Genomic DNA, 230,686 nt, shown 5'->3' with positions numbered 1-230,686 from the left:
ACCGACCGATCGATGGTGCGTAACACGCGAAGTTCTGGATCCCACGACTGATCAGATGCTCGACGGCCATCTTGGCCCGAACGCGGTCATCCGTTTCGACTCGCGCAAACCAGTCCTGCTTCTTTAGTGTGCTGGACACGTCGACGACGGGAACCTGCAACTTTTTTAGTCTTTGGACGGTTGATGGCTGTCGCAACGCTGCAATGACGCCATGGCCACCCCAAACCTTTGGAAGGCTCAGCTTGCCTTGCTCGTTCCGCGGTCCAATCAAAAGAGTCCACTTCTCTTTTTGACCAAACCGGCAAACGGACTCAACAATATTTCGGCCCCAGGTGTCTTCCGTTTCGACCAGGATCCCGACATGGAGATTCTTCATGGGATTTCCTTCGATGTGAAACCACAAATCGAGGTTGCGCAAAAACTTACAATAACTGCGTAGGTGCGTAGCGACAATAAATAAAGGCTAGCTAAAGTTAAACGGACATCGAGTTTGCACCAGCCGACGAGCAAGGGCGAGTTGGGGCACGCTATTCCCCTTCGGCATCTCAGAGGTTCCGTTGAACACTTCCCAATCAAAGCATCGTCGCTTCACAACTTGTAGAAGCGTCCATCAGGCGATCGTTTTCGTCACGGTCGCTTTGTTCGCCATTGCGGTTCAAGCTGACCCCAGTCCGGTGGCGGCCAAGCAAACCATGACTCCTCGGCAAATCGTCGAGTCAAAAATCGCGGCCATCCAAGCATCCAAACAGCCCAGTCAATCGGTCGGCTCGTTGAGAAGCGGTCAACTGGCACACCCCGCAGAATTGCCCAAGCCTGAAGGCATCGGATACTTGATCAGCCATCCTGATCGAGACACCAATTTCGGCGCCGACCGCATGGTGTTCGGGTTGATGCGTCTCGCGGTGACGATGCAAGAACATCTAGGCGACGAATCAATCCACCACATCTTGATTAACGAAATCTCCGACGCAGACGGTGGCAAACAGAAACGCCATATCAATCATCAAATGGGCCTGGATGCCGACATCTGTTTCTATGCATGCGATTTGGACGGCAAGCCGCTTCGCGCACGATGGTTGAGCTTTGACGAAAACGGCCTATCGCCCGCGAAAAAACTGCGATTCGACACCGCGCGCAATTGGCTATTACTTCAGTCGATTCTCTCGAGTGACACGTTCGGCAAGATCCGCGCGATCCTCGTTTCAGATCCACTTAAAAAACATCTGCTCAACCACGCGATGTCGCTTGAGCAGGAAGCAACCGGCGCGGAAGCAGAACGTCTGCGTGATCACATCCAACAGGCGATGGAACTGTGCAGACAGCCAACTTCATCGCCGCACGACAACCACTTTCACTTGAGTCTCGATAATTAGTTCTTTTGACACAGGAGCAGGTCAATGAGTTTAGCAGTCGAAGTTTCGGCGATGACGTCAGCCGAGTCAAAAAGACGATTCGATTCTTGTGAAAGGATCAAGTCGTATCGGCGAATCGTCGTGTTGACCGATGGGTTTTCAACACCGTTCTACGCAAAGACAGGGATCAGTCTGTTGCGATACCGACATGAAGATGTTGTCGCGGTGTTCGATGCGAACGAGGCCGGGAAAACGGCTGACGAACTGTTCGGAATTGGCGGTAACGTTCCGGTCGTCGCATCGCTGGATGACCTTGATGCCGACGCAATGTTTCTGGGAACCGCCTGTCCTGGCGGTGAACTTCCGAAAGCTTGGTCGGGAATCATTTCGGACGCATTGGATCGAGGCATCGATATCGTTTCCGGGACGCATGATTTCCTGGCCGACGATCCCGAATTCAGGCAAGCTGCCGAGCAGAACGATTGCCGCTTGATCGACGTCCGTCGCAACGACGAGCGGAAGACGGCGACCGGAAAACCGTTCCGCGACCACTGCCTGCGAATTCACACCGTGGGGCAGGATTGCAGCCTAGGCAAAATGGTCGTCAGCCTTGAGGTCCAACGAGAACTGGCCCGCCGGAGCGAAGATGCTGAATTCGTAGCCACCGGGCAAACCGGGATCATGATTTCTGGCACAGGCATCCCCGTCGACTGCGTTGTTTCCGATTTCGTCAATGGAGCCGTCGAGGCGCTCGTTCGACGAAATGACCATCACCAAATTTTGCTAATCGAAGGTCAGGGCAGTATCTCGCACCCCAGTTTTTCAGCCGTCACAACGGGGCTGTTACACGGATGTGCGCCGGATGGGCTGATCTATTGCTATGAGCTAGGCCGCGAACACGTCAAAGGGCTCGACGAAGTACCGCTGTTGTCGCATGGCAAGATGATGGATGCCTATCTCAGCATGGCTTCGCTTCGCCATCCGAGCCGCTTCATCGGAATCGCGATGAACAGTCGAAATGTCTCGGTGACTGAAGCGAACGCGGAACGCGATCGCATGCAGGCTGAATTCGGACTACCCGTTTGCGACGTTTACCGCGATGGCGCTGCCGTCTTCGCCGACGCCGTGATGGAATTGAAGCGTGAGCTGCATCCATGAAGATCAAGTTTCACCGAGCTGAGCTTCCGCTCGAGCATCCTTTCACGATCGCGCGAGGAACCAAAAGTGTGCAGCGAAGTTTGATTGTTGAACTCGAGCAAGATGGCGTGAGTGGTTTCGGCGAAGCGACCGAGAACACTTACTATCGGACCACGCTGGATTCACTCACACAGTCAATTGAACGTTGTGCAACCGTGATTGAAGATACTAATCACGCAAGTGCATCGGACCTTTGGACTTCATTGCAACCGATACTGCAAATGGATCCGTTCGCGTTGGCAGCGATCGACGCGGCGGCTCACGACCTGTTTGGGAAACTCGCGGGGCGTTCGACATTCGACATGCTAGGCTTGGCCTGGGAAGACGTTCCTGAATCCAGCTACACGATCGGCATCGACACCATTGATCGTATGGTCAAGAAACTACAGGTGAGACTTGGCTGGCCGGTATTTAAAATCAAGCTGGGAACGAAAGAAGACGTAGAGATCGTTCGCCAGCTACGCGAATGCACCGACGCGGTCTTTCGAGTTGATGCCAACTGCGGCTGGACCGTTGATGAAACGATACAAAACTCTCTGCCGCTGAAGGAACTGGGCGTCGAGTTCATTGAGCAACCGTTGCCAGCGGAAGCAACGACCGAAGAGCATCGAAAAGTTTTCGAAAACTCGGTCCTTCCGATCGTTGCCGACGAAAGCTGCTTGATCGAATCCGATGTCGAAGAATGCCAGGGTTTGTTTCACGGCGTCAACGTCAAGCTGAGTAAGTGTGGCGGTATTACACCCGCATACCGAATGCTCAAGCGTGCTCGAGCGTTCGGAATGCGAACCATGGTCGGATGCATGGTTGAGAGTTCGGTGGGCATATCCGCGGCCGCACAATTACTTCCGCTGTTGGACTACGCGGATCTGGACGGCGCAGAACTCTTAGCCGGCGACGCCGCTCATGGAGTGGTTGTCGACAACGGGAAAATCCGATTGCCCAATCGGTTTGGCAACGGAGTGGAATTGCTGGGCACCTCAGTCGTCACCACAAAAGAATATTCGAACAAAGAGAGCACACTCGCATGAAACCCATCTCGACGATTTTGCTTGGCTTGACCGCTGCACTTAGCTTTTCAGTTGCTTGGGTGCCGACCGCGATACACGCCGAAGACCAAGCCGCAACCCGGTTGGCTTCCACGTTGCCCCGCCCGAGCATTGCAGCGACGGCGTCGAAAGACAGACCGGTCATTGGGATCACAACCCTGACTAGCAAGACTTACGTCAAAGCAATCCGCCGATGCGGAGGCGTGCCAGTGGTACTCCCAATGATACAAGGGCCATGCGAAGAGGAAGCCTTGGCAACAGTCGTTGATGAGTACGTTGACATGATCGATGGGCTTCTCATGCCTGGCGGGCCCGACATTCCGCCATCGGAATGGGGCGAGGAAGTGCATCCGACAACCCACTTATTGGACGAGGATCGATATCGTTTTGAAAAAGCTATCATCACGACGTGGATTCAACAAACCGACAAACCTCTACTGGGTATATGTCTGGGAAGCCAGTGGATCAATGTGGCTCATGGTGGTTCGCTGCACCAAGACATCCCATCAGCATTCGGGACGAACCACAGGGATGTCTTTCACAACGTTGTGCTCGAACCCGACTCTCGACTATCGCAAATTCTTGGCGGCACCAAGTTCGAAGTGAACTCGCTCCATCACCAAGCCGTCCACAAAGTGGGCAACGGTTTGCGAGCGGTGGCAAAGACTGGCGATGGGGTCATCGAAGCCACAGAAACGACTGACCCCGATCGCTTTTTAATCGGAGTTCAATGGCATCCTGAAAAGCTGATTCTAGAGGACCATGCTCAACAAAAGTTGTTTCAAGCGTTCATTGATGCCGCTGCCCTAGCCCATGAATGAACCTGCTAGCGATCGCAGATTCGGCAGCGATCCAACTGACGAACCTTCCGCTGCGAACACGAATCGGAAACGCAAAATCACCTCAGGGCAGATGGCCGCGTGGGTTGCGTGTGTCGGTATCCTGATTTCGTTTGCGGCGGGAAAGTGGCTGCAGCCTGAACAGGTAACCGAGACGATTGCGATCGAGCAATTCATCGAGAACGGTGAAGCGTGGGTGATCGTCAATGAAGAAAAAGTGACAGCGAGTTCTTTACCGACTTGGGAGCCAACCGAAGCGGAGACGGTAACACCAGAAGAACTCGCCGTCATGGGTTTCCAAGACAGCGAAGGCCGGCCCGTTCGCATCGTGCGTTCGGCTCACTACCGATGGTGGTCGTTTTTGCCGGCAATCATGGCGGTGTCCATGTGCTTGCTCACCAAAGAACCGATGGTCTCATTGCTCGCCGGAGTCGTTTCGGGCGGATTGCTATTGGGGCAGTACAACATTGTCGATGAGGTGCTCGTGCCTTCACTCGCCAGCCTCAACGGTGCTGGCATCTTGGTGCTCTATCTATGGTTGCTCGGTGCCTTGATGGGAATTTGGTCCCGCAATGGTGCGGCCGAAGCATTTGCAAACTGGGCGACACGGTATTTTGTTCGCGGACCTCGTTCAGCAAAGTTGGTGGCCTGGGGATTGGGAGTAGTGTTTTTTCAAGGCGGAGCGATCAGTACCGTTTTAGTCGGAACGACAGTCCGTCCGGTCGCGGATCGACAACGAATTAGCCACGAAGAACTGTCTTATATCGTTGACTCAACCGCGTCGCCGATTGCCATCTTGCTGGCGTTCAATGCGTGGCCGCTTTATGTGCAAACGCTGATCTTTGTTCCAGGCGTGACGTACCTGGCAACCGAATCCGATCGGTTGAGCTTCTTCTTTGGATCGCTTCCGCTGAGCTTCTATGCTTGGTTTGCCGTGCTGGGCACCTTCTTGTTGGCTGTTGAAAAAGCTCCGTTCTTGGGCAAACGAATGCGGGACGCGATCAAACGTTCAAGGACAACCGGACAGCTTGATCGTCCAGGAAGTGCTCCCATGTTGTCGACCGAACTGCACTCTAACCAGCCTCTCCCGGGTTACGTTCCTTCGTTGCTTGAGTTTGTCTTGCCGCTTGCACTTCTAACCGGAATCGCGGTCGGCACGTTTTGGGTTTCCGGGACGCCTCAAGTTCGAGTTGCTTTCGCTGTCGCCGTAGCCGTGGCCGCCGTCACGTCGCTGATTCGTGGAATGTCGCTGACCGATCTGATGCTCGGGATCAATAGCGGGTTAAAGGGTGTGGTCGCCGCCTCGGTCATCTTGTTGCTCGCCGTGACACTGGGAGGAATCACCCGTGAAGTCGGCGCGGCCTATTACTTGACTAACGGACTCGGGGATTCGGTTCCGTATTGGTTACTGCCTGGAATGCTGTTTGTGCTAACCGTAGCGATCGCGTTTTCGACGGGGACTAGCTGGGGGACTTACGCGGTAGCATTCCCGCTAGCGATGCCGCTGGCGGTCACTGTCGCCGCCGCATCGGACTTGAGCGATCCACAACGATTCATTGCGATCTGCTTCGCTTCAGTGCTCAACGGAAGTGTGATGGGGGATCAGTGTTCGCCGATCTCCGACACCACCGTTTTAAGTGCAATGACTTCTGGTGCGGACCTGATGGATCACGTCCTAACCCAAATCGTCCCCGCCGCAGCCGCAGCGGCTATCGCTCTAGTTCTTTGGACGCTGCTGACGCTGACCTGCTAACTGAAATCCAAACGACAGGGCAACTAACGTCCCCCGCAAATCAATAGAGTCTGCTGCTCTGAATCAAGTGACTCGCAACTCTAAGCAAACCCCGCCTACAACGAGGTCGTGCAGTTTTTCGAGGCCGCGTTTTAGCGGCTTTCAGCATTTGAGAACCTCCCACCCAAAAAAACTCTGTTTCAAGACCTGTGCCTAATGCACAAATCGACACGATCTCCCAAAAGGCAATCCATAGACAACACGCCCTCAATCACATCTAGGGGTAGCAAGCACAGTTGAAACAGGGGGTATGCGTAAATTGCTAGCATTCATGTTGATTAAACACGCATAGACCGGGGAGTGGTTTAGTGTGAAAAACGGTAGGTGGATGCAACGTTGGCTCAGTTGCCCTTAGTGGGCATTTTTCATATTTGGCACTTCAATCGCTTTGTATGTGTTGCGCGAGCTTATCGATAGAGCGTTCCCTTCCAACTGTCCTGCCAGATGCCTTCATTCCCGCCCCCCAACGATGCTCACGATCGGCTTAGTCAGTCAACTGCGCGAGTCCTGTTTGTCGATGATCTCCCTGAGTTACGTGAACATATGGTGGCCACGTTATCGAGCGTAGGTCTCCTAGCCACCTCTGTCAGTCGCCCTTCGGAAGCGTTGCCCGAGATCATCGATGGTCGCTATCAACTGGTCATGACAACACTCGTCATGAGCGAGATGAGCGGCTTTGACTTTATCCGTAGGGTGCGTGGTTTGGGCTGTGACATTCCGATCATGATGATCACCGGTTATGGAGACGAGAAGTCTGCGATCGAGGCATCTCGCTTGGGCGTCATCGATTACATGACCAAGCCTATCGCCGATGATGAAATCATTGCTCGGGTCCAGCGAGTGTTGAACAACCTCGCATCCCATGGCCAAGCGAAGCCACAGTCTATGTCCAATATGATCTCGGCAGACCCACGGATGCTGGAAATCTTTGAATGGGTAAAGACCGTTGCTCCTACCGACAGCAAGGCTTTGATCCTGGGCCAAACCGGTTCAGGCAAACAGCTGCTCGCCCACGCAATTCATCAAGCAAGTCCTAGGGCAATGGAGCCATTCGTGGAAGTCAACTGTGCGGCATTGCCAGAGAACCTAATCGAAAGTGAGTTATTTGGACACGAGCCCGGTGCCTTTACAGGCGCAACGTCGCGACGAATCGGACGTTTCGAACAAGCTGGGCGCGGGACGCTTTTCTTGGATGAAATCGCCGAACTCGACTTCAACCTACAGTCCAAACTATTGCACGTTCTAGAGAGCGGTGTATTCAGTCGAGTCGGCGGCAGTTCGACGCTTACAAGCAGGGCTCGCTTGGTGTCCGCGACAAATCGAGACCTAGAACACGAGGTTGAACAGGGGCGATTCCGAGCTGATTTGTTCTATCGTCTCAATGTGATGTCGATCAACTTGCCACCCCTGTCACAGCGACGCGGTGACATACCGCTTTTGGCTAAGCACTTTCTGCGAGAGTTCATCAGCGAAGGTAAACCTGTTCCAAAGTTCACGAAGTCGGCCTTGGACGTTCTTTCAAGCTACCGGTGGCCCGGCAATGTTCGCGAACTACAAAACGTTGTCGAGCAATTAGCTGTCTTGCATCGAAGCGAGCAGATTGAAGCGACTGATTTACCCGAGCGAATCCTACGGCGAGATCATGCCGAAGCTACTCTGGAATGCTCCACGGAATCCTTATCGGCAACGGACGACCTAGAGCCCGTCGATGATTGGCAATCGGAACCGTTTCGCGAAGCGAAGAAATCGTTCGAACAGGCATATTTACGCCAAGTCATCTCCGACTGCTGCGGGAACCTCGCCGATGCCGCTAGAAGATCCCAATTGGATCGCGGGCAGTTTTACCGACTAGCAAAACGTTATGGATTGACGTCCGACGGAACTCCGTAAACGTAACGGCGATTTCGACCAGGAGGCGAGGTCGTGTTACGAATCCAATAACCAAAGTATTGGGTGGATTGTTTAGTAGCTCAAGTGGATGACGATTCGTCAACACGCGATGTCCCTTTGTCATCAAGTGTTGGCATTCCGTCATCGCATGTAGAACACGCTCTCTTTCAATTTACTTGATGCGAGCATCGGAAAAACAGTATCCAAGGCAACAGGCACTCACTTAAACCAACTTCAATGGAGCTATCAATGACGTTGCGGCTAAGTCTGCTCTTTTAGCGAGTGGTCGGCTTGGCCGTTGCATTGGCGATTTGACGTACCGCGCAATCAGGACGCGGCAATCGTCCACAATGCCATGAATTGAGTCCATGCGATCAGCCAAACTTCTAGACAGGTTTCACCTCCACGCCCGCTCGTTCACGTTCAAAATTACATTAATAGGAATGTTGGTCGGCGGTACACCGCCTCCTACTTTAGACGCCTGTACTACTGCCGTGATTAGCGGACGATGCACCGAAAGTGGTCGCCCCATGCTTTGGAAGAATCGGGATACAAGTAGTAGCTCTCACAACGAGGTGGTGCACTTCGATGATGGGCCCATCGCTTTTGTAGCCGTTGTCAATGCGAGTAAGCGATCGTCCGTTTGGATGGGTGTCAATGAAGCTGGATTTTGTATCGAGAATTCATTAAGCAAGGATCTAAGATCAGATGAGCCTACATCAGGTATGGGCAACGGGTCGTTTATGAAAAAAGCCTTAGCGACTTGTCGAAATGTTGAGGATTTCGCCGAGCTATTGCAAGAGACAGACAGGACTGGTCGTAAGACTCTAGCCAACTTCGGCGTCATTGATGCAGAGGGAGGTGCAGCGATCTTTGAGTCAGGTCCAAACTCCCATCAGATGTTTGACGCCAACGATCCCACAGTCGCTCCCGAAGGTTTCCTGGTTCGAGCCAATTTTTCGACAACGGCCAATGCCCTACCAGCCGATCCGCCTGCGGACCTTTCACCGGGGATGTACTCCAGCAACCGATACTGTCGGGCCAAAGTGTTGCTGCAAAAGCAAATGTCCGCTGGGATTACAGTGCCATTCATGACGAAGCATCTTTGCCGCGATCTTGCTGATGAAAACGGAATCGCTTATCCCGGTTCGATCAACGGTCCCACCGGCGTGCTGCCAGCCGAACTCGAAACCGATCAAACGATTAGCCGCGCGACGACGGTATCGGCTGTCGTCATCGAGGGAGTTGCCGAAGGGGAGGACCCTCGCACCACAACGATGTGGACGATGTTGGGCGACCCGAAATTCACGATCGCGTTCCCATGCTGGGCAAGCGTTTCAGATATTGCCGATTGGGCGACCGACCCAACCGGGGCCGAAATCGGCGAGTTGGCACTGCTGCTTCGGGAATGGTGCATCGACGGTCGCGAAAAGTTGATCGACACCGCTTCGCTTCCTGGTATTTGGGAAGACATTCTGCCTCTGGAAGAGCGTCTTTATGCGATGACCAACGGTGCATTAGAACCATATCGATACGCTGATGTCGATGTTTCAACGCTAACCGAAATTCATCACCAGGCTACAGATGAGGCGATGGACGCGTTGCAACAGGAGATCGAGGATTTAAAGAATGAGATTCTTCATCCTCATGTTTTAACAAGATTTGTTCCTTCCGATTCAAACGCACCGATCCGCAGTGGCACCTTGCGTGTGGCTATCTGTGATCACACCGACAAACCAACTAAGGGGGCTGCCAATCTTCTTCGCATCCTAACTGAAAAAGAAGGGTTCGTAACTGAACGCATTAAGCCGGACCAAATAGTCGACGGGGCTCTAGACAGCTACGACATCGTGGTAATGCCAGGCGGATCTGGATCGGCTCAAGCTAGACGCTTGGGTGATGACGGACGCCAGATAATTCGAGATTTCGTGGCTGAAGGTGGCGGCTATGTCGGGATCTGTGCTGGAGCCTATTTGGCAAGTTCTCAGTATTCCTGGTCACTTAACCTTATCAATGCACGTGTCTTTGACCGTAGCCACTGGGCACGAGGCCAGGGCGATGTTCAGCTAAAAATGACACCCGCTGGAATGAGCAATTTCGAAACCGATGAATTGGTTAGCGTCTACTATGGGCAAGGTCCTCTACTCGTCCCAGATGATCACGAAGAGTTGCCTGCCTACGAAGTCTTGGCCAGCTATGCCACCGAGGTCGCATTGAAAGGTGCCCCCCAAGGTGCAATGACGAACACACACGCCATCATTCGCTCTAACTACGGTGACGGTCGCGTGGTTTGCTTTAGCCCACATCCCGAAACGAAAACCGGTCCTAACGAACTGATTACAGAAGGTATGCGTTGGGTAGGCGGGCAAGCGGAAAGAAATTAAGGATCTGTGACCCTGAACCCTTGTTCGGTGAGATTCATTTCTCAATAACGGATCTAGACAAACAATACTCAATTAAGCGAGGGCCAAATATTGGTTCTCGCTTTTTTTGTGGCTCTGATTGGAACCATTCTAATGGACCTCGATAGCAAGCAATTTCTCGCACCTGATCAATGGTGCATGATGGCATAAGGTTTCATTTAAACTGACAAGATTCGGCAGAGATGCGAACGCAATAGTTTCTAAGAGAGTAGAGCAAGAATTTTCGCTAAATGATGCAAATATTTTTGATCCACATGCAACGTCGGTGCAGATGCGCGGGGCACACTCTGTAGAGGGTATGGCCTCTATCGAATCGCTCTCTTGGTGCCGAATCCCGCCAGAGAAAAGCATTAAGGATGTATATCCTTGTATCCATATCATCGCGAAAATTCTTGCCGAAAGAGTGAGTACTAAAGGTGCAATCCTCAAATCGGATCTCATATTCCCGGATGCGCAAAAAAGAATATCTGATGCGCGTTTGCGTAGTGCGTGTTGCTTGTTAGTAGATACGATGCTGGAGATTCATTTGGCCGGACAATGCGATGTTCAAACTTGGTAGGAACACGCTTGTTGAATCAGGATCCCCTTTACCATTCTGCTCCTTTCAAATGAAAGTGTCTACAAAATGTTAAGATCGCGTTCTCGATCCGGTTTCACACTAGTGGAGTTGCTAGTGGTCATTACCATCATAGGAGTGCTGGTGGGCTTGCTGCTTCCAGCCGTACAAGCCGCACGCGAAGCTGCCAGGCGAATGTCGTGCAGCAATAACTTCAAGCAGATTGGACTGGCGATCCACAACTACCACAGCACATACAACCGATTGCCAATTCATGGCTCCGGAACAGAAGGAGGTGCTAATGGCATCCCTTGGGAGAAGTACAATTCAACGGTCCACTCTTCCAATCGCCGACTCAGTTACCTAGTCGGACTTCTTCCATTCATTGAGCAACAAGCATTGTGGGAACAAATCAGCAACCCGCTGTATGGCAGGTCTGATGAGTTCCCGACGGGAGTTGGAATTGATTACCCGTGGAATCCAATGGGATGCACACCGCAGAACGATGGCTATCCTCCTTGGGCTACCGAAATCCCCGGCTTTCGTTGTCCAAGTGATCCAGGCTTCGGACTTCCCGCTAATGGACGTACAAACTATGCGGCCTGTTTGGGCGACTCGAGTTACTACGGCAGCCAAGGAAGTCTTTACGTTGATGACGACCCCATCTCTGGTGAAACGCTTTCGCCCGTTTCAGTTCCATACACGCCAATTAGAAGCAGGGCGATAGAGGCAAGGGCCAAGAACCGCGGCTTTTTTCAGCCACAAGACGTCTGTGCATTCCGTGACATTCTTGATGGTCTTTCGAACACGATTGCCGCAGGTGAGATCGCGACGCATCTAGGTGATCGAGACATCCGAACAATGGGTTACGATCATACATCAAATAGTGCGATTCGCGACAACCCATCGATTTGCTTAGACAGCGGGAAGATCGACCCTGATCAACCTCAATTCTGGATCGCCGGTGCTTCACTGATGGAAGACAATTCAGCCTACAACGAAAGCTTTGCCCGTGGATATCGTTGGTCCGAATTCCACAACTATTTCACTGGGATGTACACGATCTTGGCGCCCAACAGCGAGGTGTGCAACGTCAACTGGTACGACACGGGAACCTGCCCTCCGTCAAGTCGACACCAAGGTGGATGCCACGTCCTGATGGGCGACGGAGCAGTGAAGTTCATCACCGATTCCATCGAAGCCGGTGATCGCCGGGCTGCAATGGTCTACATCGACGGTACAGGAATTTCGGCTAAAGGCTCTGCCAGTCCATATGGCCTGTGGGGCGCTCTGGGCACCCGCGCTTCAAGAGAAACCATTGATGAAGATTTCTGATGTTGGACTGTTTCCTTGTCGCCTGAAGGCCTGTAGCCGAATTGGCTTTGGTCGCAAATGAAATCCTTCTGCGATGTCTTACTACGTTTCCAAACTTCAATAGGTCAACCTATGTACTCTCAACTTAAGAGGACTTGCCTCTTGATCACGCTTGTTAGTCTTTCCGTACCCAACGTTACAGGATGTGGGCAATCCGGCGAACTTCGAACCGTGTTCGATGGAGCAACCGCAGAGCAATTGGCTGCTGCTCGAGAGCGTGATTCTGACGAAGAAAGACTTGCGCTATTAGAAGTGGACGACGAGGAATAGGCTTTCATGCCAGCAGCACCTCACGAAAAGTAACTCGCTGCCAGACCGGTCGCGAGGATGGGTATATAGCCTATGGCTTCACTTGCAATGAAACAAAGAAAGCAATTCTTTGAACTCGATCTGTAAGGGAGCCTCAGCTAGGCAATTGCCGTGCATCAGCGCTCGGCCGCCCACTCTCATTGGCCTGACGCTACGGTACTCAGGCGATTTTTTAGCTTGGGTGTGTAGCCCAATAGGAAATCTACCGTCGGCGCAGCTCCAGCTATTCAGGCATATTGAAAAGCCGTTTATCTTAAACTGATGCTGGAATCTGAAACGCCTTTCTTCGTCGCCGCATAGGCGACGTAAAAGACTGCGCTCGTGCGGTCGCCCACGCCATGCTATTCACGGACCGAGTTTGCAAAAAGATCGGCTTCGATGTTTGCAAACGCCTTGAACTCCAGTGCGTTTCCGCTGGGGTCCTCGAAGAACATCGTGTACTGCTCGCCAGGCAAGCCCTCAAAGCGAACGTAGGGATCGATAATGAAACTATCAACGAAGCCTCGGACGCGTTCGGAGAACTGCTTCCACGTTTGAACTTCAAGAACCACTCCGAAATGCGGAACGGGAACGGCATGGCTGTCGACCGGATTGCAATGGTTGTCGACACGACCGGTTGGTCCGAGTGTTGGATTCAAGTGTGCTACGACTTGGTGACCAAACATGTCGAAGTCAATCCATTTTTCGTCGCTTCGTCCTTCCGGTAAACCCATCTTGGCTCCGTAGAAATCGCGAGCTTCGTCAATATCGCGAACTTGAAAAGCAATATGAAAGGGGGTGACCATAGTGGTAGCCTTTAAGTGTTGCATGACGTTTGTTAAGCGTACTGAATGTGTGTCAATACACAGTATCGCCGACATATCATCGCCGCTATATCTAAAATGCAGGTCACTTCGAATTGCGGATGTAATCGGATTCACGATCTTAACGAAAGTGAATCCTGCAAAACGAATCTTCTTGTTGCACCATACGGGGGCATTCAATGATCCATATCCAGAATAGACGATATTATACTCGTGGCGTTTGTGCTCAATTCAGCGATGATCGAATCGAGTTCGCCAGCTTCTGCGTCGACGTACTCGTTTTTGTGTTTGCTTGCTCCGCTCTGAGTAAAACCAATCGCTGGTTGCTTGACGACTAGATAGATAGCTCGCAAGTTACACAAAGCCAAGAGTCTAAAAGACCAGCCGAGAACCACCGTGTATTGCTGCTAATAGGTTTTGAGATAGTGAGTATGATCTCACGGGATTCACGCCTACTGACCGATCGTGGAATCGGTGTCAAGAATGTTGGTCAACGCGATCAGGTAAATCGCAAATAGACACAAGCACTAATTTTTAGTGCACGCAACTTGGGTTGGTTGAAATCAGCATGCCGAATTTGCCGAACAGTGCATAGCCACTTTCGGCCGACAGCAGGGAACGGATGTGAGGCGGCCAGAACTCACCTCTGAGTAGGTCGAGCCGCTGCGGGAGTGAATAAAGCGGCTGCGGCATTTGTGCTGGTGACACGGGAAGCCGGCTATCAGTGTGCGGCCTTCTGATGCACCCGGTTTGCTCACCACAAAGTCATCGCTTGATATGACGTGGCGCGAAAGAAAACTCGGATAAACCGGGTGCCTTATGCAGCGAACAAGTGCGGACGATTGGCAAGGAGTGCCCCGCTTTTGCGTGGTTCAAGCTTGAACCTGCCGTATGTTTGCCAAACTCCCGTGGCCACACTCTGGCCCAGCCCTTTACCATAGAGCGAAATTCACGATTCACCTTCAGCGAACGCCACGAAGAAAATCCATGACTCCCAACGAATTCCTGCAAGCCGCTATCACCACGCCCAGTCCCTCGGGCTACGAAGAACCCATTCAAAAGTTGATTCGCGAGTATCTGCAGCCTCACACTCAGGAAGTGTCGATTGACGTTCACGGCAACTTGGCTGCCAGCGTGGGTGACCAGTCAGGACCGCGATTGATGTTGGCCGGGCACTGCGACCAGATCGGCATGCTGATTTCGCACATCGACGACGAGGGTTTTTTGTACGCTCAAGCCATCGGGGGTTGGGATCCGCAGCAGTTGGTCGGGCAATCGATGACTGTCTGGGCGGCCGGCGGTCCGGTGGCGGCTGTCATCAGTCGTAAGCCGATTCACTTGCTGACGACCAGTGAGCGGGAACAAGTTGTCAAGCTGGAAGAGTTGTGGCTGGACATTGGTGCGGCCAGCGGGGACGAGGCGAAGTCGCTTGTTCGCGTCGGAGATCCGGTTACTTTGAACCTGAAATATCAAACGCTGCTCGGTGACCGGGTTAGTGGGCCGGGGATGGATAACAAAACCGGTATGTGGACTGTGATGGAAGCGGTCCGGCGTTGTGCTACTGAATTGAAAGAGCATCCTTTGGCGTGTCAGCTTCACAGCGTTGCGACCGTTCAAGAAGAAATCGGACTTCGGGGAGCCAAGACGGCTGCCGCCCGTATCGATCCTCAAGTGGCGATCGCAGTCGATGTGACTCACGCATCGGATTGCCCAACGATCGATAAGCAGCGTCAAGGCGACATTCGGCTGGGCGGCGGACCGGTTATCTATCGTGGCCCCAATATCAACGCCAAAGTGGCTGCTCGATTGATCGAACTGGCCGAGGCCAACGGGATCGATTATCAGCTCGCGGCGTTAGGACGCGCCGCTCCGAATGACTCCAACGCATTGCAGATCTCGGGCGCAGGAGTCGCGACGGGCTTAGTGGCAATTCCGAACCGGTACATGCATTCGGCTGTCGAAACCATCTCGCTGTCGGACATCGATCAGATTGCCAAGCTGCTGACTCTCTTTGCCCAGAATCTGACGTCCGATTGCGATTTCATTCCTGGATGAAGATTTGATGAAGAAGTTGCGCGGGTGTTGTGAATAGTCGGCGCGATTAGGGGCCGGTCTGGTTTTGAGCATTGATTCCAAGTATTGCCTTGGAACAATCCGGGGAAACTCCCAAATGCTTCGAACTAAACAGGTAACAGCACCTTGCGATACTGTAAGAACCGTCCTGGCGTGGCGGCTCGTCACGCCTTCACGTTGATCGAGATGCTGATTGTCATCTCCATCATTGGCATCCTCGCGTCATTGTTGTTGCCAGCTGTTTCGAAGGCTCGTGAATCGGCTCGCGCGGCCCAGTGCCAAAGCAATTTGAAGCAGTTCGGCATCGCGCTGATAAGCCGTTCGACGTCGGATCCAAACGGAGCGTATTGCTCAGGGGCTTTCGATCCCGAGCGAGATGGCGTGCCAACTGAGATTGGTTGGGTGGCGGACCTGGTTCGTCGCGGTGTGCTGGTCAGCGAAATGAGGTGCATGAGCAACCCTGCACTGACCAGTTCGGCGATCGAATATATGTTGTCGGCTGACGATACGGCTTTCGCACTGAGTGCCTGCGTCGACACGCAGGGAAGTGAGCCTTACACGAGCGAAACAGGCTATACGATCACTAACATTTCCCGCCAAATTGCGGGTGGGGCTATCGCGGCGGGTTCCGAAACTCGAAGCGATGTCGTGTCGTTGGAAATGCTTGAGAAGGGATACGACACTAACTACGCCGCATCATGGTTCCTGGTGCGAAGTGATTTGCTGCTTCAAACCGGGGACGACGCGACGGATGGGAATCTTGCTGCCAAGGATGCTAGTTGTGCAGCCGATAGCACAAAGCTGCTCAATGTCACCCGCGGCCCACTGACGAGCCGTCTTTTGGATGGTGGTCGAACGCCGTTGAATACAGTGCCGCTTCTATGTGACGCGTCGGCAGTTGGGTTTCTTACGAGCGGCGTCGGTGAGTTGCAGTCCGGGACTGTTTACACAACTTCAATTGTTGGCGGGCCAGTGCTGCATCGGGAAGAAGTAGACACCACGTCTGGGAGTACGCCTCTAGCTTCGGCATCGCACCTCACTGACGCGAAGCTGCTTGAGTTCCCCCAGTTCCCGGCTGCGACGGTGCGTGCTGGTAAAGAAGGTTGGCTGAAGACTTGGAGTGTAGACACACGCCAGGATTATCGCGGTATGTCGCCGCTTCACAACGGCGTTTGTCACGTCTTGATGGCTGACGGCAGTGTGCAAGGTTTGGTTGATAGCAACGGCGATGGCTTCATCAATAACGGCTTCCCTGTGCAGCCTGGATTGTGGACGGATGCCAATGTCGAAGCTCCGTCCTTGGCCCTCGCTAGCTACTATTCACTGAACAGTAAGGGTGAATGATTCAGGTTGTGTGAAAGGTTGATGAATGACCTTTGTTTGGACCTGGTTAGCACTTTTATCAACTTTGGCTTGATGTAGAACACGCCCATCGCAGCAAGGCACTCAAGTTTCCTTGAGGCAAAAAACGAAAGCGTCGCGTCCCACTTCTCTACTTCAAAGCAAAGGAGATTTGAAACCCTTTCCATAGACCGTTCCCCTGCAAGGAAAAGTCATCACCCGGTCGGCAAACCGGTTTACTTGATGGCGAGTCGACGATGATGAGGCACCACCCATCAACGTCTCAAACATAAGCAATAGAACGGAACCATGACGTGTCGCTTGCCATCATCCACTGCCATGGATGAAAGCAATACAGTGCGACACGCCACTAGGTTCAAGACCATCATCAAATCTTAACAAGAAAGCTCGTGTCTCGCCTCCGGGATGCGAAAAAAATCTAAAGGAAAAGACAATGCAAACGCGTATGCGTAAACAGGGTTTCACCCTGATCGAACTGTTGGTCGTGATCGCGATCATCGCCCTGCTGGCCGCCCTCCTGTTGCCGGCCATCACCAAGGCTCGTGAAGCCGCTCGTCAAGCTCAGTGCCAAGCCAACCTCAAGAACATCGGTGTCGGCCTGTTCAAGTACAGCGGCCGCACTCCTAACGGTGCGTACTGCTCGGGTGCTTCCGACTTTCTTCGCGATGGATGCATGGACACCTACGGCTGGGTTGCTGACATCGTCAACGTTGGCGATGGCAACATGAATGAGTCGCTTGACCCATCGAACCCACTTAAGGGCTCAGAGAAAGTCAACGACCTGTTGGGTGGTAACACAAACGACGCTAAAGACAACGCTCCCGCTTCGCGTCTGCAAACCGGTCAGTGTGGCTCAGACGTTATGCAAGGCACTACACTTGCGAACACGAACTCGCCAACGCCTCCAGGTAGCGGTTTCGCCCGGACTGATGTTAACACCGAAGAGCGTGCAGAATTGGTTTCGCGATACTTCTTCACCAACGGCTACAACACCAACTATGCTGCCAGCTGGCACATGGTACGCGGGATGATGAAGACCGAAAGCTCAGGCGATGTTCTGCACACCAGCTCGACCTACACCCAGTTCAAGGGAATCGGCGGAACAACTGGCCCACTGAGCGCCAACACCATGGACCGCAGCCGCATTAGCAGCAGCAACGTCGGCATGGTCGGCTGTGCCGCTCCTGGCGACATTGACGAAGCCATCCTCAGCTTGGCAATCTCACACGGCCCCAAAAATAGCCGCACTGCATTTGACACTGGCAAAGACGACTCCGTTAGTTACATCAATGCAGGTGACCTGCTCACCGAAGCATTCAACGATGGCCCAGCCTACGTCAACGCGGCTACCGGCGTCGACATCAACCTGATCGGTTCCGGCGTATCGCTTGGCAATCAACTGTTGTGTGAGCGTAGCCAACCCACGACTTCTTCTTGCCCTAACCCAACCGGTTCCAGCACGGGCGGTAACGGCGTCTACCTACAAGACACTCGTGACTGGTTCGCTATTCACCAAGGATCAGCCAACATCCTGATGGCTGACGGTAGCGTTAAGGTCTTCTACGATCAAAACGCTGACGGTTTTTTGAACCCCGGCTTCGCAGTCACCCCCGCTCCGGATGAAATTGATGGAGTTGGTTACGCTGACTCGGTTCTCGAAATGGCAACCGACGACTTCTTCGGGGGCATCTTCCTGAACGACGCTTACACCAAGGGCGTGTTCGAGTAAGCCGACCTGAACATGCTTAGCGTTAGCTAATGCTTATGACAGATACCCAGCCTCTGCAGTCCACTTCGGGCTGCAGAGGCTTTTCGATTCAAAAATTTAAATCGCCATGAAATCCAACATACTCAAGTTTGCTTCACTATTGATTGCAGTGGTCGGGTTCGTCACTGTTGCCGGTGCGTTCACGCAAATCGTCGAATACAAACCCTATGGCGTGCCGGACGCTCGCAGAGAAGAGTACGATCACAAATTGGAGATCATTAAAACTCAGGAAAAAGTCCTTCGAGGAGAAATCGAAGCTACCGGCTTACCGATCGCAGATGCCAGCCACACCCACCACAACTTCGGGATGATCAATCCGCACACTACGGCCTCCCATACTTTTACCATCGCCAACAAAGGTGAAGGTCCATTGACGCTAAAGGTCTCAGGCACCAGTTGCAAATGCACGGTTGGCCAACTGACCAATGAACTGCTTCCCCCGGGCACCGAAACCACTGTGACCATGGAATGGAATACAGGCTATCAAGCGGACCACTACGAACAGACCGCCCTAGTCGTGACCAATGACCCGCTTCACAGGGAAATTGAGTTTAAGGTTGAGGGTGAAGTACGAACTGAACTGACCATGCCCGAATCAGTTTCTTTGCAAGCACCGAAACTTGGAAGCCTTGCCACCGGAAGCCTCGTTATGTTCAGCCAGCTCTGGGACAACTTCACGGTCATGGAGGTGAAGGCTGATGATCCGGCGGTTGGATTGAACTGGGATGCGGTCCCAATGGATAACGATGATCCAAAGCTGATTGACAAGTTTCCGAAATCAGCTCTTTCGCTCAAACTTTCAATACCACGAACTCGATATGGCCGTTTCGATGGCACGCTAAGCGTGACGATCCGCCCCGGAGACGGCTCCGAAGAAATCACGCGAGAGATCGCCTATTCCGGACGAGTCCGTCCCCCTATTTCATTCCAACATCCAGAATTGCAACGGGACCATGGACTTGAAATGGGCTCGCTCACCGCCGGAAAGGAATACAACTATCACATTGTCGTTCGTGTCCGCGACGCCAACGATCGCAAGATTGAAGTCATGGACGTAGAGCCCAAAGAACTGCAAACTCGCATGAGCCCGCTTACGACCCCTGGCAGCTACCGCTTGACCTTAACGATCCCCGAGGACTGCCCCATGGTGATGTTCAACCAGGATCAAAAGCACGGATATGTGCAGGTCGGCGACCCCGATGACGAAGACTTTTCGAACTGGTTTCCGATTAACGGCGCAGTCGTAAAAATCGACGAATGAGTCAGACAACGGGACCTCCGCACCAAGTCGCTCAACCCCAAAGGAATTATTCTTTGCCCGCTTCTGTTCCGGCATCCCGATTTTGGCTGGGCATGATCCTTGTTTGGGTCGCAATCATCCATGCATCTGGCCTCGGCGGTCAATTCATCTTTGATGATAACAATCTGCTTCGCCAGGAATCACTGCTGGACTTTTGGAGCTTCGATTGGTTTCGGGTGACCAAACGTCCGGTGGCGACGGCGACTTTTGCACTCAACTTCTCTTTGTTTGGTCCGACCCCATTCAGCTGCCATGTGCTCAGCATTGCAGTGCATGTGAGCTCGGTTGCAGCTCTATACTTTTTGGTGCGTCAAACCCTCTTGCTGCAGTCTTCAAGCGTCTTGAGAAAGCAGGCTGAGCCCATTGCATTGATCGCCGGTTTACTGTGGGGGACACACCCACTGGCTACCGCGCCGGTGGTTTATATTGTGCAGCGCAGTGAAGCACTTGCCACACTCTTCATCCTGCTAACCCTGTACGCTTGGGCGAAAGCATTTGGAAAAAAGGAGCAACGCAGCGATGAACCCGAGGAAGAGATTACAAAACATGCCCCACCAGTCCCATTTGACTCCGAACCGTCTTGTCGGCGTCGACTACTTTGGGGCATCGCATCGCTGGCTTGCGCGTATTTGGCTTACGGCAGCAAAGAGATGACGGCGGGCTTATCGCTGATCGTGCTGTTTTATGACCGCGTCTTTATTGCAAAATCATGGCGTTCGTTGGCATCCCGTTGGCCTTACTATGCAGTATTGGTCGCTCCCCTGTTTCTAGGCTGCTACCTGTTGCTGCCGGGCATGATCCGCCCCAGCAATGGACGCAATACGGTCGGACTGAACCTCCCTGGAATGACACCATGGAGCTACTTTGCCAGCCAACCCTATGTTTTCCTGCAGTACCTGAAGCTGACTGTTTTTCCGATCCATCAATCACTGGATTACGGATGGTTACCGTCAAAAGACCGGCTTGTCCAGCTGATCGGCTTGGCCGGATGGATCGCAATCGGGTGCAGCACGATCTGGCTATGGAGACGCTCACGACTACTCGCCTTTGCTCCGCTTGCTGCATTGATCGTGCTAGCCCCCACGTCAACTTTCATTCCTCTGCAGGACATCATCTTCGAGCACCGTATGTATTTTCCGCTGGCCTGTTTCATGGCCGCCTTCGTCGCCTGGATAGCGCAGCGGTGGACCGCCAAATCAGATCCAGCAATCCAGTCATCGGGATACGCCCGCTGGATGATAATTGCGTTACTCGCGGTCCCGTATTCCGCACTGACGGTTTCACGGAATATGCAGTGGTGGTCGGTGCTCGAGATGTATCAGAATGATGTGCGCAACCATCCGAATAACCCGAGAACGATCGTTAGCTCTGCCGGGTCGGTCGAAGATGACTCGACAGACCCCGAGCCGACACTTCGGGCTCTTCGCAAGGCAATTCAAATCTCCGAAGAGCGAGGCTATTTTTATGCCGGCACCGACTACAAATGGACCCGCTATCTCGCCGACATCCTGTTCTTAACCGGACGCCCCGTCGAGGCGAAGCCTCATTACGAAGCCGCTCTGGGAATGAGTTACGATGAGCTGCAAAAAACGGAAATTATCTTTCAACTTGCCATGATCGCCTCGATGCAAGGGGAAAACGAAGAAGCGGAAAAACGGTTCCAAGAAGCCCTGGCAGGCCACGAGAAAATCCGCAAAGAAGTACGAGCGGTTTACCAGGAACACCAAAGACGCCTTCAATCACAGCAGACGGTCTCACAGGGACAAAGCCAAAGCCTATAGCAGAGTTTGTAGGCTGCTTTGTATCGTAGCCTGCTCGCAAGGTGCTGTTGCAGCTAGCGGTAGTGTGACTGAGCCGTCGCCACGGAGGATGCTGGATCGGGTGTGGATGCCGGGGGTGGCTGCAGCGAGGTAGACTTTTGCTTGCTCGGGGCCGGGATCTTGGCCGCCGATTTGAAGCGTGACTTGGGGGGAACGCTTGGTCGCTGGCGATCCGATGCGAACGTGTGCTGGCTCGGTTGCCGATAACGCGGCGGGGACCGTGTTTTGCCGCCATAAGCTAACGCTTCTTAACGTGGCCGCGGAGTCGAGGGTGAGGGTGACAGCCCGGGCGGTCTCGTTGCGTTGCTTGACAAGACGGGTGATCATCGGCGCGGCCAGGGATGCCTCGCCTACAGGGAACGCCTCTGGTCCGATAACTACACAGGCGTACTGGGACTCCTGCCAGATCTCCTGTGGGTGAACTGCAATTTCAGCAAGCTGCTCAGCGGTGAGTTGTTTCGTGCGGAGGACGCGAGGTGAAGAAGTCCCTGAACTTGTTAGCCTCAGTTTTTCAGCAATACGCGGGAAGGACTGCTCGACTTCGCCGATCATCCATACGAAGTCGGCGTGGGTGGCTACTTCGGCAATTGTCGCCGCGACCATGCCATCCCGACTGGCCGATTCTAGCATCGCTTCAAGCGACGGTTCGGCCTCGATGAACAACTGGATCGTGCCATTCGTCTGCAGATCTAACAACGCCCGGGAGGTCACTAGGTCTGCCCCCGTGGTTACCACCCGAAGCGGGCCGTTCGTTAACTTTAAAGCCTCAAGTATAGCAGCAGCGTCACCTCGATCGGGGCACACCTCAAATCCCTCGGCGATCTCACAGCCGTCGGCCATCAGTTGTCCGCCGGGGCGGACGGTGACATCATCGCACGCTAGCGGACAGAGCGGACAGACAATATTAGCGGCTTGGGGCATTACGCACGCACTGATAGTTCTTGGACGGCTTTGACTAGCTCGATCGCGTTTTCGACAGGTGTCATTTGCATGACGCCATGACCGAGGTTGAAAATGTGTCCTGGTCGGCCGGCGGCTTGGTCGAGGACGTCTTGTGCGGCGGCGCGGATGGTTGACTTGTCGGTCAGTAGCACGGTGGGGTCCAGGTTGCCTTGAACGGAGATGTCGTGACCAATTCGTTTCCATGCAGATTCCAGGTCGATTCGCCAGTCGACGCCGACGACGGTACGTCGGTCACCGCGAAGCAATGGCAGCAACTCTGGGTTGCCGGTCGCGAAGTTGATCAGCGGTACGCCTGGCGTGACGCCCGCAATGATTCGCTGCATCCAGGGCAGCACGAACCGGGTGTAGTCGGCGGCTGAAAGGCAGCCTGCCCAGCTATCAAACAGTTGCACGCACTGCGCGCCCGCGGTGATCTGCTCGTTCAAGTAAACGATGATCGCGTCAGTGAGCCGGTCCATCAATTCCGCCCAGCCACCATCGTTGGCTCGCATCAATTGCTTCGTTGCCGCATATTGCTTGCTGCCGCCGCCTTCGATCGCGTAGCTTGCCAAAGTGAACGGTGCTCCCGCGAAGCCGATCAACGGGATTCCTTCGGGCAAATCCTTGCGAGTTTGCGAAACTGTTTCGTAGACAAACCCCAGGTCTTGAGGATTGTCGAGAGCCTTAACGCGGTCCATGTCTTTGGCAACGCGAACCGGGTTATGAATCACCGGGCCGTCGCCTTTAACAAACTCGAGGTCGAATCCCATCGGAACCAAGATTGGCAACAGGTCCGAAAAGATGATTGCGGCGTCGACGCCAAGGCGGTCCACCGCCGTGCACATCACTTCGCTGCAAAGCTTCGGGTTGGCACACAGTTCCAGGAATGTTTGTTGAGAGCGAACCTCGCGATATTCCTGCATATAGCGGCCCGCTTGTCGCATGAGCCAAACAGGTGTCCGTTCGGTCGCTTCGCCGCGACAAGCTTTCATGAACAGACTGGACTGGGAGGGATGGTCGTCGGTGGAAGGCAAGGGTGTTCTCGGTGCGTCGGATGCGTTGGTGTAAATAGCGTGATGAGGTTTGGATTGGGTGCGGCGTTTTGCGACTAGGTCGGCTGAGTCGCGAGCAGCCTCGCTGACAAGGTGCCCCATTTTGGGATGGGAGGGTTCCATGTCGACATGAAGATCGCTCTCTCGCAACATGTCGCTGGTTGTTGGCCCGATCGATGCGATGGCGGTTCGCCGCAGTCCTTCGCGAAGTGCATCGGTTAGGTTGAGCGAATCAGCCATTCGAAACAGGTTGACGACTTGATGAGCGCTCGTGAAGAGCAGTAGGTCTCGGTTGCCCGCGGCGAGTTCCTTGACGTTTTCTTCCAGCGGCGCGGTGTCCTCGGGATATTCCCAGCCATAGACGCGGACTGTCTCGGGGATCGCGCCGCGAGCTTCCAGGCCAGCGATCAGGGATGCGTTGGTGACGCCGTATTCCTGGACGCCGACGACCTGGTTGGCGATTGGCACGCCTTCATCGATCGTCGTCAGCAATTCTCGCCACGTGTTTGGTTCGGGGACGCGGTGGGTGGGTTTGAGCCCAAATTCTTTCATGACAGCGGCCGGCTTAGGGCCTCGGCAGATCGTGGTGATGTCGCTCAGGGCATCGAGAAACCGCTGTTGATCAACGTGTTTTTCAGTCGTTTTCAGCAAATAGCGAAAGCCGACGCCTGTCATCAGGATCACGATGGGAATCTCGCCGGTGATCACGCGGTACGCGAAGTCGATTGCGGGACGATTCGGTTCAATTGGCACCTCTCGCATTGAGGGGCTGACGCAAGCTTGGCCGCCAAACTTGGTGATCATTCGAGCCATGTCATCGGCACGGCGGCTTTCGAGCGAGGCGACTCGCAGTCCGTTGAAGTTTTGCGTCATGGCCAAATCGAATCAGGGTGGTGTGCAGAAATGGGAGAATACAGCGGCGAGTCGAATCGACGATTGTAGAGAAATTCTGCCACGTTACGATGAGGCCCGAAAACGACCGAGGCCGCAGGCCTCTATCCCAGAGCTGTTTCTGAGCAGTTCGCCGTAAAAAGCCGATTCCATGCCCCGCGCCTCGCTCCGACGTCCCAATCCGAACCTCGATTTGACTCCGTTTTTAAAGGAACCGGAGACCTTGCCGGAGATCATTTCCAGTGAAACGCTGTTCGGGAACGACAAACCGCTCGAAATCGAGGTGGGCAGTGGGAAAGGGTTGTTCATTCAAACTGAATCGGCCCGTCGTCCTGAACACAATTACTTCGGAATCGAAATCGCTCGGAAATACGCCGCTCACTGTGCCGCTCGTTTGGCTCGCCGGGAAAGAATCAACGCGATGATGCTGGCTGGTGATGCAACGCCGTTGTTTGCGCCCTTTCAAACGGCATCAACGTTTCAGAACAACTCATTTGACGAGGCGACCGCAACGCCGATCGAAGGGCCGCCACGGATTGCGTCCGGATCGCTGGAAGCGGTGCACGTTTACTTCCCCGATCCGTGGTGGAAGAAACGACATCGCAAACGGCGTGTGCTGAGTGAATCGAATATCCGGCAATTTAGCCGAGCATTGAGGGTGGGCGGGCGTCTGCACTTCTGGACCGATGTGCTGGACTATTTTGAGTTGACGATTGAGTTGATCGCCGAACTCGCACCTGAACTTGGCGTGCCACTTCCCGAAACTCAACGAGACTCGGAACACGACTTGGATTATCACACGCACTTCGAACGCCGCAGTCGGAAGTTTGGTATCCCCGTGTACAGGGTTTGTTATCGAAAACGTTCGGATCCAAAAGGTGCCGCTTCGGAGACTTCGTCGGCGGGCTGATTGCTGGCGTCGATGAGCTGCTAACGTTCATGCAAAATTCACGGTCTCGATGGTTTCGTTTGTCGAGGTGATGCGTCACGCTACCGCAAGAATGATTCTCTCGTAGCGAGCAATGCATGAACCTTCCCTCTGCCAAGGGAGTGTCTGCTTTCGGTGGCAAGAGCGATGCCGTCTTGGATGCAGATACGATTCCGCCGGAACCAATCGATCCCGAAAGGAATTCGGTGCCTAGCGATTCCGCACATCACGATGTGGTGGGCGATTATGAATTGATAGAGGAGATCGCTAGGGGCGCGATGGGCGTTGTCTATCGGGCGAGGCAGCGTTCCCTGCGACGGACCGTGGCACTCAAGATGATGCTCGGTGAGCAGAGTGCAGATGCAACGCGTCGGTTTTTAGCCGAAGCGGAAGCGGCGGCCTCACTGGATCATCCGGGGATTGTGCCTGTGTACGATGTCGGGCAGCACAACGGCCAACTGTATTTCACCATGGCACTGGTCGAGGGTCAGAGCTTGGCCGATCAACTGGTTGCCGGGCCACTGGATCCGAATGTGTCGGCTGGTATGGTGCAACAAGTTGCAACCGCAATCGGATACGCTCATCGTCGACGTTGGGTGCACCGCGATATCAAACCAGCAAATATCTTGATTGACCAAGAAGGCAGCGCCCGGGTAACCGACTTTGGAGTTTGTAAAAGTCTGGCGTCGGTTTCGGAAATGACGGCCGTTGGTCAAATTGTCGGCACGCCGCACTACATGTCGCCGGAGCAAGCGGGCTACAGATCGCAACCGGGTGGAGTCAGGCAATTGGTGTCTGGGATGACGAGCCCGGAACAGGTCGCAGCCACTGTGGGGCCGACAGCGGATATCTATTCGATCGGAGCCGTCTTGTATGCCTGCTTAACGGGGCGTCCACCATTTCAGGCGGCTAACCCGCTTGATGTCGTTGCTCAGGTGATCACGCAGGTTCCTGTGTCGGCCCGTGTTCTAAACCCAAGCGTGCCAGTCGAGCTGGACGTGATCACGATGAAGTGCCTCTCCAAGGAGCGTGTGGATCGCTATCAATCGGCGGAATCTTTAGCCGACGATCTGCAACGATTCTTGACAGGCGTGCCGATCCTTGCCAAACCGCCTGGCGTAATGCGGCGTCTTTTTCATGCGATCAATCAACATTTGGTGGTTGCGACCGTTTCAGGGACCGCCGCATTCGTGTTGGTGTGTTTAACGTCATTGTTGTTGTTGTTTTGGTTACAGGCTCGTTGGCAGTTGAACCAGATGCAGGATCAGTTGGCTCAAGAGCGAGCCAGTACGGCGACGCACTTGACCGCATTGCGATTGAGGCGATCCGAAGTTGCGGAACGGCCCGAGAAAACATTGGCGGAGTACGAGTTGGCTCGGTTGAGTGATTCGGTTGAGCGACTGGTTCGCCAAAATCATCACGAGACGGCTGTTCAGGTCGCCATCGCGGCGGTGCGGCATGCCGAAGAGCACGGTTTGGAGCCAACTGAACCCGTCGTTGCACTGTTGAAGACGTTTGCTCCTGAACAGGTCGATGTTGACGAAATGGTCAGGCTAGCTGGAAACTCGATCCGGACGCCGCTGTCTGATTTTGAGCTGACGCTGTACGGAATCCAAAGTGGCGAGGAACAACAAACTGATGAAACCGATTGAGTGCAAAGTGGTCGTGCTGAATGGTGCCGATTCCGGACGAGAGTTTAGTTGGGAAGCTAGCGAACCGCTTGTAATTGGACGAGGCTCGGCAAGCGATACCAAGATCAACGACCCTAAGCTAAGCCGAATTCACTGTGAAATTCGTCGCAATCAGGAGGGCGGATATTTATTGGTTGATCGAGGCGGTTCCGGTGGCGTGCACCTGAATGGGGCGATGGTGAATAGCCAGACTCGCATTGGCTCGCAAGCTGTTATTCAGGTGGGTGATACTCAATTGCGGTTTGAAGTGCTCAGTGCATTGGACGCACCAACGGTTCAACCCAAAGCGGTGTCCATCCCAAAAGAGTCGATTGCAAAAAATACCTCGCCATCGTTACCGCTGCGCGAGCTGGTTGGCCAAATGGTTCACCGTTTTCGAGTCGACGAGCTGGCATCGTCCAGCAATAACAGTTGCATCTTCAAGGCGTATGACACTCGGCGGGATCGCGTGGTGGCCTTGAAGGTATTACAGCCCCGCTTGGCGTCCACTGAAGTTCAGCGTGAGCGGTTCATTCGAGCGATGCGAACGATGTTGCCTATTCGGCACGATAATATCGTGCGGCTTTATAAGGCGGGGCGGCAAGGTCCCTATTGTTGGGCGGCGATGCAGTGGGTGGACGGGATTAGTGTGCGGGAGTTGATCGAGCATGTGGGCATCGGTGGAATGCTCGATTGGAAGGAAGTGTGGCGGTTGGCGATCGACATTGCCCGAGCATTGGAAGAGGCGGCAAAGCACCGCATCGTGCATCGAAACGTCACTCCCTCGAACTTGCTTCGTCGCCAAAACGACAAGAACTATTTGTTGACGGATCTGATTTTCGCGCGGGCGCTAGAAGAAACCAATGCGGTGCAATTAACTCAACCGGGTGATGTCATGGGCGACATCAACTATCTGGCACCGGAGCGATTGTTCGATGCTACGCAGTGCGACGGACGATCGGACCAATACAGTTTAGGGGCGACCTTGTATGCGTTCTTAACCGGAAGGCCGCCACATGACGCGTTTGACGTGATGGATTTGATTGAGAAGATCCGGACCGAAAGGATCGAGCCTCCGCATGTATCTCAATTGGGATTAGACGAGCGATTTTGTGACGTGGTGATGAAGTTGTTGTCGACATCACCGGATCAGCGTTATCGTTCGCCGTCTGAATTGCTTCGCGTATTGGTTCGGGTGGGGCAACTTGCCGGCGTTGACTATGGAAGCGGTTGTTGGCAATAGCGTGGTTTCGATAAGCCAAAATTTATCTTGTGCTTACCCCACTCAGTCGGAATTACCGCAGCAGCTTGACTCGGTTTGGCCGAATCAAGCTGCATTGGATTTCGACGCCAATTCGTCTAGAAGAACTTCGCGAGCGTTTCTGGTTTCGGCTTTGGGGTAACCAGCGAGACGACAACGGTGGTCACTAGGCAGCTCAACACCATGACGACAACGGGCATGATCTCGTACTGCTCGCCGCCCCACGGGACATAAAAGTGAAATTCACGAAGTCCTTTGGGGGCGTTCAGGCCGTGATAGAACAGAACGCTCCAGCTAGTGATCGCTGCGAAGACGCCACTGATGGCACCCGCGGCGGTCAGGCCACGCCAGTACAAAGCCAAGAACACAATCGGGAACAACGCACTGAAGCCGCTGAAGCACCAAACACCCAACGCAAAGACACTTGTTGGGTTTCCAAGGCTTAGCAGGTACGTCACCGCCACGATTCCGATGATGAACATTCGGGTCATGAATACTTGGCGAGCATCACTCACGTTTTCAGCACCCTTGTAATGGGTGTAGATATCGTTGTTAAAGATCGTGCCGATGCACAAAAATTGACTGTCGAGGCTGGACATGATCGCCGCCAGGATTCCAGCCGCCAACAAGCCGCCCAGGACAGGGCCAATTTGTGTTTTCACTAAAAACGGAAGTACGGCATTGGCGTTGACTACCTGAGTTCCAGGGATCAATGGCAGTCGTTCGGGTGCCAACGATCCAGTCGCCCAGACGCCGACGAGTACGCAAGGTACCCACACGATCATGATGAAAATCGGGTGCCAAACGACGGGCAGCTTGAACGAGTTCGCACTCTTGGCGGTCATCCAGTGCTGGAACAGGTGCGGGAACATCCCAACAGATAATGGAATCAGCAGGTAGGTGAAGAACAGTGACTTGCTCATCTCTGAACGAGTAGCACGGTTTTCGGGGATTGATTCACCTAACGCGCGAAGGTTGGCCATCAAGCCGTCTTGTCCGCCTAAGCGATTCGCGATCATGAAAAATGTCACAACGCCCAACACCATGAAGACGAGTGTTTGGAAGGTGTTGGCCCAGGTTGTGCCACGCATTCCGCCCATGAAGACGTAAACCAGCACGACACTGCAGATCATCAGTGAACCAAGCCAAGGCGGGATGCCGCCATGCAGTCCTCGGTTAACCACACCGTCAGCCGAAACGACTGGGAACCAGTCTGGTGACAAGCCGGCGGTCAGTGTTTGTACTACGGTGCCGCCGCCAATGACCCCAACCAATAGGTATGGGATGACTAGGCCAACGAGAATCGGGAACAGCAACAAGCCGATGAAGTCGCTGTCCAGGCGATCACGGAAAAACTCGATTTGGGTGGTGTAGCCGCGTGTGCGTGCCAACTTCCAAACCCGCACGCCGATGATAAAGAAGCACAGCGAGTGGATGATGCCACTACTACTGGCCAGCATTCCGTAGACCCCGACACCCTCTTTGAATGCTTCGCCACTGCTTCCGACCAAGGCGAAGGCGGTCATCGTGGTACCGAAAATACTCATCAAGAGTAAGAACGGGCCGATCGAGTGACTGGCAACTTGGTAGTCCTCTTTCGTGCCGCTAAACAGGCGACTGGAGAAGATCCCCAGAGCCAGCAGCAGACCGAGGTAAACCAAGATGATGACGAACTGAGGAAGCCCCGGATGTTCAAGCCAGGAGCTGTCGCCGGCGGCAGCAGCCTGGGCAAGCAGATTCTGGCTAAGCAAGTTTTGGCCGATATCGGATAGGAAAACGCTCATTCGGATGTTCCTCCTTGAGCGGATTCGGACTTACCGGAAGCGGCTGGGTCGGTTGACGCTGCGATTTCGGAGGAAGTATCCAGCGGCCAGGCGATTTTTGTGGCCAAGAACCAGGTAAATGCGGCTCCGATGGAGATGCATGAGTGCCAGAACAGGCCGACGGGGATGAAACCGAGGACCAGCCGTCCGTCGAGCCAAAACCAGTTGTCTTGGTGAAGAATCAGCAAAGCCAGGACGAGAGCGGCGATGAGCCACGAGCCGCGACGAGATCGTGGCGACGGATCGGATACAGGCATAGAGATTTTGCGGCGGGGAGGGTTGTGGGTAGGCACTAAGACACACCCCGAGCGGACAGGAGGAACAGCCGAGCTGTCTGGGGGTGATTCGTGAAGTGTAGTTTAATGGGAATCCGGGGGCGACGGTATGCTGGGTTTGAACTACGCTCTACAGGCAATAACTTGATCTTTTTGACCGATGAAAGACGTTCTTTAGAGTGATACCCTGCAACCGATACGAGCTTGTCGGCACTATTTCGTCGAGCAATCAAACCCAAAGTTACGGGCACGAAAACGTGGATAGCGAGGCTCTGCTATGATTCCAGCGGATTGGCCGATGTGGTTGACGTTGGCGGTTGCGATGGGATTGCTGTTGAGCTTGGCGTTTCGTCTAGCCGCTACCGATTTGTTGGTTCTGTCGAGTTTGGCAATCTTAGTCCTGGTCCAGGATCTAACGGGTAACCCGAATCTGCCTACGCCATTGGATGCTGCCGCTGGGTTTGGCAACAAGGGCTTGGTGACAATTGCGTTACTGTTCGCGGTCGTAACTGGATTGGAAATGACCGGCGGCACCGAGCTTGCGACGGGTTGGTTGTTGGGCGGAGCCAAAAATTTGCGCAGCGCCCAGTTGCGCATGTTGGTGCCGGTGGCGGCGCTGAGCGGTTTTCTAAACAACACGCCCGTCGTGGCAGCTCTCCTGCCGGTGGTGCATGATCTAGCCAAGCGACTTCAAATCAGTCCCTCGCGATTGTTGTTGCCTTTATCCTATGCGGCGATCTTGGGTGGAATGTGCACGCTGATGGGCACCAGCACGAACTTGCTGGTGCGAGATTTGTACATCGGCAAGAATCAAGAGTTCGGCGACCTCGCGTTCTTTACACCAGCGTTGGTGGGGATTCCCGCGACTTTGCTAGGGCTGTGCTACATCATCATTGCGTCGAAGTGGTTGCTGCCTGAACGCAAGCCGGCGGTCAGTGCGTCGGATGATCCACAAAAATACACGGTCGAAATGCAAGTCGATCCGACTGGCCCCTTGGTCGGGAAAACGATCCAACAAGCCGGACTGCGAGCTTTGGCGGGTTTGTATGTTGCAGAAATTCAGCGAGCCGACGGTCGGATTGAAGCGGCCAAACCGGACCAGCGGATTTACGGCGAGGACATCATGATTCTCGTCGGCGCACTGGATAGCGTGGTTGACCTGCGCAAAATCCGTGGGCTGATCACGCCTGACGAGCAGACACGCAAATTGGAGGTTCCCGCTTGGCGGCGAACGTTGGTGGAAGCGGTGGTTAGCCCGCGTTGCAGTTTGATCGGAAAGACAATTCGTGAAGGGAAGTTTCGATCTAATTACAACGCCGCTGTCGTTGCGGTCGCACGAGGTGGAGATCGGCTGGAGGGCAAACTGGGCGACGTGCGGATTCGTCCCGGCGATGTTTTGCTGCTGGAGGCATCACCGTCGTTTTTGCACCGACAGCGCGGGTTGAGTGACTTCTATTTGGTAAGCACCGTGGAACGCGGTGAAGTGCGACGGCACGAGCGAGCGGGAATCGCTATTGCGATCACACTTGCCATGGTGATCTTCGCAGCGATGAATATCGTCTCGATTTTGACCGCTGCGTTGATCGCGTGCATCGCGATGATCAGCTTCCGTTGCTGCACGACGACCGAGGCTCGGCGAAGTTTGGATTGGTCGGTCTTGATCGTGATCGGCGCCGCAATCGGGATCGGCAATGCGATGAAACAAAGTGGCGCGGCCGATGCAATTGCTGGTGGCTTGTTGCAGCTTGCGGGAGCCAGTCCTATGGCGACGCTCGCAGCGGTCTACTTGGCGACCGTGATTTGCACCGAATTGGTGACGAACAGTGCTGCTGCGGCGATCATGTTCCCCATCGCTTGGGCGGCTGCAGACGCGATGGGAATGCCACCGGAATCGTTGGTGGTGTGCATTATGATTGCCGCATCGGCTAGCTTCCTGACTCCGTTTGGTTACCAAACCAACACGATGGTCTACGGGGTTGGTGGTTACCAACTTCGTGACTATATCGTCTTTGGGCTGCCTCTCAGTTTGATTGTCTTCGCGACTGCGATGGTCACGTTGTCGTGGAGGTACGAGATCGTCTTTTGACCTAACCGCATCCATCGTCTCGTTACTATTCTTGCCGAGTGTAGACGGCTGGGTAAACGAAAGTAGGTTGCTGTTGTGGGCAAAGGTAACGGAATGTTTCAGAGATCGATTGGCCGTCGCTGTCTTGAAGCGTTAGTTCCAATTCGATCGGTGCGTCTTCAGTCGGGGTGATCGACAGCTTGCACAAGTAGCCATTCGGAATCGCTTTGGTGTCTTGGCTGTTGACGGTGCCACGAACGGTTCGAATTGCTGCTCGGATCGGTTTATCGTCGCTTTCATTGGAGTCGGTGGTTTGTCTTGCCGTCTCGTCTTGGGCTTCCAGTCCGAAGACAACCTCAAGATCGATCGGGCCATTGGTCTCTTGACGCTGAATATCCAGTGATCGGCAAGTTGCCAGCAATTGCCCATTGGGAGTCACGGGTTGCAAGCGTTCGCCAAGATCGGATTCTTTGCCAAAGAAGCTAACACGATATTTCAGGTCAATCGGATCAAGGTTTGAAGATGCTGTTTCTCCGCTCGATTCTTCGCTGGTTGAGCCGCCAGAATCTTCTTGCTTCGCATGCTGCCGGTCTGGCACGAAGTAAGCACCAATGTTGTCGATACCTTCGTGTGCACCGGGGATTTCGAGTAGTTCGATGCGGCCGGAGCCAAAGGAATCAATCGGTTCAATCCAAACGCTGGGACGATCATGGTATCGAGCATTGGAATCTAAGAAGTGTTCGAAATCGCGGTCACGTTGCAGCAATCCAAAGCCGTTAAGCGACTGAACTGAAATGCTGGATACCGAAGGGTACGATAGTCGTGCAAAAGATCGCCATTGCCAGCGGTCGTCGGCATGTACCAACAAACCGTCGGAATCGTGGACCGAAGGCCGTTCATCCTTGGGAGGGCCTTGAAGCCCGTCGCCCCAAATCCACATGCTGGTCAGAGGTGCGCAGGCCAGTTTGTCTACTGCTTTACGGAAGTACAAGGTCGCTTCCACGTCGATAGTGGATACGCTTTGGTCGGGGGCGAAGGTGAACTGGTAAGCGCCCGTCAGGCTTGGACTGTCTAACAATGCGAGTACGGTGACCTGGGATTGATCGGTCTTGGGTTCGGTGATCCAGAACGCTCGGAAGTCGGGGAACTCTTCATCTTGGTTCATGCCGATGTTCACCGCCAAACCGCGAGCGGATGTGCCATAAACGGTTTGCTCGGTACGTGCCCGAAAGTAGCTGGAACCGATGAAGGTTAGCATTTCTTGGGCATCGCCATCGGGTGTGAATCGGCCGGCGACTTTCAAGCCTGCATAGCCAATCTCATCCGGGACCTTCAAGTCGCTATTGATTTCGCCGAACTCAAATTGCGCCGGCGTGTACTGAACTTGTGATGTGGTTGATTGGTTATCGCCGTCAGACTCGATCACGTAAACATCGACGCGATCTTGTTGTACAAATCCGCGATGAAAGAACTCCAACCAAAACGGGTGTTTGCCGTCGTCCCAGATCGCGGCTTCATGCCTGAACTGGATCTCTCGGTATCGCTCATAATCCAGTGTCGCCAGCTCAGGCAAGAGCGGAGGTTCGGGCTGATAAGACTGATGGGCAAGCGACTCGGCATAAAGTTTCAAATCGGTGAAGCTGGAAACCTGGTCCGCCGCAACGGGCGATGGTGATTCAGTTCGTGGTTGGTCGGCGAACGATACTGGAATCCACATCAGTATCGCCAAGGTAGCGAACAAGGTGGTCGACACGTTTTGGTTGAATCGAGTCTTTTGCATCGAGACGCAATGGGGATGTGCTTCAAGTCGGATCATGGTGGTCAGATTGCAACAAAGGAGCGATCAGGCAATTGCGATAGCGTGATCTGAAACCAGCGATGTTGCCAAGCCCGCTATCGATTGGACGGGTGGCGACGTTAGGCCGCTTGCACGAATGCAGCGCCGACTGGGGATCAGCGGATCACCAGCCTTAGTCGCTGCGGATGGCAATTTATGTGCCAATTGGTGCTACGCCCAACGCTCGCGAATGGAAAATGACAGGCCAACTGAAAAGGGTCGGCCCGAGTTGGCTAGGCGGTAGCTAGAGAGAATCCCGTGCGATCAAACGCGGCTTGTGCGACGGGATGGTCCATGAACGCCTTCCAAACGTTGCCGCTACGCAGGTTTTCGGCCATCAATAGCGAGATTCCCGTATCGATTCCGATCACGTCTTGGCTGACCCAGTTGGTTGCCGGGTTGAAAGCGTTGGCGAATCCGTACTTTCCGTAAACCGAATCGCCGAATTGGTCACGCTGATACCGCAATGTTGCCAACGACTGGTCGGGAACAACAGCAAGACCGCCTGCAGCCGCGCTAGGGACCACGGTCCCATCGATGCCACGGTCCGGTTCAAAGCGATTGTCTTGATACGGTCCGCCCCAATCGCGGTAGCCCGAAGCGGAATCGCTACTGGTAATACCCCAAAGTTGATCGCCGTAGTGGCCCATCTGCGTAGGGTATCGTTCCGCCAGACGTGATAGAAACTCGATTTGCGCGAAGTGGGCTGTGATCGAGTTTTTCCAGTAACTGCGCCCGCTAGGACTTTGCACACTGCGGAAGTCGAAAAAGGCCATTGGGTACTGGTGCACGAACAGCGGTGGATAGCTCAGAAACGATTCACCATGGAGAGTCAGCATCTGGTCTCGTCGCCAGGCTTGCCAGCAATCGGGGCTGATCTCATGTTTGGGGGCTCCGATCGCCATCAAAACCAAGATGGTCAGTTCGCTGAAGCGGTCCCATTGGTATGGCAACAGTCCGTCTTCGGGGGTCCAGCCCATGTGCAGCAGGTTGCCAGACCCAAGCATCGATCGCCAAATGGTGCGATTCATTAAGCGTTGGCAAAGTGATTTGATTTCCGCGTCGTCGCCGAACGTCGTTTCCACGCACATTACGCCAGCCAACATAAGAGCCGTGTCCACCGTGGATGCTTCACAATTCATGCGTCGAACGCCGTCACGTCGGCCGATGAAGTGATACAGGAATCCGTTGTGGTGTTGGGCCAAATCAGCGAGCGAACGTAGCAAAATACGTGCTCGTTCGCGGGCGGCAGATTCGTCTTCGAGACCCGCTTGGGGCGCGATCGCATAAGAAGCTAATGCGAAACCGCAGGACGCCGAACTAGCGTGTTCGCTGAACGCACTGCCGTCACGTGCTCCGCGGTCACTGACCAATCCTGTTACCGGATCGGCAGCGTCAATGAAATATTGATAGCAACGACGCTGAAGCTCGCCGACGAATTCGGCGTTTTCGGGTGAGAGATCGGGTGTCTCGGGCATCATGTTGGCTTGCGATGGTTGCGGACCTGCGGCTGCCTGGGAACGGATTGCGGAAAACAAAGTTTCCGAATCGATACCTTTGGCCGTTCGATGAGTGGCAGGCAAAATCGATGCCAGCGAACTGGCAATCAAGCATCGGCGAGTAATTCGCTTCATGACGATAGTTGTGGGCAGGACGGAGGTGGGAGGTAAGCAGGCGATAGACCGCATCCGCTTGCGGTTGGAAACTAAGACCAATTGCAGTCAATGGCGGCTTGGTTTCCTACGAGGCGATTTAAAGGTGGGATCGATGCCTCTGGTGTCTATCTTACCAGATTCGGTACTTTGAATCAGGGCGTATTTTTAAGGGGGGAGTGCCGGAGTGCCTGCGTTTTAGGCATTCGCTTGGTCGCTTGCAGTCCAGCGTTTCAAAATGATCGGTTTTCGATCAATACGAGCAGTTTGGCAGGTGCGCTCTCTCAAGCATACGTCAATATTTCTGCGTTTAAGCCGCTGGGTGTTAATTTATGAGGTTTGGCCTTCATCGGTCTAATGGGGGCGGCGAGTCACCTCTGAGAGCCACAAAGTGGTGGCGATGCGCCTTACGGGTGGTCTGACCGAAACGGCTAGGGGAAAGTGACGATGCTGGGCGTTTCGAGCAATCTTCAGGGCCGAACGCGATGAGTTTTTGGCACATGGTTTGTACTACAGTGCGTTCGGCCGAGTTTCCTGTTGTTTCTAGTTTCGAAACGGGATGTCGGCTGACTCTTCTCTGACCTCTAGTCACCTTTTCTATACGAGTAAGATCATGCGCTCCTTCACAGACGCAAACCGAACTGCATCCCCAAGCGTGCCTGCCGCCTGTCCTCAGCGGAGCGTGCCGCCAATTTGTCGTCAGTCGATGAATCGAGCTGAACCGGTTCGGCCGGTGGCGGTTTTACGTTGGAACTGGTGGATGGAGCCGATGGTCGAGACCGGCCAACTGATGCGCCGGTGGGTGCAGCGTCCTAGTGCATTGCTAGTTGGCGATACGCGTCAATCAGGACGACGAGACGCCTAACGCGATCGTCCATTTGATCGAATCGTCGACCGCCCATCGCAGAGACCAGCATGTCCGAATCTGTACGTTTGAATCCAAGTCAAGCCACTCGCAAAACACGAATGCGAGTCGCTTGTCTGACCTTTCTGATTTGGGGGATGGGGCTCTTTGCTTTTGCTGCCGTCGTCCTTGGCGATTCTAAAATCCGTCTATTCGAAGCGCTCAGCGTGATGCTGTTTGCGATCTTGTTTGGATGGATTTCATTCTCTTTCGCGTTGTCGGTCGAAGGTTTCTTTGGCTTGCGGCAACGCCGACGGGGTGTTTGGGCCGATGATTCGGTATCGCAATCGGATGTATCGAAAGATGCACGGACTGCGGTTCTGATGCCGGTTTACAATGAGTCGCCCACTCGAGTTTTCGCCGCAATCGCGTCGATGCGAGAGCAGTTGTTGCTTCACGATGGTACTGTTGGTCAGTTTGACTTTTATGTCCTCAGCGACACGACTGATCCAGAGGTTTGGCTGGAGGAAGAGTGTTGCTGGTCTAGGCTAACGGAGCGGTTCAACACGGAGACATCAGTCGGTAGCCAAGTCAGTGTTAAACAGATCGGCGAAGGTCCGGCTGATGCTGATTTTGACCCAAGCGATTCAGCGACCCGGCGAACGCTTGTTGCCACCATAGGTGATCCAGAACAGCCCGACTCGGAAATCAACGTTTACTATCGGCACCGGACTCAGAACCTAGCTCGCAAGGCAGGCAATATTGCTGACTTTTGCGAGAATTGGGGCGGTCTTTACGAGTTCATGATTGTCCTGGACGCCGACAGTTTGATGGAAGGATCCACGATGGCCGAAATGGTTCGTCGGATGTCGGTGGATGAGTCCCTTGGCATCTTGCAGGTTCCGCCGGTCCCAGTGGGGCGAACGTCCTTGTTTGCTAGATTGCAGCAGTTTGCGGCGGCGGTATATGGACCGATGTTTGCCGAAGGTTTTGATCGGTTTGCTGGCGACCAAGGCAACTATTGGGGGCACAACGCCATCATTCGGGTGAACGCCTTCATGCGACATTGCCAGCTACCCGTCTTGCCCGGCGCCGCACCGCTGGGTGGCGAGATCTTAAGTCACGATTTCGTGGAAGCCGCATTGATGGTGAAGGCGGGATGGAAAGTCCGTATCGCCAATGATTTGGGCGGTAGTTACGAGGAGTGTCCTACGACCGTTTTGGATTTCGCCAAACGTGATCAACGTTGGTGCCAAGGGAATCTGCAGCACTGGCACTTACTGGTTGGAGAAGGCGTCCACCGTGTATCGCGTTTGCATTTCTTAAGTGGAATCCTTTCTTACATGGCCGCGCCGTTGTGGCTTGCTTTCTTGTCCGTCTGTCTTGTCGCGGCGGTAATCAACACGCAATCTGCGGGCGAGCGATACGTACCGGACATGAGCTCGACCATGGTGGGATTGTTCGTCGTTTCGATGGCGCTGTTGATCGTTCCAAAATTGATGGCGATTGCATCGACCGTCAGTGTTGCTGAAACGCGTAAGGGCTTGGGCGGGACACTACGGGTCATTTTGAGTGCGATCGTGGAGACTTTCGCTGCGGTATTGTTCGCTCCCATTATTGCGGTCTACCACTCGCGTTTCGTGATGTCGAATTTACGTGGGAATAAAGTCAGTTGGAACGCCCAGCAACGTGATGAGAAAGGTGTGACCTGGGCGGAGGCAGCACAACAAATGTGGCCGCTTACGCTAGTCGGTCTCGGTATCGCAGCAGCTGGTTTTGCCTGGCAACCATATTGGTTAGTTTGGTTTGCACCTGTGGTTCTCGGTTGGGCTCTATCGATTCCATTGACCGTCTTGCTTGGCAGTCGCTGGGTTGGCTTGCTACTAGACCGATGGGGGCTGTTGCAGGTCGCCTCCGAACGAGCGCCGATCCCTTTGATGCAGAGGCATCATTACTGGATCGGTGAACTGGAATCGATGCAGCAGGATGAAAAGCAGGGGCAGCCGAATCTCTTTGAGCGACTGTTGGTTGATTCGAAGTTCCGCCAGCAACACCTGGACATTCTGCGTGCGGCCAACGCTCAAGTGCGTTTGCCAGAGGATGCACCCGAAAGAACGGTGGTTGGCGTCGATCCCGATTGGGTGTCAACGCTTGAGCCGGAAAAGCGGCGGCGATTGTTAAGCGATGATGACTGGTTGGAGTCTCTCGATTCTGCTTGAAACGCAACTCGCACGGCTTAGTGCTGGACCAGGCTCCAGCGTGTTCAATTGCCTGAGGAAGGATCAGCGGCAGTCGCTTTAGTTCCAGGTCCGCACGAGAACGGCAATGACGAGCAATCCACTGGCGACTAAGTCGAAGCGAGTCCATCTACTGCTGCTAGACTTCAACCGGATGTGTTCGAGTAAGCGGCCCGTCGGGCAGCCAAGGCGGCAATATCCCATAGGGACGAAGGCTGCGAACCCGATGGTCGCTAATGCGAAAGCAATGCTCGACCAAGAGGTGATATTCCATAAATATGCGTGAAAAGGCTCGGCAACGGAAATGTCTGCTGTTGGACGCAGTAAGAGGACGACGTAGGCAATGGCAAGCGTGCAGGCGGGCAGGTAACTCAGCCATCTTTGCGTCGTCGAAGACAACCGCCACTTTCTTGACGATTGATTGCTTGGACGAATGAGCTGTTGGACAGCGCCGTGCGGACAAAGGTGATTGCAATACGGGTTCGCCCTTCGAGTGGGCGGGCTGATGGTGGCAACGGCTAGAATTGCCACCAGTCCAATCGCGAGATACCAACTCGTCCCTGACGTCATCCAACCAGCGATCAACGACATCGAAATTAGATTGCCGGTACCCAAGCCCAGTACGGTGATCATCGTCAGGAGCCATCCGATTCGCACTGCTCGGTGACGCATCCAATGCGTGCGAAGTAACAACGGAAGGATGATCAGCAGTCCCAGCGAGATGAAGTCGGATGTTGACCATCGGATTTGTGCGAAGACAGCACCCACTCGGCTTGCCGTTGTCGGTGGGGCTGGCGGACGAGTCCAGTTTTCTAGACCGCCGGCAGACTGGATCTTCTGCGAAGTACGCACCAAGGTGTGCGCGACTGCCATGCTGGTCATCGTGGCGCCCGATACGCCTTCGACACGTTCAGCTTCCAGGTCCAAGGCAGCGAGTTGCTGAACTGATTTTCCGGTGAAGACGGGCCAGAATGAGTATTCCTGCGGGAGGTACCCGACGTAAGGTTCATTGTCGAAAGAACTGCGTAGGCGTGGCTTAAGGGATTGCCTCTTCGAATCGAAGGCGAGGAGTATTTCGGTTGGGCCTTGGTAGCCGATCTCGTCGTCGATCAACCCACCGGTTCGAACAAGCGTTCCCAACGGTTCGTTGTCGGCATCGAAGACAAGGCCGATTGGATCACCAGCGATGCGATCGGCTGTCGGGAAGAACGGTAACGCGTCTTCAGTGTTCAGCGGTTTGTCAAAAACGAGAGAAGGCGTTTCGTTTCCCAAACGTTTCAGTACGCCGCGAGCCATCGCTAGGCTGGTGAGCGTGGCGCCGGACACACCGTCAATTTGCGGTGTGGTGTCGTCGGCGAATTTGCCGCCCCACGTCAGACCACTGAATTGTTCAAAGAAGGCGAGCGACTTGTTAACTTCCGCAACGTGCTCGCTGGTGTCGTGGCTGTTGAGAATGGTAGCGGATAAGACTTTTTGATCGGGGGCTAGCAGCAGGAGGGCTTCGGTTGGGCCTCGGTAGCCGGCAATATCTTGAGCCTGTGGCAGCGTTCGTACGGCCCAGCCAATGGGTTGGGCGTCGATATTGAGCAAAGCAAAACGCCCTTCATCATCGGCTTCCGCGACGCTATTTGTTTCGCGAGATAATGGCGAATCGATTCGCTTTACGTCCGAAAGCTCGATCGGCTTGATTGATTCAAGCTCCGACGATCGTGACCCGCCGAAAATCAGTCGCTCGCCCAGCGATCGGCCATGCGGTGAAGGCAGCAGCAACAGCAAAGCGATAAGAATGGCGAGTCGCAAGGCATGGACGACTCGCGGGCGATGTGCGAAAGGGACTTTCAAAACTGGAGGCAACTGAATCTCAACCTTTGATCAATCGCACGAGTTTTCCATCTCGGTTGGAAATTGGTTTCGCCATCGCGGGCCGTATCGAAGGTGCTGAAAATGCATCTGCTCTTAAGCGATCCGCTGGTCTGGTGACATCTTCCATCTTGGAGAGTCAACAGCGGACAGTCTAATCAAATTTCAGTGTTAGGCTGCTTCGCCAATCCAACTGCGAATCACGTTTGCAGCAACTTCCGGATTGCCTTCGACCAATCCGATCAGTTCTTGCTTGAGGGAACCGCCCGTGATTTCCATCTGTTCAATCGAACCCTCGGCTTCGACTGGGGGTGGAGGAGGCGATGGAAGTTCCAGTCCAAATCCTTCACTGAACGATGCTGGGTCGGCATCGCCGCCAATGGACTTCATCGCACCGCGAGCTACCAGCAAGGCCAAGGCGGCGAGCATGATCATCGCGATGGACTGCCACGAGCTGGAAAGCCAGTCCAGGGCGATTTGGCCCGTGCCGGTCGTGGCGATTTCGCGTACTGGTAGGTCCGGGAAATCCCACACTTCGACTAGTGGAAAACGGTCTTCGCCAGCGGAGACGGATGGCAAGAGCGGTGTCACAGCGGACTTGATCGCAAGCTGCGTTCGCTCGCGAAGCGACTGCAATTCCGCGTTTCCCATTCCAGGAGCGTCTTCGGGTTTTTTATCCGGGTTGGATTGCAAAAACTCTTGGGCCCAAACCTGTCGGTAGTAACTAGTAGGCAACCCGATCGAAACGCGAATTCGTTTGACGGGAAGGGCAGCAATGCGAGTGGTTTCGTATTCTTGGCCAGCGACCCGATTGCTCGACCGCTCGTCTTCTTTGGTACGTGAGGTTTGGGCGGTTTGGTCGATCTTGACCGGGCGGTTGGCGATCGTGTTGGGCTGGGCGCCAGGGACGCCGCCAGGGATTGGGCGGGACGACTCGATTTCGTACTTGCGTGAAGACTCTTGTAACGTGGTGGGTTGGTCGGCGTATTTTAAACTCGCCTTTTCGACACCCATCGTAGGGTCAATCTCGGCGAACGTTTTGACTTGGATGGGCCCGTATCCAGCCAGTTGAGCACGAATTTTCTGTTCGTAATAGGATTCTTCTTCGCGTCGCTTCTTGGACATCGGATCGTCGTCATCCGAGTTGCCGGGCATCGCTGAGGAGTTCGTGTCGGTGACCTGCACGTCGTCAACGCTCATTCCCGCGAAGGAGGCCCGGATCATTTCTTTGATCATCTGAATGCGGGCTCGGGACAGCGGTTCGAGGCCCTCGGGCTGCACGACGACACTGGCCGATTGGGAGCGACCGCGGGAGAGGCCTTGGCGTTCACCTTGGTCGTAGGTGACGGTGGCGGAGCGAACGTCGCTGAACTTGGTGATGTTGTCGCTGAGGTCCTGTTCTTTGGCGTGCTTGATCCGAGCGCCGCGTTGCTCGCTAGATTCGAACGCTGTCGACGAATCGATGGCAGCTTGAACGTGGGTTCGCAGCGACATCGGTAGCGCCGATGACTGTTCGAGCGCGGCAAGGTACTCGCTGCGTTGGAGGGTGGGGATCTTCAGTCGACGGCCTTCACGCTGCCAGCCGGATAGGCCGGCGCTACCGAAAGCAAGTTCGGCGGCATCGATGTCTTTTTCATCCAGCATCTTGCCGCCCAGCAAATATTCTTCCTGGGTGGTGGAGGAGCCACGGACCAGGAAACCGAGCGCCAGCACAATAACGACGACAAGCAATCCAGCGATGACCCGCGAGGGGACGGGCATGGACGCGAAGATGTTACGGAATTGATCGAGTGCGTTTTGCAGCATGGGGGACTAACTAGATTTGGATCTGTTGAACTTCGCGGTACGCGTCCATCAACTTGTTTCGAATTTGCAACAGCATGCGGAAGGCCAAGTCCGCTTTCTGCACGGCGGTCAAGACTTCCGCTTCGTTGACGTCGCCGCCCGTCAGCATGGTGTGAACCATGGCGTCGGCACCGGACTGCATTGACTGAACACCCTTAACTTGGTCGGCCAGCAAGCCGGTCAGACCGCCACCGCTTTCACTGGTCGGCTTGGTTTGCCCAGCGGTTTCTAGGTTCAGTGAAAAGCCAGGCGAGGTTCCGGAACGCTGCGAATCCGAGCTGACGTTGCCGGTTCGCGCAAACGCCGGGATGGGCGGCGGCGCGATCGGTGAAAGTCGGATGGGCGATGACATGTTGCGGGGCAATCACGGGGGTGGAGAACGCTTCGTTAAGCCAAGATGGCGAGGCGTTGCCGGCTCATGTCTTTGCTGATTTCAATCACACCAATGTTGGCCTCGTAGGCACGAGTGGTTTCAAGGGCGTCGACCATTTGTGTGGTCAGATCAATGTTGGGGTAAGCCACGTAGCCTTCCCACTCGCCTTCTTTGATGGCAAGTGGGTGTTCGGGTTGATAGCGATAAAGGGGTTCGGAATCATCCAGCGTGACTTCGGAAACTTTCACGCCGGCAGCGTCGCCGCTGCCTTGGGTTTCGTCAGTTTGAAAGATGACTTGGCGTGCCTGGTAGGGATTGGGCATGCCGTTCTCGTCGACGAGAGATGAGATGTTGGCGATGTTTCCAGAGATCGCGTTCAAACGCGTTCTTTGGGCGACCAGCGCCGAGGTGCTGATATCGAGCGAACTCATCATGGTTAGGCCCCTTCACGGTTAGGCACGTTCAGTGATCGCGGCCCGCAACAGTTCGAATTGATTTCGAAGGGTTGAGATCGCGAGATTGTGGATGTGTTTGTTCTTTGAGATCTGGTTGACTTGTTCTTCGAGCGAAACATCGCTGTTGTCGTGGAAGACGATCGCTTCGGTGGCTGCTCGGGGGCCGCTCCAGCGGTCGTCACGTGTATGGGACTCGGTTGGACCGAGCGGTTTGTTTCCTTGGATGCCACCGGATTCACCGGAGAGGGCCGGGTGTCCGAGCATGCCAAATTGTTGTTGCAGTTCAGCGGGGTAACCCGGCATGATCGGCAACGAAGTGGACGAATCCGAGTTGTTGCTTTGTGGGTTTTGAATTGAATGAGCCAGTGCGGCTTGGAATTCCCCCACATCGAGATCCCGGCTGCGATAGTCCGGGGTGCTCATGTTGGCGATGTTGCCCGCCAACAGCTCGTGTCGTCGTTCGGAGAACGAGATCGTTTGCTCGAGCGCACCGATCGTTGTCGCTGCCAGCGGATTGAACATACTGGGTTGCCCTTTAAGCTGCGCGACGGCGAGCTTGTTGTTGGTAAATAGGCAACTTTGCTGTCACCGCTGCGCCGCCCTGGGGGCAGTTTTGCCATGAAAGTTCCGCAGCCAAAGCGGCGGCGATCATGGGGAATTTGCAGGCTCGTTGCTCGACGTCGCATCCGGTGTCTGCGATTTCCAGCTCAACGCCGGTGTGGGTTTCACAAGCGGTGATTGTCAACTCGCCGCCGTCGGACATCTCGTTGACGGCCTGACGCAGCAGACTATCGATCAACTGACAGAACGACGCTGAGTCCACGGGCAATCGAATATCGTGATCGATATCGACTTCCAGGCAGATGGGGGCGGGTTGTTCTCGCAACAGCGATGAAGCAACGGATTCGACAACTATGGCTAAAGAATGGTTAGCTTCATCGCCGATCAAAAGATTTGACATGGTAGGATTCCAGTTCCGCGGTGATGTCCGATCGGGCATTCGCAGCGCATCCATACGCTGCATCTTGGTCGTTAGCTTTTTTGCTGCGCCGGCCGCAAGTCTAATTTGTGATTATCACAAAACTGATTCACTGGTCTCTTTGCGTTCAATGCCCTGCTGTGTTTACCCCGCCTGAATCTCAGCAACGTCGATTCTTTGGCTTTGGGTGCGGCCGTTTGCCGAGTCCATGGGGGGATTGTGTCGCGCTCGTAGGTCTTTTGCTGATCACGGGATGCCGGCCGGCCGTATTGCCTGAGCAGGCCCATTCGAAGACGCCGGACTTGTACCAAGTGGCGGGGATTTCAATGAATCCCACGTTTTGGGGAGCTTCAGTCCATATTCAATGCGATCGTTGTCAGATTGAAACTCGCGTGGATCGATCGATCTGGCAACGCGCCGTTAACCGGGGCGATTTCGTTTGCTGGCATTGTGGAAGCCGTGCGTTAGGCAAGGTCACGCGGGAGCTACCGCCGGATCTAGTGCGTGTGAAAGCTACCGCCGAAAAGGTGCAAAATTCACGGTCGCAAAATTCTCGGTATCGGGTGGGCGATTTGGTGATGGTTCGCAAGGCGATCCAAGATTCGGGTGAAGACCGTGCGGTCGAAAGTGGCATGCACGTCAAGCGAGTTTTGGCGGTACCGGGGCAAACCGTTTCGATTGGTCAATCGCGACAGTTGCTGGTTGATGGAAAGAGCCCCGAAATCACGGGCATGACCAGAGTTCTGGTTGATTCCAATTTCCACCGTGGGCAATTGAAAGTTGGGGAAACATCCCGTTGGAAGCCGTCGGAGGGTGGTTGGTTGATCTACCAGCATGTCTCGGTCTATCGAGCGGGGAAATCGATGCCGGTCATGGACGACTATCCCGGGAACTTCGGGCTCACCAGAAAGCTCAATCCGGCCGGCCGCTTATCGGTAGTCGTGCGGGCGTCGGCGAATAAGGGGTCAGAACCAATCAGCGAGACGGGGTTGGAGTGTCGGTGGTGGACTGAGCGTGGCGTCGTAGGTCAGGCTCTGGAATGCTTGCCAGAATCCACAGATGGCTTGTCAGCAGAGCCGGGCGAGGGGATCAGCTATGAAGGCGAGTGTCCGCCGTTCAGCTTCCGGTTTCGGGAGCCGCTATCGAGGACGGATTCGGAGCCGGATGATCTACCAGCGGCGATTGATGGTCAGCTTTCGCCGAGTAGTCCGATTGCCATTCGATTGGTTCGGAGTTGGCGATCGGGGCAAAACGCAGATCTGGCGGCGAAATCAATCCATTTTCCAATTCGCAATCTTGATGTGCTGCGATTGGAGCGGGATGTGCAGTATCTGGCTTTGCCGGACGATCCCGAACGCGATATGCCGCTGAAGCTTGGACCAGGCCAATATTTTGTCGTTGGTGACAATGTGCCGTTTTCAATTGATAGCCGGCACTTTGGGCCGGTTTCAGAAAATGAGTTGCTGGGGCGAGTTTTGAAGGAGGACGTCAAGTAGGCGAGGCGAGCCCAGAAATTGAGAGATCTGCAGCTTCAAATATGAAGATTGGTTCGTTTTTGCCACGATTCAGGCAATGTCACTGGAGGGCTCATGTTTCCGTTACCTATAATTAACATGAACTTCACATAGCCGGTGCCGGGCGATTTCGTTTTGGTATCGACTTACTTCGATGGCCGTAGGAGGTTGAGATGACCGCAGGATTTTCTCACACCGATATCGAGCTTGCTTTGGCGGCTTTGGTGATGACAGTCTTGACTCTCTTGGCCTATCGGGCGGGGTGTCGCTATCGGTTAGAATCGGCTCGGCTTGAAAACGCTGTGCTGTTAGGAACCATCTTGCTCTCTTTCATGCTGGGGTGGAGCTTCTTTGGTCGCTTGGTTTGGGCTGAAACCATTCAGTCCAGTTCCGTCCTTTATTGGTCCAATTTGACGCCAATCGCGTTGGGCTTTGTCGGTGGCTTAGCTGGTCATACCCGCAGTTTGCGCCGAGGACTGCGTCCGATGGTGGTCACGTTGTTCTGGGCGTTGGCAATTGGATTTGTTGCCACTCCGATTGCTCGACCTGTGTTCTTTCCGCTGGAGCTGGAATCACCTTCGCAGTGGAAAAACGGTGTGTGCATGCAATCGCACGAATCGAGCTGCGCTCCTGCGGCGGCAGCCACATTGTTGAAACATTACGGTATCGCGGCAAGTGAAAGCGACCTTTCGAGTGCGTGTTTGAGTAGCACGCTAGGGACAGCGCCACTGGGGCTGTACCGAGGCCTGAAGTCATTCGCTGGCGAACACGGGTTGCAGGCAAAGGTGGCTAACTCACGACCCGAAGACTGGGTTGCCAACGGCCAACTTCCCAATGTGGCGTTGGTGAAGTTTGACGATCTTGTTGGGATGCCCATCAGCAACCGTTTCCTGGGCAACCGTGTTTCCGGACACGTAATCACAATCTTGGGACGCACCGATGGTGGGCGTTGGTTGATCGGTGACCCGGCGGTTGGCAAGATCTCATGGTCCGACGAAGAGTTGAAAGCTCGATTCACCGGCGAAGCGATCTACTTGCAGAAATAAACTGCCGCTGGATAGGCCGGTATTGCTGCTCGCTGTTGTACCGGTCAAGCCAACTCGTAGCTCTAAGAAGTTGTTTGCAGGACGGGTGCTTGCAGCGTTGCCGCAACCGCGTCGGCATCAAATCGCTCGGTAAGCGATGTGCGTTCGGGCAGGTCGAGGTAGCGTGACTTGCCATAGACGGCCCGCAATTCGATCATGCCGTCGAGGTGCTCGATTAGCCCGGTGCAATTTTCGACCCAGTCGCCCGTGTTGCAGTACAGTGCGTTTTGCGAGTTGACGATGGTCGGGGTGTGGATGTGGCCGCAGATCGCACCATCACACAACCGGCTTTGGGCGTGTTCCAGCATTTTCGTTTCGTAATCGCTCAACATGCGAACGACCGATTTGACGGACGATTTAAGTTTTGCACACACGCCGTAAGGGTTGCGGTGGCCGCGGCCGATCACTCGGTTTGTATTGCGATTCAGATTCAGGATCGAGTCGTAGCCGAATGAAGAAGCTTTGGATATCCATTGAGCCTGGCGTTCAACGACATCAAAAAGGTCGCCGTGGCTAACGAGGAAACGCCAACCGCGGAGCGTTTCGAAAACGAACTCGTTGGCGAGACTGACCCGTCCAAACTTGCCGGCAAAGCGTTCCATGATGTGTTCGATGCCGCGGTCATCCCGAAGGAACGAGTCATGGTTGCCGGGTGTGTAGTAGACGCTGGTCCCGCTGGCCATCAGTTCTTCGATACGGTCCATCACCGCAGTGCAGTCGGCCGTCCAGTGCCAACCGTGGTTGGATCGCCAGCCATCAATGAAGTCACCAACCAAATAGATCTGTTGAGGCTGGCAAGCGTTTAGAAACTGCAGACATTTAGATGCCTGGGTGTGCTTGGACCCGAGGTGTACGTCGCTAATCAACACGGTGCGAACGGGCTGGGCGGCGGATGACATCATGGAGCAGCAACCTGAACAAGTTCTCAATAACTTAAGTTTCGCTAATCGCGGAACTTCTGTTTGGGTCGACAAATCATGGTCGATGTGACCCCATTTTAGCAACCCACCCAATCGTATGGGTGGACGCGTGGGAGCTGCCCGTCTTTATGGATGCAGGAGCCGCCTGTAGTGCAGCGATCGCCGCCTTAAACGGCTGTTCAGGGCTGCGGGTTCTTCATCAAACGACCATCAAACCTGAACCACTCTGCGGTCGCTATTAGGCAAGTTTGGCCGGTATGTTCAGCCTTTGCATCGGCATCAAATCCTACCCAAGTTTCAGCCCGTAACGTGTTTCCTGTGGCAAGCTACGAATTGAGCTATCGAAACGGGCCAAAAAGCGGCGAGGCGATGCCGATTCAGGGGCGAATCGTGCTAGGTCGTAGCTCACAGTGCGATATCGTTTTGCCCACGCCGGAAGTGAGCCGCAAGCATTGTTTGATCGTTTTGACTGACCAGGGGGTCTTTGTGCAGGATCTGGCGAGTCGAGTTGGGACGGGCGTCAACGGGCAAAGGATTCCGGTCAATCAGCCGGTCAAGCTACGACATCGAGATAAGGTGCAGGTCGGGAAATGGAAGTTTCGGGTTCGAAAACTTACCCTCGAAGGACAAACCGCGTCGGGTGAAGGTGAGCCTTCGCGAGGTGTTTTATCAACGGAAAGCAAACCGAGAACGGTTCAGGAGGAGCTCGCTGCGGAGCTCGACGCGATCGCGGCCTCGATGAATATCTCGATCGATGATGTGCCGCCAACGGAAGTCGAATTTGACGGGGCTGCCGAGTTACAGCAGGAAGCGGGCTCGTCGAAGGAATCTGGTGAACTGTCTAAGACCGACGGTCGAGCTAAGTCCCACGGTCAGACCAGGTCCCACGGTCAGACCAAGTCCGACAGTCTGGCAGGGGCCGATGGTTTGGCAAAGTCCGACGGGATGGCCAAACCGGAAGATGTCGGTCCAGACAACGAAACTGCACAACAGCAGGCTTCCGGACAATCCGACGCCAAGCAAAACAAACAGACGGCGACGAAAAGCAAGGATGCTTCCGCTGAAAAGCCTGAATCCGCTGATCCGTCTGGGCCCAAGCGGATCCCTGAGCACCTGCGTCCGAAGGGGCCGGTCGATTCGCAGGGAGCGGCTGACGAAGCCTTGCGTCGCATGTTTCAGCGCTGAGCCGCTTCATTAATTCCTTTCTGATTGCTTGTTTTTTGTTTCATCGAAAGATTGCCGAAGATGTCCATTGCCCTACTACTTGATGTGTGCGGAGTACCGCTGTTGGCCGTCTTGACGCTTTTGAGTTTGGTTTTGGCGGTCGTCTTCGGGTACCTGTTTTGGGGTGCTAATAGCGAGAAGCTCTTGGTGGCCTTCTTTCCGCTGACCTTGTTGCCCGTGATGAGTGGGGTGATCGCCAGCACGATGGATTTGGTTTCGGCGGTTGGCATGCAAATCAACGCAACCAGCGAATTGATGATCGAGCCAAGCTTTTTGCTGATGATGAACTTGGTGCCGATGATGGCGGGAGTGCTGGCCGCGATTCCTCCAGCGTTGATTGCCGTTTTTGGCCGTGCTCGTTTAGCTTGGGTCGCCAGCGGGCAACGGTTGATGCCGGAAAAGCAGGCGTTTGTCGGCGAAGAAGTTACTGACGAAAAGCTGATGCACCGGGATACCGAGGACTATTTAGAGCGTCTGGTTCGGTCTCGCTGAAGCCACGTTGTCTGGTCAGGAAACTGGAAAAATCGGTCTTCAGGTGCGGTCCCGAGGTGCAGACGGTGCTCCCCCATCGACGGGTTGGGTCAGGAGTTGTGGGGACAATTTCGCTATCGATTTGATTTTATGGAGGTCGCCGCGCGGCATTGGTGTCCAGACAAGCATCAGGGCTGGAACCTTCCCGGAAGCAGGTATAAGCTCTTTGGGCGTCGTTTTCTGCGACGCGATTGATCTTTTTCATATCGAAAGTCTCACCACGTCCGCTTGAGGTCTAGGCCTGCCGCGACGTGTGCGCCAGCGAATCTGCAAATGACGAATCCATCAGCCGATCAACAGACCGATCCGCCATCCGTAGGCTCCGGTACTAGCCTTCCCGACGGCGAAGGTGCTGGCCAGACTTCGCTTTCGAAGACGCCGCTCGATGGCTGGCATCGCGAAAACGGTGCGAAAATGGTGCCCTTCGCTGGGTACGAAATGCCGATTCAATACGGCAGTCAACGAGACCAGCCGGGCGGAATTGTTGCCGAACACCAGGCATGCCGTACCCGGGCCGCATTGTTCGATGTGTCGCACATGGGCCGTTTGCGGTTTGACGGAGATCATGCGGCTGAATTTCTCGACCATGTGCTGACACGCCGTGTGACGGACTTGCCGATTGGCGGTGTTCGCTATTCGATGGTGTGCAATGCCGAAGGTGGAGTGCTTGACGATGTGCTGATTTCCAACTTGGAAACGCCTTCACAGCGGCAGTATTACTTGATGGTGGTCAATGCTTCCAACCGGGCGAAGATTCTGGAGTGGTTGACTCCGCTATTGGCTGACTTTCCGACGGTGACGATGTCCGACCGGACGGAGTTGACGGCCATGATCGCGGTCCAAGGACCCATGGCGATGGACGTGTGCAAGCGTCTGTTTCACTTCGATCCTTCACGATTGAAAAACTATCAAGCCCGAATCACCGATCAGTTTAAGAAGCCAGTCATCGTCAGTCGTACCGGCTATACGGGCGAAGACGGGTTGGAATTGATCGTGCGGGCCGAAGAGGCCAATCGCGTTTGGGAGAACTTGATGTTGGTCGGCCGCGAGGCTGGATTCATCGCTGCGGGCTTGGGCGCCCGGGACACGCTGCGGATGGAAGCCGGTATGCCGCTTTATGGCCACGAGCTAAATGAGACAATTGACCCGCTTTCCGTCGGGCTATCGTTTGCTGTTAACCTGAAGGGACGGACCTTTATTGGTAGCGAGTCGCTTCAACAGATTCGCGATGTGGGACCGAGCCAAGTTCGCATCGGCTTGCTGCCTGAAGGTAAACGGCCAGCCCGTGAAGGATGTGACGTGTTGGATGCGACCGGTCGCAAGATCGGAACCGTGACCAGCGGTGGACCTTCGCCAACGCTTGGGGCTCCGATTGCAATGGCGATGGTGGAAGCCGGTTCGGCTGCTGAAACGGAATTCCAGATTGATATTCGTGGTCGCTCGACACCCGCACGTCGGACGTCGCTGCCGTTCTACAAACGTTCGTAAGCTTTATTTCTTTTTACAGACTCGTTTCCCTTCAAAGGAAGTTCTTATGCCGCGTGACGCATCCAAGCTCCATTACGCCGAAACCCACGAATGGGTTGATGTTCAAGAAGAGGGTGGCGAACGCATCGCCACGATCGGAATTTCGGCTTTTGCGATCGCGCAACTGAACGACTTGGTCTACATGGACCTTCCTGAGGTGGGCCGAAAGCTCGCCGCTGGTGACGAGTTTGGCGAAGTCGAGTCCGTCAAGGCAGTCAGCCCTTTGTATAGCCCTGTCGCCGGTGAGGTGGTTGCCGTTCATAGCGAGCTACCTGACAGCCTGGATAACTTAAACGAAGACGCCTACGACTTTGGCTGGGTCATCAAGGTGAAGTTGGAAGGTGACCTTCCAGAATCGTTGATGGACTTTGCTGCTTACGAAAAACAATGCTCTGAAGCTGGTTGAAATCATGCCGTATCTCTTTCATACCGACGATGACCGACGCGAAATGCTGGAGTCCATTGGGGCCGAAAGTATTGATGAAATCATCGATGCGCAAGTTCCCAAAGACGTTCAGCTCAATCGCCAACTGGATCTTCCCGCACCGATTCACGAGATGGATCTGACGGCGGAGTTGACTCGTTTGGCTTCCAAGAATGCTTCGACGGCAACGCATACGTGTTTCTTGGGCGGTGGTGCCTATGATCACTTCGTGCCAGCCGTGGTTGATGAAATCGCTTCGCGTGGTGAGTACTACACTTCGTACACGCCTTACCAAGCGGAAGTCAGTCAGGGCAACTTGCAAGTGATGTTCGAGTACGAAACGCTCATCACTCAGTTGACCGGTTTGGGCGTCAGTAACGCGAGTTTGTATGACGGAGGTTCGGCGGCGACCGAGGCGGTGCTGATGGCGCTGGCAACGCAGCGTGGGCGCACCAAGGTGATCACCAGTGATACGGTGCATCCTCAATATCGTGAGATCTTGGCAGGTTACCTGCTTAACATTGACGCTGAATTGGTTGTGGTGGCGTCGGGCGACGATGGTTGTGCGACGGCAATCATGGACGCGATTGATGACTCGACCGCTTGTGTCTTGGTGCAGCATCCGAACTTTGTTGGCAAGTTGGAAGACGTTGCCGCAATCAGTGCCGCTGCGAAAGCGGCAGGTGCTTTGACGGTTCAGGTGTTCGATCCGGTTAGCCTTGGCCGATTGCGACGACCGGCTGACTTGGGCGTGGACATTGCGGTTGCCGAGGGTCAGTGCTTGGGCAACCCGCTGGCTTACGGTGGGCCGTATTTGGGCATCATGGCATGCCGCGAAGAACTCGTTCGGCGTTTGCCAGGCCGGATTGCTGGTCAGACAACCGACCGTCGCGGTAAGCGATGTTGGGTGTTGACCTTGCAGACTCGCGAGCAGCACATTCGTCGTGAAAAGGCGACCAGCAATATCTGCAGTAACCAAACGTTGCTAGCGTTGCGGGCCACGATTCATTTGAGTTTGCTGGGACCGCAAGGCTTAAAGGAAACGACCGATGCGTGCATCGCCAAGACTGCGTTTGCGAAAGAGCAGATTGCAGCTAGCGAGCGGTTTGAGTTGGTTCACGACGGTCCGTCGGTTAAGGAGTTCGTCGTTCGCGACCGGGCCGGCGATGTTGGTGGTTTGCTGGCTCATGCGAGAACGCAAGGTGTTCTAGCTGGAATCGATCTGAATCCGATGGTTCTTGTTGAAAGCGAAGGCGTTTTGACGGGGCTGCCGGACCGGTATCGAGATTGCTTCCTGGTCGCGGTCACGGAAAAGCGTTCGCGTCAGGAGATCGAGCAGTGGGCCAGTACGCTGTCCAACGCTCCGCAGATGGCAGCGACTTGTTAGTCGGTAGGTTCGCCGAATGCGGTTTCGGTGCAGCATAGTGCTAACGCGACCGCGTTCTTGAGATACATCCTTTTCGGTTCGATTTTTTTACTGCATTCGGCGAAAGCCTCTGATCATGCGAAACCAACAAGCCACTCAACTACTTTTTGAACTCAGTCGTCCAGGGCGTCGCGCTCATCATTTGGGGGCGTTGGATGTGCCAGCGGCGGACTTGGGGCAAACGTTCCCGGACGAGTTCTTGGCCAGTGAGCCACCGCCGCTTCCGGAGTTGGCAGAAGGTGATGTTGTGCGGCACTTCGTCGGCTTGTCGACCTTGAACATGAGCGTGGATACGCACTTCTATCCGTTGGGTTCTTGTACGATGAAGTACAACCCCAAACGGAATGAGCGGATTGCTTCATTGCCCGGTTTGGCGGACGTGCATCCATTGCAGGACGAGTCGCAGATCCAGGGTTTGCTGGAAATGATGTACGAGTTGCAGGGGATGTTTGCGGAGATCAGCGGTTTGCCAGGCGTGTCGATGCAGCCTGCTGCCGGTGCCCATGGTGAGCTAACCGCTTTGTTGGTCGCGGCGAAGTATTTCCGCAGTAAAGGTGAGGACCGTAAGGTCGTTTTGACTGCCGACTCAGCCCACGGAACGAATCCAGCCAGTGCTCAAATGGCTGGTTTTCAAACCAAAACAGTGAAGTCCAATGCGAACGGGCTTGTCGACCTGGATGACCTAGCGGCCAAGCTGGATGGGAATTCGGCTGTGTTCATGCTGACCAATCCAAATACGCTTGGCTTGTTCGATAGCCAGATCAAGGCGATTACCCAAATGGTTCATGACGCTGGCGGTCTAATTTACTTGGATGGCGCTAACATGAACGCGATTTTGGGGATTGCTCGCCCAGGTGATTTCGGTGCCGACTTGATGCACTACAACCCGCACAAGACCTTCTCGGGGCCTCACGGTGGTGGCGGACCCGGGGCGGGGCCGATTTGTGTCGCTGAGCACTTGGCGCGTTTCCTGCCAGGACCGATCGTGACCCGCGAAGAGTCGCAGTCCGGTGACGGTGAGTGGACGTATCACCTAACCGATCCGTCGGGAGATTCGATCCCGCGAGTGCGTAGCTTTTTTGGCAATACGGGCGTCTTGGTGCGAGCGTATATCTATCTGCGCACTTACGGCAATGGTCTTCGCCGAGTCAGTGAAGACGCGGTGTTGAGTGCGAACTACTTGCTGTCGAAGGTGAAGCACTTCTTAGACGTGCCGCATGGCGATCGATGCATGCACGAATTTGTGGCTTCAGCGAGTCGCTTGAAGAAGGAAAAGAAGCTGACGGCGATGGATCTGGCAAAGCGAATTTTGGACTACGGTTTCCATGCTCCAACGGTCTACTTCCCGCTGGTGGTCGACGAGGCGGTGATGGTTGAGCCAACGGAAACGGAAAGTAAGCAAACGCTCGATGCGTTCGCGGAGGCGTTGTTCCGAATTACCGATGAAGCAGATGACTTGGTGCACGATGCACCGCACTCGACTCGGATTAGTCGTCCTGACGATGTGGCTGCTGCTCGGCGTCCGATTTTGCGATGGACTGAACCGAATTCATGACACCGGGCCGGTTGTTGCCGTTCACGCCCTGTGGGGCTTCGGCCAATATGTCGACCGACGAAGCGATTTCGTTGGCGGTGGCTGCTGGTGACCAATTACCGACCCTGCGGTTTTACGGATGGCAGCGTCCGACTTTGTCGCTCGGCTATTTTCAGCAGTTTGGTGATGCGGAAGCTTATCTAGCTGGTGTTGCTAGCGGCAAAGATGTCGACGTGGTTCGCCGCAGCACCGGCGGTGGAGCGATCCTGCATCATCAGGAATTGACCTATTCCTTGTCTCTGCCGCTGTCGGATACGGGCCCAGGGCCGCGGGAAGCTGTGTACCAGTCGGTGCACCGTTGCGTGCAGAGCGTGCTGGCCGACGAAGGTGTAGCGACCCGACCTTATCGTGAATGGGCAGGCAGTTCGCCCGCCGTCGCTTCGGTTGGCTTGAAGGGGACATCGAAGTCCGATGAGCCGTTTTTGTGCTTCCGCAGGCGAACGGATGAGGATCTGATTTGCAGCGGCTACAAGGTCCTCGGTAGTGCCCAGCGTCGAGTCCGTGGTGGTGTATTGCAGCACGGTAGCCTGCTGCTGAGTGTCTCGCCTTACGCGTCGGTCCTGCCGGGTTTGAATGAGTTGGGGGCTCCGTCGCTTATGGCGGAACCGCTTTCGTCACAGATCGCCGATTGCCTCGGGCGGTCGCTTGGCTTTGACTGGCAAGAGGGCGAGTTATCGGCGGCCGAAGTTGCCGCAGCAGAGCAGATTGCCGATTCGCGTTACGCGGCGGCGGAGTGGGCTCGCCGGCGTTGATCGTCCGTTGGGCTGTTGGTTTGCAGTTCCAGTGTAGACGTTTCGGTCCGCAGTCGCAGCGATCGTAAGAAGTTCATTGCCATCTGGATTGCCTCCGGGTGCCGCGTCAGTCTTTGGTGCGTGGTCGCGACGACGGCATGATCGTGCTCCCCTTTGAGGTGGGTCGATTCTCGGCTGACGACCAAGTCTCGTTCCGCAGCGATGATGCCCGCCTTCATGCGGCGTAGTCGGGGCAGTCCGCGGACAAAGCTGTCCGGGGATTCCGAGAGTTCTTGAATTTGTGGGAAGTGGGCTGCGAAAGGGCCCAGTGGTAAGCGGGTGAGTCGCGATCCGGCGTTGGGCGGGGCGAGCATGACGATTTGCCCGCATTTTTCGGCCCAGCGAGTCTCCAGGCGCGATTGCAGGATGGCTGTTCTCGCGATGATACCGCCCATGGAATGGGTGATCAGGTGGATCTTTCCGATGTGCGGTCGTGGTGCAAGGTCACGAAGAAGTGAGCTGAGTCGAGCGCCGTGGGAGATGATCGAACCGCGGAGGCTTGGGTAGCCCCAGTGAATCACTTGGTGGCCCTGTTGGAGTGCCGAATCGCCCAGTTTTCGCATGCTGCGATTGCCCGCCAGTAGTCCGTGGACCGTGATCACCACGTCGCAAGTGCGTGCTGTGCCAGCGCTACTGGGGGTGCCAGCGTTGCTGGGGCGGGATTCGGATAGCTTGACGCACTGGACCATTGACGGATGATCGGCGTTTCAGGCTGCGATTCTTGAGCGGTTTCCCGCGATTTGCTACCGACTGGGGGCGGCAACTTGGTGACAGCTTGCGCAGTGGAGTGCGCCGAGTCCCCAGGCGATCTTTTCGCAGTCGATGCCTTCGATGCTGACGCCTGGGCAAAGGTCTCGCATGATGCCCATCGCTCGGTCATCGCTAACAGGGGACGCAAAGGTGGGCATCAGGATACGGTCGGGGCCTAATCGCAGGAAATTGCAGTAGCTTTGAGGCACATTGTGGTCGTTGATGTACCGCGGTGGTGGGCCTGGTAGTCGATGGACGGTGACCTGGGGTGTGGTTTCCCTTGCCCAGAGCTTGATTTGGTCCACGTTCGCTTCGAGATCGCTGGCGAAAGGGACGCTGGCATCCGATGCGACGACAACGACCACGTTTTCTGGATCGACGAATCGTGCCAGTTGGTCGATGTGGCCATCGGTGTCGTCGCCGGGCAGCAATCCGCCGTCAATCCAAGCGATTTCATGGACGCCCAGGTATTGGTGCAGGCGTTCGGCGCACTGTTTTTTGGTGAGCGTCGGGTTTCGGTCCTGGTCTAGGATGCAGGCCGCGTGGACGAGAAGTCTGCCTTGCCCGTCCGTCTCCAGGGCGCCGCCTTCCAGGGTCATTTCTGCTTTCAGGCACCGCAAACCAGCTGTTTTGGCGATTTTGCGGGCAGCGACTCGATCGAGGTCGTGCGGGTAGTATTTCCCGCCCCAGGCGTTGAAATTCCAGTCAACGGCGAGGACTGAGTCGTTTTCGAGCACGAAAGTGGGGCCGAAATCACGGATCCAGCAATCGTTGGTGGGAATATCTATCAGCTCGATGTTATTGCACGAACCGAGCAGCGATTTCGCCTGTTTGGCCAGAGAGCCATGGGCTAGCAGTCGAACAGGTGTTGACTGCGCGACGGCCTTGGCGAAAGTCGCGAAAGCTTCCGGGATACCTTCGAAGTGCCCCGGCCAAGTGTCTTGATTATGGGGCCACGCGAGCCAAACGGCTTCACAGGGTTCCCAGTTAGCGGGAAACCGCCGACTCGTTTCGGAGCGGCGGGTCGCATCGCTAGCTGAATTCACTCGGGTTTAATCTCTTCTTTGACTTTTTGTACGAAGTGGGGGGCTTTACCGCCCTTGCTTAGTTCTTCGGCTCGCTTGTTAGCTTCGCCTTGTTGGTCGAACTCATAGACGGCAACGCGTTTGAGGTTCTGACTGAAAACGCCCCAGTAGAGGCGCAAACGCACATCGGCGGCAGCCTTTTTAGTCTTGCGTTTAGCGGCTTTTTTGCGTTTTGCCTCGGCTGCCAGCTTTTCAGCTGCTTCTGCTTCGGCGGCTTTTTCCTGCCGACTGACGACCTTCCGAGCCATAAATCTCAGCTGTGGGGGTTGGGGGAGTGGGTTGGGTGGAGGAATCGTCTCGTTTGCCGTTGTGGCTCTTACCGCTTTCGGCGTGAGAGAGCACGTTGGCTGGGACGAACCAGGTACCGAAGAGTATCGCGTAATGGCTGTTTTGTCATGGGGACGCGATGAGATTTGTTTTGTCGGGGTTTCGGCGTCGCAGGGAAGTCGCAGGGAAGTCGCAGGGAAAAGGATCGCTGGGGGAAAACAGATCCCGTTGAAATCGTTGGTGGGCGGAAAAATGCCGTCCGAGATCGCTATGCTGGAGGGCCAGATTCGGCTACGCTAACAATCGCAGGGATTTCAGTCGATCAAGACTGGTCCAGACAAATGCGGCTACTATTTGGAAACGAGTTTTAACATGCAGGTGAATGTTTCGGCCCGCCACGGCTCTTTGCAGCCAGGCGACCAAGAGTTGATCGAAGAAAAAACGATCAAATTGCGTCGTTTGTACGATCGAATCAACGCGATCGAAGTCACCATCGATTTAAAGCAACTCGATAAGCCGTCGGTCGAAATTCAGGTTTCTGCCGAGCACGCCGACGACATGGTCGCTCACGCTGAGGCCACAACTGTGATTGCAGCGTTGGATATCGCGATTCCAAAGGTTGAGCAACAACTGCGAAAGCTGAAAGCCCGTAAGACGGATCACCGCACGGCCCCCCATAAATACATTGAAACCACTGATGTCGCCGATGACGAATAGGCTCGGCGGCTTACCCAACACTTTTCACTTCTAAACCAGACAAATCTACCCATGAAGTTTTCCGATTTTGTCAAAACCGGTGCGATTCGTGCCGACTTGAAGGCCACCACCAAGGAAGCCGTCATCGAAGAATTGGTTCAGTCTCTTCTGGACTCCGGCGAAATTGCCGCGGATCAACGCGATGACATCGTTGCAGCGATCATGAAACGCGAAGAGCTGGGCAGTACCGGGATTGGCCGTGGCGTTGCCGTTCCTCACACCAAGCACCCCAGCGTTAACGAACTGGTCGGCACCGTTGGTGTCAGTGAGCAGGGCGTTGACTTCGATTCGCTCGACGGCGAACGGGTTCAGTTGTTCTTCTTGCTGATCAGCCCGCCTGAACGTCCTGGCGATCACTTGCGTGCTCTTGAAAACATCTCTCGCCAATTGCGTGATGAGTCGTTCTGTCGTTTCTTGAAGCAGAGCAAAACCGCCGAAGATATCCAACAGCTCCTTCAAGAAGCTGACGACAACCAATTCGCCGCTGGCTAATGGTGAACTTATGAGTTCTTCTCCTTCGGAACGTCCAACCTCACTTGAACAGATAGTTCGGGTCATCAATCCACAGGGGTTGCATGCCCGGCCGGCGGATCTGTTGGTGCGTTGTGCGGATGGGTTCGAGTCAGAAATTCATTTGCAAAAAGGTTCTGAGCGGGTCGATTGCCGCAGCATCCTGTCATTGTTGACGTTGGGCGCGACCGCTGGAACGGAACTCACGTTGACAGCTCGGGGTGCCGACGCGAGCGTCGCGCTCGCAGCCGTCATTGAGCTATTTGAACAAGGCTTTCACGAGCTTGACCAGACTTCAGAGTCGTCCGTCGCTACCGACGGGTGATGACTAATCAAGAAAATGGGCCCGGTAAGTGATCCAGATTGATCCGCGGTCGGGTGATGTTTTCGCAATAATCATTCAACAATTTTAAAGAGAATCAACGGTGTTGTTTTTCTTCGTTCCGAATCAGCTCGATGCGTAAGGAGCTATTGCGCTATCGGGTGACTGCACTTACTTCCAAATGGTCATATTATCGGTACGGTTAACAGGGGCATCTCCAGGATGGTGGTCTGTCGATTCGTACCGTTACCCAATTAGAACTCCGAAGCGCAGGCTGCTAGTAGGAATCGAATAGAGACACGCATCGATTACGATGCTGGAATTACAAGGCATTCCCGTTTCACCAGGGGTCGCGATTGCGTCGGCTTTGGTGCTTGACGCGGACGGATACCGAATCCCTCGTTGCATCGTCCCGGCATCCGATGTCGAGGATGAGTTTGCGCGTCTGCACGTCGCTGTAGATTTGGTGAGCGAGCAACTGGAGCAGAGTCGCTTGGAAACGACCGCGCAAGCGGGGCGTCAAACCGGCGATATTTTTGCCGCGCAGTTGCAAATGCTGCACGACCCAAGGTTGCATTCGGAGCTTGAAAAACGCATCGGCGATGATCGCCAGTCGGCTGCGTTTGCGGTCAGTGGCGTGCTGCACAATTACGCTTCGGCGCTGCGTAAGCTGGAAAGCCCGTTGCTTGCCGATCGGGCTCAGGATGTCCTAGACATCGAGCGTCAATTGTTGACGCAGCTTGGCGCCGTGACTCGGCAACCGCTGTCCGATTTGTCGGAACCGGTCATCGTGTTGTCGCGGATGTTAACGCCTAGCGAAACGGCCAGTTTGGATCGCCGGTACGTTAAGGGTTTCTGTACGGAAATCGGGGGTGCGGGCGGACATACGGCGATTGTTGCTAAGGGTCTCGAAATCCCAGCCGTGGTCGGGATCGGTGAGTTCTTGCCCAGTATAGCTGGTGCGGACTGCGTCATTGTCGATGGTGACCGTGGGCGGTTGATCATCGACCCGGACGAGGAGACGCTCGAGCATTATCGCCAGCGTGCCGAGTATCGACGTTCGTTGGCTGAAAAGCTTGCCAAGCAAAGCCAGTTGCCTGCCGAGACATCTGACGGTACGCGGATTCAGCTTTGTGCCAATATCGAGTTCCCGCACGAGACGGTTGCGTGCTTGGAGCGAGGTGCGGACGGGATTGGTCTGTACCGTACTGAGTTCCTGTATTTGGCAGCGAGCGACGAGCCGAGTGAAGAAGATCACTACCAAGCTTACGCTGAAGTGGTCAAACGGATGGAAGGTCGTCCCGTGGTCGTGCGAACGCTCGATCTAGGGGCCGATAAAATGGGCCGCGGTCAATTGGCCCAGCAGGAAAATAATCCCTTCCTGGGTTTGCGAAGTATCCGGCTGTCGCTGCGTAATTTGGATTTGTTTCGGCCGCAGTTGCGTGCCGTTCTGCGAGCGGCGGCGTTGGGTGATGTGCGGGTGATGTTCCCGCTAGTGACCACGATCGGCGAACTGCGTCAGGCTCGCATGTTGCTAAATGTTGTTGCAGAGGACCTAGCTGACGCGGGGGTTCCCCACCGTAGTGATTTGCCTGTCGGGATGATGGTGGAAGTGCCTGCGGCGGTGGTGATGTTGGATCACTTCGCCGAAGAGGTTGATTTCTTCAGTATCGGTACCAATGACTTGGCGCAGTACACGTTGGCTGTAGACCGGTCCAACGAATATGTGGCCGATTTGTATCAGTCGAGTGATCCGGCTGTTTTGAGGTTGATTCAGTCGAGTATCGACGTGGCGGGCGCGCATCATATTCCGATCAGCGTGTGCGGCGAAATGAGTAGTAATCCTGCACGGGCGTTGTTGTTGATTGGGATGGGCGTTCGCAGCTTAAGCGTGCCGCCGTCGGCGTTGCCGCGAGTCAAAAAGGCAATTCGAAACGTCTCGATCGAGCAGTGTCAGGCGATCGCTAAGCGAGTGCGCACGCTGGAGTCTGCGCGTGATGTTGACTTGTATCTGCTAGACCGGCTTTCTGAGCTTGCTCCTGAGTTGGTGATGCAATGAACGCGAGCTCATCTGGATCCGACGCAATTGATTCGTCTGAAGACGCGTCGAGCTCTTCGCAGGTTGATGCACCGTCGAGTGATGTGTCGGTGGAAGCTCAGTCGGTGGAAGCTCAGTCGGCTAAAAGCGAACAGTCGCCTGCAGAGGATCAGCGTCCTGCGAAGCCTCGCCGTACCCGTAAGTCTCGTGTCTCGCCTAATCTTCATCCGGAAGGGACTCTTCGAGTTCGCTATCGAATTCGGTTTGCCAAGACGGACTTGTTGCGTTGGATTAGTCACCGTGATCTGGCGAGTTTGTGGGAACGCATTGGGCGTCGCGTTGGGCTGCCGTTTTCGATGACCGAAGGCTTCCATCCCAAGCCAAGGTTGATGTTCCCATCCGCCTTGCCGCTGGGCGTTGAGAGTCACGATGAGGTTGTCGATCTAGAGCTTGATCGTGAGTGGGATGAGAGTGAGTTGTTGGCCAAGTTGCGGGAAGATCAGCAGCCTGGTTTAGCCATCCATCACGCAACCAGGGTGGAACTCACCGAAGGCAAAGCGAGGTTGGCTGGTCGCCAGTATCGCGTCACGTTGCCCGACGACTTCACTGAAGAACAGGCTGAACAAGTCAGGCTGGCGATCGCTCAGTTGAAAGAAAAAGAGATCGTCACGATTGATCGCAAGGGGAAGGATGTTGTCACGCACGTGCCGACCCAGATTCCTTTGTTGGATTTGCAGGAAGATTGCTTGGTAGCCAGGCTCATCAATGGCGAAGCTGCGTCACTGAAAATTCACGATGTACTCGACTTACTGGATGTAAGTGATTGGCCCGACCGGGGCGCCGCTTTAATTCGAACACACACGTTCTTGTGGGGCGAAGAGATGCCCGACACGGACTTAACAAAACACTCGTAACTTCGGCGTCCATGCGGTCACCCTTGGAGGCACCGCATTCAGCCGATTTCAACACCAAAGAAGGTGAATTTATTATGAAACGTGAAATGCTAATTAACGTTCTTCAACCCGAAGAAAGCCGCATTGCGGTGGTTGAGGATCGCGTTTTGGAAGAGTTATACGTCGAGCGTAAAAGCGTTGAGGCGTTCGCAGGGAATATCTATCGCGGCAAAATTGTTAACCTTGAGCCGAGTATCCAGGCAGCGTTTGTTGACTTTGGTGTTGGGCGTAACGGGTTCTTGCACATCAGTGATGTCGAGCCACAGTACTTCCGCCAGGGTGGCTATGATCCTGAAGAGATCATGCGAGAGAGCGATGAAATGGCGGCGGCATCGGCGGCGCGCAATCGTGAATCGGGCCGCGGCAGTGGGCGAGTCTTCAAGGGCGGTCGCCCTCGGATTAAGCCCCCGATCCAAGAGATTTTCAAGCGTGGCGACGAAGTCTTGGTGCAGGTCATCAAAGAAGGGATCGGCACGAAGGGGCCAACACTTAGCACGTATATTTCGATCCCGGGTCGCTACTTGGTCTTGATGCCGAACCTGTCGCGGGTTGGGGTTAGCCGGAAGATCGAAGACGAAGACGATCGCAAGCGTTTGAAGAAATGCTTGAATGCACTGAATCCACCGAAGGGCTTAGGGTTCATCGTGCGAACCGCGGGTGCAGGCCGTAACGAAGACGAATTGCAGCGGGACATGGATTACTTGTTGCGGCTGTGGAAGGCGATCGCAAAGCGGGTAAAGACGACGACCGAGCCCGGTGAAATCTATGAAGAAAGCGATTTGATCATTCGTACGATTCGCGATATCTACAGCGATGACATTGATCACATTTTGATTGACGAATTGGAGTCCTATAACAAGGCTCGCGAATTTTTGAAGAACGTGATGCCACGAGTGGTTGATCGTCTGAAATTCTACGATGGTGACTCGCCGCTATTCCACAAGTACAACTTGGAAGAAGAGATCGTCAAAATCAATCAACGCCAAGTGCAGTTGAAGGATGGCGGTTCGATTGTGATTGATCCAACCGAAGCTTTGGTTGCAATCGACGTCAACAGCGGCAACTTCCGCGGGAACGCATCGGCGGACGAGAATGCATTCCGTTTGAATGTCTCGGCAGCGAAGGAAATCGCCCGTCAATTGCGTTTGCGTGACTTGGGTGGGGTTATCGTCAATGACTTCATCGACATGCGAAAAGAGAGCTATCGCCGCAAGGTTGAACGTGTGTTGCGTGACGCAATGGCGAACGACCGAGCGAGGACTAAAATTTTGCGGACGAGTCCATTCGGCTTGATCGAAATGACTCGGCAGCGAATTCGTCCTAGTTTGAAACGCAGCATCTATCAGGATTGCCCGTGTTGCAAAGGTCGCGGCTTGGTGAAGACGCCGGAAAGCATGTCGATCGAAGTGGTCCGGACTTTGGCTCTAGCGGTCAAGAACAGCCACATTGTGCGGGTCACCGTCCGGGTTAACGATGCGGTCGCAGCCTTCTTGAATAACAAGAAACGCCGGGCGGTTACCGAGATGGAGGACGCTGGCACCATGACGGTTCAGATTCTTGGTAGCGAGGGCTTGTTCCCAGAGCACCTCGAAGTGGACTGCCGCGACAAGAATGGCGAACGAGTCGAAATTGATTCGTAGGTCGCCATCAAGTTAATGTGTTTGTGAAACGATAGGCCCTGTTAATGCAGGGCCTATTTTTTTAGGCGTGCAGCTTCGTCGCCAGTTATGGGTTCGTCGCCAGTTATGGGCTACTATGTTCGCGGCAGTCGAGGTTCGCGGCAGTCGGGCAGGTGTCAAAGATGTGTGTAACAACGAGGGCAGCGGCGCAGGGTTCAGCGAAGCCAGGCTGGGATTTACTGGGTCAGCGACGTCCCACGTTCTAGCGGGGTTCGCTGTTACTTAAGAAGGTCTTCAAGAGCTTCTTGATCGATCATCGGGCCGTTGCCAGGTTGGATGAGTTGTTTGCGCTCTTGCGCCGCAATTTCGTCGATGAACTTTTGGAATCGTGCGTTGTCAGGGAAGCTGTTGCGGCCCAGCCGAGCTTGTGCTTTCGCTTCGGTTGCTCGTTCGAACTTCAGTAGCGATTCGATCAGTTCAATGCGGTAGTTCGGGACATCGGGAGCGTACTGGATTGCTTGCGTGAAATGCTCGATCGCCTCGTCTGGTGATTCGAAGTAGAACAAGATGCGACCCTTGAGGGCCTCGCATGACGCCCGTTCCTTCAATGAATCGCTTTCGCCGCATCGAATGATGTCCAATGCGCGGCGTAGAAATTTTGGGTCGGGGTTAGGTGTCGTGAGGTACATTTCGGCGGCAATCTTCATCGCCGTTGGGTTGTCTGGGATTGCGTTGTTCAGGTTGAGTTTCGGATGGGTTTTGTATTGCTGTAATACGTTGCGGGCGAGGTTTGGTTGTCGTGACAGGGACATGCGAAAGCCTTCTTCGGCGGTCGGCCAGTCTTCTCGGTTGAGGGCTTCGTTGGCCAGCGTTAATAGGCGTCGAGGGTCACCGGAGTAGAACAGTAGCAGTTGTTTCAACGCGACTTTAGCGGTCTGGGTGGTTGTCGCCTCGTCTAAGGTTTTGGCGGTTTGGCCGGTGGAAGGTGCGTCGGGGGGAGATGCGAGTGGCGCAAGTTGCAGCAGGTCTACCCGTGGTTGTTGTGCGAGGGGGCATTGCTCAAGCGCGGAAATGCTGGTCTTCCACGCATTGGCGTAGTGATTGTAGCTGGCCAGTTGAACGTGTTGGTTTCGGTTGTTGTTGGGTGGGTAAGGTAGCTTGCGCGTCACTGGGTTGGTTTGCCGGTAGATCGAGATGAATTCTTCCGGGGTGCTGGGCTTCCATTCGGTTGTTTCGATTAGCCGTCCTCGATCTTGTTGCACTGTTTCCAGTCGCGTGTAGAGGAGCGGCATGGGCCGGATATCAATGCGTTGCACCAAAGCATCTTCCATCTTGGCGAGCGACTCGGGGTTCAGGTTGTATTGCCCGTATTCGTCCTTCAGGCGTGATAGCATCGAGTCAGCGAACGCGTCCTCGCGCAGTATCGGGATCGCGATCGATCCAGCGGCGATGGTCAGCAGTGCGACGGCAGCGCACGCGGCTAAGGTTCGGGATAGCCAGCGGCTCGAGTCGGATCGTAGGGCGATTTTGCGTGCAACAGTTTCGGTCTTATTGGCGAGCGATTTCGATGCCGGTTGAGTGTCTTGTCCGTTTGGGCTTGCGGTGTCTTCGGCCCAGGATTCGTCCTCATCTTCCCAGTGCTGGGCATCGGTTTCATGGTGTCCGTAGCTGACGTCTTGGTGGGCTTGGAGGGCAAGTTTTGCTGCGGCACCTCCGTTGGCGATGTCGCGCGAAATCAGAGCTGTCAAAAGCATCACGCCAACAAACAAGTTGGCGGGAAGCGCGAGTCCGAAATCGAAGAATTGAGATGTGATTACCGCACCAAGGCTGTACCAGCACGCAACGCGAATGCCTTGATCGAGTGGGTCGACGGACAATGCAAGGCGATTAAGTGAAATAATTGCCAGCGAGAGGATAAGGATGGCTACGCAGAGGCCGGTGAGCCCCGTTTCGACAAGCATTTCGAGCCACAGGTTGTCGGCGTGTTCAAACCAGGGTGATTCTGACTTGTTCACGTAAGGGAGGTAGGCGTAACCGTAGCTGGCTAGGCCAGAACCCCCGGGGAAGTAAGCGACTGCCGCATCCCAGCCGTCTTGCCAGTGGGTGAGGCGTCCGTCGCTTTGGAGGGTGTCGGCTTCTTCCGACAAGAGCTCAAGCCGGCTAAGTGATTCAAGGTTTAGCTGCATGGGTGTCACGAGGATTGCGACGGAGGCAGCGAGTACCAAGGCGAGAATCGGTAAACTGATCAGGCCGCGTTTGGGCCGAACGTAGCCGAATGCCAGGACTAAGCCAAAGATCGCGGCGACCAGTCCACCACGTGATCCATTAATCAACAAACCGGCGATGCAAGTTGCTCCGGCAATCAGGCCGGTGAAGGATTCGCGGTCAGAGATCAGGGCGAAGAGATCGTTGAATTCAAAGTCGGGATCATCCAGTTCGATGTGGTGGAGTGCCATCATTCGCCAGGACATCAGGCCCAGGCTGGCGGCGAGTCCGAAGTTGAGCATCAAGGCAGCGTTGTTGCGGTTAACAAAGCCCGCAAAGCTATTGGTTTTGGGGCGGAAGATCCAAAGGTCGGCGGTCGGGTCGAGCTTTCGGTAGAAGCCAAGGATGGCCACGCTGGCTCCTGCGATTGCGATGGCGCTTAAGAGCATCTGCAGTCGGCCGCGGGCGTGAAAGACAATCGATGAAGCCATACTAAGCGGCAAGAGAATGGCAAGCAGTGCAGCGGTGTGGCTGGTGTCAAAAGGCGAGACGGACATTGATACGTCGCGAGATGCGGCATCAGTCGGGACCAGTCCGTTGAGCCACTCGGTGTAGGCTGCGTGAGAGCCAGGGCTGAGCCACTGCACAAGGCCGGCGGGCAGAGGTGTCGCTTGCAGGCAGGCCCACCCGGCTAGGATTCCAAGAGGTAGCAAGATGGCGTGCTGTTTGATCGACGATGACGCGTTTGAGTCGGTTAGGCCAGGTAGGGCCAGCACGGCTGCGGCAAGGACCGCGAGGGCGGCTACGTATTGGCTCCAGTGGTAGACGCCGCCAAAGTCAATCGCGAGTAGAAGCGGAATGACGGCCAAGATTGCAGCGGATAGCCACAGTGATAGAGAGCTGATGAATCGCAAAGCAGACAATCCGTTCTATTGCGGCACGAAAGATTAGGTCGGACGAGGCGCGTTGGGATCTCGCCGAAGGGCCGACTGGTGTTTTAGCACATCGATCGCGTTTAGGCGTCAGTCGCCTGGCCGGGTTTCCGCGGAAACCGTTTCTTGAGTGGGCGTTCTGCCACTGCGGCCGCGTTTGTTGTCAATGTGACACATGCGAAAGAGGGACGGGCACATGTCCCCAGCCCGCCAGTTTCTCGGCGGCGAATTGGCCGAAGCGATCTTCTTGGATTGCGTCGCGGACTTCACTCATTAAACGCCCGTAGTACGTCAGGTTATGGTGCGAAAGCAGCGTGGGCCCAAGCATCTCTTTGGCGATGAAGAGGTGTCGCAGGTACCCGCGGCTGTGCCGGCACGCCAGGCAGGGGCAGTCTTCCATCAAGGGGCGGGTGTCCTCGCGGTGGACGGCATTTCGCAGTTTGATAGGGCCTTCGTCAGTGAACGCGAGCCCATTGCGGCCGTTGCGAGTAGGCATGACGCAGTCAAACAGGTCGATTCCGCGAGCCACGTTTTCGAGTAGGTCGCGAGGTGTGCCGACGCCCATCAGGTAGCGAGGTTTGTCGGTTGGTAAGTGCGGCGTCGTGACGGATGCGGCGGCGTACATCTCTTCAGGGGTTTCGCCTACGCTGAGTCCGCCCACGGCGTAGCCTTCGAAATCCATCGATGCCAGTCCGGTGGCGCACTGTCGGCGCAGCTCTGGATCGAGGCCGCCCTGCACGATCGCGAACAGTGCCTGGGTATCCAGTGTCGATGCCTCTCGGCAGCGGGCTGCCCAGCGGACCGAGCGGGCCAGTGCGTCTTCCACTTCGGGTTTGGAGGCCGGAAGAGCAATCACGTGATCCAGCACCATGGCCACATCGCTGCCGAGTGCCTCTTGGATCTCGATGGAGTGTTCTGGCGTCAGGACAACTTTCTCGCCGTCGATGTGCGAGCGGAACGTGGCTGCTTTTTCGGTAACACTGTTCAGTGAGCCGAGTGAGAAGACTTGGAAGCCGCCCGAGTCCGTCAGGATCGGCCCGTCCCAGCCACTCATTGCATGCAGCCCACCGAGTCGCCGGACCGTTTCGTGGCCCGGGCGGAGTCGCAGGTGGTAGGTGTTGCCCAGGATCATGTCCGCGCCCGTGGACGCGACTTGATCGATGGTCAGACCCTTGACGGTGCCTTGGGTCCCGACCGGCATGAAGCCCGGAGTCCGCACCGGCCCATGAGGCGTGTGGAAAACGCCTAGGCGAGCGGACGACTGGGGATCTTGGTGCTGTAGATCAAAGCGAAAAGCCGACACGCGGATCAATCGCCACGCATTTTCAGGCCGAGATCACCAAGCTTTTCACGAACTTCGTTCAGGCTGGTGACGCCGAAGTTCTTGCACTCAAGCATGTCGTCGCCGGTCTTGCGGATCAGTTCGCCGATCGTGTTGATTTGCAAACGAGTCATGCACTTGCGGGCACGCACCGACAGGTTCAGGTCGGCGATTGGGCGTTCGAGCAAGGCTTGCTCGTCGGCGGACATGTGCGAGGTGTCGATCGGTGGATCGTTGCTCTTCTTTTCGCCAGCGAACTGCCCCAGGGAAAGTCCCTTTTGGGTCAGCATTTCGCGGATTTCAACCAGGCTGGTTTCGCCGAAGTTCTTGCTGCTGAGCAGTTCCTGTTCGGTGTGCCGGGTCAATTCGCCGATCGTTTCGATGCCCATCTTTTGCAGGCAATTGCGGCTGCGAACGCTGAGTTCGAAGTTGGTGACAGGCATGTTCAGGATTTGAGCCAGGCGGTCATTGCGACGCTGGGCTTCTTCGTCGTAGAGCATGTTGCCCGTTGCCGACGCATCCTTCATGTACAACTGGGTACGAGGGTGATTCGGGAAGCAATCCAGGATTCGCTTATAGCAAAGCTGAGCTTTTTCGTAATCGTTGCGATCCTCGTACATCACGCCGAGGTTGATCAGAGCGCCGATTCCGGTTGGAAATGCCTTGGCCGCACGCTCGTAAAGCTGAAGAGCTTCTTCGTCGTTGCCCAGGCGATCGTTTTCCAGGGCCAGGCCGAAGAGAGCACCCGCGTGGTTTTCGTCGGTGCCAACGGCGCGTTGATACAGGTTGATGGCTTCTTCCATGCGTCCGCCGATCAAAGCCGCGGTTGCCGCACGTTGATACATGTAGTCAGCGGTTTGCTCGGCTGGGCCGAAGATATCGTCCAAGATCGCCATCGCTTCTTCGATGCTGCCGGCGTAGCGTTTCGCTTCGGCGATACCGATTTTGCACTGGTCTTCGTTGTAGCCAGACTTTTTAGCGCTTTCGTAGGCTTCCGCAGCCTCGTTGTATTGGCCCAGTTCGAACCGGCAGCGAGCACCGTAGAACAGTGCCATGGCACTGCCGTCGGCGGCGGAGAGCGTTTCGAGGGCGTCAGCGAATCGACCCAGCAAGAATTGGCAAACGCCCATCTTGGTGCGGTGGGCAGGCGACAAGGCCGTGTCTTGTTCCATTTCCTGAACTGCATCACGCAATTCGCCGAAATGTCCGTAATTTTCAGTGATAGCCTGACGAATTTCGGCCACATCGTTGGGGCCAAACGAGTTACTGGTCAGGACCATCTGCTTCAAGTCGAGTACATCGAGATCGACTTCGCTCATAGATTCAATTCCTTCGATAGTGTCGCCACGAATCAGAGGCGAACTGAGAAGACACCCCAATTGGAGGTCATTGTGACCTGTTCATCGGGAGGTTGAGGGGCGGGAAAGCAGGACAGCAGCGTCCTGATGCCAAAAGCCAGCGGCGGGATTTGAACCCGCAACCCTCGCATTACGAATGCGATGCTCTGCCAATTGAAGCTACGCTGGCGACCACTGCAAAAGAATATCTGCCACGCCCAGAAATCGTCAAGGTGTGAAGGCAATGAAGCCGACATCGAAAGCTTCGGGACCGAGAATACCCGTAAATCTGTTACGGATTAACGTAGCGACTGATTGACCTAATTGAGGTCGGCAAATACGCTTTGCGGCAATTCCCGTTAATCGAACACTATATCTGAATCAACGAACCCCCACAGGGACACTACTCGACGATGGCTAAGTCTAAGAAAGCTTCCGCTAGTAAATCCGCCAAAATGGTCTACTACTTCGGTCAAACCAAAACCGAAGGCAAAGGTAAGGCCAAAGCACTGCTTGGTGGTAAAGGGCTGAACCTCGCTGAAATGACCTCGATCGGCCTGCCGGTTCCTCCCGGATTCACGATCACGACTGAAGTTTGTGACGGTTATTACAAAAATGGCGAGAAATTGCCTGCCGGTTTGATGGATGAAATCCAAAAGGCCGTTGTCACACTGGAAAAGGAACTCGACAAGAAGTTCGGCGACGATGACAACCCACTGTTGGTCAGCGTCCGTTCCGGTGCCGCTGTTTCGATGCCAGGGATGATGAACACCATCCTTAACCTGGGGTTGAACGACGTTTCGACCGAAGGTTTGTCGAAGGCTACCAAGAACGAGCGTTTCGCCTACGACGCCTATCGCCGCTTGATCAACATGTACGGCGACGTGGTCAAAGGCCTGCATCACCACGATTTCGAAGTTGCTTTCGACAAGATCAAGAAAAAATACAAGGTCACCGAAGACACCGAAGTGCCTGCTGAAGGTCTGAAAGAGCTTTGCGAAGCTTACAAGGCCGTTTACAAGAAGGGTGCCGGCGAAGACTTCCCACAAGACCCAGTTGTTCAGTTGCAACTCGCTGTCGAAGCTGTGTTCGGTTCGTGGAACGCCGATCGTGCGATTTCTTATCGCCGTATCGAAGCTGCCAAGGGCAACACCGAAATCGCCAACCTGATCGGTACTGCTGTCAACGTGCAGGCCATGGTCTACGGCAACATGGGCGACGACTCAGGAACAGGCGTTGGTTTCACGCGTGACCCCAACACCGGACAAAACAAGTTCTACGGTGAGTTCCTGATCAATGCTCAGGGCGAAGACGTGGTTGCCGGTATCCGCACCCCATCGCCAGTTTCGGAAATGGGCAAGTGGGACAAGGCCGCTCACAAAGAATTGATGGAAATCAAGAAGACGCTCGAAACGCATTACAAAGAAATGCAAGACATCGAGTTCACGATCGAAAAGGGCAAGCTGTTCATGCTTCAGACCCGGACCGGTAAGCGAAATGGTATCGCTGCGGTTAAGATCGCTTGCGACATGGTCAAAGAAGGTTTGATCACTGAAAAGGAAGCTGTTCTACGTGTTCCTGCTTCGGACCTGACTCACTGCTTGTTGCCATCGTTCAAGCCTACTGCTCGTAACGCTGCCGACGTTCTTTGCCGAGGCTTGAATGCTTCGCCAGGTGCAGCCGTTGGTAAGTTGGCTTTCACCGCGACCGACGCTCGTGAGCGATTCGAAGCTGGCGAAAACGTCATCTTGGTTCGCCGCGAAACCAGCCCGGAAGACGTCGAAGGCATGTCCGCCGCCGTTGGTATCTTGACGAGCACCGGTGGTGCGACCAGTCACGCCGCTGTGGTTGCCCGTGGTTGGGGCAAGTGCTGTGTCGCCGGTGCAAGCGACGTTGAAATCAACGAGAAGGCCAAGACCATCGTGGTCAACGGCCGCAAGTTCACCGCCAAAGACACCATCAGCCTTGATGGAACAACCGGCGAAGTGATGGCGGGTGAAGTTGAAACTCAAGAGCCAAAGCTGTCCGGCGATTTCGCTAAGTTGATGACTTGGGCCGACAAGTACCGCACGATGAGCATCCGCACCAACGCGGATTCGCCAGCCGACTCCAAGCGTGCTCGCGATTTCGGTGCTGAAGGCATTGGTCTTTGCCGTACCGAGCACATGTTCTTCGAAGCGGATCGTATCATCCACATGCGTGCGATGATCCTGGCCGACACTGAAGACGATCGTCGTGCCGCACTGAAGAAGTTGCTTCCTTTCCAACGCAAAGACTTCGAAGGCATCTTTAAGGCAATGGCCGGTTGCCCAGTGACCGTTCGTTTGCTGGATCCACCACTGCACGAGTTCTTGCCACACGAAGCTGCCGCTCAAAAAGAAATGGCAACTGAGTTGGGTGTGAAGCCAGCTGAAATCAAGAAACGCAGCGAAGCGTTGCACGAATCCAACCCGATGCTCGGTCACCGTGGTTGCCGCTTGAGCGTGACCTACCCAGAAATTCTGGAAATGCAGGTCCAAGCAATCGTCGAAGCTTCGATCAACTGTGCGAAGAAGAAGATCGACGCTCAGCCAGAGATCATGATCCCATTGGTCGGCACCGCTGCCGAACTTCGTATCCTTCGCGAAAAGGTCGAAGAAACCATCGCGAAGACTGTTGCAGCCAAGAAGTTCGAAGGCAAGCTGAACATCTTGATCGGTACAATGATCGAGATCCCACGTGCTTGCTTGACCGCCAACGAAGTCGCTGAATACGCTGACTTCTTCAGCTTCGGCACGAACGACTTGACTCAAATGACGTTCGGTTACAGCCGTGATGATGTCGGCGGATTCCTGCCCGATTACATCGAGCACAAGATCGTTCCTGTCGACCCGTTCCAGTCACTTGATCAATCCGGTGTTGGCCAATTGGTCGACATGGGCGTTGCCAAGGGCCGTAGCGTCAAGAGCAAGCTGAAGGTTGGTATCTGTGGCGAACACGGTGGCGATCCAGCTTCGATTGGCTTCTGCAATAAGGCTGGTTTGGACTACGTTTCCTGCAGCCCATTCCGCGTGCCGATCGCTCGCTTGGCTGCCGCTCAAGCTGCTTTGACACAAAAGTAGTAAGCGATAGATAGACCGCAGCCAATGCGGAAAACACACTTAAGCAACCCGCTGGCGTCCCATCGCGAGCGGGTTGTTTTTTGTTAAGCTAGCACCTTCTTGCAATGTGCAAGCTTGTCTGGACGCAAGTCAACCGAGTCTCTTTGTTGACTGAATTTTCCGTTAACCGAACACTCCAAAAATATATAGCCATGTCTGATATTCACGCTCGCTACAACGAAGTTGAAAAGCTGATCGACGATGAAAAGTTCGAAGAGGCGATTGCTGGTTTGACCGGTATCGTCGCCGAAGACGAATCGTTCGTGATCGCACATTTGGCACTGGCTCGTGTTTACACCAAGACCGGCCAGCACGATTTGGCTATCCAGCATGGCGAGAAGGCATGTCAGCTTGAGCCTGATGACGCATTCAATTTCACTGCCATGAGCGTGACCTATCAACGAGCTTGGGCGGGAACGCAAAAGCAGGAATACATCACGAAAGCAGAAGACGCGATGGCTCGCGCACAGCAACTCAACGCGATGTAGTTGAGGTGACTGCGTCGTTGCAAGCTTCCGTCGATACCGCGAGTCCTAACTTGGAGCGTGTCGTTGGCATTGACATCGGCGGTGCAAACTTAAAGTATGCGACCGCCGACGGGCGTTGTTTCGAACGCACGTTCGAGATGTGGAAGCGGTGTGGCGAGTTAACGCGGCAGATCGCCGATGATCTGCAGCAGTTCCGTAGCATGTCCCATCTCGCGGTGACGATGACTGGCGAGCTTGCGGATTGTTTCGGCAGTCGGCAGGAAGGCGTTCAGTTTATCGTTGACACTGTTTCCGATGTGCAGCACCGGATGGGCATCGGCGACGTTCGTTTCTATTCGACATGCGGGAGCTTTCTTGACGCTGCGACTGCTAAAGATGCTTGGGAAAGCGTCGCTGCTTCGAATTGGCATGCCTTGGCCAACTGCATTGCCCGAAGAGGCTTGTCGAGCGCGTTGCTTGTGGATGTTGGCTCGACGACCACGGATGTGATCGCGATTCGAGAAGGCAAGATCGTGACGAAGGCCAGAACGGACTTCGAGCGATTGCGTGATCAGTCATTGGTATACGTGGGCTGTCGTCGCACGCCCGTTTGTAGCTTACTTTCCAAGTTGTACTTTCGCGACAGTGGTGTCGCGGTGATGAACGAGCTGTTCGCCACCGTGGGTGACGCGATGCTGTTATTGGGTGAGCAGGCGGAAGATTCGCAGGATTGCTCTACGGCCGATGGCAAGCCGGCGACACGCGCTGGTGCCAAAGTTCGCTTGGCACGCATGCTCGGCTTGGATCACCACCAGATGACCGAAGGTGAATCAATGGACTTGGCATCGCAGGTGCGGGCGGCCGCAAGCGATCGCGTGAGTGAAGCGATTTCGAGTTGGTGTGATGGCGATGTTGGTGATGATATGACTTGGGTCTTAAGCGGGCATGGGCAAGGCATTGTGAAGGTGCCACCGAATGTGGTTCGTGTGGACTTGCGTGCGGCCTTGCCCGAGGGTGTTTCTCGCGCGGCCCCAGCCTGGGCGGTTGCAGAGCTGGCTCGTGAGTTGGTTCAGTAACTTGGCCGCTGATTTGATGCGAGTGCGTGTGGTCAAAATTGGCGGAAGCCTACTCGAGCGTCCTCGCTTGTTAGAAGATCTAGCACAGTGGAGGGACGCCGGCGAAGCGAGTCCTGAGTTGACCATTGCGATCATTGGTGGCGGGCAAATGATCGAGGCGATGCGTGTTTGGGATCGATTGCGACCGGGCGATCCGGCTGAGGTGCATTGGCGATGTATCGAGATGCTGCGTTTTACCTATGAATCGATGCGTGATTCGATGCTGGCCAGCCCCGCTTGGGAGGGTGTGGAGATGATCGATTCGCCCGAGCAATGGGAGTTTTTTCGAGACGGTCTATGCGCCGGGCAGGTGAAGCCAGGACGCTTTGTATTGCTAAGCGTACCGGCAGCGTATCACCGCCAGTTAGCGGGAAGCATGCCAATTTCCCTACCCGAAGATTGGCGGACGACCTCCGACGCGATCGCGATTGGGTTAACAAGCGAGATTCGGCAGCGGGTCAAATTGTGCGGCAATGAGCGGTCAATTTCGACGGAGTGTGTTTTGCTGAAATCCTGCGAGGTGCCCCCCGAATGGTCGCTCTTGGGGTTGGTTCGGTCGTGCGTCATCGATTCAGCATGCGGGTTATTCGCTGATTCGGGCATCGTATTAGATGTGTGTTCCCTACCGAGTTCGGATTCGATTCAGGGGCATCCCAGCAGCCTATAATGTCGTCCACGGGGCGTTCGTCGTGACCCCGCGACGTCGCACCTTGCTCAATGCTTCGTTGGCGGTCAAACTGAGGCCGAACTTTCTGGCTTTGGCCGCACGGGCGTACGCTCGTGGCTAAACCCTGTTTCTCATTTCCTGTACGACCCGAATATGTCGAAAACACTTGTCGATTGTGGCAATTGTGGCCCTGACTTCAATTCCATCCGCAAAATGGTGAACTCAAATTTTGAGGCCACGGTTCTGCAGACACACGGTGTGGAAGACACACTAGAGTTGTTGAAGTCGCGAAAGGTCGATTTGGTCACGGTCAACCGAAAGTTGGATCGTGACTACAGTGACGGGCTGGAGATCATTCGCACGATTAAAGCGGATCCTGAAGTCAAGGATGTGCCCGTGATGTTGGTCACCAATTACGATGAGCATCAGCAAACAGCAGTCGAAGAAGGTGCGCAGTATGGTTTCGGGAAACTGGAAATCGGAAACGCCGCGACTGTTGAAAAATTGAAACCCTTTCTTGCAGGCTAGCGATTTGGACGCTCCATACCGAAAGCTACTGGCGGCGAAAATTCATCGCGCGACCGTCACCGGCGCCGATGTGAACTACGAAGGCAGTATGACGGTGCCGCCGGAATTGCTGGCTGCTGCTGGCATCTCCGTTTATGAATCGTTGCACGTTTGGAACGTCACTCGCGGATCTCGGCTCGAGACCTACGCGATTGAAGGACTGCCGGGCTCGCATGACATTTGCGCTAACGGCGCGGCTGCTCACTTGATTCGTCCTGGCGATCATGTGATTTTGGCGGCGTACGCGATGGTGCCTGAAGCGGATGCCAAGTCGCATAAGCCAAAATTGATCTTTGTGAACGAGAAGAACGAAATCTCGCACACGGGGCCTGAAATTCCCGGGCCGCAAATGCCGACCGGTCCACGTGGCGAAGCCACTGAATCCGGCAAGGGGCCTGACGTCGATGGCTTTTTATTGGCTGCAGCGAAGCAGCACGCATTCGCTGAAGAGTGCTAAGAAAAGTCGATTCTGCACACCGGATACTCTGATTGCCTAAAGTGATCATTGCGAAACGAGCCGACCTGCAATCCAATGTTTCTAAACGCAAGGACGTACGATGTCTGAAACTTTGCCATTGATGGTGGGGTTGCCGCGGGGCAAGTTGCCGACCGATGAACCCTTGATTCTGGCGAGCGGATCGCCCCGTCGTGCAGAGTTGTTGAAAGCGGCAGGCTATGAATTTCAGGTGCAGCCTGCGGCCGATACTGCGGAATGCGGTATCTGTAGCCGTGAAACCGCTCCAGAAATGGTCGCCCGCTTGGCTTTCCAAAAAGCAGTCGACGTGGTGCAGCGACATCGACGCGGGCTGATTTTGGCCGCCGACACGCTGGCCGCGTGCCAGGGGAAGATTCTTGGTAAGCCAGACAATCGCGAGCATGCTGAGTCGATGCTGCGGTTGTTAAGTGGTCGCGATCATGACGTTTACACCGGAGTTTGTCTGTGGTCGGCGGCGACGCAGCGATGTTATGTCGATGTAGTTCGTTCGCGATTGACCATGCAGACGCTCTCGGAAGAGATGTTGCAGGACTATCTGGACTCCGCCCTGTGGGACGGCAAGGCGGGGGCTTTTGGCTATCAAGACGGTAATGATTGGATCAAAGTGGTCGATCAGGACAGCGAAAGTAACGTTGTTGGCTTGCCGATGGAACGTTTGGCGGAATTGTTGGAAAAGTTTGATTCATTGGCCGACAAGGTACAAAAGGAAGTCCGGTAAACTGGTTGTGTAATTTTGCCCTGGTTTGCTGGGCGGAGTGGACTCGGTGTTTTCCGGTTCGGCCGCTCGCCTTAAATTCGATAGACTGGAGACGGTAACCTTCGCCATGAGTGCTGTAACGATTCAACGCCTCGCCCTGGGTTTGTTCGTATTGGGTGGTCTTTTCGGACAAGCGTTCGCGTCCCGTCATGCTTCGGCTGAGAACTGGGCGGAAAAGATGTTTTCCGAAACGAAGCACGATTTTCGGATCGTCGGTCGAGGAACCACTGCCGAGCACCATTTCGAGTTCCGCAACATCTACGAGGAAGAGGTGCATGTCGCGGCAGTGCGAAGTAGTTGTGGATGTACCACGCCGACCGTTAGCAAGGATACATTGGCAACCCACGAGACAGCCTCGATTGTTGCCACACTGAACACCAGTACTTTCATTGGCCAAAAAGCGGCGACGATCACGGTTGTTTTTGATCAGCCGTATTACGCCGAAGTGCAACTCGCCGTCAGCGGATACATCCGTACCGACGTGACGTTTGAGCCTGCTGAAATTGATTTTGGCGAAAGTCGCCCAGGACAAACTCAAGATCGCAAGATCACGATCTCGCATCGTGGGAATGCTGGTTGGCGAATCCAAGACGTTCGCAGTCACTGCAGCGATTTGCAGGTCAAGCTAAGTCAGCCGATCGTGAAACCCGGTCTGGTTCAGTACGAGATGGAAGTCCGCATGAAGGAGTCCATGCCCGAGGGTGACATCCGCGAACGGTTGACGCTGGTAAGCAACGACACCCAGTTCCCAGCAATTGAAATGGCCGTGGCTGGTCGAGTGCGACCAACCATTAGTGTTTCGCCAGCGGCGGTTAGCTTAGGTACTGCGGCGGTGGGTGAGGTTGTGGGGCGTCGTTTGCTAGTACGTGCAGACGAAGAGTTTGAAATCCGCGAAGTACGCTGCATTGATGATCGATTTAGCTTCGAGATTCCCAAGGGGAAGAAGAAGCTGCACTTCTTGCAGATGAAGTTCACCGCGGGTGATACTCCCGATCGAATAGCCCAGAAGATTGAAATCGTGACGGATTTGCCGGGTGACAAGGCGGCTGAGTGCGTGGCAACCGGAACGATCCGGTAACGCTAGTGGCAAAGAAACCAAAGTTCTATGTCGTGTGGCAGGGCCGCCGACCGGGCGTGTATTCGACTTGGGACCAATGCCAGACGCAGATCAACGGTTTTGCCGGCGCGAAATACAAGTCGTTTGCGAGTCGCAGTGAGGCGGAAATCGCGTTCACCCATGACGCTGATGACCACTGGGGCAAGGGCGGCAGTAGTAAGAAGAGCACGCCGACACCGAAGATTCATCGTGAGGATCTGCCGGGCTTAGGAGTCGACATGAGTGCCTGGGCGGTGGATGCCGCCTGTAAAGGGAACCCTGGCGAGCTTGAGTATCAGGGTGTTGAACTGGAGTCCAATACGGATCTGTTCCATATGGGCCCCTATCCCGAAGGCACGGTGAATATCGGTGAGTTCTTGGCGATCGTGCACGCTCTCGCATTGCTGCATGGCGGGGAGCAATTCGACACGCCGATCTATTCCGATTCCCGAATTGGAATGAGCTGGGTGAAGCAGGGTGTCTGTAAAACCAAACTGCCCCGGACGGGGAACAACCGAAAGCTCTTTAACCTTGTTGATCGAGCCGAGCGGTGGCTCGCCAAGCATGGTGTTCGGAATCCAGTGCTAAAGTGGGAAACCAAACGCTGGGGCGAAATCCCAGCCGACTTCGGCCGCAAGTAGTTTTCCGGCAGAATTTCTCAGTCGCGTTTGCGTCAACGCTTGCGGGTGCATCGGCGGTGGCTGTGCCGATGGGAGCGTCAGTTACCTGCCATTGAAAAGTACGAGATCTTGTGTCTTGAAGCAGGGATTTGATACGAATGGTCGCGGCGTGACTGCCGGTAGGTTTCTCTTCCCTCATCGAAATGGATCGTGAGATGACAGTCGACATGGCAATGGCCCGAGAGTACGCCAGTTTGGGTGGCTCGGCTTTGGCTCTCGCTTCCACGTTTTGCTTCTGGTTAGTCCGAGCCAACCGTGAACGTGCGAAATTGACCGTTCATCCGATCAAGGACATTTGCGGGCGGATCGTGCTGCACCAAGAGTATCCGACGGTCTACCACCGATTGCTGCCCGGCGATAAACGCTACTGTGTGATGTATTGGTTGCATTTGGCGGTGGTGAATAACAGTTCGCTTCCAAATGCGCTGCTGGGCGCTCGCATCTCTTTGCAGCTTGCTGATGGGCAATGGCGTGAGATGGATGTTCAACATGAGGCCCCGGATACGGAGCTGTTTCCAGTCAACATCGATCCCCTGACGACATGTAGTTTGAAGCTCGCGTTGGCGACGGTAACTCCAGATTGTGAATTCCAGAATGACTTCGCCGGACGCGCTGCGATGGCTGGCGATATGCTTCCTCGTGAAGTGTCGATTCGGGTTGAGCTCCAAGGGCTTCAGGACAAAATCTATCGGGTTGACTTGTTAGACAGCGGCAACGGTTTGCAGCGAACCGTCGAGCAGTCGCGTGCCGCGGCGGCATAGGTCAGCCAGACCCAAAGCAAGCAAGCGAGATTCTTGCAGCCCGAGTCGCCGCTCAGCGAAGCTGACTGCGCCAAGTCGCATTCGATGTGGCTTGTGAACGCGATAGGCTCGCCCACGCGTTATCGTAGGCGATGCGAATATTGCGCTGGCCTGGATGGGGTATACGAGCGTGAGAACTGCGTAAGTTAGTCCGATTGGCCAAAAATGCCCGGTTTTGTGTTAAGGATGCACGTGGTCTGGGCATTCACGCTATGCGGTGTGATTTTCCCTTAAGTAGCTCGACAGGATGGATCGCGACCAGGAATTGGTCTGTGGTCATTCTGTTTCTTTCCCAATACCTTGCGTTGATGGCGTGGATTCTCGGCATGCCACTTCGAGTGGCGTGTTGGAGCGGCCTGTCTTTTCTATCGGGCCGGCAGAGCGTGTCCTTCCTGGCCGGAAGTCGTTTCTTTTTTGGTGCGAGCTTCCGTGAGGTTGGTGTGCCAGGACTGCTCGTCTGTCTGGATTTTTTACGCCTAGGGCTCCTCTCTTTTAGGGAAGGATCCCATATCCGCCCCGCTTGCTTGGCAGGTCTCGGGCACTGCTTCGCGACCAGCCGATCTGGCGTACGCGATGGGCCGACGCACGCGTTGGGATTGTGTGGCGGCTTGCTTTGCTTCGCCACATCGAAGCTTTTGATCGGGCAAACGTAGACCGCTATTGCTGTGTGGCTGGCCAGCAAAATTCAGGTCGGCATCCAGATCTATTCTCTCCATCTTGTCTTCATCATCGTTTAAAGAGCACATGTTCAATCGCTACCTGAAGGCCTCTGATCTGTGGTCACGTCGTTCGAAATCTCAGCGTCGGCGCACGTCCGCCAAGCGGCGTCGGCTTCGGTTGTTTGAATCGCTCGAGTCACGCGTGGTGCTTGCGTCGTACATCGCCGGTAGCTTGGCGGAGTTGCGGGACTATGGTGTTTCGGCAAATTTTGATGTCAGTAACGACACCATAACGCTCAGCACAACGGGCGGTGATCCGCACCCGGTGACTGGCATCGTCACGCCAGGCGAGTATTGGATTAGCGGAGATCACATTGAGAATCCGACGGGTTCGGAACCGACGTTTTTGGAGTTGGGTGGCGATAGCAACACGTACATTCTGACCGGAACCAGCATCAATTTGGACACGCGGAAGTTGGACGGGTTCGGCCGCGCGCTTGGCCATGACAGCGGCGTGGAAGTGGTCAAAATTAGTGGTTCCAGCAACACGATCATTGGCCTCGACCTGACCGGTCATGACTTAGCGATGGATACCGATCCTGACGCACAACGCTCTGCTGATTGGGCTGCGGTCTTCGTCCAGATGACGGGTTCCAATAACAAGGTTGACGATGTTCACGTCCTGACCCGCGGTTCGTTTCCTTATGGCTACGGTGACGTCTTTGGCAAGGGGGCCCGGAAAGATCCACAGGGCTGGGATCCGGGCCCGGCATTGGATGAGAACGGTGACCCGGTTGGTAATGGGGTGGGATTGCCGTGGCATGCACACCGGAAGACGTCTGCATTCCAAGTCATTGATACGGTAGATGCGGTGATCAATGACATGCACCTAGACGTCAGGACCTATGGTCACGGGTTTTTCGTCCAAGGTACTGCGGACAACACCACACTGACGAACAGCACCGTCACCGGTGAGTTGTTCTCTAGTAACGATGTGATCGCCACCGAGTTATATCAGGCCTACGGATTCACGTCGCATGGGAATGAGCTTCCCCCGGATATCATGATTTCCGGCAACGAAGACGGCGTTCGCATGTATTCCGGGCCTACCGGGCTAACGGTGGATAACGTGGTCGTCACCAACATGCGGACCGGATTTTCCGTCGCTTTGGGGCGAGGGACGATGAACCTGAATAATGTTGAAGCTTATGGAACCGAAAATGGCTTCAACTTCAAATCAAATACCACCATCACCAATGCGAAAGGCGATATCACGCACGGTCCGTTGGTCTATAACCCCTATTTCAATAACAGCAACAGTTCCATTGACGTTGAATTGGTTGGCGGTACTCCCGAGGGGGTTGATTGGGCGGTTGCGTATGTTAATGGCAATAACATTGACGTCACGATCAGTAGCGATCTTCCGCTAGGAGCCCTACCGGAAGACTCGCTTATCCGGATTGGCCAAAAGTACTTCGAAAATTGGCGTGACGCTGGCAATCCAACGGGTTACGAAGACGGCGATACGAACTACACCAATTCCACTTTCACTAACAACACCAATCAAATGTTGGTGTTGGGAGCGGAAGTGACTGGCAACACAGGCAGTTCGCAGGGCTACGTTATCACTAACGGAAGAGACAATGCCTACGATGGAATCTCGTTGGTGCCATCGGGAACACATACTGTCGTTCAGCATACTGCTGGTTTAGGAAACAATGGCTCAATTGCCGATGGTACGTTGGACTCGAACGGCTCGATCGTTGCCGATGGCGGGACGTTGGAGATCCAGGCGGACATTCGAATCACTAACGAGAAGTTGACGATCAGCGGTGACGGTGTTGATGGAATTGGGGCGTTGTATACTGACGGAGCAAGCGGCAATGGGACTCGCTTTGGTTCATCCAGTAACGGAGATGCCAGCACGATCTTCTTGGACGGCGATGCATCGATCGGTGTGGGGACGAGCGGTAATCAATTTTTGGTCGGTCGAATCCAGGGCACCGGGAACCTCACTAAGCTTGGTGAAGGCATGCTGTCGATGGAAAAGTCGAGCACCTTTGACGGCAATCTAATTGTTGCCGAAGGAAGTGTCTTCGGTCGGACCGGCGTCGTTCACCGAGATCTTACCGTGGCTGCGGGGGCTTCCATTTCGGCCAACAGTAACAACACCTACAAGACGAGCGGCGACGTTACGGTGGAAGGTGTGCTGGATTTGAACGGCCGAACGGACGATAGCTCGCTACCGGGCCGAGTCGGCCGGTTGTTCGGGGGCGGGGAAATTACTGTCACAAACGCATCTGCCGGCGCAGGTGCTAGTTTGGAGCTCGCGTTTGATGCCAGCGAAGCTGATTTTTCAGGCGACATTTCTACAGCGGTCTCGATCACGAAGTCGGGTTCAGGAACACAGATACTTTCCGGCAACAACACCTACACAGGCACAACCACGGTAACCGCAGGACTCTTGCAGGTTGATGGCTCTCACAATGGCGGCGGTGAATACACGATCGGAAACAGCGCGGTGCTGGGCGGAAGCGGATCGATCGATTCTGATGTCACTGTCAATGCTGCTGGGCGTCTGTCGCCGGGTGCGAGCGCGGGAACGCTTTCGGTAGGCGATTTGACGTTGGCGGCAGGGGCAGCATTCGAAGTGGAGTTGGGAGGTACGGTTGCTGGAGCGGAATATGACCAATTGTTTGCTGACTTGGTAACCCTTGGTGGCTCGCTGAGCGTTTCGTTGCTAGAGGCCGACGGTGCGATTTGGGAGCCGTCGCCCACAGACACTTTTACGGTTCTTTCAGCGAGCATGGATCTGATAGGCGTTTTCGAAAACGTTATCAGCGGCGAAAGACTGGAGACCGCTGGCGGTGAAGGTTCTTTCCTGGTGACATACAACTCGGCCACCGATTCGGTTGAACTGTCGAATTACATTGACAACTTTGTTGAAGCCTTAAGTCTTGAAATCACCGCTGGCTCAATCAGTGAAGACGGTACGACTACGGCAACGGTTACCCGCAACACGGATACGACGGCAGCGTTAACCGTAACGCTTGCGAGCGATGATGCCAGCGAGCTTGCTTTGCCATCGACGATCACAATTCTTGTGGGACAGACAACATCAGATCCGTTTGTAGTCGAAGGTGTTGCTGATCTTCTGGTCGACGGAACTCAATCGGTCACGTTAACCGCGATGGCCCCGGGGCTTATTGACGGTGTCGATACCCTTGATGTCACGGACATTGACGTGGCGGCGTTGTCTCTGGAAATCGCTGCCGATTCGATCAATGAAAAGAGTGGTGCCACCACGGCAACTGTATCCCGAAATACCGATTCGAGCATCCCGCTGACTGTCACGCTGACTAGCGATATCGCGAATGAAGTGACACACTCAGCTACATTAACGATTCCTGCAGGGCAAGTGACATCGGCGCCCTTCACGATTTCGGGTGTGGATGACTTTGTTGTCGATGGAGTGCAAACTGTCACCGTGACGGCCACGGCCAGCGGCTACATCGAAGGGAGCGACACGATCGATGTGTTGGACGATGGTGTGGCGACTCTCTTCCTGACCATCAATGCTTCCGCGATCAGTGAAAATGGCAGTCCGGCGACTGCCACGGTTTCCCGGAACACCGATGATACGAACGAACTTGTCGTGACGCTCGTCAGTAGCGATACGGGTGAGCTATCAGTGCCAGCAACGATCACCATTCCCGCCGGGCAAGTCATTTCGGATCCATTCCTCGTTGACGGCGTTGGCGACTCGATCGTCGACGGTACCCAGACGGTCACGGTTCAGGCCAGTGCAACTGGATTCCTTGATGGATCAGACACGATTGAGGTCACGGACGATGACGTCGCGACTTTGTGGCTAGTAATCGCTGATACCTCGGTCAGCGAAAATGGTGGTGTCGCAACGGCGACTGTGACGCGAAACTCAAACACTGCCGCATCCATTACTGTCATGCTAGCCAGTGACGATGCGGGCGAAGTATCAGTGCCTGGCTCGATCACTATTCCGGCGGGACAAAGCACTTCGAATCCTTTTGAGATCTCCGGCGTGGATGACCTCGTTGTCGACGGAACGCAGACCATCGCATTGACCGCGAGTGCGACCGGGCACGTCAGTGGCACTGGTGCAATCGATGTCATCGACGACGATGTCGCGACGGTTACCCTCAGCATCACCGCTGCAATGTTCAGCGAAAATGGTGGTGCAACAACAGCAACGGTTTCCCGCAACACCGATGTCTCGAGTGAATTAATAATCAGCCTGGAAAGTGGGGACATCAGCGAAGCTTCCGTTCCGGCGATGATTACGATTCCGGCCGGCCAGGCGACGTCGAGCCCATTCACGATCGGTGGTGTCAACGATGGAATCGTCGATGGAACGCAGTCGGTGACAATTACCGCGATCGCCGCGGATCACGCGAGTGACGGTTCACTGGTTTATGTCACCGATGACGATGTGGCTATGCTGGCTTTAAACATTGCCGCTGCCGCGATAAGCGAAAATGGCAGCACGACGACCGCGACGGTGTCTCGAAATACGGACACTACGGATGAGCTTGTCGTGACGCTCGCGAGCAGTGATGCCAGTGAGCTTGCGATACCGACATCGGTCACAATTCCCGCCGGACAATCGGTGTCTGATCCATTCATCATCGATGGGATTGGCGACTTGATTGTCGATGGAATACAAACGGTCTCGGTCACCGCGAGTGCAGCAGGTCATGCCGTTGGAAGCAGTTCAATTAACATCACTGACGACGATGTGGCGACGCTGACTTTGGACATTGCCGCCGCTGCGATTAGCGAAAATGGGAGCATGACGACCGCGACGGTGTCTCGAAATACGGACACTACGGATGAGCTTGTTGTGACGCTCGCGAGCAGTGATGCCAGTGAGCTTGCGATACCGACATCGGTCGTCATTCCCGCCGGACAATCGGTATCCGATCCATTCATCATTGATGGGATTGGCGACTTGGTTGTCGATGGAACACAAACGGTTACGGTCACCGCAATTGCCACCGGACATGTTGATGGTAGCGGTTTGATCGACGTCACCGATGATGATGTGGCGGTTCTTACGCTGGTCTTCGATGCGTCTGCAATCAGTGAAAACGGTGGGGAAACAATGGCCACCGTTTCCCGAAATACCGATCTTTCGACCGAGTTGACCGTCACTTTGACCAGTAGTGATATCGGCGAATTAGATGTCCCCGCGACGATCACTATTCCGGCTGGTCAATCCGTGTCATCGCCGTTTGGGATCACAGGCGTGGACGATTTGGTGCTCGATGGGCCTCAGACAATTACGTTGACCGCCACCGCAGAGCTCCATGCCAGTGACACGGGGCAGGTTGTGGTTACCGATGACGAGATCCCCAACGAGGCTCCGGTTCTTGATAATCCGATAGCGGATCAAACTGCTGCTGAAGATTCGCTTTATTCGTTTGTGATCCCCGACGATACTTTTCGTGATCCCAATGGCGACTCTTTGCAATATGCAGCTGCGCTCGACGATGGATCTCCGCTTCCGAATTGGCTCTCGTTTGATCCCATTAGCCGCGAGTTCATGGGGACGCCTCTGAACGACGACGTGGGCTCATTCACGGTAAAAGTGTCGGTGCAAGACTTCGACGGCGAAACGGCTTCCGATCAGTTCCTCGTCTCCGTGATCAACACAAACGATGCGCCTATTGCACGAGATGACGTCATTGCAGTGAATCGTCATGGCAGCACCATGATTGATCCACTGGGCAACGATTCCGATATGGATGGAAGCGTTGTGTCTTCCTCGCTCACAATCACCACGCCGCCTCAGTTCGGTGAACTGCAGTTCGTTGACGGAATGCTAACCTACGTTCCGGCCGAATCGTTTAAGGGGCAAGACTTCTTTACCTATACGGTCGAAGACGATCATCAGGCGGTAAGTGATTCAGCTTCGGTTGAGCTAATTGCACGTCCTTATGCCGAAACGATTGTTGCAGGGACTTCGGTGAATCGCAGTGCGACGCTGGATGTCGCAGCTCATTTCCCTGAGGGAACAATCCTGAATCCAGGAACGATTGCTATTCTTGCCGGACCGATGCCAGGGGCAGACCCCGAGGCCAACTATGGCCCGCACCATGGATCCGCTGAGGTGATTGATGGAAAAATTGTCTATTCGCCCGCCGAAGGATCGTTGGAGTCAGACACGCTGCATATCACGGTTGAGGATCAAAACGGATTCAAGAGCGATCCCATTATGATTTCCATGCAAACGGTTCGGAGTCGCCTTGAAAATCCTCGTTTGCGTTGGGATGTGGATTATAACGGGGACGTCTCACCCCGAGATGCGTTACTGGTCATCAATCGTATTAACCGAGCGGCTCGCTTGGAGAAAATCGAGGTTGACCAAGTCAACGATTACGGGGTCGGTACCAACGATGGCGTGAATGAACAGTGGTACTACGACGTGACGGGAGATCTTGTCGTAAGCGCGTTAGACGCATTGTGGGTTATCAACCGCTTGAATGCGTTGGCGAGTGAAAGTGAACCGTTGTCTGGCGGTGAGCCGTTGCTGGTCGCTGAAGATGACGGGCAAATGGATCCCTCGCTCAAGTTGCAAAATGTTGCTTTTGCAGGGGCTGAAGATCCATCCAAGTTGATTGCACCGGAGTTTGCGGCCTCAGCCGAACCACAGACTACTTTTCCTTTAGCCCCTTCCTCTGATGACGACGAGGAAGCGAGTGATAACGATGCTTCGCTGGAAGTATTCGATACCGTTCTTGCCGAGATGTTTTAATGACCTCTCGGCACTTGGCCTAGTCAGCAACCGATTGACCGGCGCGATTCGAATCGCGATCGTCGGTTGTTACTTCTGATGGGGTTGGGCCGCGTTACGGCTTTGTTCCAGCTTGGCGACGACGTCTTTGATCGAGTTTCCAACGCCGGTGATGTGCCCCATTTTGCGACCTGGGCGGGCGGCGTGCTTGCCGTATAGGTGCAGTGACACGCCCGCTGTTTCTAGCATAGCGGGCCAGTTGGGTGATCCAGCTTCGGTTTCCCACAAGTCGCCTAGCAAGTTCATCATTGCGGCGGCGGGAACGATCATTTGGGTATCGCCGAGCGGTAAGCCGCAGATCGCCCGAACGTGCTGTTCAAACTGACTGGTCGCACAGGCTTCCATCGTGACGTGACCCGAGTTGTGGGGGCGGGGCGCCACTTCGTTAATCAGGATGCGATCACCGGAAACGAACATTTCAACGCAAAGCAATCCGACCACACCTAGGCACTCTGTGGCTTCGATGGCGATGCGTCTCGCTTCGGTTTCGATTGCTTCGTCGATGGCGGCGGGGATCGTGGTCAGGTCGAGGACATGATTGCGATGAGCGTTTTCGAACACGGGGAATGTCGACGTGCGGCCGTCAGCGGTACGGGCGACCACGACGGACACTTCGCGGTCGAATCCGATCATCGCTTCGGCGATCCAGTCGCCGCCGCCTTCCCAGTCGACATGTTCGGTAGCGGCTTGGTCAGCAAGTCGGTGTTGGCCTTTGCCGTCGTACCCGCTGCGTTGCGTTTTCACGATGATCGGCCAGCCGAGGATCTCCGCGGCCTCGATCGCGTCCGTTGCTGTGTTTACGGCTGCGAAGGGAGTGACTGGTAGGCCGGTATCGCGTAGCGTCGACTTTTCGACCCAGCGATCTTGAGCGGTCGCGAGCACGGACGCATCGGGATAGGTCGGTGCGTGACGCGAACAAACGGCAATCGTCTCGGCGGGGATATTTTCGAACTCAAGAGTGATGACGTCGCAGCGGCGGGCGAAGTTCTCGATCGCGGAGTGGTCTTCCAGTGGACCGCACACGGTGAACGAGGCCACGCTAGCGCCTGGCTCATCGCTGCTGCCACAGAACACGCCAACGCGGTAGCCCAACTTGGCGGCGGCCATGGCAAACATGCGGCCGAGTTGGCCACCGCCGACCATGCCAATGGTGGCACCGGGAAGAATTGGCTGAACGTTAGTCTCTTTGTTGGGTTGAGAGTTGGTTTGGGTCATGAGCCGGATTCGGTAGAGAGGTCACTGAGGTCGGCGTTGGCGACCACATCGTCGTGTTGTTGTTGAACGAAGGCGGCGACTCGGTCGGACAGGTCAGTGTCTAGCAAAGCCAGGATGCGTGCCGCCAGGATGCCAGCGTTCTTGGCTCCCGAGTTTCCGATCGACATCGTGGCAACGGGAATGCCGCCGGGCATTTGCACGATCGACAATAGAGAGTCGAGGCCTTGCAGGGCACGGCTTTGAACCGGGACGCCAATCACTGGCAGAATCGTTTCAGAGGCAACCATGCCGGGCAAGTGAGCCGCTCCACCGGCGCCGGCGATGATGACTTGGATACCACGGTCTTTCGCGGTCCGAGCGTACTGGAACATTCGCTCAGGTGTTCGGTGAGCCGATACGACGGACTTTTCGTAGGGCACGCCAAGTTGCTCCAACGCCGCGCAGGCGTGTGACATGGTGCTCCAGTCATTGCGGCTTCCCATGATGACGCCGACAAGCGGCTTGGGGGCGGTACTTGTTCCAGAGCTAGAGTTGCTATCAGAGTTCACGGCGATCGGTGTGTGGGCGAAAGGGGCGGTTGAAACGGGCTCGCGAGCATCGTCCCGCCGCGTGGGCGGTGGCAAGGGAGAGCCGCATCGGAGATGCCAGAAACATGGTGTGAGTTCTGTTACGTTGTAGCCGAACTTGCCAACCGCTGAAATTACACGACCCCGTGGGACCGTCGGAATGCAACCTGAATGGCTCGATAGCGAATCGGCTGGCTCGCCCGACGAGATCCGGCTTATGCACTACGATGCTCGGTGGCGACAGGAGTTTCAGCAAACCCGCAGTGGGATCCTGCAGTGTTGTGAGGGACGAGTCGTCGGCGTCGAGCATGTGGGAGCCACGGCGGTCAGCGGTATGGTGGCTCGTCCGGTAATCGACGTGGTGGCGATCGTTGCTGACCCGGTCGATTTGGGAGATTCCGCGAGATTGATCGAAGGGCTGAATTTCCGAGAAACTGAGTTTCCGCTTGGACAGAGTTCCTCCCCATCGTGGGCGAATTCCGTCGCACGCGGTTCGATAGCGGACCGGTTTTTGGAAAAGCCGCGTCACGGTTGCCCGACTCACCGTGTTTATCTGGTTTCCCAAGGTTCTCGAATGCTGGACCAGATGGTTCAGTTGCGAGACCATTTGAGTGGAAATCCTGAGCGATCGATCGATTTTGAATCGCAAAAACTGGCGATTTGGCAAGAAGTCGCGGGCGATCCCAACGCCTATCGTCAGCAAATGAGCGTGGCGTTTGACGATTTGCAGCGGGAAATCGGCTAGTTCCGCTTGCGGCCCGGTTTAGCAACCAGGTGAATCGTGGGAACCGTTGCGGAACCGCCGTGAAACGTTCGGCGACCGTCGATCGTATGGTCGAAAACGAACGCTCCGTCGCTCATCCCCTTGCGAGGGCTGACTCGCATGATGGCGGGGTGGCCGCACTGCTGACAGCTCAGACGGAAGCCGTGCTGATCTAAAATCGACTGGATTGACTTGGCAAACTCCCGGTTCAGGTCCAGCGAGCCCATCGAGCGGCCCGTAAATCCTTGCAGATGCGCCTGCAGCGACAATCGCATCGACCGCTGAATCCGGTTCAGTTCCTGTTGCAGCAGGGTGAGCGTGTGGTCCGCCGTCGCCGCCTCAGCTTTTTCGGCCGGTGTGGCGTGCCCAGGCAAATGGTCGGTTAGTGGTTTCAAAGGCAGATTCAAGCGGACTACCGGGCGCGGCGAGTTAAAGGAAACAGCGGGCTGGGGGAGTTTGCGGGCCTGCTCGGGGGGAGAAACCACTAGACAATAGGTTATACGAAATGTATAAATGGTCCAGTCCTAGTTAGAGATTATGCATCCCTCGTATCCCCAATGACCTACTTTTCTCGCTTTTTCGAACCATTCGTGCGGTTCGTGCTAAGCGTTGCGATCGGAAGAGTGGCAGTTGGATCCGCCTGATTTGGCGAACTTCGGATAGCGAGGGGGGCGGTTTTTTAACTAACGTCCTGTGAACTCGTCATTGATGAACCCCCTCTCCTTTCGCACGAAGCGCACAGATTCACGCCTATGTCGGTCAACCAACAAACCGTCGAAGAAACCAAGGCACAGATCCGCGGTCTGGTCAACGAGATTGCTGCGCTGACCAAAAGCGGTTCAACCGCGGCGGAGTTTTATCCAGAGCTACTCTCGCGAATCATCACGGCGCTGGCCGCTGCGGGTGGAGCGATCTGGCTGCTCGACGAAGACAAACAACTGCGTTTGCAGTACCAAATCAATGCTGAACCAGCCATCTTGGCGGAGGACAGCGAGGACGCGACTCGCCACAAACGTCTAATTCAGCGGGCGGCCAATGCAGGGCAATCTGTTTTGATTCCGCCCTATAGCGGTACAACTGACGGTGACGCTGAAGGGAACCCGACTCGGTACTTGTTGGTGTTGGGAGCTCTGGAGCACGATGGTCAAAAAGACGGTTTGATTGAAATCTTTCAACGTCCCGACACGGCTCCCGAAACCCAGAAAGGCTATCTGCGGTTCTTGCAGCAGATGTGTGAGTTGGCCGCAGAATGGTTGCGTAGCCAAAAGCTGATCAAGCTCGGCGACCGCCAAACGCTTTGGCAACAGGCGGATTCGTTCGCCCGTGCAGCTCACGAGTCGCTGGATCTGAAAGAAACCGCCTATGTTGTTGCCAACGAAGGACGTAGGTTGATCGGTTGTGACCGTGTCAGTGTCGCCATCAAGAAGGGCCGTAAGTGCACGGTTGAGGCTATCAGCGGTCAAGACACGATTGAAAACCGTTCGAACATTGTTTCGGCGCTCAACAATCTTGCCACTCGAGTTGTCGCTGCCGGGGAACCACTGTGGCACGATGGATCGACCGAAGATTTGCCGCCGCAAATCGAAGAGGCATTGGAAGACTACGTTGACCTGTCGTACGGACGGCACCTGGCCGTGCTTCCACTTCGTGCACCCGAACGGAAGTTGGGACGCGAAAAAGAACAAGGTGCGGCCGGCGAAGTCGATCGCGACAACGCTCACCGTGGTGAAGTGATTGGTGCCTTGATCGTAGAGCAGATCGAAACGGATCTGCCACCGGACGTGTTTCGCACTCGCTGCGACCTTGTGTATGAACACGGCACCCGAGCGATCGCCAACTCGCAAGCTCACACAAACCTATTCTTGATGCCGGTTTGGCGTACTCTGGGTCGCGCCACCTGGGTCTTGCGGGCTCGGACGCTTCCCAAGACGTTGGGCGTTCTCGGCCTGATTGCCGGATTGGTAGCAGCCGGAGTCTTTATCCCAATGGATTTCGACTTGGAGGCCGATGGCACGCTGAAGCCGGAAGAACGCCGCGAGATCTTCGCCGGTATCGACGGCGAAGTTCGCGAAGTCCTGGTCGACCACAACTCGGTTGTCGAGGCGGGGCAGCCGTTGGTGCGCATGATCAACCCAGACGTCGAGGTTGAAATCGCTGAGTTGATGGGCCAGATCCTGACCACCAAAGCCGAGTTGAATCGGGTTCGTGGTCAAATGCGAAAACGAAATGAGTTGAAGCCTAACGACCTTCGCGCCCTGGAAGGCGAAGAGTTTGAGCTGGAAACGAAGCTGAAGGCTCAGAACGCAAAACTGGAATTAAAGCAAAAGCGGGCTGACGACTTGGTCGTGCGATCACCGATCAACGGTCGTGTCGTGTCGTGGGAAGTCGAAAAGATGTTGATCAACCGGCCTATCTCGACCGGGCAAGTATTGATGGAAATTGCTGACCTCAGCAAGCCGATGTATGTCGAAATTGAGATGCCCGAAAAACGGGAAGGACATTTGGATGATTACATTAAAGAGGTCTCCGCGAAGGAGTTGGATGTGACGTATATCTTGGCGTCCGATCCCGACCATCCGCTACCTGGCAAACTGCCCGTTGACAACATTTCATTGCGAGCCGAACCCAGCGAAGAGCACGGTTCGGTCATCAAGATGAAGATCTATCCCGATCAAGCGGAACTGCAAAAGCTTTCGCCTAGTGCCGGGACCAAGCTGACCGCGGACGTCAAAGTCGGCCGCCGTTCCAGCGGTTTCGTTCTGCTGCACGAAGTTTACGAGTGGTTCATGAAGTTCATCTTCTAACGGCTTGTTGTCCCCGCTTTTCAACTCTCATTGTCCCCACATCCTGTCTCTCATCCAGTGCATGCGTCTCGCACCCAGTTGATTCGCGGTCGGCGAACTCGAATTTTTACCGAGCCCGCTGCGTCCTCGTATAACTGCTTATCACGGAAACCCTCTCTTATGATTCCACGATTCAAACCTGTCATGGCGATCGCAATGCTTGGCTGTATTGCGGCCGGTTCAACCTGCTTTGCTCAAGATGCATTCTCGCAAGGCATAGCAGCGCCTAGTCGTCAGGTCGTTGCTGAAAATTGCTCGGTCAAATACATCCGCAAGGTCAACGTTCCTTCCGAAGTCGAAGGCAAGCTGATCGAGTTGAATTTGGAAGAGGGAATGAACATCGCCACCGGTGACATCCTGGCGATTGTGGATGACACATCTGCGAAGTTGGCGTTGGAGCTGAAGAAGGCGGAAGAAAAAGAGGCGATGCTGAACGCCGATAACGACGTGAACTTAGAAGACGCTCGCAACAGCGAAGAACTGGCGCAGGCTGAAGCGGAGTCGTTTCGTGAGCTTTATGAAAAGAGTGCGATTCCTTACTACGAAATGAAGAAGAAAGATCTCGAAGCGGTGCGTGCAGAATTGCGAATCAGCTTGGCTGAAATGCAAAAGAAGATTGCCTTGGCTCAGTTCATCGCTAAGCGTAACGAACGTGAAATTGCGGAATACGAACAAAAACGCCGGCGAATCATGGCCCCTTTTGACGGCTACGTTGAAACACGGATCGCCCAGCGAGGCGAGTGGGTGCAGCCCGGGTCACCGATTGCGACGATCGTTCAATTGGATCGCGTGCGGATCGAAGGCGTGGTCAATGCGTTGGAATTTCATGGGCGTGTACGAGCCGGCTTGCCTGTGATGGTTCGAGTTTTTGCCGATAGTAGCGAAAATGGAGCCGTCGAGGTCCCAGGTAAGGTAGGGTTCGTTAGCAGTGAGTTGAACCTGAGAGGCCAGGTCCGAGTGTGGGCTGATATTGACAATATTAAAGACACTAACGGTGCCTGGGTGGTGAAGCCCGGCATGCAGGCTGAGATCATCTTCCAGTAGCCGCATCGGTGGTAGCTTGCCTGGCCAGAAATTGGCTTTGTATCCAACGTTGAACTTCATTCGCACAATCGATTCCCCCTCTCCCTTTCATCCATGCCTACTCTTGCCGAATCACTGGTTAGCAGTTCGTCGCGTGCCTTAACGGTACGACGACGCCCTGACCTATCGGCTAGCCGGCATCACTATCAGGGCCAAGGCTACTGGGTTGTTAAAGAACCGGTTGGGCTACAGTATTTTCGCTTTCATGATGAAGAGTATTTCATCCTGAACATGCTTGACGGTCACGTCAGCCTGCAGCAAATCAAGGACGGGTTCGAGCAGCGGTTTGCTCCCCAGAAGATCACCTTTGGTGACCTGCAACAATTCATCGGGATGCTGCACCGTAGCGGACTGGTGATTAGCAATTCGCCCGGACAAGGTAAGTCGCTGCGTGAACGCGGACGGACGAAGAAGAACAAAGAGTTAATGGGCAAAATGTCCAACGTCTTTGCGGTACGGTTCCGCGGGATCGATCCCGAGCGGATTCTTAACCGGATGCTGCCAATCTTTGGCTGGATCTTTACAGTTCCTGCACTGATTTTCTTCGCCGGTTTGTTGATCGCCGCTTCATTGCTTTTGGCGACTCAGTACGACACCGTTTATGCCAAGTTGCCGACGTTCCACCAGTTCTTTGCTGCGGATCGTTGGATCATTTTGGCGGCCACGATGGCACTCGTGAAAGTCGTTCACGAGTTCGGCCACGGTTTGAGTTGTAAAAAATTCGGTGGTGAGTGCCATGAAATTGGTTTCATGTTGCTGGTCTTCACGCCGTGTTTGTACTGCAACGTTTCCGATTCCTGGATGCTGCCCAATAAGTGGAAGCGAATTTGGATCGGTGCTGGGGGCATTTATGTCGAGATGATTCTGGCGTCGATCGCTGCCTTCGTTTGGTTCTTCAGCCAGCAAGGTACAACGATCAACGACTTGTGTTTGAACATGATGTTCTTGAACGTCATCAGCACGGTGTTGGTCAACGGGAACCCTTTGCTGCGGTTCGACGGTTATTACATCCTGATGGATTATCTGGAGATTCCCAACCTTCGCCAGAAAGCCACGGAAGTTCTCAAGCGTTGGTTCCAAGAAACTTGTCTTGGCTTGGAATTGCAAGACGACCCGTTCTTGCCGCAGCGTAACCGGTTCATGTTTGGAATGTTCACGATCGCCAGTGTGATTTATCGCTGGGTGGTTGTGTTTTCGATCGTATGGTTCGTCATGCAGGTGCTTGAGCCTTACGGCCTGCAAGCGTTGGGACGAATCCTGGCCGTGATCGGATTTTCCGGGCTCGTGGCTCAACCTGTCATTCAAACCTTCAAGTTCATCCGTACTCCAGGGAGACTCGCCAAAGTGAAACGTGGTCCACTTCTGACGTCGCTCGCGGTGGCGGGCGCGGTTATCGCGGCGGTTTGTTATATCCCGCTGCCGCATCACATTGATGCCGCTTTTGAAATCCGCCCAAGCCGAGCCGGCGCCGTTTACGCCGGAGCGGTCGGACGTGTTGTCGAAACCGTACCGGTGGGAACACGCGTGACCCAGGGCCAGACCATTGCGGTCTTGGATAACCCCGAACTGAAAATTCGCTTAGCTGATCTCCAGGGTGAAGAACGGTTCGCTGAGGTTCAACTGATGAACCTGACACGCCGTAGCCAAGACGATCGAGCGATCGTGGCTCAGATCGAGACCCAAGAGGAAATGCTGCAGTCGATCCGTTCGCTGAAATCCAAGACGATGGAAGAGATCGATCGGCTAACAGTCAAAGCGAAGCAGGATGGATTTGTCCTACCGCCGCCGGAGAGGCCCAGTAACGACCCGGGTGACGGGCGGTTGCCTGGTTGGACTGGCACGCCGTTGCAAGCAAAAAATCGCGGGGCGCTGTTGACCGCAGACGACTTGGTATGCGAGATCGGGGCGCCCGACGCGTTCGAAGCCGTTTTGATCATCGATCAGGGCGACCGCCAGTTGGTTCGTGAGGAGATGTCGGTTGATTTAAAACTGGATTCCAGTCGACTGAAAACCTTTCATGGAAGCATTGAAGAGATTTCGAAAAAGCCAATGGATGCCGCTAGTGCATCGATGTCGAGCCAAACAGGCGGAGACCTGCAAACGGAGATCGATCCCAAGACCGGACAAGTGCGTCCGCGTAGCGTTTCGTACCAAGCTCGAGTGCCGCTGCAGGCAGATGAACTTTCGCTTCGTCCCGGATATCGAGGTGCAGCGAAGATCCATGTCGATCCGATGTCGCTAGGCCAACGTTTGTGGCGCGTCATCATCAAAACATTCAACTTCGAGTTCTAACGAAAGCCCCTATTTTCCATAGATGACGCTGTTTGAAGCTCGTCGCGACGAAGACCCGCTTAATAGATGATTCTTGTTCGTACCCGGACGTTGACGCGTTGCCAGTCTGGGGGGGACGCTTAACATGACTCGCAACGCAATCGAAACCCACTTTCCTTTCTCTCTACCTTTGGAGACTTTTTGATGGCCGACGAAAAAAATGAAAACGCTGCTGGCGGATCCGCTACTGCGACTGCCACTGCCGATGCCGCTTCTCCTGCAGCGAAGGCTCAAACGCCTCCGCAGCAACCTGTTCAAGTTCAGGTTGAAGATCAAAACGCACTGGCCACCTACGCTAACTTTTGCCGCGTAACCGGTTCGCCTGAAGAATTGATCATCGATTTCGGTTTGAACCCACAACCGATCGGCGTGCCAAAGGATCCAATCCAAGTCAAGCAACGCATCATCGTCAACTTCTTCACCGCGAAGCGTTTGTTGGCCGCATTGCAAATGTCGGTTGCTCGTCACGAATCCGTCTTCGGTGTTCTTGAAACCGACATCAACAAGCGAGTTCGTCCAGGACTTCAGCAGCAACAACAACCAAAGTCGTAGTTTGTCAGCGGATTCCTCCCGTTTCTATCGGGGGGATTCGCCAGCCTACGATCAGATACGAAAGGCTCTCGTGATTATCGCGAGAGCTTTTTCGTTGGGATTTAGAAGTCTCTATCACATCATCTAGCACAGCAGTAATCAGCATTGTGATGTTCCGTTTCGTTGCAAAATGGATGCTTTGTACACGCGTGTGAAGGAGACGCTGTATCCTTGTTGGTGAACGAGACTGTGTTGGTGAACAAGATTGCGAAGGTTGGCAGATTGGTCGATCCACTATGCGGCTTCCGCTGTTTGTGATGACGGCAGAGGACGGACGACCTGAATTTTCCAAATTTCCTGGGTTCGAACCCGGTCGAAGTTCGTTTCCAACGCTGCGGGGTGATGCGAACCCCAACAATGTCGATTATTCTATCGGTAGAATGCCAGCAAGGCTTGTTGACGTCGCATTGCCTCTCGTCAACCGGTTCTCACATCAAAACATCGACACGCCCCTTTTCTCAGCATCGAGCAGAACACCTATGGAACACTTACCTCAACGTATCGGTGGTTTGAAACTTCCCACCCGCACGATCGCGTGGATGTTGATGTTGGTCTTATCTTTCAACGCCATCGGTTGGATCACCACGGGAGTCGTGTCGGCTCAAGATGATGCGATGGCCGAGTTTGGTGAACCGGAACCCGCCGGGCCCGCCGCGATGGCGGAGCCTGCTGCTGCTGACGCGGCGGCGGAACCTGCCGGTGCTGTAGATGCTCCCGCCAGCGATCAGTCGTTGCTGGGGTGGGTGATTGAGTCGCTTGGGTGGGCGTACTTGTTGGTCTTCATGGCGTTGTCGGTGACACTTGTGTCGTTGTTCGTCATGAACATGTTGGCCGCTCGCCGTGACACGCTTTGCCCGCAGGACTTGATCGATGAGTTCGGTCAGCGATTGGCGGAAAACGATAACCAGGGTGCCTACGATCTTGCCAAAAGTGACGAGTCCGTCTTGGGGCAAGTGCTCGCCGCTGGGTTGGCGAAGATTTCGCGTGGCTACAGCAAGGCAATCGAGGCGATGCAGGAAGTCGGTGAAGAAGAGAGCATGAAGCTCGAGCACCGGTTGTCGTACATGGCATTGATCGGAAACCTAAGTCCGATGATTGGTTTGTTCGGGACCGTTCAAGGGATGATCGCCTCGTTCCAGGTCATTGCGACCGGTGGAGCGACACCGAAGCCGTCTGACCTTGCCGGTGGTATTTCCACGGCGTTGTTCACGACGTTGGTTGGGCTGGCTGTCGCGATTCCAGCGATCGCGGCTTACAACATTCTTCGCAACCGAGTTTCTCGTTTGTTGCTGGAAGTTGGCGTCGAGAGCGAAAACTTGATGAGCAAGTTTGAAGACATGACACCGAAAGCTGGGAGCCGTTAATCATGCGAGTCAAACGCCAAGAAGTCGACATGGCCGAAGGCGATATGACGCCCATGATCGACATGACTTTTCAGTTGATCGCCTTCTTTATGGTGCTGATTAATTTCGCCCAAACGGAAGCTAACGATCACGTGGTGTTGCCCAATTCGAAGCTGGTCAAGCCGCCCGAAGTTGCACTTGAGTTCCCCATCATCTTGCATGTTGCCTCGGATGGGCGGATCTATTTGGGCGGCGATGATTACACGGCTGAAACGTTGAAGTTGGGCTTGGATCGAGAGTTGGCTGTTGTTCGCGCCGAAGGTAAGAAGCCGAGTGATGCCAACGTGGTTATCCGTGGGCACAAAAATTGTGCAGCGGGCGAGATCCAAGAGGTCGTTCGAGTTTGCCAGGATTCCAAGCTGGAAAACTTTGCCTTGCGTGTGAAAGAGGATCGCTCATGAAGATTCGAAACCGGGAATCCGGACAAACGAATGAGCTGAACATGACAAGCATGATTGATATCGTGTTTTTGCTTTTGATCTTCTTTGTGATGACCTTCAAAATCGTCGAGATGGAAGGCGACTTCAGCATCAAAATGCCTTTGGCGGGAACGTCCGCGGGTGTGGTGGATCCGACCGACCTCGGGCTGAAACTGCGTTTGCGTGCTGATGGCGAGGGGACGCTTGCCGGAATGTCGCTTAACGATATCGAAATGGGCAACGGAGCGGACGCTTTCGACAATCTGCGAGCGAAGGTGACCGGCATGCTTGGCTCGACCACGCCGGTGGAAGAGGAAGCTGGTGAAGGTCCGGAAATTGAAATCGATACGGATTACAACCTGCGATACGAGTATGTCATTCGGGCGATCACGGCGGTGAGTGGCTACAAGGACGGTGACCAAGTGGTTAAGTTGATCGAAAAGATTAAGTTTGCCAAACCTCGCCGCTGAAATATCGTCTGGTTAAGTGATTCTCTTATTGGACAACTACGACTCGTTCGTCCACAACATCGCCCGTTACCTTCGATTGGGCGGCAAGGCGACTCGGGTTGTCCGCAGCGATTCGATCACGCCCCAACAGTGTTGGCAATTGCAGCCCGAAGCCATTGTGCTTTCTCCGGGGCCGCACCGGCCGGAAGAAGCCGGGTGTTGTATTGATGTGGTGCAGCAATTGGCGGGTGAGATACCGATCTTGGGTATCTGTTTGGGCCATCAGGCAATCGCGGCAGCTTACGGTGGCGTTGTCGAAATTACCCCCCCAATGCACGCGTTTGCCAGTCGAATCGAGCATGATGGGACAAGCGTTTTCGCTGGTTTGCCGAATGAATTTGACGTCGGACGCTATCACTCGTTGTGCGTCAGTGAGCAGCGATTGCCGCCGTCGCTTCAGGTGACCGCATGGACCAAGCCGTCGCTAGCGAGCAGCACGGATTCAGCGGGGAGTGATCTGTCGGGCAGCAATTCCAGTCGAGTGGTGATGGGAATCGCCGATCATGCGCGTTGCGTGCATGGGGTGCAATTTCATCCGGAGTCCTTGTTGACCGAAAATGGCCATGAGTTGATCCGCAATTTCTTTGGAATGGTCGATCGGCACCATGCCCGGCGTCGGCGTGTGTGCAACGCCATGGTGGGTAATGGGCGCCCGGTGGTGTGGATGTCAAATTCCGGTCTGCCTGGCCGCGAGAGTGAGGCCGGAAGTTTACGATCTAGCCCGCCGACCTTGTCGGTGTCGCCTATGAAACGAACGTCGGCGATAGCGGCGATGACGCCCGCGAGTGGAGTGGGAATCGAGGGAGTTCCCGTGTGCGACGATCAGGCGGGCGACCAATCCGGCGAGGGAGCGTGCCATGATTCTTGAGTCCATCATCACTACCATCAGCGCGGACGGCGTCATCAATATTGCTCCCATGGGGCCGATCGTTCGGCCAGGGGAAACCGAAGGGGATCTGCCGTCATTTTGCCTGCGTCCTTATGAGGGCTCACAAACCTGCGCGAACTTATTGGCCGTTGGCAAAGCGGTGATTCATGTCACCGACGATGTACTTTTATTGGCGAAAACGGCAATCGGACAGGTGTCACCGGATGGCCTTGTTTGTGCTGCCGAAGGAGCGTCGATGCAGCACATGCGGTTGAAAGACTGCCACCGCTGGTTTGCGATCAACGTGACGGATTATGCAGGAACGCCGCCTCGTCACGAGTTGATTGCCGAATGTATTTCCGAAGGGACCGTACGCCCCTTTTTCGGGTTTAATCGTGCAAAGCATGCCGTAATTGAAGCTGCGATTATGGCCACGCGAATCGGGTTGCTTGATTCAGAAATTATCCAGCGATCGATCGCTGAACTCCGCATTCCCGTGGAGAAAACAGCGGGGCCGGATGAGGTAATTGCGTTCGAGTTGGTGGTTGATTACATCGACCGCAAACTGTCTGCCGTGACAACGTCATGATCCAGGGCGTGAAAGTGACGACTGGGGCGCGACTGCACTTTGGGCTATTGGATGTTGCTGCACCGTTTGGCGGATGCGGCGTGATGGTGGGTCATCCTGAAACGATTGTCAAAGCAGAGCCCAGCGACCAGTTTCGTTTGGTAGGAGAGCCCGATCATGTTCGTCAGCATACCGAGCGAGTTTACGGCATTGCCGGTCGAGTGGCGTCGAGAGTCGGCGGAGTTGCGACAAACGGTTTGCCTGCCGTTCAGGTGAGGTTGGTTCAAGTTGCACCGTCGCACACTGGTCTAGGCAGCGGGACTCAACTGTCGATGGCGGTTTCAGAGGCGATTCTTCGAGCGTTGTCGTTAGGTTCGGAATCAGGAGAATGCTTGGATGAGCATGTGATTCTCGCTGCCGAGCGTGGCTTGCGATCCGCTGTGGGGACGTACGGCTATTTCCGCGGCGGATTTTTGGCTGAGGGCTTGGCGGCGAACACTTCGGATTCGCTGAATGCTTTGGATGTGAGCTTGCAGTTGCCGGACTCTTGGTGTGCGGTCGTTTTGCTGCCATGTTCGTCGTCACAAGAGGAAGCGGACTCTGCCTTCGTTTCGAATACCGTTTCGGGATTACAAGAACAGCAGAAGTTCGACCAGTTGCCCTCCACCCAGGCCAAACGGGATGCGCTGAGGTCGATACTGGTCGAGCAAATCGTTCCCGCGATTGAGTACCCGGACTTCGGTCGGTTCGCCGATTCCGTGACCGCCTACAATCGAGCCAGTGGTGAATTGTTCGCGACGGTTCAGGGTGGGGCCTACAACGGACCGGAGACCACCGCGTTGATCGGAAAGTTGCTTTCGGATGGCCAGAAAGGAGTCGGCCAAAGTAGCTGGGGGCCTGGCGTTTTCGTTTGGTTCGAAGAACCCGGCTTGGCAGCGGAATTCTGTCGCGGTTGGAGTGATCCGGCACGCACGCCATTGCTGGTACGTCCGCGGCCCCAGGGGCGTGCCGTCGCAGTGTATTCTCGAAATCGAGAGCGATCTTAGGTATAGGGCAAGCACGGTTTACCTGTGGGCTGGGCGGTAATTGCCCTTTTTGGCAAAAATGGGTTTCCTGCCAGAACTCCTGGGACTCCGTTCCGTATGGCTGGTCGACGCCGATCCCGAGAGGTCGCCTCGGTCTTGCCCGTGTTCTATTTAGTGCCTGTGTTCTAATTTGTTCGTGGGCACATTATGTTGAGGGCGTCACGAGCTTTCAGCATGAAAGCCGATATTCCCTACCTAACTGAAATACACCAGCCGTGCCCGCTTCTTCGACCGATGCTGATTCCAGTAACCAGAGTTCGAGTGACCTCCACTACCGCCGCGTGATTTTGAAGCTGAGTGGCGAAAGTTTGGCCGAATCCGGCAAACGCGGCATCAGCGACACCGAAATGGGCGTCATTGCCCGGCAAATCAAGCAGGCACACGAGTCGGGCTGCCAGATCGCGATCGTCAACGGTGGCGGCAATATCCTTCGCGGGGCCCAGTTTTCCGGTGCCAATCATTCCGTCCAGGAAGCCACGGCTCACTACATGGGCATGCTGGCGACGGTGATTAATTCATTGGCGCTGCAGGACGCGTTGGAGCATATCGGCTTGTCGACGCGGGTTATGAGTGCGTTGCCGGTTGACAAAGTTGCTGAAAAATTCATTCGCCGGCGAGCAATCCGGCATCTGGAAAAGGGGCGTATCGTAATTTTGTCCGGTGGCATCGGCAGCCCGTTTGTCACCACCGATACTGCAGCGGCCCAGCGAGCTTTGGAAGTGGATGCCGATGTGATCTTGAAGGCGACTCGTGTCGATGGTGTTTACAGCGATGATCCGGAGACCAATCCGCATGCGGTCCTTTACGATCAACTTAGCTACCAAGACGTGATCTCGAAAAAATTGCGTGTGATGGATGCGACGGCGATCGCGTTGTGCAGCGAGCATCGTAAGCCCATTTTGGTTTTCAATTTCAAGCGAGATGGCAACATTGTGAAGGCCGTTCGTGGTGAAACTGTGGGAACCTGGATCGGTGATCCCAAAGACTCTCAAAACTAACTTTGCTAGACTGCTTTTCGGGCAAAAGTGCCCTCTGAAGATTGAAACGATTTCGAATCCCTGTTTGACACCCCACTTCGTAGGAGACTCCCATCATGACCAGCGACGAAATTCTTATGGATGCCGAATCGCGGATGGATAAAGCCGTTTCGGTTTTGTCAAACAACCTCGCTGGAATTCGCACGGGACGGGCTAACCCCGGTCTGGTCGATTCCATCAAGGTCGAAGCATACGGATCGTTCACGCCTTTGAAGCAACTCGCTTCAATCGGTACGCCAGAGCCACAGCAAATTTTGATTCGTCCCTACGACGCCGGAACGATCAAGGATATCGAAAAGGCAATCGTGGCAGGCGATCTTGGCTTGAATCCACAAAATGATGGCCGTGTGATCCGTCTGAACGTGCCACCTTTGTCGACTGAAGTTCGCAAGAAGATGGTGTCGCGAATCAAGGAATTGGGCGAAGAAGCGAAAGTGTCCATTCGCAATATCCGTCGTGATGCCAACAAGGCTGCCGATACGGCGGAAAAAGACAAGGAAATGACTGAAGACGATCGAGATCGTTGCAAGGAGCAAGTCCAAGAGTTGACCAAGAAGTATGAAACGACCGTCAACGACGCAGCCAAGGCTCGCGAAGACGAAGTTCTTCAAGATTAGACGGTTGCGTTGAAGTCGTGGCCGAATAGTGAAGGTGTTGATTGCTTCGCCTATTTACATGGCCGTCGCTGGCGGTCAGGTATTTCGAAGCAGCCTGTTTGGTTTGGCTGGAAGTTCTCGCTAATGTGAACTTCCGTTGTCCGTCGTTTCATTTTTTTGAAGGGGTAGATCGACTTGTCGCAATCGGTGCAATGTCCGCGATGTCAGGCTGCCGTCGCCGTGGGGGATGATGTAGGTGGCACCCGTGTTGCCTGCCCAAGTTGTGACCAGTCGTTCATCGTGCCGGGGTTTGCAAGCCAAACCGCAACGAAGCCAGACTCAAACGTTGCGAGCACACGCCCTACCCATCCAGCGATAGATCAAGAACCGGCGTCCGACGCCGAGAATGCAAACTCGCCAGCGGATGATTTTGTCTTATTCGACGACGATGTTGAAATTGTCGAGATCGTTGACAACGTCTTGGACAACGATGAATTGGTGGCGTCCCTGGACGAACCAGCCAAACCGGCCCCGGTCTATGCAGATAAATTCAAAGTCCGTTGCCCGCACTGTGGTACCCAAGCGGACACCACGGCGGATAAAGCGGGGCAGCAGATCAAGTGCCGGGATTGCCATAGTTGGATCCGGGTTGGTCAGCCTCCGCGAGTGAAGAAGAAAGTGGAGGTCGACATGGGCACGGCTCCGGCTTTTGCGTTTACGCCATCGGCATCGACGAACGCGGATCGTCCGGCAGACCCGTTCCGCAAATCTGCGGACGAGTACCTTGCGGCCGCTTCGAAGGTCGACGACGAACAGCCGAAGCCAAAGTTCGATGACGTTCCTCGCATTCGGGATTGGGCGCAGGCCGTTTTCGGGATCTTTTTGCAGATCGGTGTGATGGCCCACTGGTTAGTGCTTTCGACAATTGCGTCGACCGTGGCATTCATCGCACTCGCGATTGATCATCCAGCCCTGGTGATGGCGATGTTCCCTGCCGGCGGCATGTTTGCGGCGATCGTTCTGGCTTGTGGTTTTGCCGTCATGCAATCGGTCGCCAATGAAGAGGATTCGGTCACCGATTGGCCGGTCGCGTTGGAGCCGGCGGAATGGTTGGCACCAACGATGTTCTGCATCGTGGCCGCCGTTTTGGCGGCTCTTCCTGGCTTGCTCGTTGGGGGGCTCGCGTTCGGTGCCGGGTTAACGACGGTTTGCCTTACGATGATTTCGCTGTTTGCGATTTTTCCGTTTGTGTTGTTGTCGATGCTCGACATGCAAAGCCTTTTTGTGCCGTTTTCGCCTGAGGTGGGACGAAGCGTAACGCGATGCGAGGAGGCATGGGGCGGCTTTTACTTTTCGTCGGCTGTCATTTTCTTTTTCACGTTTCTGATCTTCGCCTTTGCTAGTGGGTTTGCTGCACCGGCTACCGCGGTTGTGAGCATCTTTGTTGCGGTGGCAGCCGCATTCACATACTTTGCGATGCTCGGGCGTCTGGCGTTTGCGATCGGCCAATCAGTTAACGCAGAACCCAAAGAAAACAACATTCAAAAAGTTCGCGAAGCTGAGCGAAAGACCAATCAGTAACGGATTAGTTTCTGATGACTCGTTGGCCGTAATGTTTGGATGGTGATGACGCCCAAGCAAGTTAGTTTGCGTCGGGAACCCAAAGCTCGATCCGGCTAGAAGTTTCAAACACTTCGATGTGGCCCGGAAGATGTCCTCGTGAAATGCGAGACGATAGGCTAGGGGAATCGGATCGGATCCAATCGACCAGTCGAAGCCAGTGTGATTGACTCATCTCACCGCGAGACAGCGACATGCAGGCAAACAGGGTTTGGCAAGCGCACGCAATCACGGCGGGATGTGTCGCAAGAGTCTGGGCGTGCACCCACTTAGTCGCTGAAGCGATCTTGGCTGGCTTATCAAAGACCAATGTCTTTCCAGCTCGCTCCCGTGGTCCAGCATGATGGAAAGCCGCGAGCCACTGATCGGCCAAGGTGGCAAGCAAGTCCTGGGTCATCGTCTCGTTGGCTGACAATCGAAGCAGAGATTCGTTAGCGTGGGGGATGCGTTTGGAAATCAATGGCATGATTTCGTTTCGCAACCAGTTCCGCGTGTAACGAGAGTCTTGATTCGAAGCATCCTCTCGCCATTCTTGTCCAATCTCCGCTAACGCACTGCGGATTTGGTCGCGTCGTGTCGCCAGTAGTGGACGAAGGACGACGAAGTCATCGGCGATGGGGGTTGCGGACTTCATCCCGGTCAACCCTTGCGATCCGGTGCCGCGTAGGACGTGATGGAGTACCGTTTCGGCTTGGTCATCGGCGGTGTGCGCGGTAGCGATGTAGCGGCAACCAAGTTGCCGAGCGGTATCGACAAAGAACTGACGCCGTGCATCGCGAAGGCTGGACTCGTCGCATGTCGTGGTGGATTCCGCTGACGGTGTTCCGGTGATGAGGGGCCGGTCCAGCGAGGCGGCAAGTTCGCGGACAAACGCTTCGTCCTGGTCAGATTCGTTGCCGCGCAGACGGTGGTTGAAGTGGGCTATTACCAATGGTGGTGCGGTTCCAGGGCGGCTAGCAAGGGAGGCCGACTCGGTGGCAAACTCGCGAAACGCTTGGTCAACGAGTCGGACCAGAGCCACGCTATCGGCACCACCGCTGCAACCGATTAGGACACCGACGGAGCACGCCTGGGAAGGCCAAAGCAACCCGAACGTTTTCAAGAGTGTTTGGTATTGCGGCGTATCGAACGGCATCGGTCCGTTTCCCCAGGTGGTTGGGTGCATTACACTAAAGATTCGCGGAGCGATCTTCTTTCGAGATAGGTCGCTTCGTCTTCCCCAACTAATTAACTAACTAACGTTTCGCATCGTCGACGTCTCTTCCCCGTCGCAGTTTGGCATCCAAGTGGCACATTGTCACGGTGCAGGCCGCATTCATTAGAGATTGTCTGACACCGATGCCTTCGCCTGATTTACGTCGGAACCAAGCTTCATGTGGCCGTGCCTGTGTCGTCTTCTGCTGATGCTTTGTGTACGCCAGCGGTCCGTAAGTGGCATTTTTGCTCTCACGTTATCTCAGTCCAAGAGTAAACGGGAACGGACTCAAAATCACCATGAACCCAGAACTCGCTCAAACGATTCTGTATTGTCTCTTTTTCTTCTTCTTGGGAATTGCAGCGGTCCTTGGCTACATCCAGCGACAAGCGGCCAAACGGGCGGCAAAGCTAGGTCAAGAAGCCGAAGCAATCTTGGATACGGCTCGCCGGGAGGCTGAAAACCGGTCTGCGCAGATCATTCTGGAGGCCCGCGAAAAGAGTCTCGCAATTAAAGCCGACACCGAACGCGAGGTGGTGGCGATGCGAGAAAAAGAACTGGCTCGTGATCGCAAGCTGGATGCGCGGGAGGACCAGCTTTCCGCGTCCCAAGATTCCCTTCGAAAGGCCCAACGCGGTCTCGAAAGCAGCCAAAATCGCTTGGCCGCACAAATGCGTACGCTCACTGAACAACGCGCCGAGTTGGACCGTCTGGTGCAGGAAAACCAGAAGTCACTTGAGCGACTTAGTGGCATGTCACGCGACGAGGCTTCGGCGAAGTTGTTGGAGTCGGTGCACGCAGATTTGGAACACGAGATCGGTGCGGCCGTGCTGAAGCAGCGGCGGGAACTGACCAAGCGGGTCGATAACCAAGCTCGTGAAATGTTGTTGACGGCGATGCAGCGTTACGCGTCGGCGCATACGGCCGACACGACAACAAGCACGGTCGGCGTTCCGACGGACGATATGAAGGGACGAATCATTGGACGCGAGGGCCGCAACATTCGGTCGTTCGAAAAAGCGACCGGTGTGGACCTGATCATTGATGATACGCCTGGCGTAGTTGTCGTCAGCGGGTTTGATCCCGTCCGGCGTGAGATCGCTCGAATGTCATTGGAAAAGTTGATTGCCGACGGCAGGATTCATCCTTCGAAGATCGAAGAAATTGTTGAACAGACCGGGCAAGAAATTCAGCAGTTCATCGTCAAGAAGGGATTGGAAGCGGTCAACGAAGTGAACGTTTCCGGGCTGCATGATCGTGTGATCGAAATGTTAGGCCGTTTGCACTTCCGAACCTCCTACAGCCAGAACGTGCTGCGGCACAGTGTTGAAGTCGCGTTCCTGGCTGGCATGATGGCTGAGATGATCGGGATGGACGGGGATCTCGCTCGCCGTTGTGGATTGTTGCACGACATCGGTAAGGCCGCTGACCATGAACTTGAAGGCGGGCACCCAAAGATCGGTGCAGATCTGCTTCGACGTAACAAAGAATCCGACGAAGTTGTGCACGCAGCGAAGGGGCATCACGACGAGATCACGACCGAGCACCCGTACACAATGCTGGTTGCGACGGCAGACGCGTGCAGCGCAGGCCGGCCCGGTGCTCGGCGGGAGTCGCTGGAACGTTATGTCAAGCGAATGGAAGAGCTCGAATCGATCGCCCATCGATTCGATGGCGTTCAACAAGCCTATGCCATTTCGGCCGGTCGCGAGTTACGCGTGATTGTCGGCAGCGGCCAAATCAGCGATGAACGGGCTGCTGCGATCTGCCGAGATATCGCCGCCGCGTTTGAGAAAGAACTGACCTACCCGGGCGAAATCAAGGTCACCGTCGTGCGCGAAGCTCGGTTCGTCAGCACGGCAAAATAGGTTGATTAAGCGGCTTGCTTTTCTTCCAGCGGCGGTGCCGTTACTCGGGAAGATTAAAGCCGCTTGGCAAGCTAAACCCGCTTGCGTTGGGTGGTGTCGCTGCGTCCGCTGGTGCAGTTGCAGTGCCCGTCGTCCCCGGTGAAGCCGTGGTTGCCGCAGGTGCGCCGTATTGTGGGACGCTGATTTGCGGTGGAGCACCGGTAGCCGGCGGGGTTGTGCCGGTTGGCATGCTAGGCGACATGTAGCTGCGAGGGTCTTGGTAGCTGACCGGAGTCATGCTGCCAGGAACAACGGGTTGCTTTGCTTGCGGTTGCATGGGGTTCATCACCGCTTGCCCCAACACTTGCGGCGATTGGTTCGCTCGGTGTGCAGGTGCAGCCGCGATTGTGGCGATTGGGCCCGCAGCCGGTCCAATCGACGATGGTGTCGCCGACGCTGGACTGATTTGAACCAGCATTTCCTTGGAACGATCAATCGCTCGCTTGGTTGCCGGATCGCTCGTCGCTTCATGCTCGTGAGCCAGCGACTGATTTAGCTGTGCTTGTGCTTGCGCGACTTGACCCTTCTTGTAATGCAGGAAGGCCATGTTGAAGTGGGCGACTGCTGGTTTGTTGTTCGCCTGCAGCACCTTAAGTGCTTCGTCGCTCTTGCCCGATTCAAAGTGCACGCTTGCCAAGTTGTTGGCATAGCGAGAAGTCCCGGGTGCGATTTGCAACGCTCGGGTCAAGGTTTGAGCGGCCATGTCATGTTGACCCAACTTGCTCAACGTCAGACCAAGGTCGTTGTACAGAGCTGCATCGTTTGGCTTTTGAGCAATCGATTTTTGGAAGAACTCAGCCGACTTTTCGTAGTTGGATTCGCGGAAGTGCAAGCGTGCAATCGCGGTCAACGCGGGCTCGTTGTTCGGTGAATTTTCAAGAGCCTTTGTATAGCTCTCCATCGCCTTGGTCAGGTTGCCGGTCGATTCCCACAATTGGCCGTTGGCGACGTACACGCCCGGGTCCAGCTTTTCTGGATTGCTTTCCAGCGAGAGTGGATCGGATTGGCTGTCGTCGTTGTCCTTACCCGCGAACATGCCTGTCAGTCGACTGGATGCTTTGCGGAAGACGTTTTTTGATCCGGTTGCCGCGTCCGACGCTACTTTGCCAGTTGTGGCCGCTAGCGACGTGGGTGAATCGTTCATCGTTGTGTCGGCAGCTTTGCCTTTGAACGGATTCATCGAAGCCAGCGACATCGAACGAGATGCACAGCCGACCGAGGACAAGCTAACGCTTCCGCAGATCAACGCCGTAAGCATGAGCCTTTGATGGGCTCGACGACGGTTCATCGAGTTTCGCTGAGCCTTGTTGGCCGAACGCGAGACGTTTAGTTGATTGAGAATGTCGTCCATGTTTCACACTTCGTTAAAACAGGTGGTTGCCGGCAAATCTGGCAGCCGCGTCGTTTCCGTATCGCTCGGAGGGACGCTTTGGATTGGTAAATCGAGCGCATCACCGGGATGCTGATTCGCTCGGTAATTGGTTGATCGGTCATCCTTCCTGGCAAACTTCAACGCTTCTGACGTTTTCCCGGAATTTTTCGGCAAATACGAACGAGACGCTTATTTCGTATAGTCCGGCTACTTATCTGTTCACCGGTTATTCGCGTTGATCCGCCACTGTGGGGGTGTTCCTGCGTTGGTGACTGCCAACACGCGGGCCAGGAAGTGCAGTTCTTAGGGAGCTCAATATCGGGCCAGGCGTCCTGAGTGAGTCGATGCTCGGATTTGCCACCCGATGACGGGGGGGATAAACTCGCGGTGTGACAGTCACGTTTTCTTTGTTCCACGCCTTTCGCAATGAGGATCGGATGACCCCACGGCCAACGACCAATCGCGAGCGACTTAGCCGCCAGTGGATCATTGGTTGCGATTACGATGTGGATATCTTCATCCGGGATCCAGTGATCTCTCGCCGGCACTGTCGGTTGTCGCTTTATGAGGGGCAGTACTTCATCGAGGACTTGGCCAGTCGCAATGGCACGTTTCTGGGTACTCAACGCGTCGTCACGCGAGTGGAATTGGAACCCGCCGCCAAAGTGATGCTGGCGGGACGCGTGCCGATGCCCTGGCCGGAAGAGTGTTTGGCCCAGGAATGTTTGCAGATCGGCCGAGCTGAACACAATGACATTGTGCTCGATGACGAAAGTGTCTCTTCGGTTCATGCGATGCTGTATCGAGATCCTCACGATTTGTGGTTGATCCGCGATCTTGGAAGTACCAACGGAATTCGCTTGAACGATTTTCCATTGACCGATATCGCCCATTTGTCTCCGTCGGACATATTGTTGATCGGCAGTGTTGAGACGACGCTCAGCCGTCTGCGTCGTGAGGCCAGCGAACGGAAAGCCAAATTAGCTTCAGGTGCTTTACCTATACCGGCGGCGGGGGTGACCAAATCGGGGCAGACTAAGAAGAACGCTCGATCAGGGTTTAACGATTCGGTGTCCAGCGGCGAAATCATTCAATGGATCCAAAGCAGTTGGCGAGCCTTACCGCCGGTATCCCGATTGATTGTCCTTGGCTGCATTGTATTGATCGGCGGCGGTATTGCTTGGAAGTTAGCGATCAGTGGGCCGTCGGTTTCCCAGTCGGTTGCTGAGTCAGTTAGCGATGAGGGAAAGACATTGGTCGCTGACGCCGGGGCGGCAATGAATCCCGATTTAAACGCTATTTCCAATGCGGGGATGGTGCCGTTGAGCAGCGTGGACGGCATGGCCAGCGCGGATGACATGACCAGTGCGGATGGCATGACCAGTGTGGACGAGGTTCACGCATCTCAAGTTGATGATAGCGAAACGGTTGCACCGGAACCAAACTTACAAGATGCGGTTCGACAAAGTTTGTACTGGGTGACATGCGAATCGGTCGGCAATCGGTTCCGGATCGGATCCGCGTTCGCGATAGATGATCATCGCTTGGTCACGTCCGCCCGGATTGCGGAACAAGCTCGTGAACTCGCAAGCTCCATGGCGATTGAATGTTGTCATGTAGAAACGGGGCAAAAGTTCCCTATTGAAGCAACGTTGTTGCATCCGCAGTGGATCGAGAATCGGTCGGCGGAGCAGCGTGGTGTGGAAGCACTGCGAGAGGTCCAGGCGGCAAAGCCTGACTCGGGGGCAGCCGACGAAGAAGAGTGGCGACTTCGACGAGACCAAATTTATCGAAGTGTTCTGGCGGCACAGATATTGTCGCGGGTGCACGGGATTGCGGTCTTTAAAAGCGAGCAGCCTATCACCGTCAGTTTGGCCAGTGAGCTTGGTGGTTTGCAGCCTCAGGACTATCTGGCGGTAAAGCAGCGTCCGCTGCGACCGATGTCCAAACAACAATTGGTCGGCGCGTTTTACGATCCCGATGACTCTTATATGGATCTTGATGCTCCTGCGGTACGGACCGAAAACAAGGCGGTGCCGCTGTTTTTGCTCCCTCGGATCACCTCGTCGATGCCCCGGATGTACGTGGGCAAATGGAAGCTGAGTGGGGGCGTTGTACCTGAGGCGGGCGGCACGCCGATCGTGGATGCGAAAGGCAGTGTGGTAGGGATGATCAGCGGTCCCGCTCGGCTAAACTCCCAACAACAGGAACGCTACCAATCCTTGCTGACCGAACAAGATCAAGTCTTCGACTGGATCTCTGCAGAGGTCATTTTAGAAGTCTTACAGCAGGATGCTGAGCATTGGGAGTCGATGCCGGTTCACGCCCCAGAGCCACGGACGGATACTTAGTTGATCGTATTGCCAAACTCTTTGTATTGGATCCACCGATGTCTGATTGCTATTCAAGTTTTGCGTTGTTGCTGGGGAAGTCCAGGGAATCTATCAGCCGACGTCGGATGAAAACGCGTAGGGGCTGTGGGCATCACGCCGCGGAGTTTAAGGCGAGGCATCTTGTAAGTTGTTTAGGTTTGATGATGGTCTATGGGGGTGTCGCTGGATTGTTGACGCCGCATGTGGACGCTATGGCACAAGAGGCACCGCTTGGTCCACCACCTGGTGCGGTGCCCAATGATTTGCCAGGAATTTTGCCGGGTGCGCCAGGTGGCCCGTTGGCGGTGCCGGTCACCAATGAAGCGGTCGAGACGATGTTGCTTGACAAGGACATGGAGGTTGCTGATCGAGCAATGCGTATCGAACGCATGTACGCGCTAGCAGAGGTTTATCGATCGGCTGACGGTTGGTTTCAAGACTTCAACGATCTGCGGGTAAAAGACGCGATCGCCGATGAGTTTCAGTTGGATGTCTGGAAGAAGGCGGTTAAAGACCACTTCGACCGTCGGATCAAAAACTTAGAAGGCAAAATGGCGGTTGTCGATCAATACCAACAAAAGAATGATCAGGTGCTTCGCGTTCGTCGAGCGAACCAGCAACGACGATTGCAAAGGTTGTTCGAAGATCCTCGCTACGCTGGCAAAGTGGAATCGGCGATGAACGATTTGTTGGTTGCCTTTTCTAGCAACCCGATCGGATACGGGGTTGGGCTGGATAAGTATTTTGCTACTCACCCCAGTCACTCTCGTTGGGATCTGAGTCCTGAGATGCTGGAAGCGATTCGCGTGCAAAGCCCGCAAAAGAAGGGTGCGAAGTTTGTGTTTCCGTTAAGCGATCCGTTGCCGTTGCAATTCGATTGGTGGCCGCCTATTTTCCGCGAGCCAGTCTTTTCGCCACTCATACATCAGTTGGAAACGAAGCGAGATCACTTGTTCGCCTTGGGAGAGCAGAACGACCAGTTGCCGGTCGAGGCGATCAACGATCTGGATTCTGCAAACGCTCGGTTGAGTCAGGCATTTTATGGCATGTTCCCACCACCATGGCGCAATATGCCAACGGTTCGAGTGTTGGAATTGATTGCTGCGGAACGACATTTGATTCAGTTGTCACGTGAAATCGAAGCGGTGCGTGATCGTGGAACCCTGAATGCCATGACACGAGGTCAATATTTCGACCCATTAAGGGATGGTGAAAACGCGGGCACGTTGATCGCTTGGATGACCCGCAATGGGATGCAGTTCGCGCCACCCCGACCCGGAAGCGAGGATGTCTATGCGAATTTGATGACGCAGATGAAGGACATGTACGTTGAATTCGGAGACCCGCTTCCTGATCCCGATGCTCCTAAGCCAAAAACCGATCCACGTCGAAAAACGGTGGTGCCGCGTCCTCAATAGCGAACTTCGCCGACCTGTTCCAATTTAGAAGAGCAGTGCGGTTGGGGCATTCCGCTTTTCATCGCTTTTGATGACCTTTTTGGCGATCAATTGCAGGGCTCGTCGCGTAGCCAATTGCACGATCGGTTTTGGGCATTGGACGTGGCTCAGCTTCGCCTGACTGCATCTCTCTTTTCTATTCAATTGGTACAAGCGACTCCTCTTTCCTATGTTGAAAATTCAGTCGCTGTCCAAGCGTTTCGTGGCCGAAAATGAAACCGTGCACGCGGTGGATCGTCTTTCCTTCGAGGTCCACCCTGGTGAAGTGTTTGGGTTGCTTGGACCCAATGGAGCGGGCAAGACGACGACGCTGCGGATGGTCTTGGGGCTCGTTCAGCCGGATGAAGGTTACGCAGAGGTCTCCGGTATTCGGACATCAGCGGACCCGTTTGCCGCGAAGGCGAACTTGGGTTTTGTGTCGGCTAGCGATGGGGTTTATCCCTGGTTAACCGTTCGTGAAATGCTGTTGTACTTTGCCGATTTGTATGGCGTGGGGCCCGTTGAGGCGGAGGCTCGCTTGTCTACTTTGGCCGAGGTGATGGACATCGTTTCATTGTTGGACCGTCGTGCAGGATCGCTTTCAACCGGACAACGACAACGGGTGACGTTGGTACGTGGGTTGATTCACGATCCACCCGTGATGCTATTGGATGAGCCAACACGAGGATTGGATGTCGTGGGGGTGCAAACCATTTTTCGATACATCGCTCACCTAAGAGAAGCGGGAAAAGCGGTTGTCGTTTGCACACACCGGTTGGATGAAGCGGAACGTTTGTGCGATCAGTTTGGATTGTTGCACCGTGGACGACTCCGCTATCACGGCACGTTGGCTGAAGTTCGTAGGGATTCAGGAAGAGAGCACTTGGTTGAGATGTTTGACGAACTAATGAATCCTAAAACGGTTGAGCCTTCAGCGTGAAATTATCTTGGTCCCGCTTGGCTCGGCTTAGCCGCAAAGAATTACGCGAAACATTGCGTGATCGCCGGACAATCTTGACGTTAGTCCTGATGCCGATCTTGGTATATCCGCTGCTGAGCATGGCGTTGAATCGGTTCTTGCTTTCAACTGGCGGTCCAGGAGAGTCTGGATTTGTAGTGGGGGTGGAAACGGCGGAGGAAAGCGACTGGCTGACTTCACTTATCCAAGACCCACGCAGCCAGCCACCTGAAGAAATAATGGAGGCGAGCGGTGGCAATTTAGCCGAGTTCAAGGTGGTCGTGACCGAGGATGTGTCACCTAGTGAAGCCCTGCTCGCTAATGATTTGGACATCGCTGCGAAGCTGGAAATTACCAACGGTGAGCCTAGTTCGATTACGGTGACGGCGTTCAATGGGGATCAAGCCAGTCACTCGGCGCGGCGGATATTGGTCGAGCGGTTGCAGTGGTTGAAGTTGCGTGACGCGGTCGATTTGTTGCAACGCATTGTTCCACAATTTGACACTTTCGATGTTCATACCGACGAGATTGGCGAGAAGCCAAGCGGCAACATTCTGGGATCGGTGATCCCGCTGGTGTTGGTTCTGATGACGATCACAGGTGCCGTTTACCCGGCAATTGACCTGACGGCGGGTGAGCGAGAGCGTGGCACGATGGAAGCCTTGATGGCTTCGCCGGTACCGCGATGGTGGCTATTGTTAGCGAAGTACATCGCTGTAGTTACGGTCGCCTTGTTAACGGCGGTTGCGAACCTGGGAGCGATGTACACGACGCTTACGTTGACGGGCTTGATGCCAATGTTGGCAGGCGACGGGGCCGGCATGGGACTGTCACAGATCGTACAGATATTGTTGCTGCTGGTGCTCTTTAGTGCTTTCTTTGCTGCGGTATTGTTGTCGTTAACCAGCTTCGCGAGATCGTTCAAAGAGGCCCAGGCGTACTTGATTCCGGTCATGCTGTTGTCCTTGGCTCCGGCGATGTTGTCGTTAATGCCGGGGATTAAGTTGTCGGGACCGCTCGCGGTTGCGCCGTTGATCAATATTGTTTTGCTCGCCCGCGAGATTCTGTCTGGCGATGTCCCAGTCCTGGGGGCCTCCGTCGCGGTGGCAACAACCATCCTGTATGCCGCAGCGGCATTGGCAATCGCGGCCAAGTTGTTTGGAAGCGATGCGGTCAATCGCACAAGCGAACGCTCAATCGGTTCGTTATTCCGCCGGCCGATTCAAGCTTCGCGTCTACCAACGGCTGGAGAGGCTGGCATGGTCTTGGCGTTGCTTTTACCCGCGTCCTTTGTGGTTTCCAACGCAATGATGCAGTGGCTGCGAGGACAGGAGGGGCCCGTGAACGTTGGTGCTCAACTGGTCCTCAACGCGGCTGGTTTGATATTGGCGTTCGGAATGATTCCGTTGGCGGCAACGTATCTAGGGCGACATCGATATCGATCAACGTACCGAATCACTAAGACACGGCTTGGGTATTATGCCGGAGCGATTGTGTTGGCATTGGGTGGCTGGGCGTTCGCTCACGAAGCATTGGTGTTGGCCGACCAATGGGGCATCGCATTGCTGAATGAGGAACAGATGGAGCGTACGCGTGGTTTGCTTGATAAGTGGAAGACGATTTCGCCGGTACTGTTGCTTGCGACGATGGCTTTGACTCCAGCCGTCGTGGAAGAGTTGTGCTTTCGTGGCTACCTGTTTTCCGCTTTCTCAAACGTGTTACGTCCCTGGCAAACGATCGCTGTGACGTCGGTGTTGTTCGGGCTATTTCATGTCTTCGTCGGTAGTACTTTGCTGGTCGAACGGTTTCTGCCAACGACGTTGCTGGGCGTACTTCTGGGCTGGTTGGCGTATCGCAGCGGCAGCGTGTTGCCGGGGATGCTGTTGCACTTCCTGCACAATGGTTTGTTGGAACTGGTCGCTCGCTATCACGAGAAATTCGATTTCCTGGGAGCCGATTTAGAGGCGAGTCGGCACTTGCCAATCACTTGGTTGGCGACGGCTGGAGGCTTTCTGTTCGTCGGGATTGTCTTGGTGCTCATGACCAAGAAGCCTGAGCCTACATCAGTGGCTGTAACAGTTGACGGCGTGTGACGACGCTGACTAGGTTTCCCGACGCATCGTACAAAACGGCCACATCGCTGTTGGCATCGTACAGACGCAGCAAAACGTTCAGGTGTCGGTCTTGCAGGTTCCCACGCACGATCGGCAGCGGTTCCGGTGGGGTGTCTTTTCCGATCAGATCCGCGAAGCGAAAGAAGCCGGCGATTCTTCCTCGGCGACGAACCAGAATGATCGGATGATTGCAGCGGCGAGCGAGGTGTCGGGCGGTGGAGAGATCCACTGGCGAATTGACAACCGCAAGTCGATCCGGCCGCATGCCGAACTGGACGGCTCGTTGGTTTCCAATTTCGAAGATGTTTTGCGCAAGTCTTCGTTGGCCTGCGGCCAGGATCCCGGCTTCGTGACCGTCGCGTAGCACCTTGTCGAGGTCGCCACGAGCCATCGTTAAACGCACCTGGAACGGTGTTTCGCCGGTTAGTGCTTGCAACGCGTTTCCCAGGAGAGCGAGCAAACTGGATACTGGCGAGAACAATGCTGTGGCAAACAACAACAGCCAGCGAGTTGCGGTTAGCAGTCGATAGGGAGCTTGGAAGAATAGGTGTTTGGGAAGCAATTCACCGAACACAAACACGATAGGCGTCATCAAGACGGTTAACCCGAGTTCGAAACTTGCCCCACCGCTGAACGAGTGGACAACGAACATCACAATCGCAAAACTGGTCAGGTAGTTGGCGAGGTTGTTGCCGACCAGAGTGGTCGCCACAAAAATGGCTGGATGATTGATTAGCCAAACCAGACCGCGTCCGGCAAGCGAACCGCTCAAGCCATCTAGGATCAAGCGAGTTCGCGAAACCCGATACAGACCGGTTTCGCTACCGCTAAAAAATGCGCTTAGAGTCAGACCGACTAGGAACAACAGGATAGAGAAGATCATGTCGCTTCTCCCTGTGAGTCGGTTCCCATCCAGGCGTCAATCCAAATGTCATCGCTCTCTTTGTCTTGTTCAGTCACCACCAGAGTGTATGGCGGCAATGGAGCGACATCGCCGGTCCGCGGAACGCGTTCGTTGTGACGTTGAATGAAGCCGGATACCGTTGCAGCCCGTTCTTCGGGCAATTCGATCGATAGGCTTCGGGAGAGTGCCCGTAAGCTGGTCATACCCAACATGCGGTAGTGGTTCACACCGATTTGCTTAATTTGATCCTCGGCCGCATCGCGACCTCCCTTATGGGCCAGCACGCCGCGGAGGATGTCGTCGATGGATAGTGCCCCCACCACTTCGCCGAATTCGTTAACCACGACCGCAACGCTGAGATCTTGCTTATCCAAGTCGTCATAGACTTGAGACACGCGTGCTGACCATGGCACATGCAAGACCGGATCCATCGCGGAAGCCAAGTCGTCGAATTGTTGTGGACGCAGTAAACGAACGGCAATCGAACCCATCCAAGTTTCGCCAGTGTCGTCAGCACCGTCGGATACCATCAAGTATCCGCCGGGTGGCGACCCGTCTTGCAAAATTGATTTGTCCAACGGTGCAGTCGCGATTTGTAGCTTACTGCGAGGACGCATCATCTCATCGGCCCGCGTCTCGGACATCAACACAAGGGACTGCAACGCGGATCGCTCTCGCCGAATCAGCATCGCATCATCGGTGCCCAAATCGATCGCTCGCTCGATGTCGGCTAAATCAATTTCCGGTTCGGCTTGGAACGTTGGCCACAACAATCGCGACGCAGCACCATTGGCCCAGCGAACGAAGGGCAAAATGGGGCTGACCATCGCGACGGCAATGGTGATCGGCACCCCGACCCCCAACGCGATTCGCAGTGGGGTCATCACGGCAACACTTTTGGGAAGCATCTCGCTGAAGAAGATGATTGCTACCAGCGATACGAACGTGAACACGCCCGGTTGGCTCATGTCTTTGGACACGATCGCAACCAGCGCGAAATAGATCATGTTGATCAGGAGGTTCCAAAACAGGATCGCGGCCAGCAGGCGATCCGGTTCATTCAGAAGCCGCTGCACGACTCGTCCAGACGTTCCGGCCCGATCTAGCTGCTTCCGGTCGCGGTCCCGCATTGAAAACAAGGCTGCTTCGCTGCCGCTAAACAAGCCGCTGGCGAAGACTAATATCACCATCGCTAGGAGGAATGGCCACTGCGCCGCCAATTCGTTCAAGCGGTTTGCCCCGTTCCAGTTGCTGAGGCCGTGGATGCGGTAGGAGCTCCGCCCTTCGTCGCGCCGCTGACTCCGTCACCCCGATCAACTTCCAACGACACGTCAAACTCACTCAGCGTGGGGATCATCATTGCGGCCGTGGTGAATCCGTATCCCACCAATAAAGCTGCCGCGACATAGAGATGGTCGGTCTGCAGCAAGAACTGAGTAATGGCGTAGAAGGTGATCAACGGTAACGCAAACGACGCGGTGAAAATAGCGGATGACGGATTACGCCAACCCAGTGCAGCAAACAGTGCTGCACCACCGCCCAAGATCATTACTAAGAACGGAGCGAGTTGCAGTTGGAATGCGCCCGGAAGCTGACCATGATGGTCATGCAAATTGCGATACCCACGCAAAGGAAAAACACGGTTCCCAAACTTGCCAGCGTGGCGGTTCGTCCTGAAACGTAATTGAGTCCGGAATGAACGCCCAGCATGGTCACGAACACATACAAGCCTAGCCCGGCAAGGATTGCGTAACGCATGCTTTCCATCGTCATGACCCCAGCAAAGCCGAGGTAAACGATCAGTCCAAGCGGAAGCAGAATTAGTTCTTTGGCCGCGTACATGACGCCGAGCAATTTGCCGAAGATGAATTCTCGCGGTCGCAAGTCGGTTACGAGTAACAAGTCCAAGGCCAAACCGTCTCGTTCACCGGTAATCGAGGTTACCGCAAGTGCGTTCACCAGAACCAAGCTGATCACACCCAACGCAGCCATGGGAATCGTGACCGCGGGGAACGCGCGACCGATTCGCCCCGATGGTTCCATCGCGACACCGCTTTGAACTTGGTACCAAACCGCCGTCGCGATAATGGCGAAGATTAAAACGAACACGGCCCGGATCAGCAGGATCTTGCGTCCGTATGCCCAAGTTCGGACCTCTCGCCAAAGGATTGGATTATCCCAAACGTGTCGAGGCTGGCGAACCTTCCAAGACGCTGGGCCTTCGGATGCTTGAGTCACTTGGTCAGGTGAACCGAGTGAATTGCTGGTTGCCGACGCACTCTCGCTGGCCGATAGGTCACGCAGATAATCTTCGCTGGTTTCCGGTTCGGGAGCTTTCAAACGCACTTCACGAGACGGGTTCCAAACTCGAACTTTGGCAACGCCGATTGCAACGATAGCTACGGAAAGCAAGGAACCAAAGATGACGAACCAGCCCGCACCGGTTTGCATCAGCGAGGAAAGTCCCGCATGGGAATTGGTCGCCGCGATCAGTGCTCGCGGTGGGCTGATTGCGGTCGCCAATCGATCGAATTGAGGACCGATTCCGGAGACGATTTCGCCTCCGGCAACTAGCAACAGTAGGGCGAGCACCGTCAATGCAATGGATTGAAAAGTCTTTTCACGCCATAAAGCGACCACCGTTCCCATTGCCGCAGCAACAAACACACTGACGGTCGTGACCGCATAGACCGCAAATACTTGATTTGGAGAGACACCGCCCATCAACGGCAGTGTCAAAAAGAGCGGAAGGGAGATCACCAAGAGTGTGAGCGGTGACAACAAGGTCGCGGCTGCCTTGCCGCCAACGATTTCAAAGCCTGAAAGCCGAGTCATCAGCATCAAAATCAGGGTGCGGCGGTCTTTTTCCTGCGCCACGCTACTGGCGGATCCGACCGCCGCCAACGCTGACAAAATGACAAGCTGGAGCGGGGCGAGCAGACGAAACATCCACCCCCCGAACTTGGCTGTGTCCGAATTCGCGACTAGCGATCGAGAGCCATCGAGCACCAAATATCCGGTGCAAAGCAGCAAAAACAGCGTCATCAAGTAGATGCCGCGGGACAAATAAGTCGCCGGTCGTTTGGGAACAACGGACGCTTCACGATTAAATACAGGGCCTAGCATGCACCCAGGATACCAGCGTTTCAAACCCGTTCGCAACGGGCGGCAAAATTGGTTCGAAACGACAAGTTTTGATTGTCTCGGTCGGCTCCGGTCGACGACGCTTTTACCGACGATTTAGTGAGTTTCTAAGCCGCTCGTGAGCTTGATTGCGCGTCCTTGGAAACCGGTTTCGAAACCGGCTCAAAGGGCAGCGTTGATTGCGTCATCACGCTATCAGCCAAGGCGGCAGCACGCTCGCGGCGACATTGCCACAAGAAATCGACCGCCACACCCGCTCCGACACCGAGCACGGTCACTGCCGTAACCTTCAGCCAGACCGGCCAATCGCTGGCGGCGTACTTGGCGGAAATGTGAGCGAGTCCGACGACGGGGTGATGAAGCAGATAAATCAGGAACGAGGCAGTCGCCAGGCGTCCGGTGATCGGGCTCAAGCGGCTAACCTTGCGCATCGAATAGCCAATCACTGCGAAAGTGACGCTCACGGCTGCGGCAACGGTCAACGCCGCCAATGAAGTTTGATTTACGATCGAAACAGCGGTTATGGCGTTCGTTTCCTGGTTAAGCCACCAGATTCCAACCGCTACCGAAGCGATCCAAAGCATCACGCTGGGGGCAATTAATCTTTTGCTGTGACGGGCCAGGCTTTGCAAATGCGGGTCCAACCGCCACCACATCGCGCCGGACAAGAAGAAGACGCCACTGTAGATCCATTTTGACGCGACGGGCAAAAACGCATGTTGGAACCCCCAGACCACTTCGGGTTGGTATACCAGGGTGACGAAGGCGATTCCAATGCAGGCCGGAAGCCCCCATCGACGCAATGATTGTGCTTTCACCGCCTGCAGCCGATGCCACGAAACAGCAAGTATGGCAACATACGTGATGAGGTATTGCAGGAACCACAAATGGCTGAGTCCCCAGATCTTAGCATCCAGTGCATCGTCGAATTTCAGCGACCGCAATTTGCGAGGTACGATCAGGCCATCGGCAAGCATGCCCGCCAGCCAGATGTACAGCTCCACTGGAACCAGAAACAGAGTTGTCCACAACAGCGGCCATCCCAATCTTCGGAGACGACTTTTCCAGGTTTGAGCGGGGCCCCGTTTCGCCATGCTTTGCGCGGCCAGGAATCCGGCGACCACCAAGAACACAGGCATGATCACGACTTCGATCGCCCACATCAATGCGGTTACCGATTGGCTGGGCGTATCGGTGACGCTCCAAACCAGTCCCGGCATTGCTGGTTGGGTGTACGGCATGCAGGCATGCAAAATCACTACCGCGACCGCCGCCCAACCTCGCAATGCGGTTAAACCGATCAGGTTGGCCTTGGCCGGTTCGGTGGGTATCGATTGGATTGTTGTCGCTTCCGCTGCTTTCTTCATCGGCAGCAGTCGGTGGGTTGAGTTAGGCATCATTGTGGCCCCGATATCAAGCATCCAAAGAAAACACGGCGATCGGATTCGCTCACATACTTCCTACACAAAACTAGGGATTCAGCGACAGCCGGATTGAACCGCCGCTGCTTAGTCGTACTCACCGTCACTTTGTGGCTGATGTTGCGGGGACGCCGGCAACCGAATGTCGAATTTTTGAAGATTTGCGTTCAAGATTGCCGTCGGGGGCGGATCGTTTTTGCGGGATACGTCTTGCAGTTCGCAAGGGTGAAAAACTATAGGCGGCTCACAGGGGATCGAACCACGATGCTCGCAGTCATTTTCGCGGTAGCCGTAGGCTTTGATCCATGACACATTCTCCCCCGCAACGCACGCCAATCATGCCACGCACGACTCTGACGACGGTCTTCGGGATCATTCTCTCACTGTTGAGCGGCCCAGCGGTTGAACGCGTCTGGGGCCAAGGGATGGCATTGCCGTCCAGTTCCGTCAGTCGGTCGGCTGCCCCGCGAACGGCCCCCCCATCGACCACGCCTCAAAACAACCAGCAAGCAACATCTGCCGGTGGAGGTTTCGTGCCTCGCAACGACACTCCACCCAGTTTGCAAAACGCCCCCGCACCGACTCGTCAAACCGCAACTGGCTCGACAGGACGCGTCACCGCTGGCGGCCAATTGCCTCGCGGAGCAGGCCAAGAACACCGTGTCTACGATTTACGATCCTACACCGGATACCTGACCAGTCATGATCGTCCACACCAGGCCGTTGTGGATTGGATCGTTCGTGAAACGGGGACCGATGTTTGGCACACCGAGCCGTTTGGGTTCATGACCGCCGATCGAGATGAGTTGTCGGTCTATCACACCAACGAAATGCACCAAGTTGTGTCAGGAATCGTCGATCGTTTCATCGCCGGCGACAAAGATCCTCAGGTGATGAATTTGAAAGTTATGACGGTTGGGAATCCCAACTGGCGAAGTCGAGCCCACCAACTGATGCAGCACGTCAACGTGCAAACACCTGGCATCCAAGCTTGGTTGCTGACCAAAGAAAACGCAGCATTGGTGATGAGCTTGTTACGTGCTCGTACCGATGTGCGGCAAGTTCAAGCTGTCGACTTGACGATGCACAACGGACAAACCGAAAAGCTGGCCAGCACTCGAGGCCGCAACTATGTGATCAACGTCAAACCGTCGCCTGCGGGATGGCCGCCTTACGAGCCGGAAACGGGCGAGATTCAAGAAGGCTACACTTTGGAAGTGAGCCCTCTGCTTAGTGTTGATGGACGATCCCTAGATTGCGTGATCAACGCCAACATTGATCAAGTCGACAAGTTTGTTGACGTCGGGTTGGAATTGCCACTACCCAATCAACAAGTTCACCGCACCAAAATCGAAGTGCCACAATTGGTAAGCTGGCGTTTGCACGAACGTTTTCGCTGGCCTTCGGACATGGTTCTGTTGTTGTCATGCGGAGTGGTCGCCAGTCCCGATCGTAGCCAGTCGGCGATGCCACTGTTGAACTTCAGTGCGATCACCGGCACCACCGCTGGACGAGCTGACGCGTTGATGTTCGTCGAATTCCGTGGAAAGGCTGCTCACAACCTCACGCAGACACCTACGGTTCCCCAGGTCAGCAGCCGAGTATCGGCTCCTAACCGCGGTCGCTATTAGGCAACACCAATAGGAACGGCTCGTTCCTGACTTAGTGCTGTTTCGGATTCGAATCGAGAATCCGAAACGGACTTCAAACCGTTCGGGTGAGTCGGCTTTCCGAAGTCTGACCACTGTCGGCATTTTCTGGACAGTGGAGCCGTGTTGGCCTATCGTTGAACCAGCTCTACAGCGAGGTTCAGCATGCAGGAAATCCCCACCGAGTTCACTGACGACACAACGCTTCCTATTCGAATCGCATCCATGCAGGTGGATCGGGTCGAGTTAATTAGCTTGCCCGACGCGCGGTTTCGATGTCGTCTTGAGGTCCAAGGCAAGAACCGCGGCCAGGATGACGACAACTTACCAGCCGAGGTTGTCGGCGAGGCAGATTCTGAACAGCAAGCGGTTGTCGCTGCAGTGGCGATGCTTTGCACGCGCCCGCTGACTGTTGAGTCGTGGCACCAAGTTTGTCAGGCGTCCGGTGCGTTCCAGTGCAGTGTGGTTGTGACGGGTGACGACGACGATAACGTGCGTTCCGGCGCCGGCCACGGGCAAAGTTCTCGCATTGAAGTTGCGATGGCGACCGCATTGATTCGGGCCGCGGGACATGCCGCTTTGCTGCGAGCGGACTATCGAGCCAATAACCAAAAAGAGCTTCGGCGACTCGCCGCCGAGGTCATGGCACAATGGGATGCGATCCAAGCGGAGTTCGCATCGGAACCAGCCGCAAATGAATTTACGCGAGTCCACGCTGAAGGCTTGGTGCTTGACTATTTCAATCGAGTCGCGTCGGCGGCTGTCATCACAGCCACGAATCACCCCCGTCCCGACACGATACTGCGGTTATTTGACACTAGCGTTTGGCTGTTCGATGCCAACGGGCAAAGTCGCGACTCTTATACGGAAACTGATCTTTGGCATGCATGGTATCCGGGTGTGCAGAATGACCAACGGACAGTGCAAGCGGTAATCGATTCTCTGCCGGCGGCGCCAGCAACCGCGATCCCTTGGGTGGTTCGATTGTTCGAGAGCCCTCGAAGCTGGATTCGGTTTCGCGGAGCAATCGAGTTAGATGACCATGACGTGATGCACGTCTTGTTGGGGCGTGGGCTGCAGGACCAGGATGAGGCATTCGTTTTGGGGTTTGCAATGGGCACCGCGAAACGGGTCAGCCGCATCCAAGCGGCGTTGTTCAAGTTCATCATGACCTGGGTGTATCCAGAGCCTTACCGTATTCCTCGCTTCCTTCTGCCCGCGTTTGATCTGGGAGTTCGTTGTGGCAAGGCGACTGGGGATTTGAACCTCTACAAGCAACCACTGAATCGTCTGCGGGATCTGGCTATTCGTGAAGCGAGACTTGAGGCTGGAATCGATATCGACGTGCTGTTGCAAGCTTACCGAGACGAGCAGGAAGCGATTCCGTTTACCATCGCAAGCCTTCGTTTGCCGTGACTGTCGCTCTTTCAATGCGTGCGTGCTCGATGATGTATTGCAATTGTTCTGGCGGTCACTCTTGACGCGAATTTTGTAGTGACCTTCTGGGGAAATGCCGTTTTTTTATAGCAGTCCAATAAATGTTTAAAAAAGTTGGCGGCTATTAGAGAGGTTAAGCAGAAGATGTAATGTCTTTAATGCCGCTGTTCGGTGGCCTGTAATTTGATAGTCCGCCACCTTGCGGTTGATAGGTTAAGAGGTCTTCGTTTTCGGCATGGTGCTATGTGTTTCTTCGAGCGGTTTTCTTAAGGTGTAACGCTGGTTTATAGGCGTCTTTATGGTTTAATCAGTGTCCAAGACGGTTCTTTGCGAATGACGTTTTCGCGATTGATCTACGCTTTCTTATTGGAGAAAAAGACATGGTTAAACTGAAGTTGAATCTGTTGGTGTTGATGTTCTCTGGATTTGCAATGCTTGCTGTTACCGGATGCGGTGAGTCAGGTACCACAGTGATCAAGCCGGAAATGTCGGCCGAAGAAATTCAGGCTGAATCCGAGAGAGCGGCCGCGGCTAGCGAAAATCACGCGCCAAGCTGAAGTGGCGAATACTTGAAATCGGTCGTTGCACTTGTGTTTGTGCTTGCCGGTGATGGAGTTTTTCTGCAGAACCGAATGTAGTCGCCATTCGACTATTTTGAGCGAAGCGGATGGCGACATTGTGTCTGTGTCATGCTTGGATTGGAATTGATCCAAGCAGGCCTAGCCGAGGGAATGTCTGAAGAGAGCAAGAGTTGGGACGTTTCGATTAAACGTCAGGCAAGACTTCGATATCGATTGAAGTTTTTGACCAGTGTGTCTCTTCCGGTCAATATCCGCGTCCCTTGTTATTTTCTCAATCTATGTAGCGTTGTTCGGTGCTCTCTATTCAGCACTTGGTATCCAACGCGTATTGCCAAACACTTTGATTCTTCGGTGCTCTGTCGGTCAATTAGCATATGGCCAAGTGCAAAGGTTGCACGCCGACATCATCACGTTTTCAAAGCGTCACAAGGATGACTAAGACCCGGCTGATCGGCACCGTATGTTTGTTGATGCGATTCTCATGTTGCGGTTGATTAAGTTGGCTTGCGCGCGCCATCGTCTCGTCAAGACCAGCAAAAACCCCGGAGCGAATCATTCGCTCCAGGGTTTTTCGTTTGAAATCGTTTGCGTGGTTCTGGATTAGAACTCTTCCGTGATGACTTCCTTGGAAGCTCGCGTGCCTAGCGAACCCCACAATCCGTAAGGACTTGCGGCACCTACAGCGTTCTGGCTAACCAAGGTTCCGTTGTTGCCGTGGATAGCAAGGTAAGGGTTGCTGTCGTTTTGGGTGCCCGCTTCGATAGAGTCTGTGATGAACTTCACGGCTCCGTCTCCCATCAACACGTGAGCCCCACCTTGGTGACGGCTGCTAGTCGACATCGGTCCTGCTTCGATTGTGATATCGGAAACCATGCAGGCGGCCGAGTTCGGAGGAGTGACCGTGAAGAAGCCAGTGAAGATCGGACCACAGTCTGCCCAGCGATAGCCGCGGCGATCGGTCGCCGATGAGCGAAGCTGATCAAGGCTGCTGCCTCTTGCTGTGGTTGAGACCCAAAACTGAGGCCGAGAGGCATCAATGTTGGCGTGGTTGGAGCAAACGGTTGGGTCAAGAATTGCCGAGCCTGCACTTGGGCCACCGGTCGATCCGCCCGTTACACGAATGAGGTCGGTACGAGTGTCCAAGTCACCCAGGTCGGTGGCGATTTCGCCACACATGATCGTATTGGACAATCCATCAAGCGTATCTCGGAACTTCAAGGATTGGCGATGGACGAACATGCCTCGGTGGGATCCTCGTTGACGTTGAGCATGGATTGAGCTTTGCTTGCCGTTTGTCAGTGGGTTGGCTCGTTCGAATCCGAAATAACCGTCGCCCAAAGAGGCGGTGTAGTTGGTGCGTCCTTGTGCTGGCAACCCGGTACCTGGATCGCTTGGGCAACGCAATGTTGTCAGTTCAGTCGCCCATGGCACGTAGCCATTTTGAAAAGCGGGGTTTGGCCCCATCGGACTCCAAGGACTAGCCATCGTTGCAGTCGCGTCGTCGATCGTAGTTGTGTTCTCGTTGAATGGATTCGAGATCTGCTCCCACAACGCTTGTTGTTCGAAGAACGGTGTTAAGCCGACTAGGAAGCTAAGGCGATATCGTGTGAACCCGCCACCGGTGTTGGTGTTGCCAAGACCGTCGGTGTAGATGAGTCCGGCCCCGGTGTAATCCGTGGTACCACCACCGTAGATAGGCAGTTGGTTATATGCGGAGTGGTAATTGTGGATAGCCAAGCCAAGTTGCTTGACGTTGTTGCTGCAACTCATTCGGCGTGCAGCTTCGCGAGCCGCCTGAACCGCGGGAAGTAGAAGCCCTACGAGGACTCCGATGATAGCGATCACAACTAGTAGTTCTACCAACGTGAACCCGGTTGGGGACGTCGGACGAAGGCTTCGCTTTTGAAGTCGAGAGATGGACATTGGGAGCTCCAATTGAAGCAAGAGAGAGACTTTGATTCGTGATTTAAACGAGGTGGCCGTTGCCAGTGCGGTCGCAAGGCGATGCCTAGGCAACAACTTGGTGTCCGCGAAATGGAGGTATCGCAAAGCGAGTACCCTTTGGCACGCCGCTTGAAAGGACTCCTGAACCTGCAGTCGCTCCGGGAAGTCCTAAGGGTGGTTAAGGCGACGCTAAGTCGCGTCTCTCGCGACTTCGGTCCGCATCCAAAGAAGACTACTTTTCTTCAAAACTTTTCAAAAAGATTGGATTTGTCGGTTGTAGGAATTTTATGCCGCAATCTTTAACACGAAATGCCGCATTTCTAAGCACGCGTGATCAATAGTGTGGAAGCGAGTCGGGAAACGGTATCGTTTGAAGCTAGAATTGGTTTCAACCGCCCTGGGATTTCCACATTGGAAAGACGCGAGAAATGCCGTTTTGTACGCGTTGCCCCCGTTGAGGGTCGGCTGCGGAAGTCTATCGCACGTTGTTCCTAGGCCGGTGGACGTCACGCTTTATCCAATTGGCCGAGCTCAAAAACGCGAGGTTTTGACGTTGGAAATCTGCATAGAATCGAGGCAGGTCGTCTCCGCTGCGTCGTGGTCAGTCCTAAGTGAGGGCACTCAGGCTCAGTTGCGAACGCTTTTCTCCGTCGCCGGAATCAGTCATTTGGGGATTGTGCGCAGAAGTTTATGAAGGCGTGTAGCGGCGCACTAATGTGAGAGAATCGTCCGTTAGGTTCTGCCGCGATAGGCATTGCCGCTCAGCGTGATTGGCTAGCTGATCAAGAATGGTTCCATGATCCACTGGCTGCCGCGTAGCATTGCTGTCGGTGTGTCAGGACGTCTCTCGCGCGGCACGGTCGCGCTGGGCGTTGAGGATCGCAAAGATTGCCAGACCCGATGCAACGGTCGCACCAGTGGCGATTGTTTGAGTCGGGCGATGCCAGGCTGCTAAGCTCGCAATTGCTATGGTGGCAAGCACGTAGATCCAGGCTGCGACTCGGCTTCGAAGTGAAGTCGTGAACTCTCCCTCGCGACGCCAAAGCAGAACGCTGACCGCCGCGGCCGAACATAAGGACAGCGTGAGTCCTAGGTATGACAGTAAAGGCTGCAGTGAGGTCACGCATACAACAATCGCAATCACGACGCCTTGCATGATCACTGATAGCGTTGGTGGAGACTCTTCCGACGCGAACCAACCTGGAAAGACACCGTCCTCTGCCATCTTCGCGTAGACTCGCGGTCCAGCCAGGATCGTTGATGAGACGCTGGATAGTAATGCCATGACGATTGCTGCCCTGACGAGAGTCGCAAGGCTCTCGCCGCTAACAAATCGAGCCGCGACGACAGCGATGTCTTGCTGGCCGGCGATGGCATCGATGGGTGGACCGTACAGGAAGATCGAGTTGAGTAGCAGATAAATTGCCGTGACACCGATCGTTGCTCGCGTCATCGCTCCAGCGACGCCCGAAGAACCCTGGTGCGATTCGGCTGCAACATAGATTGCTGCGTTGAATCCACAATAGCTGAGCGAGACCCACATTACCGTGGTCGCGAATGCAAAAACCGATGGAGATGGATCGGGCGATGCGGGCGGTGGGCCAGTCCAGCGAGTCAGTGAAGCAAAGGCAATAGCGATAAACGCACCAATTAAAAGCAGTTTGATGCCGACCAGCACGTTATGACTGGACGTTCCACGGCGGGTATGAGTCGCGTGAGCGAGTGTGCACAACGCGATTGCTGCGATTGCAATGGATCCCGGCGGCAACCAACTAGGGCGTTGTTCGTTCGGTATCGCGTAAGCCTCTAGCGTGATCGCGGCCAAAGCGCCGGCACCGGTGAATCCAGCTAAAAACGAAACCCAACCGGCAATGAATCCTGCGGCGGGATGAACATAGCGAGATAGGAAGAGATACTCGCCTCCGTTGTCTAGCAACAGGCGCGTAAGGTTTCCATAACTAATCGCGCCGCATATCGCGATGACGCCGCCGACGAGCCAGGCAAGCATTACCCAGTGAGGATTGCCAAGATCAGCGATGGCGAATCCGCTGGTGGTAAACACGCCTGCGCCGATCATGCTGGCGATCACGAGCGTTGCCAGAGACCAACGAGTCATGGGCTAATGCCCCGGCACCTTGGCGGCACAAATAAATCGATACGCAGTGCCTCGACCTGATACAACACCGCGGGATTAAGCATTCTGGACCGATTCAGTCCATGATTGCGGATCGAGTGGTTCGATCCGTTCCACATTCCGTGTCGGTAGTGTCGCGTAAAGATGAGGGAAACTCGCTCCGTCGCGTGATTCCTCCCAACGTAGATCGTTGCCCAGGACAGCGGTCTGGACGCGGATCAACCATAAGTCCGAAGCTCCGGCATAGTGTGCCGCAAGCGTACCGGAAACTTGTTCTTGGGTTGAAAAGTGCAGAAAACCGTCCGCTTGGTCGTGGGTGGATCCCGTGAAGATTCCAGAGCGGATCGCCTGTTCAAGTTCAAGTTGGGTGACGATCTTACAAATAGTCGTAGCTGGCATTCGGTTAGTCTTGCTGTGTTGCCAGCTTGCGGAAATACGCCTCGATCGCCTCTCGGTAATGAGTCGGAAGATCACGACTGATTTGTTGCAGCGATTCTTGACGTTCGGCAGCGGGTAGATTCCCCCAGCCGTTCTTAGCCGAATTGTCTTTGCGGTCGGCATCGCCTTGCCCGTTGGCACCCGCAATCCGGCTGTCTTCCATCGGCGATCCTGGGCTGCCACCCTGACCGCCGCCTTGGCCACCACTTTGTTGTTGCTGCTGCTGTTGCTGTTGTTGCTGCTGCTTTTCGATTTTGTCGATCAGCTTGGTTAGCTTGTCGATCACTTCTTGTTCGCGATCTTGTGTCGCTTCATCGGTGCGCCCAAGATCCAAGCGGCGAGTGACATCGGTCATCAAGCGAGAGATCTCGTCAAGGGAATCTTCTTTGAGTGGTTTGATGTCCGCGATCAGCAATTTAGCTGTACGAGCATAGCGAACCGGAATATCGTCTTCGTGCTGGAGCAACGATCGCAAGTCAGCAAGCGATTCTTTGGCCTTCAGCAACGAGTGATAGCACGCACCGCGATAAAACAGTAACGAAGCAGCGTCTGGCGAAATTGCGGGATCCACTTCGGCGAATACCGGCAACGCTTCGTCGTACAGTCGAGCCCGCACAAGTTCGCGGCCAATCCATGTTCGTAAGGCGGCTCGCAATTGCGGCGGCATCGATTCAACCGTCGCGTAGTCAGGACCACTAGGGTCCAGTCGGGTAGCGAGTTCCAGCAGACCGTTGGATGAGTTCCCGGGAGTGCTGGACCGGCGAATCATGTCCGCGATCGGATCGATCTGCAGCGCGGCCGCGTTGACCCACGCGTTTAACGCTTCGGCGTCTTGTTCGCGAATATCAGCTAGGAATCGGTTGGTCGTCTCGACAATGTCAGCGGGTGCGACACCAATCGCGTCCAAGCAACCTCGCAGCATTTGGGCCATCGCGTCCGTATCAAGCGGACTCCAGGTGCTCGTGCTGGCCAAAACGTCTTTGCCGTCATCGGGCTCCATGGGTTCAGCCTTGTCTTCAGGGATCAAGCCTTTACTCGGATCAAAGCCCTTGCTTGGATCCGATGGTCCCAGCGGATTCAGCGGAAGGGCGTTGTCAACGACCGCGGGAACTGGTCCTTGGATTTCCGCAGTGGCTTCCGGTGCGACGGAGGCAAAAAGCGAAAGAGTCGCGGCGAAGGCGGCGACAAAAGTCCGTGTTTTAGTGGTCCGTGTCTTGGTGAAGTGGCCGGATTGTTGGTCGATTGAGGGCTGGGCGAGTGTTTGGGAAGATATCGATTTTGAGGGCAATGAACGGGCAAAGAGACCAGGGCGATGGAGGGGACAGCCACTGGAACCAGGGCGTCGATTGGTGGTCGCTTCGAACATTCATGTTCTCCCAAACTTACGGGCATTACAGCTTTCGGGCCTATCGGTTGCGTTTGGTCACCAAATCTCGAGTGATCTGATACAGCCGATCTTGCCTTTGAGCAAGGTTTTGCAGCAAGGGCAATACGTCCTCGCCGGTGTCATTCTGGTCTTCTGTATTCTCGCCTTGAAGCAAATCGGCGTACCGATCGGTGGTGCTCTGGATGCGAGATTGCATCGTTCGCAGCAATTTTAGCTCAGCAAGGGCTTGCACGAGCGGTTCTTCCTGAGAACCCTGGCCTGATTGGCCCCCCTCGCCCTGCTGCTGTTGTTGCTGTTTTTTCTCTAAATCACGTTGGGCCTTGGCTAATGCGGCGATCATTTCCTCCAAAGCGGCCAGAATGTCTTCCTGGATGCCTTGAGTGACGGCGTCGATTTTGGACTGGCCCAGCCGTGTCGCCACCCGTTTGGTGTCGTCGCTAAGTTGTAAAATTACCTCAGGAAACGCGACACTTGAGCCTTCTTCCCTTAAAAGCAGCATCGCACGGTCGGCTTCCAGCGTGATTTTTTGTTCTTCGAAGGCCAGGTCGCCGGACTTCAAGTCCGTGGTCCGATTGCGTTGTGCTTTGGGCGTTTTGGCCAGTTGGATGGTTTCGTCGAGAACGGCCGATTGCATTGCTGCCATCTTACGAAGACGTGATTCGAGCTTAGCGAGTTCACGCTGAATTTCTTCTTCACGAAGTTGTCGTAGGATTTTTTCGAGCTTATCGATCGCTTTGCGAAGCTCTTCCTCGGCTTCCCGTTGCTGTTGAGTTGCCTTGCCGCGTTCTTTTTTAGCCAGTTTGTCCTGGGCTTGTTTCATCTTCTCGACGGCTTTCTTTAGCTGCTGTTGAGCAAGCTGTTCAGCGGTGGGCGGTTGCTGTTTACCGGGCGGTTGGGCTTCCTGGGGAGAAGATTGGCTGTCCTGTGATGACTCCGACTGGCCCGATTCTTGGGATTCGCCGGACTCTTGAGGATCGCTGGGTTGCCCGCTTTCGCTGGACTCCTGGGACTCGCTAGGACTGGCTGAGTCACTGGGGGGGGCATCACTGGGGGACTCATCACTGGGCATCTCGGCTGAGTCGCCCGACTCGTCTGGCTTTTCGCCTTCAGGAGACTGGGATTCAGAAGATTCGGAATCAGGCGATTGGCCTTCATCGGTTGGTTCGTCTTCGGTTTTGGAGTCCGTAGGTTCATCGCCGGGCTTTGATTCCGACGATTCCTTGGTGTCACCCGACTCGCTGGGTTTGTCCGAATCACTTGGATCATCCGCGTTACTGGGCTTGTCTGAAGACTTTTCAGAGTCGCTTGCTTCCGATGATTCCGCGTTCTCGGATTCCTCTTGTTGCTTTAGCTCGTTGCTGAGTTCTTCCGCTCGATCGGTAATCTCTTTTTGCTGTTTGGCAACTTCATCCAGATCCACGCCGTTTTCAGTTCTGGCCCGCACGCTTCGCTCATTGCGCTCGGTCAACCGAAGTTGTTTGATGATCTCGGCGATCCGCTTTTTTTCGTCACGGATTCGTGAGCTGCGATCTTCGCTCAATAAAAGCTTCAGTAAGCTTTCCAATTCAGAAGTCGCTGATTTCTGATCGTTGAGCGCTTCGGACAGTTGTCCCTTGGCAATCAAGGTGCTTGCACCTCGTAACTTTTCCAGCACGAACTTCTGACGAGATTGCTTGGCGACTCGCTTCAATAACGCAGCACGCTCTGGATTTTCGCGTGACTCCACGTCCGCGAGTCGCAATAGAAGTTCTTCCAAACGTTCGTAGCGTTGGGCTACGCTGGTTTGCCGCGATACCAATGGATCGGCATCACCGGTGGAATCTTGAGCCAATGCAGCCACTTGGCTGCACAACAGGAAAACGATGAGTGACAGATTTCGCATTATTTGAATAAGTCCAAGACTCGTTTCTGCTGAGCTTCTTCGGTCTCTTCCAAAAGGCTTTCTTGGTCTTGGATTAGACCTCGCATCAGATCCAATATCTCGTTGAAACTCTCCAAGTCCAGCATTTTTTCCAGAACCGCTGAAAGTTGCAGCAGGATTTCATCGTTGGTAGCGACTGCCGCCTCGACCGCCTTGTTAATTTGTTCGGTCTGGGATGTTTCGGTGACAATCGTGCGTTCGAGTTCGGTTATTTGACGCCGTAGGATTGGCAATGGTTCCGTGACCACGTTTGACAAGGGATCTCGCACGCCTTGTTGCAGTCTTTCACGTCGGTCCACTGAGTCGATGCGGTTATTGAGCATTTCCAGCAAGAGATCATCGATCCCCGCAACGATCCCGGCAAGTTCGTCTGTCGTTTTCGCGGCCTGCAGTTCAGCTTGGCGGACGCGGAGTTGCAGACGTTGCAGCGACCTAAGTTCATCTTCGCCGCCCGCTTTGAGTTCGCTGGCTTCGCGATTAACCCCGGTTAAGCTTTGTCGAAGACGGCGGGTTTCATCGATCGACTGTTCCAGTCGCGAGCGAAATTCCAGTTCTCGGCGTTCTAGAGTCGCCAGTAGTTGCTCGGGTGTAACAACTTGCAATCGAATCAGTTCACCGTTGGTGATATGTGCTGACGCTAAGTTGAAACGGTCCTTTGCGATCGTGTTGATCGTGATGGAATCACCCGGCTTGAGTTCTTTGATCGTTGATTGATCGGTCAACTCACGCAAATCAATGTCGAGGTTCGCAATGCCCTGGCGATCTCTATCGGGAGTCACGATGTATGGCTCGATGTCGCTGTTGGGCTGCGGGTCATCACCCAATTTTGTCGTTGCGTTTTCGTCCTGTTGTGGCCGAACTCGCATTTCCACGTGCATGGACTCGACGCCGTAGTCGTCCGTCGCCGTTGCTTCGATGGGAAGTTTCGCGATCGGGGTGATTGATGAACCGATCCCGGATAGACGCATGGACGTTTCAGGGATCTGGTCGCGAACGACGCCAATGAAATACCGGTAGGCTGCCTGGGCCGATATTCCTGTTTCATCGCGGGGGACAATTCGAATGGAAGTAGCCTCACGTAGATCTGCGAGTGATAGCGAAAAACTCATTGCATCATCGGCGATCTTTGCTGAAAGAACCCGTTCACCTTGGCTGTTCGGATCCACTGCATTGCTGTTGGATGCTTCCAGTGACGAGGCGAAAACGTCGACCTCGCCAAGTGGAACGCTGGAAGTACCAACGAGAGTCAGATTGCTACCTTCGCGAATGCGGACGCCCGCCTGGTAACTGAGTTCTTGATCGAACGCAGGGCCGGTATTTGCGGCGGCATCGCTTGGAGGTGCTTGTGGCGAAACATCGAAGACACGCAAGTAGTCTGGGTAGCGAACCTGCATCTGCATCGAAGCGATCGCCGGAGGATCGATTGCTTCGATACGGAAATCTCGCAAGCGATCATCCAATCCACGGATCGTCAGTGATAAGGAACGCGCTAGGGAAGTCAGCGGCGGACCGTCCAGTACAAATGATTGGTAACCATCGTCGAGTCGTCCGACGCGGCGAAGGTTGCTTTGCCCGCGAGTTCCCTCATCGTCGACGTAGGTTACTGTGCATAGCTCAGGAATCTGGTGCCCATGGTCTTCACCGGCGGCGCGGATGCGAAGAGTGGAACTGCTTCCCCGCGCCAGTCGCAAGACTCGATCCTGGAACGGTACAAGTTCTGTCGCTCCTTCGTCATCTTGCGAAGCGGAAATGATCGGGACTTCCACGCCCACCATCTCCAGGGCAGCGCGTCGTGGCCAAGGTGAATCGGAAAGCAAAGTCAGGCGGCTGATCGCTCGACCAAATGTATTTGGGCTGGCGACCGCTAAAACCAAAACAGCGGTCAGCATCGGGACGACCAACCACAACTTTCGCGTGATCGGTTCGCGGCGAAAGACACGCTTTAAATCCACGCGGTCTACCTGTTGTGCCGCCTCGCGGTGCACTGCGGATAAGAACGTCGGGCTATGAGAATCGCCTGAGCGAGGTTGCCCTTCGAGCTGAACGGCGGTTACCAGGCTGCCCGCCAAATTAGGATGATGTCGTTCGATGAGCAGTGCGAGTGAATCGTCGGGCAATGGCCGTCGGACTCGTGACACCCAGTATCGCCAAGCGAAGACAAACAAGGCGATTAAGGTTCCAGCGAACACGACCGCGCGGGCGGATCGCGGCATCTCGCTGCCGCCGATTCGTACCGGCAAGTAATCGATTAGGAATGCAATCCAAAACACAGCCAAGACGATTGTGGCCAGGACCAGCACGGATTCCCAGACAATGTACCGACGTACCTGATGCCGTAACTGCGACAGCAGGTCACGGATTTGCGGATGCAGGGACGGGGACGATTCAGATTGCATGGAAGTTGGGGTAGTCAAGAAATCAGGCTAGACGGTGCAGGCGACGGGTAATCCATTCGAAAGTCAGCAGCGATGCGATCAACCACATCAATACCGCGTTGCGGCGTTCGCCAAAGAGTCGGTCCGGCGTCCCAGCCAATAAGGTGATCTGAGGTTGTGGCTCGATCTTGGTGGTTAGTTCTTGTGCGATCGATGAAATTGGGGTGTCCGTGTTGACCGGGAAATACTGGCCGCGTGTGGTCGAGGCGAGTTGTTGCAGTTCCTCGTCGGCGCGGCGGGGGCGTTCCAGTTCACTGGTTGGTAACCGAACCTGAACCGTTTGACGGAGAGTCTGTTCGTCGAGGGCGTCACCGACAGTCAGTTGAACTTCGTAGCCACCGCTGGTCGTCGCAACGAAGTTGCCAGTGTAGGTCCCCCCGCGAGGAGAATCGGTCGCCGGCGTCATGCGGATGTCTTTGATCTTGCCGTCGGGCGTAAGCAGTTTGGCGGTCACGAATGGATCGGTTAGCGGTTGGAATTGGTCGTCGACCAAGACCGCTCGCAGCGTCACGGTTTGCCCCACCATGACTCGTGAAGCATCCACCAGCAGAACACCGCGGTTGCTATCGCGAAGCAATCGACCTTCGCTAACCCAGCGAATTAGCTTGGTGTAATAGCTATCGAAGTATTGATCGCCGGCCGCGCGAAGCCGCCACATTTCACCACTGCCTTGGAAGTAAACTCGTCCAGCACCATAAAACTGGCTAGCCGCAAAGATCGGCAGGCTGCCGCTTACTTCGGTCGTTGGATCGGAGAAATAAGCGTAGGCCTTGGCACCTGGCTTGGCGCTCTTCACTCCGACGTAGTCATACACGCTGCCGTATTCTTTCCAGATCTCAAAGCTTTCTTCGGGCGTGTCGGCAATCCACAGGAATTCGGCGGTTGATGCTTCTGGCGTGAATTCTAGGGGCCAAGCACTGCGTCCACCTTGGCGTCCGCCGCCCAATAGCGGACCGCGTGTGGCCAGGTTAACGGGGAAGAAACCATTGATCTGGCTTGATCGCGAGTCGCCACGTTTGCTGGTGATTTTGGGATGGTAAACCGGGCCGGCTACCAGCACTAAACCGCCGGCTTGTTGGGTCAGGAAGCGATCGATTAAGTCAAGCGATGCCGAGTCGATCGCCGACCAGTCTGGATCGAACATCACCAACGCATCGTAAGCGAAGAGATCCTCGGCGGTGGGCGGGAATTCGGTCAGCAACTGGTCTGCGTCCTGGCTCATGCCGGTGCGGCCAGTTTGCAGCCAGACGTCCAGTTCGACGGATTCGTCTCGGTAAAGCAAGTTTCGAACAAACCGGTATTCACGCGTTGGTCCGCCCGCGATGGCGAGCACCTTCAGCTTCCGCGCGACGACTTCGTAGCGAGCCGTTTGCATGTCGTCGGCTGAGTTGCGGTCTTCGCGAGGAGCCACGATGCGAACAGCTAAGCGACGCCGGCCGACTGTTTGAGGTTCGATTTCAAATCGAATGCCGGTTAAGGAAGCGTCGGGTTCTAAGTGGACCTTTTGAGTTTGCAGAACCTGTCCGCCCGGTAGCGAGTTGGTGGCCGAACGAGGTTCGCCGCTCGCCGAACCTTGATCGTTGTTATCAGGATTCGTTGCCTCGCCCGTATCGAGAGCGTCAATCAGTTCGACTTCCACGTCCATCGCAGACGGGCCGGTGGCTTGCAGGACAGCGGCAACGGCGAACTTGTCACCGGGATATACCCGACGCGGAGCTTCCAAGTCGACAACGCGTACGTTGGTCGGTGGTCGGCTGCTACCCAGACCGATTGGATAGAGCGACACCTCGCCTCGGCGTGCCAACGATAACGCCGATGATAAAGGCGTCCCGCCATTGTTCTGGCCGTCAGTGATGATTACCACGCCGGCTAAGGTGGTCAGGTCATGGTCGACCAGGATGGATCGCAATGCGTCACCAATTCGACTTTGCGAATCGTTGGCAGCTAAAGCCGTTTCCCAGTCGACGAGTTTCTCCTTGGGGGCGTCATCGTCTTCTTCGGACGCCGGGTCGCTAGGCGAGTCCGATTGTGGAGTGATGGTGTTATCCCAGCCAATCACATTGCGGAACGACTGTTCGGTTCGAACGGCATACACGCTACCCAGCGAAACGATGCCAAGCCCGAGCGTGATCGCGGCGACCAGTAGGAACCAGCCGATGTTTTCGCCGCCCGTAGGTGATGCTGACGTGCCGAAGCTTGGTGAAGTGGAACGGGATGAAAGTGAATCACCTGCCCTGGCATTGGCTGCTCGTCGTCGTCCAGCGGTCGCACCAGCGATCAATGCCAGCACGCTAGCGATCGCTGCCGCGGTTAAGCAGAACATTCCGAACAAAGCGAACGGATTTGTCGTGGACGAGCTTAGGTCGGAGGCGTTGTTGTCTGCCTCGGATTGGTCAGTCGATTTAGCCTGTCCCGTTTCATCCGAGCTTTTCCCAGAGGCCGCTGCGGACGTCGAGATCAGTTGCGGTTGTCCTGATCCGCCCTCGGGGCCACCCAGTGAATAAACGCTGGTGCGATGGTTATTGCCGAACGTCTCGACCAAGTTTTCCTGGTCGATCAAATCAATCGTGCGTTGAATCCGCGTTGGCGAGTCAATCGTCCCATCGGCAGGAAGCGACATGGATTGGCTGGTGTCCACCAGGACGACCACTTCGCTCGGGCGTGTCACGCGTCGTTCGGTCCGTCGAACAAGATCGAAGAACAAAAACACTAACGCCAAGATCACGGTCAGCCGCAAACCGATCAGAGTCCAGCGGACTGGGCGTGGGAGTTCAGCGACATCCCGTCGGTAAAAGACATAGCAAAGCGAGGTGGCGGCGATGACTGCAAGGACGATCGCAGCCCAAACCCACCAACCGTCAAGCGTTTCGGCCCGGGCGAATTCGTAAACGATTCGTTCGGTTGGTGAAGGTGCGGCATCCGAGCTAGTGTCAACGCCGATTTGCGCAAACGCATGGATCGGCGGTTGGCCTAGTAGCTTCACATAGTTCATGATCGAAGACATGCCAATCATCTTGATGTCTCCAGCGGTTCGCCATCGGTCGGCTGTTGGCGCGAAGATGAGCCGGAGGTGCGATTTGATGATCTGGTTTGAGTGGAAGTGGAAGGGTCGCGATGTACGCGATTTCCCTGCAGCCCAGCACGCGAGTGCGGCGCCCGCGTCTGGGTTCCGCGTGAACCGGACGTGGGGTGAACGTGATAGGAAGCCCACGCGGCCAAGGCCTGTTCGATCGCAAGCAACAACGCGAGCAAACCTAGCAAGAACAACAGGAAGGACGACATTCCACCGATCGCATCGTTGTTTTGCCAAGTGCTAGGCGACAAGAACTGGATCTTCATTGGCCCCAGGTCGCGAATGATCTGGGAGTGGGGAATGGAGGCCAAGTTGCTTTCCCCTACCCGCAAAACGGTTGCCATGGGCGTGACGGTCGTTTGCCCATCAGTCAGCGTTCGTTGCCATTCGACAATTCCAGGCATCAAGAATTCATCGAAGCCAGATTGATCCGTAATTGCCATTTCGGTGGGCGAAATGGTGAGGTTGGTGCCTACCATGTTGTTGAGTTGGCTGGTCGAGCCCGGAGTGGCGACGGACTGGGAGTCACCCACGATTTCAATAGATAGCCGTGGCGGCTCATCTGCGGGCGGCAACATCGTCACCGTTGATAAGTAAGTGTCGCCGGGCAGTGGTAATTCGGCCGGCTCGTCGACGAATCGCGACGTGGGTGGTGCCGCTCCGCTGAATAGCATCGCGTTGGTTTGCAATAGGAAAACCACGAAGGTGGGGTCGCCAGCCCAGTTGTTCCATTGTGGGCTCAGGTCGGTCATGACGGTGACGACCCGTCCGCGTCCTAACGCGTGTCGCGTTGCCAGTGGGTGATCGTCGCGTTGCAGCAGAACCTTTGTGTCTAAGTCGGTTGTTCCGGAGTCTGTTGCTTGGGTCGTTAAAGCTGGATCGTTCGCGGAAGCTTCATTGAGCTCGTCTGGGGATGGTTCGTTCGCTTTTAGGCCATCGCTAAGGCGGTGATCTTCGTGAACGGACCAGGCTTTGTTGATTTGAACGAGCCCGAACACACCATTGCCAGCGGCCGCGATCGGGCCAAGTAGGTCGCTGTCTTTCCCCAGTGCCACACGGTTTGAGTTCTGTTGGCTGTCACCGTCAATAGCGTTGGGCGTGCTTGACGAACCCGCTCGGCTTCCCAGTGATGTCGCCGTCTGAATTTCGCCGATCGGGAACGGAAGCAGGTTTCGATCTTCGTTTGCCAGAATTGAGTTGTACCGGTCCGGGCTCACGCTTTCGCCGAGGAACCACGCTAAGCCGCCGCCTTCACGAACGTATTGTTCCAAGGTTTCGGCCGTGCGTTCACTCACCTCGGGTAGATCAATCAAGTAGATCGCTCGATAGCGTTGGAGCGTTTCCAACGTTGCGTCACGCAACATTGCCGCGGGACGGATTTCAGGAATAGCCCCCACGCGAACCTGGCTGCCGGGATCGAGTACCGATGAGACGTGGTAGGCACCAAGGCCATCGGGATCGTTGTCGATGATTAAAACTCGTTGTGCATCCGCCAGCGGGATCGTGCAGCTTCGAACATTGTCGATCGGCAGTGCATCATCGGGCAAACCAATGCGCACCACGTGCGTGCCCTCTTGGTCGATGTAGACCTGAAACGACTTGGTGAGCTGTTGTCCCGCAGGAATCGATTCAATCATGATCGCCGGCAGGCTTTGAGTTTTGCCGCTCAGCGTGGATGTTGGATCCGCTCGTTGAACATCTCGCCCGTACGTGATCACGCTGGCCGTCATGGCCACGTTTTGAACTGGGGTGTTGGCGAAGTTCTTGACTGTGACGTTCACGGTCACTGGGACACCGGCTACCCAAACGTCAGGTTCCGGTGATAGGTCAGTGATGGCAAGGTTACGCGGCGTCGCGGCGGCGGTGTCGTTGGCTTGCCCGTTGGTGTTGACGCAGTCGATGAAGCTGATCTTGGCACCCGTCTTTTCGGCCGCTTCCAGCGATTGGGCTAAACGCCGAGGGGACTGCCAATCCCGGCGCAAAATCACTGACCAAGTAGAGCTGTCGTGAATCGGCTGGATTGGCAACCAGCAGATCCGACGCCAAGTCAATCGCGGGGACGAGGTCAGTGCGAAGTGACGAGGCTTGCGTGCTCATCAAACGTTCGACTTGGCGAGCATCTTGCGTGATCGTTTGGGCGGCAATGTCGGCGGCGGCGTCCGCAGCAGCCGATTTCGAATTGGCCACCATCGCAGCACGGCTGGCTCGCATCACTGTTAATTGATGTGTGCCGTCTTCGGACGCCAAGCGACGAACAAGAGCGGATACGACATTGAGTCCGCGATCGTATGCGGTTGTGTCACGCTGAGCTGAACCGGATGCATCCGAGTCACGTCGTTCGCTGTTGCCCGAGACGCCTTCGCCGGACACGCGTTGCCGCATCGAATAGCTGTCGTCCAGCACGATCACATGGTGTGTGGTTTGACCACCGACCGCACCGAGCCAACGTTTACCACCGATCAATCCGGCCAAAACGGCAATCAACAACGCGGCGACCGCAAGCCGAGTTAGCAGCAACAAGAGTTGCCGCAGTACGATCCATCGTCGTTGCTTGCGATAGCTTGCTAGCAAGAAATCCATCGCTGCCCACTGTGTACGTCGGTGCCGAAGCAGGTTGATCAAGTGCACCAATAGCGGCACACCGACAAACAGAAAACCGATCGCGAGTGAGGGGTAAAGCAGCAAGTGAAACGTGTGAGTTAAAAGTTATCAGGAAGTGAATCGATGGAGGTGTTTGTACCACGGGAAGCGTTTACCAAGCTGTGCCGACGCAACTGGCAAACGCAGAGGTTATGAGCGGATCTTGGGAAGGGATTGGCGAGCGGAAAGGAACTTAGCCAGCACTGCGTCGAGTGGATCGGAGGTGCGGACTTGCATCGTATCAATTTTCAATCGACCGCATGTTCGGCGCACGTCGTCCAAAAACGTGTCCAGTGCTTCGAGATAACCTTCGCGAAGAGCAGCCGGATTGCAGTTTAAGAACGCGGGTGATTCGAGACCTTCAAAACGGGTGGCTCCGGTAAAGTTGAAGTCCAATTCATCGTCGTGAAGCACATGGAACAAGGCCACGTCGTGTCCCTGGGAACGAAGCAGTCGCAGGCCTTCGGTCAGTGAGTCCACACCTAGAAGGTCCGAGATCACGCACACTAGTCCGCCTCGAGGAATCGAAGCGGCCACTTGGCGAGTGACTTTGGGAAGCTGGGTTTCGCCGTCCGCGCCACTTGTTGCAAGCGAACGCAAAATTCGCTGCAGTTGATGTTGGTTGCTGCGGGCGGGAACGCTATCGCGAATTTCGGTATCGAACGTGAACAGCCCCGCCGCATCTTTTTGACGCAGTGCCAAATAAGCGAGCGACGCGGCGATAGAGGCGGCATAGTCGAACTTGTTCAGTTCGCCTTCACCGTAGGCCATCGAGCCGCTGCAATCGACCAAAAGATGCAACCGAAGATTGGTTTCCTCTTCGTATTGTTTAATCGTCAACCGATCTTGGCGCGCGTAAACCTTCCAATCGATGTGCCGCATCTCATCACCAGCCACATAGGGGCGGTGCTGCAGAAACTCGATCGATTGGCCGAAGTAGGGGCTGCGGTGCATTCCCGACAAGAATCCTTCGACAACGCGTCGCGCGGTCAATTCCAATCGGCGAATGCGAGCAGTTACCTCAGGTCGCAAATATCTTTTGGAATCGGGCATCGCGTGACAATTCGTCTTCGGTGGTAGGCGTGGCGTCGATGATTCGGCTGATCACTTCGTCGCTAGTAATCCCTTCACTTTCAGCGGCGAAGTTGACGACCATTCGGTGGCGTAGAACAGGTGGTGCAAGAGCTTGGATGTCCTCGACCTGGACGTGTTGACGGCCTTGTAGCAACGCGCGAGCTTTGCCACCAAGAATCAAAAACTGCACCGCTCGAGGCCCTGCTCCCCAGCCAACGAGGTCATCAACAAAGTCCGGTACGCCGTCACTGCCCACTCGGGTTTGCCGAACGAGTGACAATGCGTAGCGGATAACGTGATCACTGACGGGAACTTGGCGAACGAGATGTTGCAACCGCAGGATCTCTTCGCCAGTTAAAACAGGTGCAGCGGTTTGGTTAACCGTGCCAGTCGTACGCCGGGCGACTTCGAACTCTTCGTCAAAGCTTGGGTAATCGACGAAGATCTTGAACATGAACCGGTCTTGCTGCGCCTCGGGCAGCGGGTAGGTGCCTTCCTGTTCGATCGGGTTTTGGGTTGCGAGCACAAAGAAAGGATCGTCCAGGATATGCCGCTCTCGCCCCGCAGTCACCTGACGTTCTTGCATTGCTTCGAGCAGCGATGCTTGCGTCTTGGGTGGTGTTCGGTTGATTTCATCGGCCAGCACTACGTTGGCGAACAATGGTCCCGGCATGAAACGAAGTTCACGGTGGCCGGTAGCACGATCTTCTTCGATGATCTCGGTGCCGGTCACGTCCGCTGGCATTAAGTCCGGCGTGAATTGAATTCGACTGAAGCTAAGATCTAGCGTCTTCGCCAGCGTGCTGATCATCAGCGTCTTGGCCAGTCCCGGTACGCCTTCTAGCAGGACGTGGCCGCGACTGAATAAGCAGATCAGGATCTCGTCGATCACATGTTCTTGGCCGACAATGATCTTGCCCAATTCGGTCAGGACTCTTTGTCGGGCGGCATGCAGCAGTCCCGCATCGGATTCACTGATCGGGGCGTCGACTGCGTTGGTAGAGGTGTCACTCGTCATAAGGATTTCATCGCCGGTGATGCTCGGATGGATTTAGGTCCAGGAGGCTTCGAGACAAAGAGGACTTCAGAAAACTAGTTTGTCAAATTGCAAAGCGGCTTCATGTTAGCAGGCGGGTACGCGGAACGGTTCACCGCGGAACCGATCGGATAGCCGATGCACGGATGGGCCGATGCACAGTCTACCCGAGAGAACAGGTCCGCGATGCCCGGGAAGCTAGTCTGGCAAAAAAACGAGCGGGCAGTCATTTGCTGATTGGTAACATCCCGCTCGCTAGATTCATTCACTGCAAGATGCAGCGAAGCGGAGTCTTCTAACGCAAAGCCGGCTAAAACCTAGGGCTTCAAACCGCGGCTTGTTAGCCTTGAAAAGAAGTTGCGGTGCCCGCTGGCTGGTTTGATGCCCCCGCGATTTTGGGGCGGCTCGCAATCTAAATAGAGCAAGCCAAAGAAGCTTTGAAGCGACTGGGAAGAATTCGAAGTGAGTGTGGACGTTGGCTCAAGGCTTCGCAGCGGTAGCGGCGCAATCGGTGGACGACGATTGCGCCGTAAATCCTAGTAGCGTGTTTGATACGTTATCGCTTATCCGATGAGTCCGGTTTAGCGGAGCGCCGAATAGGTGCTCAGAGAAGAATTCGTCTCCACCACTGGATCGCTTTCCAGGACGGTAGCCTGTTCGGCGCGTCTCAAGGCCGATTCGACTCGACGAAGAAGCGCCTCGCCGCTTTCGCGGCCCATGATGGGGGCTTCATTCGCGGTAGCGGTGAATTCCGCACTGCAATGCTGGCAAGCGACCGTGCATCCGAGCAAGCTAGCTCGAACGTCGATTCGCCGACCGCAAGTCGGGCACGATTGAGTGAATTTGATTGACATGATGAGATCTGTCCTTTCGACCGCAAACGAGAGCGGAAATCCGTTTTCAGGAAGATTATCTTACGTTGTTAGGGTTTAATGCAATACTAAATGCCGAAGCGGCGATCCCGTTGTGGCTGGTAGCTTAATCGCCTACTAGGCGAGTCACAAGCGTTGTAAGCCGCTTTTCGGGGGGATTGGCTGGTCCGTTGTGAGTAATAATGCAACCTTATGTGCAGTTCAGAGCGTTTTACGTTGCCTCTGACGCACATCTTACCGCGATCTTTGGCCCGCATAATGAAGAAATCAAGAGTGTTGTTTGTGTGTATGGGGAACATTTGCCGTTCCCCCGCTGCAGAAGCAATATTGAGTTCCATTTCGTCGACCGGTGAGGTGGACATTCAGGTTGAGTCGGCGGGAACAGAGAGCTATCACGTCGGCAATCTTCCCGACGAAAGGATGCGGGCAGCAGCGAAAAAACGCGGGATTTCCATGGTTTCGCGGGCCAGGCAGGCGACAGCCGATGACCTCGTCGACGGTGAATTTGAATGGGTTATCGCCATGGATCACGCCAATATGCGGCGTTTACGGGCCATCGCGTCTGCGGAACTGCCTTCGCATGTGCGACTTTTTTCAGACTTTCTGGACGATCAATGGCCCGATGAGGTTCCCGACCCGTACTACGGCGGCGACGATGGGTTTGAGTACGTATTGGATATGCTGGAAGCAGGATGCCCAACCATCTTGGAGTCGTTGTCGAAATCGTAGTGATTGTGCCGGTTGATCCGGTAAATGGGCTAAGATTTGGAAGCGTGAACAGTATCGGAAGGGCTTTGGGGGCATCGCTTGGCGAAAAAGTTCGCTGAATGAAGGTCAACCGCGGCATTTGAAACGTCCGTGCTTTTAAGGCTCCGGTTGTTGACGTGGGATCGTCCATTCGGCCCATTCAATCGCTCTCGACTGTCCTACGCTAATCGTCGTTTTTCGTGTTCTCGCCTACTGTTTGTGATCATGCTGTTGGATCGATTTTTCATGAGTTCCCAATCGCGATGTCTGCCACGACGTGTGTTTCAAGGGCTACTGCTGGTTAGCGGCTTCGTGCTGGCATGCGGGCAGACCGTGGTTGCGCTGGCCGATTCGACGGCGAAGGTCACGGTCGTGACCGCCGGAGGGAGTCAGGTTCAGGGCGAATTGGTGGCCTTAGGAGCCGATGGGCTTTCGATTCGCCAGGGATCAGAGGTCGTTGACGTTCCCGCCGACAATCTTTCGGTGCTTCAGTTTGGTAATCCTGCGAAGCAGCCGTTGCCGACCGTCGTCAAGCTTGACGGCGGTTCGATGGTTCGCGTTTCGAGTGTTGCTTGGGTCGGTGATCAGGTGACGTTGTCGCCGGCTCGCCAGCAACCAATTTCGGTGCCAGCGACGAAGGTTTCGTCGATTCGATTCCGATCCGGGAATCCAACCACGGACCCGGTTTGGCTGGGCTGGGAAAATGAGTCGCGGCGGGGGGACCGTTTAGCCGTCCGGCGAAATGAGCAGGCACTCGATTCAATCGACGGAACGGTCGTTGGGGTCACGGCGCAGGCCGTTGAATTCCAAATGGGTGGGGACACCATCCAGGCTCCGCTGGCGAAATTGGAGGGCGTGATTTTGTCCGGCGATGGAGCAGCAAATTCCTCGTCAGCGATTCGTGTTGTCGATACGTCCGGCTCAATCTATGCCGCCGATTCGGTTTTACTTGGAAGCGCGGGCGATGAGCTGGAAATCTCGATAACCGATGCGATCAAACACACGGTTGCTCTTTCGCAGCTCTCGACAATCGAATTCGCAGGCGGTGTCTTGCCATTGGCGGATGCTGAGATTGCAGAATCGAAGTTCGTTGGTGGGTTCGCCGATCCCAACTTCGTCCCAAGGAGCTCGGACGATCAAGAGCGTGAACGGAGAATTCAAGCATGGTTCGCACCTATTTCGAGTCTGCCGGAGTCGTCCGGTTCAACGGCGGCTTCCCAAAGCAAAACGAGCCAATCACAGATTCAAATGAACACGCCTGGCGAAATTAGCTTTCGCGTTCCGGCCGACTACCAGCGATTGGTGGTATCGGTGCGGCGAGGTGACGATGTGGGTGAGTTCCTGCCGGTCGATGTCGAGGTTTGGGTGGATGGCCAGCGAAAGTGGCAAGCGACAATGAGCGATCGGCAGACCCTGGGTCTGGACTTGTCGCTGGTGGATGCTCGGCGGGTCACGCTCAAAGCATTGCCGTCAAAAGGCGGCGCCGGTAAAGCTGGCTCGCAAGCCACTGGCGATCGCAATGCGAACGAGCGTTTGAATGCAGCGGCCGGTTTAGGAGGACAATTGGAATGGTTCAACGGACGGTTTCTAAAATGAGAGCGATGCATTTGAAGATTAAAACTAGCTGCCGATTTACCGCCATTTGGTTGCTCGGGTGCATGACGTTGTTCCTCTTTCCGCCGCTCAACGCGATTGCCAATGATGACCTGATCACACAGGTCGAGGCCGATCGGGTGGCGGCGGTTGCCAAGGCGATGCCATCGACGGTGTGTGTCTTTGTGCCTGGCGGGGGCGGTGGAGGATCAGGCGTGTTGATCTCGCCGGACGGTTACGCGTTGACGAACTTTCACGTTAGCAGTCCGGCGGGGACCTACATGCGATGCGGGTTAAGCGATGGCAATGTTTATGATGCTGTGATCGTGGGCATTGATCCGGTAGGCGATTTGGCTCTGATTCAGTTGCTTGGTCGCGATGACTTCACGACGGCGGAATTTGTGCCGAGTCGTTCGGTAAGGGTGGGCGATTGGTGTTTCGCGATCGGCAACCCGTTTTTATTAGCGACCAACTTGCAGCCGACCGTAACCGCGGGGGTGATCAGTGGCGTGCAGCGATACCAGTATCCGTCGGGCACCTTGCTTGAATACGGCAGTTGTTTTCAAACCGATGCATCGATCAATCCGGGCAATTCCGGTGGTCCTTTGTATGACGCCAATGGTGACCTGATCGGCGTGATCGGTCGGGCTTCGTTTGAAAAACGAGGTCGCGTGAACGTCGGGGTTGGCTATGCCATTTCGGGTGACCAAGCCCAGAACTTTCTTGGCTGTTTGCATAGCGGGCGAATTTTGGATCACGCAACGCTGGGGGCGACCGTTGGAACCGATGACGATGGCAGCGTGCGAGTGACCAATATTCTTGCCTTTAGCGATGCACATCGACGTGGGTTGCGGTACGGCGATGAGATTTTGGAGATCGACGGACATATCGTGCAAACCGCAAATGATGTGCAGAACCTATTGGCGACGTTCCCCGCCCAGTGGCGAGTGCCGGTTACGTATCGCCAGGATGGGCAGTTAATTGAAACCGTCGTGCGTTTGGCAAGCGTTCACCGCGGTAGTGAGTTGCTCGAAAAGATGAAAGCAGCGCTGCCTCCACCGCCGCCGGCACCACCGAAACCAAAGGAACCGGCTGAGGAAGACAGTGATGATCCTGCCGACGAATCCGACGGTGAATCTGGTGAGAAAGCGGAGCAAGAATCCGACGGTCGGTCGAAGGCGGGACCGAAGGATGCTGGTGGCGAGCCGATTCCGGAAGTCGCCGTCGAGCGAATTGAGCAACGCAAGGGTTTTGCGAATTACTTCTATAACCAGAAACAGCAGACACGCTTCATCGATCAACTTCGCCAGCAATTTAGTAGCGTGACACCGAGTTCATCGACCTGGAAGCTGACTGGAAAGATAGAAACCAGCGATAGCGATGATGTCAACTTGTTTGAGATGACGATTGATCGAGACAAAGCGGAGTTGAAGTTGGGCGGTCGCCGGCTATCGGCTACCACGCCGGACGAGTTCGTGCAGACGGTGGATCGTCCATCCGCGGGTGCGTTGATGGCGGGGATGCGGTCGCTTTATCGAATGCTCGAAATGGGGCCTGATCGTTACGGCGAGACCTACTACTGGGGCACGGCACCGTTGTTGGGGCAACGTCCGCTACGAGATTGCACGGTAGGGATTCACGACGCGTTGGAGACCCGTTTTTTCCAGCATCCAGCGAATCGAAATTTGGAGGTCATCGAAGTTTTCGCTGATCGGGATGCGGATCCGGCAGAGTTGTGGCTCGATCCACCAAAGTGGGTGACGCAGTTCGGAACCGTCAAACCCAATGAGCAGCCAACAGTTGAGCCCAACGCGGAACTTGCATTGCCGAAGCAGATCCAATTGCGGTTCGGGTTGCAACCGATGGCAACGATCGACATAGAATCTTGGACGTCAATTCCAAGCGATACGAAGGGAGTGACCGATGAAAACTAAAGTGATCGATGCCGCCGTATGGGCTCGGCCAATCAGTCGCCCCACTCGCTTTGCGATGAAGGTTTCGACTCAGCGTTGGCTGGACTTTCGTTTTGCTTGTTTGGCCTTATTAGCTTGTTTGGTAGGCGGTCCAGTAATGGCCCAGCCATCGCTGTCAAAATCAAGCGAACCGGCGCAGCAACGTGTGGTGAAGATTTATGGCGCGGGTGGTGTCGGCGGGCTTGATGCTTATCAAAGCGGTTTGTTGGTTTCACCGATCGGACATGTTGCAACAGCTTGGAGTAGCGTGCTCGATGTCGAACCCATCGTGGTTTTAGGAGACGGTCGCCGGTTCGAAAGCAAGATTGTGGGGTTTGAACCTTCACTGGAATTGGCGGTGTTGAAACTGGACGCCAGTGACTTGCCATACTTTGAGGTTCCCGATGGGAATGCTGCGGAAGCAAGCGACGCGGGAGTGGATTCGCCCCAGTGGGGCGATCCGATATTGGCGGTCAGTAATTTGTTTAATATCGCAACCGGAAACGAACCGGCGAGTGTCTTGCAGGGACGGATTGCCGCCCGAAGCGAGTTGGATGCTCGACGTGGCACGTTCCAAACCGCCTATCGCGGCGAGGTGTGGTTGCTTGATCTGGTAGCCAATAACCCCGGTGCAGCCGGTGGTGCCTTGGTGAATTTGAACGGCGAATTGGTAGGGATGCTCGGTAAAGAACTTCGCGATCGTAAAACGGGCGTGTGGTTGAACTACGCGATTCCGGCCGACGTTCTTCGCGGGCCCATCGGTGACATTATCGCGGGACGAAAGACCGTCTTGCCAGCGACTGACCGGCCGTTGCTTGCCCGAGACCAGTCGCATTCCACCGATACGTTGGGGATCGGATTGATTCCTGATGTTTTGGAAATGACCCCTGTTTATGTCGACACCGTTGTCAATGACTCTGCTGCCAAGCAGGCAAGTCTGCAGCCTGATGATCTTGTCTTGTTAGTCAACGGAACCCGTGTCGCTCACCAGCGTGCCTTTCGTGATCAATTGCGACGTATTGATCGACGGGACGATGTTGCTTTAACCATCCAGCGTGCCAACGATATTCTTGAAGTGACATTGCGACCATGAAATCCTTTTCAAGTAAGACGTTTACAAGTCTGGCATCGAATGTAGCCGGGAACGTAGTCCGTGTTGCGTGCGTGGCATGGATAGGCATTTCGCTGATTAGCCCTGCGATGTGGGGCGGTGTCACTGTTGGATTTGCGGACGAAGCAAGCCAAGCGGTGGAGTATCAGCAGGCGGTTGGGGAGCGGATTCGCAAGATCACTGGCGATGTTTTACCGTCGGTTGTCAGTATTGAAGTCATCGGTGTGATGCAGTCCGATGGCGAAGTTCGACTCGACGCGCCCACGACCGGCGTCATCGTCGATGCGGACGGCTACATCATTGCGTCGTCCTGGGTGACGCAGGGGGAAGCGGCTAGCATCATCGTGACGACCGATTCGGGGACGCGGTATCCTGCGACGGTCGTTGGGCGTGACGAACACCGTGAATTGGTGTTGTTGAAAATCGATCCTAAGGAAGCGGCGTTGCAACCGGTCGTGCTCGAAACCAACGTTGTCGTTCCGCCGGTGGGTTCGACTTTGGTTGCTGTGGCAAGGTATGGCCAGTCTGGCGTCCCGATGGTTAGCAGCGGAGTGATGTCAGCCGCCGAGCGGCTCGATGGGACGGCGATCCAGTCGGATGTGCGGATTTCCCCGACCTACTATGGTGGTCCGCTGATGGACTTAAACGGCAATATTGTCGGCATCGTGATCCCGGCTGTGGGTGAAAACGGTGCCGAAGATTCCACCGCTTGGTATGACTCGGGGATTGCGTTTGCCGTTCCGGGGGATGTGATCGCGGCGAAGCTAAACCGACTTCAACAAGGTGAAACGATTCAAGCGGGAGTGCTGGGGTTTGTGATTGGCGGTGCGGATCCGTACGCGCCGGGGACCACCGTTTCTACGGTGCGGAAACGGTCGCCCGCTGAACGAGCTGGATTGAAGTCAGGTGACGAATTGATCGAAGTGGGCGGTCGCAAGGTTCGTCGACGACAAGAAGTGAAGCTAGCTTTGGGCCGCTTTGATGCGGGAGACCAGGTTGCCATTCGCTATCGCCGCGATGATGCCGAAGACACGGTTCAAGTGACGTTGGTGGAGACGATCGAGCCTCTTCGTCCTCAGTCATTGGGCGTCACTTTGGACGAGCTGAAGGTGACTGCTGTCCTTGAGGGTTCGGCTGCCGATGGGCAATTGCAGGTTGGCGACATCTTGGAATCGCTTGATGAAGTTGAAATTGAAGACGAAGCCAGTTTGCGGCAGCGAATGTGGGCGGCGGATCCGGAAACGGAAATCAAGCTCTCGATTGCAAGACCCGTTGGAAGCGATGTGGGGCAAGATAAGGATGCGGGCCGGGACGAAAGAAACAAGTCAATCACGATATCACTTACACCTTCATCTTGGGCTGGGCCGTTGGCTTTGCGATCGGTTGATTCTTTGCCGATCCAGTCCGAAACGAAAGCTTGGAAACACACGGAGTTACGGCTTCCGGATGTCGGCAATCAGGCAACGTTGTGGCATCCCGACGAGACCGTAGCGGCGGTTTCAACAGACGCGGATGAGGATGCTGAGTCACCCGAACAAGCGTTGTCCGGTCAGTCGGATGCATTGATGGTCGTGTTGCTTTCGCCGGAGAAGCGGGATCCAAAAAAGGAAATGGAAGGCTGGCAAGAAATGGCCCGCGGCCACAACGTCGCGGTTTGCATGATCGCCAGCGAAGATGTCGAGCGGTGGCAGTTAACGGCGACCGACGCGGTGACCAAGATCACGACGGCCGCAATCAAACAATGCGGTGTCGATCCGAATGCGGTGGCGATTGTTTCACCGGGAATCTTGGCCGCCGATGGATCGGGCGGAGCGAAAGCGTCCGCGCCGGCCGACTCGATGGTCATGGCGGTTTCGCTGTCGACTGAAAATATATTCCACGGCGCGGCTTTCCCGCATTGGGTTCGACCGCCAGCGATTCGGCTTCGCCGAGATGCACCGATGCGATTGTTGAGAGTCCTGATCAACCAAGAATCCGAGGAAGATTGGCCATCTTGGACCGAAGCGATCAAGCGGATTGGGTGCCCGATTCAGACCGCGGACCAGATCGACCAAGCGGTCTTGCTGGATTGGTGCCGTAGTTTAAGGCTGTTGTAGATTGCCGTTTGTGGCGAGCCCCGATGCTTCGCTGCGAGGCTAACCCAGCTTCAGTCGATCTTTAAGAAGTCGTTGGTGTAGCAATCCGCTGGCTTGATCGATCCGGCGTCGGATAGTTCTAGTTCTGCCATTTGGTCGACTAGTGTGGTCCAACGTTCCGCTGTCATCAGCCCTAGCTTTGCCTGACGCTCCGGCGACACTTGATCGGATTGTGTTTCGTCGTCGGTTTTCCAACCGGGATAGGCTAGGTCTCGCATCTGTTGGCTGCCGAACTGCAGGACTTCGGGAGTCATGCCGTGCTTGTTGGCCGATAAGATCGCAGCGTTGGCTTCATCGGGTTGTTCCAGGAAGTTGACCCATCCAGCCTGTGTCGCTTGTACGACTTTCGCGACCAATTCCGGCGAGTTTCGAATCATGTCACCGGTGGTTACCAGGACGCTTGAGTACGGATTCCAGCCCAGGTCGCTGACCATCAATGTGCGCACTTCCAGTCCCTGTTGTTGAGCCAGTAGGGGTTCGGCAACGCTATAGGCTTGAACGGCGATCTTGGGATCGTTCACCATGGCCGCGATCGAGTTGAAGTAGGGGACTTCGCGGACGCCTTCGAGATAGCCTCGAGTTCTTAAAAACGGCAAGAAAGCCCGTCCGGGTTGGCACTGCAGGGTCATGCCGGCTAGGTCTTCGAAACTCTCGACGCCACTGTCGGCGCGGACCAGCAAACATCTTGGGTGATTCTGCATGGCGGCCAAAACGGCCACGATGTCCGCACCTTGAGATCGGAACAAGACGACGTCATCCGCGTTAGTAATCGCAAATTGGCTTCGCCCGCGTAATAGCTCGGGGGCAACTGGTGTTTCTCGGCCTCCCGCACGGATCGTGACGTCCAGTCCCGCCTTTTGATAGCTACCGTCGACGGACGCTTGGAAAGCGCCACCGTGCTCGACTTCGGGATACCAGTTCAACTGGATGCTAACGGGCGTCAAGTTCGAATCGGATTCAACCGTGTTCGATGAAGAGTTGCATCCACACGCAACAATAAAGCCGGCCAGGCCGATGATCCATGAAACTCGATTCATTCGATTACTCTGTATGATGAAAACGACTTAATAACAACATTCCAACCAGCTCAACGGCACCAAACAAGATCAACCCCAGCAAGGTTGAAACCCCGAGAGCTGCGATCAGTGCGTCCGTTTGTAGCAAGCCCTGCCACGCCGTCATCAACGCGCCCAATCCCGTGTAGGAGGCGCCGTTGCTGACAAAGAACTCGGCAACGATTGCACCGATTACCGCCAAACCGCTGCTGATGCGGGCTCCCAACAACAAAAATGGCATCGCTGTGGGAAGCTGCAGACTCCACAGGGTTCGCCAGCGGGAGGCACCGTAAAGTTGAAACAGATCGCGGTGTTCGGGTTTTGCTGAGCGTAGGCCAGTCGTGACATTGTTGACGATTGGAAACAAGCAAATCACTACCGTTGCGATGACCGCAGTCCGGAATTCGTAACCGCTCCAAATGATCAATAGCGGGGCAATCGCGACGATCGGTACGGTTTGTAAGAACACAACGTAGGGAAAGAACGCTCGTCGCAGCATGGTGGATTGGCTGAAGACCAGTGAGATCAAACTGCCGATCACGGTTGCCACCACAAGGCTAACCGCAGCGGTAAACAGGGTGACGCTTCCAGCGGTGATTAGTTCGGTTCGGCGTTCGATGCCTGCTTCCAAAACTTGTCCGGGAGTAGGCAGCAAGATCTTCGGGATGTCAAACCACTGCACCGAAAAGTGCCACAGCGTCAGGCCGATCACCGCGACCAAGATCGCACTGACGCTGCTGAGCAACCATTCGCGTGATCGTTTCGTCATGACGCGGCCGCCTTTCGCAGTTCGTCGCTGACGACACCAAAGAACTCACCGAATTCCGGGGTTCGGCGAAGATCTTCGTCAGGAAAATCTTCGCCAGGAATATCGTCGTCAGTAGGCGAATGGGTAGGGGGAGCGTTGTTTTGCTGAAGCGGGTTGTCCAGCACGGAAACCAATCGACCTTGGTGCATGACTCCGATTTGATCGCTTAGCTGGATCGCTTCAGCAATGTTGTGGGTAACCAGTACCATGGTGAAGCGATGTTTCCGCCACAACGCGGTTACCAAACTGCCTAGTTGCGTTCGCAATAGATCGTCCAACGCCGCGAACGGCTCGTCGAGCAGCAGTAACTCAGGCTGTGTCACGAGTGCGCGGGCGATAGAGACTCGCATCTTCATGCCGCCCGATAGTTGGAATGGGAATCGTTTGGCCGCATCGGTCATCTCTACTTCATCGAGTGCCTGTCGGGCGAGTTCAGCGCGGACGAATGGTAAAGGTTTGGTTCCGGAATGATGTGGACTGAGTTCGAGCGGCAACTCCACATTGGCCAGGCTGCGTCGCCACGGTAATAGCGCTGGTTGCTGGAAGACAAACGAGGTCCGTGGTCGTTTGGACGACGTATCGAGTACGCCATCGGTTAAAGGTTGCAAACCTGCAATGACGCGTAAGAGCGTTGTTTTGCCGCAACCGCTTTGTCCGACCAAAGCAAATCGCTGTCCCGGTTGAATTTGGAGTGTGACCTTTGAAACGGCATCGATTTCGCCATCAAAGCGAACGGTAGCGTTGCGGCTATGAATCGAAACCGAGTCAGACAAAACGAGCGAGCACCGGAGTGTTGAATGGGGTAGCGGGATGAAACAGCGGGAAATGCTTTTTAAACGGGGATACGCTTCGGAGGCTACTGATGGCGATGTCCGCGGGCGTTCGTCTTTCGAATTGCATGAATCTCAAGTGGGCTCGTTCAGCGGCGATCTGATGCCTGGGTAAGACGCCCTTGGTCCCGGCAAACCGCATCGCGTCTGTGCGAGAGAAAACATTCGCGTATGTTTTAGCCCGCTAGCGGCGTCAGGGGAACGATTCAGTCGATGGTTTGAAACGCTCTCTGCATTCAGGCACTGGGATTCTTCAGAGTTTAACCGCCAGGCAAATCGCTGACAGGTGGACGCGGCGCCGCTGAGCAACGACGATAGAAGCCGCTTTGATCATTGACGCATCGCGTTTCGCTGGAAAACGAGTCTCCTCCCATGCAACTGCACTGCCTTGGTACCGCCGGCTACCATCCCAGCGAAACCCGTCATACGTCGAGTTATTTCCTGCCGGAATCCGGGGTCGCGTTGGACGCGGGAACCGGGATGTTCCGATTGCCAGAGCGGATTGAAACTTCGACGCTGGATATTTTGCTGAGCCACGCCCACTTGGACCACGTCGTCGGACTGACTTTTCTGTTGGGAATTTTGTATCAGCGTCCGGTCGATATTGTGCGAGTCTGGGGCGAGAAAGAAAAGTTGCTGGCCGTGCAGACGCACCTGACCAGCCAGTACTTGTTTCCGGTTGAATTGCCGGTGCAGTGGTGTCCGATCGACGATCTAAGCAAGATCGAGCTGAATGATTGCCAGGTCACATGGCGTCAGCAAAATCATCCCGGCGGGTCGGTCGCTTATCGCATCGATTGGCATGACGGAAAGAGCCTGGTGTATGCGACTGATTCTATTGGCGATCATGACGACGCCACGCTTGGCTGGATGGGGGGCACTGACGTGCTGTTGCACGAATGCAACTTCCATGATTCCCAAAAGGATTGGGCGATTAAAACTGGGCACTGTTATCTGCAGAAAGTCTCTGAGATCGCCGAAAGTGTCCAGCCGACCCAGTTGTTGCTAACGCATATCAATCCAGTCGACGAATTAACGCTAGCAGCGGACGACCCTAGGTTTGCCATGCCTGTCTCGATCGTGGCCGATCATGATGAGATTTCGTTTTGACGGTGTTGAAGGCGTAAAATCGGGCTCTTTTGTCGTTTCGGTGAAACAAGCGGATTACGGTAAATAAGACCCACCGTTTGGGGCGTCAGCGGGTGGGCTTAGCGTGAAAATAGAGCTCCGAGATACGGCGGAAATGGGGCTGTCGTTTGCATATTGAGCGGGGGCATGGAATAATAGAGCCACGCCATGCGACCGAGGGGATTTGTCTATCTCGAAGGTCGTTCTCTTCTGTCCTCTCCTCGGACCCAACTATGAACAGACCTCGAACCGGTTTTACCCTTGTTGAATTGTTGGTGGTCATCTCGATCATCGGAGTCCTGATGGGCTTGCTCTTGCCAGCCGTTGGTGCCGTGCGAGAGACCGCTCGCCGCAATACCTGTGCAACTCAGATCAAGAACTTGCCGCTGGCCGCGATTCAATATGAAAATGCAAAGGGCGAACTTCCCGGCTATGTAAATAAGTTCGGTGTGTTTGGGGCACTTAATGGCTCTGGCGAATACGTTGCAGCAGCAGATCCTTCGGAAAGCGTGGCAGAGTCGATTGCCCCCCACCTTAAGTTGGGAACATGGGCAGTTGCCCTACTTCCATGGTTAGATGCACAGCCAACCTACGAACATTGGTCGGAAGATCGTTATCCGATTTCAACAGCTGGTGGTGGTGAGTATGAACCTAGTTCAGATTCTCATTTCACCGGAGTAGGTTTCCATCCTCTCGCCGCTCCTAATTTGGCGATCATGCAATGTCCAAGCAGCCCAGTTACCGAGGGCATGTTGGGAAAGAACAGCTACATTAGCAACAACGGTTACCAGCACATCTTGTTTGCTTCCTCAGTCACAGTGAGAGCGTCATTCCAGGCTTCTCAAGATCGTGCAAATGGCACTTTCAATAGCAAGTACAATCGAAATGCTGGCAATGCCATTGAGCAGGGCCCCGCATTTCGCCTGGATGACATCAAAGATGGTGCAACAAACACGATGCTGTTCAGCGAAAACTTACAAGCATTTCCTTGGCACCGAGTCGGTTTCGTCAATTTTACGAATTTGGGACTTGGTACAGGAAATGTTTCCGGCGATCTCAATATGCGAGCCCGTACAACATCGATCGCGGGAGACGACTTCCTGACAGCTGCGCGGTTTACCAATGGGATGGTCTGGCATTACGAAGATACGGGGGGCCTTGGTTCCGCTCCTGCCGTGACTCCTATGCATCGCATTAACGGTGGTGGAGCGACCGTCTCTGATGACATTTATACAAAGGTCATCGCTGAAGGCGTTGTGGCGGATGCGGCAACACTTGCTCGTCCTTCCTCGGCCCACATCGACGGTGTGAATGCCGGTTTCGCTGATGGACAGACTCGCTTTATTAGCGATTCGATTGACTACCGAGTCTATCAAGCGTTGTTAACACCACGCGGTAAAAGCAGTAACGTGCCTTGGCCTGAGTATATCTTGGACGAAGACGCACTTTAGTGCTTTAGCTCGCATCCATTGATGCTTAGCCACAAACTTTAAGGCGGTACCTCTTGGTGCCGCCTTTTTTCGTTTCCAAGCCAGTGCGCCTACCGCATTTGACCTGGGGATTGACCGTAATGGACGTAATTACGGGGCTTTGACGCAGTTGAAGTAGAACGGACTGGTTGCCTCGTTCACTACCCTGTTTCTGGGTGGGACGGATTCGTTACTTCATCCACTGCTTTGTTTTGGGTGTGGATGATCGACTAGTAGCCCCAGCCGCCTCGGATCATGAACGACTCGTTTAGGCTTTGGTCGTCTGTCGAGATTTCGTATTTGAGTTCGCGATCGAATACCACGCCGGCTTCGATAAACGCTTTGCGTTGCCCCATGCGGATCTGATTGCTCAGACCCCATTCGAAGCCAAAAGTGACGCCGATTTGATTGATGTCAACGCGTTCTTCCACGTCATTGGCTCGAGTCATGGTCCATGAGTCGCCGCCGTACTCTCCAGCTAGGTACCACCAGACATCTTGGGTTCCGATCGTACGCCAGTAGCGGGCAAACTTGGGTTCGGGGAAGAAGAGGTCAAAGCGGGTGTACGGATCGGGTTGCCAGAGCAGTCCGCCGGCGGGCAGCATTTTGATGCTGTCGCGGTCGAGATAGTAGACGCCGCCTTTGAGTGTTGTTGTGGGCGTCAGCCGGAAAGCGATCAACCCTTTACCCATGACTCGGATGCTGTCGCTGTTGAATGTGTCGAAATCGGTGTAGGCACCTACACGGACACCAAGTTCGCCGCCGACGATTTGGTTGGGATCGGTTTGCCAGCCAAAGTCGAGGAATCCGGCATAGGCATTGGCGGGAAGATCACGTGTGCTGGTAGCGGTCGTGATCGGCCCATCGAATAAGTACAGCGAGAACGAGGGCACGATGTACAGCGGGCGGTTGCTATAGAGGAAATTGTTCCAGGCGAATCCCATCGAGAAATCGGTCTGGTTCATGCCCACTTCATCGGTGGCGTCACCACCACTGATCCAGGTGTGACGTAGCCGTGGTCCGTGCAGAACTTGGTAACCGGCGAAACCGCCGGAGGGAATTAACGCGTTGGGGCCGCTGAATCCGCTGGGGAACAGCGACGTGGGTGAGCCGGACGGGTATGCCGACGGTGGGAAAGCACTGGACGATGGGGCACCGAGAATCGGACCACTGCCGTACAAGTCGCCTGCCGGTGGAGCGTCACCGTAGATTGGAGGTGCGGAATAGGTCGCGGCCGTGCCGGTGGGTGAACCGTACGGGATGATCGATCCGGACGTTGATGGAAAACCGGATGCGGTGGGATATCCGGCGCCCTGGTAGACACCGGCATTGGCGGATGAGCCGCGAAACCAGTTGCCTGAAAAGAGGCCGTTGAGGAGTCCGCCGTTGGGATAGGCCGGGTTGCCGCCCGTTACAGCATTAGGCGAGAAAGTGTTATTGGGCGAAAACGTGGTCGGGCCGGATGCGTACGTGGGTGGGCCGAGAGGGGTGGGGGTGCCAAGCGGTGTGATGGTGGTCCCGCCAACGCCAGAACCGGTGAATCCGGATCCCGTGAATCCTGAGCCGCCCGGGTTGGATGCGTAGGGATCAAAGCTGGGCGTGGAAAGCGGCGCAAGTCCAGATGGCGGTGGAACGCTGCCACCGGGGTATAGGCTTCCGCTGGGATAGGTTGCAGCATTGGGCGAAGTGGGCCCAATCGGCGAAAGGTTCGTTTGCGGGGCGGATGAGAAACCGTTTTGGGCGGTGGCGGGACTGGTGGTCATCAAAAAAGAGACCAGAACCGCTCCGATGGCCCAAAGTTTGCTTGGCCTTACCGCGACTGCGTATCGCCCCCCTGGCCCAACACGCCTTCTTGGAGGGCGGTTCAGTGGCTGTGATTTTCGGTCGTTCGACGCGTGGGGCAAACAGGAAACTCCGGTTAAACTCTTCGTTGTCACGAAACTTGAGTCGATTTACCGATTTTTCCAAACTTCCGTCAAGACAAACCACCGAGTGAAATCCAATGGAAGACCTCGATATCTCACAATTAGCCGAATACCTGCACGTTACGCCGGAACAAATAAAAAAAATGGTTACCCGCGGAAACTTGCCAGGTCGCAAAGTTCGTGGGGAGTGGCGATTCAACGAAGCCGAGATTCATCACTGGCTTGAAGAGCGGATCGGTTTGAGCGACACCGCCGAACTGGACCAAGTTCGGGCGGTCTTGCATCGCCAGTCCGACTCCAATCCGCGGCCTCTGACGGAACTTTGCACCGTCGACACGATTGCAACGCCCCTTTCGGCTCGAACTCGGGGCAGCGTGATCCGGGCGATGGCGAACTTGGCCTCCACAACCGGAATGTTGTGGGACGCCCCGGCGATGGCCGAAGCGGTTGCGGATCGTGAAAAGTTGCATCCGACGGCGTTGGACAACGGGGTGGCGCTGCTTCACCCTCGTCGCCCGCAAACTTCGATTTTGGCCGATTCGGTGCTGGCACTGGGGATCTGTCAGGCGGGGCTGCCGTTTTCGGATCGCGGTCAATTGACGGATATCTTTTTCCTGATCTGCTCTTACGATGACACCAGTCACCTGCGTATTTTGGCGAAACTGAGTCGTTTAGTCGCCAACGAAGACTTTCTAGACGGGCTGCGTGCTGCGGAATCGCCGGGCGATGCCTGGGCGATCTTCCGAGAAGCCGAAGCTGTGGTGGATGAAAACCAAACCTTCTAATCAAAACAGCACGTCCGGCGTTGCAATAGCCGAGGATCGGTCTGTCGCATCGAAAAATCCGATCTGTTGTGACGCCGCACTTTGGATTGGCGATACCCGTCATGCTGAGTTTGACAGCTTGTGGCGAACTTGTCAGTCGTCGTGTGATACGATCGCGGTTCGTCCCAGCATCGAAGCGGCTATCGCTCAGCCACCTCGCGGTGAGGTATCCCATGTCATTGTGGCTCAGACCAACCGCCATGATTCAGCTTGCTTGGCAGTCGATACGTGGGTGACGGGACGCCAGGTTCAGGATCATCCGGTATCGCGATTGCGTGCTTTGTTTCCCAACGCAAGATTACGCGTCGTGCGAGGTCCGTTGGTTGCGTCTTCGGTTCTATTGCCAAATGCTACTGCGGCAGGACCGGCAAATTCTGACGCTTCGTCGTTGTGGATTGAAACCATCCGTGTCGAGGAAGCTACGGCTGATCTTACCAACTGGTTGTCGTATCGCAGTGAACTGGATGACGTTGCCGAACTGGGCGAGCTACCAGGCTTGCTGATCGTTGTATCGGCCGAGTACAGCACCGCAGAAACAATCTTCGACGCGATCACAGCACACGTATCTGCGTCGGGACGATCACGCCCCGCAATGTCTTGGCGGCGCTCGATCGTGCCCGACCCGTATCGCCCGCCGGCGACCATTCTTTGGGACGACTCGATTGCGAAAGCTGGTTCGGTAGACCAGTGGCAAGCCAGGCTAGCCGTCGCCCCGGCATGCCATCACGTTTGGATGACCGGCGATGCTACGACGAATCAGCGTCAAGCCGCTATGGAAGGTGGGATTCATCTGGTGATTGAAAAGCCAGGCCGGTTGAGCAATTTGCTGGCCGCAGTGGCGGCAGCCTAACGTCTGGCAGCACGACCAAACGGGCCGCGACTAGAGCTTCGGAATCGGTCGCTTGGGAGCCCGCTTGAGCATCCGTTTCTGGTCGTCATTGGGCGCTGGATTGTTGTTGTTATTGCCCGGGTTTCGATTCCGCGGTGGGTTCGGATCGGTGAACTCTTCCGTCCATTTCCAACCGATCGGTGCTTCCAGTTCTTTCTTCGCCAGCAAAGCCCATGGCGTATCCGGGTGTTGTTCGATCACGCCGGTGAGGTACTCGCGAGCCTTGTCGGCTTCACGTTGCCATTTACTGCCCACGTTGATTTCGTCGCTCGGAACAAGGATCCAGGTGTTGTTCTTTTTGTCTTTGAACGGCATGCCTCGTTTAGCTTGGGCCAATACCGCGTTGTAGGTTTCGGTGCGAACTTTTTGCGCCAACACACGACCGTAAGCCAGGTCGAAACCGGCTAACCATCGCGGACTGGTTTCTGTTTCTCGCCCCGGCAGCCCTTGTTCAAGGGTAAACGCCATCTGCAGCAACTTGGGCTCGAGTGGGGCCGCATCTTGTTGAGCTTTAGTTAGATCGCCGGCCAGTTGTGCTTCGTTCGTTTTCACGAATCGAGTTTTGGGGCGTTGGATTCCGTCCACATTCGGGATCGCAGCCGCTTTGACCAGAGCCGCACGTAATGGGCTGTTCTTTACTGCTGCGATGTAATCTTGTTGTGAAACATAATCGGGACGGTACCGGACCATTGCGGACGGATCAAAGAAGTACCGCATGTCCGACGTGAACGCTTCGATCTCGTTGCGGCGGACTTCGCGGGAAACATTGCGTGATGGGTGGACGGTGAAGTAGATCCCTCCCGTTTCGTAACACAATCGGGTTAGGCCGTACGGGCCAAAGCCGCTGTCGATGACCGGTTCCTGTTCGAAGTTGCCGGTGAAGCTCAGTTGCAGTCGTTCCGGCAGCAAAGTCTCGGGCCCTTGGTCAACTTGCGCCCACGCCGGGGTTTGGTCGTACTTGGGGTCCGGGTCGACATACTTCACCAACGTGTGTTCTTGGCCGAAGGGAGCCGGGACACCAATTACATAGACGGGGATGCCGAGTTTGCGGCACGAATCGATAGATGATTCCAATCGCATGCCGTCATCGCCTCGCTCGTCCGTCACGACCACGAACAAGACGTTTCGTTTAGGACCACGTGGACCGACGTTGCGACGCAAGGATTTGTATTCTTTGGCCGCGGCTTCCACAGCGGTGAAGACTCGCTCGACGCCAGAATTGTCGACCGGAATCTTGGAGACGATGGATTTGATGGTGCCCAGGTCTGCGGTGGGTTCTTCGGTATACAGTTCGACCTTTTCGCCGAAGCCGATGATGGAGGTCAGAACGCGTGCCTCTTCCTGTGGCGACTCGGTGTCCTGTTTGCCTCCATCCAGGATGCCGAGTTCTTCGTAGATTCGATTGAACCGGGCGCGGATGTCGGATCGTTGTCGGGTGAGTGATCCGCTTTGATCGAATAGCCACACGATCAAAGTCGGGCGTTCTTCGGCCGCTTGCATGATTTCAAAGGTGATCTGATCGACCGCCCCGGCTGCCCCAGCGGTGCCTTTGCCTGTGCTTCCTTTTTGTGTCTCGAGACGCTTTTGAGGTGCGACAGGTTGGTTGAAGAGCCGGTTGACCATGATCTGGCCCAGATCGGTCGGCTGCAAATCGACAGGATTGGGGATGTCGGCGACCTCGGCGAAGACCTCAGCGGATGCTTCGGCCATGTCCAGTTCCGCCATCGCGTCGCTGCCGATTGCCGTTTGTGGCGTATCGCTGACGACGATCTCTTCAATGACCTCGATTTTTTCTTGGTATTCCGGCGGCGTCGAAACGATCACCACGGCTTCGTCGTCGATGGGCGATTGAAGCTGAAAGAGCGCTAGGGTCAGGAAAATGATCAGATGGACCTGCATGCTGCCGACCATCGCGATTGTTTCATCGGAATCCCAGACCGACTCCACGATCACATCCGAATCAGAGATTGGATTCCCTGTATCGTTTGCGTTAGGGGATTCCGTGGTACTCGCTGGAGCGGTTTTCATGGACGTCTACCGAATTTTTGGTTTCAATTCCGAGAGGGGCTACTCAAAGAAACGTTTTGTGGGACGATTTGAACCCCTCATTATACCCAGATCGGGAATTAGATTGATAATCGACGGAGAAAACGAGAATTGAGCGGACGATTAATAGCAATTGGCGATATTCACGGATTCAACGAGCCATTGCGGGCGTTGATCGATGAGATCGCGCCGACCCCTGAAGACGTGATTGTAACACTAGGGGACTATGTGGATCGTGGACCGGATTCCAAAGGCGTGATCGATACGCTCATCGAATTGGCCCAAGCAACTCAGCTTATCCCGTTGATCGGCAATCACGAAGAAATGATGCTCAACGTGGTCTCCGGCGAACAGTCGCATCACGGATGGTTACGTTACGGGGGGGTAGAGACCCTGGATAGTTACGCTTTTGACGGCGAAATGGACTTTTTGCCACCCGAGCACGTTGAGTTCTTTAACTCGTTGGCGGATTTCTTCGTTCAGGACGACTACTTTTTTACTCACGCCGCTTACGATCCTTCGCTCGATTTTTCACAGCAGCCGGTTGAGTTGTTGCGTTGGCATTCTTTGCGAGCAGGCATTCCGGACCCCCACATGAGCGGCAAGATCGCCGTCGTTGGACATACTGCCAGCGAGAATGCGACCATTCTCGATGTGGGCCACTTGGTCTGTCTAGATACGAACTGTTATGGCGGCGGGTTGCTGACCGCGATGGAGATGACGTCCCGCCAGGTTTGGCAAGCGACCCCCGAAGGCCAACTGGTCCGTTAGGTCGTCAGCGGGTCAAGTCGTAGCGGGCCAAGTCGTCAGCGGGCCAAGGTGAACTATTACGTCAGCAGACGCGTAGGTGCGTGCTGCACACACGCATTTGTCGGTTGAGTCGACCGGTATTCGTTATCTTTCGGGTTGGTTTGGTATGAAGACGTTTTTGGCTTGTTTGATCTTCGCCGCCGTCGGTGCGACGGTTGCTTGGAAAATCAATTACGACCGCTACGGAAAATACGAAGGCTATTTTGGCCCGATGGATTTTCATGGGGAAGTAACGGCAGCCAACGCGATGGCGTCCATGCGGAAAAACTGGACGGATACGGCGACGCCAAAGGTCGAGTTGCCCGACGGAAACTCATTCGACTTTGGTGTGATGAGCCCCGGTGAGGAAGGCGAGCACATTTTCGTCGTCAAGAACACAGGCGAAGCTGAGCTCTCGTTGAAGGTGGGAGCATCGACATGCAAATGCACGGTCGGTGAATTGGGCAAGGAATCGCTGGCACCGGGCGAGCAAACCGAGGTCAAAATGAGCTGGACAGTCAAAACGAACGAGAGTTCGTTTGGTCAGTCGGCTGAACTTCGCACCAATGACCCCTCTAATGTCGCGATTCGTTTTGAAATCAGCGGTCAAGTCGTTCGCCAAGTTCAATTGGTGCCTGAGCAGGTGACCTTCGGTGAGGTTGCGGCCGGTGAAAACGTTGATGTCGAAGTGCGAGTTTTCAGCTACTTGGATTATCGAGTGCGAGCGGGTGACGCGAAGTTCTCTGACGAGCTATTGGACCAATTGGCCAGCATCGAAGTGGAGGAGTTTGAGCCTTCCAAGGACGATGGGGTCAACGAAGCCGCCAAGCAAGCTTTCCTGGTGAAGGCCCAAATTGAGCCTGGATTGAAACAGGGGCCTGTTAACGACAACATTTCGTTGCAATTGGTGCGGCTGGACGCGGATGGCAATGACGCTGAAGAGCCAGCGGATCCAGACGCGGCAGGTAACGATGACGAGGCGGGTAACGTTGACGACGCCTCGAAACTTTACGTCTTTGCCCCGATTTCAGGCCGGATTGTGGGGGCACTTAGTATGCTGCCCAACTCGAAGCTTCGCGGGGTCAGCGGTGGCGGTTACATCTTCGATTTTGGCAAAGTGGAAAAAGACGATTCTCTAACCGCCAAGTCGTTTGTGTCGCTGAAAGGCCAGTACAAAGACTCAACCAAGTTGAAGATTGGTGAGGTCAGCCCCGCTGAATATGTGGAAGCGTCCCTGGCTAAGCCGATCGGTCGTGGGCAAATGACACTTTACGGATTGACGCTAAAACTCAAGCCTGGCGCCGAAAAGGTCGAACGACTAGGAATGAACCGAGATGATTACGGCTTTGTAATGATTGAGTCCGACAATCCGAAAGTTCCGCCGCTGAAAATGAGACTGAAATTTTCTCTCTCGGCGCGGTAGACTGGCGGGCGTCGCGTCGCCCTGAGGAATTTTATGTTTTCGTTGTTAGTGAATCGTTGTTCATCCGTAGCCGCTATGGCTTGTTTGATCGCTGTGGGCTGCGATTCGCCTAGTTCGGTGAAACGTGCGAGCACCGCACGCGCGGGGGCTGAATCGGCACCGCAATCGACGGCAACGAAGCTCAGCCAGCGGCCTGATCAATCTCAATCCGCTACGGCGGTCGCCGAACAACGGATTCGAGCGGCGTATTTGTCCGCTTCGGAACCTGAGAAAGTTGGCCGCGGGGTAATTTCGCAACCCGCAGCACTTTCTGCCACTCGGGTGGCTTACCGGGCCGCATCCCCTCGGATGACTGGCGATTTGCCGGTCTCCATCTCGCCTATGGAGTTTGGCTCGCTGGACTTTGTAGACGCGTCAGAAGACGAAGCCGTGCAGTTGGTTGCCGCTCAAACGGGTGAGCCAGTCACCGAAGAAGAACCGGTCACTGAAAAAGATGCCGAGCCGGAAGACACGGACGCGGGCGACCCCGACACAGGCGACTCAGACACGGGCGATCCAGCCGGTGGCGAAAGCAAACCGGGTGAAAAAGACGGCGACAAGAAAGACGAAACAGCCGAAAAGAAACCGGGTAAGTTCGATGGGGAGATCACGGTCGATGACATCGACGTTGATCAGGATGCTTCCGTCGAACCGTCCGCATCGGATTGGGAAAATGCTGAAATCGTGCCGACGCCTGTCGCGATTCCTGAAATTGTCGCGGAAGTCGTGCCAACGCCACACGGGATGCCCGAAGGGGCCCTCGCGGAATCGCAGTCCGTTCGCAAGCCGCCGATTACTCCTCGTTCGCGAGCAGATGTCGTTGCTGTGCAACCGGCCGCCCCTGGACTGCCTGTCACACCGATCAAAAATTCGGGTGTTCCTGCAATGACGGCTTCGAGTGAAGTTGCCAAAATTGCGGAAGCAAAACGTCCCGAGTTCAGTACTGCGGAGACGGGAAACGGGAATCCAAATGGCGCCCAGCCTGGCGAGGTCGCCAATCGTCCCGCACCTGGAACGCCACAAGCACTGGTGGCTGATTCGGTGCCCGGAGCGGTCGCGGGTTCTGGCGTTGGCGGAGGCCCGATTGATTTCAAAGCTTGGCCCAAGCCGCAGGTTGCGTTGTTCGTCACCGGTCAACAACACGGTTACATCGAGCCGTGTGGGTGTACCGGACTGGATAAGCAGAAAGGTGGCGTGGCTCGTCGGATGACGTTTGCCAAGGATCTTCAAAGTTCCGGTTGGGATTTGGTGCCGATCGACGCCGGTAACCTCATTCGCCGCTTTGGTCGACAAGCGGAGATCAAGTTTCACCGATCCCTCGAAGCTTTACGAAAGATGGGGTACGTCGCGGTTGGCTTTGGTCCCGATGACGTGCGAATTAGCGTCGGTGACCTGATCCAAGAAGCGGCCGCCGAAAAGCCCGAAGACATGGTGTACGCATCCGCCAATGTGGTGCTCGTTGACCCGTCTTTGATGCCGTCTTACCAGTTGATCAAACGAAACGGTTTGAAGATCGCGGTGACGAGCATTTTGGATCCCGACGCACTCGATGCTCCGTTGAACGAAGACATTATGCTTGGGGCTCCGGTCGATTCAGCCAAGGAAGTCATCGCCAAGATCCAAGGCGAGCAACCCGACTACACCGTGCTGACCTATTACGGAAAAGACGAAGCCGCCAAGAAGCTTGTTCAAGCGGTTCCTGGTTTTGACGTAGTGGTCGTTGCAGGCGGTTACGGCGAACCGACTTACCAACCGGAAAAGGTAGAGGGCACCGAAACCCAATTGATCCTGACTGGTGACAAGGGCATGTACGTCGGGTTGATTGGTTTGTACGCCGACGGTCCGCTGAAGTATGCCCGTGTGCCTTTAACACATGAGTTTGCCGATGCACCAGAGATGCGACAGTTGATGGCTGAATACCAGTTTCAGCTTCGTGATCTGGGGCTAAGGAACCTAGAAATCAAACCGATCCCTCATCCGTCGGGACGTAACTTTGTTGGCTCGGAAGCTTGTGGTGAATGCCACACGACGGCCTACGGCATTTGGGAAAACTCACCGCACTTTAACGCAACCGAAAGCCTGGTTCATCCGGGGGAACGAAGCGATGTGCCGCGTCACTTCGATCCGGAATGCATCAGTTGTCACGTAACCGGTTGGAACCCACAAAATTACTATCCCTACGAGACGGGATACCTGAACTTAGAAGCTGACAAGCATTTGCACGGTAATGGCTGTGAGAATTGTCACGGCCCCGGGGCAGATCATGCGGCAGCGGAAAGCGGATCCGTGAAGGTCAGCGATGCGGTTCGTGATCAGCTTCGTGCTGCGATGCAGTTGCCGCTGGAAGACGCTCGCGAGAAGTGCATGGAATGTCACGACTTGGACAACAGTCCCGACTTCCACGAGGAAGATGCCTTCGACGACTACTGGGCCGAAGTCGAGCATTACGGCGTCGACTAGGTTGGAGCGTCGCAAATCACGGCTTCAGAAGGCACTGTCTATTAAAGGCATTGTCTATTAGCAGTGCATCGCAAGCCGCCCAACGCAGGTTGTCCATTGCAGGTTTCTCAGTACGGGGCGTCTGTAGACGGGCGTCCGCCAGCGTTCCTGTCGAACGGACTCTGTGTCGCTATGCTCCTTTGTTGGGGCGGTTGTTGCGGCGACCGGTCGGTGGTGTCAGTTCGTCCTGTTTGTCGGTGCTGAGGATTTCATCGGTACTTTGCGGGTCGATGTTACGACACGTTTCAGTCAGGCGATCGGCTATGTCGTCGAGCCAGTCTTCCCACGTTTCAACAGTCGTGCCTTCGGGAGGAATGTTGGCCATCTCGTCGAGCAACAGGATCATCCGGAGACAGTGCCGAAACAGGATGCCCTCTTCCTTTTGTAGTTTGCGTGTCACGACGTAGCGATCGAAGTCTCCGTTGTATTCCAATAGTTCGCCAACGATCCAAACCGGACGTACCTGCACGTCTTCGACTTTGGGGTACTCGTCGCGGAACAAACGCAAGCATTTTTCGCCGATGGTCAGCGGCCACACTTTGGGCTCATCGAACATCACGCGACCGAATCCGCGGTTTTCCACCTCTTCGTCCTCCTCCTTCTCGCCGCCACCGAGTTCGTCAATGGTGGCAAGGCCGCGTTGTAGCAGCAGTGGATCAAGCTGGGTGGTAGCGAGCGTTCCTGGTGGCATGTCTTCGATACGCGGCATGCGTGTGAATCGGGCGACAGTCCCCGGGACTTCTAGCACGCTTTCGAGGATCGCGATGCGTTCATTCTCGTCAGCGATGGCGAGGTGGTCGGCTAAGAAGACCCCGAACAACGGGTTGATGCTTTTCAACTGAACTAGTCGTTCCAAGCGATTCTTGGCGGTCGCGGTTTCAGGTCGATACTCGTCCAGTTCGTAACCGCGATCGGCGATCGCTTTGCGTTGTGCTTCGGCGGCGTCGGCCTCATTCTCTGGCGTCGGTTTGGCAGCTTCCGGCGGTGTTTCCGGCTCGTTTTCTCGCATGGTGTCGAGGAGTTCACCGAATAGGCCTGTTGATGCCGGAGGTTGTTCGGCGTGTTTGGCCTCGAGTGCACGAACAATGTCGCCTGGTTTGGCTGCTTTCTTATCCCCGGCGACCGGCGGTGCTTTGATCGCAGCGACTCGGGGCGGCGGAGAAAGCTCAATACAACCGCTGCGATCAAGTGTGATCAGCATGCGATTGAGGTCTCGCTGGGCAGATTCGATACCTTTGGGTGGCATCAAACGGCGACCCACCAAGTCGCGAATGGGTTGGATGTTGGGGTCTTTGGTGATCAGGTAAGCAAGCAACCGCCAGGGCAACTTACCGCGGCTACCCAGGTCGGCGGACTTAGCGGATTGCAGTTGCTCGAACTGCGTTGCCGTCCAATAGGTTTCGCCGGCTCGCCGTTTGGGCATCTTTTTCTTGAGCTGCTTGCGAGCTTTCAGAAGCCCAGGATCTTTGGTGTCTTCGGGAATTTGGTCGAACTTTTCTCGCCAGCGATGCAGCTTGACGTCGTCTTCGTGAGCGAGGGCATACACGTAGCCTCGGTCATCAAATTGTGGCCGCCCGGCTCGCCCGAAAATTTGTTGTGCCGACGCCGTTTCGACCAGTTTCTTTTTGTCTTTAGGACCCTTCAAAAGGCACGGCAACACGACACTACGAGCGGGCAGGTTGATACCGGCGGCAAGTGTTTCAGTGCATACGCAAATGCTTAGCAGCTTCTGTTGAAAGAGATCTTCGACGATACGCCGGTAACGTGGCAAAACGCCGGCATGGTGAACACCGACTCCACGCATCAGGATCTGTTTTAGTTTTGGCCCCACGCCGGTGGAAAAATCAGCCGCGTTAAGAATGTCGGCCAGTTCCGCTTGTCGTGACTTGTCGATCAGCGATTTGCCTTTCAGCATTTCAGCCGTGGTCCAGCACTGGGATCGACTGAAGCAAAACATCAATGCTGGCGTGCGGCGTGCGTCTTCGTCCCCAGCAGCGATCTTTTCGGCGAAATCGTTGAGCAGTTCGTCTTCCACCCACTCGTATTGGAGCGGGACTTTTCGTTCGGTGCCTTGGACGAGTTGCAGGTTCTTGCCGTGTGCGTTGCGCAACCAAGTTGTGAACGCGAGAGAGTTTCCAACCGTTGCTGACAATAGCAATAGCCGTACGTGTTTAGGCAGTTGACCGAGTGTCAGTTCCCAAACGATGCCACGTTGGTAGTCGTTGAACGAGTGGAATTCGTCCATCACGACGCAGGACACATCGTCGAACGAAAACTGTTCTGGATTAAGCAATCGATTGAGCAGGATCTCAGCGACAACGACCAAGACGGGGGCGTCTGGATTGACGGTACGGTTACCGGTGACCAAGCCAACTTGATCGGCCGAAAAGCCCCAGCGGACGGCGGACTCGCGAAGCTCATCCAGTTTTTGATCCGTCAGTGCGATCAACGGCGTCGTGTAGTACATCCGCGTACCGTTTCGCAAAGCCTCGTAAACGGCGGCCTCTGCGATGAGCGTCTTGCCGGTTCCTGTCGGCGCGCAAACGAGGACACCATGCCCGCCCGTCTTGACCGGGTCGCCGGTGAAGTAGGCCAGTAACGCTTCTTCTTGGACTGGATAAGGCTCGTAGGGAAGCGTCTCGAAGTACTCTTCGGCCAAGGTGTCGCGGTCAATCGGTTCGCTGTTGGTTTCCATCGTTCCGGTATTCTTGGCAGTGTCCTGAGGGTCAGATGGCGGTGTGTTCGGGGTGCTCATTCTGTCTCAGCGGGGTAGGACGGTCTCGACGCAGTTATGGCAGTCGTTTTTGTGTCGACGATCAGGAAGTCATCTCGGCAAGACTTTCGGTTCGGCACGGATAGAACGGGTGTGAACGATCGACAATGTCAATCATTTTCGGATGCGCGTCGTTGGTTTCGCGAACATGCGGTTCGTTTTGGCCGATCTGATAGGCCTTGTGCAGTTGGTTTTGTTGCGTGCAAGCGTTGTAGATTGCAGAGATTGTATCGCGGTTCGCGTCGATCGTTGCTTCATCCCCCGAAGACGCAAGTGCGTCAAGGATCGATGCGTTCAGCGATATGACCTGGGCGGCAAATGCTTCATCGGTGGCCACGCGCGTGATGATCGCGGTTTGCTCACGAGGGGATAAGCGAGCAAAGTCGAAGTGCGGTTGAGCGGTGGACGCGTTGTCGGGAAGCGACGGTCTCAAATTCGTAGTAATCGTCGACCATGCGGCGTGACGTTGCTGTGCCCAGTTATCTTCCTGTTCCGACACCCATGCTTCGGTGCCAGGAATCCAAACGGCCGAATAAAGATTTTCTAGACGCACACCTTGTTGGATGAAGTCGGCGGTCACGCCAGGCAGGTCGCGAGCGACAACGCGTCGGCCGGCTAACCAGGGTTCCAGGAACGCCATCCCGAAGCCTTCGGCGACGCTTGTGGAAAAGATGCAGTGGCTGGCGGCCAAGTTATCGGCAAAGGAGATGTCCGGATGATGTCCGGCATCAAACACAACGTTGGGGACATAACGCGCCGCCACGCGATGCCAACGATCGTAGGATGCGGCTTCGATGGGAGTGTCGGGGCGGAGTGTCAGCGCGCCGATGGGCATTGGTGCTTCACTTGACGCTGACGACCGCCGGTGTCTCAGGTGCAATAGTTGGCAGACGAGCAGGAATTCGCCGACGTTCTTACGCCGAATGCCTCTGACGGGATAAAGAATCCACTTGCTAGATGGATCAATGCCGAATGCCGAACTGACTTTCTGCATGGCGGAATCGCGGCGGACACTACTTTGATCCGGCAGGCGAACCGAATTCGGAATGGTTTGGACGCTTTGACGAGGAATTCCGAATTCCGTAAGAGTCTCAGCGTCGCCAGCGGTCAAAACCGCGTAGCGGATATTTGTGTCGATGGGATAGAGTTCTCGATCTAGGTCAGCGTTGGATGTCGCATCGAGTTGTTCGATGAGATGCCGGTAGTTATCCGGACGCTGGTCTTCGGCAAAGTCATGGATTTGCAATAACAGTCGCCAGCCCGCTCGAGCCAGTTGCGTAATGGCGAAGGGCGATGCCGCGTTTTTGCCTAGGCTATGGTTGTGCCAGTGGATCACTGAATCTTTTGGCGTCCAGCGGAGCGAGCGAAGCCGCTCGTCGATATGCTGGGCAAGGTGCTGCCCACGCTCGACTGCGGGAACCAGCATCCGATCAACGGGTTGTTGCGAATCGTATTCCAGCGAAGGTAAGTGGATGCCTTGAGACCGGGCCAAGGTCGCATCGCTGAGCCCGGAAACCCGTGGCCCCGACAGCAGTGCGATCGAGCACTGCGGCGGGAGACAATCCACGTGGTTCTGAACGACCTGGGTCACACCGCCGGGTTCAAAGTGGCAGTGGACGATCGCGATTCGTTTCGGAGTAGCCCAGTCGGAAGGGCTCCGGTTTTCCATGGTCTTAGTGGACGCGTTGGCCAGGCAATGCGCCTTCGTCGACACCCAGGATAAAGACGTCTGCGCCACCGGGGCCGGAGGCAGCCACCATGCCTTCGCTCATGCCGAATCGCATCTTGCGGGGCTTCAGGTTGGCGACCATCACGACTAGTCGGCCAACCAGCTTTTCGGGCTCGTAAGCAGCCTTGATGCCAGCGAATACTTGACGAGTTTCGTCACCACCCAGGCTCAAGGTCAACTTCAGTAGCTTGTTCGCCTCTGGGACATGTTCAGCGGTCAAGACACGGGCGACGCGTAGGTCGACCTTCATGAAGTCATCAATCGTGATTTCTTCGGCGAGTGGCTCGGCCTTGAGGGGTTCCGGGCTGTCGTTGAACGTCGGTGCGTTCGCTGTCGCAGCTTCGGCGGCCGCTTCTTCCTTGCTTTCGTCAATCATCTTTTCGAGATTTTCAATTTGAACTCGGTCCATCATTCGTTTGAATTTTGCCACACCGCGACCGACCAACGGTGATTGGCTTTGATCCCACGACACGATGGGATCTTCTAATAGTTCGCCGCATGATTGGGCCAGCGACGGTAAAACGGGTGCGAGGTAGACCGCAAGCTGCCTGAACAAGTTCAAGGCGACGGTGCAGACGTCGCGTAGCTCGTCTTGCCGCTCGGGATCTTTTTTCATCTCCCAGGGCTTCGCGTGTTCGACAAATGGATTGGCCGCGTCGGCCAGTTCCATGATCAAACGCATCGCTTTGGCGTACTCACATTGTTCATAAGCATCGGCAATCTCTTGGCCCTTGGCGGCGGCATTTTCAAATAGCCCGCCATCGTCCGGATAAGTTTCCGAAAGACCGGTGCCGTGAGCGAACTTGCCCACACGACTGGCTAGGTTAACGACTTTGCCAACCAAGTCCGAGTTAACTTTTTCGGTGTACTCGGCGAACCCCAGATCAAGGTCTTCGACCCGTGAACTGAGTTTGGTTGCGTAGAAATAACGCAGCGTTTCTGGGTTAACGTGTTTCAGGAACGTTTCGGCTTTGACCAGCGTGCCGTCACGCTTGGACATCTTTTTGCCGTCCACATTCAAGAAGCCATGGATGTGAACTTTCGTTGGCAGCGAGTAGCCGGCCGTCTTCAGCATGCCAGGCCAAAAAAGCGTATGGAAATAAGTGATGTCCTTGCCGATGAAATGATGCACTTCGCAGTCGTCGCTCTGCCACCAATCGGACAGCTTTTCGCCGTTGCGATCGCACCATTGTTGCGTGCTGGCGATGTAGCCGATCGGCGCGTCGAACCAGACGTACCAGTAGTTGCCGGGTGAGTCGGGGATTTCGAACCCGAAATACGGAGCCGGGCGGCTGATGTCCCAGTCGCGGAGTTCGTCGGCCAAGAAGTGACCCAGCAGGTAGTTGGCCGTTTCACTTTGAAGTGCACCGGATGTCGACACCCAGTCATTCAGGAAGCCGTGCATCTTTTCCAGTTCGACAAACAGATGCAGCGATTCTTTTAGGACCGGCGTGGCACCGCTGAGCGTGCTGACCGGATCGATCAGATCGGTTGGGTTGTAGGTGTGCCCGCAAGTGCAATTGTCGCCTGCCTGATCCGGACGGTGGCACTTGGGGCAGGTTCCTCGAACGAAACGATCCGCCAGGAAAGTTTCGGCTTCGGGGTCGAAGAGTTGCTCGACGTTGCGTTCAACGACGAGCCCTTTTTCACGCAGGGCTTCCCAGAATTGGCCGCACAGTTCCCTGTTTTCATCGCAGTGCGTGCTGCCGTAGTTGTCAAATTCAATTCCAAAGCCAGCAAAGTCTCGTTGGTGGGAGACGCTGGTTTCGCCGATCAGATCAAGTTCGCTGCGTCCTTCCTTCTTGGCGCGGATCATGATTGCGGTGCCGTGGGTGTCGTCGGCACAGATGTACAGGCATTTGTTGCCTCGTAGCTTTTGGAAACGCACCCAAATATCGGTTTGGATGTACTCAACCAAGTGCCCGATGTGAATCGGACCGTTGGCGTAGGGGAGCGCGGCAGTGACAAGTAATCGACGCGACATGGGTAACCGGTCAAGTGTTGTGGTGGGGGTGGGCGAACACAGATTCTTGCAAAGTCGCCTGCGATCGAACACCACAGGCGACAGAAAGCAATGATCCAAGGTTCGCAGTCCCTAAATCCAAGCTGAAACAGTGGTTCTCCCCCATTTTGGGGTTGAGCGAGAGTCAGACCGGCTTCGGATGTGAAGGTTTTGCTCTGATCTCGGGAACAAAAATAGGTTTGAGTTGCTGGATTTTCGATCAGGCAGCCATTTGGCTAATCGCCCAGTCCGTTGGAGCTGGGGCCGTGAGATCGGCGCATGAGATCAAACCTTTGAACGCTCCGGGCGTTCGTTGCGATTACTGAAGTGCTCCATGTCGCACAAATGGAGGAAGAATAGATGGTGAAAATTCCATTTTATTCGTCTGCTTAAAACGCTTCGATGAATCCGGCAGCCAGAAACATCTAGGCCTCTATTCCTAACCGACCGGCTGGTTGAGTGCAGGCTCAGTGATTGGTAACCCTGCCGGGGGAACGGTTCATTCAATGGCCTGTTATTACAAGGTTGGATAACCATTTGCCTGTAGTGCGCCCGAGCGTAGGAAGCTTGAGCATGGCGGATGTTAACCATCGATGTCGGCTCGGATGACCGGCCGTAAAGCTTGCGTGAAGTTGAAAACGAAGGCTGTATGAAAAGCCTATAGGGCATAGAAGATTGACAAGTGTTTGCGGCAAGCCAAACTGTCTTAGGTGTTGTGTTTCTAGGTGGGTGGATGCCCCGGTAACCCTCAGTAGAGAGGGTGAAGCATTCCCGTGTGCTCGATACGGTTGAAGATAAAAGTTTTAAAGAATTCCAACTTTTAGAAGCACCTTCTTCAAGTTAAGTGGTTGTAAGTACTGCTTAAGACAATCTCGGTTGTCGTTGTAAGTCAACGTTCGTTGCCGGCGATGTATGTCGGCCTGAGTTGGTTGACGTTTTGCATGTTTTGGTTTCGGTATGTCGCATAGATCGACGGTAGTTCGGTTAGCGATAAGCAGTGCCCTGTAGTGGTTTCTCTGTATCAGATTCTCTAGGAAAATCTCAATGAAGAATATGAAGTTGCGAGCCGGTTTTACGCTGGTTGAGTTGTTGGTTGTGATTGCGATTATCGGAGTTCTTGTAGGTTTGTTATTGCCAGCGGTTCAGGCTGCTCGTGAAGCGGCGCGTCGGATGAGTTGCAGTAACAACTTCAAGCAGATCGGCTTGTCGATCCACAACTACCACAGTGCGTACAACCAGTTGCCTACACAAAAGTCCGGCACAAGTCGCTTCAACAGCGGTTCTGGGAATGGTCTGACTAGTATGGTTTGGACCACCTCTTCAGGTTCTGGCATCACCGCATCGAACCAGGAAGAGCTAAGTATCTTCGTGGGGCTCACGCCATTCCTTGAAGGTCAAGCATTGTGGGAGCAAATCTCAAATCCTAACGCGCCGAATGTTGATGGGAGTGCTGCAGTTTGGTCGGCTTTTGGACCCACACCTGATGTGTCGGGAACGGCTGTCGATGGAACGGACTACGGACCGTGGATGACTGAAATTCCAACGCTTCGTTGCCCGAGTGATCCCGGAGTAGGGCTTCCTGCTTTTGGTCGTACCAACTACGCGGCTTGTTTAGGTGATAGTCCTTACCGCGGATCGGCTGGTGGCACATTGCTAACGCTCAAGCGTGACAGCACCGCGATTCAGTGGACCCGAGCAGCGCAGCGAGGAGCCTTTGTGCCACGCCAGAAAATGGCTTTCCGTGATATTCTGGATGGTCTAGCCAACACTGTTATTGCTGGTGAAATTGCAACTGACCTCGGTGACCGCGACACTCGAACGAATCCTCGTGCTGGGCTAACGCTTGGTACTGATGCCCCAGCGACATGTTCAGGCACGCTTGGCGATACGTCACGTCCACAGTTCTGGGCATCGACCGGAACGGTTCCAACGCTTCAAGGTTCCGCTGAAGTGCGTGGATACCGCTGGGCAGACGGGAACCCATTGTTCTCAACCATGAATACCATATTGCCGCCCAACTCGAAGACATGCCTCGGGAACGTAGTAACTGGCAATCAGTTTTCGGAAGCTGCACCTGGAAGTAAGATGACTGGTTACCTGCCCCCAAGCAGTCGTCACCAAGGTGGCGTTCATGTTCTGATGGGTGACGGTGCGATCAAGTTTATTACCGACTCGATCGAGGCAGGAACGCAAACTCAGGTACCTGTTGTCTTTGGTGGCACGTTGTTGGCAGCCCCAGGCCAAAAGAGCCCATACGGACTTTGGGGTTCGCTTGGAACACGTGCTTCGAAGGAAGTGATTCAAGAAGAGTTCTAAGCGAAGCTTAGTCTTCCACTCGACTACGAAAGCCGTCTCCGGTTGGAGACGGCTTTTTTTTATGCGCTGTTGGAATCCGTGGCTCGATGCGCCGGATGGCCGGGCTTTGCAAGGAGGCGGGCTCGCTAGTGAGATGATATCATCCCAGTCCTTAAAGTATTTATTCGGGTGGGGTGATGGGAAAACTATTTAAGCGTCGGCAGAAGGTCGGGACCGCGCCGGGCACGATGCCTTTGGTCAAGCAGGGATCCAAAGCTCAGTTCGCGTTGCGGGTGATTCACTTTTCGCGAAATACGCATTCGGACCGGACGCTGACCACCCGCAGCGAAGTCGAAGCGGAGCTGAAAAAGGTTGCCAGTGGACAACAAAGTTCGAGGTCCGGTGTGACCTGGATTGACCTGGATACCGGCAAGCATTCGTCGACATTGCGAATGTTGGCTGACGTGTTTGGGTTGCACCCCTTAGCGGTGGAGGACGTTGTTAGTGAACATCAGCACGTGAAATGCGAAAGGTATGACGACACGGTGTTCTTCATGACGCGGATGCCTTCGCGTGCCGATCGTTTCGATACCGAACAGGTAAGCGTCTTTCTGCAGAAGAATCTGGTGATCACCATTCAAGAGCATCCTGGGGATTGTCTTGATTCGGTGCGAAATCGGATTGCCCAAGCGAAAGGCCGAATTCGAACGCGACGGGCTGATTATCTTTTCTATTCCATTGTTGACCGCATTGTCGATGAGTTCTTTCCTGTGATGGAAGGTTACGATTCAACGTTAGGCGAGTTGTCGAACATGATCGAGACAAGTTCGCATCGCGAGTTGCCGTTGCGTTTGCATCGCATCCGAGACGACTTGTTGCAAATTCGAAAAACCTCGACTCAGTACCGGTTGGCATTGAAACGTTTGCTGGTCGATGCCAACGATTTGCTGGACGAGGACACACAGTACTTTGTTCGCGATTGCCAGGATCATGTCAATCAGTTGTTGGAAGCTTCCGACCTGGGACGCGAGTATTGCGGCGAGTTACGTGAGTTGCATTTTGCGTTGTTGGGGCAGAAGAACAACGACATCACGAAGGTGCTTACGTTGATCGCGACCGTCTTTATCCCGATGAGTTTCATCGCGGGCGTGTATGGGATGAACTTCGACAGCGAGGAATCGTCGCTGAATATGCCGGAGTTGCATTGGGCGTTCGGGTATCCGTTCGCTTTGACGTTGATGGCGATGACCGGTGGAGGGTTGCTGTACTACCTGCATCGTAGGGGCTGGCTTGGTTAAGCCGAGTCGCCATGCTGGTAGATACCTTCGCCATGCTGGGAAACCGCTCTCGTTGCCGTGCGGCGGCATCGATTTGAGTAGAATCGTGCCTGTCGTCTTCATTCCTTACTGATATTCAACATGGCAGACCAAGAGACATCCACTGATGAACTGGCTTCGGAGTCTTCGCAAGTCGATCGATATTGCATTGGCATCGACTTGGGGACAACGAATTGCGTGTTGGCGTTTGTGCGTCCAGCGGGTGTTGATGGGGCGTCGTCACCGGAGCATTCTGGCTCGCATGATCGCAACGTGGAAGTGTTTGCTGTGCCCCAGTGGGTCGATGTGGGGACGGTGGAATCCCGCAGTACATTGCCGTCGTTCTTGTATACGTTAACGGCGGCTGAGGCGGGGCAGCGTCGGGACTCTGCGGTACCGCCGTTCTTGCAAGAAGCGTCCGGCTATTGCGTCGGAGAGTGGGCGAGGGTCGCGGGCAGTACTCATCCGGGAAGGTTGATTTCGTCGGCGAAGAGTTGGTTTTCGCACGAGGGGGTGGATCGTACAGCGGATCTGTTGCCGTGGCATGGTGAGCCGGACGTGCCCCAGCGGTCGCCTCAATCGGCATCGGCGGCTTACCTTGCTCATTTGCGACGTGCATGGGACGAGGCTCATCCCGGCTATCCGATGGCGGAACAGGACGTGGTGATCACGCTGCCGGCATCGTTTGACGAAGTGGCGCGTGAATTGACGGTTGCGGCAGCGGCAGAGGCTGGGTTGCCTCGGATTCAATTGATTGAAGAACCCCAAGCTGCTTTTTACGCTTGGCTGGATCGTCACGCTGCAGATTGGATGGATCAGGTTGAAGTGGGACAGGCCGTATTGGTTTGTGACATTGGTGGTGGGACGACCGACTTGACGCTCATTCGCGTGCGAAGCGCGGCAGGGCGGTCTCAAGCCGAAGTGGGGCCCACGACTTTTGCGGACCAAGCTGCCGCGAATCCGGCAGCTGATGCAGGCCATGCTGAAGGTGAGCCCACGTTGCATTTTCACCGCGTGGCGGTAGGGAAACACCTGATTTTGGGTGGTGACAATTTGGACTTGGCCGTGGCGAAAGCGGCTGAGGCGAAGCTCGATAAGCCGTTGCCAGCTCGACAGTGGCAGCGGTTGGTAGCTGTCGCGCGGGATGCGAAAGAGACGATGCTGTCGGACGAGCGTCCTGATTCCACAACGCTGCACGTTGCCGGCGATGGGGCTTCGTTGATTGGTGGTTCCTTGGCAATCGAACTCAGTCGCGAAGAGATTGACGCGGTGCTTTTGGACGGGTTCTTTCCGGACGTTGCGTTAGATGTTGAGGTGGCGGAAGAGCAAAGTGGTTTCCAGGAGTTGGGGCTGCCGTATGCGTCTGATCCGGCGATTACGAAGCACTTGGCTCAGTTCCTACAGGATCATCGGCGGACGGGGCTGGATGACGAGTCGACGGATTCGGATCGGGTGGACCTTGTTCTCTTCAACGGTGGTGTGCTTCGTTCGCCAGCAGTGCAGCAGCGTATCTTAGGTTGTTTGCGGGATTGGTTTCGGCGTCCTGATGAGACTTCGTGGGAACCCCGGTTCTTGCATGCACCTCGATTGGATCTGGCGGTTGCACAAGGTGCAGCCTATTACGCGTTAGTGCGACGCGGCGAAGGGGTGCGGATTTCGGCAAACTTGGCGCGGTCGTATTTCATGCAGATCAGCCAGTCGCCGCCCAAAGCGGTTTGCGTAATTCCGGCTGATGCACAACCGGGGCAAGGCTATCGGATTGATTCGTTGCCAATGCAATTGCGAGTTGGTGTCCCCGTTAGTTTTCCGTTGTGGGTGAGTAGCACGCGGTTAGCCGATCGACCTGGTGATGTGATCGACATCGACGAGTCGCAGATGACCGCATTGCCACCGATTCAAACGGCGTTGCGAGATCGGAAGCGACGCGATCAGTCCACAATGGATGTGGTAATCGAAACTCAGTTGACTGAGATCGGTACGATCGGTTTGTACTGTGTCGCGGCCGGGGCATCTGGAGTTGCGGGAACTTTTCAGGCTGCGGATTCGGTTGGCGGTGCAGCGACGGGGAAGCGTTGGAAACTGGAGTTTGATATTCGTGCCACGCTGGAAACGGATCGGGCGAGTCACGGTGGGGCTGGCGAAGCTTCTGGGATTGTCGATGAGGAAGCGGTTCAGGCGTGTCGCGCCGAGATTGAATCTGTCTTTATGGAGGGGAAAGGCAAGCCATCGAGATTAGTGAAACAGTTACAGGCAACATTGGAATCTAAGAAGGACCAATGGCCACCAGTGTTGTTGCGACAGATCTGGGAGGCATTGATGCAGGTAGAGCCGGGTCGGCGTCAGTCACCCGCACATGAATCGCGATGGTTGAACTTATTGGGATACGCCTTGCGGCCGGGATATGGCGTCGCGGTGGATGATTGGCGGACCAGTCAAACTTGGCGATCGCTGCAGGGAAAGGTGGCTCACAATGATCCGCAAACTCGAACGGAAACGTTGGTCTTGTGGCGACGGATTTCCGGTGGGCTGACTCCGGGGCAACAGTCACAATTGGCGAGCAATTTGCGAAAGAATGTGTTGGCGGCTGGGACGCGTTTGGATTCGGCCGAGTTGGTTGAAGCGTGGCGGTTGGTCGGATCATTGGAGCATCTTTCGATTGCCGAGAAAAAGCAATTGCTGGAGCTCGCCCTTGCACAGCTTGGCCGCAAGAAAGCCATTGCTATGCATCCGGTGGTTTATTGGGCGATTGGTCGGATCGCGACTCGGGTACCAACTTACGGCCCTGTCAACCTTGCGATTGGGGCGGCCGATGCCGCTGGTTTGTTGCATCGTTTGTTACAGCTTCCCGCGATGCAAAACGTATCGGGTGATCAGATGACCGATGCTGTTCGAGTGGCTTCGGCACTCGCGTTGACGCAGATTTCTCGGCGGTGTGGTGATCGGTTTCGAGACCTGAACGACGATGATCGTGAGCAGGTGATTCGGCAGTTGCGATTGCTGGATGCGCCCCCGCACTGGATCAGTTTGGTGGAAGAGGGCGGCCAGTTTGACAATGAAGAGCAAGCGGCCATCTTCGGTGACTCGTTGCCGCTGGGGATTGAGTTGTCGAGGTAGGTTTGGTGAAGGAAGTCGACTAACCGCGATGCGATTCCGGTTTGAATTTATGCGGAAGTTGTCGCGTAGATTGACATCTATGCATGCTGCGACTTGGACTACCAATGCACCGAGTCTCTCGGATGCTCGATGTCTTCGATGCCTGGTACCTACGATCGCAGCCAAACGCTACGATTTCGGGCACTATGACTAAGCCTTCTTGCACTACCGCCACCACTGTTCTGTTTCGATTCACTGGGGAGGATCGCCCTGGTTTGACGGCCTCGCTAACGGAGCACTTTGCGAAGTTTGATTGTGAGATCATCGACGTCAATCAAGCGGTGATTCACCGATCGCTTTTGTTGGGCTTGATGGTTCGGATTCCCGCCGAACAGGACCCAGAGACCGTCATTCATAAGATGCGGCGACGGGCAGAGAAGCTCGAGTTGAAGTGTAAGAATGTTTCGATCGAGCATGCCGACTATGACCGCTGGGTTTGCCGGCAAGGGAAATCGCGTTACATCCTGACGTTGTTGTCTCGGGCGGTGACGGCGGAGCAGTTTGCCGCGGTCAGTCGTTTGATCGCGGACCAGGGGCTGAATATCGATGTGATCACGCGGATTTCGGGGCGGCCGCCTCGGGAGAACGACGGGACGCCGCGGCGTGCTTGCGTGGAGTTCTCGCTTCGTGGAGACCCCGCAGATCCGGATGCGTTTAAGGCCAGTTTGTTGGATCTATCGAGTCGTTTGGATCTCGATCTCGCATTTCAACGTGACGATGCGTTTCGTCGAAACCGGCGTGTCGTGGCGTTGGACATGGATTCCACGCTGCTTCAAGCGGAAGTCATCGACGAGCTTGCCGTTGAGGCTGGCGTGGGCGACAAAGTGAAGGCGGTGACGGAAGCGGCCATGCGAGGTGAAATCGACTTTGATGAATCGTTGCGGCAGCGTGTGGCGTCGCTGGAAGGCTTGTCGGCCGACGTGTTGCCCAAGATTGCCGCCCGGCTTGAGCTGACCGAAGGGGCTGAGCGGTTGTTGTTGAACCTGAAGCGATTTGGTTATCGAACAGCAATCCTGTCAGGTGGTTTCACCTACTTTGGCCAGTTCTTGCAGAAGCGATTGCAGGTCGACTATGTCTACGCCAATGAGCTTGAAATCGTCGACGGCAAGCTAACCGGTCGAGTGCTGGGCGAGATCGTCAACGCCGAACGCAAGGCGTCGTTGCTCGAGCAGCTTGCTGAACAAGAGGGGATCGATTGCGAGCAGACGATCGCGGTGGGCGATGGTGCGAACGATCTGCCGATGCTTTCGCGAGCCGGTTTAGGGATCGCCTTTCACGCCAAGCCGATCGTTCGGCAGTCCGCCAAGCATCAGGTGTCGACGCTCGGTCTGGATGCTGTGCTGTATTTGCTGGGTGTGCGTGACCGAGATCTGGTTGAGCCAGAGCGAGCGTAGTCGCGTGACCTGCGTGGCTGAACGAAGCCGGTCGAGTGATCGGTCTAGGCTCGCCAGTGGCACTGCGTGCCGAAGGTTTTTCAGGAAGCGATTGGCTTCCTTCAGTTAGCCGTCGACGTTGGCCGAGCCCGTAATCTTGTCGCTGTACATAGCCAGCCTTCCAAGGACTTGGTCGATTGCCAGTGGGGTCACATTGTTGGCAACAAGAGATTCGGTCAGGTGGGACACGAATTGTGTGAAGTGCTGGCGGGTAATTCCGCGTCCGGCATGCACACGAGTGAGGTCGGCACCGGTGTACTGGATATCGCCAGAGGTGATCGACGCAAAGAACTCGGTCTGCATTCGAACGAGTTTGTCCATCTCGACACCCTCAAAAAAATGAGAGAGTTCGGGATCGGACAGAACTCGAACGTACATTTCGTCAATGACTCGGCGAAGCCCATCGGGCCCGCCGAGTTGTTCAAGTAGGTCAGGTTCCATATTGGATGCAGTCATGACCTGGTTTCCTTATAGGAGGATTTCTTTGATGGCTGTTCGTATTGGCCGATCAAAGAGTCTTACATCATCGGAGTGGGTTCGTAAGGAATATCCTCAATCAAATCCATTGGCAATGGAGCGACAGTCAGGCCGGCATCGCGGCTGATGTCGTCGATCGCTTCTTGGGATTTTTGCACGAGGAACTCGCGAGTTTCGCCTTTGTACTGCATAGTTGATGCAGTTGGGCTAAGCGGGCCAGCGAAGCTAGAAGCTTCTAAGTGAGCAACCACCTTCACGTGATCCAAGATGCCGTCCTTTGCTGGAAGAACGCGATCGTTGGTCGTTGCCGAAGCAGGATCCACGCCTTCAGGAAGCGACCCAAGGCGAACGGCGACGATTTGATCACCGGGGATTTCACCAAGTTGGTCCATGGCACCGTCTCCGACGACCCAGTCCCAGGTGTCGATCATGTAGCCTACGCTTGGAATTGCATCGACCAATGCGCGGAAGGTTTCCACGGTGGAGATGAATGGAAATTCCTTGCCTTCGGTGTGTTCTTTGCCTGCACGGAAGCCAACGCCGAGTTTGATGTCGCGAGCACCCAAGACATCAGCGATTTGGCCGATGCGGTTGCGTTGGACGTCGAAGAACTCGTTGAAAGGCAAGCGGTTGGTTGCTGCAGGAACGCGGATCAAGGCGCGGTCCACTTCCAGTTGGGCAGCGATTTCGCTGAGTGGGTGCAAGGTTGCGACAGCAGCGGTGAAGGCATCGTCGTCGGCGTCGAGATCAATCGCCAGCGTGAATGAGCCGATGCGGATTTCAGTCGCTTTGAGGTACTTCGATGCATCTTCGAATGACGAACGTTGTGATCGACGAAGCATGTCGTGCATGTCGATGTCCATGCCGCGGAATGCGTAAGTCAATGCGAGTTCGATCAGTTCGCTCTGGCGACCGTTGATGCCGAGAGCCTGAGGGCAAAAGTTCTTGAACACTGAGTGGGTTTCCTTCCAAATTTAAGCAGGTGATTTGTGATTAGCGTCGACGGCCGCGTGAGCCGCTTGACGAGTTACCGTTGTTGTTTCCGCGACCACCGCCGCGTGAGTTACCACCGCCACTGCGGCGGCTATTAAGATTGCTGTCCACCATCACGTTGACAATTTCGTGCCAGGTGGGGAAGTCTTGCGACGACGAGTTGCTTCGTTGACGCGAGCGTCCCTCGTTACTTCTTTCCGAATCGCTGGATCGATCGGAGGTTCTGTCTTCGGACGAACGACTGGAATCCCGGTCGCGATTGCGTCCGCCGCGGCGTGAGCCACGTCGGCTTTCGGAATCGCGTGAGCCGGAGCTGCGTGTGTCCGAGTCGAATGAGTCGTCTCGGGAGTTGCTGCCGCGAGAAACCGGAGTTTCGTCTAGGTCGTCATCGTCACCGAAAGCGGAACGCGGCAGATCGTCATCCACGCTGGTTTCGCGAGGAGTTTCGCTGTCGCCTGCTGGGCGACGTCCGCGACCGCGTCCTCGGCGACGTGACCGGCGACCGGCACGTGGGCCATCGGAGTCACTGTCGTCCTTCGCGGTAGGCTTGGTGTCTTGGTCATCGTCATCGATCAAGCCGCCGCCGAATGAATCAACGTCATCGTCGTCAACGAACAAGTTCGATGGCAAGTCGTTGTCATCGTCAGAGAATCGATCTTCTCGGTTACCGCCGCCCGCCTTTGCGGAGGCACGAACTTCATCGCGAGCGGATCGGCGTGGCGATTCTTCATCGCGCTTGTTGTCGCGACCGCGTCCTCGGCCTCGTCCGCCACTGCGTTTGGAATCGTTGTCGCTACTGCTTTCGCTGTCGCGACCGCGTCCGCCACGCCCGGATCGTCCGCTCTCTTCAGCGACGACTTCGGTGGATTCAGAGCGTCCGCCGCGGCGGCTGCGGGAGCGGCGTGGTCCGTTATCGGTGTCGTCGTCCTTGCTGGGACGGCTGGCGGATGAGCTTTCGCTCGTGCGAACATCGCCTTCGCCGATTTGCTGGCGTTGTCCGCGACGTCCACGACGACGTGGGCCGCTCGGCTGATCGCTATCTTCCTTAGGCGAACGGCTGGTGGGGGCCGAAGAGTCGTCACCGCGGCCGCGAGGTGATTCATCCCGAGCAGGGCGATCCGATGACGATCGACCACCGCGAGATCGTGACCTCGAAGTAGCGGGTTCGTCAGCGGAATCCATGTCATCGTCGATCAAATCGGGTGCGTCAGCATCGATTAGATCATCGTCATCATCATTCGAGTCGACCAAACCGCCGCCGAAGCCGGAGCTCGGTTTTCCACGGCGCGATCGTCCGCGAGGCTCGCGATCTTCGGTCGAAGATTCATCGCGTCGATTGTCGCGACGTCCACGGCCAAGCTGGCCTTCGCGTTCTTTGATTTCTTTTTCGACTGCACCAAAACCGCTTTCACGCGTCGTTTTGGCAGCCGGTTCTGGCGTGTCGTCGATACCAAAGCCAGGCAACTTAGGCGGTGGCGTTGGAGCGGTCAGCGCCTTGAGAACGTCATCGTCAGAATCGTTTTCCGAGGACGCAGTGTCGTTGTCGCTTTCATCGAAGAGTGAAGTCTTCGGTGCACTCGTCTCCGGTTTTGCTGAACCAGGGGCAGTTTCTTTGTCTGCGGGAGACGAATCGGCGGCTGGAGACTTCGCGTCGACATCAGCTTCGGCCGTCGGCTCTGGGGCCGGTGCGGGTTCGGGGGTTGGCTTCTTGGCCGGTTCAGGTGGGCGCGGTGTGCCCAGCAGGCTGGCTAGGATGTTCCAATTATCGGGCATGGGGTGCGAAAATCCGAAATGGATCGGATCTTGCGGATCCGATTGCAGGAAATAGGGGTATTTGCTGCGTAGGTATACCCTGTTGGGCGATATCTCCCAAGGGTGAATGCGTGCCGCACTCCAAGAATCGGCACCAATACTGCAATACCAGCGGCAATATCGGGTGCGATGTCCGTTGGGATGGGCCAGATGGTCCAGTCGGCGGCAATCCACTGGAAGCAGTTCTAGGTCAGGTGTAAACGGTATCGATTACGGAATCTGGACCTCCGCGACGACTTCGCCGCTAGCGAAGTTCAGAATTCAGGAAAAAGTAAGGGACGCGATTCTTCCACACTTTTGATTTCTCAATTCGATTTGTTCGGGAAATCTGGGGTGATCGTGAAACGGGAGTTCTTTTGCTTTCAAATGAATGGATATCAAGCAATTGACAACGCGACGATCTGCGCACAGTCTGTTCCGATTCACTGGGTTGTCCCAGTTCACTGAAGTCGCCTCGGGATGACATTCTGGGATCGGCTTCTCACCGACGCGGACGGCGTGATTACGGCTTGGCACTGGATGCTAATACGTGGAAATCGCGTCTTTTGCAGGCATTTTGACTGGCGGACCGTCAGCCGGGGTGTCCAGATTGCTGGGGCCAGGAATGGCATTTTCAGCGAAATCGGTGATTTTCGTTCTCGTAGGATTGGAATAGATGAACCGAGCGATGCTTGACGTGATTCGTGATGCCAGCCCCAGCGTTTTGCCGAGTCTGTTGCAGTGCGATTTCGGAAACTTGCAAGGTGAAGTCGAGCGACTCGCTGCTGCCGGAACCCAGGTCCTTCACTTGGATGTGATGGACGGCCATTTTGTGCCAAACCTGTCGTTTGGAATGCCCGTTATCGAAGGGCTTCGGCGTCATACTGACATGCCGCTGGACGTTCATTTGATGATCAGCGATCCGTTAGCGTATGCCAAACCGATGGTCGATGCGGGCGCCGATCTGTTGACCTTCCACGTTGAAGCGATGCGTGGCCGGGATGCCAGCGAAACAACCGACCGAATCGAAAATGCCGTCGGTCAGATCCGTGATCTCGGTGTTGGCGTGGGACTTGCTATCAATCCAAGTACCTCGATGAGTGAATTGGGGGGGCATGTTGCCTTGGTTGATTTGGTGTTGGTGATGAGCGTGGAAGCCGGATTCGGCGGACAGCAGTTCAATCCAATTTCGTTGAGTCGAATTGAAGAAGTCCGAGCCGAGTTCCCGGACGTCTTGATCGAGATCGATGGCGGGATCAAAGCGGCCAACATTGGTGCGGCTCGCCAGGCGGGTTGCGATTTGTTCGTGGTCGGGTCGGCGATTACTGACCGAGCGGACTATGGCGAGGCAATTGCCGAATTAAACGCTGCAATGAATGCGGTTCCACAACAGGCAGGTTCGAAAGAGTCTCTTTCTAAAGGAGAGTCGCGGTGATTACTTTGCGTTCAGCAGCTAAATCGACGGTCGTGTTGATCCGTCCAGGCGCGACGACATTTGACGAACAAGGTCGGATGAAGGGCTCCCTCGATATGCCTATGTGCGAGCGAGGGCGTGAGCAGGCCGAAAATCTATCCAAGGAATTGGCTGGTATCCGGCTGGATGCGGTCTATCACGCTCCATGTGAATCGGCTGAGGAAACTGCGGCCTGTTTGGTCGAAGGGCGTTCAATTCGCTCGAAGTCGATCGAGGGGTTCCGCAACATCGATCATGGATTGTGGCACGGCAAATTAATTGACGAAATCCGTCGCAATCAACCAAAGCTTTATCGCAGCGGTGCGGAGCATCCAGAGACCGTTTGCCCCCCCGGTGGCGAGTCGGTTCACGCTGCGGCGTTGCGTGTAATGAAGGCAACTCAGCGGGTTCTGAAGCGCAGTCGAAATCAGGTGATCGCGTTGGTGATTCCTGATCCGCTGGCCAGCCTGGTAGCGGCGCAGCTTAATCAGGAAGCCATGCCAGATATCTGGAAGGTGGAGACGGATGCTGGCAACTGGCAACTGATTGAAGCGAACTGCTGAGGCCGCATTTTGATTGTTGGCGTCGCTGATTCGCAGTCGGTTGAGGGCGTGTGGTTACGCAGCGGCTTCGAAGTCGCGATCGTCTCGCTTGGGGGGATCACGGTGAGTGCTGGGCATCTCGTCGAGAACGTCTTCTATTGCTGAGGCGTGATGTGGTGATGCGTTTTTCGAAAAGCTTTCCGGTGCGTCTTGGTCTGGGCCGTTGGCTTCCTCGCTTGGAAGGTCAGCGGAGCCTCCATCGTTGCTAGCGGAGTTGGTGTGATCGGGGGCTGCTGCTTCACCGTGTGCGTCTTCCTTTTCGGTTTGGCTATCGCCTGATTCACCTTCGGCATTTTCAGCCTCGTCTTCGTCGGATTCGATCGCCTCGATGTCTCGTTCCAGGCGAGCTTCTTCGGCTGTGAACTCCAGGTTCCATTTGTCGGCGACTTCCAGCTTGCGGATTTCCGAAAGCAGGACCTGAGACGCACTTAAGCGGCCCGTCTGGCGATAGACCGCTGACAGCATCAGCAGTGCTGGTGGGTCGCGTGGTTCAATGGACAGGCACGCAGTCAGGTAGTCTTCAGCGGCCGCGTAATCACCTTGCAGGTACGCGAGCTGAGCGTCACTAAAGCGATCCGGTTCTTCGCTAGCCGAACGCGGGGTCAATAGCAGCGGAAGTTCTTTGGCGGAGCGAATCGCCAGCACGATCCAGGCGGCGAGAACAACCCAGCACGCCAACATCACTAGCCCGCCTGAAAGCCAGTCTGTGAATATGAATTTGGCGATCAGCAACGCATTCACGACGGCTGCAAAAGCGATCGCAGCGGGCAGGGCCGAAAGTCGACCGCGCCACCATAATTCAGCCATCCCCGGCCAGAGGCAGGTTAGGTAGTGCTTCGGCTGGATCGATACCTCTTGCATTCTTTGGGTGGTAGCGTTTACCGGCCCGTGATCGCAAGAGAGGTAATTTTGGCAAAGGCATTCCCGCGGATGGTTTGCCTGGTCCACCGTGTGCTTTAGACCGGCGTTTCAGCCATGTCGCGAGCGTGGTAGCTACTGCGGACGAACGGTCCCGAAGCGACTTTGGCGAATCCCATGTCCTTGGCGAGTTCGGCGATCTCGTCGAATTCTTCCGGTGGGATGTAGCGAACCACGGGAAGGTATTTTTCGCCCGGTTGTAGGTATTGTCCCAGGGTAAGGAAGTCGACGCCGTATTCGCGAAGGTCAGCCAGTGCGTCGAGCAGTTCGCCGCGTTCTTCGCCCAGTCCCAACATCAAGCCGCTCTTCGTTTTCACGCTGGCGTCGTACTTCTTGACTTCCCGCATCATTTGCAGGGTCCAGGAATAGTCGCTTTTCGGGCCACGGACGCGGCGGTAAAGCCGGGGGACGGTTTCCATGTTGTGGTTGAAAACGTCCGGGCGTGCTTCGATCACGCGAGCGAGGGCGTCTTTGCACTGCACAAAGTCGGGCGTCAGGACTTCAGTTGTTGCCCCTGTTTTTTCACGAACGGCAACCACGCATTTGTAAAAGTGATCGGCACCACCATCGGGCAGGTCGTCACGGGTCACGCTGGTGATGACAACGTGCTTGAGTCCCAATTTGGCGGCCGCCAAAGCGATGCGTTCGGGCTCGTCGACGGCTGGGGCTTCGGGTGGGCGGCCACGATTGACGGCACAAAAGCCGCAAGGGCGAGTGCAGACGTTGCCCAAAATCATGAAAGTGGCGGTCTGTTGGCTGTAGCACTCCATCCGGTTGGGGCACTTGCAGTTATCGCAAACCGTTTCCAAACCCATCTCTTCCATCAGATGGTCGGTCAGGTGATTGGCGTTGGACTTCGGAATCGGCCGTTTCAGCCAACGGGGAAGGCGGCCTGTCGCGCTGACAGACGTCCCAGAGGGCATTTCAGGTTCGGAAACAACAGGCAGTCGGAAAGCCATCAGCAGGAGGCCGTTTGAAGCGAGAGTAGTTCGAGCGGTCGATGGCCAGCGACAGGGCAATGGCCAGAGCAGGCAATATTGTAACGGAATCGGCAATTCGTACCACGCACCCGTTTGACGCAGATCACGTTATCGCCGGTTGTGGCAGCGTTTTCGGGCTTATTGCGAGCTACCGGTGGGTTCGGTCAAGCGGAAGACGAATTCGTTGCAGCCCCAGCCGGATCCGACGGTGCGTAGGTTTTCGAGCGTGAATCCTTGTCGGCGGAGTGGCAGCACGATCGCTTCGGGCGTGGCGACTTCAAACGGAAGTCCGCCAATCCAGTCGACCCAGTCGTGCCAGACGCTCATGCCGCGGTCGGATTTCTTGGCTCGCCAATCTGCAAAAGGTAGTGGATTGCGTCCTCTCGCGAGCCGAGCAAGGGCGAATTTGCATTCGTAAAACCCAGCAACCGCGACCACGTATCCCGGACGCAGCAACGCGGGCAGGCGATGGTAGCCATGCTTGATCGCCGACCAGCGTCGACTGCCGCCGCCCTGGTTGTTGTAGATCGCAATCGCGAGTTGGCCGCCGGCGGCGACTCGGGACGCTGCCGCTGCGATGGCGGTTTCCATTTGGCCGGTGTGATGCAGGACGCCCCAGCTATAGACAACGTCGAACAGGCCCAGCGAACTCATGGTGGCGTCGTCCAAGATCGACGCATGGTGGACATCCCAACTGAGTTGGTTTGCCGATCCAGCGTGGGCCTCGTTCGCCGAGCCGTCACTTGAATTTTGATTCGGCACCGATTGAATTCGCTCTTTTAGGCTGAGTGTGCACCGGTAGCTGTCGTCGTCGACGTCGAGTGACACCACGCGAGCACCTAAGATGATCGCAGCCAGCGAAAACAGGCCGCTGCCCGAGCCGATGTCGAGGAAGCTTTGGCCGGCCAGGGGCTGAGGTTTGTCGCCCAACTGGAGAAGGCTTCGTAGCGAAGTGACGGCTTGATCGAGCCGTTCTTGATCGAACGATTGCAGGAACGCCGACCAGTTTTGCCCGAACGCAAAGCGGGGCTCCGCTTTCGGGCTGGACCGATTGAATTCGCTGGGCTGATTCACCTAGGCAAACCACTGCACCGCGTTGCGGAACATTTGCAAACCGTCGCCATGTTCAGGTTGGGTTTTCCGCCGAGTCCAAAACGGATGTTGGGTCGCATCAATGTGCCGTTCGGGGTGCGGCATCAAACCGAAAACGCGGCCTGAGGCGTCGCACACGCCAGCGACATTGGCGTCGCCACCGTTTGGATTGACGGGGAACGGGAGCGTTTCGTCGCTAATCTCGCCAGATTCGTCACAATATCGAATCGCCAGTCGACCCTCGTTGCGAAGTTGTTCCATAGCCGCTTCGTCACGGGCGACGAACTTGCCTTCGGCGTGAGCCATCGGCAGGTACATTTGATCGATGTCTTTTAGGAACACACAGGGCGTCTTGTCGACGGCGAGGTTGACCCAGCGATCTTCAAAACGGCCGTGGTTGTTCCAGGTCAAAGTTGCGGGCGGAACGTCGTGCGTTGGCCCGTCAGCTTCGCCACCGCCCACCATCGCGGGTTGAGCCGATGGAATGCCACTGGTCAGCACGCCCAAACGCATCAGGACCTGCATGCCGTTGCAAATTCCCAGCACCAGGTTGTCACCGCTGTCGACGAAATGGTGAATCATGTCGTCGAGGTGATGGTGCATCCGGGTGGCCAAAATTCGCCCGGCAGCGATGTCGTCGCCGTAGCTGAAGCCGCCGGGAACGCACAAGATTTGATAGCGTTTGTGTAGTGCGGGGTTTTCGATCAGGCGACCGACGTGAACTCGTTCGGATTGGCCACCGGCGACATCAAACGCGTGTGCGGTCTCGATGTCGCAGTTCGTGCCAGGGGCTCGGAGGATAAGGACGCGAGGGGTAGCCATGAGCGTGATTGTGGGTGTGTGCGTGATGTTTTGCAGTAATAGCGAGCCCGAATCGAAATCCATTCACGGGAATGTTGTTCGTGGGGATATCGTTTCGCGGCGGTATCGTTGGTCAGCTTATTGTTTCGAGGATCCGATGTGATCGGAAGTCGGCAGCGTAATCAATTCGCCCCGTTGCGGGAAACCACCGTCAACGTCGATTTGCTGAGTTTGATGGCAACGCCAGTTCTCGTTGTCGACTTCGGGGAAGTCGCTGCGGAAGTGAACGCCGCGAGATTCTTTTCGAGCCAGAGCGGCGGTCGTCATCGCGTAGGCGGTGAGCAGCAGGTTTTGCATCTCCCATCCTTCGACATCATTGAACTGGTGCCGCATTACGTAGGCCGCCAGAGTGCGAATTTGTTCGTTTGCGGAAGCCAAGCCCTCGCTATCTCGCTGCACGCCTACGAGTCGTCCCATCAGGCTTTTCAGCGATACTCGTACGTCGGCGATGTCGAATGACTCGGTTTGTTGGTGAGTCGCATGTTGGATCCGGTAAGCGAGCATCTTGTGCGGGCCTTCGGCTGCAGATCGACTGGCCGCCTCGCCAGCATGGGCTCCGTACACCAAGCCCTCCAGCAAACTGTTGCTGGCCAATCGGTTGGCGCCGTGCAACCCCGAGCTGGTCGCTTCGCCGGCGGCCCACAGCCCAGGCAAACTCGTGCGTCCTTGGCTATCAACGGTCACACCGCCGATCATGTAGTGGGCTCCCGGGCGGACGGGGATGCGATCCGCGGTGATATCCAAACCGAAATTGCTGCACGTTTCCGCGATCCCAGGAAATCGCTCTCGAACCCGTTTGGCATCCAAGTGAGACAAATCCAGGTACACGCACGGGTGCGCGGTCTCGTTCATCTGGCTGACGATCGATTGGCTAACGATATCACGGGGAGCCAGTTCGGCTCGGTCGTCGTAATGCGGCATGAACCGCTCGCCGTGGGAGTCCAACAGATGAGCTCCCTCACCACGAACCGCTTCGGTGATCAACGAACGTGACGAACCCGCGATGTACAAAACGGTCGGGTGGAACTGAATGAACTCCATATCCCGAAGTTGCACGCCCGCGCGGTAAGCCAACGACGTTCCGTCGCCAGTCGCCACGGGGGGGTTGGTTGATTCGCGGAAGATCTGGCCGGCCCCACCGGTACACAGAATCGTTTCTTTTGCCCAGACCATGGTGGGCTTTTCATTCTTGGCAACGATAATCGCGCCGCGGCATTGGCCTTCCGAAGTCAGCAAATCGACGGTGAAGGCGTTTTCCCAAATGTCGATGTTTGCCGCTTCTCGGCTACGTTCGATCACCGCTCGCATGATCTCGCGGCCAGTTGCGTCGCCCATCGCGTGGACAATCCGCTCGTGAGAATGACCGCCTTCGCGTCCCAGTGCGAGCTCGCCTTCTTTCTTATCGAACTGGGTTCCCCACCGGATTAACTCGTCGATCCGGTGTGGGCCTTCTTGGATCACGCGTTCAACGACGTCTCGATCGCACAGGTTGGCACCGGCGACCATGGTGTCGCGGACGTGATCTTCAAAACAATCGTCAGGATCAAGAACGCCAGCGATCCCGCCTTGGGCGTAATTACTGTTGGACTCACGTAGCTTGTCTTTTGTGACGACGAGGACCGACAGGTTCGGTTCAACCGCATTGGCGGCTCGCAAGCCCGCCAACCCGCCTCCGATGATCAGGACATCAGTGAAGCGGTGCATCGCGCGACGCGAATCAAACGGCAATAGATAGCGAGGCGTGATCATGTGAACGTGTGTTGATCGCTTCGGAAAGACGAGGTTGTAAATTGAGGGGGCGGATCATGAAGTTTCATCGACATGACCGACACTCTGGAAAGAGCCAAAAGGCTTCGGGCCACAGGTCATCGGGGCTTAAACCAATAAGGCAACAGGCCAAAACGATCAGCGAGCAAAATTTGATTTGTTTGAAAAATCCGGTTTTGTCGACGAAAACTTGACTTCCCGACCGATTCACCGGCTTCTCGACAGATTCACAGTATAGCCGCTACGCTGGTCCACCATGAACACCCCGCCCGATTCTGATCCGCCTGCTGAGATCCCGCTTACAGCGGTCTCACCCAACCCAGCTAGCGGTTCAGCTTCTCAGGTGCTCGATGAGACGTCGCAGCCCGCCGGTGCGACCTCAAGCGGTGTCGAAAATCCAGTTGCCACCAACCCAAGCGGTCCAGCGATGGACCCAGCGGTGAAAACGATTCAGCCCGGTGGCGGCGTTGTGATGTCGTTGGAATTGTTGTGGGGCCGATTGCGACGCGCTTTCTTGCGAAAGTGCCGCCCCGGTTACGTCGCGCGGATGGCCGATCGGCGTCAGGGACAACGCGGTGATTTGCCGTTTGATCCGGTCGATTCGCGAGACATGAAGTACTACCGAAACCAAGGCAGCTATTGGTGGGCGGACGCCGATGACGCGTTCATGTGGCGTGATTCGCTGCCGTTCGTGCGAGTGGGCTTGGCGGAGCTGTTCGTGCTCAGTGGCGGGTTTTTGCTGCTGGCAATCGTGTTGGGCTTGGTGTGGTGGCCGTTGGCGTTGCCCGCCCTACTGGTTGTCGTTTTGGTGGTGTGGTTCTTTCGTGACCCGCGCCGCACCGTGCCGGTCGGTTTGGGGACGGTTGTTTCACCGGCCGACGGAAAGTTGGTTGAGATTACGGAGATTGACGATCCCGTAATTGGCCCAGCGATCCGTTTCGGCATCTTCTTGTCCATTTTCAACGTGCATGCCAACCGAACCTCGTTGCCTGGAAGAGTCGTCTCGGTTCAATATCAACCCGGAAAGTTCTTGAACGCTTTGCGTCCGCGGTCCGTTCGCGAAAATGAAAGGCTCGATATCGAGTTGGCGAGTCCGGACTTGGGCGGCCGTGTTATTCGAATTCGGCAGATTACCGGCCAGTTTGCTCGCCGGATTGTGTGTTGGGCCCGAGTTGATGACTTTTTTGAGCGTGGCGAGATGTACGGAATGATTAAACTGGGATCACGGACCGAATTGGTGGTCCCGCGTGATCAGTCGCTTCGGATCACGGCAAAGCTGGGAGAAAAGGTTTCTGCCGGTTCGACCATCATGGCTCGCTACGAACTCGATTCGTAAGTTTCGATCGCTTTACTATTCCTTTCGGATTGCTCCCTTCGGATCACCTCACATGAGTGAACTTAAACCTCGACTTTCCGGAACGGACTGGGGCGATGCTGTCAATTCAGACGCTGAAGAGGGTGAACTGGCCAACGGCAATGCTTCATCCCCACCCAAAAAGCGGCGCCGGCGGCGTCTGACGCTGGCGGTCTTGCCGACCGTGTTGACGTTGGGCAATGGTGTGTGTGGGCTGGCTGCGATCGCGATCGCGGTGAGTACCGACACACTGGCTTGGGACCTCGAAACGAAGCTCTTCGGTGCCGGATTGTTGATCTTTGGTGGCATGCTATTCGATGCCTTGGATGGATCCGCAGCCCGATTGACCGGCCAAGCGAGTCAATTTGGTGCGGAGCTGGATAGCCTGTGTGATGCGGTCACATTTGGTGTCGCGCCCGCAGTGATCGTTTGGCGAATCAGTGATGCGTTACCCCAGCGATTGACCTGGGCGATTGGTGCCTTGTTCGCGTTATGCGTGTTGATACGCTTGGCTCGCTTTAATGTGGAAACGAGTGAAGACGATGACCATGAGGGCTTCGAGGGAATCCCCAGTCCAGCGGCCGCGGGGACCCTTGCCGCGTTTGCTATCGCGATTCCGGATTTGGCTGACTTCGCTACTAGCGATACCTATCCCGAACGCATCAATCAAATCAGCCAACTGACCCTGGATGCTTCGCACTACTTCATTCCAGTGTTGGCGTTGGTGTTAGCTTTCTTGATGGTATCGCGTTTTCGATACCCTCACGTGTTTGCCCAACTTGTCCGTGGTCGGCAAACGCCGCACCAAATTGGTCAGGCGATGTTTGCTGTCGTCGGTATGTTCTTGTTGCACTGGGTCGCGCTGCCGTTGGTCTTTTGTTACTACGCCTTTGGCTCGCCGATTCGATCGATCTTAATGCAATACCGGTCGCCTAAAACCGCGGCAGCGACAGCAGAGTCGACATCGCAATCTGACGAGACATGATCTCGAGTGATTCGTCATGCATGAATCGACTTTCAGCTAGGCAGCTATACGGCCGCTGGATTCTCGGCTTGCTTGTTGGAACGTTGTTGATCGCGGTTTCATCACCGTTGTTCGTGCGAAGTTACCCCGTTCGCGATTGGGACGAAGTGCGACAGCGATGGGTGTACCCCGAGGCGATGCATTATCGCTGGCGCAGTGAAGGTTACGCATCGACACTCGTCGGGCCACACGGTTTGATGGGCGGCACGTTGCCCAGCGGCGACTCGATCACAATCCGCACAATTGCTTTATGGGGTGACTCCCAAGCGGAAGGTGTTTGTGTGGACGACGCGGAAAAACTATTCGCCGTCATCCAACGCGATGCGTCTGAACAACTCGCAGCGAACGTTCATGTGCTTCCGCTAGCCGTCAGTGGTGACGATGCATTGAGCTGGGTGAAGCAATTTTCCTTGGTCGAAAAAGCTTGGGGCGTGGACGAACACGTCCTGTTGATTTGTGAGCTGGAAGATCTTGAGGTTTTGGCTGATGAATCGAATCCGGTTGTGAACTCGAGCGTTCCACACGCTTGGCATGTTGACTTGGCGAGATGGGTTCCCGATTTCGTGATCGAAGCTTCTCGTTCGGTGCTTCTAGATGAGTCTTATCAATTACGTCAATTTCGGTTTGGGATCGGGCCGGTAGGACGGATATCCAGTGAGGATGTGCCCGTCGCAAAGACGGATGAAGCATTGGGGCGGGCGACACCGATGGACGACGGTGAGAGCGGACGCGTCTGGGAAGCCATCGCGAGTCGTTTAGCCGCAGCATCTTCAGGACGGATCACGGTGGTCTACGCGCCTAAGTTGCCGATCGTGATGGGAGATCGAGTGTATTGGGAAGATGCGAGATCCGATGATTTTCATGCGTTGTCGCTATCGTTGCAGGCACAGGGGATTTTCGTTGTGGATTGCCGCGAAGTGTTGCGTGACTCGGCGGTCGATGGACGCTTCCCGCACGGCTTTCACAACGGTTTGATCGGTTCAGGGCACTTAAACGCGGAAGGCTATCGGCTGGTTGCCAAAGAAGTGGTGCGAGCGATGTCAATGAGACAACGTGGTGAAGATTCGCTCGGAAACACGATTGATCAAGTTGCGAGTAATCCAGTCGCTGACGAAAAAGCCGCTGACAGACATGTTGATGATGGGCGAGCTACTGGCGGGCAAACGGACGGCGTGAACCAAGGACGCCCGCAGTGAATTTTGCGCAAGTCGAGTTCCTGGTCTTTCTCGTCATTGTGTTGGCAATGACCTGGAGTCTACGCACAAAAACGCTTCGCAATGCGTTTTTGTTGCTTGCGAGCTATTACTTCTATGCCTACTGGGACTACCGGTTTTGTGGCTTGCTGGTGATCTCGACACTGGTGGATTACGGGGTCGCGTTGGCGATCGACCGCAGTCCGTCTCTGCGTGTGCGAAAGCTGTGCTTATTGGTTAGCTTGCTAGTCAATTTAGGCATGCTTGGCTTCTTCAAGTACTTCAACTTTTTTGTGGATTCCGCTCGCCCGATTGTTCAGGCATTCGGTTGGGATGCCACGACGCTGGACATCGTATTGCCGGTTGGCATTTCGTTCTTCACTTTTCAAACACTCAGCTACACGATCGATGTCTATCGCGGGAAGTTAAGGCCGACGACCAATCTTTTGGACTTCGCCTTGTACGTTGCGTTCTTTCCTCAGTTGGTTGCTGGACCAATCGTACGAGCAGCGAATTTGTTGCCGCAACTCTATGAACAGCCCGGTTACAGCCGACGGCGGTTCTATGGTGGTTTTCAGCAATTGCTGCGAGGTGCGGTTAAGAAGGTCTTGATTGCCGATCGGTTAGGCGAAACCGTGGATGTCGTTTTTGGTGGCGTCGAACTTTATAGCGGTGTGACCGTTTGGATTGCCGTGATCGCGTATGCGGGGCAAATCTACTATGACTTTTCGGGATACAGCGATATGGCGATCGGAGTTGCCAAGATGCTGGGATATCGTTTCCCCGTCAATTTCCGGCACCCGTACCTAGCAACTTCGATGTCTGACTTTTGGCGTCGTTGGCATATCACATTGTCGAGTTGGCTTCGCGATTATCTGTATATCCCCTTGGGAGGTTCACGTGGATCGATGCTCGCGACAAATCGTAATCTGTTGGTCACGATGGCGTTGGGCGGACTTTGGCACGGTGCGTCGTTAACGTTTGTACTGTGGGGGATTTGGCATGGCTTGGCGTTGGTCGTGCAGCGAACCATTGGTTCGCTAGGGGCGACTTCTATGCGAGGCCTGAAGATTGTCCGTTGGCTAGGCGTGATGGGTGTCGTGCTGATGGGGTGGGTGTTGTTTCGAAGCCCGACAATGGAAGTTGCAATGCAGATCTTCGATCGCATGTGGTTATCGATCTTTGCTGACCCAGCCGAACTGAGGATTGTTTGGTTGCCACCGTTAACACTGCTTGCGATTGGCTTGATGGTGGCCGAGCATCTTGCGTGGACTACCCGACTAAGGCGGTGCATGCGACTTCCTTTCGACGCTTGGTACAGTCCAATCGCAACGGCCATGCTTGTGTGGGCGTTGATGCTGTACGCACCCCGCGGTTTTCGACCGTTCGTCTACTTTCAGTTCTAGCGACTGAAACGCTTGGCAACCTCGGATCGCCTGGGAGTTCCTTTGGCAGTCAGTTCATTCCGCGCCAAAGATAGGGGTGGGCTGAGGGGCTCGATCCGAAATCGAGTTCCGGGAGGCAGATGTTTCGAAAGTTCTAATTGCAGGTCTCGATCTGAACTTGGTGTGCCTTCAATCGCGATGATGAGCTCGCTGTCGTTGGGGATCACTAACGCAAACTGAATTGAGTCCAGTTGCATCAATCTTGCTTCGATCCCTTGCGGATGAATTTTAAAACCATTGGGAAGGACAATGACGTCGTCAGCCCGTCCGAGAATTCGGAATGCTCCGTCAGGTTGGACTTCGACTAAGTCACCAGTGTCGAGCCAGCCGTTTGGGTCTAGCTTTTGGGCCGTGGATTCCGGGTCGTTGAGGTAGCCCATCATGACACCGTCACCACGCACATAAAGACGCCCGCTGTCGACCTTGATCTCCCATCCATCTACTGGTGGGCCCACCACGCCAGCAGCCGTGTTACCAGGGCTTGCACTACAAATGACGGGCGAAGTTTCGGTGCACCCGTATCCTTGAATGACCTCGACACCTCGCTGGCGAAGACGTTGAAAGGTGGACTCCGCGATTGCGGCACCGCCGCACCCCAATACGCGTAGCTTTGATAGAGATGCGTCGTTTTGCTCAATCCGGTCGGCGATTTTTTGGGCGACCGACGGCACGGTGTTGATCAAGGTGGGTGGATTGAGAGGATCAATTCGGTCTATCGCGGAAGCGCCAAGATCAATGGTCCACAAGCACCCCGATAGCAACCAAGTTCCCATGTCGCAGGTGCGTGCATAGGCATGCGAGATTGGCAGAAGGGTCAAACGGTGGTCGTCGATCGTTTGCGGGACGGCACCGAGTTTGGCTTGCGCGTTGGTGTCAAGGTTTCGTGTCGAAAGCATGACGCCACGCGGGCGATCGTTGGTGCCGCTTGTCCAAAGCACGAGTGCTGGCAATGAGTCGCTGGCAGCTCTAGGCCAGTTGTACGACCGAGTTCGCTCAATCATGGATTGTCGGACGTCGGCCGGAAAGCGACCATCGATGGAAACTTCGCAGACACCGCTGGCGAGACATCCGAGCGAAGTTAACACGTTCGAGAGCGTGTTGTCGTTTTGGTGGATGAAATATGACTGCTCTGTCAACGCAAACTGCTGAGCGATTTGATCGACCTGATGCGATAGTTCACTCCAGTTCAGTGCGTTGCCATCCCGGTCGCGGACCGCAAGCGACTTAGGCCGTTGGAGAGCATGCTGACGCATCGCTTGTATTAGCTGGGACATTGACGCGACATCAACTCATAAAGAAAGATCGCTCCCGCGACACCGACATTCAGACTGTCCGTTCCCGACGACATCGGTAGCGTCACGCGGTGATTGCACGCGTTTTGAACTTCGTCTTGTAGACCGGAAGCTTCGTTCCCAACCAATAACACGACCGGGCCATCTGGCTTTTGAGTGATGAAGTTTCGCATCGAAACGGCATCCTTGCGTAGCGTTGTCGCCGCGAATTCCACACCGGCTTCCTGCAACGTTCGGATCGCTTCAAGCGTGTCACCGACATGATAAAAGCGATGTTGGAAAACGGAAGCCATGCTGACCCGAATCACCCGCCGGACATAGGGCGAGATTGTGCCCGGCCCAATCAAAATGTGGTGGATTCCCATTGCCGCAGCGGAACGTAGTAAGCTGCCGACGTTTTCGGGATCGCTGATTCCAAAGAGACCAAGTGTGACAGGCGGCCGAGTTTGGATGAGCTGTTTGGCGGGAAGCATCGCCGGGCAATCCCCGTGTGCCAGTACCCCACGATGAAAATCGTAGCCTGCGATTTGTTTGCCGACTTCCGGCTCGACGACGTAGACCGGGAAGCGATCGTTCACCAAGGGTAGATATCGGTGTTCTTGTCCTTTGTGAATAAGTAACGATCGTACCGAATATTCGCTCTGCAAAAGTCGCTGAACGACTACCGCTCCTTCCGCGATAAATCCGGCGTGGGGGTCACGGAACCGCACCGATCGGTAGCTTTCAATGCGGGAATCGCTTGAATCGGTGATTGGAATCATTTGCAGGGGGATAGTCCAATGGCTGAGTCTGGCGGTCGATGGTCCAGTTGTACCGTTTGTGACGTATGTTCCCAAGGACGTTGATGCGACAGGCGATTTTCGAAGAACCAGATTGATCGGTTTGACTGGAACCGTCGATGCAAGCAGAGCCGGAAGTTCCGGTCGCTCACTTTCGATTCGCTCGACACGTCAAGGAAGACGATCCGCGATGTCAGACACAACTTGGGATTGGTGGTTCGGTGACGGACCACTCGCGATTGACCGCTGGAAACGAATTCCGGATCGCTCGCGTTTGATACGTCGACTGTCGGTCGCGCTGGCTGCGTTGGGCATGAGCTCGTTTGGGCTTGTCGAAAGTTCGGTTGCGGCCGAAACAACTCACCCCTCAAGTGCGGTTGTCGTGGCTCCGGTGTCATTCGGTTGGACCAATCAATCACCCTTGGCAATGATCGTGGCAGATGATTTCCAAGCCGAACGCGAGACGGTTCCGCTAAGCGATCGTGCTGAAAAGGAAAGAGCTCAAAGCGCGGCTGATCGAACCAGTTCCAAGGCGGAAGATGAACGCCGTCGTGAACGGTTGCGGGAATTGCTGCAAGACGACAGCGATCCCGCTGGTGAAGAACGGCGAGCCGCCGCTACACCGGAAACGGATGAAGACAGCGAAAGCGTTTTTTCGAAGCCGTTCATTGAAGAACGACTGCCTGAGGTTGCCGGTGGTCGCTTTATCTTGCCAGAGCTTCGAGCGGTCTCTATCGATCAAAAGCCAATCGGGAATGGTCGGGTTCCGGAAGCTCTTAACGCGGGAGAAGAGCTGACGTTGTCGCCGCTTCCTGAAGATGCCCAGGCTCGTGCGATGTTAACCAACTCGCCAGCGTGGCCTTCGTTGATTCGGCCTTGGGCTGCCCCCAATACTTATTCACATCCACTTTATTTCGAAGACCGGATGCTGGAACGACATGGTCATGAACGTTGGGGATGTTTGCAACCGATCGCTTCGGGGGCAAGGTTCTTTGCCACCGTACCGATGCTGCCTTATCTAACGACGGTCACGTCACCGTGTGAAACGGTATACAGCAAGGGCTACTACCGTGCTGGTTCACCAGTGCCCCGGTTCTACCAGCGTCCGCCGCTGGAACGACGGGCGGTTATTGTCGAAGCAGCTTCGGTTGCAGGCGGCTTCATCGCACTGCCTTAAGGGCAGTGGGTTTCGACGGATACTTTCAATTCACCCGATCTGATTGTTGGCAAGGATGTCAGCAGCGGGGATGGGTTCCACCAAAGCACCACGAGAGTTCGCCATGGATCGGCACTCACGCTGCGATCGCAGCCTCAACGAATCGAATTCCAACACTGCACGCCTAGCAAAACGGTCGCTGAAGCGACGGCGTCTTGCAACTTGGGCTTGTGGGTTGGTTGCAAGTTTGTCAACGGTCGGATGTGGAATCACGCAAAAGATTCCTGATGGACCGCACGACACTCGTGTTTCGTACCACGATCATTCGGCTTTGAAGATCGAGTATCCGCAGGTTCAGGAATGTGCGACGCAAGTCACATCGGCGGCAAAGTCAACGTTGGCTCCCAACGCACTTCAAGACCCCGCGTCCATGCCTGCTTATGAAATCTCGCTGCAAGATGCGATTCATCAAGCACTACGCAACAGCCCCGTCTTGCGTACGATCGGCGGCGCGATCGTTTCGTCGCCAGCGTCCGCCGTCACGGCCTACGATCCTGGCTTGGCTCATGCGAACCCGAACCTAGGTGTGGAAGCGGCATTGTCCGCATTCGACGCGCAGTACACTCAATCACTTTACTTCGACAAGGTGGATCAGCCGCGAAACATTCAACCGCCAGCGGGCGGCGTGGCCGACTTCTTCCCAACTTTCTCGCAACAAACTCTCGGTTCGTTCAATTCTGAATTGAGCAAGACAACGGTGACGGGTACATCGTTCGCCCTTCGCAACAGTGTTGCTTACACTCGCGTGCAAGACCCAAGTAGGGCCAGTCGCCAGTTCCCCAGCGACTTCATCGGTTTCATGGAGATGGAAGTACGCCATCCTTTGATGAAAGGGTCTGGAACAACCTATAACCGTATCGCCGGACCCAATGGCATCGTCGGGCAATACAACGGTGTCTTGATCGCCCGGGTCAATGAAGATGTTGCGTTAGCGGATTTTGAAACAGCGGTGATCTCGCTGATCGCTGATGTAGAACAAGCTTACTGGGAACTGACAGCGGCTTATCGTGTGCTTGAGGCGACCGTCAAAGGTCGCGAAGCAGCGTTGCAAACTTTCCAGTATCAACAGGTGCGACTGGAAGTCGGGACGGGCCGACGCGACGAAGAAGCTCAAGCTCGCTCGCAGTACTATCAGTTTGAAGCCCAGGTGCAATCGGCTTTGGCGGGTGATACCAGCCTGTACACCATCGAGCAGCGTTTGCGTTACTTGATCGGTTTACCAGCAACGGATGGATCACTGTTGAAACCAAGCACATCGCCTATCGATGCCAAGGTGGTTTTCGACTGGAACAGTGCATTGGGCCAAGCTCTCGATCGACGAGTAGAAATTCGTCGTCAGAAGTTCAATGTCAAACGACGTGAGCTGGAACTGACGGCTGCACGATTGAACCGTCGCCCACAAGTTGACTTGGTGGGGCAATACCGCTTCCGCGGACTCGGCGATCATTTGATTGGTGATGGTGATAATGGAGCGTTTGATAACCTGGCCGATTCAATTTCGGGTGGAGATTACCAAGAATGGTCTGCCGGTGTGGAAATCAACACTCCGGTTGGATTGCGTGCGGCAAGCAACGCGATCGCCCACGCCAAGCTCAATCTGAATCGTGATCGAGCGTTGCTCAACGAAACCGAATTGCGGATCAGTCACGATCTTTCCGATGCGGCTCGGAACATTGAATTGACCTACCAACTGGTCGAGACCAACTACAACCGTTATTTGGCTGACCTGAAACAGGTCGATGTGCTTCGTCGTCGTTACCGTGACGGAACGGACAACATCAACTTCCTGTTGCAAGCTCAGCGAACCGTGGTCACCAGCGAAGTGGAGTTCTATCGTTCGATCAGCAACTACAACTTGGCCATTCGCGATTTCCATCGCCAAAAAGGCTCGTTGCTAGCGTACGCTCAAGTGAACCTTGCCGAAGGCCAGTGGTGCCCTGGTGCGGAACGAGATGCCTACGAGCTGGGACGTTTCTTGGAACCACGCTTGCATCCCGAAAAGGTTGACGTACCTTGCCCGGTTTCGTCCGGTGGCTTTGATCCCTCGGCGACTCAAGCGACCGTTGGGTTCGAGTCAACGAGTTGGGGAATGATCGACGAGGGCATTGTTTCGCCTGGTGACGTCATGCTTGAAAACGGTAGCTCAGCCGTTCCGATTAGCGACGTGCACTGAGCCCCGTTTGGCTGAAAGTATCAAGGCTTGCCCTAGTTCGGGGCAATTCGGATCACGGGCTGGTATGCTGAAACGGATCGCTAAGGTATCAATTTGAGGTCTTGGCGGGGCAACTTTGAGGCTGCTCCCAAGCAGTTGGTCGCGGTGCCGTTTTCGGCCTAGTCATCGAGCCTCATTCCATCCGACGTGTTGACACAGGCTTCCGCAGAACTGGCAGCGAAGTGCACCGATGGCACTGCCGCTATCTCTCTTCAATCAGCAATGTTTGCGGATTGTCTTACTGCGTTTCCGCCAGGATCGCGTTCTTTTCAGTAGCGTGGTTCGGGGCCGCTGCGGCAGCTCGAACGCATCCTTTCATGCTTGAAAAGCCCTTAGTCGAGGAATGTCTTCCCTTAGTGCGGTTCTTCGGTTCTGTATTTCTCGTTATTTTTCTGGCGGGGGGCGAATAGTGAGCTAGCCTTTGGCGTCATCGGTTCGAAACTCTGCTTGGTAGAGTTCGAACCGAAGAAACTCTCTCTTGGGGCAAAATTTCGTGTTTGGGTTCGTGACCGATGGTCGCGTCCACAACGTGAAATTGCGTGAACAACGCACAAGAGTTTTGATACCGAAAGGGGCAATATGTATCGTTTAGAAAACGAGCGGAGTCGTCGCGTCCTCGTGATCGATGACAATCCAGCTATCCATGAGGACTTTCGAAAGATCCTCGTAAATGACCGGGACACCATCGAGCTTAACGAGGCTGTCGAAGCCTTTTTAGGTGAAGTGTCGATGGTCAATCACTCAGCCAACGTGCAGTTGGATTGCGCCAGCCAAGGCCAGGACGGATTGGCCCTTTGCAAACAGGCGATCGCAGATAAACGCCCCTACGCTGTTGCGTTTGTCGATATGCGGATGCCGCCCGGGTGGAGTGGCATGAAGACCATTGCAGAACTTTGGAAGGCTGATCCGCAACTTCAAGTCGTTCTCTGTTCGGCGTATTCGGATCATTCTTGGGTCGAAATTCGAGAACAACTTGGCGTATCGGATCGCCTTTTGATTCTGAAGAAGCCATTCGACAACGTCGAGGTATTGCAACTCGCCACGGCGCTAATCGAAAAGCGACATCTGACTCTGCAAAGTCATTTGCGTGCCGAACAACTCGAAGCCATGATCGCGGAACGGACTCGGCGTTGTGATGAAGCACGTCAAGAATCAGAGCAACTGATTTCCGCGATTGATTCGATCTTGATTAGCCTTAACGAGTTCGGTGAGGTGAAACACTGGAACGAAACTGCTGAAGACATTTTTGGGTTGGCGTTTGACGACGTGATAGGCCGTCCATTTCCGGAACTGCCTATTCAGTGGGATGATCCGCAATCAGCAGCGACTCTGATGGAACGGAAGTCCAGACGGCTTGAGACGACAATTTGCAATCACAAAGGTGACTACCGGATTGTTGGCATGTCTAGCTATCTGGTTTACGGCAATGGTGTCCAGACCGGCACGTTGATTCTAGGAACGGATCTTACAGAGAACCGGGCGTTGGAATCTCAATTGCGTCATGCACAAAAGCTGGAGTCCGTCGGCCAGCTTGCGGCAGGAGTCGCTCACGAAATTAACACACCGATGCAATATATCGGGGACAACCTGGACTTTCTCGCCAAGAAGGTTTTGAGGCTTTCGCCGATCATGGAGGGGATGTGGCGGGCAATTGATCGCCACGATTTCTCCGACGGAAGTGATTCCGACTGGGGGACGCTGGAAAACGCCTTGCGGGAACTACAGGCCAAAGGTTTTCTGCAAAGCCTGCAAGAAGCGATATCGGATTCACGCGATGGCGTCGAACATGTTTCCAAAATCGTGCACGCGATGAAAGAGTTTGCGCATCCAGGGCACGATAAAAAAACGCCGGTCGATATCAACCGCGCCTTGGAGTCGACCATTGCGGTTTCAACGAACGAATGGAAATATGTCGCGGACATTGAAACTGATTTTGATCCGTCCAATCCAACCGCGGACGGCACATCGGTGGAATTGAACCAAGCGTTTCTAAATATTCTGATCAATGCCTCACATGCGATTGGTGAAGCAAACCAGGACGGTGTACTGGCGAAGGGACGCATCACGGTTGGTACGAAGTCATTCGATGATTGTGTACAGATTTCGATTGCGGACACAGGGTTGGGAATTCCCGATCAGATCAAAGCTCGCATTTTCGATCCCTTCTTTACTACGAAAGAAATTGGTCGTGGTACTGGCCAAGGACTTTCAATAGCACACGCGATTATCACCAACAAACATGGTGGACGGTTGTGGTGTGAATCGACTCGGGGTGAAGGGACAACTTTCTATATCCAGATCCCCATTGATGCGGAGTCCAATGTGGCGGGCCGCAAAACAATCCCGACCGTCTTGGAACAGCCCGCATCGAGCGGGTTGGGACTAGCGCAGGCCTGATGATAAACCCAAGCACAAAAGCGGTTTGTCAGGTCATGCCACAGCATCGAAAAATCACACACAAGGTGAAACCAAAATGCGAGTAATGTTTGTTGACGATGAACCTCAAATCCTGAAAGGCATCACTCGAATGCTTGAAGGTGCTGAGGTGGATTGGGAAGTCGAAACCGCAGCCAGCGGTGCGGATGCATTAAAGAAACTCGATCTGCAGCAAGTCGATGTCATGGTTTCGGACATGAACATGCCGGGGATGGATGGTGCGGACTTGCTCAGTGAGGTCAGTCGGCTTTATCCCGCAACGGTACGTGTTGTTTTGTCAGGGCGTGCTGACAAGGATGCGATGTATCGAATGGTTGCGCCGATTCACTTGTATCTAAGCAAACCTTGCAAAGCGGACGTGCTGTGTTCGGCGATTACGAATTCATGTGTGCTGCGAAGTCTGCTCAATGCCCGTAGTTCGCAAGAGTCATCCAGGCGGGCACCCATCGGTCCAATTTTTCACACCAAGCACGAGCGGGGACAGTCATGAACGAAGTGCCAATGATGTATTTGAACTACGTCGCCGAAGAACAGCAATTGGCAACCGTCCTGTTGGTGGACGACGATTCGAAGTTGCTCCGCGGTTTGGAACGATCGCTGGAAAATGAATTTCGAATTTTGACCGCGATTTCGCCGGCGGAGGCCAACGTGATCGTGTCGACCGAGTCCATTGACATTATCGTGTCGGATAACTTGATGACGGGTGGTCTTGGAACTGATTTTGTTCGGCAAATCAGCGAGCAATATCCCGAGATTAAGTTGTTGATGCTTAGCGGTTACATGCCTGAGCTCGCATCGAATCGAGCGATGTCCGAAAGCGGTGTGTTTCGAATACTCTCCAAACCGTGCCGGGCGGCTGACATCGCCGACGCGATCCGAGAAGCTCTGGGAAATACAAACGCCAGTCGCTCGTCCTCGCGAAGCAAGGGGAACTACCGGTGAGAGGGCTAGGCCAGGATAAGTCAGAGACGCTTGATGATACCGAGCTGTCCTTGTTCGACCGCACGCGATCGTTGCTGCACAGTCGTTGGACGCCGTTGGTTGTTCTGTACCTAGGCGTGTTTCTAACAGGCGTGATGTGGTGGACAACGCATTGTCACCGAGATCGTCTGGTTGCTGAACGCTTCCAATTTCGAGCCGCTCAAGTCCAAAGTCACATCGAGTCGCGGATGTGTCAGTACGAGTCTGTGTTGCGAGGTGGTGTAGCTCTATTTCAAGCCAGCCGAGATGTGGATCGCAACGAGTGGCATCGGTATGTCAGCAAATGTGATATTGAGCGTTGGTACCCTGGTATCCAGGCGATGGGGGTCACTGTGCTGGTTGAATCCGACCAGTTGAGCGATTTCGAAGCAGAGATAAAGGCGGAAGGTTTCGACGATTTTAAGGTGTTCCCGCGGGGTGAGCGTGAGCGTTACGCTTGCACCAAATTCATTGAACCGTTTGATTGGCGGAATCAGCGGGCATTCGGATACGATGCGTATAGCAGTCCCGAAAGACGGGATATGTTGAATCGTGCTGCCCGAACGGGATTGCCTCAGATTTCCGGCAAGATCACGTTGGTGCAAGAAACGGAAAAGAATATCCAGGCTGGAGTGCTCTGTTGTCTGCCGATCTATCGAAACGATGCGGAGATCACAACGGAGTCACAGCGGATGGATGCGATCGTGGGTTGGGTCCATGGAGCCTTTCGGTGCAATGATTTGATGGGGGGCATTTGGGATGAGTGCGCCAACGATGTCGGATTGAAGATCCACGACGTCGGTCCGAATGGGGGTGAAAAGCTATTGTTTACCAGTGACCCTGCGGCCAATGAAGTTCCGTCTGGGATGGCCAGCATCATGGTCGAGAGTTTGCCACTCCGGCTTTCAGGGCGTGACTGGTTGTTAACGGTCTCGGCACCCAATAGTTTTCGGACACCGGCTGAGTCCATGATGGGCGGAATGGTCGGCGTCAGCGGTACCGTGATCAGCTTGCTTTTGTTCGTCGTGCTTACGTCGTTAAATGGACAACGTATCCTCGCGATCGGGATGGCCGAAGAGATGACTCGCGAATTGCAGCACAGTGAAGCGTGTACGCTTAGCATTCTAGAAAACGCGTCGGAGTCGATCCTTTCAGTGGACGAACAGGGATGCATCGCGGCCGCCAATCGGGCATCGCGTCAAGTTTTTCAGGCGGAAGACTCACTGATTGGTTCCCCAATCAACGAATACATCGTGGGTGTTGACTTGGGTGAGCTGGCAAAAAAGTCGGTGTCGCAGGCTGGTGCAACAACTGGAGTGATCCAGGATTGTCGGCGTGAAGACGGGACTTTGTTCCCGTGTAGCGTTTCGGTTGGCCAGGTCGAGGTGAGCGGTTTATTGCACTACATCGTTGTCGCGCACGACGAAACAGCCCAAGTCGAAGCGAACCAAAAACTCTCGGAACAACACAAAGTGCTTGTGGAAGTTTCGCACCGTGCGGGACGTGCCGAAGTCGCCACCGGTGTGTTGCATAACGTTGGCAACGTGCTTAACAGTGTGAATGTCTCAGCTAATCTATTGCGAGAGTATCTTGACGAAAGTCCGCTTGAAATGCTGGCAAAGGCCGCGAAAGTGATCGACGATCAAGAGGACCGATTGGGTGAGTTTTTCTCGGATGATCCGCGAGGAAAGCACTTCCCTAGTTTGTTAAATCAGGTGGTTTTGAAACTTCAGGCTGAAAGAGAGTTGCAGCTTGAGGAACTTCATGAGTTGACGGACAACATTGGACACATCAAAGAAATTGTGGCCATGCAACAATCCTTTGCCCTTAAAAGCGGATTAGACGAAGTGATCGATCCCGTGGATCTGTTTGAAGATGCAATCAAGATGAACAACGCAAGTCTGGAACGACATGGCGTCGCGATCCAACGAGACTTTGCATCCCTCCCACCGATCCATACTCGAAGGCATGAGGTCATTCAGATCCTCGTGAACTTGATTCGGAACGCTCAGCAATCGATTGATGAATCAAGTGCAGACGATCGGACCATCAAATTAGCCCTTCGCCTCGACCGCGATTGGGTGTGTTTCGAGGTGAAAGATTGCGGCATGGGAATCCCGCAAGAGAACCTGACCAAAATCTTTCAACACGGTTTTACGACCAAAGCCAATGGGCATGGCTTCGGGCTGCATTCTTGTGCCAATGCGGCACAAGAGCTTGGCGGCGAGTTGACGGTCGATAGTTCTGGTTTAGGAAAAGGTGCTTGCTTCCAGGTAAGACTACCGATTCAAAATTTGGCTCGGATTACCAAGCTAAGCGGACCGGCTAGCAGTGAATCCGCCTCCGAATTTGCCTCCGTCAAAAACGACAATTTGGCTGCGGGTATTGCGGGTGGGCACCGCGAGACGACGCTGCATCATTCGAGCTAGCTCAAGCGTGTATCGGTGGCTAACTGCTAGGCCGCCTTCGAGTTGTTCGACTCGTTTGATGTACGCGATTCGGATGAACCGGTATCGGTTGCTTGGTTGTTCGCTGTACCAGTCTCAGGGCCAGTCCGGTTCAACGCTCGCTTTTGCCGAACCAAAGCGAGGGCTGCATCATCAATCCATTCGGCAACCCTAGTCAGTTCAGGCGGTTGGGCGCCGCGTAGATGACGTTGGCCAAAGTCAGTTTCGGCGTACGCTTGAATCGCTTGGTAAATCGTGTCCGCGTTGGACTTCGCGATTTTATCAGCCGTGTTGAATTTCGCACCGACCAGCATCTGCGTTTCCCGTGCGAGCATCTCCGGCAATTGGCACATCAGGATCGCCTGGCATCGCCAAGCATGCAGCATTGAAACGGTGATCCACCGCGTCGCTAGTTCAGCAGCCATCGTTTCAGGGGTTGCCGATAGAAAATCGCCCACGGTGTGGATGCCAATCGCGTCGAACCGATCTGCAGTCTTCCTACCGATCGACGGAGCGTCGACCAAGGGCGAACGGACGTTCAACCGAATGCGACGCGTGACGGCCGATTGAAAGGAAACGACTGGCGGTACTTCCGTTGGGGGAGTTGCTGGCGTTGAGGCTTGATTTGGCTGGGGCGTTTGAGCGTCTTGGAATTCCGGCTTGGATTCTTCCAAAATGCGAATGTTGGCGTTTGATTTCTTTTCCATCAAACGCTTGGTGTATTCCCGCTCGCGGACATAAACTTTCCGCACTTTTTCGATGACGCGGACCTCGCTGGGCAGGAATCGGTCGACGGCGCCGGTCTTTTCAAACTCATCGATCAGACCGCGAACCTTTCGCTGTTCCTCGCCATGTTCGATTCGTCGTATCCACACTTGAGTGGGCACGCGGATTCCGGCCAGCACGGTTGCGAGATTGGTTCGGACGGTAGGAATCGGCTTTGCGCGAAACTGTTCGGCGTCCAATGCAGCCCGTTCGATCACACGAGCCCATCCGGTAATGCACAGCCCAACTAGTTGGGATAGGCAACCTCGCGAAACAAGGTCGAGTCCCGCGGGCGGATTTGATCGCCCCGCTTTCAGGTCGTAGTGCGAGATCAGTGTGTCGTAGTGTTGGTGTGCGATCCGGGCCGATTGCAGAATCGCGTCGCCTAGCCATCCGGGCCCATCGGACAACTGAAAGACGGTTCGTGTGGGATCGTCTTGCCACTGATCCCGTAGCGAAGCGTAAGACTTGGTGATGCTCCATTCGATTGGCCGGTGCAGCACCTTTTCTTCAGGTGACTGTGCCGTATGCAGCGGCTGAATGGGATCGGTGAAGTAGTGGCTTAAGACGCCTGCGGCGCGAGCGGCTTCAGCCCAATCGTCGTTGCGAATGTGGTATTGAAGTCGGTCGTACCACTGATGAGCAACGCGTGGGGCACCACCCCAGTATCCGTCATCGACATGGATGACATGATTGTGGAAATCTCGAAATCGCGTGTCGGGCTCTTTGGCGCCGACCAAGTATTTCGAGTGATGTCGAAGGAGATGTCCCACCAATCGCTGGCCGGCTGATGTTCCTACCAGAGGAAGTGCATCGATCGCAAAATGGTGGTGTGTGCTGCGGCAATGGGCAGCACGCAAGATTGCGAGTAACCAGCGATGGGGTGCTTTCTTCAAAGACTCGACCTCCGACCGAGAACGCGATCGTTAGGCAGCGCGTCGTGCCGAGGACTGTATGTCTTGGCATGATACGCCGTACGCACAAGCTTGGCGGGCCAAGCGTTGACGCAAGGACTGGCCAATCGCGCCTTCTTCCAATGAATCGTAGTGCAGAACACGCTGCGTGAACGACTCTCGAGTCAGAGGCCGGAATTCGCAGTGGCCGACCGGAGGTTTCGTATCGCCGTAAAGCGATTTGATCCGAAAGGCATGGTCGCTTTGGGCGATTGCGAAGTAGAGGTCGTAAAGGTGATCGATGGACAACGTTGACACGTTTTGGAAAGGTCCAATAGCCACGGGTGCATCCTTGCAAAAAAATGGGCGGGGGAGACCAACAGTCGCAGTATCGGCAAATTGAAGAACTGCGTGCAAGGCTGAAAATGAGAGTTTGTCGATTTGCAGTGAGGTGAATCACTAGGCTTCGATAAGAACAATCGCGGCGGGTTAACGCATCATCTGTTGCCGGCACACGTCCAAGATACTGCTTTCATCCGATAGATGGGCAACTTCGATTCGCTCCGCCATCAACGGGCCCGCCACGCTGGTGTATTGGTCCAAGTCCAGCGAATTCAGGATCACCGAGACCGCCCAGCCTCGTCGAGCAAGGCCGACCAGCGCGCCAATCGTTTCCGCAGGTGCTTCTTGAAGAATGACGAGCAAGGTGGTTTCGTGAGAAAGCCTAGATTCCGATTCAATTAGAAACTCAGGCAAAGTCAGCCCGTCGGTGCGTTCTAGTCGAGATAGGGTCCGCGTCATGCGTTGAAGCTGCAGCGGTCCACGATCGACATCCATCACCACGGGACGTAGCCGATCGTTTTGCTTCCGCATCTCTGCGGACGCACCCGCGGATGCTCGGGCAAGAAACGGATCACTGACCCGGTGGTCGCCTCGAAAGCCTTCCTCGCGGACGCGATCTGCTGCGTCACGCCCGTTGGTCGCCAACCCGAAAGGTTCGCCAGCGTCGTGCAGGGCTGCCGCAATGGATGCTGCCGCGGTGATGCCCAAGTCGGTTCGAAAGGGTTCGTTGCGGTCGGGGTTGGTCGAAACGTGCATGTCCAGCACGATCGTGGCACCGATGACCGAAGATGGTTCATAAATCTTGCTGTGCAGCGTGCCGGTCCGCGCCGTCGCGGCCCAGTGGACGCTTCGCATTGGGTCACCGGTTTGCCATTTGCGAATACCACGCAAACGTGTCGGATCGGGCATCACATTGGACGAAATACGAATCTCGCCGATCGGTCTTCGTGAACCGATTTCAAAGGTGGATAGTAGCTTGATTCTAGGAAGCACCGACAAGAACATTGGTCGAGTGCCCAGTCGATATCGACGGTACATGCCAACGGGGTCACCGGTTTCCAAAACGGTGGGGCCGACTTGGAAATAGCCGCGACGCTTGCACGTTATCGTGTAGCGAAGGTGTTTTGTCTGTCCCGGCCACAAACTCAACACGGAAAGCCGAGGACCGTTAATCGTCAGCGGAGCCGCACGGTAAAGCTCACTAGACGAGTCGACTTCCTCGGATTCGGTTGCTGTCAGGCGAGGCATTAAGTCCTCTGCCAATACCCAAACAACCGGAAGACGTCCCTGGTTCGTGACGGCAATGCTGATGGGGATCTTAGAGCCAATGACGACGGCTAAGTCTTGGCCCGCGCCGGGCACGTCTTCCCGGTGGGCGACGACGAAATCGGACCACTGGGTCGATAGATAAGCCCCGCCGCCGACCACCAGCGCGACCGTCATTGCCGCGGTCATCCATAAGCCCGCCCCGGCAATTAATCCCAAGACCAAAAAGCCAGCACAAACTGCGATCACAGTGAAGGTAGGCGATGCGGATTCCTGCGCGAGCCGCTCGATGGGTTGAATTTTTTTGACCCGTGCCTGAGGCGTTTGATTACTCATAAATCACTTTGCAGTCCGCCGATTATGACTGAATCGTCGGGACTGCGATCTCGCCGAGAATGTCTTCAAGCACTTGTTCGGTGGTCAATTTCCGCAGTCGACTTTCCGGACGCAGGATCAATCGGTGGTTCATCACCGGTGCAATGATTTTCTTGACGTCATCGGGCAACACGAAACTGCGCCCTCGGATTGCCGCCATTGCTTGCGAGCAACGAAATAGTGCGATTGTTGCCCGTGGGCTGCCACCCAGAGCTAGGTTTTCGTTGTGCCGAGTTTCGTGGACCACTTGCAGGATGTAGTGCCGAACCCGGGGGTCGACGTGGACTTCGCGAATCGTGGCTTGTGCCTTAACGAGCTGGTCGGCTGTTGCGACGGCCCCAATCGTGTCGACGGGGTGCGTGAACTGCAGCATGTCGAGCATCCGCATCTCTTCCTCAACGGTTGGGTAACCGAGCGAAAACCGCATCAAGAAGCGATCGAGCTGGGCTTCGGGAAGCGGAAATGTTCCCTCATGGTCAACCGGGTTTTGTGTCGCGATGACTAGGAAGGGAGGCTTAAGGGTGTAGGTTTGCCCATCAACCGTGACACGTCCCTCAGCCATGGCTTCCAGCAAGGAAGCTTGCGTCCTTGGCGTGGCTCGATTGATCTCATCGGCCAGCAAAATCTGAGTGAAGACCGGACCAGCCCGAAACTCGAACTCGGATTCCTTTTGGTTGAAGATTGATGTTCCCGTGACATCGGTGGGCAGGAGGTCGGGTGTGCACTGAACTCGTTTGAATTGGCAGCCTAGGCTTTTCGCCAGTGCTCGTGCGAGCATTGTTTTAGCCACGCCCGGAACGTCCTCAAGCAGGATGTGCCCGCCGCTGAGCCAGGCGACCAACGACAGCACCAATTGCTTGCGTTTACCCACAATGGCAAGTTCTACGTTACCGATGACTCGCTTGGCCAATTCCGCAACCGGGGCGACGTCGACATGCCCGGTGGATCTTCGGGCGGGTGGCTTGGCACCGGTTGCCGCTGGACCGGGCGTCGGGGCAGGCGGGGCGGGCGGATCGGTAGGCGGCAAGACGTTCACTCCGGTCGGTGGGCAGTTTGACTGTCCACCATCATAGCTGCTTGAGCCCGAGAGAATGGCGGGCCCGTCAGAATGCAACGCAGTGGGGCGAAGCCGCTTTACGAGCTTGCCGGTTCCTGGTCTTCGCTTGAATGGGGAATCGCTTGGTCGTGCAGCGTAGCGAGGGCGTTGGCCGCGGCTCGCTGTTCCGCATCCTTTTTGTTGTTGCCCCAAGCTGGTGGGAATTCCTGTTCGCCCACCACCGCGCCGATCAGAAACGCTTTCCGGTGATCAGGGCCGCTTTCGCGGATTAAACGATAGACCGGCGTCGCTGAAAGTTCACGTTGAGCGTATTGCTGGAGCACGCTTTTGTGGTTGCCGGAACCTTGAGTATCGACGGCAAGTTTGACCTCATCGCCCAACCACAATTTCAAGCGGTCGCAAACCACGTCGGCGCCGCCGTCCAAGTAAAGAGCCGCGATCACCGATTCGAATACGTCGCTGACCAATGATCGCGGGTACGAGCGATTGCGAGTCACACCGCGACCAACGATCAGGCATTCGTCCAAGCCCAACTTGCAGGCCGTCCGGCCGCAGGCTCGCCGGCTAACCACGGCGGATTTGATCTTGGTCAAATCGCCTTCCGTGTATTCGGGATAGTCTTCAAATAACCAGCGGCAAACCGTTAGGCCCAACACGGCATCGCCTAGGAATTCCAGCCGTTCATTGCTGGCGAGCCGATTGGCGGCGCCTGAGGCGTGGGTTAACGCCGACAGCAACAGCGATAGATCCTTGAACCGATAGTTCAGGATTTCTTGACACCGTTCGAGTTTGGCGTCTGCATCAATATGAGTCGCCTCATTGGATGCAGAGTCGATTAAACGGATCGAATCCGCGTGCGGTTGCCGTTGATCGGCCACAAACGGCCCCGGTCCAGCGAGGTCCGTATTGGACGGCGGACTGGGGGTGGCGGAATCAGGGCTAGGGCTAGGATCGGCGGACGATGACGGATCGTCAGCCGTATCTTCAGAGGATGCGGGCACAAAAAAACCAACTATAGAAAAGAAGTGACAGAAGCTACTGCCTCACTTCAGTCCCGCGCCGGTGATCGAAAATTTCGTCAAGCGAAACTTTCTGTGGTCGGCTTTCGACCACCGGTGAGTGACTGTGCGAAGAAGCAAAATTAGCGAAACACCACGGATTTTACTAGCCCGAACCGATTACCGCTGGCAAGCCGTCGACGACGCGAGTTGGCGACCCGCCTGACTAGGCATGTGCCCAATCTAGACTTGTGATCAGTGGGGCGGTTCAATGGTGGAACCCCCGCCAGTCTGAGCCTTTGAAAAGTTGACCGAGATGCGATTTCCTTTTGTTCCCCAGTCATTCAGCGGTACGAATGAGCGAAAGACTTGGTGGCCAATCTTTGCTGTTGCCGCGTTTTTGCTGAGTATGGCGAGCGGCATCACGTCTGAATTGTGGGCGGACAACACGCCCGCGAGCGAGATGGTCGATGACCTAATTTTTCTGACCAGCGAGGAGTTGGCTGGCCGCAGCAGCGTTGATCCGACGATCCAGGTTGCCGCCAACTACTTGGCCGAACGTTTTGAGGCCATTGGGTTAGACACTGACTTGTTCGAGGGGGCGGCAATGCAAGTGGTCGAGATTCCGGTCGCGCCAACAGCAACATCTTCTGAATCAAATCGACTGTCATTCGTTTCTGACTCGACATCGGTTCACAAAACAACCGCCGACTCAGCAATTCAAGCCGCAGCAACCCGTATCAATGCGGATAGTACAGATGCAGATAGCACGGAGCAGTCGAGCACAGGCGACTTGGATAACGATTCGCTGAACCTTGCGGTCGATTTCATGCCCATGGCGATTGGCGTTGCGGAAGCGACGATTGACGCACCACTGGTTTGGGCGGGGTACGGTATCTCCGCGGAGGAGTATCAGTACGACGACTATGCGGGAATCGACGTGCAGGACAAGGTTGTCATGATCCTGCGAAAAGAGCCCGGGGCAAGTAATCCGGACAGTCCATTCGATGGTGTGAAGAACACGCGACATGCTTTCTTTGCTACCAAAATTGCGACCGCGATCGATGCAGGGGCCAAGGCTGTCATCATGGTTAATGATGCGGAAAGTGCGTCCCGAAAAGTTCAAGACGTGCGAAAACGTCAAGCGGCTGAAACTGACCGCATGTCGGCGATTCAGGAACAACTCGAAAAGCTGCCTCCCGAAGCGGTGAATGTTCGAACGCGACTGACTCAGCAGCTTGATCGTGTCAGCGATATGATCGATGCCATGGATCTGGAGGTGGCTACCGCGAGACGCGGTTTGTTGGGAATCTCCGAAGCTGGGGTTTCGCCATTAACCGGTAGCGAAAAGCTTTTCGACGAGGAAACCGGCAAACGCGTGACCCGACCTGCGGTTCCAGTGATCAGCTTGGCTCGTGACGTGGTCGATCGCCTGCTTAAGAAAGCTGGTGGTGAAGGTATCGCGGATGCGGACACTGATGAAGCGACATCGAAAAGCGGTGTCGGGCTTGAAGAACTGGAGCAGAGCATCGATTCCAGTTGGCAACCTAACAGCTTCAAAATTCCGGGTGTTCGGGTGCGATTAGATGTGCGGTTGACCCCCGCGATTGCGAAAAGTTCCAACGTATTGGGCACGCTGCCCGGTGCGGGTCCCTTGGCCGACGAAGTTGTCGTGATCGGCGCGCACTACGATCATGTTGGGATGGGCGGTCGCGGATCGCTAGCGCCAGGAACGGTTGCGATTCACAATGGAGCCGACGACAACGCCAGCGGCACGGCTGTTTTGTTGCAGGCGGCTGAGCAGTTGGTGGAAAAGCTAAGTGGTCTGAGTAATCGCCGCCGCTTGTTGTTCATTGCATTCACCGGCGAAGAACGCGGTTTGCTGGGAAGCAAGCACTATGTGAAGTACCCCCGGTTTCCGATCGGCGACACCGTTGCGATGGTCAACATGGATATGGTGGGCCGGTTGCAAGACAATGAGTTGACGGTCTATGGAACGGAATCGGCCAGCGTGATGAACGAGCTATTGGATCAAGCGAACCGATCGGCCGCGTTCGACTTGTTTCGGGTGGGTAGCGGCTACGGCCCTAGCGACCATTCTTCCTTCTATGAGGCGGGAATTCCGGTATTGTTTTTCTTCACTGGCCTGCATTCGGATTACCACCGTCCAAGTGATGATTTTGACAAACTTAATCTGGATGGCATGAGCCGGATAACCGATATCGTTTGTCAGGTTAGCGAGCGATTGGCGACAATGCCTGAGCGTCCGGTTTACACGCAGACAGAAAAGAACGTCCAAATTCGTCGCCAACTGGCGGTTTTCATGGGGGTGAAATTGTCTCAACAGCCGGGCGAGGTGGTTTTCTCGTCAGTCCTTGCGACTGGTCCTGCTGCGGCGGGAGGTTTGGTAGCCGGGGATCGACTGGTTGCCATTGCTAGCAAATCGATCAAGGAAGTTGACCAAGTTTTTGATGCCTTGCGACGCTATTCTGTCGGTGATGAATTACCGATTGAAATCAAACGCGGCTCGCAGACGTTGAATCTAAAGGTCAAATTAGGAACTCGCCAATAGCAACCACGCGCCGATGCCCGGTTCGTGTTGTCGTTGGTAAACCAAAGTGGAATCGTTTCCACGGGTATGATTCTTTCGGTGCAGTCGTGGGTCAGCAGTGACGCAAGCGGCGGCAGCGAAACCACGCAAGAATGATGCCTAGAAAATATATTTCGTTGGGAAAAGTTGGCACAGAGAAAAAACGGCACAGATCGCTCTTGCCGCCGATCCCCTCGATTGACACAATTCAAACCGAAGTTGGAAAAGGTATCGATGGCGAAGGACGCCAGATTTGATCCCTTGTCCAAGCCTGTTTTGGATTTCGCATTCACCACGCAAGGAGTAGCGGACGTGCGACGATTCGTTCTATCGGCCATCGCCCTGGCCATCACCACATTGACTGTTCTCGCCCCGGCCGCCGCAACCGCTCAAGAGAGTGGACATCGGATCGCCGTGGTGGATGTTGCATACATCTTCAAGAACAACAACGGGATCAAATCCCAAGTTAAACAAGTCGAACAAAACTTGAAAACGTTCGACGCCGAGCTTCAAGAAAAGCGGAATGAGCTGAAGAGCGCCGCTGAGAAACTCAAGACTTTCCAAGTTGGAAGTGGCGATTACATCGCACAAGAAGAGAAGGTCGCTTCGATGGAATCGAAGTTGCGTCTCGACATGGCTCGTAAGCGTAAAGAGCTTGCCGATCGCGAAGCCAAGATCTACTACGACAACTACCAGCACATTGCTGCCGGCGTCAAGATTCTGGCCCAGCACTACAAGATCAACCTTGTCTTGCGTTACAACAGCGAAGACATGGACTTGCAAAAAGGCGAATCCGTTATCCGTGGCGTTATGAAGAACATCGTCTATCACGACGAAGCTCTCGACATGACTCCTGGCGTGATGCAGTATCTGGATAAGATTCTGGTCGCTGGCGGAGAAGGCAGTACTACAGTTAAGTAGTATTGTTGGAATCAATTGATAGGCGTCGGTAGTCCATGGAATGGTCTGCCGATTGCTTCGTCCAAGGATCTATCGAAGACGGGGGTGGCGGCTATCGCAGTCTCCCCACCGGCGCGGCAAGGAGGCCCACGCCATGATTGGGTACCGAAACGAACATACGATCGCAACAAGCTGTGAAGTGGTCGGCCGAGGTTACTGGAGCGGACAAGATGTCTGTGTTCGGTTTCACCCCGCGCCGGTCAGTTCGGGGATTGTTTTGTGCCGATCGGACTTGCCGGGACAGCCCTGTTGTCCTGCGAAGTCGGTGCATGCCGACGGGATTCAGTTTCGTACCAATCTAAGCCTAGGCGAAGCCAAGTTTGAATTGGTTGAGCATCTGCTCGCCGCACTTGCCGGGCTGGAAATCGATAACTGTTTGGTCGAGGTCGATACGGTCGAATTGCCGGGTATGGATGGAAGCAGCGATGCTTTCGTACGTGCTTTGCAAAGGGCTGGGTTGGTCATTCAGGCGGCGGCAAAGTCGCAGCTGGTCATTGAAGAAACTTTCAAGGTGACCTTGGATGAGGCTTCAATCGAAGTTTCGCCTAGCACCGATGGTCGGTCGGTGTTTGCTTACCACCTTGATTACGGTCCAGATAGTTGCATCAAACGACAGTCGTTTGAACTTGCTACCGATCCACGCGAATTCGCTCGCCAAGTTGCTCCCGCAAGAACCTTCGTCACGTTGGACCAAGCGGAACAACTGCGAAGCAGCGGTGTGGCCTTACATGTCACTAATCGCGATTTGTTAGTCATCGGCGAGCACGGTGTGGTCGATAATGAATTACGGTTCCGAAATGAATGTGCTCGACACAAGACACTCGATTTGATCGGGGATTTGTCACTGGCGGGTGTCGATTTAATAGGGAAGTTTTGTTCGGATCGAGGCGGTCATCGTCTCAACGGCATCTTGGCGAAACGATTGGCTGAGATGGTCGCGTCGGCTGGGCGTTCGGATCGAAGCGGTGAAGTTCATTTGCGACGATTTGCTGCTTAACTGGCAAAAGAAAATTTTAGACAGGGTTGCTCACGATGAGTGACAACTGATTTCCATCAAGGATTCCTTCATGAGTGTCGTGATCGCTCCCACCGCTGTAGTGGACCCCAAAGCTAATTTGGGCAAAGACGTGCGTGTCGGACACTTTTGCGTGATTGGTCCCGACGTCACCATTGGTGACCGTTGCCGAATCGAAGATCATGTTTCGATTACGGGGATCACTCGGCTCGGTCACGACAATCAAGTCTTTTCGCACTGCAGTATCGGCTCACATCCACAAGATATTGGTTATCGCAACGCGCCAACGCGTGTTGAGATTGGCGATGGCAACGTGATGCGTGAACAGGTCACGATCAATCGTGCCAGTGAAAAGGAAGACGGCGTGACACGCGTCGGCGACCAAAACTACATGATGACCGGAACGCACATCGCACACGACTGCAACGTGGGCAATCGAATCGTGCTTGCCAATAATTGCATGATCGCCGGACACGCTCATATTCATGATGATGTCACCATTGCGGGTGGGGCCGGGATTCATCAATTCGTTTCGGTAGGAACGCTAGCGTTTGTCGGCGCGATGAGTCGCATCCTGCAAGACGTCCCGCCCTACATGATCATCGAAGGCTATGACGCGAAACCGCGCTGTGTGAATACCGTAGGGCTGAAACGCCACGATTACACCGAAGACGATATTAAAGTCTTGACGCGTGCCTTCCGTTTGCTTTATCGGCAACGTGTCGGGATCGATACCGCTCGCGATGAGATGCTTAGCACTGGTCCTATTCGACCAGTTCTTCGCCATCTGTTTGATTGTTTAGATACCACATGTGGTGGTCGGGCCGGACGAGGTCGAGACCGCCGAAAGAAAGCCGCATGAGCCGTCAGCAAAGCGTTGGTCAAAAATTGAATGTCGCCGTTATCGGCGGTGGGCATCTTGGACGCATTCACGCGAAGTTACTGACCCAGGTCGAAGGGGCGCGATTGGTTGCAGTTTGCGATCCGAATCTGGAAGCCGCCACGACCATTGCTGAAACAAACAGCCGCCGGGAAGAAACGGTTGCGGCGTACGCGGACTACCGCGATGCGATCGGTGATTTTGATGCTGCCATTATTGCGGCACCAACCGGTTTTCACGGTGAAATCGCCACGACCTTGCTGAAGGCCGGTAAGCATCTTTTCGTTGAAAAGCCGCTAACCCATGATTCCGAAGAAGCTTTGCAGCTAACACGCCTTGCGGCCAGTCGCAACCGAGTGCTTCAAGTTGGGCATGTCGAACGGTTCAACCCCGCCTTCACCGCCCTTGGTGAGTTCGGCGTCGATGTGAAATATGTCGAAGCCACACGGGCATCTAGATTTCCCGGTCGTTGCCTGGATGTCGGTGTCGTGATGGACTTGATGATCCACGACCTTGATTTAGTTTTGTCGCTGACCCACGCGCCGGTTCGATCGATTCATGCCAGTGGTTTGTCGGTCGTCTCGGATCACGAAGACATCGCTGAAGCACGAATCGAATTCGAATGCGGGTTGGTCGCCAACCTGAAAGCCTCGCGGGTGAGTCCGACTCCGGCTCGCGATATGGTTTTGTATAGCCCTGCAGGTTTCGCACAAATTGACTTTGGTAAGCCTGCTCTCGCAATGGTTAAAACGAGTGACTCACTGAGTCAGCGAACGTTTGACCTTAGCGCCGAAGCCGAGAACCCTTTGAAGTATGCTGATCAGCTTTTTGAAGAGCACCTCAGCTGTGAATTAAAGGAACTGGAACCGCGGAATGCGATTCTGGACGAGCTGCATGACTTCGTGATCAGTATTCAAGCTGGCGGAGTTCCTGTCGTCGACGGGCAAGCTGGTGCTCGAGCTGTGTCGGTTGCAGAAACAATCTTGGACGCAATTGCTCAACGGTCTTGGTACGCCAACGCTTCCGAGGATGAAGTTGGTGCCAAGGGGCTACCTCGTCGTCGCATCGAACAAGATCGCATCGCACCACGACGAGCTGCTTAGTCTCTCTGTTGGAGTCCAGCCTTCAGGCTGCCCACCCACGTTTCCCAGCGGATTACTGCGCCCGCGGGTGTGCTTTCTCGTAGATCGTTCGCAGATTCGTTGCACTGACATGCGTGTAGATCTGGGTGGTCGTCAGTGACTTGTGACCTAGCAGCTCTTGGACACTGCGAATGTCCGCACCGCGATCCAGCAGGTGAGTGGCGAATGAGTGTCGTAGCGTGTGCGGGCTGGTGCGTGAATCAAGTTCAGCGGCGGCAATGTACTTGTCTAGCATCCGGCCGACACTGCGGGTGGTCAGGATGTTGCCAAACCGGTTCACGAAGACGGGTGCAGCCTGGCCCAGCATTTCCGCTTCGGTAGAACGACTGCGTCGTGCGGCATAAGTTTGGATCGCTTTAATGGCGTAAGACCCCAAGGGACTGATACGTTCCTTGCGTCCCTTACCACGAACCCGGGTGATACCCTGTCCGAAATCTAAGTCGCCGTCACGCAGTCCAACCAATTCGCTCACACGCAACCCGGCGGAGTACATGGTTTCCAAGATCGCACGGTCTCGTAAACCAGCAACATCATGCGCCGATGGCGCAACCAGCAGACGCCCTACTTCGTCGTTGGATAGAACGTGAGGCAGTTTGCGGCTTTGTCGCGGGTTGCGGAGAGGCTTGGCGGGATTGGTGGTGGCGATCCCTTCACGCATTGCGAACTTGAAAAAGCTTCGCAGTGACGCGAGCTTCCGTGAGATCGTGCTACGGGCGTAACCGGCTTGTTGAAGCGCAGCCTGGAATTTCCGCAGGTGAGACGGCGAAAGAGACGAAATTGAAATCGAACTGCTTTCGCTGTCTTCAATCCATTGCGTGAAACCGAACAGGTCTTCCCGATACGCCTTGATGGTCAGATCCGAAGCATTACGCTCGGTTGCCATGTAACGTAGAAAGCGAGCGATCGTCGATGAAAGCGATGCACTGGGCATGACTTAAACGAAGTCGTCCATTGAAATGCTGTCAAACTCTTCGCTGGCGTATGCTTCGTCGCTTTCGACAATGACAGTTTCACGAATCTTGCGTGATAGCATTGCGGCGTCGTACCAGGAAAATTCCAAGTCCGGGTTGGCGGCAAACCGTGCGAGTTGACGCAGGGTTTCGTCGCGGTTTTCGTCATCAAACAAGAAGATGAACTTCTCTTCGCCTTTGACCAAGGCTAGTACGTTGACTTCCGTTTCCATGAGATAAGACTCTTCCTGAGTTCGTTTGCGGCAGGGGGGAGGTTCGCTGCGACTCAGTATCGGCTGACAGGCCAACGTAAAATGAGGTCGGATGGGTCGTGACCGCCACGAGCTTCCAACATTTCCACAATGTGGAGGTGACAACAGAAACGAATGAAATCATCGGATCTTTTGATATAACCCTGCCAAGACATCCCTCGTGCGTCATCGCCCGTTTCTACGTAATCGGCTAACCGTTGCGTGAAGTAAGGATCATCAGCTCGGTACAGCCGGGTATGGGTTAAAACGGGCTCGTGTTGAGCCATCATGACTGGGGGTGTTGGCGATGGACCGTCTGGAATCAAGTCAGTGGGTTCAGGCCAGTTGTTGGGAAGTGGCGGACCCATTGCAAGCTCGTTACTGGTCCAGGTGCCGTCCATGTCCTCTTGGACGTATTCGCCGTCGATCACTGGGTAGGATTCCTGGTTTGAATTGATAACGGCGCGATCCCCAGGGATCATGGGCGTCTGGATCCTTTGCTCGGCAAGCGAGTCTTCTAACTCCATCTCGTCCGTCCCCATGTCGCCCATTGCTGTGCCCTGGGTGTGTGAAACCCGAGCAATTGTTTCAGGCTCATTGTCCGCGAAGAGGTCCTTATTGCGACTGATGCGTAGCGGATTGGCCGCTTGGGCAGATCCCTGTTTCACGCCTGGACCCGCCGTCATGGATACATCGACTGGGGTTTGTGTCTTCATCTGGCTGCGAGCAAGTTCAAACTCGGCCTCTCGCACGATTCTCGCCGGAATCTTCTCTTCGCCTTTGGTGCCCCACGGCAATCCGTATCCCGCGGGAATTGGGTGGAACCCTTCGTTTGCGGCGTACCAGTGGACCGTCATCGCCATACGAGGCGGGTAGTACGATTCGAAATCCGTGACGGATCCCACAACGACCGCTTCGACGTCCATCATTTTGGCAAGCCGTTGGAAGTCAGCCCCGGTACGGGGTTCACCAAATTGGGACGAATAGGCACGCCACTGGTTTGAAGTCACTCCAACGGGCAAGACTTCAAAGCCAGGAATTGCTTGCAAGCCCGAATAGTAAGCTCGGGCTACCGCGTCACCGTCGAGCGTTGGGTGATCGCTCTGGTTGAAGAACGGCAGGATCGCGACCCGTTTGATTTGTGGGAACGGATTGTGAAGCGTGTCACGTGTCCGTGTTTCCGGAACCAACGAGCAACCGCTGAGGCAGAAAATTGCCATGTAGACAGTCGCCAACATCGACGCGGTGCGACGCGTCAATAGTCGGTTCTGCTGCTGTTCTAATATAGAGAGTTTCACGATTGACTTTCAGTCATCGCGCATTGTCTCCGCCACCCACTTGTTGTAATCGGCACATGAGAGGTAGAAGTTCACCCAAACTGGTAGATTCACTCAATATTGAATGAAGATCCAATCGGAACCCCTCTTAGATGCGAGAGGCAGCGTCAATTTCCCGCAAAGACCATCGTCTCCGCTTAAAAGTGCCCGGGATGCATTCAGTTGTCGAAGCACGAAGCCTAGCGGGATGAACGGCTTCAAGTAGTCGCCTCGGTCAACTTGCTTTGAATATTGCCGTAGCTGGTTGGGAATTCAACAACGCTCGACAAGTCTCGGTAGAACTCTCGGTCGGTTTGGCTTATTGCGACAAAAACGGTGGCGTCCTTCGCGGCATTGACCATGGTCGAAATGTCAGCATTGCGGTTGCCAACGCAGTTGATCAGAACCGTTCCCTTTGCCGCGGTTGGATTGAGGCAACGCTTTACATCGGGCTGGATAGAAGCGACCACTGAATCTAAGAAGTCGAACGAGTCGGACGACGTGTCACAATACGTCAAATCGACCGGGGTCGGCTTCTCTGACTTGCTTGTAGGTTCTTCGGCTGCGCCGAAGTTGATTCCTCGAAGATTGCTTTTCGTTTTCAGGATGACATCGTCAATCGACCAGAGACGCAATTGGTCAGCGACACCGTGTTCTGGCATCGTGACTTCATCCCAATCATCCCAGATCCCAATTACGGCTGGGGCCACTTGTCCGGCTAACCTTACTAGTCGAACTCGAGTTTGCAGTTCTTCGGGAAGTTTTGTGAGCGAGGCCTCGTCATCACCAAGGTGGAGAATCACGTCGATTTCGCTCTTATTCATCCCCGATGCTTCTAGAACTGAAGCATGGATTTCTTGCAGATCACGTCCAAAGGCAGTTTGTTCCGCTTCCTTAAGTGACACGTTCCTTTCGAGGCAGTCGTCTATCATCGCTTGGTAGCGATTGGGGTAAAGCCGAGCTAATGTCACACGGGCTGCTTCCTGCATGGTGGCACACATCAGTAGCCCTTCACCGATGTCGTCGTGTCCACCTTGTTCAATCATGATTTCGATGGCTAAGCCGGCAGCGACTCCCTTTTTCCAGATCAGTTGTAGGTTCAGTGGCGAGGGGGCGTCGATTGAAAGAGCGGCTTGAGCGGTAGCGGCGAGGGCCAACCGCCCGACTCGCTTTTGTCCAACCTGAACGACTGCTCGAGCGAGATCTGGAATGGCCACTCCTTTGGGATTGTAGAACGGAATGTTCGCCAACTTGATGATTTCACTGGACAGCAGATCGCTCTTCGCGATCGAACTTGACAATGCATTCGCGTCGAGGTCTTCGATACTGGCTGTCCGAAAGACGTTCATTGCAGCGTCACAAACAGGAACCTTTTCCGCATTCATCCGGTTGGTGATGCTCTGCGGAGTGAGCGGGGCGTACTTCGGACTCGACGAAGGATTCGCTTTCGTATCGAAGAGTTTTTCCTTGTCGGAATCTCTCTGGGACGTTTCACTTGCATTGGAATCTACCTGTGTCTCACTCGGCTTGCACGGCGTATTCTCTGAAGCGGGCAGGTTGGAGTTCGTTTTGGCCGATCGTGTGGCAAGGCGATCGACAATTGCGCGGACCTTCATTCCAAAGACGGAGTAGTCGATCGGTTTGTAGACAAGGTCGTCCACGCCGCGACTGATTAGATCCTTTGCAATGCGTGGTTCCGTGACGCCGGTCAACACGACAATAGCCGGACGACGCTCGTTCGATAACAAGTTGACCGCCAAAGCATGCCCGTTTTGGTTAGGCATTTTTAGATCTGTGACGACGACCGAGTAGTCGTTCTTTTCAGCCATTGCGGTCGCTTCTAAGCCGTCATTTGCCGAATGACATTTAAAGCCTTCCCGGGTTAATGCAAGAACCGTTAAGTTTCGCACGAGAGGTTCGTCGTCTACAACCAGAGCAAGTGTCGTGGATTGAGTCATGATGTTGTAAGTGTCGATGTAGATGAGAAGTTGTGCCTTAGCCAAGGCTGCGAAGCTGGTGGATCAGCTTCAGCGAGTTACTTAGAAAAGTTGGCTAGGAAAAATTAAGTCATAAACGCGGACTAGGAAAACGTCACGGTGTTGGAATCCAGCACACCACCCAAGCCTGCCACGGCCTCAGTTGGCCCCATGGGCGGACGTACGGCAACTCGATCTGTTTTTGTGTTTGCTAAGGGAAGATAAAGCCGGAAAGTGGATCCGTTGCCCTCACTGCTTTCGACCGTCATAAAGCCTTTGTGATCTTCGATGATTCCAAATACCATCCACAATCCAAGGCCCGTTCCTTTGCCCACCTCTTTGGTGGTGTAGAAAGGCTCAAAGATTCTTTCGATCAATTCTTCGGACATGCCGCTTCCGTCGTCGGTTACTGCGATAACGGCGTACTCAGTGGAATCGCTAGCTGGCACACCGATCTTCTTTTGCGATTCTTTCGCTTCATAACCCGATTGGCGTGACAACTGGATCTGCATCTTTCCGGATTCGTTCATGGCATCACGAGCGTTGGTGCACAAGTTCACGAGAGCTTGAGACATCTGGTCCAAGTCGGCCAAGACCGAGTGGGTGTCGCTATCGATTTTGACTTCCAACTCAATGCGTTTAGATAGAAGCGGTTCAACCAAGGCTACAGCGTTGTCGACGATTGCGTTCGCGTTGCAGATTACCTTCTTCATTGGCTTTTGACGGCTGAAGCTAACGAGCCGCCCCGTGATGTCCGTAGCACGACTGGTTGCGACTCGTACACAGGACAAACATTGGTACGGGTTTCCGTCTTCAGGCAAATCTTCCATTGCAAAGGTGGTGTAACCGACAATTGCTTGAAGCAGGTTGTTGAACTCGTGTGCCACGCCCCCAGCCAAAGAGCCAACCGCTTCGAGCTTCTGTTTCTGCCGTAGTGCGCGGTCACGCTCTTTTAATTGTGCGGTGCGTTGGGTGACCAGTCGTTCCAACTCTTCCTGCTTTAAAGAAGCCGCGCTAATCAGACGACGCTTCTCGATCAGGGCGACCGCCAATTGCATGACCTCGGCATTGTCGAATGGCTTTTTCAAGATCAAGAGTCGGTCAGACCGGCCTAGACGTTTGGAAATTTCAGCCCATGAGTTGTCCGAATAGGCACTGCAAATCACGACCTGCAAATTCGGGTCAGCCTTCCAGAGGTGTTCGATTGTTGTCAAACCATCCCAACCCGGTGGCATACGCATATCGCAAAATGCCAGCGTGTAAGGCTTGCCATCTTTTACTGCTGCCAGCGTTTTTTCGTAGCCCTCTTCACCCTGGAATGCCGAGTCCAACTCGATATCCAGTTTTTCGTTTTCGACTGGCGAATCGGCATCGTCATCACCGAACAGTGCGTTAGCCGCATCAGTCAAACTTTGTGACTGATTGCTTCCCACAAAGACCTTTTTGAAATCGTCATGAATCGAAGGGTTATCGTCGATGATCAGGATTCTTGGTTTTGTTTCGCAAATGGTCATGGTTAATACGATCTTCTGAAAAAGGTCATTGAATCTCTTGGTGCTGGACTGGTTAGATTTTCAGTCGGCAGCGACTTCAACGTACGGCGTGTGAAAGAATGAAAGGGGGAAATGAGTCGGACAAAAAATTGCTTTAATCGTTAATCAAAATCTTGAATGGATTGCGACAATACGTCATACAAATGTAGGTTGCTAAGCGTGACAAGGCGCGATGTCCATTGCCGGTATCGTCAGGGTAAACGTTGCACCCTTGCCTTCACCGTCACTCTTTACAGAAAGGGTTCCGCCCAGTTCTTGTGCAACGTTCGCTGAAGAGTGCAAACCGAACCCTTGACCGGTCGCTTTGGTGGTAAATCCAAACCGGAAAATCTCAATCAGTTTTTCGCTGGCGATTCCGGTGCCATTGTCCCTGATTGAAAATTGCACCTGATTTTCTTGTCGTTTGACAGATACATAGATCACATTGTCGATCGGATCAGCCGCGACAATCGATTCTTTCGCGTTCTTGATTAAGTTGATTAGGACTTGAAGGATGGCATGTTTTTCTAGCAACACGTTTGGACCATCTTCGTAGTCTTCTTCCACTCGAACACCGTGGCGGTCGAGCGATGAAATGTTCATCTTGATTGCTTCTTGGACGATCGAGATGGGCGAGATAGGTTCGCGGGGGGACCGTCGTTGAGAGAATGTCTTTTGACTCGCGACAATCTCCTTGACGTGGTCAATCTTTTCCATCAATTCACCAACTTCGTCGAGTTGGGTTTGTCGATCCGATACTGCTGTCGAAGCAAGTTCGCGAATGAAGTTCGGTAGCTGCTTGCCACGACGATCACTGGTGAGGAAATTCGCTAGGTTCTGTCGATGTTCCTGAATCATCTGCGAAGCCTTGGATAGGTGTTCGCTAGTTGGTAAAGCAATTCGGTCTCGAAGTGTTTGGACGGATACGTTAATGCTGTTCAACGCATTGCCTACGTTGTGAAGGACGTCGCTCGCAAGTTCTGCCATGCCTGCTTGTCTGGCTGCGGCTTGTAGTTCGCCAGCAAGAATCTCCCGTTCTCTTTCGTTGTCTTTACGTTGGGTGGTGTCGGACTCGATTCTGATGAAGTTCACGACGTTGCCTTCGCTATCTAAGATTGGCCGAACTTCAATTTCGACCCAGTAAGGTTCGCCGTTTTTGCGATAGTTGATCAGTTCGACATCACAGCCTTTGCGTTCTTGTATCGCTTTCCAAATCTGATCAATCGTTTTGGGATCGGTATTGGGACCTTGCAAGAAGTGTCCGGGAACTTTCCCGATGGCCTCTTCCGGTTGGTATCCCGTCAGTCGAGTGAACCCTTCGTTAACCCATTCGATCTTGGAATCTGCGTCGGTGATAACCACCGAGTTTGCGGTGTGTTTCGCAACGAGTGAGAGTTTGTCGGCCAACGCTTTTGCTGCGGCCAATTCGATGGATTGTTGGGATAACGTTCGGAATTGGGAGGAAATCGTGTTTGCAACCTTGGTCGCAAGGATCACGAAGAAGATCATCGAAACCAATCCGATCACAAAGATGGACACGGATGCATTGGTTACCAATTCGGTAGCGTGTTTCGTCGAATCACTCGTTACCTTGGACGAACGACTTAATAATCGATCTTTCACGAGTGCATACTTATCGACGTAGTCGGTGAGCTTTGCTTTCAGCGATTCGCGTTCGGCTTGTAAGGTCAACCATTGCAAACAGTTTTGATAAAGACCAGCATCCGCAGCAAAGTCGGATTTTCGAGTATCGCTGATCGGAGATCGATCACCAAGAAACGAGTTTTCAAGTTCTGCCAAGGCTTCGATCGCTGTCGCTGAGCTTCGTAACGAGTTGTTCGAAAGCGGATCTAAGTTTTGCGAGTCGATGTTCGCTACAGCGGTTGGTCCGGGCGAATTAGCTTGGAGAGTTCTTCGCAATCGATCAAATCGTAATTTGATCTGGTTGTCACGAAGATCAGTCATCGCATCCCGGTTGGTTTCGGTAACTAGCTGCAGATGGAGAAGTTTCAAATCCTCGATTTCTCGCATCTCGACAGCGTGGATTGCTTGAGGTGACCAGTCTTCCATGAATTGTTGAGCTGCGACTTGGGCGGCGCTCCCTTCGAGCTTTTGGTAATCGCGAAAGGCTTTGACCACCTTCAACATCCGCGTGCCGATTGTTGTTTGCAAAATCGTATGCAGTCGGTGTATCGCGTTTTCAGAATGTTTAATGCTGGCGGTACGAGCTTGGTTTGCTTGTTGACTTCGCTTTGCGAGGCTCTGACATTGCTGATGCAGGACTTGCATTTCGGCAACCAAAGACACCACGTCCTGCACGGTGTTGGCAATGCGATGATCGGTCAATTTGGACTGGTCGACTACTAGCGAAAGTTTAGGTAAGTCCAGTCGTTCAGGCTGGTTAGGCTGATCTTTCGATTCGTTGTTCAGTAAGCAAAGTGTTTCATGATTGAAACGATCGACAATTTGATCTCCACGCGTGGCGATCTCAGCAACTTCGGCTCGTAACGCATCACCGGCGACACGATCAGCCCGGATGCGAATCAAGGACCAGAAGCTTGCGGCTAAGACAATCGCGACGGTGCTTAGACCAACGGCCGTCAACAGCCAAACATGACCTGTTTGCGGAATGGAAGCTGGGATGACTCGGATGCGGAAACTATTCATGATATGAGTCCTTGGACAACTCCGACCATTCAATCGAGACGACTGAACCATTGCAAAGCATTGTTGGCCAAACCATGTGGCTGGCTTGGTGTTCCGAGGCGGTTAAGCGAAGCGGTTGCGGCAATCCCAATTCGAACTCGCCGAGAGCTTCAAATGCTTGGATGACGCTTTCGCGACTGGATGTGAAGTGCGACGACTGCAACGCACGCAATAAG

General features: G+C 55.0%; 171 protein-coding genes, 1 tRNA gene and 1 pseudogene (2 of these 173 cut by a window edge). 101 read left to right on the top strand and 72 right to left on the bottom strand.

The genetic code is table 11. The features are described 5' to 3' along the window. A protein-coding gene (locus ACR3ZL_RS22265; RefSeq protein ID WP_473650893.1) for an AraC family transcriptional regulator crosses the window boundary here: on the bottom strand, positions 1-376 show its 5' portion. 761 nt of this gene lie to the left of the window's left edge; only the first 376 of its 1,137 coding nucleotides appear in the window; it begins with the start codon at positions 374-376; its stop codon lies off the left edge, out of view. Positions 377-557: 181 nt separating this feature from the next. Here ACR3ZL_RS22265 and ACR3ZL_RS22260 point away from each other — a divergent pair, with 181 nt between their 5' ends. The 9 genes from ACR3ZL_RS22260 to ACR3ZL_RS22220 all read left to right on the top strand — a co-directional run bounded on the left by ACR3ZL_RS22260 (position 558) and on the right by ACR3ZL_RS22220 (position 12,739). Continuing rightward, positions 558-1,373: a penicillin-insensitive murein endopeptidase gene (locus ACR3ZL_RS22260; protein ID WP_473650894.1), complete on the top strand. Its 816-nt coding sequence runs from the start codon at positions 558-560 to the stop codon at positions 1,371-1,373. A 24-nt stretch (positions 1,374-1,397) separates the two neighbouring features. After that, entirely contained in the window at positions 1,398-2,510 is a 1,113-nt protein-coding gene (locus ACR3ZL_RS22255; RefSeq protein WP_473650895.1) for an N-acetyltransferase DgcN family protein, read from the top strand. Further along, on the top strand, positions 2,507-3,577 hold the full coding sequence (locus ACR3ZL_RS22250; protein WP_473650896.1) for a dipeptide epimerase: 1,071 nt from the start codon (positions 2,507-2,509) through the stop codon (positions 3,575-3,577). The genes ACR3ZL_RS22255 and ACR3ZL_RS22250 overlap by 4 nt, the downstream gene beginning before the upstream one ends. Further along, a complete protein-coding gene (locus tag ACR3ZL_RS22245; protein WP_473650898.1) occupies positions 3,574-4,416 on the top strand; it encodes a gamma-glutamyl-gamma-aminobutyrate hydrolase family protein in 843 nt (280 codons plus the stop codon). The genes ACR3ZL_RS22250 and ACR3ZL_RS22245 overlap by 4 nt, the downstream gene beginning before the upstream one ends. Then, positions 4,409-6,187: a Na+/H+ antiporter NhaC family protein gene (locus ACR3ZL_RS22240; protein WP_473650899.1), complete on the top strand. Its 1,779-nt coding sequence runs from the start codon at positions 4,409-4,411 to the stop codon at positions 6,185-6,187. Before ACR3ZL_RS22245 ends, ACR3ZL_RS22240 begins: the two co-directional genes overlap by 8 nt. A gap of 483 nt (positions 6,188-6,670) precedes the next feature. Then, positions 6,671-8,116 carry a sigma-54-dependent transcriptional regulator gene (locus ACR3ZL_RS22235; protein WP_473650900.1) on the top strand — a complete coding sequence of 482 codons (1,446 nt, stop codon included), beginning with the start codon at positions 6,671-6,673 and terminating at the stop codon, positions 8,114-8,116. Positions 8,117-8,484: 368 nt separating this feature from the next. Next, positions 8,485-10,500: a BPL-N domain-containing protein gene (locus ACR3ZL_RS22230; RefSeq protein ID WP_486172975.1), complete on the top strand. Its 2,016-nt coding sequence runs from the start codon at positions 8,485-8,487 to the stop codon at positions 10,498-10,500. A 664-nt stretch (positions 10,501-11,164) separates the two neighbouring features. Then, on the top strand, positions 11,165-12,430 hold the full coding sequence (locus ACR3ZL_RS22225) for a DUF1559 family PulG-like putative transporter (RefSeq protein ID WP_486172974.1): 1,266 nt from the start codon (positions 11,165-11,167) through the stop codon (positions 12,428-12,430). Positions 12,431-12,571: 141 nt separating this feature from the next. Further along, positions 12,572-12,739 (top strand): hypothetical protein, encoded by a 168-nt coding sequence (locus ACR3ZL_RS22220; protein ID WP_473650902.1) that lies wholly within the window; start codon positions 12,572-12,574, stop codon positions 12,737-12,739. A gap of 380 nt (positions 12,740-13,119) precedes the next feature. Here the strand turns inward: ACR3ZL_RS22220 and ACR3ZL_RS22215 are convergent, their stop codons facing one another. After that, on the bottom strand, positions 13,120-13,563 hold the full coding sequence (locus tag ACR3ZL_RS22215) for a VOC family protein (RefSeq protein ID WP_473650903.1): 444 nt from the start codon (positions 13,561-13,563) through the stop codon (positions 13,120-13,122). Positions 13,564-14,568: 1,005 nt separating this feature from the next. Here ACR3ZL_RS22215 and ACR3ZL_RS22210 point away from each other — a divergent pair. From ACR3ZL_RS22210 to ACR3ZL_RS22190, 5 genes are all read left to right on the top strand, one after another. Continuing rightward, a complete protein-coding gene (locus ACR3ZL_RS22210; RefSeq protein ID WP_486172973.1) occupies positions 14,569-15,636 on the top strand; it encodes a M42 family metallopeptidase in 1,068 nt (355 codons plus the stop codon). Between the two features lie 144 nt (positions 15,637-15,780). After that, on the top strand, positions 15,781-16,998 hold the full coding sequence (locus tag ACR3ZL_RS22205; protein WP_473650904.1) for a DUF1559 family PulG-like putative transporter: 1,218 nt from the start codon (positions 15,781-15,783) through the stop codon (positions 16,996-16,998). A gap of 451 nt (positions 16,999-17,449) precedes the next feature. Further along, positions 17,450-18,745 carry a DUF1559 family PulG-like putative transporter gene (locus ACR3ZL_RS22200; protein ID WP_473650905.1) on the top strand — a complete coding sequence of 432 codons (1,296 nt, stop codon included), beginning with the start codon at positions 17,450-17,452 and terminating at the stop codon, positions 18,743-18,745. Between the two features lie 106 nt (positions 18,746-18,851). Continuing rightward, positions 18,852-20,045, top strand: coding sequence for a DUF1573 domain-containing protein (locus ACR3ZL_RS22195; protein ID WP_486172972.1), 1,194 nt, complete (start codon positions 18,852-18,854; stop codon positions 20,043-20,045). Between the two features lie 53 nt (positions 20,046-20,098). Continuing rightward, positions 20,099-21,865 carry a hypothetical protein gene (locus tag ACR3ZL_RS22190; RefSeq protein ID WP_473650908.1) on the top strand — a complete coding sequence of 589 codons (1,767 nt, stop codon included), beginning with the start codon at positions 20,099-20,101 and terminating at the stop codon, positions 21,863-21,865. Here the strand turns inward: ACR3ZL_RS22190 and ACR3ZL_RS22185 are convergent. Together ACR3ZL_RS22185 and hemE are read right to left on the bottom strand one after the other, a co-directional pair. Then, positions 21,860-22,825, bottom strand: coding sequence for a molybdopterin-binding domain-containing protein (locus tag ACR3ZL_RS22185; RefSeq protein WP_473650909.1), 966 nt, complete (start codon positions 22,823-22,825; stop codon positions 21,860-21,862). The two genes, ACR3ZL_RS22190 and ACR3ZL_RS22185, sit on opposite strands and share 6 nt — an antisense overlap. Further along, positions 22,825-24,771 (bottom strand): uroporphyrinogen decarboxylase, encoded by a 1,947-nt coding sequence (gene hemE, locus ACR3ZL_RS22180; protein ID WP_473650910.1) that lies wholly within the window; start codon positions 24,769-24,771, stop codon positions 22,825-22,827. Before hemE ends, ACR3ZL_RS22185 begins: the two co-directional genes overlap by 1 nt. A 169-nt stretch (positions 24,772-24,940) precedes the next feature. On the opposite strand from hemE, the gene trmB reads away from it, so the two are divergent. The 3 genes from trmB (at position 24,941) to ACR3ZL_RS22165 (ending at position 28,630) form a co-directional block, all read left to right on the top strand. Next, a complete protein-coding gene (trmB, locus tag ACR3ZL_RS22175; RefSeq protein ID WP_473650911.1) occupies positions 24,941-25,699 on the top strand; it encodes a tRNA (guanine(46)-N(7))-methyltransferase TrmB in 759 nt (252 codons plus the stop codon). Positions 25,700-25,815: 116 nt separating this feature from the next. Further along, positions 25,816-27,369, top strand: coding sequence for a serine/threonine-protein kinase (locus ACR3ZL_RS22170; protein WP_473650912.1), 1,554 nt, complete (start codon positions 25,816-25,818; stop codon positions 27,367-27,369). After that, positions 27,356-28,630, top strand: a complete 1,275-nt coding sequence (locus tag ACR3ZL_RS22165; protein ID WP_473650913.1) for a protein kinase domain-containing protein — start codon at positions 27,356-27,358, stop codon at positions 28,628-28,630. The genes ACR3ZL_RS22170 and ACR3ZL_RS22165 overlap by 14 nt, the downstream gene beginning before the upstream one ends. 116 nt (positions 28,631-28,746) lie before the next feature. Here the strand turns inward: ACR3ZL_RS22165 and ACR3ZL_RS22160 are convergent, their stop codons facing one another. Both ACR3ZL_RS22160 and ACR3ZL_RS22155 read right to left on the bottom strand, forming a co-directional pair. Then, positions 28,747-30,432 carry a sodium:solute symporter family protein gene (locus tag ACR3ZL_RS22160; protein ID WP_473650914.1) on the bottom strand — a complete coding sequence of 562 codons (1,686 nt, stop codon included), beginning with the start codon at positions 30,430-30,432 and terminating at the stop codon, positions 28,747-28,749. Beyond that, positions 30,429-30,728: a DUF3311 domain-containing protein gene (locus tag ACR3ZL_RS22155; RefSeq protein ID WP_473650915.1), complete on the bottom strand. Its 300-nt coding sequence runs from the start codon at positions 30,726-30,728 to the stop codon at positions 30,429-30,431. Before ACR3ZL_RS22155 ends, ACR3ZL_RS22160 begins: the two co-directional genes overlap by 4 nt. Positions 30,729-31,023: 295 nt before the next feature. On the opposite strand from ACR3ZL_RS22155, the gene ACR3ZL_RS22150 reads away from it, so the two are divergent. Then, on the top strand, positions 31,024-32,832 hold the full coding sequence (locus tag ACR3ZL_RS22150) for an SLC13 family permease (RefSeq protein WP_473650916.1): 1,809 nt from the start codon (positions 31,024-31,026) through the stop codon (positions 32,830-32,832). Positions 32,833-32,857: 25 nt separating this feature from the next. Here ACR3ZL_RS22150 and ACR3ZL_RS22145 read toward each other — a convergent pair whose 3' ends face one another. Together ACR3ZL_RS22145 and ACR3ZL_RS22140 are read right to left on the bottom strand one after the other, a co-directional pair. Continuing rightward, positions 32,858-34,591 (bottom strand): glucan biosynthesis protein, encoded by a 1,734-nt coding sequence (locus tag ACR3ZL_RS22145; protein WP_486172971.1) that lies wholly within the window; start codon positions 34,589-34,591, stop codon positions 32,858-32,860. 290 nt (positions 34,592-34,881) lie between these two features. Continuing rightward, complete coding sequence (locus ACR3ZL_RS22140; RefSeq protein ID WP_473650918.1) at positions 34,882-36,282, bottom strand: glucoamylase family protein; 1,401 nt, start codon at positions 36,280-36,282, stop codon at positions 34,882-34,884. A 631-nt stretch (positions 36,283-36,913) separates the two neighbouring features. Between ACR3ZL_RS22140 and ACR3ZL_RS22135 the strand changes: the two genes are divergently transcribed. Both ACR3ZL_RS22135 and mdoH read left to right on the top strand, forming a co-directional pair. Beyond that, positions 36,914-37,165, top strand: coding sequence for a hypothetical protein (locus ACR3ZL_RS22135; protein ID WP_473650919.1), 252 nt, complete (start codon positions 36,914-36,916; stop codon positions 37,163-37,165). 50 nt (positions 37,166-37,215) lie between these two features. Then, positions 37,216-39,363: a glucans biosynthesis glucosyltransferase MdoH gene (gene mdoH, locus ACR3ZL_RS22130; RefSeq protein WP_473650920.1), complete on the top strand. Its 2,148-nt coding sequence runs from the start codon at positions 37,216-37,218 to the stop codon at positions 39,361-39,363. A gap of 78 nt (positions 39,364-39,441) precedes the next feature. Here the strand turns inward: mdoH and ACR3ZL_RS22125 are convergent, their stop codons facing one another. From ACR3ZL_RS22125 to ACR3ZL_RS22100, 6 genes are all read right to left on the bottom strand, one after another. Further along, entirely contained in the window at positions 39,442-41,223 is a 1,782-nt protein-coding gene (locus ACR3ZL_RS22125; protein WP_486172970.1) for an FMN-binding protein, read from the bottom strand. Between the two features lie 189 nt (positions 41,224-41,412). Continuing rightward, a complete protein-coding gene (locus ACR3ZL_RS22120; protein ID WP_473650922.1) occupies positions 41,413-43,047 on the bottom strand; it encodes a beta-cystathionase in 1,635 nt (544 codons plus the stop codon). A 10-nt stretch (positions 43,048-43,057) separates the two neighbouring features. Further along, positions 43,058-43,438 (bottom strand): flagellar hook-basal body complex protein FliE, encoded by a 381-nt coding sequence (gene fliE / locus ACR3ZL_RS22115; RefSeq protein ID WP_473650923.1) that lies wholly within the window; start codon positions 43,436-43,438, stop codon positions 43,058-43,060. Between the two features lie 35 nt (positions 43,439-43,473). Then, a complete protein-coding gene (gene flgC / locus ACR3ZL_RS22110) occupies positions 43,474-43,893 on the bottom strand; it encodes a flagellar basal body rod protein FlgC (RefSeq protein ID WP_473650924.1) in 420 nt (139 codons plus the stop codon). 18 nt (positions 43,894-43,911) lie between these two features. Then, positions 43,912-44,436: a flagellar basal body rod protein FlgB gene (locus tag ACR3ZL_RS22105; protein WP_473650925.1), complete on the bottom strand. Its 525-nt coding sequence runs from the start codon at positions 44,434-44,436 to the stop codon at positions 43,912-43,914. 13 nt (positions 44,437-44,449) lie between these two features. Continuing rightward, positions 44,450-44,875: a nitrogen regulation protein NR(II) gene (locus ACR3ZL_RS22100; RefSeq protein ID WP_473650926.1), complete on the bottom strand. Its 426-nt coding sequence runs from the start codon at positions 44,873-44,875 to the stop codon at positions 44,450-44,452. Positions 44,876-45,219: 344 nt separating this feature from the next. Between ACR3ZL_RS22100 and ACR3ZL_RS22095 the strand changes: the two genes are divergently transcribed. Beyond that, complete coding sequence (locus tag ACR3ZL_RS22095) at positions 45,220-46,389, top strand: S26 family signal peptidase (RefSeq protein WP_473650927.1); 1,170 nt, start codon at positions 45,220-45,222, stop codon at positions 46,387-46,389. Between the two features lie 191 nt (positions 46,390-46,580). Next, a complete protein-coding gene (locus ACR3ZL_RS22090) occupies positions 46,581-47,453 on the top strand; it encodes a cysteine peptidase family C39 domain-containing protein (RefSeq protein WP_473650928.1) in 873 nt (290 codons plus the stop codon). 62 nt (positions 47,454-47,515) lie between these two features. Here ACR3ZL_RS22090 and ACR3ZL_RS22085 read toward each other — a convergent pair whose 3' ends face one another. Further along, entirely contained in the window at positions 47,516-48,394 is an 879-nt protein-coding gene (locus ACR3ZL_RS22085; protein ID WP_473650929.1) for a UDP-2,3-diacylglucosamine diphosphatase, read from the bottom strand. 336 nt (positions 48,395-48,730) lie between these two features. Between ACR3ZL_RS22085 and ACR3ZL_RS22080 the strand changes: the two genes are divergently transcribed. The 7 genes from ACR3ZL_RS22080 to ACR3ZL_RS22050 all read left to right on the top strand — a co-directional run bounded on the left by ACR3ZL_RS22080 (position 48,731) and on the right by ACR3ZL_RS22050 (position 55,890). Beyond that, the gene (locus tag ACR3ZL_RS22080) at positions 48,731-49,597 is read left to right on the top strand and encodes an FHA domain-containing protein (protein WP_473650930.1); all 867 of its coding nucleotides are present in this window, start codon (positions 48,731-48,733) and stop codon (positions 49,595-49,597) included. Between the two features lie 60 nt (positions 49,598-49,657). Then, positions 49,658-50,128, top strand: coding sequence for a hypothetical protein (locus ACR3ZL_RS22075; RefSeq protein ID WP_473650931.1), 471 nt, complete (start codon positions 49,658-49,660; stop codon positions 50,126-50,128). Positions 50,129-50,440: 312 nt separating this feature from the next. Continuing rightward, positions 50,441-51,655 (top strand): glycine cleavage system aminomethyltransferase GcvT, encoded by a 1,215-nt coding sequence (gene gcvT, locus ACR3ZL_RS22070; protein WP_473650932.1) that lies wholly within the window; start codon positions 50,441-50,443, stop codon positions 51,653-51,655. 46 nt (positions 51,656-51,701) lie between these two features. Beyond that, positions 51,702-52,100: a glycine cleavage system protein GcvH gene (gene gcvH / locus ACR3ZL_RS22065; RefSeq protein WP_473650933.1), complete on the top strand. Its 399-nt coding sequence runs from the start codon at positions 51,702-51,704 to the stop codon at positions 52,098-52,100. A gap of 4 nt (positions 52,101-52,104) precedes the next feature. Next, entirely contained in the window at positions 52,105-53,505 is a 1,401-nt protein-coding gene (gene gcvPA, locus ACR3ZL_RS22060; RefSeq protein ID WP_473650934.1) for an aminomethyl-transferring glycine dehydrogenase subunit GcvPA, read from the top strand. 115 nt (positions 53,506-53,620) lie between these two features. Then, positions 53,621-55,099: an aminomethyl-transferring glycine dehydrogenase subunit GcvPB gene (gene gcvPB, locus ACR3ZL_RS22055; protein WP_486172969.1), complete on the top strand. Its 1,479-nt coding sequence runs from the start codon at positions 53,621-53,623 to the stop codon at positions 55,097-55,099. Then, complete coding sequence (locus ACR3ZL_RS22050; RefSeq protein ID WP_473650935.1) at positions 55,096-55,890, top strand: lipoate--protein ligase family protein; 795 nt, start codon at positions 55,096-55,098, stop codon at positions 55,888-55,890. The genes gcvPB and ACR3ZL_RS22050 overlap by 4 nt, the downstream gene beginning before the upstream one ends. Here the strand turns inward: ACR3ZL_RS22050 and ACR3ZL_RS22045 are convergent. The 3 genes from ACR3ZL_RS22045 to ACR3ZL_RS22035 are packed head-to-tail and all read right to left on the bottom strand — an operon-like array spanning position 55,857 to position 58,012. Continuing rightward, on the bottom strand, positions 55,857-56,618 hold the full coding sequence (locus tag ACR3ZL_RS22045; protein WP_473650936.1) for an esterase/lipase family protein: 762 nt from the start codon (positions 56,616-56,618) through the stop codon (positions 55,857-55,859). The two genes, ACR3ZL_RS22050 and ACR3ZL_RS22045, sit on opposite strands and share 34 nt — an antisense overlap. A gap of 54 nt (positions 56,619-56,672) precedes the next feature. After that, positions 56,673-57,725, bottom strand: a complete 1,053-nt coding sequence (locus tag ACR3ZL_RS22040; protein ID WP_486172968.1) for an agmatine deiminase family protein — start codon at positions 57,723-57,725, stop codon at positions 56,673-56,675. Then, the gene (locus tag ACR3ZL_RS22035) at positions 57,722-58,012 is read right to left on the bottom strand and encodes a hypothetical protein (protein ID WP_473650938.1); all 291 of its coding nucleotides are present in this window, start codon (positions 58,010-58,012) and stop codon (positions 57,722-57,724) included. The genes ACR3ZL_RS22040 and ACR3ZL_RS22035 overlap by 4 nt, the downstream gene beginning before the upstream one ends. Before the next feature lie 391 nt (positions 58,013-58,403). Here ACR3ZL_RS22035 and hpf point away from each other — a divergent pair, with 391 nt between their 5' ends. The 6 genes from hpf to ACR3ZL_RS22005 all read left to right on the top strand — a co-directional run bounded on the left by hpf (position 58,404) and on the right by ACR3ZL_RS22005 (position 64,250). Beyond that, on the top strand, positions 58,404-58,748 hold the full coding sequence (hpf, locus tag ACR3ZL_RS22030; RefSeq protein ID WP_473650939.1) for a ribosome hibernation-promoting factor, HPF/YfiA family: 345 nt from the start codon (positions 58,404-58,406) through the stop codon (positions 58,746-58,748). A 51-nt stretch (positions 58,749-58,799) separates the two neighbouring features. After that, positions 58,800-59,279 carry a PTS sugar transporter subunit IIA gene (locus ACR3ZL_RS22025; RefSeq protein ID WP_473650940.1) on the top strand — a complete coding sequence of 160 codons (480 nt, stop codon included), beginning with the start codon at positions 58,800-58,802 and terminating at the stop codon, positions 59,277-59,279. Between the two features lie 10 nt (positions 59,280-59,289). Continuing rightward, a complete protein-coding gene (locus tag ACR3ZL_RS22020; RefSeq protein WP_473650941.1) occupies positions 59,290-59,622 on the top strand; it encodes an HPr family phosphocarrier protein in 333 nt (110 codons plus the stop codon). A 310-nt stretch (positions 59,623-59,932) separates the two neighbouring features. Beyond that, a complete protein-coding gene (ptsP, locus tag ACR3ZL_RS22015) occupies positions 59,933-61,678 on the top strand; it encodes a phosphoenolpyruvate--protein phosphotransferase (protein ID WP_473650942.1) in 1,746 nt (581 codons plus the stop codon). Next, the gene (locus ACR3ZL_RS22010; protein ID WP_473650943.1) at positions 61,675-62,571 is read left to right on the top strand and encodes a TIGR03936 family radical SAM-associated protein; all 897 of its coding nucleotides are present in this window, start codon (positions 61,675-61,677) and stop codon (positions 62,569-62,571) included. The genes ptsP and ACR3ZL_RS22010 overlap by 4 nt, the downstream gene beginning before the upstream one ends. Before the next feature lie 74 nt (positions 62,572-62,645). Beyond that, positions 62,646-64,250, top strand: a complete 1,605-nt coding sequence (locus ACR3ZL_RS22005) for an Rne/Rng family ribonuclease (protein ID WP_486172967.1) — start codon at positions 62,646-62,648, stop codon at positions 64,248-64,250. 257 nt (positions 64,251-64,507) lie between these two features. On the opposite strand, the gene ACR3ZL_RS22000 is transcribed toward ACR3ZL_RS22005, so the two are convergent. The 4 genes from ACR3ZL_RS22000 to ACR3ZL_RS21985 all read right to left on the bottom strand — a co-directional run bounded on the left by ACR3ZL_RS22000 (position 64,508) and on the right by ACR3ZL_RS21985 (position 70,214). Continuing rightward, a complete protein-coding gene (locus tag ACR3ZL_RS22000; RefSeq protein WP_486172966.1) occupies positions 64,508-67,348 on the bottom strand; it encodes an O-antigen ligase family protein in 2,841 nt (946 codons plus the stop codon). A 181-nt stretch (positions 67,349-67,529) separates the two neighbouring features. Continuing rightward, on the bottom strand, positions 67,530-68,669 hold the full coding sequence (tgt, locus tag ACR3ZL_RS21995) for a tRNA guanosine(34) transglycosylase Tgt (protein ID WP_473650946.1): 1,140 nt from the start codon (positions 68,667-68,669) through the stop codon (positions 67,530-67,532). Between the two features lie 5 nt (positions 68,670-68,674). Further along, entirely contained in the window at positions 68,675-70,006 is a 1,332-nt protein-coding gene (locus ACR3ZL_RS21990) for a DNA-directed RNA polymerase subunit alpha C-terminal domain-containing protein (protein ID WP_486172965.1), read from the bottom strand. 134 nt (positions 70,007-70,140) lie between these two features. Further along, positions 70,141-70,214 (bottom strand) — tRNA-Thr (locus ACR3ZL_RS21985). Positions 70,215-70,437: 223 nt separating this feature from the next. Here ACR3ZL_RS21985 and ppdK point away from each other — a divergent pair. The 11 genes from ppdK to ACR3ZL_RS21930 all read left to right on the top strand — a co-directional run bounded on the left by ppdK (position 70,438) and on the right by ACR3ZL_RS21930 (position 87,261). Further along, entirely contained in the window at positions 70,438-73,125 is a 2,688-nt protein-coding gene (ppdK, locus tag ACR3ZL_RS21980) for a pyruvate, phosphate dikinase (RefSeq protein WP_473650947.1), read from the top strand. Positions 73,126-73,316: 191 nt separating this feature from the next. After that, the gene (locus ACR3ZL_RS21975; protein ID WP_473650948.1) at positions 73,317-73,652 is read left to right on the top strand and encodes a tetratricopeptide repeat protein; all 336 of its coding nucleotides are present in this window, start codon (positions 73,317-73,319) and stop codon (positions 73,650-73,652) included. Positions 73,653-73,657: 5 nt separating this feature from the next. Next, positions 73,658-74,707, top strand: coding sequence for a hydantoinase/oxoprolinase family protein (locus ACR3ZL_RS21970; protein ID WP_473650949.1), 1,050 nt, complete (start codon positions 73,658-73,660; stop codon positions 74,705-74,707). Continuing rightward, positions 74,691-75,413, top strand: a complete 723-nt coding sequence (locus ACR3ZL_RS21965; RefSeq protein WP_473650950.1) for a protein kinase — start codon at positions 74,691-74,693, stop codon at positions 75,411-75,413. Before ACR3ZL_RS21970 ends, ACR3ZL_RS21965 begins: the two co-directional genes overlap by 17 nt. A gap of 153 nt (positions 75,414-75,566) precedes the next feature. After that, entirely contained in the window at positions 75,567-75,941 is a 375-nt protein-coding gene (locus ACR3ZL_RS21960) for a response regulator (protein ID WP_473650951.1), read from the top strand. Between the two features lie 4 nt (positions 75,942-75,945). Then, positions 75,946-76,437, top strand: a complete 492-nt coding sequence (panD, locus tag ACR3ZL_RS21955) for an aspartate 1-decarboxylase (protein ID WP_473653488.1) — start codon at positions 75,946-75,948, stop codon at positions 76,435-76,437. Positions 76,438-76,558: 121 nt separating this feature from the next. Next, complete coding sequence (locus tag ACR3ZL_RS21950) at positions 76,559-77,194, top strand: Maf family protein (protein WP_473653489.1); 636 nt, start codon at positions 76,559-76,561, stop codon at positions 77,192-77,194. 106 nt (positions 77,195-77,300) lie between these two features. Next, entirely contained in the window at positions 77,301-78,311 is a 1,011-nt protein-coding gene (locus ACR3ZL_RS21945) for a DUF1573 domain-containing protein (protein ID WP_473650952.1), read from the top strand. A 5-nt stretch (positions 78,312-78,316) separates the two neighbouring features. After that, on the top strand, positions 78,317-78,970 hold the full coding sequence (locus ACR3ZL_RS21940) for a ribonuclease H1 domain-containing protein (RefSeq protein ID WP_473650953.1): 654 nt from the start codon (positions 78,317-78,319) through the stop codon (positions 78,968-78,970). A 194-nt stretch (positions 78,971-79,164) separates the two neighbouring features. Then, positions 79,165-79,770 (top strand): hypothetical protein, encoded by a 606-nt coding sequence (locus ACR3ZL_RS21935; protein WP_473650954.1) that lies wholly within the window; start codon positions 79,165-79,167, stop codon positions 79,768-79,770. 756 nt (positions 79,771-80,526) lie between these two features. Further along, positions 80,527-87,261: a putative Ig domain-containing protein gene (locus ACR3ZL_RS21930; protein ID WP_473650955.1), complete on the top strand. Its 6,735-nt coding sequence runs from the start codon at positions 80,527-80,529 to the stop codon at positions 87,259-87,261. Positions 87,262-87,330: 69 nt separating this feature from the next. Here the strand turns inward: ACR3ZL_RS21930 and ACR3ZL_RS21925 are convergent, their stop codons facing one another. Next, on the bottom strand, positions 87,331-88,515 hold the full coding sequence (locus tag ACR3ZL_RS21925) for a 5-(carboxyamino)imidazole ribonucleotide synthase (RefSeq protein WP_473650956.1): 1,185 nt from the start codon (positions 88,513-88,515) through the stop codon (positions 87,331-87,333). Beyond that, entirely contained in the window at positions 88,512-88,997 is a 486-nt protein-coding gene (gene purE, locus ACR3ZL_RS21920; protein WP_473653490.1) for a 5-(carboxyamino)imidazole ribonucleotide mutase, read from the bottom strand. The genes ACR3ZL_RS21925 and purE overlap by 4 nt, the downstream gene beginning before the upstream one ends. 244 nt (positions 88,998-89,241) lie before the next feature. Between purE and ACR3ZL_RS21915 the strand changes: the two genes are divergently transcribed. Continuing rightward, complete coding sequence (locus ACR3ZL_RS21915) at positions 89,242-89,826, top strand: GrpB family protein (protein ID WP_473650957.1); 585 nt, start codon at positions 89,242-89,244, stop codon at positions 89,824-89,826. On the opposite strand, the gene ACR3ZL_RS21910 is transcribed toward ACR3ZL_RS21915, so the two are convergent. Then, the gene (locus ACR3ZL_RS21910) at positions 89,823-90,239 is read right to left on the bottom strand and encodes a hypothetical protein (protein ID WP_473650958.1); all 417 of its coding nucleotides are present in this window, start codon (positions 90,237-90,239) and stop codon (positions 89,823-89,825) included. The genes ACR3ZL_RS21915 and ACR3ZL_RS21910 overlap by 4 nt on opposite strands. A gap of 357 nt (positions 90,240-90,596) precedes the next feature. Between ACR3ZL_RS21910 and ACR3ZL_RS21905 the strand changes: the two genes are divergently transcribed. From ACR3ZL_RS21905 to ACR3ZL_RS21845, 13 genes are all read left to right on the top strand, one after another. After that, positions 90,597-92,648, top strand: a complete 2,052-nt coding sequence (locus ACR3ZL_RS21905; RefSeq protein ID WP_473650959.1) for an efflux RND transporter periplasmic adaptor subunit — start codon at positions 90,597-90,599, stop codon at positions 92,646-92,648. A gap of 159 nt (positions 92,649-92,807) precedes the next feature. Further along, positions 92,808-93,731: an efflux RND transporter periplasmic adaptor subunit gene (locus tag ACR3ZL_RS21900; protein ID WP_473650960.1), complete on the top strand. Its 924-nt coding sequence runs from the start codon at positions 92,808-92,810 to the stop codon at positions 93,729-93,731. A 93-nt stretch (positions 93,732-93,824) separates the two neighbouring features. Continuing rightward, positions 93,825-96,062, top strand: coding sequence for a hemolysin D (locus tag ACR3ZL_RS21895; protein ID WP_473650961.1), 2,238 nt, complete (start codon positions 93,825-93,827; stop codon positions 96,060-96,062). Positions 96,063-96,245: 183 nt separating this feature from the next. After that, positions 96,246-96,653, top strand: coding sequence for a DUF3467 domain-containing protein (locus ACR3ZL_RS21890; protein ID WP_473650962.1), 408 nt, complete (start codon positions 96,246-96,248; stop codon positions 96,651-96,653). A gap of 578 nt (positions 96,654-97,231) precedes the next feature. Beyond that, positions 97,232-98,056: a MotA/TolQ/ExbB proton channel family protein gene (locus tag ACR3ZL_RS21885; protein WP_473653491.1), complete on the top strand. Its 825-nt coding sequence runs from the start codon at positions 97,232-97,234 to the stop codon at positions 98,054-98,056. 2 nt (positions 98,057-98,058) lie between these two features. Continuing rightward, positions 98,059-98,496 carry an ExbD/TolR family protein gene (locus ACR3ZL_RS21880; protein WP_473650963.1) on the top strand — a complete coding sequence of 146 codons (438 nt, stop codon included), beginning with the start codon at positions 98,059-98,061 and terminating at the stop codon, positions 98,494-98,496. Continuing rightward, on the top strand, positions 98,493-98,984 hold the full coding sequence (locus ACR3ZL_RS21875; protein ID WP_473650964.1) for an ExbD/TolR family protein: 492 nt from the start codon (positions 98,493-98,495) through the stop codon (positions 98,982-98,984). Before ACR3ZL_RS21880 ends, ACR3ZL_RS21875 begins: the two co-directional genes overlap by 4 nt. Before the next feature lie 16 nt (positions 98,985-99,000). Next, positions 99,001-99,891, top strand: coding sequence for an anthranilate synthase component II (locus tag ACR3ZL_RS21870; RefSeq protein WP_473650965.1), 891 nt, complete (start codon positions 99,001-99,003; stop codon positions 99,889-99,891). Continuing rightward, entirely contained in the window at positions 99,881-100,480 is a 600-nt protein-coding gene (locus ACR3ZL_RS21865; RefSeq protein ID WP_473650966.1) for a DUF447 domain-containing protein, read from the top strand. Before ACR3ZL_RS21870 ends, ACR3ZL_RS21865 begins: the two co-directional genes overlap by 11 nt. A gap of 8 nt (positions 100,481-100,488) precedes the next feature. Then, positions 100,489-101,505, top strand: coding sequence for a beta-ribofuranosylaminobenzene 5'-phosphate synthase (locus ACR3ZL_RS21860; protein ID WP_473650967.1), 1,017 nt, complete (start codon positions 100,489-100,491; stop codon positions 101,503-101,505). Between the two features lie 254 nt (positions 101,506-101,759). Continuing rightward, positions 101,760-102,542, top strand: coding sequence for a UMP kinase (gene pyrH, locus ACR3ZL_RS21855; RefSeq protein WP_473650968.1), 783 nt, complete (start codon positions 101,760-101,762; stop codon positions 102,540-102,542). 95 nt (positions 102,543-102,637) lie between these two features. Then, positions 102,638-103,198 carry a ribosome recycling factor gene (gene frr / locus ACR3ZL_RS21850; protein ID WP_473650969.1) on the top strand — a complete coding sequence of 187 codons (561 nt, stop codon included), beginning with the start codon at positions 102,638-102,640 and terminating at the stop codon, positions 103,196-103,198. Between the two features lie 174 nt (positions 103,199-103,372). Continuing rightward, positions 103,373-104,758 carry a hypothetical protein gene (locus tag ACR3ZL_RS21845; RefSeq protein ID WP_473650970.1) on the top strand — a complete coding sequence of 462 codons (1,386 nt, stop codon included), beginning with the start codon at positions 103,373-103,375 and terminating at the stop codon, positions 104,756-104,758. A 61-nt stretch (positions 104,759-104,819) separates the two neighbouring features. Here the strand turns inward: ACR3ZL_RS21845 and tilS are convergent, their stop codons facing one another. After that, complete coding sequence (gene tilS, locus ACR3ZL_RS21840; RefSeq protein WP_473650971.1) at positions 104,820-105,962, bottom strand: tRNA lysidine(34) synthetase TilS; 1,143 nt, start codon at positions 105,960-105,962, stop codon at positions 104,820-104,822. A gap of 329 nt (positions 105,963-106,291) precedes the next feature. On the opposite strand from tilS, the gene rny reads away from it, so the two are divergent. Continuing rightward, complete coding sequence (rny, locus tag ACR3ZL_RS21835) at positions 106,292-107,860, top strand: ribonuclease Y (protein ID WP_473650972.1); 1,569 nt, start codon at positions 106,292-106,294, stop codon at positions 107,858-107,860. Between the two features lie 40 nt (positions 107,861-107,900). Here rny and ACR3ZL_RS21830 read toward each other — a convergent pair whose 3' ends face one another. Next, positions 107,901-109,250, bottom strand: a complete 1,350-nt coding sequence (locus ACR3ZL_RS21830) for a tetratricopeptide repeat protein (protein WP_473650973.1) — start codon at positions 109,248-109,250, stop codon at positions 107,901-107,903. 458 nt (positions 109,251-109,708) lie between these two features. Between ACR3ZL_RS21830 and ACR3ZL_RS21825 the strand changes: the two genes are divergently transcribed. From ACR3ZL_RS21825 to ACR3ZL_RS21810, 4 genes are all read left to right on the top strand, one after another. Continuing rightward, positions 109,709-111,622 (top strand): FHA domain-containing protein, encoded by a 1,914-nt coding sequence (locus ACR3ZL_RS21825; protein WP_473650974.1) that lies wholly within the window; start codon positions 109,709-109,711, stop codon positions 111,620-111,622. A gap of 107 nt (positions 111,623-111,729) precedes the next feature. After that, positions 111,730-113,061: a hypothetical protein gene (locus ACR3ZL_RS21820; protein ID WP_473650975.1), complete on the top strand. Its 1,332-nt coding sequence runs from the start codon at positions 111,730-111,732 to the stop codon at positions 113,059-113,061. Positions 113,062-113,269: 208 nt separating this feature from the next. Beyond that, complete coding sequence (locus ACR3ZL_RS21815) at positions 113,270-114,019, top strand: ATP-binding cassette domain-containing protein (RefSeq protein WP_473650976.1); 750 nt, start codon at positions 113,270-113,272, stop codon at positions 114,017-114,019. After that, positions 114,016-116,130 carry an ABC transporter permease subunit/CPBP intramembrane protease gene (locus ACR3ZL_RS21810; RefSeq protein WP_473650977.1) on the top strand — a complete coding sequence of 705 codons (2,115 nt, stop codon included), beginning with the start codon at positions 114,016-114,018 and terminating at the stop codon, positions 116,128-116,130. The genes ACR3ZL_RS21815 and ACR3ZL_RS21810 overlap by 4 nt, the downstream gene beginning before the upstream one ends. On the opposite strand, the gene ACR3ZL_RS21805 is transcribed toward ACR3ZL_RS21810, so the two are convergent. The 4 genes and pseudogenes from ACR3ZL_RS21805 to ACR3ZL_RS21790 form a co-directional block, all read right to left on the bottom strand. Next, complete coding sequence (locus ACR3ZL_RS21805; protein WP_473650978.1) at positions 116,096-117,034, bottom strand: CNNM domain-containing protein; 939 nt, start codon at positions 117,032-117,034, stop codon at positions 116,096-116,098. The two genes, ACR3ZL_RS21810 and ACR3ZL_RS21805, sit on opposite strands and share 35 nt — an antisense overlap. Further along, positions 117,031-118,284 (bottom strand): CNNM domain-containing protein, encoded by a 1,254-nt coding sequence (locus ACR3ZL_RS21800; protein WP_486172964.1) that lies wholly within the window; start codon positions 118,282-118,284, stop codon positions 117,031-117,033. The genes ACR3ZL_RS21805 and ACR3ZL_RS21800 overlap by 4 nt, the downstream gene beginning before the upstream one ends. After that, positions 118,281-120,181 (bottom strand): annotated as a pseudogene (locus tag ACR3ZL_RS21795) (hypothetical protein). Before ACR3ZL_RS21795 ends, ACR3ZL_RS21800 begins: the two are co-directional and overlap by 4 nt. 125 nt (positions 120,182-120,306) lie before the next feature. Continuing rightward, positions 120,307-121,599, bottom strand: a complete 1,293-nt coding sequence (locus ACR3ZL_RS21790) for an acyltransferase family protein (protein ID WP_486172963.1) — start codon at positions 121,597-121,599, stop codon at positions 120,307-120,309. A 446-nt stretch (positions 121,600-122,045) separates the two neighbouring features. On the opposite strand from ACR3ZL_RS21790, the gene ACR3ZL_RS21785 reads away from it, so the two are divergent. The 3 genes from ACR3ZL_RS21785 (at position 122,046) to ACR3ZL_RS21775 (ending at position 125,263) form a co-directional block, all read left to right on the top strand. Beyond that, positions 122,046-123,251, top strand: a complete 1,206-nt coding sequence (locus ACR3ZL_RS21785) for a hypothetical protein (protein WP_473653492.1) — start codon at positions 122,046-122,048, stop codon at positions 123,249-123,251. 183 nt (positions 123,252-123,434) lie between these two features. Beyond that, positions 123,435-124,685, top strand: a complete 1,251-nt coding sequence (locus ACR3ZL_RS21780; RefSeq protein ID WP_473650981.1) for a hypothetical protein — start codon at positions 123,435-123,437, stop codon at positions 124,683-124,685. A gap of 401 nt (positions 124,686-125,086) precedes the next feature. Continuing rightward, a complete protein-coding gene (locus tag ACR3ZL_RS21775; RefSeq protein WP_473650982.1) occupies positions 125,087-125,263 on the top strand; it encodes a hypothetical protein in 177 nt (58 codons plus the stop codon). A 624-nt stretch (positions 125,264-125,887) separates the two neighbouring features. Here the strand turns inward: ACR3ZL_RS21775 and ACR3ZL_RS21770 are convergent. The 11 genes from ACR3ZL_RS21770 to ACR3ZL_RS21720 form a co-directional block, all read right to left on the bottom strand. Then, the gene (locus ACR3ZL_RS21770) at positions 125,888-127,210 is read right to left on the bottom strand and encodes a DUF1559 domain-containing protein (RefSeq protein WP_473650983.1); all 1,323 of its coding nucleotides are present in this window, start codon (positions 127,208-127,210) and stop codon (positions 125,888-125,890) included. Positions 127,211-128,066: 856 nt separating this feature from the next. Further along, the gene (locus ACR3ZL_RS21765; protein ID WP_473650984.1) at positions 128,067-129,347 is read right to left on the bottom strand and encodes an APC family permease; all 1,281 of its coding nucleotides are present in this window, start codon (positions 129,345-129,347) and stop codon (positions 128,067-128,069) included. Between the two features lie 75 nt (positions 129,348-129,422). Beyond that, on the bottom strand, positions 129,423-129,764 hold the full coding sequence (locus ACR3ZL_RS21760) for a DUF952 domain-containing protein (protein WP_473650985.1): 342 nt from the start codon (positions 129,762-129,764) through the stop codon (positions 129,423-129,425). Positions 129,765-129,768: 4 nt separating this feature from the next. Beyond that, positions 129,769-131,169: a hypothetical protein gene (locus ACR3ZL_RS21755; RefSeq protein ID WP_473650986.1), complete on the bottom strand. Its 1,401-nt coding sequence runs from the start codon at positions 131,167-131,169 to the stop codon at positions 129,769-129,771. Positions 131,170-131,209: 40 nt separating this feature from the next. Next, positions 131,210-133,072: a V-type ATP synthase subunit I domain-containing protein gene (locus ACR3ZL_RS21750; protein WP_473650987.1), complete on the bottom strand. Its 1,863-nt coding sequence runs from the start codon at positions 133,070-133,072 to the stop codon at positions 131,210-131,212. Further along, positions 133,072-135,507: a polyketide synthase gene (locus tag ACR3ZL_RS21745; RefSeq protein WP_473650988.1), complete on the bottom strand. Its 2,436-nt coding sequence runs from the start codon at positions 135,505-135,507 to the stop codon at positions 133,072-133,074. Before ACR3ZL_RS21745 ends, ACR3ZL_RS21750 begins: the two co-directional genes overlap by 1 nt. A 22-nt stretch (positions 135,508-135,529) precedes the next feature. Beyond that, positions 135,530-138,559 carry a VWA domain-containing protein gene (locus ACR3ZL_RS21740; RefSeq protein WP_473650989.1) on the bottom strand — a complete coding sequence of 1,010 codons (3,030 nt, stop codon included), beginning with the start codon at positions 138,557-138,559 and terminating at the stop codon, positions 135,530-135,532. Between the two features lie 1,902 nt (positions 138,560-140,461). Further along, positions 140,462-141,304 carry a BatA domain-containing protein gene (locus tag ACR3ZL_RS21735; protein ID WP_486172962.1) on the bottom strand — a complete coding sequence of 281 codons (843 nt, stop codon included), beginning with the start codon at positions 141,302-141,304 and terminating at the stop codon, positions 140,462-140,464. A 105-nt stretch (positions 141,305-141,409) separates the two neighbouring features. Continuing rightward, complete coding sequence (locus ACR3ZL_RS21730) at positions 141,410-142,291, bottom strand: DUF58 domain-containing protein (RefSeq protein ID WP_486173603.1); 882 nt, start codon at positions 142,289-142,291, stop codon at positions 141,410-141,412. Further along, entirely contained in the window at positions 142,281-143,351 is a 1,071-nt protein-coding gene (locus ACR3ZL_RS21725; protein WP_486172961.1) for an AAA family ATPase, read from the bottom strand. Before ACR3ZL_RS21725 ends, ACR3ZL_RS21730 begins: the two co-directional genes overlap by 11 nt. Before the next feature lie 599 nt (positions 143,352-143,950). Continuing rightward, a complete protein-coding gene (locus tag ACR3ZL_RS21720; protein WP_473650993.1) occupies positions 143,951-144,223 on the bottom strand; it encodes a response regulator in 273 nt (90 codons plus the stop codon). 276 nt (positions 144,224-144,499) lie between these two features. Here ACR3ZL_RS21720 and ACR3ZL_RS21715 point away from each other — a divergent pair, with 276 nt between their 5' ends. The 5 genes from ACR3ZL_RS21715 to ACR3ZL_RS21695 all read left to right on the top strand — a co-directional run bounded on the left by ACR3ZL_RS21715 (position 144,500) and on the right by ACR3ZL_RS21695 (position 151,740). Further along, the gene (locus tag ACR3ZL_RS21715; RefSeq protein WP_473650994.1) at positions 144,500-144,970 is read left to right on the top strand and encodes a low molecular weight protein-tyrosine-phosphatase; all 471 of its coding nucleotides are present in this window, start codon (positions 144,500-144,502) and stop codon (positions 144,968-144,970) included. Positions 144,971-145,234: 264 nt separating this feature from the next. Beyond that, the gene (locus ACR3ZL_RS21710) at positions 145,235-146,584 is read left to right on the top strand and encodes a glycosyl hydrolase family 98 (protein ID WP_473650995.1); all 1,350 of its coding nucleotides are present in this window, start codon (positions 145,235-145,237) and stop codon (positions 146,582-146,584) included. A gap of 62 nt (positions 146,585-146,646) precedes the next feature. After that, positions 146,647-148,515 (top strand): S1C family serine protease, encoded by a 1,869-nt coding sequence (locus ACR3ZL_RS21705; protein WP_473653493.1) that lies wholly within the window; start codon positions 146,647-146,649, stop codon positions 148,513-148,515. 136 nt (positions 148,516-148,651) lie between these two features. Next, positions 148,652-149,626 (top strand): S1C family serine protease, encoded by a 975-nt coding sequence (locus ACR3ZL_RS21700; RefSeq protein WP_473653494.1) that lies wholly within the window; start codon positions 148,652-148,654, stop codon positions 149,624-149,626. Next, positions 149,623-151,740 carry a PDZ domain-containing protein gene (locus ACR3ZL_RS21695; protein WP_473650996.1) on the top strand — a complete coding sequence of 706 codons (2,118 nt, stop codon included), beginning with the start codon at positions 149,623-149,625 and terminating at the stop codon, positions 151,738-151,740. The genes ACR3ZL_RS21700 and ACR3ZL_RS21695 overlap by 4 nt, the downstream gene beginning before the upstream one ends. A gap of 50 nt (positions 151,741-151,790) precedes the next feature. Here ACR3ZL_RS21695 and ACR3ZL_RS21690 read toward each other — a convergent pair whose 3' ends face one another. Genes ACR3ZL_RS21690 through ACR3ZL_RS21680 form a run of 3 tightly spaced genes read right to left on the bottom strand, consistent with a single transcriptional unit; the run spans position 151,791 to position 154,415 of the window. Further along, positions 151,791-152,816: an ABC transporter substrate-binding protein gene (locus ACR3ZL_RS21690; protein WP_473650997.1), complete on the bottom strand. Its 1,026-nt coding sequence runs from the start codon at positions 152,814-152,816 to the stop codon at positions 151,791-151,793. A 4-nt stretch (positions 152,817-152,820) separates the two neighbouring features. Further along, positions 152,821-153,603 (bottom strand): ABC transporter permease, encoded by a 783-nt coding sequence (locus tag ACR3ZL_RS21685; RefSeq protein ID WP_473650998.1) that lies wholly within the window; start codon positions 153,601-153,603, stop codon positions 152,821-152,823. Then, positions 153,600-154,415 carry an ABC transporter ATP-binding protein gene (locus ACR3ZL_RS21680; protein ID WP_473650999.1) on the bottom strand — a complete coding sequence of 272 codons (816 nt, stop codon included), beginning with the start codon at positions 154,413-154,415 and terminating at the stop codon, positions 153,600-153,602. The genes ACR3ZL_RS21685 and ACR3ZL_RS21680 overlap by 4 nt, the downstream gene beginning before the upstream one ends. Positions 154,416-154,844: 429 nt before the next feature. Here ACR3ZL_RS21680 and ACR3ZL_RS21675 point away from each other — a divergent pair, with 429 nt between their 5' ends. Both ACR3ZL_RS21675 and ACR3ZL_RS21670 read left to right on the top strand, forming a co-directional pair. Next, a complete protein-coding gene (locus ACR3ZL_RS21675) occupies positions 154,845-155,582 on the top strand; it encodes an MBL fold metallo-hydrolase (RefSeq protein ID WP_473651000.1) in 738 nt (245 codons plus the stop codon). Between the two features lie 251 nt (positions 155,583-155,833). Further along, positions 155,834-157,051, top strand: coding sequence for a DUF1559 family PulG-like putative transporter (locus ACR3ZL_RS21670; RefSeq protein ID WP_473651001.1), 1,218 nt, complete (start codon positions 155,834-155,836; stop codon positions 157,049-157,051). 248 nt (positions 157,052-157,299) lie between these two features. Here ACR3ZL_RS21670 and ACR3ZL_RS21665 read toward each other — a convergent pair whose 3' ends face one another. After that, positions 157,300-158,832 carry a hypothetical protein gene (locus ACR3ZL_RS21665; protein ID WP_473651002.1) on the bottom strand — a complete coding sequence of 511 codons (1,533 nt, stop codon included), beginning with the start codon at positions 158,830-158,832 and terminating at the stop codon, positions 157,300-157,302. Between the two features lie 239 nt (positions 158,833-159,071). On the opposite strand from ACR3ZL_RS21665, the gene ACR3ZL_RS21660 reads away from it, so the two are divergent. Beyond that, positions 159,072-159,779: a PTS sugar transporter subunit IIA gene (locus tag ACR3ZL_RS21660; RefSeq protein WP_473651003.1), complete on the top strand. Its 708-nt coding sequence runs from the start codon at positions 159,072-159,074 to the stop codon at positions 159,777-159,779. After that, positions 159,760-160,668, top strand: a complete 909-nt coding sequence (locus ACR3ZL_RS21655; protein ID WP_473651004.1) for a hypothetical protein — start codon at positions 159,760-159,762, stop codon at positions 160,666-160,668. Before ACR3ZL_RS21660 ends, ACR3ZL_RS21655 begins: the two co-directional genes overlap by 20 nt. Positions 160,669-160,698: 30 nt before the next feature. On the opposite strand, the gene ACR3ZL_RS21650 is transcribed toward ACR3ZL_RS21655, so the two are convergent. Then, complete coding sequence (locus ACR3ZL_RS21650) at positions 160,699-162,735, bottom strand: vWA domain-containing protein (RefSeq protein ID WP_486172960.1); 2,037 nt, start codon at positions 162,733-162,735, stop codon at positions 160,699-160,701. Positions 162,736-162,864: 129 nt separating this feature from the next. Here ACR3ZL_RS21650 and ACR3ZL_RS21645 point away from each other — a divergent pair, with 129 nt between their 5' ends. The 3 genes from ACR3ZL_RS21645 (at position 162,865) to ACR3ZL_RS21635 (ending at position 167,464) form a co-directional block, all read left to right on the top strand. After that, a complete protein-coding gene (locus ACR3ZL_RS21645) occupies positions 162,865-163,524 on the top strand; it encodes a metallophosphoesterase family protein (protein ID WP_473651006.1) in 660 nt (219 codons plus the stop codon). Between the two features lie 76 nt (positions 163,525-163,600). Continuing rightward, positions 163,601-164,965, top strand: coding sequence for a DUF1573 domain-containing protein (locus ACR3ZL_RS21640; protein ID WP_473651007.1), 1,365 nt, complete (start codon positions 163,601-163,603; stop codon positions 164,963-164,965). Positions 164,966-164,998: 33 nt separating this feature from the next. Beyond that, entirely contained in the window at positions 164,999-167,464 is a 2,466-nt protein-coding gene (locus ACR3ZL_RS21635) for a multiheme c-type cytochrome (protein ID WP_486172959.1), read from the top strand. A 169-nt stretch (positions 167,465-167,633) separates the two neighbouring features. Here ACR3ZL_RS21635 and ACR3ZL_RS21630 read toward each other — a convergent pair whose 3' ends face one another. From ACR3ZL_RS21630 to metG, 3 genes are all read right to left on the bottom strand, one after another. Continuing rightward, positions 167,634-170,198: a DEAD/DEAH box helicase gene (locus ACR3ZL_RS21630; RefSeq protein WP_486173602.1), complete on the bottom strand. Its 2,565-nt coding sequence runs from the start codon at positions 170,196-170,198 to the stop codon at positions 167,634-167,636. A 121-nt stretch (positions 170,199-170,319) separates the two neighbouring features. Beyond that, entirely contained in the window at positions 170,320-171,945 is a 1,626-nt protein-coding gene (locus ACR3ZL_RS21625) for a glycosyltransferase family protein (RefSeq protein WP_473651009.1), read from the bottom strand. Between the two features lie 4 nt (positions 171,946-171,949). Further along, positions 171,950-173,989 carry a methionine--tRNA ligase gene (metG, locus tag ACR3ZL_RS21620; RefSeq protein ID WP_486172958.1) on the bottom strand — a complete coding sequence of 680 codons (2,040 nt, stop codon included), beginning with the start codon at positions 173,987-173,989 and terminating at the stop codon, positions 171,950-171,952. A gap of 1,062 nt (positions 173,990-175,051) precedes the next feature. Between metG and ACR3ZL_RS21615 the strand changes: the two genes are divergently transcribed. From ACR3ZL_RS21615 to serB, 4 genes are all read left to right on the top strand, one after another. Further along, positions 175,052-176,323 (top strand): DUF1559 family PulG-like putative transporter, encoded by a 1,272-nt coding sequence (locus ACR3ZL_RS21615; protein WP_473651011.1) that lies wholly within the window; start codon positions 175,052-175,054, stop codon positions 176,321-176,323. Positions 176,324-176,499: 176 nt separating this feature from the next. After that, positions 176,500-177,600 (top strand): magnesium/cobalt transporter CorA, encoded by a 1,101-nt coding sequence (gene corA, locus ACR3ZL_RS21610; RefSeq protein WP_473651012.1) that lies wholly within the window; start codon positions 176,500-176,502, stop codon positions 177,598-177,600. A gap of 120 nt (positions 177,601-177,720) precedes the next feature. Next, on the top strand, positions 177,721-180,732 hold the full coding sequence (locus tag ACR3ZL_RS21605) for a hsp70 family protein (RefSeq protein WP_473651013.1): 3,012 nt from the start codon (positions 177,721-177,723) through the stop codon (positions 180,730-180,732). Positions 180,733-180,917: 185 nt separating this feature from the next. Next, positions 180,918-182,165, top strand: coding sequence for a phosphoserine phosphatase SerB (gene serB, locus ACR3ZL_RS21600; RefSeq protein ID WP_473651014.1), 1,248 nt, complete (start codon positions 180,918-180,920; stop codon positions 182,163-182,165). 105 nt (positions 182,166-182,270) lie between these two features. On the opposite strand, the gene ACR3ZL_RS21595 is transcribed toward serB, so the two are convergent. The 3 genes from ACR3ZL_RS21595 to ACR3ZL_RS21585 form a co-directional block, all read right to left on the bottom strand. Further along, complete coding sequence (locus ACR3ZL_RS21595) at positions 182,271-182,660, bottom strand: group I truncated hemoglobin (protein WP_473651015.1); 390 nt, start codon at positions 182,658-182,660, stop codon at positions 182,271-182,273. 62 nt (positions 182,661-182,722) lie between these two features. Then, positions 182,723-183,634 carry a TIM barrel protein gene (locus ACR3ZL_RS21590; RefSeq protein ID WP_473651016.1) on the bottom strand — a complete coding sequence of 304 codons (912 nt, stop codon included), beginning with the start codon at positions 183,632-183,634 and terminating at the stop codon, positions 182,723-182,725. Between the two features lie 40 nt (positions 183,635-183,674). Further along, complete coding sequence (locus tag ACR3ZL_RS21585; RefSeq protein WP_473651017.1) at positions 183,675-185,660, bottom strand: hypothetical protein; 1,986 nt, start codon at positions 185,658-185,660, stop codon at positions 183,675-183,677. 481 nt (positions 185,661-186,141) lie between these two features. Between ACR3ZL_RS21585 and rpe the strand changes: the two genes are divergently transcribed. Together rpe and ACR3ZL_RS21575 are read left to right on the top strand one after the other, a co-directional pair. Next, positions 186,142-186,900, top strand: a complete 759-nt coding sequence (rpe, locus tag ACR3ZL_RS21580) for a ribulose-phosphate 3-epimerase (RefSeq protein WP_473651018.1) — start codon at positions 186,142-186,144, stop codon at positions 186,898-186,900. Continuing rightward, entirely contained in the window at positions 186,897-187,481 is a 585-nt protein-coding gene (locus ACR3ZL_RS21575; RefSeq protein WP_473651019.1) for a histidine phosphatase family protein, read from the top strand. Before rpe ends, ACR3ZL_RS21575 begins: the two co-directional genes overlap by 4 nt. 54 nt (positions 187,482-187,535) lie before the next feature. Here the strand turns inward: ACR3ZL_RS21575 and ACR3ZL_RS21570 are convergent, their stop codons facing one another. The 5 genes from ACR3ZL_RS21570 to nadB form a co-directional block, all read right to left on the bottom strand. Beyond that, on the bottom strand, positions 187,536-188,381 hold the full coding sequence (locus ACR3ZL_RS21570; protein WP_473651020.1) for a tetratricopeptide repeat protein: 846 nt from the start codon (positions 188,379-188,381) through the stop codon (positions 187,536-187,538). A 95-nt stretch (positions 188,382-188,476) separates the two neighbouring features. Beyond that, positions 188,477-189,397 (bottom strand): lipoyl synthase, encoded by a 921-nt coding sequence (gene lipA / locus ACR3ZL_RS21565; protein WP_473651021.1) that lies wholly within the window; start codon positions 189,395-189,397, stop codon positions 188,477-188,479. A gap of 159 nt (positions 189,398-189,556) precedes the next feature. Beyond that, positions 189,557-190,492: a methyltransferase domain-containing protein gene (locus ACR3ZL_RS21560; protein ID WP_473651022.1), complete on the bottom strand. Its 936-nt coding sequence runs from the start codon at positions 190,490-190,492 to the stop codon at positions 189,557-189,559. Further along, positions 190,493-191,332 carry a phosphoribosylformylglycinamidine synthase I gene (gene purQ, locus ACR3ZL_RS21555; protein WP_473651023.1) on the bottom strand — a complete coding sequence of 280 codons (840 nt, stop codon included), beginning with the start codon at positions 191,330-191,332 and terminating at the stop codon, positions 190,493-190,495. A gap of 117 nt (positions 191,333-191,449) precedes the next feature. Continuing rightward, the gene (gene nadB, locus ACR3ZL_RS21550) at positions 191,450-193,120 is read right to left on the bottom strand and encodes an L-aspartate oxidase (protein WP_473651024.1); all 1,671 of its coding nucleotides are present in this window, start codon (positions 193,118-193,120) and stop codon (positions 191,450-191,452) included. Positions 193,121-193,394: 274 nt separating this feature from the next. Between nadB and ACR3ZL_RS21545 the strand changes: the two genes are divergently transcribed. The 4 genes from ACR3ZL_RS21545 to ACR3ZL_RS21530 are packed head-to-tail and all read left to right on the top strand — an operon-like array spanning position 193,395 to position 198,115. After that, positions 193,395-194,474: a phosphatidylserine decarboxylase family protein gene (locus tag ACR3ZL_RS21545; RefSeq protein ID WP_486172957.1), complete on the top strand. Its 1,080-nt coding sequence runs from the start codon at positions 193,395-193,397 to the stop codon at positions 194,472-194,474. 52 nt (positions 194,475-194,526) lie between these two features. Continuing rightward, positions 194,527-195,477, top strand: coding sequence for a CDP-diacylglycerol--serine O-phosphatidyltransferase (gene pssA, locus ACR3ZL_RS21540; protein ID WP_486172956.1), 951 nt, complete (start codon positions 194,527-194,529; stop codon positions 195,475-195,477). A 20-nt stretch (positions 195,478-195,497) separates the two neighbouring features. After that, positions 195,498-196,712, top strand: a complete 1,215-nt coding sequence (locus ACR3ZL_RS21535; protein WP_473651028.1) for an SGNH/GDSL hydrolase family protein — start codon at positions 195,498-195,500, stop codon at positions 196,710-196,712. Further along, complete coding sequence (locus ACR3ZL_RS21530; protein ID WP_473651029.1) at positions 196,709-198,115, top strand: MBOAT family O-acyltransferase; 1,407 nt, start codon at positions 196,709-196,711, stop codon at positions 198,113-198,115. Before ACR3ZL_RS21535 ends, ACR3ZL_RS21530 begins: the two co-directional genes overlap by 4 nt. Here the strand turns inward: ACR3ZL_RS21530 and ACR3ZL_RS21525 are convergent. After that, a complete protein-coding gene (locus tag ACR3ZL_RS21525) occupies positions 198,112-199,428 on the bottom strand; it encodes a class I adenylate-forming enzyme family protein (protein ID WP_473651030.1) in 1,317 nt (438 codons plus the stop codon). The two genes, ACR3ZL_RS21530 and ACR3ZL_RS21525, sit on opposite strands and share 4 nt — an antisense overlap. Continuing rightward, complete coding sequence (locus ACR3ZL_RS21520; protein ID WP_473651031.1) at positions 199,416-200,207, bottom strand: TrmH family RNA methyltransferase; 792 nt, start codon at positions 200,205-200,207, stop codon at positions 199,416-199,418. Before ACR3ZL_RS21520 ends, ACR3ZL_RS21525 begins: the two co-directional genes overlap by 13 nt. Before the next feature lie 208 nt (positions 200,208-200,415). Here ACR3ZL_RS21520 and ACR3ZL_RS21515 point away from each other — a divergent pair, with 208 nt between their 5' ends. From ACR3ZL_RS21515 to ACR3ZL_RS21490, 6 genes are all read left to right on the top strand, one after another. Further along, entirely contained in the window at positions 200,416-201,402 is a 987-nt protein-coding gene (locus ACR3ZL_RS21515; RefSeq protein WP_473651032.1) for a hypothetical protein, read from the top strand. A 103-nt stretch (positions 201,403-201,505) separates the two neighbouring features. Beyond that, positions 201,506-203,614, top strand: a complete 2,109-nt coding sequence (locus tag ACR3ZL_RS21510) for a TolC family protein (RefSeq protein WP_473651033.1) — start codon at positions 201,506-201,508, stop codon at positions 203,612-203,614. A 618-nt stretch (positions 203,615-204,232) separates the two neighbouring features. Next, positions 204,233-206,050: an ATP-binding protein gene (locus tag ACR3ZL_RS21505; RefSeq protein WP_473651034.1), complete on the top strand. Its 1,818-nt coding sequence runs from the start codon at positions 204,233-204,235 to the stop codon at positions 206,048-206,050. A gap of 76 nt (positions 206,051-206,126) precedes the next feature. Further along, positions 206,127-206,579, top strand: a complete 453-nt coding sequence (locus ACR3ZL_RS21500; protein ID WP_473651035.1) for a response regulator — start codon at positions 206,127-206,129, stop codon at positions 206,577-206,579. Further along, the gene (locus ACR3ZL_RS21495) at positions 206,576-207,031 is read left to right on the top strand and encodes a response regulator (RefSeq protein WP_473651036.1); all 456 of its coding nucleotides are present in this window, start codon (positions 206,576-206,578) and stop codon (positions 207,029-207,031) included. Before ACR3ZL_RS21500 ends, ACR3ZL_RS21495 begins: the two co-directional genes overlap by 4 nt. After that, on the top strand, positions 207,028-209,478 hold the full coding sequence (locus ACR3ZL_RS21490) for a CHASE domain-containing protein (protein ID WP_473651038.1): 2,451 nt from the start codon (positions 207,028-207,030) through the stop codon (positions 209,476-209,478). Before ACR3ZL_RS21495 ends, ACR3ZL_RS21490 begins: the two co-directional genes overlap by 4 nt. A 26-nt stretch (positions 209,479-209,504) precedes the next feature. Here ACR3ZL_RS21490 and ACR3ZL_RS21485 read toward each other — a convergent pair whose 3' ends face one another. The 5 genes from ACR3ZL_RS21485 to rnc all read right to left on the bottom strand — a co-directional run bounded on the left by ACR3ZL_RS21485 (position 209,505) and on the right by rnc (position 215,072). Then, positions 209,505-211,157 carry a DUF4332 domain-containing protein gene (locus ACR3ZL_RS21485; RefSeq protein WP_473651039.1) on the bottom strand — a complete coding sequence of 551 codons (1,653 nt, stop codon included), beginning with the start codon at positions 211,155-211,157 and terminating at the stop codon, positions 209,505-209,507. 30 nt (positions 211,158-211,187) lie between these two features. Then, a complete protein-coding gene (locus ACR3ZL_RS21480; RefSeq protein ID WP_473651040.1) occupies positions 211,188-211,496 on the bottom strand; it encodes a hypothetical protein in 309 nt (102 codons plus the stop codon). A gap of 147 nt (positions 211,497-211,643) precedes the next feature. Then, a complete protein-coding gene (locus ACR3ZL_RS21475; RefSeq protein WP_473651041.1) occupies positions 211,644-213,098 on the bottom strand; it encodes a DUF58 domain-containing protein in 1,455 nt (484 codons plus the stop codon). A gap of 22 nt (positions 213,099-213,120) precedes the next feature. After that, the gene (locus ACR3ZL_RS21470) at positions 213,121-214,164 is read right to left on the bottom strand and encodes an AAA family ATPase (RefSeq protein WP_473651042.1); all 1,044 of its coding nucleotides are present in this window, start codon (positions 214,162-214,164) and stop codon (positions 213,121-213,123) included. Between the two features lie 107 nt (positions 214,165-214,271). Then, positions 214,272-215,072, bottom strand: a complete 801-nt coding sequence (rnc, locus tag ACR3ZL_RS21465; RefSeq protein ID WP_473653495.1) for a ribonuclease III — start codon at positions 215,070-215,072, stop codon at positions 214,272-214,274. A gap of 436 nt (positions 215,073-215,508) precedes the next feature. Between rnc and ACR3ZL_RS21460 the strand changes: the two genes are divergently transcribed. The 5 genes from ACR3ZL_RS21460 (at position 215,509) to ACR3ZL_RS21440 (ending at position 221,740) form a co-directional block, all read left to right on the top strand. Beyond that, entirely contained in the window at positions 215,509-217,764 is a 2,256-nt protein-coding gene (locus ACR3ZL_RS21460; RefSeq protein WP_486172955.1) for a M20/M25/M40 family metallo-hydrolase, read from the top strand. A gap of 216 nt (positions 217,765-217,980) precedes the next feature. Further along, entirely contained in the window at positions 217,981-218,703 is a 723-nt protein-coding gene (locus ACR3ZL_RS21455; RefSeq protein WP_486172954.1) for an OmpH/Skp family outer membrane protein, read from the top strand. A gap of 133 nt (positions 218,704-218,836) precedes the next feature. After that, positions 218,837-219,739, top strand: coding sequence for a UDP-3-O-acyl-N-acetylglucosamine deacetylase (lpxC, locus tag ACR3ZL_RS21450; RefSeq protein ID WP_486172953.1), 903 nt, complete (start codon positions 218,837-218,839; stop codon positions 219,737-219,739). A gap of 70 nt (positions 219,740-219,809) precedes the next feature. Then, on the top strand, positions 219,810-220,619 hold the full coding sequence (lpxA, locus tag ACR3ZL_RS21445; protein ID WP_473651047.1) for an acyl-ACP--UDP-N-acetylglucosamine O-acyltransferase: 810 nt from the start codon (positions 219,810-219,812) through the stop codon (positions 220,617-220,619). After that, positions 220,616-221,740, top strand: coding sequence for a Gfo/Idh/MocA family oxidoreductase (locus ACR3ZL_RS21440; RefSeq protein WP_473651048.1), 1,125 nt, complete (start codon positions 220,616-220,618; stop codon positions 221,738-221,740). The genes lpxA and ACR3ZL_RS21440 overlap by 4 nt, the downstream gene beginning before the upstream one ends. Positions 221,741-221,792: 52 nt before the next feature. Here ACR3ZL_RS21440 and xerC read toward each other — a convergent pair whose 3' ends face one another. The 7 genes from xerC to ACR3ZL_RS21405 all read right to left on the bottom strand — a co-directional run. Next, positions 221,793-222,710, bottom strand: coding sequence for a tyrosine recombinase XerC (gene xerC / locus ACR3ZL_RS21435; RefSeq protein ID WP_473651049.1), 918 nt, complete (start codon positions 222,708-222,710; stop codon positions 221,793-221,795). Between the two features lie 3 nt (positions 222,711-222,713). Continuing rightward, positions 222,714-222,962 (bottom strand): hypothetical protein, encoded by a 249-nt coding sequence (locus tag ACR3ZL_RS21430; protein ID WP_283430751.1) that lies wholly within the window; start codon positions 222,960-222,962, stop codon positions 222,714-222,716. Between the two features lie 53 nt (positions 222,963-223,015). After that, positions 223,016-224,218 (bottom strand): hypothetical protein, encoded by a 1,203-nt coding sequence (locus tag ACR3ZL_RS21425; protein WP_473653496.1) that lies wholly within the window; start codon positions 224,216-224,218, stop codon positions 223,016-223,018. Positions 224,219-224,514: 296 nt separating this feature from the next. Beyond that, the gene (locus tag ACR3ZL_RS21420) at positions 224,515-226,299 is read right to left on the bottom strand and encodes a response regulator (protein WP_473651050.1); all 1,785 of its coding nucleotides are present in this window, start codon (positions 226,297-226,299) and stop codon (positions 224,515-224,517) included. A 77-nt stretch (positions 226,300-226,376) separates the two neighbouring features. Further along, positions 226,377-227,786 carry a hybrid sensor histidine kinase/response regulator gene (locus tag ACR3ZL_RS21415; RefSeq protein WP_473651051.1) on the bottom strand — a complete coding sequence of 470 codons (1,410 nt, stop codon included), beginning with the start codon at positions 227,784-227,786 and terminating at the stop codon, positions 226,377-226,379. Positions 227,787-227,978: 192 nt separating this feature from the next. Then, positions 227,979-230,471, bottom strand: a complete 2,493-nt coding sequence (locus ACR3ZL_RS21410) for a PAS domain-containing protein (RefSeq protein WP_486172952.1) — start codon at positions 230,469-230,471, stop codon at positions 227,979-227,981. Next, on the bottom strand, positions 230,464-230,686 hold the 3' end of the coding sequence (locus ACR3ZL_RS21405; protein WP_473651054.1) for an ABC transporter substrate-binding protein. The gene runs 980 nt beyond the window's last position; 223 of the gene's 1,203 nt are visible here — the last part of the coding sequence; the start codon falls outside the window, past its right edge; the stop codon is at positions 230,464-230,466. The genes ACR3ZL_RS21410 and ACR3ZL_RS21405 overlap by 8 nt, the downstream gene beginning before the upstream one ends.

The organism is Rhodopirellula sp. J20-39 (assembly GCF_057365095.1).
Note: the sequence above shows the minus strand (reverse complement) of the source record. Positions and strands in the feature narration are given on the sequence as shown.

Bases quoted from the DNA above. Each gene is read 5' to 3' on its own strand.
- ACR3ZL_RS22095 (WP_473650927.1), top strand. From the start codon at position 45,220: ATGAATCCCACGTTTTGGGGAGCTTCAGTCCATATTCAATGCGATCGT.
- ACR3ZL_RS21415 (WP_473651051.1), bottom strand. From the start codon at position 227,786: ATGACCATTTGCGAAACAAAACCAAGAATCCTGATCATCGACGATAAC.
- ACR3ZL_RS21865 (WP_473650966.1), top strand. From the start codon at position 99,881: ATGATTCTTGAGTCCATCATCACTACCATCAGCGCGGACGGCGTCATC.
- ACR3ZL_RS22075 (WP_473650931.1), top strand. From the start codon at position 49,658: ATGTCCATTGCCCTACTACTTGATGTGTGCGGAGTACCGCTGTTGGCC.
- ACR3ZL_RS21495 (WP_473651036.1), top strand. From the start codon at position 206,576: ATGAACGAAGTGCCAATGATGTATTTGAACTACGTCGCCGAAGAACAG.
- ACR3ZL_RS22250 (WP_473650896.1), top strand. From the start codon at position 2,507: ATGAAGATCAAGTTTCACCGAGCTGAGCTTCCGCTCGAGCATCCTTTC.
- ACR3ZL_RS21875 (WP_473650964.1), top strand. From the start codon at position 98,493: ATGAAGATTCGAAACCGGGAATCCGGACAAACGAATGAGCTGAACATG.
- ACR3ZL_RS21685 (WP_473650998.1), bottom strand. From the start codon at position 153,603: ATGACGAAACGATCACGCGAATGGTTGCTCAGCAGCGTCAGTGCGATC.
- ACR3ZL_RS22165 (WP_473650913.1), top strand. From the start codon at position 27,356: ATGAAACCGATTGAGTGCAAAGTGGTCGTGCTGAATGGTGCCGATTCC.
- ACR3ZL_RS21755 (WP_473650986.1), bottom strand. From the start codon at position 131,169: ATGTTCGAAGCGACCACCAATCGACGCCCTGGTTCCAGTGGCTGTCCC.
- pssA (WP_486172956.1), top strand. From the start codon at position 194,527: ATGAGTGAACTTAAACCTCGACTTTCCGGAACGGACTGGGGCGATGCT.
- ACR3ZL_RS21705 (WP_473653493.1), top strand. From the start codon at position 146,647: ATGACGTTGTTCCTCTTTCCGCCGCTCAACGCGATTGCCAATGATGAC.
- ACR3ZL_RS22005 (WP_486172967.1), top strand. From the start codon at position 62,646: ATGAAACGTGAAATGCTAATTAACGTTCTTCAACCCGAAGAAAGCCGC.
- ACR3ZL_RS21660 (WP_473651003.1), top strand. From the start codon at position 159,072: ATGGAAGACCTCGATATCTCACAATTAGCCGAATACCTGCACGTTACG.
- ACR3ZL_RS21505 (WP_473651034.1), top strand. From the start codon at position 204,233: ATGTATCGTTTAGAAAACGAGCGGAGTCGTCGCGTCCTCGTGATCGAT.
- ACR3ZL_RS21630 (WP_486173602.1), bottom strand. From the start codon at position 170,198: ATGGAAACCAACAGCGAACCGATTGACCGCGACACCTTGGCCGAAGAG.
- ACR3ZL_RS22120 (WP_473650922.1), bottom strand. From the start codon at position 43,047: ATGCTGCAAAACGCACTCGATCAATTCCGTAACATCTTCGCGTCCATG.
- ACR3ZL_RS21770 (WP_473650983.1), bottom strand. From the start codon at position 127,210: ATGTCCATCTCTCGACTTCAAAAGCGAAGCCTTCGTCCGACGTCCCCA.
- ACR3ZL_RS22140 (WP_473650918.1), bottom strand. From the start codon at position 36,282: ATGAAGCGAATTACTCGCCGATGCTTGATTGCCAGTTCGCTGGCATCG.
- ACR3ZL_RS22210 (WP_486172973.1), top strand. From the start codon at position 14,569: ATGACTCCCAACGAATTCCTGCAAGCCGCTATCACCACGCCCAGTCCC.
- ACR3ZL_RS21740 (WP_473650989.1), bottom strand. From the start codon at position 138,559: ATGATTGGCATGTCTTCGATCATGAACTATGTGAAGCTACTAGGCCAA.
- ACR3ZL_RS22100 (WP_473650926.1), bottom strand. From the start codon at position 44,875: ATGTCAAATCTTTTGATCGGCGATGAAGCTAACCATTCTTTAGCCATA.
- ACR3ZL_RS21925 (WP_473650956.1), bottom strand. From the start codon at position 88,515: ATGACCCAAACCAACTCTCAACCCAACAAAGAGACTAACGTTCAGCCA.
- ACR3ZL_RS21900 (WP_473650960.1), top strand. From the start codon at position 92,808: ATGATTCCACGATTCAAACCTGTCATGGCGATCGCAATGCTTGGCTGT.
- ACR3ZL_RS21425 (WP_473653496.1), bottom strand. From the start codon at position 224,218: ATGTTGGCGACTGTCTACATGGCAATTTTCTGCCTCAGCGGTTGCTCG.
- ACR3ZL_RS21520 (WP_473651031.1), bottom strand. From the start codon at position 200,207: ATGATTCCAATCACCGATTCAAGCGATTCCCGCATTGAAAGCTACCGA.
- ACR3ZL_RS21700 (WP_473653494.1), top strand. From the start codon at position 148,652: ATGGCCCAGCCATCGCTGTCAAAATCAAGCGAACCGGCGCAGCAACGT.
- ACR3ZL_RS21720 (WP_473650993.1), bottom strand. From the start codon at position 144,223: ATGTCAATCAAATTCACTCAATCGTGCCCGACTTGCGGTCGGCGAATC.
- ACR3ZL_RS22225 (WP_486172974.1), top strand. From the start codon at position 11,165: ATGTTAAGATCGCGTTCTCGATCCGGTTTCACACTAGTGGAGTTGCTA.
- xerC (WP_473651049.1), bottom strand. From the start codon at position 222,710: ATGCCCAGTGCATCGCTTTCATCGACGATCGCTCGCTTTCTACGTTAC.
- ACR3ZL_RS22170 (WP_473650912.1), top strand. From the start codon at position 25,816: ATGAACCTTCCCTCTGCCAAGGGAGTGTCTGCTTTCGGTGGCAAGAGC.
- ACR3ZL_RS21655 (WP_473651004.1), top strand. From the start codon at position 159,760: ATGAAAACCAAACCTTCTAATCAAAACAGCACGTCCGGCGTTGCAATA.
- mdoH (WP_473650920.1), top strand. From the start codon at position 37,216: ATGTCCGAATCTGTACGTTTGAATCCAAGTCAAGCCACTCGCAAAACA.
- ACR3ZL_RS21515 (WP_473651032.1), top strand. From the start codon at position 200,416: ATGTCAGACACAACTTGGGATTGGTGGTTCGGTGACGGACCACTCGCG.
- ACR3ZL_RS21525 (WP_473651030.1), bottom strand. From the start codon at position 199,428: ATGTCCCAGCTAATACAAGCGATGCGTCAGCATGCTCTCCAACGGCCT.
- ACR3ZL_RS22085 (WP_473650929.1), bottom strand. From the start codon at position 48,394: ATGATGTCATCCGCCGCCCAGCCCGTTCGCACCGTGTTGATTAGCGAC.
- fliE (WP_473650923.1), bottom strand. From the start codon at position 43,438: ATGTCATCGCCCATCCGACTTTCACCGATCGCGCCGCCGCCCATCCCG.
- ACR3ZL_RS21945 (WP_473650952.1), top strand. From the start codon at position 77,301: ATGAGTGCTGTAACGATTCAACGCCTCGCCCTGGGTTTGTTCGTATTG.
- ACR3ZL_RS22215 (WP_473650903.1), bottom strand. From the start codon at position 13,563: ATGGTCACCCCCTTTCATATTGCTTTTCAAGTTCGCGATATTGACGAA.
- hpf (WP_473650939.1), top strand. From the start codon at position 58,404: ATGCAGGTGAATGTTTCGGCCCGCCACGGCTCTTTGCAGCCAGGCGAC.
- ACR3ZL_RS21475 (WP_473651041.1), bottom strand. From the start codon at position 213,098: ATGAGTAATCAAACGCCTCAGGCACGGGTCAAAAAAATTCAACCCATC.
- rny (WP_473650972.1), top strand. From the start codon at position 106,292: ATGAACCCAGAACTCGCTCAAACGATTCTGTATTGTCTCTTTTTCTTC.
- ACR3ZL_RS21815 (WP_473650976.1), top strand. From the start codon at position 113,270: ATGTTGAAAATTCAGTCGCTGTCCAAGCGTTTCGTGGCCGAAAATGAA.
- ACR3ZL_RS21760 (WP_473650985.1), bottom strand. From the start codon at position 129,764: ATGCCAGCTACGACTATTTGTAAGATCGTCACCCAACTTGAACTTGAA.
- ACR3ZL_RS21695 (WP_473650996.1), top strand. From the start codon at position 149,623: ATGAAATCCTTTTCAAGTAAGACGTTTACAAGTCTGGCATCGAATGTA.
- lpxC (WP_486172953.1), top strand. From the start codon at position 218,837: ATGATTGGGTACCGAAACGAACATACGATCGCAACAAGCTGTGAAGTG.
- ACR3ZL_RS21715 (WP_473650994.1), top strand. From the start codon at position 144,500: ATGAAGAAATCAAGAGTGTTGTTTGTGTGTATGGGGAACATTTGCCGT.
- ACR3ZL_RS21615 (WP_473651011.1), top strand. From the start codon at position 175,052: ATGAAGAATATGAAGTTGCGAGCCGGTTTTACGCTGGTTGAGTTGTTG.
- ACR3ZL_RS22255 (WP_473650895.1), top strand. From the start codon at position 1,398: ATGAGTTTAGCAGTCGAAGTTTCGGCGATGACGTCAGCCGAGTCAAAA.
- gcvH (WP_473650933.1), top strand. From the start codon at position 51,702: ATGCCGCGTGACGCATCCAAGCTCCATTACGCCGAAACCCACGAATGG.
- ACR3ZL_RS22240 (WP_473650899.1), top strand. From the start codon at position 4,409: ATGAATGAACCTGCTAGCGATCGCAGATTCGGCAGCGATCCAACTGAC.
- corA (WP_473651012.1), top strand. From the start codon at position 176,500: ATGGGAAAACTATTTAAGCGTCGGCAGAAGGTCGGGACCGCGCCGGGC.
- ACR3ZL_RS21595 (WP_473651015.1), bottom strand. From the start codon at position 182,660: ATGACTGCATCCAATATGGAACCTGACCTACTTGAACAACTCGGCGGG.
- ACR3ZL_RS21665 (WP_473651002.1), bottom strand. From the start codon at position 158,832: ATGACCACCAGTCCCGCCACCGCCCAAAACGGTTTCTCATCCGCCCCG.
- ACR3ZL_RS22050 (WP_473650935.1), top strand. From the start codon at position 55,096: ATGACACCGGGCCGGTTGTTGCCGTTCACGCCCTGTGGGGCTTCGGCC.
- tilS (WP_473650971.1), bottom strand. From the start codon at position 105,962: ATGCACCCAACCACCTGGGGAAACGGACCGATGCCGTTCGATACGCCG.
- ppdK (WP_473650947.1), top strand. From the start codon at position 70,438: ATGGCTAAGTCTAAGAAAGCTTCCGCTAGTAAATCCGCCAAAATGGTC.
- ACR3ZL_RS21935 (WP_473650954.1), top strand. From the start codon at position 79,165: ATGACAGTCGACATGGCAATGGCCCGAGAGTACGCCAGTTTGGGTGGC.
- gcvPB (WP_486172969.1), top strand. From the start codon at position 53,621: ATGCGAAACCAACAAGCCACTCAACTACTTTTTGAACTCAGTCGTCCA.
- ACR3ZL_RS22195 (WP_486172972.1), top strand. From the start codon at position 18,852: ATGAAATCCAACATACTCAAGTTTGCTTCACTATTGATTGCAGTGGTC.
- ACR3ZL_RS22020 (WP_473650941.1), top strand. From the start codon at position 59,290: ATGAGTTCTTCTCCTTCGGAACGTCCAACCTCACTTGAACAGATAGTT.
- ACR3ZL_RS22035 (WP_473650938.1), bottom strand. From the start codon at position 58,012: ATGGCTCGGAAGGTCGTCAGTCGGCAGGAAAAAGCCGCCGAAGCAGAA.
- lpxA (WP_473651047.1), top strand. From the start codon at position 219,810: ATGAGTGTCGTGATCGCTCCCACCGCTGTAGTGGACCCCAAAGCTAAT.
- ACR3ZL_RS21440 (WP_473651048.1), top strand. From the start codon at position 220,616: ATGAGCCGTCAGCAAAGCGTTGGTCAAAAATTGAATGTCGCCGTTATC.
- ACR3ZL_RS22045 (WP_473650936.1), bottom strand. From the start codon at position 56,618: ATGGTCCAGTGCGTCAAGCTATCCGAATCCCGCCCCAGCAACGCTGGC.
- ACR3ZL_RS22150 (WP_473650916.1), top strand. From the start codon at position 31,024: ATGATTCCAGCGGATTGGCCGATGTGGTTGACGTTGGCGGTTGCGATG.
- rpe (WP_473651018.1), top strand. From the start codon at position 186,142: ATGAACCGAGCGATGCTTGACGTGATTCGTGATGCCAGCCCCAGCGTT.
- ACR3ZL_RS21825 (WP_473650974.1), top strand. From the start codon at position 109,709: ATGACCCCACGGCCAACGACCAATCGCGAGCGACTTAGCCGCCAGTGG.
- ACR3ZL_RS21975 (WP_473650948.1), top strand. From the start codon at position 73,317: ATGTCTGATATTCACGCTCGCTACAACGAAGTTGAAAAGCTGATCGAC.
- ACR3ZL_RS21430 (WP_283430751.1), bottom strand. From the start codon at position 222,962: ATGGAAACGGAAGTCAACGTACTAGCCTTGGTCAAAGGCGAAGAGAAG.
- ACR3ZL_RS21805 (WP_473650978.1), bottom strand. From the start codon at position 117,034: ATGATCTTCTCTATCCTGTTGTTCCTAGTCGGTCTGACTCTAAGCGCA.
- ACR3ZL_RS22135 (WP_473650919.1), top strand. From the start codon at position 36,914: ATGCGCTCCTTCACAGACGCAAACCGAACTGCATCCCCAAGCGTGCCT.
- ACR3ZL_RS21820 (WP_473650975.1), top strand. From the start codon at position 111,730: ATGAAAACGCGTAGGGGCTGTGGGCATCACGCCGCGGAGTTTAAGGCG.
- ACR3ZL_RS21510 (WP_473651033.1), top strand. From the start codon at position 201,506: ATGGATCGGCACTCACGCTGCGATCGCAGCCTCAACGAATCGAATTCC.
- ACR3ZL_RS21915 (WP_473650957.1), top strand. From the start codon at position 89,242: ATGCAACCTGAATGGCTCGATAGCGAATCGGCTGGCTCGCCCGACGAG.
- ACR3ZL_RS22090 (WP_473650928.1), top strand. From the start codon at position 46,581: ATGACCGCAGGATTTTCTCACACCGATATCGAGCTTGCTTTGGCGGCT.
- ACR3ZL_RS21650 (WP_486172960.1), bottom strand. From the start codon at position 162,735: ATGAAAACCGCTCCAGCGAGTACCACGGAATCCCCTAACGCAAACGAT.
- ACR3ZL_RS22145 (WP_486172971.1), bottom strand. From the start codon at position 34,591: ATGCAAAAGACTCGATTCAACCAAAACGTGTCGACCACCTTGTTCGCT.
- ACR3ZL_RS21670 (WP_473651001.1), top strand. From the start codon at position 155,834: ATGAACAGACCTCGAACCGGTTTTACCCTTGTTGAATTGTTGGTGGTC.
- ptsP (WP_473650942.1), top strand. From the start codon at position 59,933: ATGCTGGAATTACAAGGCATTCCCGTTTCACCAGGGGTCGCGATTGCG.
- ACR3ZL_RS21635 (WP_486172959.1), top strand. From the start codon at position 164,999: ATGTTTTCGTTGTTAGTGAATCGTTGTTCATCCGTAGCCGCTATGGCT.
- ACR3ZL_RS21675 (WP_473651000.1), top strand. From the start codon at position 154,845: ATGCAACTGCACTGCCTTGGTACCGCCGGCTACCATCCCAGCGAAACC.
- ACR3ZL_RS22160 (WP_473650914.1), bottom strand. From the start codon at position 30,432: ATGAGCGTTTTCCTATCCGATATCGGCCAAAACTTGCTTAGCCAGAAT.
- ACR3ZL_RS21710 (WP_473650995.1), top strand. From the start codon at position 145,235: ATGAGTTCCCAATCGCGATGTCTGCCACGACGTGTGTTTCAAGGGCTA.
- ACR3ZL_RS21830 (WP_473650973.1), bottom strand. From the start codon at position 109,250: ATGGACGACATTCTCAATCAACTAAACGTCTCGCGTTCGGCCAACAAG.
- ACR3ZL_RS22010 (WP_473650943.1), top strand. From the start codon at position 61,675: ATGAACGCGAGCTCATCTGGATCCGACGCAATTGATTCGTCTGAAGAC.
- hemE (WP_473650910.1), bottom strand. From the start codon at position 24,771: ATGACGCAAAACTTCAACGGACTGCGAGTCGCCTCGCTCGAAAGCCGC.
- ACR3ZL_RS21960 (WP_473650951.1), top strand. From the start codon at position 75,567: ATGTCGAAAACACTTGTCGATTGTGGCAATTGTGGCCCTGACTTCAAT.
- ACR3ZL_RS21950 (WP_473653489.1), top strand. From the start codon at position 76,559: ATGGTGGGGTTGCCGCGGGGCAAGTTGCCGACCGATGAACCCTTGATT.
- ACR3ZL_RS21775 (WP_473650982.1), top strand. From the start codon at position 125,087: ATGGTTAAACTGAAGTTGAATCTGTTGGTGTTGATGTTCTCTGGATTT.
- ACR3ZL_RS21745 (WP_473650988.1), bottom strand. From the start codon at position 135,507: ATGCAATCTGAATCGTCCCCGTCCCTGCATCCGCAAATCCGTGACCTG.
- ACR3ZL_RS21905 (WP_473650959.1), top strand. From the start codon at position 90,597: ATGTCGGTCAACCAACAAACCGTCGAAGAAACCAAGGCACAGATCCGC.
- ACR3ZL_RS21500 (WP_473651035.1), top strand. From the start codon at position 206,127: ATGCGAGTAATGTTTGTTGACGATGAACCTCAAATCCTGAAAGGCATC.
- ACR3ZL_RS21780 (WP_473650981.1), top strand. From the start codon at position 123,435: ATGCAGGAAATCCCCACCGAGTTCACTGACGACACAACGCTTCCTATT.
- metG (WP_486172958.1), bottom strand. From the start codon at position 173,989: ATGTCGCGTCGATTACTTGTCACTGCCGCGCTCCCCTACGCCAACGGT.
- ACR3ZL_RS21410 (WP_486172952.1), bottom strand. From the start codon at position 230,471: ATGAATAGTTTCCGCATCCGAGTCATCCCAGCTTCCATTCCGCAAACA.
- gcvPA (WP_473650934.1), top strand. From the start codon at position 52,105: ATGCCGTATCTCTTTCATACCGACGATGACCGACGCGAAATGCTGGAG.
- ACR3ZL_RS22155 (WP_473650915.1), bottom strand. From the start codon at position 30,728: ATGCCTGTATCCGATCCGTCGCCACGATCTCGTCGCGGCTCGTGGCTC.
- ACR3ZL_RS21790 (WP_486172963.1), bottom strand. From the start codon at position 121,599: ATGATGCCTAACTCAACCCACCGACTGCTGCCGATGAAGAAAGCAGCG.
- lipA (WP_473651021.1), bottom strand. From the start codon at position 189,397: ATGGCTTTCCGACTGCCTGTTGTTTCCGAACCTGAAATGCCCTCTGGG.
- frr (WP_473650969.1), top strand. From the start codon at position 102,638: ATGACCAGCGACGAAATTCTTATGGATGCCGAATCGCGGATGGATAAA.
- ACR3ZL_RS21990 (WP_486172965.1), bottom strand. From the start codon at position 70,006: ATGAGCGAAGTCGATCTCGATGTACTCGACTTGAAGCAGATGGTCCTG.
- ACR3ZL_RS22200 (WP_473650905.1), top strand. From the start codon at position 17,450: ATGCAAACGCGTATGCGTAAACAGGGTTTCACCCTGATCGAACTGTTG.
- ACR3ZL_RS21885 (WP_473653491.1), top strand. From the start codon at position 97,232: ATGTTGATGTTGGTCTTATCTTTCAACGCCATCGGTTGGATCACCACG.
- ACR3ZL_RS22230 (WP_486172975.1), top strand. From the start codon at position 8,485: ATGCGATCAGCCAAACTTCTAGACAGGTTTCACCTCCACGCCCGCTCG.
- ACR3ZL_RS21535 (WP_473651028.1), top strand. From the start codon at position 195,498: ATGAATCGACTTTCAGCTAGGCAGCTATACGGCCGCTGGATTCTCGGC.
- ACR3ZL_RS21750 (WP_473650987.1), bottom strand. From the start codon at position 133,072: ATGCGAAATCTGTCACTCATCGTTTTCCTGTTGTGCAGCCAAGTGGCT.
- ACR3ZL_RS21625 (WP_473651009.1), bottom strand. From the start codon at position 171,945: ATGGAAAACCGGAGCCCTTCCGACTGGGCTACTCCGAAACGAATCGCG.
- ACR3ZL_RS22025 (WP_473650940.1), top strand. From the start codon at position 58,800: ATGAAGTTTTCCGATTTTGTCAAAACCGGTGCGATTCGTGCCGACTTG.
- ACR3ZL_RS21895 (WP_473650961.1), top strand. From the start codon at position 93,825: ATGCCTACTCTTGCCGAATCACTGGTTAGCAGTTCGTCGCGTGCCTTA.
- ACR3ZL_RS21880 (WP_473650963.1), top strand. From the start codon at position 98,059: ATGCGAGTCAAACGCCAAGAAGTCGACATGGCCGAAGGCGATATGACG.
- ACR3ZL_RS21890 (WP_473650962.1), top strand. From the start codon at position 96,246: ATGGCCGACGAAAAAAATGAAAACGCTGCTGGCGGATCCGCTACTGCG.
- purQ (WP_473651023.1), bottom strand. From the start codon at position 191,332: ATGGCTACCCCTCGCGTCCTTATCCTCCGAGCCCCTGGCACGAACTGC.
- ACR3ZL_RS22105 (WP_473650925.1), bottom strand. From the start codon at position 44,436: ATGTTCAATCCGCTGGCAGCGACAACGATCGGTGCGCTCGAGCAAACG.
- ACR3ZL_RS22185 (WP_473650909.1), bottom strand. From the start codon at position 22,825: ATGCCCCAAGCCGCTAATATTGTCTGTCCGCTCTGTCCGCTAGCGTGC.
- serB (WP_473651014.1), top strand. From the start codon at position 180,918: ATGACTAAGCCTTCTTGCACTACCGCCACCACTGTTCTGTTTCGATTC.
- ACR3ZL_RS21725 (WP_486172961.1), bottom strand. From the start codon at position 143,351: ATGACGAGTGACACCTCTACCAACGCAGTCGACGCCCCGATCAGTGAA.
- ACR3ZL_RS22235 (WP_473650900.1), top strand. From the start codon at position 6,671: ATGCCTTCATTCCCGCCCCCCAACGATGCTCACGATCGGCTTAGTCAG.
- gcvT (WP_473650932.1), top strand. From the start codon at position 50,441: ATGACGAATCCATCAGCCGATCAACAGACCGATCCGCCATCCGTAGGC.
- ACR3ZL_RS21545 (WP_486172957.1), top strand. From the start codon at position 193,395: ATGAACACCCCGCCCGATTCTGATCCGCCTGCTGAGATCCCGCTTACA.
- ACR3ZL_RS22245 (WP_473650898.1), top strand. From the start codon at position 3,574: ATGAAACCCATCTCGACGATTTTGCTTGGCTTGACCGCTGCACTTAGC.
- ACR3ZL_RS21605 (WP_473651013.1), top strand. From the start codon at position 177,721: ATGGCAGACCAAGAGACATCCACTGATGAACTGGCTTCGGAGTCTTCG.
- ACR3ZL_RS21765 (WP_473650984.1), bottom strand. From the start codon at position 129,347: ATGACTCGTTGGTCTCTGGCAACGCTCGTGATCGCCAGCATGATCGGC.
- purE (WP_473653490.1), bottom strand. From the start codon at position 88,997: ATGGGAAGCCGCAATGACTGGAGCACCATGTCACACGCCTGCGCGGCG.
- trmB (WP_473650911.1), top strand. From the start codon at position 24,941: ATGCCCCGCGCCTCGCTCCGACGTCCCAATCCGAACCTCGATTTGACT.
- flgC (WP_473650924.1), bottom strand. From the start codon at position 43,893: ATGATGAGTTCGCTCGATATCAGCACCTCGGCGCTGGTCGCCCAAAGA.
- ACR3ZL_RS21460 (WP_486172955.1), top strand. From the start codon at position 215,509: ATGCGATTTCCTTTTGTTCCCCAGTCATTCAGCGGTACGAATGAGCGA.
- ACR3ZL_RS21690 (WP_473650997.1), bottom strand. From the start codon at position 152,816: ATGAATCGAGTTTCATGGATCATCGGCCTGGCCGGCTTTATTGTTGCG.
- ACR3ZL_RS21785 (WP_473653492.1), top strand. From the start codon at position 122,046: ATGGCATTGCCGTCCAGTTCCGTCAGTCGGTCGGCTGCCCCGCGAACG.
- nadB (WP_473651024.1), bottom strand. From the start codon at position 193,120: ATGATCACGCCTCGCTATCTATTGCCGTTTGATTCGCGTCGCGCGATG.
- ACR3ZL_RS21570 (WP_473651020.1), bottom strand. From the start codon at position 188,381: ATGCAAGAGGTATCGATCCAGCCGAAGCACTACCTAACCTGCCTCTGG.